General features: G+C 73.1%; 164 protein-coding genes and 1 riboswitch (1 of these 165 running past the window's edge). Of the genes, 99 read left to right on the top strand and 65 right to left on the bottom strand.

The features are described 5' to 3' along the window. Nucleotides 1–372: 372 nt before the first annotated feature. From ACQ9ZG_RS01335 to ACQ9ZG_RS01300, 8 genes are all read left to right on the top strand, one after another. A complete protein-coding gene (locus ACQ9ZG_RS01335; protein ID WP_309076645.1) occupies nt 373–1,320 on the top strand; it encodes a ribokinase in 948 nt (315 codons plus the stop codon). Further along, nucleotides 1,317–2,354 carry an ABC transporter permease gene (locus tag ACQ9ZG_RS01330; RefSeq protein ID WP_109916934.1) on the top strand — a complete coding sequence of 346 codons (1,038 nt, stop codon included), beginning with the start codon at nt 1,317–1,319 and terminating at the stop codon, nt 2,352–2,354. The genes ACQ9ZG_RS01335 and ACQ9ZG_RS01330 overlap by 4 nt, the downstream gene beginning before the upstream one ends. 275 nt (nt 2,355–2,629) lie before the next feature. After that, a complete protein-coding gene (locus ACQ9ZG_RS01325; RefSeq protein WP_028417231.1) occupies nt 2,630–3,661 on the top strand; it encodes a sugar ABC transporter substrate-binding protein in 1,032 nt (343 codons plus the stop codon). Then, entirely contained in the window at nt 3,661–5,211 is a 1,551-nt protein-coding gene (locus ACQ9ZG_RS01320; protein WP_109914260.1) for a sugar ABC transporter ATP-binding protein, read from the top strand. Before ACQ9ZG_RS01325 ends, ACQ9ZG_RS01320 begins: the two co-directional genes overlap by 1 nt. 57 nt (nt 5,212–5,268) lie before the next feature. Continuing rightward, entirely contained in the window at nt 5,269–5,724 is a 456-nt protein-coding gene (gene rbsD, locus ACQ9ZG_RS01315; RefSeq protein WP_018491268.1) for a D-ribose pyranase, read from the top strand. Between the two features lie 118 nt (nt 5,725–5,842). Beyond that, nucleotides 5,843–6,556 (top strand): deoxyribose-phosphate aldolase, encoded by a 714-nt coding sequence (gene deoC, locus ACQ9ZG_RS01310; protein ID WP_109914261.1) that lies wholly within the window; start codon nt 5,843–5,845, stop codon nt 6,554–6,556. Between the two features lie 106 nt (nt 6,557–6,662). Beyond that, nucleotides 6,663–7,421 carry a GntR family transcriptional regulator gene (locus ACQ9ZG_RS01305; RefSeq protein WP_028417228.1) on the top strand — a complete coding sequence of 253 codons (759 nt, stop codon included), beginning with the start codon at nt 6,663–6,665 and terminating at the stop codon, nt 7,419–7,421. A gap of 277 nt (nt 7,422–7,698) precedes the next feature. Continuing rightward, complete coding sequence (locus tag ACQ9ZG_RS01300; protein ID WP_499281560.1) at nt 7,699–9,330, top strand: SpoIIE family protein phosphatase; 1,632 nt, start codon at nt 7,699–7,701, stop codon at nt 9,328–9,330. Nucleotides 9,331–9,365: 35 nt separating this feature from the next. Here ACQ9ZG_RS01300 and ACQ9ZG_RS01295 read toward each other — a convergent pair whose 3' ends face one another. From ACQ9ZG_RS01295 to yhfZ, 8 genes are all read right to left on the bottom strand, one after another. Continuing rightward, nucleotides 9,366–10,619 carry a phosphopentomutase gene (locus ACQ9ZG_RS01295; protein ID WP_499279676.1) on the bottom strand — a complete coding sequence of 418 codons (1,254 nt, stop codon included), beginning with the start codon at nt 10,617–10,619 and terminating at the stop codon, nt 9,366–9,368. Nucleotides 10,620–10,629: 10 nt separating this feature from the next. Further along, nucleotides 10,630–11,793 (bottom strand): alanine racemase, encoded by a 1,164-nt coding sequence (locus ACQ9ZG_RS01290; protein WP_109915178.1) that lies wholly within the window; start codon nt 11,791–11,793, stop codon nt 10,630–10,632. Between the two features lies 1 nt (nt 11,794). Next, complete coding sequence (locus tag ACQ9ZG_RS01285) at nt 11,795–12,913, bottom strand: aminotransferase class V-fold PLP-dependent enzyme (protein WP_109915179.1); 1,119 nt, start codon at nt 12,911–12,913, stop codon at nt 11,795–11,797. Nucleotide 12,914: 1 nt separating this feature from the next. Further along, nucleotides 12,915–13,871: a phosphotriesterase family protein gene (locus ACQ9ZG_RS01280; protein WP_109915180.1), complete on the bottom strand. Its 957-nt coding sequence runs from the start codon at nt 13,869–13,871 to the stop codon at nt 12,915–12,917. 41 nt (nt 13,872–13,912) lie between these two features. Continuing rightward, the gene (locus ACQ9ZG_RS01275) at nt 13,913–15,247 is read right to left on the bottom strand and encodes a YhfT family protein (protein WP_109915181.1); all 1,335 of its coding nucleotides are present in this window, start codon (nt 15,245–15,247) and stop codon (nt 13,913–13,915) included. Between the two features lie 41 nt (nt 15,248–15,288). Then, nucleotides 15,289–15,645, bottom strand: coding sequence for a DUF2620 domain-containing protein (locus ACQ9ZG_RS01270; protein WP_028417206.1), 357 nt, complete (start codon nt 15,643–15,645; stop codon nt 15,289–15,291). Nucleotides 15,646–15,708: 63 nt separating this feature from the next. Next, nucleotides 15,709–16,095: a PRD domain-containing protein gene (locus ACQ9ZG_RS01265; RefSeq protein WP_109915182.1), complete on the bottom strand. Its 387-nt coding sequence runs from the start codon at nt 16,093–16,095 to the stop codon at nt 15,709–15,711. A gap of 107 nt (nt 16,096–16,202) precedes the next feature. Next, entirely contained in the window at nt 16,203–17,141 is a 939-nt protein-coding gene (yhfZ, locus tag ACQ9ZG_RS01260; protein WP_028417204.1) for a GntR family transcriptional regulator YhfZ, read from the bottom strand. A 259-nt stretch (nt 17,142–17,400) separates the two neighbouring features. Here yhfZ and ACQ9ZG_RS01255 point away from each other — a divergent pair, with 259 nt between their 5' ends. The 5 genes from ACQ9ZG_RS01255 to ACQ9ZG_RS01235 all read left to right on the top strand — a co-directional run bounded on the left by ACQ9ZG_RS01255 (nt 17,401) and on the right by ACQ9ZG_RS01235 (nt 22,655). Further along, nucleotides 17,401–19,014, top strand: a complete 1,614-nt coding sequence (locus ACQ9ZG_RS01255) for a prenyltransferase/squalene oxidase repeat-containing protein (RefSeq protein WP_499279675.1) — start codon at nt 17,401–17,403, stop codon at nt 19,012–19,014. Further along, nucleotides 19,011–19,721, top strand: a complete 711-nt coding sequence (uppS, locus tag ACQ9ZG_RS01250) for a polyprenyl diphosphate synthase (RefSeq protein WP_109914021.1) — start codon at nt 19,011–19,013, stop codon at nt 19,719–19,721. The genes ACQ9ZG_RS01255 and uppS overlap by 4 nt, the downstream gene beginning before the upstream one ends. Beyond that, on the top strand, nt 19,718–20,728 hold the full coding sequence (locus ACQ9ZG_RS01245) for a terpene synthase family protein (RefSeq protein WP_499279673.1): 1,011 nt from the start codon (nt 19,718–19,720) through the stop codon (nt 20,726–20,728). The genes uppS and ACQ9ZG_RS01245 overlap by 4 nt, the downstream gene beginning before the upstream one ends. A 5-nt stretch (nt 20,729–20,733) precedes the next feature. Further along, nucleotides 20,734–22,119 carry a protoporphyrinogen/coproporphyrinogen oxidase gene (locus ACQ9ZG_RS01240; protein WP_181398186.1) on the top strand — a complete coding sequence of 462 codons (1,386 nt, stop codon included), beginning with the start codon at nt 20,734–20,736 and terminating at the stop codon, nt 22,117–22,119. 227 nt (nt 22,120–22,346) lie between these two features. Beyond that, the gene (locus ACQ9ZG_RS01235) at nt 22,347–22,655 is read left to right on the top strand and encodes a hypothetical protein (RefSeq protein WP_258312104.1); all 309 of its coding nucleotides are present in this window, start codon (nt 22,347–22,349) and stop codon (nt 22,653–22,655) included. 217 nt (nt 22,656–22,872) lie between these two features. On the opposite strand, the gene ACQ9ZG_RS01230 is transcribed toward ACQ9ZG_RS01235, so the two are convergent. The 7 genes from ACQ9ZG_RS01230 to kdgD form a co-directional block, all read right to left on the bottom strand. Next, entirely contained in the window at nt 22,873–23,331 is a 459-nt protein-coding gene (locus tag ACQ9ZG_RS01230) for a RidA family protein (protein WP_109915018.1), read from the bottom strand. A 61-nt stretch (nt 23,332–23,392) separates the two neighbouring features. Then, nucleotides 23,393–25,042, bottom strand: coding sequence for a M24 family metallopeptidase (locus ACQ9ZG_RS01225; protein ID WP_109915017.1), 1,650 nt, complete (start codon nt 25,040–25,042; stop codon nt 23,393–23,395). A gap of 48 nt (nt 25,043–25,090) precedes the next feature. Beyond that, on the bottom strand, nt 25,091–25,870 hold the full coding sequence (locus ACQ9ZG_RS01220) for an ABC transporter ATP-binding protein (protein ID WP_018491250.1): 780 nt from the start codon (nt 25,868–25,870) through the stop codon (nt 25,091–25,093). Nucleotides 25,871–25,889: 19 nt separating this feature from the next. After that, nucleotides 25,890–26,915, bottom strand: a complete 1,026-nt coding sequence (locus ACQ9ZG_RS01215; protein ID WP_258312103.1) for an ABC transporter substrate-binding protein — start codon at nt 26,913–26,915, stop codon at nt 25,890–25,892. A 21-nt stretch (nt 26,916–26,936) separates the two neighbouring features. Then, nucleotides 26,937–27,794, bottom strand: coding sequence for an ABC transporter permease (locus ACQ9ZG_RS01210; protein WP_109915015.1), 858 nt, complete (start codon nt 27,792–27,794; stop codon nt 26,937–26,939). 237 nt (nt 27,795–28,031) lie between these two features. Further along, the gene (locus ACQ9ZG_RS01205; RefSeq protein ID WP_499279671.1) at nt 28,032–29,648 is read right to left on the bottom strand and encodes an aldehyde dehydrogenase (NADP(+)); all 1,617 of its coding nucleotides are present in this window, start codon (nt 29,646–29,648) and stop codon (nt 28,032–28,034) included. A gap of 33 nt (nt 29,649–29,681) precedes the next feature. After that, nucleotides 29,682–30,602 (bottom strand): 5-dehydro-4-deoxyglucarate dehydratase, encoded by a 921-nt coding sequence (kdgD, locus tag ACQ9ZG_RS01200; protein WP_028417197.1) that lies wholly within the window; start codon nt 30,600–30,602, stop codon nt 29,682–29,684. Between the two features lie 110 nt (nt 30,603–30,712). On the opposite strand from kdgD, the gene ACQ9ZG_RS01195 reads away from it, so the two are divergent. Then, nucleotides 30,713–31,615, top strand: coding sequence for a LysR family transcriptional regulator (locus ACQ9ZG_RS01195; RefSeq protein WP_109916658.1), 903 nt, complete (start codon nt 30,713–30,715; stop codon nt 31,613–31,615). A 330-nt stretch (nt 31,616–31,945) separates the two neighbouring features. On the opposite strand, the gene ACQ9ZG_RS01190 is transcribed toward ACQ9ZG_RS01195, so the two are convergent. Next, the gene (locus ACQ9ZG_RS01190) at nt 31,946–33,340 is read right to left on the bottom strand and encodes an NAD(P)-binding domain-containing protein (protein WP_499279670.1); all 1,395 of its coding nucleotides are present in this window, start codon (nt 33,338–33,340) and stop codon (nt 31,946–31,948) included. A 163-nt stretch (nt 33,341–33,503) separates the two neighbouring features. Next, nucleotides 33,504–34,622: an ACR3 family arsenite efflux transporter gene (arsB, locus tag ACQ9ZG_RS01185; RefSeq protein ID WP_109915606.1), complete on the bottom strand. Its 1,119-nt coding sequence runs from the start codon at nt 34,620–34,622 to the stop codon at nt 33,504–33,506. 89 nt (nt 34,623–34,711) lie between these two features. Between arsB and ACQ9ZG_RS01180 the strand changes: the two genes are divergently transcribed. The 4 genes from ACQ9ZG_RS01180 to ACQ9ZG_RS01165 all read left to right on the top strand — a co-directional run bounded on the left by ACQ9ZG_RS01180 (nt 34,712) and on the right by ACQ9ZG_RS01165 (nt 38,692). Next, nucleotides 34,712–35,137 (top strand): arsenate reductase ArsC, encoded by a 426-nt coding sequence (locus ACQ9ZG_RS01180; RefSeq protein ID WP_109915607.1) that lies wholly within the window; start codon nt 34,712–34,714, stop codon nt 35,135–35,137. Nucleotides 35,138–35,357: 220 nt separating this feature from the next. After that, nucleotides 35,358–36,200, top strand: coding sequence for a phosphate ABC transporter substrate-binding protein (locus tag ACQ9ZG_RS01175; protein WP_499279669.1), 843 nt, complete (start codon nt 35,358–35,360; stop codon nt 36,198–36,200). A gap of 3 nt (nt 36,201–36,203) precedes the next feature. Then, the gene (gene pstC, locus ACQ9ZG_RS01170; protein ID WP_109915609.1) at nt 36,204–38,015 is read left to right on the top strand and encodes a phosphate ABC transporter permease subunit PstC; all 1,812 of its coding nucleotides are present in this window, start codon (nt 36,204–36,206) and stop codon (nt 38,013–38,015) included. Beyond that, nucleotides 38,003–38,692, top strand: a complete 690-nt coding sequence (locus ACQ9ZG_RS01165) for an ATP-binding cassette domain-containing protein (RefSeq protein ID WP_181398256.1) — start codon at nt 38,003–38,005, stop codon at nt 38,690–38,692. Before pstC ends, ACQ9ZG_RS01165 begins: the two co-directional genes overlap by 13 nt. Nucleotides 38,693–38,762: 70 nt before the next feature. Here ACQ9ZG_RS01165 and ACQ9ZG_RS01160 read toward each other — a convergent pair whose 3' ends face one another. From ACQ9ZG_RS01160 to ACQ9ZG_RS01145, 4 genes are all read right to left on the bottom strand, one after another. Continuing rightward, nucleotides 38,763–39,074, bottom strand: coding sequence for an ArsR/SmtB family transcription factor (locus tag ACQ9ZG_RS01160; RefSeq protein ID WP_084996681.1), 312 nt, complete (start codon nt 39,072–39,074; stop codon nt 38,763–38,765). A gap of 41 nt (nt 39,075–39,115) precedes the next feature. Further along, the gene (locus tag ACQ9ZG_RS01155) at nt 39,116–40,822 is read right to left on the bottom strand and encodes a copper resistance CopC/CopD family protein (RefSeq protein ID WP_499279667.1); all 1,707 of its coding nucleotides are present in this window, start codon (nt 40,820–40,822) and stop codon (nt 39,116–39,118) included. Nucleotides 40,823–40,835: 13 nt separating this feature from the next. After that, the gene (locus ACQ9ZG_RS01150; RefSeq protein WP_499279666.1) at nt 40,836–41,564 is read right to left on the bottom strand and encodes a YcnI family copper-binding membrane protein; all 729 of its coding nucleotides are present in this window, start codon (nt 41,562–41,564) and stop codon (nt 40,836–40,838) included. Between the two features lie 114 nt (nt 41,565–41,678). Further along, nucleotides 41,679–42,377 carry a hypothetical protein gene (locus ACQ9ZG_RS01145; RefSeq protein WP_499279664.1) on the bottom strand — a complete coding sequence of 233 codons (699 nt, stop codon included), beginning with the start codon at nt 42,375–42,377 and terminating at the stop codon, nt 41,679–41,681. 181 nt (nt 42,378–42,558) lie between these two features. Between ACQ9ZG_RS01145 and ACQ9ZG_RS01140 the strand changes: the two genes are divergently transcribed. Together ACQ9ZG_RS01140 and ACQ9ZG_RS01135 are read left to right on the top strand one after the other, a co-directional pair. Next, a complete protein-coding gene (locus ACQ9ZG_RS01140; protein WP_109917064.1) occupies nt 42,559–45,072 on the top strand; it encodes a molybdopterin-containing oxidoreductase family protein in 2,514 nt (837 codons plus the stop codon). Between the two features lie 252 nt (nt 45,073–45,324). Continuing rightward, the gene (locus ACQ9ZG_RS01135; protein ID WP_050451288.1) at nt 45,325–45,606 is read left to right on the top strand and encodes an ArsR/SmtB family transcription factor; all 282 of its coding nucleotides are present in this window, start codon (nt 45,325–45,327) and stop codon (nt 45,604–45,606) included. A gap of 19 nt (nt 45,607–45,625) precedes the next feature. Here the strand turns inward: ACQ9ZG_RS01135 and ACQ9ZG_RS01130 are convergent, their stop codons facing one another. Then, a complete protein-coding gene (locus ACQ9ZG_RS01130; protein ID WP_499279663.1) occupies nt 45,626–46,705 on the bottom strand; it encodes a helix-turn-helix transcriptional regulator in 1,080 nt (359 codons plus the stop codon). A 212-nt stretch (nt 46,706–46,917) separates the two neighbouring features. Between ACQ9ZG_RS01130 and aroA the strand changes: the two genes are divergently transcribed. The 18 genes from aroA to ACQ9ZG_RS01040 all read left to right on the top strand — a co-directional run bounded on the left by aroA (nt 46,918) and on the right by ACQ9ZG_RS01040 (nt 66,991). Further along, the gene (gene aroA / locus ACQ9ZG_RS01125) at nt 46,918–48,243 is read left to right on the top strand and encodes a 3-phosphoshikimate 1-carboxyvinyltransferase (RefSeq protein WP_109916801.1); all 1,326 of its coding nucleotides are present in this window, start codon (nt 46,918–46,920) and stop codon (nt 48,241–48,243) included. Then, entirely contained in the window at nt 48,240–49,757 is a 1,518-nt protein-coding gene (gene gpmI, locus ACQ9ZG_RS01120) for a 2,3-bisphosphoglycerate-independent phosphoglycerate mutase (RefSeq protein ID WP_499279662.1), read from the top strand. Before aroA ends, gpmI begins: the two co-directional genes overlap by 4 nt. A 66-nt stretch (nt 49,758–49,823) precedes the next feature. Continuing rightward, a complete protein-coding gene (locus ACQ9ZG_RS01115) occupies nt 49,824–50,540 on the top strand; it encodes a CTP synthase C-terminal region-related (seleno)protein (RefSeq protein WP_109914632.1) in 717 nt (238 codons plus the stop codon). Nucleotides 50,541–50,630: 90 nt separating this feature from the next. Continuing rightward, nucleotides 50,631–50,894, top strand: coding sequence for a hypothetical protein (locus ACQ9ZG_RS01110; RefSeq protein WP_099220295.1), 264 nt, complete (start codon nt 50,631–50,633; stop codon nt 50,892–50,894). Nucleotides 50,895–50,910: 16 nt separating this feature from the next. After that, on the top strand, nt 50,911–52,137 hold the full coding sequence (locus tag ACQ9ZG_RS01105; protein WP_258312256.1) for a M28 family metallopeptidase: 1,227 nt from the start codon (nt 50,911–50,913) through the stop codon (nt 52,135–52,137). Between the two features lie 33 nt (nt 52,138–52,170). After that, entirely contained in the window at nt 52,171–52,524 is a 354-nt protein-coding gene (locus ACQ9ZG_RS01100) for a carboxymuconolactone decarboxylase family protein (RefSeq protein ID WP_018491302.1), read from the top strand. Between the two features lie 51 nt (nt 52,525–52,575). Further along, nucleotides 52,576–53,853 carry an ATP-grasp domain-containing protein gene (locus tag ACQ9ZG_RS01095; protein ID WP_109916345.1) on the top strand — a complete coding sequence of 426 codons (1,278 nt, stop codon included), beginning with the start codon at nt 52,576–52,578 and terminating at the stop codon, nt 53,851–53,853. Between the two features lie 10 nt (nt 53,854–53,863). Beyond that, nucleotides 53,864–54,991, top strand: a complete 1,128-nt coding sequence (locus tag ACQ9ZG_RS01090) for a GNAT family N-acetyltransferase (RefSeq protein WP_109916347.1) — start codon at nt 53,864–53,866, stop codon at nt 54,989–54,991. Next, complete coding sequence (locus ACQ9ZG_RS01085) at nt 54,991–56,160, top strand: ATP-grasp domain-containing protein (protein WP_499279659.1); 1,170 nt, start codon at nt 54,991–54,993, stop codon at nt 56,158–56,160. The genes ACQ9ZG_RS01090 and ACQ9ZG_RS01085 overlap by 1 nt, the downstream gene beginning before the upstream one ends. 11 nt (nt 56,161–56,171) lie before the next feature. After that, nucleotides 56,172–57,419: an ATP-grasp domain-containing protein gene (locus ACQ9ZG_RS01080; protein ID WP_109916047.1), complete on the top strand. Its 1,248-nt coding sequence runs from the start codon at nt 56,172–56,174 to the stop codon at nt 57,417–57,419. A 284-nt stretch (nt 57,420–57,703) separates the two neighbouring features. Further along, nucleotides 57,704–59,395, top strand: a complete 1,692-nt coding sequence (locus ACQ9ZG_RS01075; protein WP_109916048.1) for an ABC transporter ATP-binding protein — start codon at nt 57,704–57,706, stop codon at nt 59,393–59,395. Further along, on the top strand, nt 59,392–61,311 hold the full coding sequence (locus tag ACQ9ZG_RS01070; RefSeq protein ID WP_109916049.1) for an ABC transporter ATP-binding protein: 1,920 nt from the start codon (nt 59,392–59,394) through the stop codon (nt 61,309–61,311). The genes ACQ9ZG_RS01075 and ACQ9ZG_RS01070 overlap by 4 nt, the downstream gene beginning before the upstream one ends. Then, the gene (locus ACQ9ZG_RS01065; protein ID WP_109916050.1) at nt 61,304–61,591 is read left to right on the top strand and encodes a hypothetical protein; all 288 of its coding nucleotides are present in this window, start codon (nt 61,304–61,306) and stop codon (nt 61,589–61,591) included. The genes ACQ9ZG_RS01070 and ACQ9ZG_RS01065 overlap by 8 nt, the downstream gene beginning before the upstream one ends. A gap of 32 nt (nt 61,592–61,623) precedes the next feature. Next, nucleotides 61,624–62,154 carry a FixH family protein gene (locus ACQ9ZG_RS01060; protein ID WP_499279657.1) on the top strand — a complete coding sequence of 177 codons (531 nt, stop codon included), beginning with the start codon at nt 61,624–61,626 and terminating at the stop codon, nt 62,152–62,154. Between the two features lie 3 nt (nt 62,155–62,157). Then, on the top strand, nt 62,158–63,378 hold the full coding sequence (locus ACQ9ZG_RS01055) for a pyridoxal phosphate-dependent aminotransferase (protein ID WP_109915357.1): 1,221 nt from the start codon (nt 62,158–62,160) through the stop codon (nt 63,376–63,378). Further along, entirely contained in the window at nt 63,371–63,592 is a 222-nt protein-coding gene (locus tag ACQ9ZG_RS01050) for a heavy-metal-associated domain-containing protein (RefSeq protein WP_028417167.1), read from the top strand. The genes ACQ9ZG_RS01055 and ACQ9ZG_RS01050 overlap by 8 nt, the downstream gene beginning before the upstream one ends. A gap of 124 nt (nt 63,593–63,716) precedes the next feature. Then, nucleotides 63,717–66,056, top strand: coding sequence for a heavy metal translocating P-type ATPase (locus tag ACQ9ZG_RS01045; RefSeq protein WP_109915358.1), 2,340 nt, complete (start codon nt 63,717–63,719; stop codon nt 66,054–66,056). Continuing rightward, complete coding sequence (locus ACQ9ZG_RS01040; protein WP_109915359.1) at nt 66,053–66,991, top strand: GNAT family N-acetyltransferase; 939 nt, start codon at nt 66,053–66,055, stop codon at nt 66,989–66,991. Before ACQ9ZG_RS01045 ends, ACQ9ZG_RS01040 begins: the two co-directional genes overlap by 4 nt. 13 nt (nt 66,992–67,004) lie before the next feature. On the opposite strand, the gene ACQ9ZG_RS01035 is transcribed toward ACQ9ZG_RS01040, so the two are convergent. Beyond that, nucleotides 67,005–67,382, bottom strand: a complete 378-nt coding sequence (locus ACQ9ZG_RS01035; RefSeq protein WP_028417164.1) for an ArsR/SmtB family transcription factor — start codon at nt 67,380–67,382, stop codon at nt 67,005–67,007. A 356-nt stretch (nt 67,383–67,738) separates the two neighbouring features. Between ACQ9ZG_RS01035 and ACQ9ZG_RS01030 the strand changes: the two genes are divergently transcribed. Then, a complete protein-coding gene (locus ACQ9ZG_RS01030) occupies nt 67,739–68,713 on the top strand; it encodes an alpha/beta hydrolase (protein WP_084996701.1) in 975 nt (324 codons plus the stop codon). Between the two features lie 241 nt (nt 68,714–68,954). Here ACQ9ZG_RS01030 and ACQ9ZG_RS01025 read toward each other — a convergent pair whose 3' ends face one another. The 5 genes from ACQ9ZG_RS01025 to ACQ9ZG_RS01005 all read right to left on the bottom strand — a co-directional run bounded on the left by ACQ9ZG_RS01025 (nt 68,955) and on the right by ACQ9ZG_RS01005 (nt 73,896). Continuing rightward, on the bottom strand, nt 68,955–70,025 hold the full coding sequence (locus ACQ9ZG_RS01025) for an ABC transporter ATP-binding protein (RefSeq protein WP_499279655.1): 1,071 nt from the start codon (nt 70,023–70,025) through the stop codon (nt 68,955–68,957). Continuing rightward, nucleotides 70,022–71,629 carry an ABC transporter permease gene (locus tag ACQ9ZG_RS01020; RefSeq protein WP_499279654.1) on the bottom strand — a complete coding sequence of 536 codons (1,608 nt, stop codon included), beginning with the start codon at nt 71,627–71,629 and terminating at the stop codon, nt 70,022–70,024. Before ACQ9ZG_RS01020 ends, ACQ9ZG_RS01025 begins: the two co-directional genes overlap by 4 nt. Nucleotides 71,630–71,634: 5 nt before the next feature. Further along, nucleotides 71,635–72,690, bottom strand: a complete 1,056-nt coding sequence (locus tag ACQ9ZG_RS01015) for an iron ABC transporter substrate-binding protein (protein ID WP_109915478.1) — start codon at nt 72,688–72,690, stop codon at nt 71,635–71,637. Between the two features lie 139 nt (nt 72,691–72,829). Next, on the bottom strand, nt 72,830–73,312 hold the full coding sequence (locus ACQ9ZG_RS01010; RefSeq protein ID WP_109915477.1) for a molybdopterin-binding protein: 483 nt from the start codon (nt 73,310–73,312) through the stop codon (nt 72,830–72,832). A 173-nt stretch (nt 73,313–73,485) separates the two neighbouring features. Beyond that, nucleotides 73,486–73,896 (bottom strand): TOBE domain-containing protein, encoded by a 411-nt coding sequence (locus ACQ9ZG_RS01005; RefSeq protein WP_028417159.1) that lies wholly within the window; start codon nt 73,894–73,896, stop codon nt 73,486–73,488. Between the two features lie 359 nt (nt 73,897–74,255). Here ACQ9ZG_RS01005 and ACQ9ZG_RS01000 point away from each other — a divergent pair, with 359 nt between their 5' ends. The 8 genes from ACQ9ZG_RS01000 to ACQ9ZG_RS00965 all read left to right on the top strand — a co-directional run bounded on the left by ACQ9ZG_RS01000 (nt 74,256) and on the right by ACQ9ZG_RS00965 (nt 94,589). Beyond that, nucleotides 74,256–75,611 (top strand): lysine N(6)-hydroxylase/L-ornithine N(5)-oxygenase family protein, encoded by a 1,356-nt coding sequence (locus ACQ9ZG_RS01000; protein WP_109915476.1) that lies wholly within the window; start codon nt 74,256–74,258, stop codon nt 75,609–75,611. A 194-nt stretch (nt 75,612–75,805) separates the two neighbouring features. Further along, a complete protein-coding gene (locus ACQ9ZG_RS00995) occupies nt 75,806–76,864 on the top strand; it encodes a FecCD family ABC transporter permease (protein WP_109915475.1) in 1,059 nt (352 codons plus the stop codon). Nucleotides 76,865–76,890: 26 nt separating this feature from the next. After that, on the top strand, nt 76,891–77,952 hold the full coding sequence (locus ACQ9ZG_RS00990; RefSeq protein ID WP_499281559.1) for a FecCD family ABC transporter permease: 1,062 nt from the start codon (nt 76,891–76,893) through the stop codon (nt 77,950–77,952). A gap of 77 nt (nt 77,953–78,029) precedes the next feature. Further along, nucleotides 78,030–78,893, top strand: coding sequence for an ABC transporter ATP-binding protein (locus ACQ9ZG_RS00985; RefSeq protein ID WP_028417155.1), 864 nt, complete (start codon nt 78,030–78,032; stop codon nt 78,891–78,893). A gap of 150 nt (nt 78,894–79,043) precedes the next feature. Beyond that, nucleotides 79,044–80,093: an iron-siderophore ABC transporter substrate-binding protein gene (locus tag ACQ9ZG_RS00980; RefSeq protein WP_109915482.1), complete on the top strand. Its 1,050-nt coding sequence runs from the start codon at nt 79,044–79,046 to the stop codon at nt 80,091–80,093. Nucleotides 80,094–80,138: 45 nt separating this feature from the next. Continuing rightward, nucleotides 80,139–81,926 (top strand): ABC transporter ATP-binding protein, encoded by a 1,788-nt coding sequence (locus tag ACQ9ZG_RS00975; RefSeq protein WP_109915483.1) that lies wholly within the window; start codon nt 80,139–80,141, stop codon nt 81,924–81,926. Nucleotides 81,927–81,983: 57 nt separating this feature from the next. After that, a complete protein-coding gene (locus tag ACQ9ZG_RS00970; protein ID WP_499279652.1) occupies nt 81,984–92,879 on the top strand; it encodes a non-ribosomal peptide synthetase in 10,896 nt (3,631 codons plus the stop codon). Between the two features lie 9 nt (nt 92,880–92,888). Further along, the gene (locus ACQ9ZG_RS00965) at nt 92,889–94,589 is read left to right on the top strand and encodes an ABC transporter ATP-binding protein (RefSeq protein WP_109915643.1); all 1,701 of its coding nucleotides are present in this window, start codon (nt 92,889–92,891) and stop codon (nt 94,587–94,589) included. A 28-nt stretch (nt 94,590–94,617) separates the two neighbouring features. On the opposite strand, the gene ACQ9ZG_RS00960 is transcribed toward ACQ9ZG_RS00965, so the two are convergent. After that, nucleotides 94,618–95,718, bottom strand: a complete 1,101-nt coding sequence (locus tag ACQ9ZG_RS00960) for an alpha/beta hydrolase-fold protein (RefSeq protein WP_499279651.1) — start codon at nt 95,716–95,718, stop codon at nt 94,618–94,620. Nucleotides 95,719–95,890: 172 nt separating this feature from the next. Here ACQ9ZG_RS00960 and ACQ9ZG_RS00955 point away from each other — a divergent pair, with 172 nt between their 5' ends. Beyond that, nucleotides 95,891–96,568 carry a helix-turn-helix domain-containing protein gene (locus ACQ9ZG_RS00955; RefSeq protein ID WP_109916389.1) on the top strand — a complete coding sequence of 226 codons (678 nt, stop codon included), beginning with the start codon at nt 95,891–95,893 and terminating at the stop codon, nt 96,566–96,568. A gap of 35 nt (nt 96,569–96,603) precedes the next feature. On the opposite strand, the gene ACQ9ZG_RS00950 is transcribed toward ACQ9ZG_RS00955, so the two are convergent. Next, entirely contained in the window at nt 96,604–97,488 is an 885-nt protein-coding gene (locus tag ACQ9ZG_RS00950; RefSeq protein ID WP_109916390.1) for a universal stress protein, read from the bottom strand. A gap of 245 nt (nt 97,489–97,733) precedes the next feature. Here ACQ9ZG_RS00950 and ACQ9ZG_RS00945 point away from each other — a divergent pair, with 245 nt between their 5' ends. Continuing rightward, nucleotides 97,734–98,636: a universal stress protein gene (locus ACQ9ZG_RS00945; RefSeq protein ID WP_028417147.1), complete on the top strand. Its 903-nt coding sequence runs from the start codon at nt 97,734–97,736 to the stop codon at nt 98,634–98,636. A 260-nt stretch (nt 98,637–98,896) separates the two neighbouring features. On the opposite strand, the gene ACQ9ZG_RS00940 is transcribed toward ACQ9ZG_RS00945, so the two are convergent. After that, the gene (locus tag ACQ9ZG_RS00940) at nt 98,897–99,901 is read right to left on the bottom strand and encodes an Acg family FMN-binding oxidoreductase (protein WP_109916391.1); all 1,005 of its coding nucleotides are present in this window, start codon (nt 99,899–99,901) and stop codon (nt 98,897–98,899) included. Nucleotides 99,902–100,178: 277 nt separating this feature from the next. On the opposite strand from ACQ9ZG_RS00940, the gene ACQ9ZG_RS00935 reads away from it, so the two are divergent. Both ACQ9ZG_RS00935 and ACQ9ZG_RS00930 read left to right on the top strand, forming a co-directional pair. Further along, the gene (locus tag ACQ9ZG_RS00935) at nt 100,179–101,048 is read left to right on the top strand and encodes a universal stress protein (RefSeq protein WP_028417145.1); all 870 of its coding nucleotides are present in this window, start codon (nt 100,179–100,181) and stop codon (nt 101,046–101,048) included. Between the two features lie 313 nt (nt 101,049–101,361). Next, on the top strand, nt 101,362–103,095 hold the full coding sequence (locus ACQ9ZG_RS00930; RefSeq protein WP_499279649.1) for a sensor histidine kinase: 1,734 nt from the start codon (nt 101,362–101,364) through the stop codon (nt 103,093–103,095). A gap of 168 nt (nt 103,096–103,263) precedes the next feature. Here ACQ9ZG_RS00930 and ACQ9ZG_RS00925 read toward each other — a convergent pair whose 3' ends face one another. Beyond that, nucleotides 103,264–103,950, bottom strand: coding sequence for a response regulator (locus ACQ9ZG_RS00925; RefSeq protein WP_109916074.1), 687 nt, complete (start codon nt 103,948–103,950; stop codon nt 103,264–103,266). Between the two features lie 221 nt (nt 103,951–104,171). On the opposite strand from ACQ9ZG_RS00925, the gene ACQ9ZG_RS00920 reads away from it, so the two are divergent. The 6 genes from ACQ9ZG_RS00920 to ACQ9ZG_RS00895 all read left to right on the top strand — a co-directional run bounded on the left by ACQ9ZG_RS00920 (nt 104,172) and on the right by ACQ9ZG_RS00895 (nt 111,002). Beyond that, nucleotides 104,172–105,509 (top strand): radical SAM protein, encoded by a 1,338-nt coding sequence (locus ACQ9ZG_RS00920; RefSeq protein ID WP_019763021.1) that lies wholly within the window; start codon nt 104,172–104,174, stop codon nt 105,507–105,509. Between the two features lie 352 nt (nt 105,510–105,861). Next, nucleotides 105,862–106,623, top strand: a complete 762-nt coding sequence (locus ACQ9ZG_RS00915; protein ID WP_026238085.1) for a DeoR/GlpR family DNA-binding transcription regulator — start codon at nt 105,862–105,864, stop codon at nt 106,621–106,623. A gap of 173 nt (nt 106,624–106,796) precedes the next feature. Then, entirely contained in the window at nt 106,797–108,167 is a 1,371-nt protein-coding gene (locus ACQ9ZG_RS00910; protein ID WP_109916073.1) for an ABC transporter substrate-binding protein, read from the top strand. Then, entirely contained in the window at nt 108,164–109,129 is a 966-nt protein-coding gene (locus ACQ9ZG_RS00905) for a carbohydrate ABC transporter permease (RefSeq protein WP_084996717.1), read from the top strand. The genes ACQ9ZG_RS00910 and ACQ9ZG_RS00905 overlap by 4 nt, the downstream gene beginning before the upstream one ends. Continuing rightward, nucleotides 109,126–110,016, top strand: coding sequence for a carbohydrate ABC transporter permease (locus ACQ9ZG_RS00900; protein ID WP_109916072.1), 891 nt, complete (start codon nt 109,126–109,128; stop codon nt 110,014–110,016). The genes ACQ9ZG_RS00905 and ACQ9ZG_RS00900 overlap by 4 nt, the downstream gene beginning before the upstream one ends. Beyond that, the gene (locus tag ACQ9ZG_RS00895; protein WP_018491217.1) at nt 110,013–111,002 is read left to right on the top strand and encodes a zinc-dependent alcohol dehydrogenase family protein; all 990 of its coding nucleotides are present in this window, start codon (nt 110,013–110,015) and stop codon (nt 111,000–111,002) included. The genes ACQ9ZG_RS00900 and ACQ9ZG_RS00895 overlap by 4 nt, the downstream gene beginning before the upstream one ends. 99 nt (nt 111,003–111,101) lie before the next feature. Here ACQ9ZG_RS00895 and ACQ9ZG_RS00890 read toward each other — a convergent pair whose 3' ends face one another. After that, entirely contained in the window at nt 111,102–113,294 is a 2,193-nt protein-coding gene (locus tag ACQ9ZG_RS00890) for a discoidin domain-containing protein (protein WP_109916071.1), read from the bottom strand. 314 nt (nt 113,295–113,608) lie between these two features. Here ACQ9ZG_RS00890 and ACQ9ZG_RS00885 point away from each other — a divergent pair, with 314 nt between their 5' ends. Then, nucleotides 113,609–115,339, top strand: a complete 1,731-nt coding sequence (locus ACQ9ZG_RS00885; protein WP_109916070.1) for a discoidin domain-containing protein — start codon at nt 113,609–113,611, stop codon at nt 115,337–115,339. 94 nt (nt 115,340–115,433) lie between these two features. On the opposite strand, the gene ACQ9ZG_RS00880 is transcribed toward ACQ9ZG_RS00885, so the two are convergent. After that, entirely contained in the window at nt 115,434–116,426 is a 993-nt protein-coding gene (locus ACQ9ZG_RS00880) for a DUF3048 domain-containing protein (RefSeq protein WP_258312220.1), read from the bottom strand. 595 nt (nt 116,427–117,021) lie between these two features. Here ACQ9ZG_RS00880 and ACQ9ZG_RS00875 point away from each other — a divergent pair. Further along, complete coding sequence (locus tag ACQ9ZG_RS00875) at nt 117,022–118,092, top strand: M23 family metallopeptidase (RefSeq protein WP_109916069.1); 1,071 nt, start codon at nt 117,022–117,024, stop codon at nt 118,090–118,092. A gap of 72 nt (nt 118,093–118,164) precedes the next feature. Here ACQ9ZG_RS00875 and ACQ9ZG_RS00870 read toward each other — a convergent pair whose 3' ends face one another. The 6 genes from ACQ9ZG_RS00870 to ACQ9ZG_RS00845 all read right to left on the bottom strand — a co-directional run bounded on the left by ACQ9ZG_RS00870 (nt 118,165) and on the right by ACQ9ZG_RS00845 (nt 126,218). Continuing rightward, nucleotides 118,165–118,635 carry a DUF6389 family protein gene (locus ACQ9ZG_RS00870; RefSeq protein ID WP_109916068.1) on the bottom strand — a complete coding sequence of 157 codons (471 nt, stop codon included), beginning with the start codon at nt 118,633–118,635 and terminating at the stop codon, nt 118,165–118,167. 148 nt (nt 118,636–118,783) lie between these two features. Further along, a complete protein-coding gene (locus ACQ9ZG_RS00865) occupies nt 118,784–119,608 on the bottom strand; it encodes an ECF transporter S component (RefSeq protein ID WP_109916067.1) in 825 nt (274 codons plus the stop codon). Next, nucleotides 119,605–121,269, bottom strand: coding sequence for an ABC transporter ATP-binding protein (locus tag ACQ9ZG_RS00860; RefSeq protein ID WP_499279648.1), 1,665 nt, complete (start codon nt 121,267–121,269; stop codon nt 119,605–119,607). Before ACQ9ZG_RS00860 ends, ACQ9ZG_RS00865 begins: the two co-directional genes overlap by 4 nt. Further along, nucleotides 121,266–122,456, bottom strand: coding sequence for an energy-coupling factor transporter transmembrane component T (locus ACQ9ZG_RS00855; protein ID WP_499279646.1), 1,191 nt, complete (start codon nt 122,454–122,456; stop codon nt 121,266–121,268). The genes ACQ9ZG_RS00860 and ACQ9ZG_RS00855 overlap by 4 nt, the downstream gene beginning before the upstream one ends. A gap of 7 nt (nt 122,457–122,463) precedes the next feature. Next, on the bottom strand, nt 122,464–123,420 hold the full coding sequence (locus ACQ9ZG_RS00850; RefSeq protein ID WP_028417131.1) for a hypothetical protein: 957 nt from the start codon (nt 123,418–123,420) through the stop codon (nt 122,464–122,466). Continuing rightward, the gene (locus tag ACQ9ZG_RS00845; protein ID WP_499279645.1) at nt 123,417–126,218 is read right to left on the bottom strand and encodes a prenyltransferase/squalene oxidase repeat-containing protein; all 2,802 of its coding nucleotides are present in this window, start codon (nt 126,216–126,218) and stop codon (nt 123,417–123,419) included. Before ACQ9ZG_RS00845 ends, ACQ9ZG_RS00850 begins: the two co-directional genes overlap by 4 nt. Nucleotides 126,219–126,585: 367 nt before the next feature. Beyond that, a riboswitch (cobalamin riboswitch) is annotated at nt 126,586–126,662 on the top strand. 121 nt (nt 126,663–126,783) lie between these two features. On the opposite strand from ACQ9ZG_RS00845, the gene ACQ9ZG_RS00840 reads away from it, so the two are divergent. Beyond that, nucleotides 126,784–128,202: a prenyltransferase/squalene oxidase repeat-containing protein gene (locus ACQ9ZG_RS00840; protein WP_109916118.1), complete on the top strand. Its 1,419-nt coding sequence runs from the start codon at nt 126,784–126,786 to the stop codon at nt 128,200–128,202. A gap of 32 nt (nt 128,203–128,234) precedes the next feature. Here ACQ9ZG_RS00840 and ACQ9ZG_RS00835 read toward each other — a convergent pair whose 3' ends face one another. Further along, nucleotides 128,235–129,746, bottom strand: coding sequence for a short-chain fatty acyl-CoA regulator family protein (locus ACQ9ZG_RS00835; RefSeq protein WP_499279643.1), 1,512 nt, complete (start codon nt 129,744–129,746; stop codon nt 128,235–128,237). A gap of 389 nt (nt 129,747–130,135) precedes the next feature. On the opposite strand from ACQ9ZG_RS00835, the gene aceA reads away from it, so the two are divergent. The 5 genes from aceA (at nt 130,136) to pgm (ending at nt 137,298) form a co-directional block, all read left to right on the top strand. After that, entirely contained in the window at nt 130,136–131,416 is a 1,281-nt protein-coding gene (aceA, locus tag ACQ9ZG_RS00830) for an isocitrate lyase (protein WP_109915922.1), read from the top strand. A 228-nt stretch (nt 131,417–131,644) separates the two neighbouring features. Continuing rightward, on the top strand, nt 131,645–133,237 hold the full coding sequence (gene aceB / locus ACQ9ZG_RS00825) for a malate synthase A (RefSeq protein WP_109915924.1): 1,593 nt from the start codon (nt 131,645–131,647) through the stop codon (nt 133,235–133,237). Then, nucleotides 133,234–134,112, top strand: coding sequence for a 3-hydroxybutyryl-CoA dehydrogenase (locus ACQ9ZG_RS00820; protein ID WP_109915926.1), 879 nt, complete (start codon nt 133,234–133,236; stop codon nt 134,110–134,112). The genes aceB and ACQ9ZG_RS00820 overlap by 4 nt, the downstream gene beginning before the upstream one ends. Nucleotides 134,113–134,366: 254 nt before the next feature. Beyond that, nucleotides 134,367–135,440, top strand: a complete 1,074-nt coding sequence (locus ACQ9ZG_RS00815; RefSeq protein WP_109915929.1) for a chitinase — start codon at nt 134,367–134,369, stop codon at nt 135,438–135,440. Nucleotides 135,441–135,654: 214 nt separating this feature from the next. Beyond that, nucleotides 135,655–137,298: a phosphoglucomutase (alpha-D-glucose-1,6-bisphosphate-dependent) gene (pgm, locus tag ACQ9ZG_RS00810; RefSeq protein WP_109915500.1), complete on the top strand. Its 1,644-nt coding sequence runs from the start codon at nt 135,655–135,657 to the stop codon at nt 137,296–137,298. A gap of 104 nt (nt 137,299–137,402) precedes the next feature. Here pgm and ACQ9ZG_RS00805 read toward each other — a convergent pair whose 3' ends face one another. From ACQ9ZG_RS00805 to ACQ9ZG_RS00785, 5 genes are all read right to left on the bottom strand, one after another. After that, complete coding sequence (locus ACQ9ZG_RS00805) at nt 137,403–137,633, bottom strand: phosphopantetheine-binding protein (RefSeq protein WP_258312167.1); 231 nt, start codon at nt 137,631–137,633, stop codon at nt 137,403–137,405. 5 nt (nt 137,634–137,638) lie between these two features. Continuing rightward, nucleotides 137,639–138,271: an isochorismatase family protein gene (locus tag ACQ9ZG_RS00800; protein ID WP_109915498.1), complete on the bottom strand. Its 633-nt coding sequence runs from the start codon at nt 138,269–138,271 to the stop codon at nt 137,639–137,641. A 50-nt stretch (nt 138,272–138,321) separates the two neighbouring features. Next, the gene (locus tag ACQ9ZG_RS00795) at nt 138,322–139,953 is read right to left on the bottom strand and encodes a (2,3-dihydroxybenzoyl)adenylate synthase (RefSeq protein WP_109915497.1); all 1,632 of its coding nucleotides are present in this window, start codon (nt 139,951–139,953) and stop codon (nt 138,322–138,324) included. Then, nucleotides 139,950–141,155 (bottom strand): isochorismate synthase DhbC, encoded by a 1,206-nt coding sequence (gene dhbC, locus ACQ9ZG_RS00790; protein WP_028417111.1) that lies wholly within the window; start codon nt 141,153–141,155, stop codon nt 139,950–139,952. Before dhbC ends, ACQ9ZG_RS00795 begins: the two co-directional genes overlap by 4 nt. Before the next feature lie 95 nt (nt 141,156–141,250). Beyond that, nucleotides 141,251–142,081, bottom strand: coding sequence for a 2,3-dihydro-2,3-dihydroxybenzoate dehydrogenase (locus ACQ9ZG_RS00785; RefSeq protein WP_109915496.1), 831 nt, complete (start codon nt 142,079–142,081; stop codon nt 141,251–141,253). 102 nt (nt 142,082–142,183) lie between these two features. Here ACQ9ZG_RS00785 and fhuB point away from each other — a divergent pair, with 102 nt between their 5' ends. Then, entirely contained in the window at nt 142,184–144,562 is a 2,379-nt protein-coding gene (gene fhuB / locus ACQ9ZG_RS00780; protein WP_499279642.1) for a Fe(3+)-hydroxamate ABC transporter permease FhuB, read from the top strand. A gap of 14 nt (nt 144,563–144,576) precedes the next feature. Beyond that, complete coding sequence (fes, locus tag ACQ9ZG_RS00775) at nt 144,577–145,860, top strand: enterochelin esterase (RefSeq protein WP_109914327.1); 1,284 nt, start codon at nt 144,577–144,579, stop codon at nt 145,858–145,860. A 114-nt stretch (nt 145,861–145,974) separates the two neighbouring features. Here the strand turns inward: fes and ACQ9ZG_RS00770 are convergent, their stop codons facing one another. From ACQ9ZG_RS00770 to ACQ9ZG_RS00760, 3 genes are read right to left on the bottom strand one after another with little or no spacing between them, the layout of a single operon-like run. Continuing rightward, nucleotides 145,975–147,438 carry a DHA2 family efflux MFS transporter permease subunit gene (locus ACQ9ZG_RS00770; protein WP_386699389.1) on the bottom strand — a complete coding sequence of 488 codons (1,464 nt, stop codon included), beginning with the start codon at nt 147,436–147,438 and terminating at the stop codon, nt 145,975–145,977. After that, nucleotides 147,435–147,632, bottom strand: a complete 198-nt coding sequence (locus ACQ9ZG_RS00765) for an MbtH family protein (RefSeq protein WP_109916681.1) — start codon at nt 147,630–147,632, stop codon at nt 147,435–147,437. The genes ACQ9ZG_RS00770 and ACQ9ZG_RS00765 overlap by 4 nt, the downstream gene beginning before the upstream one ends. A 5-nt stretch (nt 147,633–147,637) precedes the next feature. Next, entirely contained in the window at nt 147,638–154,921 is a 7,284-nt protein-coding gene (locus tag ACQ9ZG_RS00760; protein ID WP_499279640.1) for an amino acid adenylation domain-containing protein, read from the bottom strand. 138 nt (nt 154,922–155,059) lie between these two features. On the opposite strand from ACQ9ZG_RS00760, the gene ACQ9ZG_RS00755 reads away from it, so the two are divergent. Then, nucleotides 155,060–156,277, top strand: a complete 1,218-nt coding sequence (locus ACQ9ZG_RS00755; RefSeq protein ID WP_109914978.1) for an amidohydrolase — start codon at nt 155,060–155,062, stop codon at nt 156,275–156,277. A 79-nt stretch (nt 156,278–156,356) separates the two neighbouring features. Here ACQ9ZG_RS00755 and ACQ9ZG_RS00750 read toward each other — a convergent pair whose 3' ends face one another. After that, nucleotides 156,357–157,367 carry an ABC transporter substrate-binding protein gene (locus tag ACQ9ZG_RS00750; protein ID WP_181398176.1) on the bottom strand — a complete coding sequence of 337 codons (1,011 nt, stop codon included), beginning with the start codon at nt 157,365–157,367 and terminating at the stop codon, nt 156,357–156,359. A gap of 149 nt (nt 157,368–157,516) precedes the next feature. Between ACQ9ZG_RS00750 and ACQ9ZG_RS00745 the strand changes: the two genes are divergently transcribed. Then, a complete protein-coding gene (locus ACQ9ZG_RS00745; RefSeq protein WP_109914980.1) occupies nt 157,517–158,308 on the top strand; it encodes an ABC transporter ATP-binding protein in 792 nt (263 codons plus the stop codon). A 77-nt stretch (nt 158,309–158,385) separates the two neighbouring features. Here the strand turns inward: ACQ9ZG_RS00745 and meaB are convergent, their stop codons facing one another. From meaB to ACQ9ZG_RS00730, 3 genes are read right to left on the bottom strand one after another with little or no spacing between them, the layout of a single operon-like run. Beyond that, nucleotides 158,386–159,381: a methylmalonyl Co-A mutase-associated GTPase MeaB gene (gene meaB / locus ACQ9ZG_RS00740; protein ID WP_084996753.1), complete on the bottom strand. Its 996-nt coding sequence runs from the start codon at nt 159,379–159,381 to the stop codon at nt 158,386–158,388. Between the two features lie 12 nt (nt 159,382–159,393). Continuing rightward, nucleotides 159,394–161,622, bottom strand: coding sequence for a methylmalonyl-CoA mutase (gene scpA / locus ACQ9ZG_RS00735; protein WP_109914981.1), 2,229 nt, complete (start codon nt 161,620–161,622; stop codon nt 159,394–159,396). Further along, nucleotides 161,622–163,484, bottom strand: a complete 1,863-nt coding sequence (locus ACQ9ZG_RS00730) for a methylmalonyl-CoA mutase family protein (protein ID WP_499279638.1) — start codon at nt 163,482–163,484, stop codon at nt 161,622–161,624. The genes scpA and ACQ9ZG_RS00730 overlap by 1 nt, the downstream gene beginning before the upstream one ends. Nucleotides 163,485–163,794: 310 nt before the next feature. Here ACQ9ZG_RS00730 and ACQ9ZG_RS00725 point away from each other — a divergent pair, with 310 nt between their 5' ends. The 3 genes from ACQ9ZG_RS00725 to ACQ9ZG_RS00715 all read left to right on the top strand — a co-directional run bounded on the left by ACQ9ZG_RS00725 (nt 163,795) and on the right by ACQ9ZG_RS00715 (nt 165,457). Next, nucleotides 163,795–164,322 carry an SHOCT domain-containing protein gene (locus tag ACQ9ZG_RS00725; RefSeq protein ID WP_028417099.1) on the top strand — a complete coding sequence of 176 codons (528 nt, stop codon included), beginning with the start codon at nt 163,795–163,797 and terminating at the stop codon, nt 164,320–164,322. 53 nt (nt 164,323–164,375) lie between these two features. After that, a complete protein-coding gene (locus ACQ9ZG_RS00720; protein WP_028417098.1) occupies nt 164,376–165,173 on the top strand; it encodes a tyrosine-protein phosphatase in 798 nt (265 codons plus the stop codon). Nucleotides 165,174–165,277: 104 nt separating this feature from the next. Beyond that, nucleotides 165,278–165,457: a hypothetical protein gene (locus ACQ9ZG_RS00715; RefSeq protein WP_028417097.1), complete on the top strand. Its 180-nt coding sequence runs from the start codon at nt 165,278–165,280 to the stop codon at nt 165,455–165,457. A gap of 83 nt (nt 165,458–165,540) precedes the next feature. Here the strand turns inward: ACQ9ZG_RS00715 and ACQ9ZG_RS00710 are convergent, their stop codons facing one another. Then, nucleotides 165,541–166,209: a hypothetical protein gene (locus ACQ9ZG_RS00710; protein ID WP_109914597.1), complete on the bottom strand. Its 669-nt coding sequence runs from the start codon at nt 166,207–166,209 to the stop codon at nt 165,541–165,543. Beyond that, nucleotides 166,206–166,787 carry a hypothetical protein gene (locus ACQ9ZG_RS00705; RefSeq protein ID WP_109914596.1) on the bottom strand — a complete coding sequence of 194 codons (582 nt, stop codon included), beginning with the start codon at nt 166,785–166,787 and terminating at the stop codon, nt 166,206–166,208. The genes ACQ9ZG_RS00710 and ACQ9ZG_RS00705 overlap by 4 nt, the downstream gene beginning before the upstream one ends. Nucleotides 166,788–166,985: 198 nt before the next feature. Here ACQ9ZG_RS00705 and ACQ9ZG_RS00700 point away from each other — a divergent pair, with 198 nt between their 5' ends. Further along, the gene (locus ACQ9ZG_RS00700) at nt 166,986–167,480 is read left to right on the top strand and encodes a GNAT family N-acetyltransferase (protein ID WP_084996756.1); all 495 of its coding nucleotides are present in this window, start codon (nt 166,986–166,988) and stop codon (nt 167,478–167,480) included. Nucleotides 167,481–167,487: 7 nt separating this feature from the next. Here ACQ9ZG_RS00700 and ACQ9ZG_RS00695 read toward each other — a convergent pair whose 3' ends face one another. Continuing rightward, nucleotides 167,488–167,868 carry a VOC family protein gene (locus ACQ9ZG_RS00695; protein WP_109914595.1) on the bottom strand — a complete coding sequence of 127 codons (381 nt, stop codon included), beginning with the start codon at nt 167,866–167,868 and terminating at the stop codon, nt 167,488–167,490. Between the two features lie 224 nt (nt 167,869–168,092). Between ACQ9ZG_RS00695 and ACQ9ZG_RS00690 the strand changes: the two genes are divergently transcribed. After that, on the top strand, nt 168,093–168,617 hold the full coding sequence (locus tag ACQ9ZG_RS00690; RefSeq protein WP_109914594.1) for a DUF6328 family protein: 525 nt from the start codon (nt 168,093–168,095) through the stop codon (nt 168,615–168,617). Nucleotides 168,618–168,622: 5 nt separating this feature from the next. On the opposite strand, the gene ACQ9ZG_RS00685 is transcribed toward ACQ9ZG_RS00690, so the two are convergent. The 3 genes from ACQ9ZG_RS00685 to ACQ9ZG_RS00675 form a co-directional block, all read right to left on the bottom strand. Beyond that, entirely contained in the window at nt 168,623–169,447 is an 825-nt protein-coding gene (locus ACQ9ZG_RS00685; RefSeq protein WP_028417091.1) for a VOC family protein, read from the bottom strand. Between the two features lie 112 nt (nt 169,448–169,559). Continuing rightward, nucleotides 169,560–170,474 carry a cation diffusion facilitator family transporter gene (locus ACQ9ZG_RS00680; RefSeq protein ID WP_109914593.1) on the bottom strand — a complete coding sequence of 305 codons (915 nt, stop codon included), beginning with the start codon at nt 170,472–170,474 and terminating at the stop codon, nt 169,560–169,562. 54 nt (nt 170,475–170,528) lie between these two features. Then, nucleotides 170,529–170,885 (bottom strand): DUF6479 family protein, encoded by a 357-nt coding sequence (locus ACQ9ZG_RS00675; RefSeq protein ID WP_109914592.1) that lies wholly within the window; start codon nt 170,883–170,885, stop codon nt 170,529–170,531. A 279-nt stretch (nt 170,886–171,164) separates the two neighbouring features. Here ACQ9ZG_RS00675 and ACQ9ZG_RS00670 point away from each other — a divergent pair, with 279 nt between their 5' ends. From ACQ9ZG_RS00670 to ACQ9ZG_RS00640, 7 genes are all read left to right on the top strand, one after another. Continuing rightward, nucleotides 171,165–171,560 carry a hypothetical protein gene (locus ACQ9ZG_RS00670; protein ID WP_028417088.1) on the top strand — a complete coding sequence of 132 codons (396 nt, stop codon included), beginning with the start codon at nt 171,165–171,167 and terminating at the stop codon, nt 171,558–171,560. A gap of 87 nt (nt 171,561–171,647) precedes the next feature. Next, nucleotides 171,648–172,211: a 2Fe-2S iron-sulfur cluster-binding protein gene (locus ACQ9ZG_RS00665; protein WP_028417087.1), complete on the top strand. Its 564-nt coding sequence runs from the start codon at nt 171,648–171,650 to the stop codon at nt 172,209–172,211. Continuing rightward, nucleotides 172,208–173,218 (top strand): FAD binding domain-containing protein, encoded by a 1,011-nt coding sequence (locus ACQ9ZG_RS00660; protein WP_109914591.1) that lies wholly within the window; start codon nt 172,208–172,210, stop codon nt 173,216–173,218. The genes ACQ9ZG_RS00665 and ACQ9ZG_RS00660 overlap by 4 nt, the downstream gene beginning before the upstream one ends. A 38-nt stretch (nt 173,219–173,256) precedes the next feature. Next, complete coding sequence (locus ACQ9ZG_RS00655; protein ID WP_499279635.1) at nt 173,257–175,353, top strand: xanthine dehydrogenase family protein molybdopterin-binding subunit; 2,097 nt, start codon at nt 173,257–173,259, stop codon at nt 175,351–175,353. A 216-nt stretch (nt 175,354–175,569) separates the two neighbouring features. Beyond that, nucleotides 175,570–176,040, top strand: a complete 471-nt coding sequence (locus ACQ9ZG_RS00650) for an ATP-binding protein (RefSeq protein WP_109915108.1) — start codon at nt 175,570–175,572, stop codon at nt 176,038–176,040. A gap of 145 nt (nt 176,041–176,185) precedes the next feature. Then, complete coding sequence (locus tag ACQ9ZG_RS00645; RefSeq protein WP_109915109.1) at nt 176,186–177,598, top strand: NADP-dependent succinic semialdehyde dehydrogenase; 1,413 nt, start codon at nt 176,186–176,188, stop codon at nt 177,596–177,598. Nucleotides 177,599–177,785: 187 nt separating this feature from the next. Further along, a complete protein-coding gene (locus ACQ9ZG_RS00640; protein ID WP_109915110.1) occupies nt 177,786–178,745 on the top strand; it encodes a D-2-hydroxyacid dehydrogenase family protein in 960 nt (319 codons plus the stop codon). A 52-nt stretch (nt 178,746–178,797) separates the two neighbouring features. On the opposite strand, the gene ACQ9ZG_RS00635 is transcribed toward ACQ9ZG_RS00640, so the two are convergent. Further along, complete coding sequence (locus ACQ9ZG_RS00635; protein WP_109915111.1) at nt 178,798–179,913, bottom strand: baeRF3 domain-containing protein; 1,116 nt, start codon at nt 179,911–179,913, stop codon at nt 178,798–178,800. A 195-nt stretch (nt 179,914–180,108) separates the two neighbouring features. Between ACQ9ZG_RS00635 and ACQ9ZG_RS00630 the strand changes: the two genes are divergently transcribed. Together ACQ9ZG_RS00630 and glsA are read left to right on the top strand one after the other, a co-directional pair. Further along, complete coding sequence (locus tag ACQ9ZG_RS00630; RefSeq protein WP_109915112.1) at nt 180,109–180,705, top strand: hypothetical protein; 597 nt, start codon at nt 180,109–180,111, stop codon at nt 180,703–180,705. Nucleotides 180,706–180,718: 13 nt separating this feature from the next. After that, on the top strand, nt 180,719–182,071 hold the full coding sequence (gene glsA, locus ACQ9ZG_RS00625) for a glutaminase A (RefSeq protein ID WP_109915113.1): 1,353 nt from the start codon (nt 180,719–180,721) through the stop codon (nt 182,069–182,071). Between the two features lie 13 nt (nt 182,072–182,084). Here the strand turns inward: glsA and ACQ9ZG_RS00620 are convergent, their stop codons facing one another. After that, a complete protein-coding gene (locus ACQ9ZG_RS00620; RefSeq protein ID WP_499279632.1) occupies nt 182,085–182,903 on the bottom strand; it encodes an endonuclease I family protein in 819 nt (272 codons plus the stop codon). A gap of 234 nt (nt 182,904–183,137) precedes the next feature. Beyond that, complete coding sequence (locus ACQ9ZG_RS00615; protein WP_109914814.1) at nt 183,138–183,689, bottom strand: GH25 family lysozyme; 552 nt, start codon at nt 183,687–183,689, stop codon at nt 183,138–183,140. Between the two features lie 163 nt (nt 183,690–183,852). Between ACQ9ZG_RS00615 and ACQ9ZG_RS00610 the strand changes: the two genes are divergently transcribed. The 11 genes from ACQ9ZG_RS00610 to ACQ9ZG_RS00560 all read left to right on the top strand — a co-directional run bounded on the left by ACQ9ZG_RS00610 (nt 183,853) and on the right by ACQ9ZG_RS00560 (nt 216,896). Beyond that, nucleotides 183,853–184,059, top strand: coding sequence for a hypothetical protein (locus ACQ9ZG_RS00610; RefSeq protein WP_109914815.1), 207 nt, complete (start codon nt 183,853–183,855; stop codon nt 184,057–184,059). 261 nt (nt 184,060–184,320) lie between these two features. Continuing rightward, nucleotides 184,321–185,481, top strand: coding sequence for a methyltransferase (locus tag ACQ9ZG_RS00605; RefSeq protein ID WP_109914816.1), 1,161 nt, complete (start codon nt 184,321–184,323; stop codon nt 185,479–185,481). A gap of 102 nt (nt 185,482–185,583) precedes the next feature. Further along, nucleotides 185,584–186,762: an acyl-CoA dehydrogenase family protein gene (locus ACQ9ZG_RS00600; protein WP_109914817.1), complete on the top strand. Its 1,179-nt coding sequence runs from the start codon at nt 185,584–185,586 to the stop codon at nt 186,760–186,762. A 377-nt stretch (nt 186,763–187,139) separates the two neighbouring features. After that, the gene (locus ACQ9ZG_RS00595; protein ID WP_499279629.1) at nt 187,140–198,110 is read left to right on the top strand and encodes an amino acid adenylation domain-containing protein; all 10,971 of its coding nucleotides are present in this window, start codon (nt 187,140–187,142) and stop codon (nt 198,108–198,110) included. A gap of 24 nt (nt 198,111–198,134) precedes the next feature. After that, entirely contained in the window at nt 198,135–202,583 is a 4,449-nt protein-coding gene (locus ACQ9ZG_RS00590) for a beta-ketoacyl synthase N-terminal-like domain-containing protein (RefSeq protein ID WP_499279628.1), read from the top strand. Beyond that, on the top strand, nt 202,576–210,966 hold the full coding sequence (locus ACQ9ZG_RS00585; RefSeq protein ID WP_499279626.1) for a type I polyketide synthase: 8,391 nt from the start codon (nt 202,576–202,578) through the stop codon (nt 210,964–210,966). Before ACQ9ZG_RS00590 ends, ACQ9ZG_RS00585 begins: the two co-directional genes overlap by 8 nt. Further along, nucleotides 210,963–212,027 (top strand): ketoacyl-ACP synthase III family protein, encoded by a 1,065-nt coding sequence (locus tag ACQ9ZG_RS00580; RefSeq protein ID WP_109916786.1) that lies wholly within the window; start codon nt 210,963–210,965, stop codon nt 212,025–212,027. Before ACQ9ZG_RS00585 ends, ACQ9ZG_RS00580 begins: the two co-directional genes overlap by 4 nt. Then, a complete protein-coding gene (fabD, locus tag ACQ9ZG_RS00575; protein ID WP_109916787.1) occupies nt 212,027–213,358 on the top strand; it encodes an ACP S-malonyltransferase in 1,332 nt (443 codons plus the stop codon). The genes ACQ9ZG_RS00580 and fabD overlap by 1 nt, the downstream gene beginning before the upstream one ends. A gap of 186 nt (nt 213,359–213,544) precedes the next feature. Then, nucleotides 213,545–213,964 carry a helix-turn-helix transcriptional regulator gene (locus tag ACQ9ZG_RS00570; RefSeq protein WP_109916266.1) on the top strand — a complete coding sequence of 140 codons (420 nt, stop codon included), beginning with the start codon at nt 213,545–213,547 and terminating at the stop codon, nt 213,962–213,964. Nucleotides 213,965–213,974: 10 nt separating this feature from the next. After that, nucleotides 213,975–214,391 carry a VOC family protein gene (locus ACQ9ZG_RS00565; RefSeq protein WP_028417068.1) on the top strand — a complete coding sequence of 139 codons (417 nt, stop codon included), beginning with the start codon at nt 213,975–213,977 and terminating at the stop codon, nt 214,389–214,391. Nucleotides 214,392–214,490: 99 nt separating this feature from the next. Then, nucleotides 214,491–216,896 carry an ATP-binding cassette domain-containing protein gene (locus tag ACQ9ZG_RS00560; protein ID WP_109916265.1) on the top strand — a complete coding sequence of 802 codons (2,406 nt, stop codon included), beginning with the start codon at nt 214,491–214,493 and terminating at the stop codon, nt 216,894–216,896. Nucleotides 216,897–216,968: 72 nt separating this feature from the next. Here ACQ9ZG_RS00560 and ACQ9ZG_RS00555 read toward each other — a convergent pair whose 3' ends face one another. Further along, the gene (locus tag ACQ9ZG_RS00555; protein ID WP_109916264.1) at nt 216,969–217,454 is read right to left on the bottom strand and encodes a hypothetical protein; all 486 of its coding nucleotides are present in this window, start codon (nt 217,452–217,454) and stop codon (nt 216,969–216,971) included. 207 nt (nt 217,455–217,661) lie between these two features. Here ACQ9ZG_RS00555 and ACQ9ZG_RS00550 point away from each other — a divergent pair, with 207 nt between their 5' ends. After that, the gene (locus ACQ9ZG_RS00550) at nt 217,662–219,941 is read left to right on the top strand and encodes a serine/threonine-protein kinase (RefSeq protein WP_499279624.1); all 2,280 of its coding nucleotides are present in this window, start codon (nt 217,662–217,664) and stop codon (nt 219,939–219,941) included. A 566-nt stretch (nt 219,942–220,507) separates the two neighbouring features. Continuing rightward, on the top strand, nt 220,508–222,106 hold the full coding sequence (locus tag ACQ9ZG_RS00545; RefSeq protein WP_109914366.1) for a phytoene desaturase family protein: 1,599 nt from the start codon (nt 220,508–220,510) through the stop codon (nt 222,104–222,106). A 247-nt stretch (nt 222,107–222,353) separates the two neighbouring features. Here ACQ9ZG_RS00545 and ACQ9ZG_RS00540 read toward each other — a convergent pair whose 3' ends face one another. After that, the gene (locus tag ACQ9ZG_RS00540; RefSeq protein ID WP_499279622.1) at nt 222,354–224,360 is read right to left on the bottom strand and encodes a serine hydrolase domain-containing protein; all 2,007 of its coding nucleotides are present in this window, start codon (nt 224,358–224,360) and stop codon (nt 222,354–222,356) included. A gap of 226 nt (nt 224,361–224,586) precedes the next feature. On the opposite strand from ACQ9ZG_RS00540, the gene ACQ9ZG_RS00535 reads away from it, so the two are divergent. Then, complete coding sequence (locus ACQ9ZG_RS00535; RefSeq protein WP_109916863.1) at nt 224,587–225,696, top strand: NAD(P)H-dependent flavin oxidoreductase; 1,110 nt, start codon at nt 224,587–224,589, stop codon at nt 225,694–225,696. After that, nucleotides 225,693–227,243 (top strand): acyl-CoA synthetase, encoded by a 1,551-nt coding sequence (locus ACQ9ZG_RS00530; protein ID WP_109916862.1) that lies wholly within the window; start codon nt 225,693–225,695, stop codon nt 227,241–227,243. The genes ACQ9ZG_RS00535 and ACQ9ZG_RS00530 overlap by 4 nt, the downstream gene beginning before the upstream one ends. A gap of 61 nt (nt 227,244–227,304) precedes the next feature. Here the strand turns inward: ACQ9ZG_RS00530 and ACQ9ZG_RS00525 are convergent, their stop codons facing one another. Beyond that, nucleotides 227,305–229,725 carry a penicillin acylase family protein gene (locus ACQ9ZG_RS00525; RefSeq protein ID WP_499279620.1) on the bottom strand — a complete coding sequence of 807 codons (2,421 nt, stop codon included), beginning with the start codon at nt 229,723–229,725 and terminating at the stop codon, nt 227,305–227,307. A gap of 274 nt (nt 229,726–229,999) precedes the next feature. Between ACQ9ZG_RS00525 and ACQ9ZG_RS00520 the strand changes: the two genes are divergently transcribed. Beyond that, nucleotides 230,000–230,686, top strand: partial view of an acyl-CoA synthetase gene (locus ACQ9ZG_RS00520; protein ID WP_109914566.1) — the 5' portion only. 813 nt of this gene lie beyond the right edge of the window; the window shows 687 of its 1,500 coding nt (coding positions 1–687); its start codon is at nt 230,000–230,002; the stop codon falls past the right edge of the window.

The raw sequence follows: 230,686 nt of genomic DNA, 5'->3' as shown, positions 1-230,686 counted from the left end.
AGTGGACGAGTAGGAGTGGGCGCGGCGGGGATTCCGGCGCACGCGACGGGGGCCGGGCTATGCGATGGTCGTCCGCGGCATCGGACAGTGGCAAGCCCCTGGTCACCTCTCCCTTCGCCCGGCGGCGGAGCGGTCCGGGTACGACGGTGGCGACGGCCCCCGGCCGGGGGCCGGTCCGCCAACGGACTGAACCGGCCCTGGCGGCCGGAGTGTCCCTGCGCGACCGGGTCTCCGGTGGCGTACGCGTGGGACGGCGACGGCCGGTCCCGAGGCGTCGATCCGCTCCGCGAGTCGGGTTCCCGGTGCCCGGGCATGCATCGCGTACACCCCTATTGACTATGGACATCCCTGTACCTACGATCGCGCTTGTTCATGGTTGTCCATACACAAAGTGGTGTGTCGATGAAGATTGCGGTTGTCGGAAGTTACGGAGCCGGCCTCACCATGAGGGTGCCCAAGGCGCCCGCGGCCGGTGAGACCGTCTCGGGCGGCCTCTTCGACTCGGGTGCCGGCGGGAAAGGCAGCAACCAGGCCGTCGGGGCGGCCCGGCTGGGGGCCGAGGTCGCGCTCCTGACCGCCGTCGGCGACGACGAGTTCGGCCGCTCCGCACATGAGCTGTGGCGGCGTGAAGGGGTGAGCGCCGCACACGTGGTCACCGCCGGGGCGCCCACCATGGTCGGGTTCATCCTGGTCGAGCCCTCCGGGGAGAACCGCATCGCCATCGCCCCGGGCGCCCTGGACGAGCTGGACGCCGACGCCGTCGACGCCTTCCGGGCCGAGATCGCCTCCGCCGACGTCCTCGTCGTCTCCATGGAGATCCCCGAGGAAGCCGTCGTCGCCGCCCTCCGCGCGGGCCGCGAGAGCCGCACCCGCACCCTGCTGAACCCGGCCCCCGCCCGGCCACTGCCCGACGCGTGCTGGCCCCTCATCGACGTGCTCACGCCCAACCAGACGGAGGCACCCGTACTCCTCGGCCTCGACGAGGGGCACGGGCTCGGCGACGAGGAGCTGGCCCGGGCGCTGCAGCAGCGCACCGGCGGCACCGTCGTCATCACCCGAGGGGGCGAAGGCGCGCTGGTCGCCCAGGGCGCCCGGGTCACCACGGTGCCCCCGCATCCTGCCCGGACGGTCGTGGACACCACAGGCGCCGGGGACTCGTTCACCGCCGCTCTCGCCGTCGCCCTGGCCGAGGGCCGGCCCGTCGACCGGGCCGTCGGGTTCGCGGCCGTCGCGGGCTCGCACACCGTGTCGATCGCGGGAGTCATCCCCGCCCTGCCCACCAGAGCCCAGCTGAACGCCCTGATTGGAAGTGCCTCGTGACCTCCACCGCCACCAAGCCGCCCGCCACCGCGGCCCCGCCACCCGACGCGGGCACCGGACCGTTCCCGGCCGCGCTGAGCAGACTCCTGCACGCGCGGGAGGCCGGCGTCCTCGCCGCGCTCGTCCTGCTCTTCCTCCTGGGCACGGTGCTCTCGCCGACCTTCGCCCAGTCCGACAACCTCCTCTCGGTGGGCCAGCAGATCGCACAGATCGGCATCATGGCCGTCGGGGCGACCTTCGTCATCCTCAACGGTGAGATCGACCTCTCGGTCGGCTCCACCTACGCCCTCTCCGCGATCTCCACCGGCATGCTCATATCCGACGGCTGGAACTGGCCCGCGGCCATGTTCGTCGGCCTCGCGGTCGGCGTCCTCGCCGGGCTCTTCAACGGCCTGGCCGTGGTCGTCCTCGGCGTTCCGTCCTTCATCGTCACCCTCGGCACGCTCAGTGTCTTCCGGGGGATCGCCTTGCTCATCTCCGACGGCGCCCCGATCTCGCTGAGTTCGTCCCAGCCCGGCGTCGCCGAGTTCAACCTGCTCGGACAGGGGCGGCTGTTCGGGCTCGTGCCCATGCAGTTCGTCTTCTTCGCGGCCGTCGCGGCCCTGGGAGTCGTCCTGCTGGCCCGCTCCCGCTTCGGTTTCAACACCTACGCGGTCGGCGGCAACCAGGAGGCCGCCCGGCTGGTCGGCGTCAACGTCAAGCGGGTCAAGCTGACCGCCTTCGTCCTCTCCGGCTTCACCGCGGGACTCGCCGGTGTCCTCGGCCTGTCCTTCCTGTCCTACGTGCAGGGTGTGACCGGACAGGGGCTGGAACTCACCGTCATCTCGGCGGTCATCATCGGCGGCGCCGCCCTCTTCGGCGGCTCCGGAACGATGTGGGGGACCGTCATCGGCGTCGCCTTCATCGGCCTCCTCCAGAACATCCTCAACATCAAGGGGATCTCGTCCTTCTGGCAGACCGTCGTCACCGGTCTCGTCATCGTCGCCGCCGTCGCGGCCGACACCTGGCAGCGCAAGCGCAAGACCCGCGCCTAGGGGCGGTCGGCGCACTGCCGCCTGCCGCCTGCCGCGATACGGCCCTCCGACGACAGGCCCCCGCCCGGACGGCCGGACACCCACCCACCCGCACCCCCGCGCTCCGGCCCCCCCCCGCGCGTCCTCCCGCAGACGCCGGAAGCCCGGCCCCACGCCCGTACGACCGGAGGAAAGCCCGCATCCCGGCACCGCCGCCGATACGGACCGCCCCGCCGCCGCCCCACCGGCCCTTCCTCCCCTGCCTGCTGACCCACGGACACGACGAAGGAGTCTCCATGTCCCCGCGCACTCTCCTCAGAAGCCTCACCGCCGCAGCGGCAGCCGCAGCGGCCCTCTCCCTCACCGCCTGCGGCGCCATCACCTCCGCCGACTCCGGCTCCGGTGGCTCCGGCGACGGCTCCTTCACGCTGGCCCCGTACATCCAGCAGCGCATCGACGACGACAAGCCGATGCGCATCAAGCTCAGTTACCACGACCCGTCCCTCGCCTTCGCCACACCGATCGGCGCCGGCATGAAGAAGGCCGGCAAGGAGCTGGGGGCGGAGGTGTCCCTCATAGGTCCCACCGGTGGCGACGCCGCCAAGCAGGTCTCCGAGATCCAGACGCTCATCCAGCAGAAGGCCGTCGACGGCCTCGCGGTCTCCTCCGCCTCCAGCGACGCCCTCAAGCCCGTCATCAGCCAGGCGTACCGGGCGGGCATCCCGATCATCTCCTTCAACACCGACAACCCCGACTCCCAGCAGATGGGCTTCGTCGGCCAGGACCTCAAGGGCTCCGGCAAGGCCCAGGCCGAACAGCTCCGCAAGGACCTCAAGGGCGACGTCAACGGGAAGTCCGTCGTGGTCTTCTCCGTCGACACCGGGGCCGGCTGGTCGCACGACCGCTTCAACGGCTTCAAGGAGGGCCTGGACGGCAGCGGACTGAAGATCGTCGGCCCGGTCAACGTCGGCAACGAGCCGAACAGCGCCTACAACACCGTCGAGTCCACCATGTCCGGCCAGTCCGGCGTGGCCGCCGTCGTCGGCCTCGACTGCTGCTCCACCACGGCCGCCGCCAAGTGGGTGGCCCAGTCCGGCAAGGCCGACACCATCGCCATGGGCGGCTTCGACCTGCTCACCCAGACCACCGAGTACATCAAGAGCGGCGTCCTGGACTTCAGCATCAGCCAGAACCCGGCCGAGCAGGGCTACCAGGCCGTCAAGGTGCTGCACGACTTCCTCACCGAGGGCACCGAGATCAAGGGCGTCGACACCGGGGCCCAGTTCGTCACCCGCGAGAACCTCGCCGACGTGGCCGTGGAGGACTGATGACTCCCGCACTCCACGACGCCCCCGGCGGGGGACCGGCCCCCGCCGACGGGCCGGCCGTCCGGATCCGTGGCCTCACCCGCAACTTCGGGCCGGTCCGCGCCCTGCGCGACGTCTCCTTCGACGTCCCCGAGGGCGACATCACGGCCCTCCTCGGGGAGAACGGCGCCGGCAAGTCGACCCTGCTCAAGATCCTGGCCGGCCTCCAGCCGCCCAGCGAGGGCAGCGTCACCGTGTTCGGCGAGGAGGTCACCTCCTTCGAGCCGGCCGACATGCTCAGCCGGCACGGCGTGGCGATCGTCCCCCAGGAGCTCTCGCTGCTCCCCGACCGCACCGTCGCCGAGAACGTGCTCAGCGGAGTCGAACCGGGCAACCGCTGGTTCCCCTCCCGGCGGCGCATGCTGGAGCGCACCACCGAACTCCTCGCCGAACTCGACCTCCGCCTGGACCCGAACGCCTCCGTCCGCACCCTGGACCTGGCCACCCGGCAGCTCATCGTGGTGGCCCGCTCCATCGCCCGGGGCTGCCGCGTCCTGATCCTGGACGAACCCACGGCCATGCTCACCCCCGCCGAGGCCGACCGCCTGTTCGCCCTCATGGACAGGCTCAAGGCCGCCGGGACGACCATGCTCTACGTCTCCCACCGCATGCCGGAGGTCTTCAAGCTGGCCGACCACATCCAGGTGCTGCGCGACGGCGGCCACGTCGCCTCCTGGCGCAGCGAGGACACCACCCCCGACCAGGCCGTCGCCGCCATGGTCGGCCGTGAACTGGGAGGGTTCACCCGCCGGTCCGGCGCGGCCGCGCCCACCGCCGAACCGGCCCTCAAGGTCCGCGGACTGAGCGGCCGACGCCACCGGGACGTCTCCTTCGACCTGCGCCCCGGAGAGATCCTCGGCGTCGCCGGACTCCCCGACTCCGGCCGCGTCGAACTGCTCCACAACCTGTTCGGCGGGGAATCCGGCACCGCCGGGACCGTGGAACTGCTCGGCGAGCCCTACGAACGACGCAACCCGATCGCCAGCGTCGAACGCCGACTGGCGTTCGTCCCCGGCGAGCGCCGCGCCCAGGGACTGCTGACCACCATGAGCGTCGGCGAGAACGTCGGCGCCCTCACCACACGGGCGTTCAGCCGGCTCGGTCTGATCCGCCGCCGCGCCTTCGACACGGCCGCCGCGGAACAGGCCCGGCGGCTCAGGGTCAAGACCGCCACCCTGGACCAGCCCATCACCAGCCTGTCCGGCGGCAACCAGCAGAAGGCCGTCCTCGGCCGCTGGCTCGCCATCGATCCCGGCGTGCTCATCCTCGACGAGCCCACCCGCGGCGTGGACATCGGAGCGAAGGCCGAGATCTACGCCCAGCTCACCGGACTCGCCGACAAGGGCCTGGCGATCCTCTGCTCCTCCTCCGACCTGCCCGAACTGCTCACCCTGACCGACCGCATCGCGGTGATGAGCGAAGGCCGCCTGGTGGCCGTCGTCGCATCGGCCGACGCCACCGAGGAGTCCGTGATGACCCTCGCCACCGGAGCGGCACCGGCCGCGGCCTGACCCCGTACGCCCCGCGGGGCCGCCGGTCACCGAGGCCCCACCCGAAAGGAACCCACCATGAAGCGCTCCGGCATCCTCAACGCCGAACTCAGCGGTGTTCTCGCCACGCTCGGCCACACCGACCTGCTGCTCGTCGTCGACGCGGGCTTCCCCGTACCGCGCGACGCGCACCGCATCGACCTGGCCCTCGCCGAGAACCTGCCCGACCTGCGCACCGTCCTCGGCCTGATCGCCGACGAACTGGTCGTCGAGGGCGTGGTCCGCGCCGAGGACGTCCCGAGCCACCACCCCCGTCTCGACTCCTGGCTGCACGAGCGTTTCGCCGGGGCCGAGTTCACCACCCGCCCGCACGCCGAGGTGCTCGGAGACCTCGCCCGTCAGGCCAAGGCCGTGGTGCGCACCGGAGCCTTCGAGCCCTGGGGCAACGTCGGCCTCTACTGCGGCGTCGACGCGCCGCGCTGGTTCGGCGGCGAGGGCGTCGTCGTCCCGGAGCAGTACGCCTCCAAGATCTGAGCCGTCGCCCCGCACGCGGGCGCCGACGGCACCGTCAACTCGTGGCGGCAGCCCATGGAGAAGACCCGGCGGCCGATCCGCCGGGCTCCTGCCGCCACCCACCCAAGGGAGATCCCCCGTGTCCGAAACCACCGTCCATCCCGCCGGCCTCGACCTCACCCCGGCCGAGATGGCGCCCTTCATCCAGCACACCAAGATCGACCCGGACGCGACGCGCGACGAGATGGTCGCCCACGCCCGGGAGGCCGTCACCCACGGCTTCAACGCGGCGATGGTCTCCGCCTCCTGGCTGCCGCTCGTCGTCGCCGAGCTGAAGGGCACCGGCGTCGAGGTGGCCTCCGCCCTGGACTTCCCGACCGTCGGCGTCATGACCAGCGCCGGGAAGGCCGCCGAGGCCGCCGAGATCGCCCGGCTCGGCGCGGACCAGCTCGACATGGGCGTACAGGTGGGCTGGCTCAAGAGCGGCCGCTACGACGAGTTCCGCGAGGACATCGCGGGCGTCGTGCGCGCCTGCGGCCTGCCCGTCAAGGTCATGCTGGAGCTGCCGCTGCTCACCGACGCGGAGAAGGAGGCCGCGGTCGAACTCGCCATGGAGGCGGGCGCGTCCTACCTGAAGAACGCCAGCAGCGGTCAGATCGAGACTGCGAATCCCGCCAGTGTTCGTTACCTTGTTGACCGTGCGCGGGAGGGGGTCCGGGTGAAGGCGTCCGGTTCCATCAAGAGCTACCGTCAGGGCCTGGAGCTTCTGCGGGCGGGCGCCTCCCTGCTCGGGACCAGCGCGGGCCTGGCGATCATCACCGACTCCGGTGACGCCTCCACCGCCAGCTACTGACCGGACACCACCGCCGTACCCCGGCCGCCCGCCGCGGCCGGGGTACGGCTTCCACGCCGGAGCGACACCCGTCCCCGGTGACGGCTGAGAAGGAGATACGACCACTGTGACGGTCGACAAAGGCGGGCTCCCGGGCATCAAGCGGGACGTCCCTACGGCGATCCACGTCCAGATCTCGGAGCACATCCGGCTGCGGATCGCCGGCGGTGAGTGGCCGCCGCACTACCGTCTCAAGAGCGAGCCGGAGCTGGCCCAGGAGTTCGGGGTCAGCCGGGGCACGCTGCGCAGGGCGCTCACCACACTGATCGAGGAGGGCCTGCTGCGCCAGGTCCGGGGCCGGGGCACGTTCGTGACCTCGACGACGATCGAACCCGCCATCGCGCAGAAGCTGAGCACCCTGTCCGAGGACTTCGCCGACCAGGGTGTGGTCACCACGACGACGGTCCGGGAGTGTGCGCTGATCGCGCCGCCCAAGCCGGTCGCCGCCCTGCTGGACGTGGCCCCCGGCACCCATGTCCTGCGGCTGGTGCGGGTGCGGAGCACGGAGCAGGGGCCGGTCGCCCTGCTGTTCAACTTCGTACGCACCGACCTCGCGCCCGGTATCGAGGAGGTCGACTTCACCTCGGCCAGCCTCTTCGGCGTCCTGGAGGGGACGTACGGGCTGAAGATCGCCACGGCCCGCCGTACCTTCGGCGCGGAAGCGGCCGGTGCCGACGTCGCGGACTCCCTGGACCTCGCCGAAGGCGCCCCCGTGCAGTACCTCCAGCAGGTCACCTACCTCGCCGACGACCGGCCCGTCGAGTACTCCGACGTCTGGATCCACAGCGGCCGCCTCCGGGTGACCTCCCTCCTGCTGCGCCGCTGAGGTCGGGGAGAGCAGGGCACCGGGCGGCCCCGGCTGCTCGACGACGCGCACCGGACGCGGCTCCGCGCGCTGCGACCGGTCCGCCCGCGCCCCTCCCTTCCTTTCCCGTCGAGGGAAGGAAGCGTCGGAAATATGGCGGATCGGTGGATATGGGTAATCATTTGTAGGTGATGGCGGTAGCGCCGGGGTCGAGATTCAGCGCACAGGGCGGAGGCGATGCGCAGAGGAGGCGTCGGTGGACGAGGACGAACGGCTGCTCCTGCGGTACCGGGCACTGATGAGCGCTGTGCCCCAGTCGGTGTGGGCGATGTCGGCCGACGGCCTCGTCACCCTGCTGGCGGGCGGCGGTATGGCCGAGAGGCTGTGGCGTCCCGGCGGCGGCGCGTCATGGCTGGACGCCGTGCACCCCAAGGACCGGGGCTGGTTCCAGCGGGCCTGGCACAGGGCTCTCCGGCAGCGCTCCCCGCTCGACGAGATCGTGCGGGTGCGGCTCGCGGGCGACCCCGTCCGTTTCCGGCATGTCAAGATCATCGCCGCTCCTGTGCCCGATGCGGACGGTGACGTGGAGTGGGTCGGCACGGCCAGCGACGCCGAGGAGCACTGGCGGACCCGGGTGCGGGAGAAGCTGCTGGCCCGCATGGCCGCGGTGCCCGCGGCACACGACCTGTCCGAGGCGTTCCTGACGACCGCGGCGGCCGTCGTCCCGGAGCTGGCCGATGCCGTGGCCATCTTCCGGGTACGGGGCGGCGTCGAGGCCGGGGACTGGGCCTGGCCCTCCGGCGCGATGGCGACCACGGCTTCGCCCGAGCGGGTGGGGCTCGCCCCCGGGCTGCCTCCGCTGCCTCCTCTGGAGGACGACTTTCTGCTCGGTCCGGTCGCCCAGCAGGCCATCAGCAGCCAGCAGGCGCGATTGGTGGTCTTCCCCCCGGAAGGGCCGCCCTCGAAGGGGCTCTCGGAAGCCTCGGCCCGGTGGCTGCGCAAGGCCCGTGCGACCGGCGTCGCGCTGCTTCCCGTCGTGGTGGACGGCCGGACCGTCGCGCTGGCGGCCGTCGCGACCTGCCGGGGGAACCCGCCCCCGGACGAGGCCGATCTGCATCTGCTGCGGGACGTCTTCCAGCAGATGAGCGGGCCGCTGCGCCGCACCATGGAACTGCAGAGCATCCGCGACCGGGCCCTCGCCCTGCAGCAGTCCTTCCTCACACCCCCGCAGACCCTCGACGGCCTCACGATCACCGCGCTCTACCACCCGGCGGACTCCGCCGCCGAGATCGGCGGCGACTGGTACGACGCCGTCCGCCTCTCGGACGACGCCCTCGCCCTGTCCATCGGCGACATCGCCGGACACGACCTGGACGCCGCCACCGCCATGGGCCGCGTCAACAGCCTCCTGCGCGGACTCGCCTACGACAGCGGCCCCACCGCGAACCCCGCCACCACCCTCAGCCGCCTCGACCGCATCGTCCAGGCCCTCGACGGCCCCTCCATGATCACCGTCATCCACGCCCTCATCCGCCCACAGGCCCCCCACATCTGGCGCGTCACCCTCTCCAACGCCGGCCACCCCCCACCCCTCCTCATCCCCCACGACGCACCACCCCGCTACCTCCACGACCTCACAGCCCCCGACCCACCCCTCTGCGTCACCGACACCCTCACCCGCACCACCTTCGACGCGCCCCTGCGGGAGGGCGACACCCTGGTGCTCTACACCGACGGACTCGTGGAGACACCGGACACCGACATCGGTGACGACCTCCGACGGCTGCGGGAGCACACCCACGTGCTGGTCGGCCGGGGGCTGCCGTTGGCGACCCTGATCCGCGGCCTGCTGCCCTCCGTCCAGTACCGCCGTGACGACATCGCGGTCATCGCCCTCCAGGCCGGTCGCCGCCCGGCGGAAGCCCGTTGACGCCGGGCGGTCGCTGCCCCGCCCGTGGGCGGGCCCTACGGCCGCGGGGCCGGTGCGCGCCCGACCGGGCGCAGCGGGGACCCGGACGCGAGTTCCTCGGGGGCCAGGGCCAGCGACAGGGCCGCGGTGGCGCCCACATCGGCCAGGGTGCCCGCGTCGGGAAGCAGCTCGACGCCCTCCTCGCCGGGGCGGTGGATGAGCACCGGCACGTACTCCCGGGTGTGATGGGCATGGCCGATCGTCGGGTCGTTGCCGTGATCGCCGGTGACGATCAGCCGGTCCCCGGGGGCCGCCAGCAGCGCCACGAGCCCGGCCAGCCCGGCGTCGACCTGTTCGAGGAGCTGTCCGTAACGGGTCGCGTCCTGCTGGTGGCCCGCCAGGTCCGTCTCCTGGACGTTGGCGACGACCAGGGCGTCGCCGTCGGCGCGTACGGCCTCCAGGGTGTCCGCCAGGACGTCGGCGGTGGCCACGGCCGGGCGCTGGGTCGCGCCCTCGCACACCAGGATGTCGGCGGCCTTGCCGACGAGGGTGACGGGGATACCGGCCCGTGCCGCCAGTCCGGGGAGCTGACGGGTGTGGTCGAGCGCGGCGCCCAGGTGCCGGACGCGCAGTCCGCCGTTGCGGTAGAAGCCGGTGGCCGGGGTGTCCAGACCGGCCGTCCCGCCGTCGCCCGGCCGGACGAAGCCGGACAGGGGCCCGTCCGCGTGTCCGCCCACCGCGATGACCCGGGCGACCGGCGCCACCGCGCGCACGGTACGGGCGATGGCCAGGATGCCGCCGGGACCCTCGAAGGGCAGGTCGTCGAGGGCGCCGGACGCATTCCAGTTGATGCCGGGATCGGCCTCCAGGTTGTCGTGCACGAGGACCGCTCCGTCGACGACGAGCACCGGCCCGCCGTCCACCCGCTCCACCCGGTGCCCGGCCTCCGTGAGCGCGCCGGCCACCTCCTCCAGGTGGTCGCCGAGCCGGGCGACGGCCACCCGGCTGAAGTCGGCCCCCATCATGGTCTGGTGACCGGCGAACGTGTCCGCTCCCGGATAGCCGAGGGCCGCCCGTCCCGCCGCCACCGGGAGCCCGGTGCGCCGGGCCAGGTCCGGGTGCCCGTGGACCAGCCCCAGCCCCAGCGCCTCCAGCACCGGCAGGCGCAGGGGCCGGCCGAAGGCGGTGCGGGCGTGGTCGAGGACGTGCCCGCAGGTGTCGGCCGCGAGGTCGCCCGGGCGCGGCACACCCGCGTCGGGCATGGCGCCGATGCCGAATCCGTCGATGACGACGATGACGGTCCTGGCCATGAGGTGCTCCTTACAGGGCCCGGCCCTGGGCGTCGTAGAGGCCGTTCAGCCGGGGTGCGCCGGAGGACAGGCCCGATACGACGGCGACGGTCGAGCGGGTGACGAAGATCTGGGTGCGGAAGGCGAGCAGCGCGGTGTCCCCGACACGGACGTCCGTGGCGTCGGAGGGCGCGTCCAGCAGGCGGTAGTAGTCGATGTTCCGGGCGGGCGCGTCCTGGACACCGAGTCGGGCGCCGGTCCGGGGGAGGAGGGCGCCGCGGATGTGGGAGCGCGCGTAGAAACCGCCGCCGAAGAGGGCGGGGCGGCCGTCGTCGAGGGTGTGGGCCACCTCCGTGACGTAGACGTACGCGGGCTTCTCGGGCTGCGTCGGATCGAGGGCGTGCAGGGGAGTGGTGCCGGTGAGGGCATGGCCCGGTTCGCCGTGGGTGGCCCCCCGTTCGGCGAGGAGCGGGAGGGAGGCGGCCGACGTGGCGCTGGGGGCGCTGAGTTCGAGACCGTGGTGGCCACGGGCGGCGAGCACCTCGCGGGCCTTGAGCGCCAGATCGAAGGTGGGGGTGGTGGCGGGGCGGCCGGTGGCGGGGTCGCACAGCACGCAGGGGAAGGCGGTCACCCCTGCGATCCGGAGCGGGCCCAGGGCTTCGGCGGCCTCCGCGAAGACGTCGAGGCGGTCCAGCGGGACGCCGCCCTCCTGGCCGGGGTAGACGGTGCCGTCGGCGCCCTCGATCCGGATCAGCACGTCCTGCACCCGGCCCGCCGCACGGGCGGCCTCCGCCACGGCGCGTGCGTTGGCCAGGTCGAAGACCGTCACGCGTTCGGGGCGCAGGGCGAGGATCCCGGGCAGCGCGCGGCGCGGGATCTGGCTGAGATGGCCGACGTTGCCGAGGAGCGCCCCGGAGGCGTGCAGGGCCCGTGCCTCGGTGACGTCGATCGCGGCCGCGCGGGGGATGTGCCGGGCGACCGCCCGGATGAGCTCGGGGTTGCGCCCCAGCTGCTTCACGACGAACCAGAGCCCGACGCCGAGGCGGTCGGCCGCCCCGGCCAGCAGCGCCGCGTTCTCCTCGACGGCATCGAGGTCCATGACATAGGTGTCCGGCGGGATGTGCCCCCTCTCGTGGAGATCGGCCGCCGCTTCGGCGAGTCCGGGGTTGCGGTGGAGCACGGTGTCCAGGAACACGTCAGCGGCCCTTCGGTTCGTTCAGAGCGGCGAGCGAGCGGCGCAGGATGTCGATGACGAGATCCGCGCCTGCCCGCATCGGGTTGATGCGTACGGTCCAGTCCGCCAGTTCCGGGGCGTCGTCCAGGGAGGAGCTGGACATCCGGTAGAAGAGCGGGGCGATCTCGTAGCGGGAGTTGGAGCCGACCGGGTAGGGCGCGGCACCGAACTCCGCCGCGGCGGCGGGGAGCCGCGCGGCGACCGGCCGGTCGAGGCGGACCAGCAGACAGCGGTCCTGCGCGTTGGCGATCCGCACCTCCGCGACCCCGTCCACCTCCCCGGCGGCCAGCCGTCCGGCCACCTCGGCACCCACCCGGGACTGCACGGCCCACATCACGGGGACGTGGGTGAGCGCGCGCAGCGCGTCGAGCGCCTGGTGGCCCTGGACCTGCCCGCCGCCGGAGTAGTTGTCGTGCCGGACCCGGGCGATCAGCTCCCCGGCTCCGACGACGGCGCCGACGCCCTCCGGCCCGTGCAGCTTGAACAGGGAGAAGCACGAGGCGTCCGCGCCGAGTTCGACCCCGGCCGCCGGAGTGCGCAGGACCGCGTAGTTGTCGTCGACGACCGTGCGCACCCCGGCCGCCCGGCAGGCGGTGATCACCTCGCCCGGGTCGTAGGAGTCGCCCAGCCGCTGGCGGCTGTGCTGGATCACGGCCCAGCGGAACCGGCCGGAGGCGAGCGCCGTACGCAGGGCCCCGAGGTCATTGAGGTCCACTTCCACGGTCCGCACGCCGAGACCGCGCAGGGTGACGGCGGTGGTGCGGTAGACCGGGGCCCGGTGGATCAGCAGTTCCTCGCCGGGGCGGACGGCCGCGGTGAGAGCGGCCCGGATCGCGCCCGTGCCCGCCCCCTGGACGAGGGCCGCGTCCTCGGCGCCGAAGAAGTCCGCGAGCACCGCCTCGACGCGCGCGGTGGTGCGCGGCCGGCCGGGCCCGGGGACCACACCGGCGTCTGCCGTGAGGAGCTGTTCGCCCTCGAAGTGCGCGGCGGTGGCCTCCAGCAGCCGGAACTGCCGGGCGACCGCCTCCTCCAGGGGGACCGTCGCCAGCGGAAAGGTCTCGGGCAGTACGGGGGGTTCCACGTCAGTTCTCCTCCACGTTCGCGCCGGTCAGGAAGCGCAGGGGATTGCGCCGGGTCAGCAGGTCGACGAGGTCGTCGTCCGCGCCCGCCGCCCGGAGCCGGGGCAGGAACTCCTCGAAGAGGTGCCCGTAGCCCTGCCCTCCCTCGGCGCGCAGATAGCCGTGGCGTGAGATGTCGCAGCTGAGCAGGGCCCGGTCCGCGTGGCCCGCCTCCACCAGGGCCGTCAGCAGCCGCAACCGGGTGCGGTCGCTCTGGTAGGACTCCTTGCCGACGGTGTCGAAGGCGACGTACGCCCCGCGTGCGGCCAGCTCCCGGTGCACCCCGGGGTCGTCCAGCAGGTCCTGGTGGCCGATGCAGATCCGCTCGGCGGACAGCCCCTCGCCGGTGAGCAGCTCCAGCTGGGCCGTCCCGCCCCGGCCCAGCTGGGCGTGGGTGGCCAGCGGGAGCCCGGTGGCCAGGGCGGCCCGGCCGGCGGCCAGCAGCACCTTCGTCTCGGAGGGCGTCGGTACGTCCCCGTGGCTGCCGATCTCGCCGAGGACACCCGGGCGGATGCCGGTGGCCCCGACGCCGTCCTCGATCTCGCGGACCAGGACGGCGGTGAGCTGTTCCACGTCGGCGGTGTCGATCTCCGGGGTGTGGAACGGCTCGTAGTACCAGCCGGTCGCGGCGACGACGGGCACGCCCGCCTCCCGGGAGAGGCGCGCCAGCGCGGTGACATCGCGGCCCATGCCCCGGCACGTCAGCTCGACGACCAGGGAGAGCCCGAAACGCCTTCGCAGCTCGTCCAGTTCACCGGTCACGGCCGCCCCGTGGCGTTCCGGAGCGAGGACGGCCGCCCCGTCCCCGGCCCAGTCGAGGTCGAGGACGAGGTGTTCGTGGGGGAGGACCGGGCCGCGTACCGCCTCGGGGTCGAGACTGCCGGTCACCGTACGCAGGGTGCGCGGTGGGGGGTGGTTCATGACGGTTCCTTCTCCGGTACGTGCGGGTGCCGGTGGTGGTGTCAGCCCTGGACCGGGGTGAACAGGTCGAGCCAGTACAGGAGGTTGAGGAGGATCCCTCCGACGATCACCGCCGCCGGGGCCGCCGCCATCCTCACGACGGGCCGTCCCATCGCCTCGTTGAACAGGTAGAGCCCGCCCACGACGAGGATGCCGAGCCCGCCGCCCATCGCGTTCGCCGCCATCAGCGAACCGAAGAGGATCGCCAGCTGGAGGGTGTCGGTGATGGCGCTGCGCAGGTGCTCCGAGGAGTCCCGCACACTGGGCAGCTTGCCCAGCACCTTCCCGATCCAGGAGAGGGCGAGCACCTCCACCGCGAAGACGAGCGCGCCGACGACCGCCGCGATGAAGGGGTTCGGCAGCAGGTAGCCGATCGGGTACACCAGCGTGAAACCGGCGATCCCGTACGCGCCCGAGGCGAGCGCGGTCGTGGCGATCAGCGGCACGAACCCGAACACCCGGTAGAAGTCGACCTGGGCCGCCTCCGCGTACTGCCCCTTGGCGATCAGGAAGCTCGTGGCCTCGCCGCCGCCGAACACATGCATCTGGGCAAGGACGCAGACTCCGGCACCGAGCACCATGAACAGCGGCAGATGGCGGCGCAGCCGGGCCGCGCTGGCACTGAACAGCGACGCCATCGGATCGTCCGCCGCCACCTCCTCGACCACCCCCCGCGTCCGGTCCTCCCGGCGCCGGCGGAGGTCCTTGGCGACCGCGAGGCCGATGAGCATCAGGACGCCGACGGCCATGGCCAGCGCCCCGGCGAACATGTTCGGCCACAGCTTCATCGTCAGGACGACGAGAGCCAGCTCGATCACGCCCGCCGCCGCGCCCCACGCCCGGCCGAACTGCTTGGTGATGGCGAGCACCGGGAACAGCGTGAAGAGGAAGAGGATCGGCGTGGACATCTGCTGCATCGCCGTCAGGAAGTCGACGGGCAGGTCGTGCGCGACGTTGTTGGCGCCGTTGAGACCGAAGACGACCACCGCGCCCCAGGCCCCGCCGAGGAGGGGCGCGAGCCACTTCCTCGGCGCCAGCATGCCGAGGATGTCGGTGGGCAGGAAGAGCAGCCAGGGGTTGAGCACCCCGGTGGACAGGGCCATCGGCGCGCCGAGTCCGAAGATGAACCCGGCGGAGAGGCCGAAGGAGACGGCCGTCGTCGCACTACGGGTGGTCCGCCCCTGGATGAAGTCCAGCAGGAAGGGGCGTACGCCGTCGTTGAAGACGGCCAGGGCCATGTGCGCGATGAAGGCGGTCAGCGCACAGAGGGCTATGACGGTCAGCTGCTGGGCGAGCGTGAAGTCGAAGCCGCTGCCCGCGGCGAGTGTGGTGCTCACGAGTCACTCCTTGGCGCCCGGTACGGCGATCGGACGCCGGGTCAGCCGCGCGCCGCGATGGCGCGCGCCATGAGGGGGGCGATGGTGTCGATCTGGTCCATCGAGAAGCCGAAGACCTTCTTGCCCTCGGCCAGCAGGGTGTCGATCTCCGCCGCGTCCGGGACGCTGCGGCCGAAGGTGTGGCAGGCCGCGCTGCCCATGAGCCCGACGAGGACCCCGAGCGAGGCGCCGGCCCCGGTGTGGCAGGTGCCGAGGTAGTAGTCGGCCTGGCCGGCCCGGAGCTTCATCGCGGCGTCGATGTCGCTGGAGGCGGTCACGTCGAGCGCGTCGAGCCCGAGGGCGCCGATGGTCCGGGTGACCTCGACCTTGCCGATACCGCCGGTGAGGATCTTCGTCATTGCTGTCCTGCTCTCTGTGTCGTTCGGTGCCGGGACGGCTGGGTGCGCGGTCGCCCGCGACGCTCAGGGGGCGGGCGGGACGGACGGCCGCCGCGCCAGGACGGCCAGGTGCAGGCCGAGGAAGTTGATCTCGGATTCGGGGAGTGCGGTCCCGAGCTCCCGCTCGGCCCGCGCGGAGACCGCCCGGGCCCGGGCCAGGGCCTCCGGATGACCGGCCAGCTCGGCGGCGACCTGGTCGTCGGTGGAGAACTCCTCGATGGGCTCGCCGCGCAGGAGGCGGCCGAGGGCCATCGTGAGATGGCTGGTGAGCATGCCGGCCGTGGCCTCGGTGACCGTATGCCCCTCGGCCTCCAGCGCGGCGAGTTCGGCGGCCACGAAGTCGGTGACCTCGGGGGTGGCCTGGCCGCCTTCGCGGAAGAGCCGGAGCCGCAGGGCGAGTTGTTCGTCCATGAGGATCCTCCTAATAACCAATAACCAGGATTCTGTATTTTCAGGCCGCACAGTGTTCCGGGTGCGGTGTGCCGCCTGCGAGCGGAGCCGGGGCGGCCGGTGTTCCGTCAGTAGGAGGGGGTGCGTTCGCCCATCAGCACCTCGCTCTGCATCCGGGTCACGATCGACAGGTCGAGCGCCTCGCGCACCGCGCCGAGCGCCTTGGCCCCGTCCTTGCGGCCGATCACCGCCGCGCTGGAGTTGCGCAGGGCCAGCTCGCGGGTGACCTCGTCGCCCAGCGGGAGGACGTCGACCCCGACGCCCAGCCGCTCCCGCGCCTCGTCCAGGTTCCAGACGGTGGCGTCCACCTCGTGACGGGCGAAGAGGTCGTGCAGCTGCATGTACGACACCTCCCGCCACTCGATGTCCCGCCGGCCGGCGAACACGCGCTCCACCAGCATGCGCAGGTCCTCCGACGTGTGGTCGACCGCCACGCGCAGCCCCGGACCGTCCAGGTCGACACCGTGCCGGACCAGCATGCCGTGCGCGCCGACGTAGGTGGCGGGGCCGAGGTCCGCCACCAGCTCCACCGGGTGCTCGGCGATCAGCTGGTCCGCGGCGAACCGCGAGAGCACCACCAGATCCACCTTGCCCTCCAGCAGCGCGGCGGTCCGGGCCCCGGCCCCGCGCATGAAGGTGACGGCGAACGGCGCCCCGGCCTGCTCGAACGCTCCGCGCAGGCCGGTGGCCAGCCCCTCGTAGCGGCGGGAGTACGGCAGGGGCATCGCCGCGAGCAGCGTGCCGAGCCCGGACAGCCGCCACAGGACCGTGCGGTCCGAGTCGAGGAGGAACGTGCCCAGGTGCCCCCGGGCGGTCGTGGTGATCGCCCCGGCCTCCTCCAGCAGCTGGAGCGCGGCCTGGACCGTCCCGTTGCCGCATCCCAGTTCCTCGGCGAAGTCCCGGACGCGGGGCAGTCGGGTGTCCGGCTCGTGGTTCAGGAGCAGGACGGCCAGCTGCCGGGCGGCGAGGCCGTTGCGGGTGAGGAAGCGGGAGTCGAGGTCGTCCACACCGTGCACAGTAAACAGGATTCTGGATACTGACAAGGGCTGTCGGCGGGAGGAAGGCGCGGGCGGATCCGTGGGGTCCTCGTCCGGCCCGTCCCCGGCGGCCGGGTGGCCTTGTGCGCGTCGCCTGCCTGCCGTAGGGGGAACACCTGTCTGGCGATGCGCACGTTCGAGTGCTGTCGGGCCGCTGCACCTTTCCGTTTTCTCCGCTGATCGTTCTTTCCGGAGAACGGGGTCGGGCGGGAGCGGGAGGAGCGGGGCGATGCGGACGAGGGACACCGGAGGGGATCTCTGGCCGGCGGAGCTGTTCCCTGCCCGGCTGGAGCGGACCGGGCGCCGGTTGGTCTCCGCCCTGGCGGCCCGGGTCGGCGCGGACGGTGCGGTGCGCGAGCCGTGCCGCAGCCGCGTCCTGGAGTCTGCGCTCGCGGCCGCCCTGCTGGAGCGTACGGGCGCCTCCCCGGGCCGCCCGCCGTCCGGTGCCGCCCCGGACGCCGGCGCCGCCGTGCGCGGGTTCCTCCGCTCCCGGACGGCTGCCGGTGCGGTCGAGGGGGTGGAAGGCGCGCTGGCCGGCGCGGTGCTGGACCGGCGTGCCCTCGTCCCGGCCGACCTGGGCCTCGATCAGGTGACCGGTACGGCACCGGACTTCACCGCCGTACGCAAACGGGCACTGGTGCACGCGTTCGCGGCGGCCGTCGACGAAAGGTTCCTCCCCTGCTGGGACGAGGCCGCGTTCTCCCCGGCCGGGCTGCACAGCTGGGCCGCGGTGCAGGTGACGGCGAGCAAGGTGATCCTCGCCAAGGCCACCGGGAACACCGCCCGGATCAGCGACGAGGACGTACGGCTGCTGCTGGACACCCAGGGGCGGCCGCACCTGTGGGAGGGCAACGTCCTCATCCACCTCTCCGTACTCCACGCCCTCTCCGGTCTGCCCGGCACCGGGCGGATCGTCCAGGAGGGGATCCGGCGGGCCCTCGCCCACCAACGGCCGGACGGCGGACTGCCGTTCGTCACGGACACCGACACCTGGTGCACCGCCACGGCCGGGGTCGCCCTGGCGGCCTCCGGGGCCCCGCGGGAGGTGCTGGACCGGATCGCGGCCCACCTGGTGGAGCGGCAACTGCCGGGCGGCGGCTGGTCCTACACCGATCTCTCGTGCCAGGCGGATGTCGACGACACCTCCGTCGCCGTGCAGTTCCTCCACTCCCTGGACCCCGTCCGCTTCCAGGAACCCGTCACCCGGGGGATCGGCTCGATGCTCTCGGTGGCGGCGCCGGACGGCGGGTTCCCCACCTATGTGGCCGGCGCGCCCTCCGAAGCCTCCATGACCGCCGCCGTCGTGGACGCGCTCACCGTCCGGCCGCAGGACCACACCGGCCGTATCCGGGCGGGGCTGTCCTACCTCGCGGCCCGGCAGCGGGCCGACGGCTCGTTCCCGCCCGACTGGAGCAGCAGCCGGCTCCACACCGTCTTCCGGGTGCTGCTCGCCGCCACCCGGAACGGCGGGGAGCAGCCCGCCGAGGTGCACCGGACGGCCCGGCGGAGCATGCGCCTGGTGCTCGCCCGGCAGAACGGCGACGGCGGCTGGGGGCGGCAGGAGGGGGAGGCCAGCGATGTGATCAGCACGGCGTACGGGCTGATCGCCGTGTGCGGCCAGGACGACCCGGGGCCCGCGATCGCCGCGTCCTCGTTCCTGGTCGAGGCCGAGCACGACGGCCGCGTCCGGGGCGCCCGCTCCGACTCGATCGGCCCGCGCCCCTTCGTCTTCACGGTCCCCGTGCTCGCGGACGTCTTCACCGTCCTGGCACTCGGGCACCTCGCGCGCCGGACCACCCCGGCGCCGGACGTCTCCGGACGGCAGCTGGCAGGTGTCCGTTGAGCCGCCCGCCCCACGGCGATCCGTCGGCCGGGGCCGTCCCCCGGCACCTGGGGATCGTGCCGGACGGCAACCGGCGCTGGGCCCGCCACCGCGGAGTCCCCGCACGCTACGGCTACCGGCGGGGAGCCGACCGGACGGTCGAGGTGCTGCGCTGGTGCGAGGAGGCGGGGATGGAGACGGTCACCGTCTGGGCGCTCTCCCAGGCCAACGCCGCCAAGCGGCAGGAACTGCCCGTACTGCTGGAGGGGATCACCGCCCTCGTGGACGGCGTCACGGCCGAGGGAGGGTGGGACGTCAACGTCCTCGGCTCACCGGAGCAGTTGGACACCCTCGGACTGACCGGCCTCTCCGGCCGGGCCCGGGACGCCGCCGGAACCGGCCGCGGCGCCGGGCTGCGGGTCAACCTGGCGGTCGCGTACGACGGGCACGAGGAGATCGTGGCCGCCGCTCACGCCGTGATCGCGGAAGGCGGGGTCGAGGCCCTGGACAGCGCGGCGGTCGGCCGCCGCCTGGAGCGCTGGGGCCAGCCCGGCTGCGACCTGATCCTGCGGACCTCCGGTGAACAGCGCCTGTCCGGCTTCCTGCTGTGGCAGAGCCTCGCCGCCGAGCTGTACTTCACCCCCGAGCACTGGCCGGACTTCGACCGCGCGGCCTTCGACGCCATGCTCGCCTCGTTCGCCGGCCGCGAGCGCAGGTTCGGCGCATGACGGCCGACGGGGAGAGCGTGGACAGGACGGACGGCGGTACGGACACCCCGTACGCGCTGGCCGCCTACGCCCACCGCCACCTCCTGCGGCTCGCCCCGGAGGCCGGCGACCACCCGGCCGCCGGGGAGCTGGAGACGGACGTACGGGACTGGGCCGGGGGCCACGGCCTGGGCGCCCCCGGCGACAGCGGGCTGGAGCGCCGCAGGATCGGCCGGCTGGTCGGCCGGTGCATGCCCGGGGCGCCCTTCGGGGTGGCCCGGCTCACCGCCCGCCACCTCGCCTGGGTGTTCCACTTCGACGACACCGTCGCCGAACACCCTGACCGGCTCGCCGCGCACCGGGAGTGGGACCCGCCCGGTGTCCTGCTCTCCGGCCGACTCCCCGCCGAGGCCACCGCCTGCACCCACCTGGCCTCCCTGGTCTCCCTGCGCGCGGACATCGTGGCGGCGGGCGGCGCGGAGCTGCTGCCGCTCCTGGCCGAGGGGCTGCGGCGGTACATCGAGGAGTGCGCGCGGGAGGCACCCTGGCGGGCCACGGGAAATCCCCCGGGACTGGCCGACTATCTGGCGAGGCGCGTCCACACCTCGGGCGGCCACCCGATGTACCTGCATCTGCTGGCCCCCGGCATGCCGGAGGGAACGGCTCCGCTGCCCGCGCCGCTCCTGGGCGTGGCCGAACTCGCCTTCCTGATCGGCGGGCTCGCCAACGACCTGCTCGGCCACGCCGCCGAACAGCAGCAGGGCGACCCGGTCAACGCCGTCACCGTCCTCGCGCACGAGTACGGGCTGACGCCGCCGGAGGCGTACCGGGCCACGGTCGTCCTGCACGCCGCGCACCAGCACCGCTTCGACGCCCTGTGCGCCGGGCTGCTGGCCGACACCGCTCTCTCCGGGCCCCGAAAGCGTTTCGTACGAGCCGTCATGGGCTGGGTGGCGGGCAGCGCCGCGGCCGTCGAGCCCTACTGGCACCACCTGCTCGCCACCCGACCGAACCGAGGAACAGGCTGACCACCGTGGAGACCCACCACCCCTTCACCACCGCCGCGCCCCCCACCGCGATCGTCGTCGGAGCCGGGATCGCCGGGCTCACCGCCGCCTGGCGGCTGCGCCGGGCAGGCCTGCGGGTCCGCGTCCTGGAACGCGAGCCGGCGGCCGGCGGCCGCATGCGGACCGTGGACCACGAAGGCTTCCGCGTCGAGCTCGGCGCCAGCATCCTCGGCCGCAACTACACCGGCATGCTGCGCCTCATCGAGGAGCTGGGCCTGGCCCAGCAGTTCGGCCCCTCCAGCACCCTGTGCGGATTCGACCGCGACAACACCGTCCACCGCCTGCGGACGGATTCCCGGAGCGACCTCCTCCGCACCCGGCTGATCGGTCCCCGCACCAAGGCGGCGATGTTCCGCGCGCTCCCCAGCTTCCTGGCCCACCGCAGATGCCTGGACTGGGACACCATGGACCGGAACACCTACCTCGACGCCCTCAGCGCCTCCCAGTACGCCCGGCGGCACCTCACCCAGGAGGCGATCGACCACCTCTGCGAGCCGCTCTTCGGCGGCGGGATCGTCCTGGCCTCACCGGACCGCATGGCCGCCGCCGACATGCTCTTCTACACGGCGAAACTCCTCGTCCCGCACTTCAACAGCCCGCAGGGCGTCGGGCTGCTCACCCGCACCCTGGCGGACCGCCTCGACGTGGAGCTGAACACCCGGGTCACCGCTGTGCGCCGACGCGACGACGGCTTCTCCGTCACCTGGCGCGACGGGGACGGGAGAGAGCACACGGACCGTTCCGACGCCGTGGTCGTCGCCCTCCCGGCCCCGCAGGTGCCGGGCATCCTGCCCGAGCTGGCTCCTCCGGACCGGGAATACCTCTCCGCACTGCCCTACTCCCGGGCCCTGATCGTCTCCCTCGGCCTCGAACGCCCCCCGCGGGAGAAGGCCTTCGCCCTCTTCCTCGCCCGCCGGACGCACCCCGCCCTGGTCGGTATCGAACTGCACCACAACAAGATCCCCGGAAGGGTGGACGACGGCCGCGGGCTCCTCACCCTCCACCCCCGGGAGGAGTTCACCGACCGCTGGTGGGACGCCGACGACGCCACCGTCACCGAAGAGGCCCTCACCGCTGCCTCCGCCGTCTTTCCGGGCCTCCGCGACACCTTCCTGACCAGTCACGTCAGCCGCCAGGACCCCGCCCTGGTCGTCCGCCCGCCCGGGGGCTACGCCGACCTGCGCGCCTTCAACGCCCGCCGCCGCAGCGCGGAACCCCGTCTCCAGCTCGCGGGAGACTACTTCGGCCCCTCCAGCACCTACGGCGCCCTGCGCTCGGGCGAAGAGGCGGCCGCCCGCATCCTCACCAGCCTCACCCGCACACACCCGAGCCCACGGCTGCGCGTGCCGTGACCGCCCCTCGGGTGCGGCCTGCCCGCTCGGGGTGACGGTTGACGCCGGGTTTCGTTGGGCGGACGACTGCCTCTGCTGCTGAACGGAGTTCCTGTGTCCCCCTCGCACGGAGCAGGCGCACGCCACCGTGCTCCCCGCACCGGACACCACGACCCGCCGCTGCGAAAGGGTGAGGCAGGGTCGGGTTTTCCCTCTTCAGGTCGAATCGGGTGGGTGAAATGCGCACGATGCCATCGGCTGAAATGGTCAGCCTGATCTCGTTCCTCGCCGTTCTGCTGGTCTTCTTCAGTATCGATGTGCGGTCGCGGGATTCCGGTGCCCCGGGCCCCTGGCACACGCGCCTTTTCGCGTGGGCCTCACGCATCGGAGGAATCTCCACCGCCCTGGCGCTGACCCTCGGCTGGGTGGATCTCTTCCTCCCGGACGAGAACGGCCTGATCCACGTCGCCTTCGTGGCCGTGCCCGGATCCATCGCGGTGACGTGTGCGATCGTGCTGGGGCTGGAGATGCTCTGGCAACGGTGGGACGCGCCGTGACTCCCGGAGAAGGCCGCTGCGGCCGACGGCGGAACTGCTCTCCGGCGGTGAGAGGTCTGCGCCGGGGCCTGACCAGGCTGTTCCGCCCGAGACATCTCGCCGGGTGATCTCCGGAACGGGTGAGGGCCCGCACCCTCGTGGTGCGGACCCTCACCGTGTGTGAAAGGCGGAGCGCCGGTGCCGTACGGCGTGGGAAACCGGTGGGCCCGGTGTGCGGTCAGCCGCGGACGGCGATCGTGGCGTCCAGTTCGACGAGTGCGCCCTGGGGCAGGACCTGGGTCGGGAGGGCGGTGCGGGCGTGCCGGCCGTGGTCGCCCAGGACGTCGATCAGCAGCTGCGAGGCACCGTCGATCACCGTCGGCTGGTCCACGAAGTCCGGTGCGCTCGCCGCCCAGGCGTTGAGCTTCAGAACGCGGGCCCGGTCCAGCCCGATCGCCTCCTCCACCCGGGCCAGGAGGTTCAGTGCGGCGGTGCGTGCGGCGAGCACCCCGTCGGCCACGGTCGAGTCCTCTCCCAGCCGGCCCCGGAGCACCTCGCCGGACGCGGACCGGGAGATCTGGCCGGAGACGTACAGGAGCCCGCCCCAGCACGTCGTCGCCTCGTAGGCGTACCGCGGCGGCCCGAGGACGGGCAGCTCGATCGAGAGCGCCTCCAGCCGTTTCCGGACGGTGGTCATGAGTTCTCCTTCCTCGGTGCACCGCCTGCACGGCGAGCGTGCCGTGCGGGCCTGACGAACCTCATCGCCTGCTCAGGACGTAGGTGCGGTCCCGGCCGATGTACCAGAGGTCCTCCGTGCCGATCGCCACGTTCCCGTAACGCCACGGGATCTCCGCGGCACCGTACGAACCGATCCGGAGCACGTGCTTGTAGCCGGGCCGCAGCTCGTTGGCGAAGGACTCCTGCTTGCCCATCAGATGGCCCACGTTGCGCTTGCGGTACTCGGTGTTGAAGTCGACGTCCGTGCCGAGCATGCCGATGGCGACCATCCGCTCCAGGTGCGGGGCGAGGTAGCGCAGGGTCCCCTCGTGGACGTCCTCGCAGACGGCACCGGGACGGATCTGTCCGATGATCCCTTCGCGCACCACGTCGAAGAAGAAGCGGTACGCCTCCTTCGCCGCATCGGTGCGGGGCAGCGAGCGGGCCATGTCGGAGGTGGCCACGTCGACCCCGTCGAAGACGATCCGTACGCCCGCGTCCAACTGCACGCAGGTCGTCTCGTGGTCGACCGGGTGGTCGACCGGAGGGCCGGGGAAGAGCATGCGGTTGGAGGAGTGCAGGTTGGTGAAGTACGGCTCGATACCGAAGGGGATCGCGTGGGCCGTACGGAACTCGGCGATCTTGTCGAGGTAGACCGCGTCGATGTCCAGTTCGCTGAAGGAGCGCCCGGCGTCGAGCCCCTCCTCCGCCCAGGAGAGCGCCTCCTCGATGGCGAAGACGCTCGCGCGGGCGGCCACCACCTGGAAGGCCAGGTCCTCGTGGTCGCGGATGTCCCGCCAGTGGGCCAGAGCCGCCGTGACCGGGACGAGTTCCGCTCCCTCGCGGGTGAGTTCGCGGGCCAGGCCGACGCTGATCCACTCCTCCTCGACCCCCGTACGTGCGCCGGATGCCAGGGCCCGGACGGCCGCGCCCACGGAGGGGAATTCACCGGCGGAAGCGCCCGGCAGGGCGTCGGAGCCCTCGGGAACCAGTACCACCAGCCGTTCCGGACCGCTGAGCCACAGGGCCACCGCTCCGTCCGGCCGGGCGCGTCCGGTCGCCTCCGTGAAGTTGGGCGTCGCCGCGAGCAGCACGGCGTCCAGGGACCGTTCGGCGGCGAGCTTCTGCAGCTCCGCGAAGCGGCTGTCCTTCCGCGAGGTGAACTCCTCGGCCAGGCCCGAGAGATGCGGGACGTCCGCTATGAGCCGGCTCGCGGTCCGCACGCCGGTCTCGCGCCAGGCGGCGAAGGTGGCCAGGACATCGGCCGGGTCGACCTCGTAGGCGGTCACCGGGGTCGGGTCCTGGTCGGAGACGACGAGCTCGACGGAACCGGAGAGCGCGAGCTGATGGGCGTAGACGACGTCGGCGGCGAGGGTGACCGGGCCGCCGCCGGCGAGTTCGTCCACCAGGTGGGTCAGGGACTCGGCGGCGGGGGTGTCGGCGATGATGCGCGGGTCGATCGTGACCCAGGGAGCGTAGAAGCGCATCCGGTCCTTCGGTACCCCGGCGGACAGGGCGTTCCCCTGTTCCTGCTGCCGTACGAGCAGGAGGTGCTCCGTCCCGGTCCGGGCGATCAGCGGGGCCACGAACGGGTAGGAGTCGAGGCGGATCGCGGAGAACAGGAGGCTCTTGCGCGCGTCGAGCCCGAACTCCTCCCGTACCTGCGTGACGTCAGCGGTGATGTGCAGCATGGTGCTCCTTCGACGGCGGTTCACGGTCGTGGGTGCGTGACTGAGTGGTCAGCTGATGCCGGCCACGACACCGATGTGCGATTCGATCTCGGTGGTGTAGGCGGAGAACTCCGGGGAGTACCGGTGCTCCTTGCCCCGGGGGCGCGGCAGGTCGATGGTGACGTCGGCGATGATCCGGCCGGGGCGGTCGCCGACGACGACCACGCGATCCCCGAGCCAGACGGCCTCCGGGATGCTGTGGGTCACGAAGAGGACGCTGCACCCGGTGTTCTGCCAGATGCGCTGGATCTCGAAGTTCATCGAGTCCCGGGTCATGGCGTCGAGCGCCCCGAAGGGCTCGTCCATGAGCAGCAGCTTGGGGTGGGAGACGAGCGCCCGGCAGATGGCCACGCGCTGCTGCATCCCGCCGCTGAGCTCGTAGGAGTAGTTCCTGGCCTTTCCGCCCAGCCCCACCATGTCCAGCAGCTCCATGGCATAGGCGCGCGCCTCGTCGGTCCGGGCACCGCGGAACTCCAGGGGGAGGAGTACGTTGTCGAGGTTGTTGCGCCAGGGCAGGAGCACGGGGCTCTGGAACACCATCGCGATGTCCTCGATCCCCTCCTGGATCGGCCGGCCCTGGACGAGGATCTCCCCCTCGGTCGGCTCCTGGAGGCCGGAGACCGTCTTGAGCAGCGTGGTCTTGCCACTGCCCGACTGCCCCACGATCGACACGAACCGGCCGGGTTCGACATGGAAGTCGAGCCCTTTGAGAACGGTGTTCTCCTGGCCCCTTCGCGACCGGTAGGTCTTCCCGACGTTGTTGACCGAGATGGCGTATTCGTTGTTCATGTGACTCCCCATCCGGCCGTCACGGGGCCTGGATAGTCTCGTTGGATCCCAGTGGCTCGAGGTAGGAGTTGCTGTACACGTCCTCGGGGGAGAGGCTGCTGCCCTCGGGGAGGCCGAGGAACTCACGGGCGGTGTCGATGGCCCGGAGGACTCCGGCGTCGTCCATGACGCCGTACCGGTCCGCGGCCTCGCCCTTGCCCCAGTTGAGGCCGCACTGTGCGCCGATGGCGAGGGTGATCGTGCGCGTCTCGTATCCGGAGACCTCCGTCTTGAAGTCCTCGGCCGCCTTCTCCGGGTTCTGGCAGGCCCAGAGGAACCCCTTCTGCATGGCCCGGTTGAATCTCCGGACCTGGTCGGGGTCGTTCCTGAGCTTCTCGTCGGAGACGACGATGCCGTTGCCGTAGAGGTCGATGCCGAGGTCGGACCACTTCAGGACGGTGGCCTTGCGTCCGAGGGCGTCGATGGCCGGTTCGTCGGAGACGTGCAGCGCGAGATTGGCGTCCCACTGCCTGGCCAGCAGGCCGGGGATCTTCGAGGCGCTGGACGCGGGAATGACGTCCACGTCGCTCTCGTCGAAGCCCAGTCTGTTCAGGGCGAGCGGCCACATGGCGGTCATCGCGCCGCCGCCCTCGGTGGCGACGGCCCTGCCCCGCAGATCCTCCCAGTCCTTGATCCCGGAGTCCGCGAGGGCGACGACCGCGTAGGCGGACCTGGCCTGGAGCAGATTCACCTGCTTGACCTTCGCGCCCCTGCCCTGGCTCGTGACGGTGGCGCCGAAGTCGGCCCAGCCCGCGTCGATCCGGCCGGTGACCACCGAGGTGACCGTATTGGTCGAACCCGAACCCGGCATGACCGTGAGGTCGATGCCCTCCGCCTTGAAGAAGCCGCGTTCGACGGCCGAGATGAACGGCGCGTGTTTGGGGAGGTACCCCACGTCGAGCATCAGGGTCATGGAGTTCTTCCCGCCCCCGCCCACGCATCCGGACAGGCCGACCATCATCGCCGCGCCCGCGAGCGCGACGGCCCCGCGCGTTGTCCTACGCATTTCCAGCCTCCGATCCCGGGGTCACTTGGCGTGGTTCTTCCACGGGGCCAGCTTTCGGCCCGCGTAGTCGACGACGAAGAACAGGGTCAGGGCGATGGCGGCGAGGACGATGAAGGCCGCGAACATCGACGGCAGGTCCACCTGGCTGTTGGCGAGGAGGATGACGTACCCGAGCCCCTTCGAGCCGGCGATGAACTCGCCGACGACCGCCCCGCCCACCGCGAGGGAGATGGAGATCTTCGCCCCGGAGAAGATGGAGGGGATCGCGTAGACGAAGTCGATCTTCACCATCTTCTTCCAGGCGGAGGCCCGGTTGATACGGGCGAGCTCCTGGAGCTCGTGCGGGACCGAACTCAGCCCGTCGAAGGTGTTGATCACCAGGGGGAAGAAGGCAATGGCCATGGCGACGAAGGCCTTCGACTCGAAGCCGAATCCGAACCACACGATGAACAGCGGCGCGAGCGCGACCTTGGGGATGGTGTCGATGGCGATGAGCGCCGGATAGAGGAAACTGCGCGCGGTGCTCGAATAGTGCAGAGTCGCACCGCACAGCACACCGAGTGCGGTGCCGAGCGCGAACCCGGCCAGTGCTTCCTGGAGTGTGACGAAGGTGTTCTCCGCGAAGTAGCCGGGGCGCTCGGCCAGCTCGGCGAAGGCGGAGAGCGGGCCGACGAAGAGATAGTCCGGCGGGTCGATGATCCGGACGAGCAGCTCCCACAGGACGAAGAGGCCGACGATCCCCGCGACCGCTTTGGCGGCGGCCACCCACGACTCACGGTGGAGGCCGGTGCTCGGCGCCTTCGCCTCGGTGGGTCCGGCCGGCGGAAGCGGCTGCTCGGCAGTGCGGCGGCCGGCGCTGCGCAGATCAGGAGTGGCCATGGAAGTACCTCCCACAGAGCGCGTCGCGCGGGAGCAGCGCCGCGAGGGCGGTCGGGGACGGAGCGGAACGGGGACGGGCGAGTGCCTGCGGCGGCCGGTCGGCCCGGTCGCCGTGGCCGTCGGGAAGCGGCGAAAGCGTGTGTGCGGTCATTGCGTCCTCACGACTCTGGAAGAAATGCGTTCGAAGGCGGTTCCGGGGCCCGGCCGGGGCGGCTCCCCGGCCGGGCCCGTACGGGCTCAGCGGTCGGCGGAGAGCGGAGCCCGCACGGGAGCCCCGTCGACCCGGCGCCATACACCGAGCGGGTTGCCGTCCCGCAGCTCGTCGGGCAGCAGGGCGTCGGGAACGTCCTGGTAGGCGACCGGGCGGAGGAACCGCTCGATGGCGAGGGTCCCCACGGACGTGCTGCGCGGGTCGGTCGTGGCCGGGAAGGGCCCGCCGTGCACCATCGCGTGGCCGACCTCCACCCCGGTGGGCCAGCCGTTGAAGAGCACCCGCCCGGCGATCTCCTCCAGGAGCGGCAGGAGCCTCCCGGCGAGCGGCAGATCGGCTTCGTCGGCGTGGACCGTGGCGGTGAGCTGCCCCTCCAGCACGCCCAGGACGGCCGTCAGCTCGTCGGGGTCCGCGCAGCGGACGATCAGCGACGTCGCGCCGAAGACCTCGGTCTGCAGCGCCGGGTCGCCGATGAAGCGCGTGCCGTCCACGGTGAGCAGCCGGGCCCGGCCACGGGCCACGCCGCCGTCCCCGCCGCCGTGCCCGGCCTCCTCGACGCCCTCCCGGCCGGCCACGGCGTCGCCGGAGGCGGCATAGTGGCGGGCGATGTCCGGGGTGAGCATCGTCGCCCCGGGATCGGCGGCGACGGCCTCGGCGGCGGCCGCGGTGAAGGCGTCCAGCCCGGGGCCCCCCACGGCGAGGACGAGCCCCGGGTTGGTGCAGAACTGCCCGGCCCCCAGGGTCAGCGATCCGGCGAAGGCGGCCCCCAGTTCCGCCCCCCGGGCCCGGAGCGCCCCGGGAAGGAGCAGTACCGGATTGATGCTGCTCATCTCCGCGTACACGGGGATCGGTACGGGCCGGGCGGCGGCGGCCGCCGCGATGGCCAGTCCGCCGGAACGGGAACCGGTGAAGCCCACGGCGCGCACCCGGGGGTCACCGACCAGTCCGGTGCCCAGCTCCTTGCCGCCGCCGACGAGCTGGGAGAAGACACCCTCGGGCATCCCGGTCTCGTCCACCGCCCGGCCCACGACACGGGCCACCAGCTCGGCCGTCCCGAGGTGGGCCTGGTGCGCCTTGACGATCACCGGGCAGCCGGCGGCCAGCGCCGAGGCGGTGTCGCCCCCGGCGGTGGAGAAGGCCAGCGGGAAGTTGCCGGCGCCGAAGACGACGACGGGGCCCACGGCTATGCGGCGCTGACGGATGTCGGCACGCCGCAGCGGCTGACGCTCCGGCCGGGCCGGATCGATCCGCGCCCCCTGCCACACACCTGCCCGCAACTCCGCGGCGAACAGGCGCAGCTGGCCACTGGTGCGCCCGACCTCGCCGGTGAGCCGGGGCCGGGGCAGCGCGGTCTCGACGTGGGCCCGCTCCACCAGCGCGTCCCGCTCCGCGTCGAGCAGGTCCGCGATGCGGTCGAGGAAGGCGGCACGGCGCTCCGGAGCCGTCGTCCGGTACGGGGCCGCGGCTTCCCGCGCCAGTTCGCAGGCCCGGTCGGCCTCGTGGACCGACGCGGCCGGGTAGCCGGGTTCGAGCGGCCGGCCGGTACGCGGGTCGACGGACCGGATCTCCCTCCCCGTACCGACGACGGGACGGGCGCCGATGACCATCGCGCCGGTGGGACCGGTCCCGGACGGAGTGGACATGGGTGGCTCCTTTCCTTGGTGTGGCGACACGTGTCAGGCCGCGCGGGAGGCTTCGATGACGCCGGCGAGCATTCCCCGCTCGGTGTCGTCCAGATCGGTCAGGGGCGGCCGTACCGGACCGGCGGGGTGTCCGGTCAGCTCCATACCGGCCTTGACGATGCTGACGGCGTACCCCGGCTTGCGGTCGCGGATCGCGGTGTAGGGGAGCACGACCCGGTCGAGCAGGTCCTGGACCTTCTCCCGGTCCCGCGCCAGGACCGCCCGGTAGAAGGTCAGGGCGAAGTCGGGGAGGAAGTTGAAGATGGCGGAACTGTAGGTCGTGGCGCCCAGCTCCAGGTAGGGCAGCGCGAACGTCTCGGCCGTCGGCAGGCCGCCGATGTACACCAGGCGGTCACCGAGCCGCGAGCGGATCTGGGTGATCCGCTCCAGGTCGCCGACCCCGTCCTTGAGGCCGATCAGGTTGGGGCAGGCGTCCGCGAGCGCGGCCACCGTGTCGGCGGTGTAGACGGCGTTGGCGCGGCTGTAGAGGACCACTCCGAGTGAAGTGGCCTCGCAGACCGCCCGCACATGGGCGGTCAGACCGTCCGCGGAGGCCTCGGTCAGGTACGGCGGGAAGAGCAGGACACCGTCGGCGCCCACTGCCTCTGCCTCGCGTGCCATGGCGACCGCCTGCGCGGTGCCGTGCCCGGCCGGAGCGAGGATCGGCGTGCCGGACGGGGCGCTCTCCACCGCGGCCCGCAGTACGGTGCCGACTTCCTGCGGGGTCAGGGAGAAGAACTCCCCGGTCCCGCCGGCGGCGAAGAGCGCGGCGACGTCATAGCGGCTCATGCGGGCGATGTTCTCCCGGTAGGCCGTCTCGTCGAACGCCAGGTCGGCGGTGAAGTGGGTGACGGGAAACGACAGCAGCCCGGAGCCGAGGCGTTCGGCGAGCTCGGTCGGGGTGTGGGTGGGCATGAACGTTTCCTTCCGGAGGACGTGCGGAGCAGCGATTTCGACGACCATAGGAACGAAACCGATGCAGGTCCAACACTTCTTACGCATCGACCGATGCGCATACTGGATCGATGTTCACCCTGAGTCAGCTGGAAAGCTTCATCGCCGTCGCCGAGACGCTTCATTACGGGCGGGCGGCGGAGCGGTTGTCGATGACCCAGCCGCCCCTGTCCCGCCGCATCCAGCTCCTGGAGCGCGAGCTGGGAGTCCACCTGTTCGACCGGAGCGGGCGGTCCGTCCGGCTCACCGCCGCGGGACAGGCGTTCCTCGGTGACGCCCGGCGCATCCTCGGCCTCACCGAGCAGGCGGCTCTGTCCGTACGCCGTACGCTGGCAGGCGAGATCGGGACCGTGGCGCTCGGCTTCACCGCCTCGGCGGCGCACTCGGTGCTCGACGGCATCGTCGGAGCCATCCACGCCGAGCTCCCCGGCGTCGGCCTGGTGCTGCGCGAACGGGTCTCCGGGGCACAACTGGAGGAACTGCGCTCCGGGGAGCTGGACCTCGCGCTCGTCCGTCCGCCGGTGCCCGGCACCGGCATCGCGTACCGCTCCCTGCACCGCGAGTCCCTTCTGCTCGCGACGCCCGCGGACCACCCGCTCGCCGCGCCGGACCGCGCACCCCACGTCCGTGACCTCGACGGAGAACCGTTCGTCATGTACTCGCCCGCCGAGGCGCGCTACTTCTACGAGGTCCTGGTCGGGGTCTTCCGCCAGGTGGAGATCGTGCCGCACTATGTCCATTACCTCAGCCAGGTGCACACGATCCTCGCGCTGGTACGCGCGGGCCTGGGGCTCGCCCTCGTGCCCCGGGCGGCCGAGACGCTCAAACTGGACGGCGTCGTGCTGCGCCCCCTGGCCGGTGTCGAGGGGGAGCCGGTCGAACTCGTCGCGGCCTGGAGGGCGGACGATGACAACCCCGCCCTGCACGCGGTCCGTGACCTGGTCACCGGCCTCGCCGACCGCGAGGCGCTCTGAGGAGGTACGGCGTCCGCGCGGAGCGAGAGGTTCCTCCGGAGCTTCGGCCCGGCGGCACCGGACCCCGCCGACACGTCCGGCACGGCAACCGTGCTGCGTGCGGGGCTTCTCCGCGCCTTCGGCAACCACACCTCGCCGGACGGACCGGGCGTACGCATCCGGCACGCCTATCTGGAGGCCGTCATCGCCCCCTAGGGGGGGCGGGCCCCTGACCGGTCCCGACCCCGGCCAGGGTTTCATCTGGCCGGGCGGTCGCGGCACGGTGACGAGGCGGAGGGCAGTGACAGCGAGGACGCGTCCGGGAGGGGAGGCCGAGGCAGCCCGGGACGGTCAGCCGCCGGCCGCCGAGGTCTGCGCGGAATCCGTGACGGGGCCGGGTGCCCGCGCGCTGAGCTGCACCACCTCCGGCTGGGGCGCGGTGCAGCAGCTCCCCGGGTCGGCCGGGGCCGCGTCCGGGTCGTCGAAGAGTCCGGCCCCGCCGCAGACCCCGGTCTCGGGGAGAGTCAGTTCCACGCGGTCGGCCGCCTCGATGTCACCCGCCAGGGCCGCGACGACGGAGCGGACCTGCTCGTAGCCGGTCATGGCGAGGAACGTCGGTGCGCGGCCGTAGGACTTCATGCCGACGAGATGGATCCCGGGCTCCGGGTGGGAGAGTTCGCGGTGGCCGTGGGGGTAGACGGTGCCGCAGGAGTGCTGGTTGGGGTCGATCAGCGGAGCCAGGGCGGCCGGGGCCTGGAGCCGTTCGTCCAGGCCGAGGCGGAGTTCGCCGAGGAAGCCGAGGTCGGGGCGGAAGCCGGTCAGAACGATCACCTCGTCGACCGGGTCCGAGCGGCGTCCGTCCTCGCCGACGAGCACGACGCGGCCGTCGGGGGCGCGCTCGATCGCCTCCGTACGGAACCCGGTGACCGCCTTCGCGTGGCCGTCGTCGACGGCGGCCTTCGCGGCCAGTCCCAGGGCGCCCCGCTCGGGGAGCTGGTCCGCCCCTCCGCCGCCGAAGGTGGAGCCCGAGATGGTCCGGCGCAGGATCCAGACGATCTCCGTGCCCCTGCCGTCGCCGGACTCGGCGAGCCGGGCCAGCTGGGCGAGCGCGGTGAAGGCGGAGGACCCGGAGCCGATGACGGCGGTGCGACGGCCCGCGTACCGGGCGCGGACGGCGGGGGAGCCGAGGTCGGGGACGCGGTGGACGATCCGGTCGGCGGCGGCCTTCTCGCCGAGGGCCGGCAGGCCGGAGGCGCCGGCCGGGCCCGGCGTGGCCCAGGTGCCGGAGGCGTCGATGACGGCGCGGGCCGTCACCCGCTCCTCGCGGCCGTCGGCGTGGGTCACGTGCACGACGAACGGCTGCCGGTCCCGGTCGGCGTCCACGATCCGGTCCCGCCCGGCGCGCGAGACGCCGGTGACCCGGGCGCCGAGGCGGACCCGGTCGCCCAGGACGTCGGCCAGGGGCTGGAGGTACCGCTCGGCCCAGTCCCCGCCCGAGGGGTACGCCGCCGGATCGGGCCGGGTCCAGCCGGTGGGGGCCAGGAGCTTCTCGGCGGCCGGGTCCAGGACCTCCGCCCAGGGCGAGAACAGGCGTACGTGCGCCCATTCCCGTACGGCGGATCCGGCGGCCGGTCCGGCTTCCAGGACGAGGGGGACGAGGCCGCGCCCGACGAGGTGGGCCGCGGCGGCGAGGCCGGTCGGACCCGCCCCGATCACGACGACCGGAAGGTGCGCGGTGGTGGTCATGGGGTGATGCCCTCCCAGGAGAGGCGGCAGATCCGGCCGCTGGTTCGATGTTCCTCTATGTATGCAGCCTGCCACTTGCTTAGAAGGTCGTCAACATAGATGGATGTCGAATTAGTGGTCGAAGAGTGCCTGTCGCCGCGGAACGGGCGCCCCTGGGGGTGCGTCAGCCGGTGTCGCCCGGTGCCGGGTGCGGCGCCGGCGCGAAGGTGGTGCGCAGCCGGAGGGCGACGTGGACCAGGCCGATCAGTACGGGCACCTCGATGAGCGGGCCGATGACCCCGGAGAGCGCTTGCCCCGAGGTGACGCCGAACGTCGCGATCGCCACGGCGATGGCCAGCTCGAAGTTGTTGCCGGCGGCGGTGAACGCGAGTGTCGTGGTGCGGTCGTACGGGAGGCCGAGGCCCTTGCCGAGGAAGAAGCTCCCGAAGAACATGAGGGTGAAGTAGAGCAGGAGGGGCAGGGCGATCCGTGCGACGGCGAGCGGCTCCGAGGTGATCGTCCTGCCCTGGAGCGCGAAGAGGACGACGATCGTGAACAGCAGTCCGTACAGCGCCCACGGCCCGATCCTGGGCAGGAGCCTCGCCTCGTACTCCGCCCGTCCCATGTTCCACTCGCCGATGAGGCGGGTCAGGAACCCCGCCAGCAGGGGGACGCCGAGGAACACGAGCACGTTCAGCGCGACGTGTCCGACGGGTACGTCCAGGCCCTGGCCGTCGCCCAGGTCCAGCCATCGGGGCAGCAGGTCCAGGTAGAGCCAGCCGAGCAGGCCGAACGCCACCACCTGGAAGAGGGAGTTGAGGGCGACCAGTACGGCCGCCGCCTCGCGGTCGCCGCAGGCCAGGTCGTTCCAGATCATCACCATGGCGATGCAGCGGGCCAGTCCGACGATGATCAGGCCGGTGCGGTACTCCGGCAGGTCCGGCAGGAAGATCCACGCGAGGGCGAACATCAACGCCGGGCCCGCCACCCAGTTGACGGCCAGTGAGGTGACCAGCAGGCGGCGGTCGCCGGTCACCCGGTCGAGCCGGTCGTAGCGGACCTTCGCCAGGACCGGGTACATCATGACCAGCAGGCCGAGCCCGATGGGCAGGGAGACGCCGCCGATCTCGGTCTTCGCGAGCGCGTCGCCCAGGCCGGGGACGAGTCGCCCCAGGCCCAGTCCGACGGCCATCGCGAGGAGGATCCACACCGCGAGGCAGCGGTCGAGCGTGGAGAGCTTCCGGGGTGACCGCCCGGCCCCGGAGGGGGCGGCGCTCGCATCAGGATCGACTGAGTTCAGCATGCGCTGATATTCTCACATCATCTTCTGCTGACACCAGTGAAGAGTGAACTGTCGCGGGCCGGTGGGCCGCGGCTCTGCAAGAGAGAACGATGATCGTGGCCGAGGTCTCCGGTAAGCCGTCCGTCCTGTTCGTCTGCGTCCACAACGCGGGCCGCTCCCAGATGGCCGCCGCCTGGCTCGCGCACCTCGCCGGGGGCCGGGTCGAGGTCCGCTCGGCGGGCTCGGACCCCGGGGGTGCCGTGCATCCCGCCGCCGTCGAGGTGATGGCCGAGGCCGGCATCGACATCTCCGCCGAGAGCCCCGAGGTCCTCACGGCTGACGCGGTCCGTGCGGCCGACGTCTGCGTGACGATGGGGTGCGGTGACGCCTGCCCCGTCTTCCCCGGAAAGCGCTATCTCGACTGGAAGGTCGACGACCCGTCCGGCCTGGGCCCGGAGGCCGTTCGCGTCATCCGTGACGAGATCAGGATCCTGGTCGAAGGTCTGCTCGAGGAGATCGCGCCTTACCAGTCCTGAGGGTGAACTTCAAGCGAACGGAATGTGAACAGCGTTACACCAATGGGTAGTTGATGATCCTTCCGGCCGCCTGTCGACCTGCTTAGACTCCCCTCAAATCAGAGGCGCTCCTTGGGGGAACCGCATGTCGCGTACGGCGCAGTCGTGTTCGGTCGTTGAGGGTCAGGGCGAGGCGGCACGGAGGAGGTCGGCCACGCCGCGGCGACGTCTCGGGTATCTCGTGTCGGGGGTGCTCCTGGCCGGTCTCGTGACGGCCTGCGCCGACGGGCAGTCGAGCGCCGGCGGGGGCGGGCTCAGGGCGAGCGGTTCGACCACCGTCGCGCCGGTCGCCGCCGACGCGGCGGAGGCCCTGAAGGCGCAGGGGATGAACATCACCATCGCGACCCAGGGCGGATCCGCGGGCGGCATCTCCCAGCTCGCGGCGGGGCAGATCGACATCGCGCTCAGTTCGAAGCCGATCGCCGACGAGGACCGTACGGCCCATCCCGAGGCCGACTTCGTCACCACGCAGATCGGTTCGGACGCCGTCGGGGTCATCGTGACGAAGCCGGTCGCCGACGCCGGGGTCAAGAACCTGACGGTCGATCAGGTCCGGGGCCTCTTCGAGGGGAAGATCACCAACTGGTCCGAGGTGGGCGGCCCGAAGCTGGACGTCTTCGTCTACGACAAGGAGCCCGGACGCGGCACGCGGGAGGTCCTCGACAAGTACGTCTACGGGGACGAGAAGGCCCCCCCGCCGCCGGACACGGACAACTTCGCGATCGTCGGCGGCAACCTGGAGACCCGCAACAAGCTGGAGTCCACCCCCGGGGCGGTCGGTCCGCTCTCCACGGGCTTCGTCGAGGGGCGGGAGAAGCTCGCGGTGGTGACGCTGGACGGCATCGCCGCCAGCCCCGAGAACATCGCCTCCGGCGCGTACCCGATGAACCGGCCGCTCTACCTGATCACGGACGGCGAACCCGCCGGGGACGCCAAGAAGTTCATCGACTACCTGCTCTCCGACAAGGGGCAGGCCCTGCTGGAGCCGCACGGATATCTGTCGCTCGCGCAGATCGGAAAGTGATCGGTGACGCTCGCGCAGGAGGAGCGGCCGGTCGTCGAACCCGGCACCGAGCCGCGCCCGCGCCGGTCGGCCTGGGTGTGGGGGTGGCTCTTCACGGGGGCCTTCTCGGTCCTGGCGGTGCTGCTGGCGCTCCTCGGATATCTCGGTGAAGGGGTCGCGGGGGGTGACGTCGACTGGGCCGAACTGCTGACCGAGTCCTCGTGGAGCCCCACCGGCTCGGTCTTCGGCGGCCTGGCGATGATCTACGGATCGGCCGTCGTCTGTGTCATCGCGCTCGTCCTCGCCGTCCCGGTCGGGTGGGGAGCGGCCGTCGCGCTCTCCGAGTACCTGCCCCGGAGGGCCGCCCGCGCTCTGCGCATGAGCGTGGAGCTGCTGGCCGCCGTGCCCTCGATCGTCTACGGGCTGATCGGTATCCTCCTCATCCGGCCGTTCGTCGGGGCCATCGCGGACGTGCCGGGAGGGGACAGCCTCCTCGCCGCCGGAATCGTTCTGGCTGTCATGATCATGCCTACGATCGTGGCGGTGAGCGTGGACGCGCTGGCCGCGGTCCCCGACCGGGACCGGGAAGCGGCCTACTCCCTCGGACTGACCCGCCGCGAGGTCATCCGCTCGGCCGTCCTGCCGAAGGCACGGCCCGGGATGCGGGCGGGCGTCCTGCTCGGCCTGGCCCGGGCGCTCGGCGAGGCCATCGCCGTCTTCCTGGTGGTGGGAAGGGCCGACGGGCGGCTCCCCGGCACGTTCGACCAGCTGCTGAACTCGCTGGTGCGCCCCGGCCAGACGCTGACCACCAAGCTCGCGGGCCCGGAACCCGTCCTGGCCGGCACCTCGGGGACCTACTTCGCCTCGCTGTGCGGCCTCGGGCTCGTCCTGCTGACCCTGGTGGCCGTGGCGACGGTGTGGGGGAACCGCGGTGCGTCCCGTACGGCGGGCAGCGGCCGGTTCCGCGGCCGGCAGTCGGCCGGACGCGGCCGCCACCAGCTGGACCGGTTCGTCGCCGCCGTACGGCTGGGCGCGCTGGCGCTCCCCGTGCTCCTGCTGCTGGGCATGCTCGTCGTGCTGGCGACGCGGGGCAGCGCGGCCTTCCAGCCGTCGTTCTGGTTCACCTCCGCCACCGGCGCGGCCGGAGGCGGCGTGAGCGACCAGATCCTCGGCACGCTCCTGCTGGTCATCACCTGCGGACTCATCGCCCTTCCGCTCGGGTTCGGCGCCGGAGTCCTGCTCGGGGTCCACGCCTCCGCCCGTACCGTACGGGTCCTGCAGACCCTGACGGTCGTCGTGGGAGGGACGCCGACCATCCTCCTGGGCCTGGCCGGATTCGTGATCTTCTGCAGCGCGATGGGCTGGGGGCGGTCCTGGCTGGCCGGCGCCATCGTCCTGGTCCCGGTGGTGGTGCCGATGGTGGCGCTGCCCACCTGCGCCCGGGTCAGGAGCCTGTCGCCGGAGATGACCGAGAGCGCGCTCGCCCTCGGACTCACCCGGGCCCAGTACATCCGGTCCGTCGTGGTCCCGTACGCCTGGCCCGCCACGCTCACCGGGCTGCTGCTGGGGCTGGCGCGCGCGGCGGGGGAGACCGCGCCGCTCCTCTTCACCGCGACGGTCTTCTTCGGCGCGCCCGCGCTGCCCGGCGGCATCGTGGAATCGCCCGTGCAGGCCCTCCCCACGCACATCTTCACCCTGTCCCAGGACTCCGGCGATCCCCAGGCCGTCGCGCAGGCGTGGGGGAGCGCCATGGTCCTGGTGCTGATCACCGCCGTACTGCTGAGCCTGGCGGTCGCGCTGCGCAACCGTTTCGAAGGAGAACGATGGACCACGTAATCACCGTGCGGGACCTCCGGGTACGGGACCGGGCCAAGACGCTGGTCGGCCCGGTCTCCTTCGAAGTGGCACACGGCTCGACCACCGGTCTGTGCGGACCGTCCGGCGCCGGCAAGTCGACGGTGCTGCGCGCCCTGGTCGACCTCCTTCCGGCCGGGCTCACCCGGGAAGGGCGGGTGGAGGTGGCCGGGCGCCCGGTCCTCTCCCGCAAGGGCGACGCGGACCTGCGGACCAAGGTGGTCCTGGTGCCGCAGACGCCCGTCGTCTTCGGCGGCAGCATCCTCGACAACGCGCTCTTCGGCCTGCGCCACGTCCTGCGGGCCCCCCGTGAGGCGCTGCGCGAACGTGCCGAACAGGCCCTGAAGGAGGCCGGGTTGTGGAAGGAGGTCAGCGACCGGCTGGACTCGCCCGCCCAGACGCTCTCCGCCGGGCAGCGCCAACGGCTCTGCCTGGCGCGGGCGCTGGCCCTGGAGCCGGCCGCGCTCCTGCTCGACGAGCCCACCAGCGCCCTGGACGAACGGAGCCGGGACACCGTGGAGGAGTCGGTGGCCGCGCTGCGCGGGCGCCGCACCGTGCTGCTCGTCTCGCACGACCCGGCACAGGTCGACCGGCTCTGCGACCGGACCGTACGGCTGGAACTGCCCGGCACCGACGCCCTGGTGGCCCTGCCCTCCTGACCGCGTCCGCCCGGCGGGCCGGGCCTCCGTCCCGTGTGACGTGCCGACCGCCGCGCGGGACGGGGGCGTCTCAGCAGGCGCGGGTCCGGCCGGAGGCCGCGGTCTCCTCGGCCTGGACGGACAGCCGGGCCAGCTCGCCCGCCAGCCCGGACAGGGCCTCCGGCCTGAGGCGGTAGTACGTCCACCTCCCGCAGGGCTCCGTCTCCACCATCCCTGCCTCCCGCAGCACCTTGAGATGGTTGGAGAGGTTCGTCTGCCGGGCCCCGGTCTCCTCCACCAGGTGGGTGGTGCACAGGGCTTCCCGGGCGAGCAGGGTGACGATCCGCAGCCGCAGGGGATCCGCGAGCGCCCGCAAGATGTCATTGTCCACTGACGTCACCATGTACTGATGTTCTCATGCCGGGCCGTACCGGGTCCACCGCCTCACGGGATCTCGAACGAATCCTTCACGGTGGTCTGATCGAACTCCGAGGTCCGTACGGTCAGGGAGAGGTCCCAGCGGCCCGCCACCGGCAGCTGGACGCCGGAGACGGTCCAATGCCCCTCGGAGACCCGCTCGACCGGTACGGGCAGGGGCCCGATCGACCCGGTACGGGAGGTCAGCGAGGCCCGGACCTCGGGTGCGTCCAGGAGGTCCCCGTCCGGTCCGGTCAGCGTCACGTGTACGGCGTTGGGGCCGCGGCGGCCCGGGTCGACCACGACGTCCGCGAAACCCCGGCCCCCCGACCCTCCCGTGTCGAACTCCGGCCGGAGGGAGACCGCGGCGGAGGCTCCCGTACCGGCGGCCGGGGCCGACGACTGCGTCCGGGCCGGCTGGGTGGAGACCAGGGCCGTGGTGGCCGCGATCACGCACAGCCCGACGACCGCCTCGGCGCCCACCCAGCGCCGCAGGGCACGCAGGGGCGCGCGGTCCCCCGCCCCCTTGAGCCGCCTCGTCCAGCGGTGCGACAGCAGCGCCAGGCCGAGCATGAGCCCGACCCCCGCCGCCTTGAGCAGGAGCAGCCGGCCGAAGGGCGTCTCCACCAGGGCGGAGAGCGTGCCGACCTGACGCCAGGACTGGTAGAGGCCGGTCACCGCGAGGACGCACACACTGGCGAACGCGACCCCGGAGAACCGGACGACGGCCCCCGGCGGGACGGTGTCACCGGCGCGGAGCAGCGCCCACGCCAGCACGAGCAGCCCGCCCACCCAGGTTCCGGCGGCGAGGAGATGCGCCGCGTCGACCGGCATCGAGAGGTACGGCAGCGGCCCCGTCGACGCGTGCTCGGCGCTCGCCCAGGTCCAGGCGAGCGCCGTCCCGGCGACGGCCGCCGCGGCGAGCACGCCCCCGCGGGCGGGCCGCCGGCCGGAGAGCGCCCGCCGCACCCGGTCCCGGAACCGCCACACCACGGCGCAGCAGAGCAGCACCGCCAGCCGGAGCAGGAGGAGCGCGCCGGGCTTGGTCCGTACGGTCTCCGCCAGCCGTGAACCGGAGACGACGTCCGCCGGGCCTCCCGCTCCGACGTACGCGCCGCGCAGCAGGAGCAGGGCGAGCGTGCACGCGCAGAGCAGGGCCCAGGCGCCGGCCGTCGACCGCCGGACCGTGGGGAGGCTCTCGCCGCGCGCTCCGCACAGCAGGAGCAGCAGGGCGCCGCCGGTCATGACGATCATGCCGGTGTACGCGCCGAACCGGGCCGCCGTGTACAAGCGGCCGACCCACCCGGCGTCCGGATCGCGCACGGTCGGCACGACCGCGGTGGCCGACGGCTCGCCCACCGAGAAGGTGAACGCGCCCGCGACGGGGTGGCTGTCGGCCGACTCGACCTGATAGGTCACGGTGTACGTGCCCCGGGCCGCCGGGCCGGACAGGCCGACGGCGTAGCGGCCGCCTCCCCTCGCCACGGGCTTTGCGTCGTCCACCCGGCGGCCCGCGGGGTCCAGCACCCGGATGCCGTCCCCGGACGCCGACACCGTCTCGCTGAAGACCAGTTCCACCTGGGCGGGAGGCTCGGCGACCACCGCTCCCCGGGCCGGTGCGGTGTCGGTGAGCACGGCGTGCGCGGTGGCCGGGGCCGCGCCTCCGAGCAGCAGGCCGACGCCCGCGACGAGGGCGAGGACCCACAGGCGGAGACGGGGAGCGGTGATCGTCATGAGGGGCCGCCCGTCAGGCGCCGGTGCGCCGGCGGCCGGTGAAGAGGGCCGCGGCGATGCCGAGGGCCCCCAGGAGCAGACCGGTGACGCCGAGCCAGCGGGCCGTGGTGTCGGTGCCGTCCCCCTCGGCCTTCCGCACGCCGGAGTCCTGCGCGGCGGCCGTCGGTGCCGCCCCGGCCGAGGGCCCGGCCGTGCCGTGGCCCGCGTCCGCCGCCGACAACGCCAGTACGGGGGCCGGGTGTTCGGCCTCCCGGCCCTCCTCGGGCACCTCGATCCAGCGCACGACCTCCTTGTTGCCGTAGGTCTGCACCGACTTGAGGACCAGCTGGTCGGTGTTCTCGGGGAGCCGCCCCAGGGAGAGCGGGAACTTCTGGAAGTACCCGGGCTCGATGCCCTTGCCGGTGGCCGTCCAGGTCACCTTGGAGACGGCTTCGGTGATCTTCCTTCCGTGGACCTCCAGCGGCTTGTCGAGCGGGGACTTGGCGACCTCGATCTCCCAGCCGGGAACCGGCTCGGGCATGACGGACGACAGCGGGTGCTCGGCGGGCAGGGACATCTCGACCTTCACGGTCGAGGCGTTGTCGCGCTCGTTGGGCACCTTGACGTTCACCGTGGCGTAGCCGCCCCGGGCGGCCGTGCCCTCGGGCTGGACGGACACATGGGCAGAGGCGGGTGCGGCGACGGTCATCAGGCCGATGGCGGTGGCGGCGACGAGGGTGCACAGGCGTGCGGAAGTACGCATGGTCGGATCGCTCCGGGGTGAGGTGCGCGCGCCGGTCCCCGCGTTGGCGGGGCGGCGGGCAGGACAGAGGGGGACGGCGCTGTCCCGCACCGGGTGCGGCGATCGAAGGGCCGGTCAGCCGGGTGCGGGGAGCCCGCCGGGCGGGCCGCGCCGCGTCACCTCATGAGCCGTCAGGATGACGGTGCCGAGCGCCCGTTGGCGTCGGCGGGGGAGCGGGAAGGCGCGCTCCGGCACCCGGGGCAGCGAGCACTGTCCCAGGCAGGGGCGGCGGCGCAGGGTGAGGACCGCCCGGCGCAGCGCCGCGAGCACCGGTGACCGGCCGGGGGCCGAGAGCTGCTCCGTGGCGAGCTCCCCCCGGTGCAGCAGCCAGGCAAGCGCCGCCGCGGCGAGGAGATGGCCGCACAGCATGGGCGGCGTCGGCAGGGGCAGTGCGCCCGGATGGAGCGCCGCCCCGTGGCCGTGGGCCGTGTCCGCCAGGGCGTGGGCCGCCGGTGCCGAGGGGGTCAGCGCGCCGAACAGCAGGTGCAGTACGGCCTGGAGGAGGGTCAGTGCGGTGGTGCCCAGGGCGACGGACGGCCGGCGCCCCGCCAGCGGGTGGACGACGGCCAGCGCCACCGCGCCCCCGGCCGCCAGCGCGGCGGGAGTGAGGGCGGTGCCGGTGGCCAGGGCGTGCGCGCAGCCGGCCGTCAGGGCACCGGTGGTGGCGAGGGAGAGGGCCCGCGCCGAGCGCCTGCGGCGGGAGCTGCCGCCCCGGGACGGGCCCGGCCGGGCGGAGGCGCCGACAGGGGGCCCGGTGCAGACGCACGGGTCCATGTCCACCTCCTCGTTCGCGTTCGCACAACCGACGTAGGGCGTCGGGGCATGGGGACGAGGGGCGTCGCACGCCCCTGGATCGTCACGCCACTGTAACCACTTGATTAGATGAATATCTAGACAGTGCCGCTGCCCCGCCCCTAGGCTCACGACGCCTCACACACCTCAGGGGGAGCCGGACGTGACGAAGAACAACACCCCAGTCAGCAGGCGGAAGTTGGTCCAGGGTGCCGCGCTCACCAGCGCCGCGCTGGTGGTGGGGGCGCCACCGGCCGGCGCGGCGGACGGGTCCACGGCCACCGCTCCCGCCCCCACGGCCGACGGGACGGAGCCGCTGGACTTCACCGAGGGCTCGGCGGCCATGGAGCCCGACCGGACCGTGACCAGCGCCTGCCAGTTCTGCAACGCGAACTGCTCGCTGTCGGTCGACGTACGGGCCGACCGCGTCATCGCCGTCCGGAGCGGCGCCGACGACCCCGTACAGAACGGCAACATCTGTGTGAAGGCCCCGATGATGGCGGAGCTGGCGCACAACCCGCTGCGCCTGACGCATCCGCTGATCCGCACCGGCGGCCGCAAGGGCTCCGAGGACTCCACCTTCCGCAGGGCCACCTGGGACGAGGCGCTCGACGTCATCGCCCGGCGGCTCCTCGCCCTGCGGGACAAGGGCGAGGCCGCCTCCGTCGCCAACCGCACCACCGGCCGGCTGCCCCGCGGGACGGGCTCCCTGGTGGCCCGGCTGTTCGCGCTGCTGGGCAGCCCCAACAACACCGACGTCGGACCCGTCTGCAACGACGCGGGCGGAAACGCCCTGAAGGCGACCTTCGGCCTGGGCAACTTCACCAACGGCTACGGCACCGACGGCGCCACCGGCAAGGACGACCTGGGCTCGGCCGACTACTACCTCCTCCTCGGCACCAACCAGGCCGAGACCCACCCCGTCACCTTCGACTACCTGCTGCGCGGCCGCGCGCGGACGGGCGCCCGGCTGGTGGTGGTCGACCCCCGGCGGACCGCGACCGCCGCCGTCGCCGACGACTGGATCGCCCCCAAGCCCCACACCGACCTCGCGCTCGCCCTGGGGATGCTGCACCACATCCTCGACCAGGGGCTGCACGACCGGGAGTTCGTCCGGCGGTGGGTGCTCGGGTTCGACGAGCTCAAGGCGCACATGGCGGCCTCCGGCTACACCCCGGAGTGGGCCGCCGCCGTCACCGGCGTCCCGGCGGCGACCATCCGCCGCACCGCCCGCGACTACGCCCGGGCCCGGTCCGCCGCGCTCTTCTGCAACGCCGGGATCTCCCACCAGCTCGGGGCCTTCGACACCTATCGCGTCCTCACGTTCCTGGCGGCCGTCACCGGGAACATCGGCAAGCTCGGCGCGGGCTGCAACTTCATGCACAACACCTGGCCCGGAGACCTGCACCTGCCGGCCCTGACCGTACGGACCCCCGACCCCGGCCAGGCCCTCCCCGTCGGCCCCGACTACTTCGCCCAGTCCGTCCTCACCGGCCGGCCCTACCGGCTCAAGGCCCTCATCACCCAGGGCAATCCGCTCATCTCCTCCGCCAACACGGAGAAGGTCAAGGAGGCCTACCGCCGGCTCGACTTCTACGTCTACACCGGCCTGTTCATGGAGGAGGCCGCCCACTACGCCGACGTGATCCTGCCCGTCAGCTCCCCGCTGGAGTACGACGGCGTCTACATGCGGCGCGACGACCGGGCGATCCGCTGGCAGCAGGCCGCCGTACCGCGCTGCGGCGAGTCCAGGCCGGACTGGGAGATCTGGATCGACCTCGCCCACGCCCTCGGCCGCAACGACCGGCGCAAGGGCGCGGCCTACTGGACCGACGCGTTCCCCCGGGCCTGGAAGGACTACTCCGTCCTGTGGGCCGAGTTCGTCCGGCACACCCCGGGGATGGGCGGGATGACGGAGCGGCGCCTGCGCGGGCGGACGGAGCCGCTGCGCTGGCCCTGCCCCACACCGCGCCACCCCGGCGTCAGCGCCCTCTACCAGGACCACCCCTCCTGGTACGCGGCGGCGGTGTCGCTCGGCGGTGCGCCGGGGCAGCGGTTCCTCACACCGAGCGGAAAGATCGAGATCTTCACACGCTCGCTCGACCGGAGTCTCGCCGTCGCCGGCCACCGGGCCCTACCCGACTTCTACACCCACCCCGAGGTGACCGGGGCGCACCCGACCCTCGCGTACGAGAAGCGGTTCGTCACCAGCCCGGTCAACCCGCAGGCCCTCACCCACCCGGTGCGGCTGGGGGTGCGGGGCGACGGGGCGGTGCACCGGGACTACCCCCTGATGGGGATGACGGGCCGCCCCGGTGTGGCCCACTTCGCGACGGTCACCCACTGGACGCCCACCGGCGCGCGGCTCAACGGGATCCGCTTCCTGCAGATCCATCCGGCCACCGCCCGGCGGCTGGGCATCGACGACCGGGACGAGGTCGTCGTGGAGAGCCCGCGCGGCCGGGTCACGGCCACCGCGCTGTACTGGCCGGGCATCCGCGAGGACACCGTGTTCGTCCCGAACACCTTCGGCCCCGCCCAGCGTCTCGCCGAGGAGCTCGGCGGCACCCGGTACGAGGCCGTGAACGCCCTCGTCGACGATCAGTACTACGACAACCTCTCCGGCCAGCAGGCGTACAAGTGCTTCGCCTGCCGGGTCACGAGGAAACCCTCCTGACCCCTCGACCAGCCCGGTGGGCCCCTCCGTGCGAGTCCACCCCGCCGGGCATCCCGGCCCCGCCTCCGCCCACCCCTCCGCCGGAGGCGGGGCCCCGCCGTCGGGGCACCGGGACGACCGTTCCGCAAGCTGCTTGCAGAATAATTAGACCGCTGTGAAACTGGAGGGGTGTCAACCCCGGACGTAGTTTCCCCAGAGCCCTGCTGCCCGCCCGTCACCGCCGCCCCGCTGGAGGCCGAGCGGGCGTCCGACATGGCCAAGATGTTCAAGGCGCTGGGTGACACGATCCGGCTGCGGCTGTTCTCCATGATCGCCTCGGCCGCCGGGGAAGAGGTCTGCGTCTGCGACCTGACCGGCCCCTTCGACCTCTCCGCGCCGACGATCTCGTACCACCTCAAGATCCTGCGGGAGGCGGGGCTCGTCACCTCCGAGCGCCGCGGCACCTGGGTCTACTACCGGGCCCGGCGCGACCGTCTGGGCATGCTCTCCGGCCTCCTCGCGGTGGACCCGGTGCCCCAGCCCTGCGGCGTCTGAGCCCGCGCTCCTCCGCTCCTCAGAGCGGCGACACGGCGCGCAGCTCCGGAGCCGGTGCGACCGCCGCCTCCGACGGCCGTTCCTGCCGGGCGGACAGGGCCCGGTCGCTGCCGCAGGCGCACGGCTGCAGCCAGCCCCGGTCGACGGCGTTGGCCCCCGCCTCGAACCTGCTCCGGGCGTCCAGCCGCTCCATCAGGTCCGCGATCATCCGGCGGGCGGTGCGCAGCCCCACGCCGAGCTTCTTGCGTACGGCGTCGTCGGTCAGCCCCTGGCCCATCAGACGGAGGATCTCCTTCTCCATGGGCGTGGGCTGGTCCTGCGCGCCGCAGCTCCGTGAGTCCAGCGGCCGCATGGTCTCGCAGAGCCGCTCGAAGAGCGCCACCAGGCCGGCCAGGAACCCCGCACCGCTCACCTGCACGGCCCCCGCCGCCGGGTTCCTGGGATCGATCGGGACGAGCGCGGTGGAGCGGTCGTAGACGACGAGCCACATCGGCAGCGTCGGTACCGTCCCCACCTGTCCGCCGTCCCGCGCCAGCCAGCGGGCGTAGCCGAGGGCGGCGCGGTCGTTGTAGACGCTCTCCAGGTGGATGTTCCAGACGGAGAGGCCGCGCTCCAGCATGTGCTGGTCGAGCGGGCGCCGCGCGAGCAGCGCCTCCTCCCCGACGGTCTCCGCGGGCAGCAGGGACATGCACCCGGCCGTCGCCCGCCCGGCGAGGCGCTCCATCCGGGCCAGCACCGCCGCCTGCGACTCCAGCCGCTCCCAGCCGGAGTGCGAGGGCGAGGGCTGGGCCACCTCGTACTCCTCGGCCAGCCGGTCGGCCGCCTCCTTGATGTCGGCGAACTCCTGCTGCCTGCTCATGATCTCGGCCTGCCGCTGCTGGAGCACGGTCCGCAGGGCCAGGGAGGGTTTCGCCGGGACGAGCGTCCCCGACAGGGGGCGGAGCAGCGACAGGTCCAGCAGGCGGTCCACGCTGCGCCGGACGTCCTCACGCGGCGCGTCCAGACCGCTCAGCACGTCCTCTGCCGTACAGCCCGGACGGCCGAGCGCGAAGCGGTAGACCGCGTGCGTCAGTTCGTCGAGTCCCAGCGGTTGCGACATCCGTCCCCCGAGATGTGCTGCTGCTTCGAATGTCTTCAAGTTAGCACGGCCGCATGTCGGTTGGTGATCGATTTCGGCCAACGTCAGTGCTCGGACAGGTAGTTGCCGGGCAACTTGCTGCCTGGCCGGGAACTTTCTCCGCCGTGGTGCGACCCCGCAAGCTCTTCCCCGTTGCCACTGGCGTTCGACGCCAACGACCCCGGGGAGACGCGTTGAGTCCTGTCGAGACCGATCCGCGACTGAAGGCCGAGAGCGTCACGATCCGGCCGCTGGGCGCCTTCCGGGAGACCGTCCGGGTCCTCGGCTCCAAGAGCTACTCCAACCGCTATCTCGCCCTGGCCTCGCTCTCCGGCGAGCCGACCGTCATCGAGGGCGCCCTCGTCTGCGACGACACCCGGTACCTGGCCGATGCGCTGACCCGGTTCGGCCATGTCGAGGCCGAGGTCGACGCGGGCGCGGAGCGCATCACCGTGACGCCGACCGGCCGCCCCATGCGCGCCCCGGCGGAGGAGGTGTACGTCGGCGCGGCCGGCACCCCGATCCGGATCCTCATCGCGATGGCGGGGCACGCCGAGGGCACCACCGTCCTCACCGGAACCGCCCGCATGCAGGAGCGGCCGATGGGCTCCCTGCTCGACGCGCTGCCCGGCCTCGGAGTCACGGCGGAAGCCGTACGGGGCAACGGCAGCCCGCCCGTCCGGGTCACCGGACCGAGCTTCCGGGGCGGCTCGACGCGCATCAGCGGGGCCGTCAGCTCGCAGTTCACCTCCAGCCTGCTGATCAACGCCACGCGCGCCGAGCGGGACACCGAGATCCATCTCGTCGACGAACTGGTCTCCAAGCCGTACGTCGACATGACGGTGGCCGCCCTCGCGGAGATGGGCGTGACCGTCGAGCGGGACGGCTACCGCCGGTTCGCCGTCGCCGCGGGCCAGAAGCTGCGCGGCGGCACGGTCCGGGTGGAGCCCGACGCCTCCGGCATGTCCTACTTCCTCGCCGCCGCCGCGGTCCTCGGCGGCACCGTCACCCTGCCCGGCATCGGCGCGGGATCGCACCAGGGGGACGTCGGCCTGGTCGCCGCCCTGACCCGGATGGGATGCTCGGCGGAGGTCACCGACGACTCCGTCACCCTGACGGGAGGCGACCTGCGCGGGATCGACATCGACATGGAGACCATGCCGGACGTGGTCCCGACCCTCGCCGTCGTCGCGGCCTTCGCCGAAGGCACCACCCACATCAGCAACATCGCCAGCCTGCGGATCAAGGAGTGCGACCGGATCGCCGCCGTCGCCACCGAGCTGCGGAAGATGGGCGTCACCGTCGAGGAGCACGCCGACGCGCTGACCATCACCGGCGGCACACCCCGCGGCGCCGTCATCGACACCTACGACGACCACCGGATCGCCATGTGCTTCGCCGTCGCGGGGCTGCGCACACCAGGGGTGGTGATCAAGGACCCGGGGTGTGTCGCCAAGTCCTTCCCGACCTTCTGGCAGAAGCTGGACACCCTCGCCGGCCCGACCACCAGCACGCTGTGAGCGCCGTACGGCCGGGCATCCTGCTGGTGCTCGACGGCTGGGGGCACGCGGAGCCCGGCGAGGGCAACGCCCTCGCGGCGGCCGACACGCCGTGTCTCGACCGGCTGCGCGCGACTCCGGCCGCCGTCCTCGCGGAGGCGTCGGGGAGCGCCGTCGGCCTGCTGCCCGGCACGGTCGGCAACTCCGAGATCGGCCACATCGTCATCGGCGCGGGACGGCCCGTCCCCTACGACAGCGTCCTCGTGGAGGAGCGGATCGACACCGGCGGTCTGCGGTCGCACGAGGCCCTGGGCGCCGCGCTCACCGGCCTCGCGGCCACCGGCGGCTCGCTCCATCTGATCGGCCTGGCCTCCGACGGCATGATCCACTCCCACGTGCGCCACCTGCGTGAACTCCTGCGCATCGCGGCCCTGTTCGCCGTGCCCGCCGTACGGATCCACGCGATCACCGACGGCCGGGACGTGGCGGACGGCACCGCCGCCCACCACCTCGCCACGGTCGGGGGATACACCGCCGAAGCGGGCGTCGGAAGCATCGCCACGGTCATCGGCCGCGGATACGCCCTGGACAAGAGCGGCGACCTCGCGCTGACCGAACGGGCGGCCCGCGCCATCGAGGACGGTACGGGCCACCGGATCGGGAAGCCCGAGGAGGCCCTGGCGACGGGCGGCAGCGGGGACGAGTGGGTGGAGCCCTGCGTCGTCACCGGCGCCGACGGGCAGCCGCTCGGCCCGGTCCGGGACGGTGACGTCGTCCTCTTCACCAACTTCCGCAGCGACCGCGTCCAGCAGCTCGCCGACCGTCTCCACAGCGGACTCGCGGGCCGGGGCGTCACCTTCCTCAGCCTCGCCCAGTACGACACCGAGGCGCCCATCCCCGCCCTGGTCCACCGGGCCGACGCCGGGGGCGGGCTGGCCGACCGGCTCGCGGAGTGCGGGGTGCGGTCGGTGCGCATCGCGGAGGCCGAGAAGTTCGAGCACGTGACGTACTACCTCAACGGCCGGAAGGCCGGCCCGGCCCCGCTGGAGGAACACGTCAGGATCGCCGCCGCCGGGAGGCCGGACCACCGGGCCGCCCCGGAGATGAACATCGGCCGGGTCACCGAGGCGATCGGCGCGGCCGCCCGGCGCGACGACGTACCGCTGGTGGTGGCCAACCTGGCCAACATCGACGTGGTCGGCCACACCGGGGAGTACGCGGCCACCGTCCGGGCCGCCGAACACACCGACCGGGCCGTGGCGGCCCTGTGCCGGGTCGCGAGCGAGACGGGGCGCTGGATGGTCCTGGTCGGCGACCACGGCAACGCGGAGAAGATGCTCGCCGGAGCGGGCGGGGCGAGCCGCCCCTACGGCGGCCACACCACCAACCCCGTGCCCGCCGTGCTGGTCCCGGCGCCGGGCCGGGAGGCCGCACCGCCGACGGGGACCGCCACGCTCGCCGACATCGCCCCCAGTGTGCTGTCGCTCCTCGGACTCGGCCCGGCGCCCGCCATGACCGGGCGTGCGCTGTGGTGACGGTACGTCCGTAGCGCGGCGAGTCCCATCCGTACAGGCCTGTTCCGCAATCAAGGAGGCACGTTGATGACCGTCCGGCCGAGACTCGCCCTCGTGGGCGACCGCAGCGACCGCGTACCCGCCCACGCCAGGTTCGACGAACTGGTCCCGCACCTCGGTGTGGAGGTCGACTGGCTGCCCACCGCCACGGTGACCGACGCCATCGGCACGTACGACGGGATCTGGGTGGTGCCCGGCTCGCCGTACGTGAGCCAGGCCGGCGCCCTGCTGGCCATCCGCACCGCCCGTACGGAGGGCATCCCCTACCTGGGCACGTGCGGCGGCTTCCAGCACGCGCTGATCGAGTACAGCCGCAACGTCCTGGGCATCGAGGACGCGGAGGACGTGCAGTACGACGCGGAGGCCGCCACCCCGCTCATCGTCCCGCTGGCCTGCTCCCTCGTGGGGGAGACCGCACCGCTCCACTTCGCCGCCGGCAGCCGGCTCGCCTCCGTCTATCCGGGGCGCGAGTCGGCGGTGGAGACCTATCACTGCAAGTACGGCCTCAACCCGGTCTACGAGGACGCGCTGCGCTCCGGTCCGCTCCGGATCAGCGGCTGGGACGCGGAGAAGGCGCCGAGGGCCGTCGAACTGCCCGACCACCCCTTCTTCATCGGCAGCCTCTTCCAGCCCGAACTGTCCTCCACGCCGACCGGCATCCACCCGCTCATCAGGGCGTTCCTGGCGGCGGTCGGTGTGCGCGCCGGGGAGCGGGGGCGCGGCCCGGTGGCCGTGGGGGAGTGAACCCGGTCGCTGCCATTGACATGACGATCACACTGATTCGATACTTGTTTAAGTAGGCGTTAATCGAATCAATGATCGGAGGGCAGGGGCATGAGCAGCGATCCGTCCGGCGCGGCTGAGCAGGAACCCGTCGGGGGCTTCATCACGGAACCGCTCGTGGTCGCCGCGGCCACCACCGGTGGCTGCTGCGGCGAGCCCGCCGACGCCACGGGCGCGGTTCCCGGCGGTCAGGGCGGCGGCTGCTGCGGTGAGCCGGCGAGCGCGCCGGAGCCCGCCCGCAGCAGCTGCTGCGGCGAACCCGCCGCCGAGGAAGCCCCCCGGAGCTGCTGCGGTGACCCCGCGGCGGCAGGCTGAGGAAGACACCCCCGCGATGACCGAGACGGCACACGGACCGGGGCCCTCCCCGGAGCCCGGGACGGCCGATCCCTTCGACACCGAACGCGCCCTCGCCACCCTGCGCGCCCTGTGCGTTCCGGAGATGGAGGGGCGGGCGCCGGGCAGCGCGGGCCACGACCTCGCGACGCGATTCCTGGTGTCGGAGCTGACCGGAGCCGGACTCCGGCCGGTCCTGGAGCACTTCGCCATCGAGGGGGTCCTGCGGCTGGCGGCGCCGCCGTACTGCGGTGCGGACGGGCCGGGGCTCGTCCGCGACCTCGTCCACCGCGCCGAGTTCGCCGAGCACCCCCGCTCCGCGCCGATGCCCCGGCCGGTCTCGGCGCTCGCCTCCGAGGACGCCCGGCCCGGCTGCTGGACCGTGGTGCGCGGCTCCACCCGCGGCACCGGCTTCGCCGAACTGGCCGACACCTGCGCGGCACGCGGTGCCGTCGGGATCCTGGTGGCCCAGCACGCCGACGCCTCCGGCTATCTGACCAAGCGGGTCCAGGGACCGCCCCCCGTACGGCTGCCGGTCGTCGCCCTCCTGCCGGAGCTGCTCGACGCCGTGACCGGCGGCACCGTCACCGCCCACGTCCCGCTGGAGCGGGTGCCCGCCGTCGGCACCAACATCGTCGCGACCCTTCCGGGCCGTGTTCCCGACGCCCGCCCGATCCTCCTGACGGCCCACTACGACGGGGTGGGCTCCGACCCCGGGCGGCACTTCCCGTGCGCCGGGGACAACGCCAGCGGCACCGCCGTGCTCTGCGAGGCCGCCCGGGTCCTCGGCCGGGCCGAACCGCTGGACCGCCCCGTCACCTTCGCCCTCCTGGACGGCGAGGAGATGGGCACCCTGGGGTCGGGGCACCACGCCCGGCAACTGCGTGAGCGGAAGCTGCGCCCCGATGTGCTCAACATCGACATGGCCGGCAAGTTCAACGGCAAGGTCGCCGTCGAACTCGGCCCGGCCGACCCGGCGCCCGGCGATCTCATCGCGGCGCTCGACGCGTCCGGCCGCCGGCTGCGCATCCCCCTCCACGCCGCACCCGTCGCATCCGACAACCGGCGCTACGCGGCCGCGGGATTCCCCTCGGCCGGGGTCGGGCTGGGAGCGGCGCACTACCACTCACCCCTCGACGGCCCGGAACGGATCGAGGCCGACGCCCTGCACAAGGCGGGGCTGCTCACCCTCGCCACGGTCCGTCATCTCGCCGCCCGCGGCTGAACCACCCTTACCCCTCCGACCACAGGAGCCTCCATGGCGACCACGCCCCAGCAGTCCGTGTCGACCCAGCTCATCCAGCTCGCCCCGAGCGTCGGCGAGCATCACGCGGCCTTCTCCAAGAGCTACCAGGAGTTCTTCGGCGCGGTCTTCGACCACGACGCCCTCGAACCGAAGACCCGGGCCGCCGTGGCCCTCTGCGCCGCTCTCATGCAGGACCGCGAGGAGACGGTCCGCTCCTTCCTCGCCGCCGCCAAGAAGCTCGGCCTCAAGAACGAGGAGATAGGCCAGATCGCCGGGATCGTCGAGGCGATGAAGCTCGACGAACTCCAGCGCCCGGCCGTGCAGGCGGTCGCGGCCGCCGCGAAGAAGGCCAACACCTGCTGCTGAGCACCACCGCCCCGCCCCTCCGCCCGGCCACCTCGACGAAGGACAACGGCAGTGCCTGAACCATCCACCCCCGCGACCGGCCCCGTCGTGATGCTCGGCGGCCGCAGCGAGCGCGAGTTCGGCGTCGTCAGGGAACTCGGACACCGGGTCGTCCTGCTGGACGAACGGATTCCGTGGCACTGCCTGCCCTGGGTCGACGCCCATGTGGACATCGGCCTCGACGACTGGGACGCCGTGGCGGACGCGATCCGCGAGGAACTCGGCGGCGAGCCCCCCGCCGCGGTGCTCACCCACACCGAACCGCGTCTGCCGCTCATGGCCCACCTCGGCCGGCTGCTGACCCCGCACGCCGCCGGGCCCGGCGAGGAGGCGGTGGCGAACTGCCGGGACAAGCTCCGCACACGTACGGTGCTCGAAGCCGCCGGCCTGCCCGTACCGCGCTTCGCGCTCGCCACCACCGAGGACGAGGCCGTGTCGGAGGCCTCCCGCATCGGCTACCCGGTCGTGGTCAAACCCCGTGACAGGGCCGGGGCGTTCGGCGTCCGGTGCTGCACCGGCGAGGCGGAGGTCCGGGACGCCTTCGGCGCCCTGGGCGGGTTCGTCGCCGACGGGCTGCCGGGGGCGCTGATCGAGGAGTACGTCGACGGCCCCGAGTTCGCCGTCCAGACCCTCACCCGCGGCGGAACCACCCAGGTCCTCAGCGTCTTCCGGCAGCACACGACCCCGCCGCCGGTCTTCGTGGAGCTGGGGTACGAGTATCCGTGCGGGCTGGACGACGCCCGCCGCGCGGAACTCGACGGACTTCTGCGCGACGCCCTCCACGCGCTCGGTCTGCGGGACTGGATCAGCCACACCCAGGTACGGCTCGGCGCCGACGGGTTCCGCGTCATCGAGGTCAACGCCCGCAGACCCGGCGGACGTCTGGTGGAGATGACCACCGCCGTCAGCGGCGTCGACATGGTGGAGGCCGTCACCCGTCAGGTGCTGGGCCTGGAACAGCCGCCGCCCGGCCCGACCGTGCCCTTCGCCCGCTACACGAGCATCGTCTTCGACGCGCCGGGGACGCTCCTCTACGACGCCTTCGTACCGGACGGCGAGGGGCCCGGCAGCCCCGTCGTCGAGCTGGAGGTCGCCCCGGGCGAGACCGTACGGCCCAAGGAGGACCCGCAAGGCGGGGTCTACGGCCGCATCGTCGTGTACGGGGAGAGCCCCGACGGACTCGACCGGGCCGAGCAGCGGGTACGGCGGGCCCTGGACCTCCAGGTGGTGTTCGGCGACGGCCTCGATCCGGCCGCGACGGACAGCCGCGAGTTCAAGTCGTGCTGCTGAGATGGCGCCGATGACCCTCACCGACCCGGTCGGCCGGCCGGCCGCGGAGTACCGGATCGCGACCCTGCCGACGATCCACGACACCGGTGCCGACGCCTGGAACCGGCTCGTCCGCCTGGCCTCCGGAAGCGTCTTCCACAGCTGGGAGTGGCTGGCCGCCTTCGAGGACGCCCCGCCCGGAGCGTTCGAACCCCGCCACCTCGCCGCCTACCGCGGTGACGAACTCGTCGGCGTCTGCCCCGCCTACCTGGTGCACGACTGCCCCCGCCTCTCCTATCTCATGGAGCTGGGCGAGTTCGCGCCCACCGGCCCCGTACTCCTGGCGCACAGCCTCGCCGCGCTGGACGGCGGTCCGCTGGCCGCACCGGGCCACGACCCGGCCGTCGACGCCCTGCTCCGCGCACTGGGGGAGACCGCCCGCTCGGCCGGAGCCCGCGTCTGGGGCGTGGCCAACGCACCGGCGGACCGGCTCGGCGGACGGCTGATGCGCCACGGGTACGCCACGGCGCACATCACCACCTCCTACCGCTGCGCCACCGATGCGCCCTCGGTCCAGGAGTATTGGGCGTTCGCCGAGGGGCACCGCCGCCGGAAGCTCGCCCGGGAGCGGCGCATCGCGGGACGCGACCACACGGTGCTCGACGAACCGGCCGACACCGACAGCCTGGTCCGCCTGGTCCACTCCCTCCTGCGGGACCGGGACACCCCGACCGACGTGCTGCCCGGTCCGTTCCTCCGGGCGATGCGGACCCGGCTGGCGCCCTTCGAACGCTCCATCACCGCCGCCGACCCCGCCGGCGCGACCGTCGGTGTCTTCGCCGGCTGGCAGTTCGGTCCGCTCTGGTCGATGTGGCTGGCGGGCCTGGACACCGCACGGCTGCCGTCCTTCGTCCCCTACCGCGCGATGGGCGGCCGCCTCGTCGAGAGCGCGGTCGCCACCGACGTCACCACCGTCGACCTCGGCCGCTCCAACGGCATGGAGAAGCGCAAGCTCGGCGCCCACCCCGTCCCGCTCCACCTGGCGCTGCGCACCTCCGGCCGGGGGGAGCAGGCCGCGCTGCACGCCTCCTGCCTGCGGCTGGAACAGCGCTGCCAGGGCCCCGAGGAACAGCTCGACCTGACCCGGCGGTGCTGCTGATGAACGCCGACAACCGCCCCAGCGTGGCCTGCCTCTCGGGGCGCCGCGTCGTGGACGTCCTGGACTCCCTCGGCGCCCACACCGTGCTGCTCGACGACCCCGCGCCGCTGGAGCTGGCCGCCCGGGCCGACGTCCCCCTCGACCTCGACCTCGGCGACTGGGGAGCGGTGGAGAAGGCGCTGCGCGCCCAGCACGCCGACCGGCCGCTCGAAGGGGTCTTCACCGTCTACGACGCCCATCTGCCGCTCGCCTCCTACGCGGCCGCCCGGATCGGCGTCCGCGGACTCGGCCTCCCGGCCGCCCTGGCCTGCCACGACATGGCACGCCTGCGCATGACGCTGACCGCCGGCGGCGTACGGACACCCGTGTCGCTGCCGGTCGCCGACCCGGCCGACGCCCGCGCCGCGGCCCGGCGGCTGGGACTGCCCGTGGTGGTACGGAGAGCGGTCGGCCGGGGCCGGCTCCGCTGCCGCGACCTGGACGGCGTGAAGCGGGCATCGGAGCTCCTCGGCCCCGCGGCGCTCCTGGTCGAGAGGTTCGCCGAAGGACCCGAGTACGCCGTGCAGAGCCTCACCGCCGACGGGGTCACCGAGGTCGTCTGCGTATTGGCCCAGCACACCGGCCCCGGCCCGGCGCAGATCGAGACCGGCTACGACCACCCCGGCGGCCTCGACCCGGCCCGGGAGACGGAGCTGAAGCAGTTCTGCGTACGGGCCCTGGCCGCCATCGGCTTCGACCACGGCGTCTCCCACATCCGGGTGCGGCTGACGCAGGACGGGCCCGAACTCCTCGACGTGGCCGCCCGGCCGCCCGGCGGGCAGCTCTGCGCCGCCGTCGAGCGGGTGGGCGGGATCGACCTCACGCGTGCCGCCGCCGAGATCGCCCTCGGGCGGCCGGTGACCCGCAGGCCGCCCGCGGCGAGCCGTGTTCTGTACCGGTGCGTCACCTTCGGGGCAGCGGGCCGGATCGCCTTCGACCCCCGGGGGCTCGCCGCCCCCGGCGTCTGGCTCGACGTCGAACCCGGCGACCGCGTCCGAGCCGCCGACGACCCCGCAGGCGGCACCTACGGCCGCATCGTGCTGTACGGCGACGACCCGGCGGAGCTGGACTCCGCGTACCACTCCCTCCACGACTCGCTCGGACTCCGCGTCGAGCCGGACCCCCAGTAGGTGATGGATCCTTGTCCACGCGCATTCTCGTCCTCGGCGGTCGGCGTACCGTCCAGCGGCTCCAGGAGGAGACCGGCTACGACGTCGTCTTCGCCGAGGAGAACATGACGCTCGATCAGCTCATGCTCGCGGACTACCCCCTGGAGGTCGACTTCGGGGACTGGGGCGCCGTCGTCGGCCAGGTGGCCGCCGTCCACGCCCAGCAGCCCTTCCAGGCGGTCGTCACCGGCGTCGAGCGGCTCGTTCCGCTGGCCGGGCGGCTGCGGAAGGAGCTGGGGCTCGCCCACGGCATCACCGAGCGGGCGGCCCGGGACTGCATCGACAAGGCGGCCACCCACCGGCTGCTCGAAGCGGCCGGGGTCCCGGTGCCGCGCATCCGGACCGTGAGCGGCACCGGGGAGGGCGGCGAGGCGGCCGAGGAGCTGGGTCTGCCCGTCGTGGTCAAGCCGCGCGACGCGTCCAGCGCCGCAGGGCTCGCGTACTGCGCCACCCGCGCCGAGGCGGAGCGGGCCGTGGCCGCCGTCCTGGCGGGCGGCCGGGAGAGCGCCCTGCTGGAGGAGTACGTCCGGGGGCCGGAGTTCGGCGTCTTCGCCGCCCGTACCGCCGGGGTCACCCGGGTCCTCTGGGTCGTCGAGGGCGAGGTGGGGCCGCCGCCGACCTTCGTCAAGGTGGGCGGCCACTTCCCCGCCCGGCTGGGCACGGAGGACCGGGAGGAGCTGGACCGGCTGGTGGACCGCGCCCTGGACGCCGTCGGCCTGGACGACTGGGTCGCGGCGCTGCAGTTCACCCTCACGGCCGACGGCTGGCGGGCGGGCGAGATCAACCCCCGTGTCCCCGGGGGCCAGGCCGTCGAGATGATCAGGTCCACCACGGGGTGGGAGCCGAGCCTCGTGGCGGCCGAAGCCGCTCTCGGCCGGTACGGGGAGCCCCGGGCCGCCGACGCCGCCTGCGGTCTGTACCGCAGCATCGTCTTCGAGGAGGCGGGGCGGATCGACTACGACGCCTCGGCCGTCGGCGCGTTCCGGGAACTCGAATCCCCCCACCCGCCCTTCGTCGAGTTCGACGTGGCCCCGGGCGAGTCCGTGCTGCCGGTCGGCCACCCGCGCGGCGGCGCCTTCGGCCGCATCGTGCTGGCCGGCGAGAGCCCCGGGCAGCTGGCGAGGGACCTGGAGCGGATCACGGCCCAGCTGGCCGTACGGCTGGTCGACGAGCAGGTCGAGGAAGCCTCCGTCGACCGTGCCCACACCAGCTGCTGCTGACAACTCCCGCCGTCGTGTGACCACTTGACGCTCCCGCACCCCCGTGATTCGATACTTTTGAAAATATCGAATCAACGAGAAGGGAGATGCCATGGCCGACGACATGATCGGGTCCGGCTGCTGCGAGACCAGCGGCAACGAGGACGTCGCGGAAGACGGCACCGAGTGCGGCTGCGCCTGCGCCTGCTGCGACTAGTCCAGCGGCATCACGGCGGGCCGCACCCTTCCGGGTGCGGCCCGCTCGGACCCACCCACCCGACCAACCACCAAGAGGGGGCTCGACGTTGAACGACTCGCTACGCGCGCTGCGCTTCATCTATGGCTACCCGCTGCGCTACCGCCGCGAGATGACCATCGCCACCGTGGTCATGTTCCTCGGTCTCCTCGGCAACATCGCCGTACCGCTCCTCACCCGGTACGCCATCGACGTCGGGGTCCTCGGCGGAGCGACGGAGACCCTGCTCTACACCTCCCTCGGCGTCCTGCTCGCCGGCGCCGCGACCACGGCCCTGCTCCACTTCGGCAAGCGCATCCGCTTCTCCGTCGCCAGCCGGGCCGTCAACGACCTGCGGGAGGACCTCTTCCGCAAGCTCATCCACCTCGGCCCCGCCGACATCGCGGAGGCCTCCGGCGGACGGGCGCTCACCCGCCTGGTCTCCGACGCGGTCTCCGTACGCGGACTCACCAACGGCGGTCTGCTGGAACTGCTCAACCAGGTGCTCGTCACCCTCGCGATGCTGATCACCGCGATCCTCATCGACGCCCGCACCACCCTGCTCGCCGTCATCCCCATGGTCTTCGTCATCATCGGGAACTTCACCGTCCAGCTCCGGCTGCAGAAGGCGTTCGCCGAACTCAAGGGCCAGTTCACCAAGTTGCTCAGCGGGGTGGGGGAGTCCCTCGCCAACATCAACGTGGTGAAGTCCTTCGGGCGCGAGTCCGACGCCTCCAGCCGCCTGGACAAGGTCAACCAGGACCACGCACGGCGCGACGGCCGGATGAAGCGGACCTACAGCCGCTGGGAGGCGACCCTCAACGTCATCGGCGGTCTCCCCACCCCGATCGCCCTCTGGGCCGGCGGACAGGGCGTGCTCAACGGCACCAGCACCGTCGGTGATCTCGTCGCCGTCGTCGCGCTGGTCATGATGTTCCAGATGAGCATCCACATGCTCGCCATGCACACCAACGGAGCCTTCCGGAGCGTCGTGACCGCGCAGCGCCTCCTGCGCATCATGGACGCGCCCTCCGTGCTCAAGGCACACGAGGGCCGCACCGACGTCCCGTCGATCGGGGCCATCGAGCTCCGGGACGTCACCGTCGACCTCGCGGGCCGACGCGTCCTCGACGGGGTCGGCCTCCGTGTCGAGCCGGGCGCCGTCGTCGCCCTGAAGGGACCGACCGGCAGCGGCAAGTCCACCCTCCTGCACGTGCTGGCCCGGCTCCGCGACCCGGACGGCGGCTCCGTCACGTACGACGGCGTCGACGCCCGCGCGTACGCCCCCGAGAGCCTGCGCCGCCACATCGTCTGCCTGCCGCAGCGGCAGTGGGTCTTCGAGGGGACGCTCGCCGAGAACGTGCGCTTCGTGCGGCCCGACGCCTCCGACGAGAAGGTCGCGCAGGCCGTCACGGCCGCGGGCCTCTCCCACCTCCCCCTCGACCGGCGCTTCGGCGCCAGCACCCTGGACCTCTCGGCGGGGGAGCGCCAGCGCATCGGCCTGGCCCGGGCGCTGCTGGTCAACCCGGAGGTCCTGCTGCTGGACAACCCCACGGCGAACCTGGACGCGGAGACCGAGGCCGCCCTGCTGGAGACCGTCCTGCGGGTCCGCAACGGACGCACCCTGATCATCGCCTCCCAGCAGCCCGCGGTCGCCCGCTACGTCGACCGGACCATCGGCCTCGCCCTCCCGGACACCCCGGGGAAGGCCCTGGCACCGCTCGCCGGGGCGGCCGCCCCCGAGGGAGGAAAGGCGTCATGACCGTCACCCCGCACGAGGCACCCCTGGAGGGCCGGGAAGCGCGGAAGGCGCTGGTGAAGGCGGCCCGCAGATTCCTGCCCTACCTGCGGCCCCACTGGTTCTGGCTCGGCGTCGCCACGCTGATGGCCATCCTCAACTCCATCGCCACCATCGCCGTCATGTACACGGTGATGGCCGGCATCGGCCAGATCGTCATCGGCGACATGAGCGCCGTGCAGTCCACGGCGGTCAACCTCGTCGTGCTGACCGTCGTGGAGAACATCATCCGCATCGTCTACAACTCGGCGATGATCCGGACCAACGAGGACCTGTCCGTCACCATCCGCAACGACCTGGTCGTCCGCCTGCACAACGTGCAGCTCTCGCGCCACGTCTCCCAGGCCAGCGGCGAGTGGGTCACCCGGGTGCTCTTCGAGGCGAACCGCTTCCGCGGCTTCCTCACCAAGTCCCTGATGGAGGTGGCCAACAGCGTCATCTGGTTCCTCGCCTTCGCCGTCTTCCTGCTCGCGCTCAGTCCCCTCGTGGCGCTGCCCACGCTGGTCACCATCCCGCTGATGGTCTGGATCGCGGTGGTGTGGACCCGGAAGCTGCGGCCCGACACCCGCAAGCAGCGCGAGGGCTGGGACCGGATGGTCGGCTACCTCGACCAGCGCGTCGACGGGCTCGCGGACATCCGCGCCTTCGGCCAGGAGGACGCCGTGCTGGCGGACCTGCGCGCCCGCTCCGAGGCGTACAGCAAGGTCCACAACCGGCTCTCGCGCAAACGGCTCTGGCTCACCTCCCACCTGGGGTTCAGCGTCTTCCTCGCCCTCGGCCTGCTGATCTTCTTCGGCGGCCTCCAGATCATCAACGGCCACCAGCTCGGCTCCGGCTTCTTCTTCGACATGGCCGCCGGGATGATGCCGATGACCTGGATGCTCATGGGCACCGACACGATGATGGCGTCCATGGGCATGGCGTCCGGAACGGCCCTGGCCGCCGGCACCCTCGCCGCCTTCGCCCTCTTCGTCAAGCGCATGCTCAACCCGGTCCGGGACCTCGCCCACCTGCTCGGCCAGTCGTCCGACATCGCCACCTCGGCCCGCCGCATCCTGGACGTCCTCGACCTGGAGGAGGAGCGGAGCGGTACGGGCACCCTGCCGCCCGTCGAAGGAAGCGTGGCCTTCGACGACGTCACCTTCGCCTACGACGGCGGCCCCGAGGTCCTCCACGGCATCACCCTGAAGGCGGAGCCGGGGCAGCACATCGGGATCGTCGGAACCAGCGGTGCCGGCAAGAGCACCCTGATGCAGCTGCTGGTGCGGCTCTACACGCCCACCGGCGGCACGGTCAGCATCGACGGACACGACCTGACCGGCATCAGCAGCGCCTCGGTCCGCTCCCAGGTCCTCCTCGTCACCCAGGAGGCACAGCTCTTCGACGGCACGGTCACCGAGAACATCCTCTTCGGCCGGCCCGACGCCACGGACGAGGAGGTCGTCGAGGCGGCGAAGAGCCTCGGCGCGCACGAGGCGATCATGGGACTGCGCAACGGGTACGGGACCCGGGTCGGGGAGCGCGGCTCCCGGCTCTCCGTCGGTGAACGCCAGCTGATCGCCCTGGTCCGGGCGATGCTCGCCGACCCCCGCGTCATCGTCCTGGACGAAGCCGTCTCCAGCGTCGACCCGGAACGGCAGCGCCTCGTCCTCTCCGCCATCCGCCGCCTGCTCGAAGGCCGTACGGCCGTCGTCGTCGCCCACTGGCTCCCGCTGGTGGAGGACCTCGACCGGGTCTTCGTCATCGAGGACGGACGGATCGTCGAATCGGGCCGCCCCGTCGAACTCTTCACCGCCGGCGGACGCCTCACCGAACTGTGCGACGCCCAGGAGGGCCGCACCCCCGGGAACACCTCTGGAAAGGACAACGCCCATGTCTGAGACGAACCTCGGCTCCCTGTTCTGGAACGCCGCCCAGCAGCAGCCCCCGGCCGCCGACCAGGCCCCGGCCGAGCCGAAGAAGGCCTCCTCGTGCTGCGGGCCGAAGCCCCCCGCCGAAGCCCCGGCCGAACCGAAGAAGGCCTCGTCCTGCTGCGGGCCGAAGCCCGCCGCAGACCAGGCCGCGGCCCCGAAGAAGGCCTCCTCGTGCTGCGGCCCCAAGCCCGCCGCCGCGGAGCCCGGGAGCGCCGAGGCGCCCAAGAAGTCGTCCTGCTGCGGCTGACCATCCCGTACCGAACGTCCCTAGGAGGACCCATGACCCGGCGCACGGCCCCCTTCCGGCTCGGCGGAAGGGCCACGACGGCGGCGTACCCGACCGGGCCCCGCACCACCCGGGGGGCCGGGCGCCGGGCGGCGGCGACCGTGCTCCTGGCCGCGGCCGCCCTGACCGGCTGCACGGCCACCGCGAACCCGGACGCGAACGGCGGATCGTCGGCGGAGAGCGACCTGGACGCCGACTGCCGCGCCACCAAGTCCGACGCGGGTCTGGAGGTCACCCTCACCGTGAGCCCCTGCCCGCCCACCGGCGGGGGAGCGGCGGGCACGGCCGGGGTGGAGGTGAAGGACGCCGGGGGCAAGGCCGTCCCCGGCGCCAAGGTCGAGATCAACCCCGAGATGCCCAACATGAAGATGAAGGGCGGCAACCAGACGGCACGCCCCAAGGGCGACGGCTACGAGGCCAAGCTCGTCCTGGGCATGCCGGGCGAGTGGCGGATCACCGTCACCGTCGTCCCCGCCGCCGGGGAGAAGTCCACCACCGCGTTCAACCTGACGGCGAAGGACTGACCCGTGCTCAGCAGCCGCGCCCGCTCCCTGCCCGCGTCCAGCACCGCGGCCCTGGACGCCGGGATCAAGGCCAGGATCGCCGCCGGTGCGGACATCATCAACCTCACCGGCGGCGAACTCGACTTCCCCACCCCCGCCCAGGCGGCCGACGGGGCCCGGCGCGCCATCTCCGAGGGCCGGACCCGCTACACCCCGGTGGCCGGCATCGGTCCGCTGCGCGAGGCCATCGCCCGGCGCCTCACCGAGCACTGGGGCTGCCCCTACGACGCGTCGCAGATCGTCACCACCAACGGGGCCAAACAGGCGCTCGCCCAGGTCTTCACCCTCCTGTGCGAACCCGGCGACGAGGTGATCCTCCCGGCTCCGTACTGGGTCAGCTTCCCGCACATGATCCGCCTCGCGGGCGCGGTGCCGGTGACGGTGCCCACCGCGGCCACCGGTTTCAAGCTCACCCCGGAAGCGCTCGTGGCCCACCTGACCCCGCGCTCCCGGGTCCTCCTGCTCAACAACCCCTCCAACCCCACAGGCGTGGTGTACGAACGCTCCGAACTGCTCGCCCTGGCACGGGCGGCCGTCGAACACGGGCTGACCGTCGTGACCGACGAGATCTACGGCGACCTCGTCCACGAGGGCGCGTCCTTCACCGCCGTCGCCTCCCTGGGCCCCGACATCGCCGGACGGACCGTCACGGTCGGCGGCTTCTCCAAGACGTACGCCATGACGGGCTGGCGCATCGGCTTCGCGGCGGCGACTTCCCCGGTCGCCGCCGCCCTCACCGCCGTCCAGGGCCACACCAGCTCGGCCCCCTCGTCGATCTCGCAGTACGCCGCGCTCGCCGCCCTGACCGACGGAACCGAGGCGGAACTGGAGCGCAGGGCAGCCGAATTGAGCATCCGCCGCACGCTCCTGCGCGACGGCATCTGCGCGCTGCCGCCGCTCCGCCTGACGGCACCGCCGCAGGGCGGCTTCTTCGCCTTCGTGGACGTCGGCGCGCTCTGCACCCGGCCGGGCGAGGACGCCGGAACCTTCGCGCGCGACCTGCTGGAGCACGCCGGGGTCGCCGTCATGCCCGGCAACGACTTCGCCGCCCCGGACCACGTCCGGCTCTCCTACGGCGTCGGCACCGACGACATCGTCCGCGCCCTCGACCGCATCGGCACCTACCTCAAGACCACCGTCAAGACCACCCCCAGGACCACGGGAACAGGAGCACACCATGGATAGGGCCACCGTCTTCGAAGTGCGCGGGATGACCTGCGGGGGGTGCGCCAAGCGCATCCGTACGGCCATCGAGGCGGACCTCGGGGAGGACACCGCCGTGGCCGTCGACCACCGGACCGGCCGGGTGACCGTCACCTCGCCCCGTGACGTCGCCCCCGAGGCCGTCCGGTCGGCCGTCGAGCGCACCGGCTACGAGTTCGCGGGGACGGCGGCGTGACGCCCTCCCTCCGGCTCACGCTGTACGCCGTGGTCCTCGTCGGATGTTTCGGCCTGGCCTGGCTGCTCGGCAGAGCCCTGCCGCCCCTCTGACCCGCCAGCCCCACCGAATGGAGACTCCCCTCATGGCCGGCACTGCCACGACGGCACCAGCCGTGGTCACGCTCGACATCGGAGGCATGACCTGCGGAGCGTGCTCCGCCCGGATCGAGCGCAAGCTGAACCGGCTCGACGGCGTGACGGCCGAGGTCAACTTCGCCCTGGAGCGGGCCCACGTGAGCTTCGACGACCGCCACACCGTCGACGAACTCATCGGCACGGTGACGAAGATGGGGTACACCGCCACCCTGCCGCCACCGCCCGAGACCGCCGCGGTGGCTCAGGAGCCCGGCGAGACGGCGGAGGCCGCCGCCGACCGCGAACTGGCCGCCATGCGGCAGCGCATCCTGGTCTGCGCCGCCCTCACGCTGCCGGTCATGGCCATGGCCATGATCATGCCCCTGCAGTTCGACCACTGGCAGTGGCTCTCCCTCACCCTCGCGGCGCCCGTCGCCGTCTGGGGCGCCTGGCCGTTCCACACCGCCGCCTGGAAGAACCTCCGCCAGGCCTCCGGGACCATGGACTCCCTGGTCTCCATCGGTGTCCTCGCCTCCTTCGGCTGGTCGCTGTACGCGCTGTTCTTCGGCTGGGCCGGGGTGACCGGCATGCGGATGCCGTTCATCATGGTCCCGACCCCGGGGCAGGGGTCGCACCACATCTATCTGGAGGTCTCCACCTCCCTCACCCTGTTCGTCCTGGTGGGCCGGTACGCGGAGCACCGGGCAAAGCGGCGGGCGGGCAGCGCGGTGCGGGCGCTGCTCGAACTCGGCGCCAAGGACGTCACTGTCCTGCGCGCAGGCCAGGAACTGGCCGTCCCCGTCGGCGAACTGCGCGTCGGCGATCTCTTCGTGGTGCGTCCGGGCGAGAAGATCGCCACCGACGGCGTGGTCGTCGAAGGCGCCTCCGCCGTGGACGTCTCCATGCTGACCGGTGAGAGCGTGCCGCAGGAGGTCGCCGAGGGCGACGCCGTCACCGGAGCCACCGTCAACACCAGCGGGCGCCTGGTGGTCCGGGCCGAGCGGGTGGGGGCCGACACCCAGCTCGCCCACATCGGCCGGCTCGTCTCCGAGGCCCAGGCCGGCAAGGCCCCGGTCCAGCGGCTGGCCGACCGGATCGCCGCCGTCTTCGTCCCCGTCGTCATCGGTATCGCGGTGGCCGTCGCCGGATTCTGGATCGGCAACGGCGGAGGAGCGGCGGCCGCGCTCACCGCCTCGGTCGCCGTGCTCGTGGTGGCCTGCCCCTGCTCCCTCGGACTCGCCACCCCCACGGCCCTGCTCGTGGGCACCGGACGCGGCGCGCAACTGGGCATCGTCATCCGGGGGCCGCACATCCTCGAGTCGACCCGGCGCATCGACACCGTCGTCCTGGACAAGACCGGCACGGTGACGACCGGCCGGATGCGGCTGGTGGCGACGGCGTACGGGGAGGGCACGGACCGCGACGAACTGCTGGTCCTCGCGGCGGCGCTGGAACAGGCCTCCGAACACCCCATCGCGACGGCGGTGACCGCGGCGGCCGCCCAGGTGGCCCCGGAGCTTCCCAAGGTGGACGGATTCCGCGCCAGCGCCGGGTTCGGCGTCGAGGGCCGGGTCGGCGAGCGCGAGATCGTGGTCGGCCGGCCCAGCTGGGTCGGTGAGCGGATGGTGATGCCGGAGGCTCTGGCACGGAGCCTGACGGACCTGGAGAACAGCGGCCGGACCGCCGTCGCGGTCGGCTGGGGCGGCCGGGTGCGGGGCCTGCTGTACGTCGCGGACGAGGCCAAGCCCACCAGCCGCCGGGCGGTCGACCAGATGCGCGCACTGGGGCTGACCCCCGTCCTCCTCACCGGCGACACGGCCGGGGCGGCCCGGCGCATCGCCGACGCCATGGGGATCACCGACGTCCATGCCGAGGTCCTCCCCCAGGACAAGGCGGCCGTCGTCCGCCGCCTCCAGGAGGAGGGGCGCACCGTCGCCATGGTCGGCGACGGCATCAACGACGCCGCCGCCCTGGCCCAGGCCGATCTGGGCATCGCCATCGGCGGGGGAACCGACGTGGCCATCGAGGCGAGCGACATCACCCTGGTCCGGGGCGACCTGCGGGACGCCGCCGACGCCGTACGCCTCTCCCGGCGGACCCTCGGCACCATCAAGGGCAACCTGTTCTGGGCGTTCATCTACAACCTCGCCGGCATCCCGCTCGCCGCGTCGGGGGTCCTCAACCCGATGATCGCGGCGGCGGCCATGGTGCTGTCGAGCATCTTCGTGGTGACCAACAGCCTGCGGCTGCGCCGCTTCACGTCCTCCTCGGCGTCGGACACCGGCCGCGGTGCGAGGAGGGCCGTGCAGGCGCCGGCCTCTCCCAAGGACCTGGCGGGCGTCTCGTGATCGTCCGCTCCCTGGGGCTGCCGTTGGCCCTGGTCGATGTGGACCAGGCGCTGAGCGGGCAGTGGCGGGTCCATGAACACGAGGTCGACGTCGTGCGGGTGCAGGACCCGCCGTACGCGGCCTGGCCACGGCTGAGGGAAGCGGGATTCCACCCCAAACCCCAAGTGATCATGTGGCGGGCGGAGGTGCGGGCCTCCGAGGACGCCTACCTCGCCACCCTCTCGGGCAAGGACCGCTACGACATCCGCTCCGCCTACCGCAGGGCGGCCGATGCGGAGCTGCTGATCGGTACGGAGCCCCTGACGCCCGCGCTGCTGGACGAGTTCCTCGAACTGTACGAGAAGCAGATCGCCGGCATGCGGCACGGCTGGCCGGTCGCAGTCCGGCAACAGGCCGACATCCTGGACCGGGCCCGCTCCTACTGCACGGTCACCGTCCGGAGCGGCGCGTCCCTGGTGGGAGCCTGCCTGAACGAGGACCTCCCGGACCGCGACGAGATGCGGGCGCGCTTCTCGGCGGTGACCCAGGGGCAGCGGAGCGGCAGCCTCTCCCGGGTGCTGTACTGGGAGACGATGCGCCGGGCGCGGGAGCGGGGCAGGCACTGGGCGACGCTCGGCCGGGACGTCAACCTCTACGGCCACCTCGGCAACGCGGGCCTGTTCAGCTTCAAGTCGCGGCTCGGCTGCACCGCCGTACCCGGTCAGGCGGTCGAGCCGGGAAGCGGCTCCCACCAGGCCGACCGCGTGACCGGCTTCACCGCCCTGTCCGATCCCGCCCTGCTGCTCGCCTACGCGGCGGCGGAGAGCGAGCAGGCGGCCGTCACGGCTCCGCTGTCGGGCCGTCTGTTCAGCGCAGGAGAGGTGGACCTCCGCCCGTTCCGCGGCGCGGGCCTGGCGGACCTGACCCTGCACCGCGTCCGGTCCGCGTCCGGCTGAGCCCCGGGCGGGATCAGGCCCGCCCGGAGGCCGCGGAGAGGATGCGCTCCATCGCCGCGAGGGTCACGGGGTCGGCCCGGTAGTAGATCCAGGTGCCCCGGCGTTCCGAGGTCAGCAGCCCCGCCTCGCGGAGCTTCCGCAGGTGGTGGGAGACCGTCGGCTGGGAGACCCCGACATCGGATATGTCGCACACACAGGCCTCGCCGTCCTTGTGCGACGCGACGGCCGACAGGAGGCGCAGGCGGATCGGGTCGCCGAGAGCCTTGAAGAGCCGGGCGGCCACCTCGGCCTCCTCGCTGCTCAGAGGACGCTCGGAGAGGGGCGGGCAGCACGCTTCCGCCGTGCGGCCGTCGACGAGCAGGGCCGTTGACAGTGCCTTCATCCTGGTCATGGCTCTATATTTACATAATTCGAATCAGCTGGGCAGGGGCTGGACGCCCACCGGGCCGTGGTCGTCCTCGGGGTGCCGGACGGCGGGACGTCGGCCCGGGAGGTGCGGCCTCGTGGGCCCCGGTCGCTCCCGCGCCGGTTGCGGCGGAGGAAAGGGGCGCGAACGATGGAAACCGGGCATGGGCGCCGGGGCGCCCTCGGCCGCACCGGCCGGTGAGACCCACGGCAGCACCTCGGTGAGGACCGACGGCGGTACGGCGGTGAGGCTCCCGGCAGTACGCCGGTGCGCCCCGCGATCCGAGGCACCCGTGCGACCGCGAACAGGGCACCCGCGCGTGCCCGCGACAGGGAGCTGACATGACCGACCTTCCCCCTCCGATCACGCCCTACCTCGAACCCGCCGCCAGGGAACTGTGCGAGGCCACCGACCCGCACCCCCGGATCTACGAGGTCCCTCCGGAGAAGGGCCGCGACATCCTGCTCGGCCTGCAGAGCGACGAGAGCGTCCCCCGTCCGGACGTCGACGAGGAGTGGGTCGACGTGGACGCGGGGCAGTGGGGCACGGTCCGTACCCGGATCATCCGGCCCGCGGGGACCACCGGGCCGCTGCCGGTGGTCTTCTACATCCACGGCGCCGGCTGGGTCTTCGGCGACGACAGGACCCATGACCGGCTCTTCCGCGAACTCACCGTCGGCGCCGGTGCGGCCGGGGTCTTCCCCGTCTACGACCGGGCGCCCGAGGACAGGTACCCCACCCAGGTGGAGCAGAACTACGCCGTGGGCCGGTGGGTCCTGGAGCACGGCGCGGAACACGGCCTGGACACCTCGCGGATCGCCGTCACCGGCGAGTCGGTCGGCGGCTGCATGTCGGCCGTGTTCGCGCTGATGAACAAGGAGCGCGGCGGGATCGACCTCAAGGCGCAGGTCCTGCTGTACCCGGTGACCGACGCCGACTTCGACACCCCCTCGTACCTCCAGTTCGCCGAGGGCTACTACCTCACCCGCGACGGCATGAAGTGGTTCTGGGACGCCTACATCCCCGACCCCGCCCGCCGCACCGAGGTGTACGCCTCCCCGCTGCGGGCCTCCCTGGAGCAGCTCCAGGGGCTGCCCACCACCCTGGTCATCACCGACGAGGCCGATGTCCTGCGCGACGAGGGGGAGCTGTACGCCAACAGGCTGCGGGAGGCCGGTGTGGACGTGACCTCCGTCCGGGTGGCGGGCATGGTCCACGATTTCCTGCTCCTGGACAGTCTGCGCGACACCCGGGCGGCCACGGTCGCCCGCAAGCTCGCCGTCGACGCCCTGAGGACGGCCCTGCACGGAGGCTGAGCGGGTGGGGCGGACGCTGCCGCACGCACCGGCCGGGGTGCGGGCCCCGGGTCGGCCTCCGTCCCCCGGCCGGCCACCGAACCGCCCCGGCCGCCCCGGGCCCGTACGCCGCCCTACGCCATCGTGCCGTACGCGGAGTACCGGGTCCGGGCGGCCGCGGACAGCCGGTGCGGGGGTGGTGTGCCTGCCACCGCGCCCGGAATCGTGGGGATTCTCCCGCCGGACGGGAAAGAGGGTGGCCTCACTCAGGCGCCGAAGCCGTCCGGAACGGTTCGTCGGAGGCGTGGAGGGTGCCGGTTCCCGTGACGGCGATCCCGACCGGGTCGCCGGGGCGCCGGTCCACCGGGCCGGTGGCGCGCACCTGTACCGGCGCGTCCACCCCCGGCACGGTGACGCTCACCAGCGTGTCGGCCCCGTGGAACGAGACGTCCGCCACCGTGGCCCGCGCCGTACCGTCCGACGGGGCGGTCAGGGCGAGCTGTTCGGGCCGCAGCACCACCGTTCCGCCGCCCCCGTCGGCCGGGACCTCCAGGCGTACGGGACCGAGGGCGGTGCGGGCGGTGGCGCCCTCGCCCTTGCCGGGCAGCAGCACGGCACCGCCCACGAAGCCCGCCACCCACGGGTCGGCCGGCCTGCGGTACACCTCCTCCGGCGTCCCGCACTGGGCGACCCGGCCGGACCGGACGACCGCGACCAGGTCCGCGGTGGACAGCGCCTCCTGCTGGTCGTGGGTGACCAGGACGCCGGTGGCCCCGGTCGCCCGGAGCGCGGCGCGGACATCGGCCCGCACCCCGGCACGCAGGGCGCTGTCGAGCGCGTTGAACGGCTCGTCCAGCAGCACCAGGGCGGGTGCCGGGGCCAGCGCCCGTGCCAGGGAGACCCGTTGCTGCTGACCGCCCGAGAGTTCGTGGGGCATGCGGGGGCCGTAGCCGGGCAGGCCGACGAGTCCGAGCATCTCCTCGGTGCGCCGGCGGCGCTCGCCACGGGGCAGGTCCGCCAGCCCGAAGGCCACGTTGCGGGCCACGTCCAGGTGCGGGAAGAGCGCGCCCTCCTGCGGGACGATCCCGATCCTGCGCCGCTCCGGCGGGAGATGGACGCCCGGACCGGTCAGGGTCCGCCCGCCGAGCGCGACCGAACCCGCCTCCGGCCGCAGGAACCCCGCCACGATCCGCAGCATCGTGGTCTTGCCGCAGCCGGAGGGGCCCAGCACCGCGGCCAGCCGCCCACCGGGAACGGTGAGGTCCAGCCCGTCCAGGACCCGGACCCCGGGGGTGTAGGAGCGGGTCAGGCCGGTGATGTGCAGGTCACTCATGTGCGGTGCCTTCCGAGGAGGTACGCGGGGACGGCGGCGGTCAGGACGAGAACGGCCGCATAGGGGGCCGCCGCCGCGTACGAGGCCGTGCCGGTCTCGGTCCACAGCCGGGTGGCCAGGGTGTCCATGCCTGTGGGGCGCAGGAGCAGGGTGGCGGGGAGTTCCTTCATGCAGACGACGAAGGTGAGCGCGGCCCCCGCGGCGATCCCGGGGGCGGCGAGCGGCACGGTCACCTCGCGCAGGACCCGTACCGGACCCCGGCCCAGCGAACGGGCCACGTCCTCCAGCACCGGCGGGGACTGCAGGACCGCCGCCCGGGTCGCGCCGACGGCCACGGGGAGGAAGAGCACCGCGTAGGCGATCACCAGCAACGGCAGCTCCTGGTACAGGGGATAGGCGTAGCGCACGGCGAGGAAGACCATGGCGAGCGCGACCGTGATCCCGGGTACGGCGTGGCCCGCGTACGCCGCCTGCTCCAGGAAGTGCGCGGCGCGCCCCCGGTACCGGGCGGCGAGCACCCCGACCGGCAGGGCGAGGACGGTGGTCAGCAGGGCGCCGAGGGCCGCGACCAGCAGGGTCGTCGTCCCGGTCTCCAGCAGCCGGGCGGGCTCCCAGGTGGCGGAGTTGCCCACGGTCAGCCAGTACGCCAGGGTGCCGAGCGGAAAGGCCACCCCGGCCGCGGCGACCGCGGAACACCAGGCCAGTGCGGGCAGCCGCAGCCGGCCGAGGAGCGCGGGCACCGCGGGCCGCGCCGTTCCGGAGCCGGTCCGTGCCGACCCGGCGCGGCCGCGCGTACGGGATTCGGCGGCGACCAGCAGCACGGTCATGAGGACCAGCACGACCCCGAGCGCCGCGGCCGGGGTGCGGTCGAAACTCGCCTTGTACGACGTGTGGATGGCCAGGGTGAACGTCTCGTACCGCATGATCGACACGGCCCCGAAGTCGGAGAGGACGTAGAGGGCGACCAGCAGCCCGCCGCCCGCCGCAGCGGGCCGCAACTGGGGGAGCGTGACGCGCCGGAACGTCCGCCAGGGACCGTGCCCGAGCGAGCGTGCCGCCTCCTCCTGGGCGGGGTCGATCCCGCGCAGCGCCGCCGCGACCGGGAGATAGACGTACGGGTAGCTGACCAGGGTCAGCACGAGCGCCGCGCCGCCGAACCCGGCGAGCCCCGGGCGCGCGGAGACCCAGGCGAAGGCCGCGACGTAACTGGGCACCGCGAGCGGCAGCGTGGCGAGCACCGACCAGGTGCGGGCGGCGGGCAGCGCGGTGCGCGTGGTGAGCCAGGCGAGGGAGACGCCGAGCACGAGGGAGGCGACGACCACCACGAGGGCCAGGCCCACGCTGTGGGCGAGCAGTTGGCCCGTACGGCCGGTGGCCACGGCCCCCCAGGCGAAGGCGGGACCGCGCTCCAGCGCCCGTACGCCCAGATAGAGGAGCGGAAGCAGGGCCAGGGCGGCGGCGACGGAGGCGGTGAGGATCAGGACGAGAGGCGGCCTCCGCCCGGCACGCCCGCGCCCGGACGCCGCGTGGGCGGCGTCCGGGCGGGTGGCGGTACGGGCGGGTGCCGGCGGGGCTTCGGGGCCCCGGGTACCCGGGTCGTTCATACGGGTCAGACCATCCCGGCTTCCCGCAGCATCTCCAGCGTCACTTCGAGCGACTCCAGCTTGCCGAGGTCGATCTCGGGCACGCCCAGGGTGTCCAGCTCCGGGAGGTCGGCCTTGCTGGTGACACCGGCGGCCAGCGGGTACTCGTGGGTCTCGTCGGCGAAGTACGTCTGGGCCTCCTCGGCGAGGAGGAAGTCGACGGCCTTCTGCGCGGCGGCCTTCTGGTCGTTGCCCTTGAGGACGCCGACGCCCGCGACGTTGACGAGCGCGCCCGGGTCGCCCTTCTTCGGGAAGCTCAGCGCGGACTTGAGCTTGTCCGCGCCCTCCTCGGCCGCCTTCTCGTACCAGTAGTAGTGGTTGATGAGACCGAGTTCGGCCTTGCCGTCGTCGACCGCCGTGAGGACGGCGCCGTTCTTCTCGTAGACCTGGGGCTCGTTGGCCTTGAAGTCCTTGAGCCAGGTACGGGTGGCGTCGTCGCCCTCCAGCACGCGCATACCGGTGACGAACGCCTGGAACGAGGCGTTGGTCGGGGCGTAGCCGACCTTGCCCTTCCACTCCGGCTTGGTGAGGTCCTTGACGCTCTCCGGCGCCTTGGCCACCTTGTCGCTGTTGTAGGCGATGACGCGGGCCCGGCCCGAGACGCCGACCCAGTTGCCGTCCTCGGCGCGGTACTTCGTGTCGACCCGGTCGAGGGTCCCCTGCGGCAGCGCGTCGAGCCGGCCCGCCTTGGCCAGGGCCCCGAGGGCACCGGCGTCCTGGGAGAAGAAGATGTCCGCCTTGGTCTTGTCGCCCTCCTCCAGGAGCTGGGCGGCGAGTTCGGCGCTGTCGCCGTAGCGGACCTCGACCTTGGTGCCGGTGGCCTTCTCCAGCTTCTCCAGCAGCGGGGCTATGAGTTCCTCGTTCCGCCCGGAGTAGATGACCAGCGGCCCGGTCGCCTTCTCCTCGGCAGCTGTGCCGCTGTCCTTGGCGCCCTTGTCGTCGGAACCGCAGGCGGCGGCGAGCGGCACAAGGAGGGCGACCGCGGCCAGAGCGGAGATACGACGAGAGGTTGTGCGTCTCATGGCAAAGCCTTTCTCAAAGAACAGTCATGAGTATCTAAGGTTTGCCTAACCTAAACGTCAACTCTTCGGGGTATTCCGAGACCTGACCGCGACCGAACGGCCTCCCGTTTCGCCGGCCCGCCGGCCGATGCCGCCCGCTCTACCAGCCTCCCGGCCACGCTCCGATCCGGACCCGTGTCACGGCGCTGATGTAGCGCGCCCCGCACCGGTCGACGGGGACCACCAGCTGACTGCCGACGGCGTCCAGGTCCTCCCCGTCGAGCCGGGTGGCCAGGAGGACGGGCGCGTTGCCGAAATCGGCGTCGATCTCCGCCCAGGCCAGCACCGTGCGGTGCCCGTCGCCGCCGGACACGGCCAGGGCGAACCGGGAGCGGTCCTTGCGGCGGCGGACGTCGAAGAGCGGGTGCGAGGCGAGAGCGACCTCGCGCAGCAAGGGGCCCTCGAACACATGGTGTCGCGGCCCGCCGGTGGCGCAGTCGAAGACGACCTCGGCCCGGTGCCGAGGCCACCCCTCGCGCAGATCGCGCACCGTCAGGGTGGCGAGCAGGCCGACCTCGCCGATCACGGAGAGCGACGCGGGCTGTGGGGCGGAGGGGCCGAGTGGCGCACCGGGTCGGCTCATGCTCATTCCCCCGATCGGACGGCCCGCAGGGCGGCGGCTGCCAAGGGGGTATGCCCGGCGGACGTCCCGTCGAATCGCGGCTGCCAGGCCACAGCCCTTATAGGGGTCGCTTCTGTGGCGCTGAGGCCGGGTGCACCCTCACATCCGCCGTGCGGTGACCGCGCGGCGGCGGGTCAGGCCGGGCTTCCGGGGCGGTCGATGTGCACGTTGGTCGACTTGACCCGGGCCGTCGCCAGCACGCCCACCTCCAGGCCGAGTTCCTCCACCGACTCGCGGCTGATCAGCGACACCAGCCGGTGCGGGCCGGACTGGATCTCCACCTGGGCCACGATGTCGTCCATCCTGACGGCGGTGACGATGCCGGCGAACGAGTTGCGGACCGAGGTCAGGGCGCCGCCCTCCGGCACCGGATGGAGTCCGGCCGCACGCTCCGTGGCGAAGGCCGCCAGGCTCACGCCGTCGATCAGCCGGTTCCCCGAGCTGCTCCGGTCCATCGCGAGGTGACCGCCGTCCGCCCACCGGCGGACCGTTTCCGGGCTCACGGCCAGCAGCTGCGCGGCCTGGCCAATGCTGTACGAAGGCACCCCCGCACTCTAGGGCCTGTCGCCGAACTGCCGCCTGCCGTGCGGGCGACGACGGCGGTTCGACGACAGGTCCTAAGGGGTGTCCGGCCGCCCCGCCCGACGGATGCGGCGGCGGGTTCCCTTCGGTCGGCGCCGCGGTCGCACAGGGTGATGCGTCACGCGCTGTGTCCGGCAACGGGGCTGATCCGCGAATCAATTGATGAAGCATCAGATTGTCGGTATCCGCTTTGCCCTATCGACAGTGGCGAATTGATTAGCTTAGGCTCACCTAAGTCGAACTGGGCCGCTCTGTCGGCGTGCCCATCTCGCCCACCTTCCCCGGCGCCTGACAGGCGGCTTTCCCGCACGATGGGAGTGACATGTCACAGGTTCATCCTGGCGACGCACCACCGGTCCACGACCTCATCGGAATAGGCTTCGGCCCGTCCAATGTGGCCCTGGCGATCGCGCTCAGAGAGCACAACACACGCGTCGGCGGGCAGACGCCGGTCACCGCACGCTTCTTCGAGCAGCAGCAGGCGTTCGGCTGGCACCGCGGCATGCTGATCGACGACGCGACCATGCAAGTGTCGTTCCTCAAGGACCTGGTGACACTCCGCAACCCCGCCAGCGAGTTCAGCTTCCTCTGCTATCTCCAGAGCAAGGACCGGCTGATCGACTTCATCAACCACAAGAACCTCTTCCCGCTGCGCGTGGAGTTCCACGACTACTTCGAGTGGGCCGCGGCCAAGGTCGACGACATGGTCTCCTACGGCCACGAGGTCGTCTCCGTGACGCCGTTAGTCCATGACGGCGCCGTGGAGCATCTGGACGTGACCGTCCGGTCGGGCGGGGGCCTGGAGGTCCACCGCACGCGCAACCTCGTCATCGGCACCGGGCTCCGCCCGCTCCTGCCCGAAGGCGTACGGCGCGGCGACCGCGTCTGGCACAACTCCGACCTGCTGCGCAACGTCGAGGCGCTGGAGGGCACATCGCCCGCGCGGTTCGTCGTCGTCGGCGCCGGGCAGAGCGCCGCCGAGAACGTCGCCTACCTGCACCGCCGCTTCCCCGACGCCGAGGTCTGCGCGGTCTTCTCCCGATACGGCTACAGCCCCGCCGACGACAGCAGCTTCGCCAACCGGATCTTCGACCCCGGGGCGGTCGACGACTACTTCGCGGCCCCGGACGACGTGAAGAGCCAGCTGATGGCCTATCACGGGAACACCAACTACTCCGTGGTGGACATCGACCTGATCGACGACCTCTACCGGCAGATGTACCGGGAGAAGGTCCTCGGCACCGAACGGCTGCGCTTCCTCAACGTCTCCCGGGTCACCGATGTCGAGGAGAGGCCCGACGGGGTCCGTACGACGGTGAAATCACTCGTCACCGGTGAGGAGTCCCCCCTCGACGCCGACATCGTCGTGTTCGCCACCGGCTACAGCCCCGCCGACCCGCTCGGCCTCCTCGGCGAGGTCGCCGACCGCTGCCTGCTCGACGGCGAGGGCCGTGTGCAGGTCGAGCGCGACTACCGCATCGCCACCGATCCCGCCCTGACCTGCGGGATCTATCTCCAGGGCGGCACGGAGCACACCCACGGCATCACCACGTCCCTGCTGTCCAACACCGCGATACGCGTCGGTGAGATCCTCGACTCACTCCTCGACCGGAGCGTCAAGTCCAGCTCCGACGAGGCCCGCCCCGTCGCGGACGGCACGGGCAGCGCCGTCGGCTAGGGGGTGTCCGGCGGATCAGGACCCGATACGCCGCGAGGTGCCGTGCCAGGCGTCGTGGACCCGGTCAAGATCCGCCGGACGCCCCCCAGCGGTTCTGCGGGCGCACCCGGCCGCGGGTGCGCCCCTGCCCGGCCGATCCGGTGTTCCGGGGGGATCGACGGCGATGACGATCAATAGGGATAACGTACGTCCATATGAGCACGACTGCAGTCGAGCGCCCCGCTCCCCGGGGTGCGACGGAGGTACGCCGAGGGCGTATCGGGGGCCTGTGCGCGCTGGCCGTGGGCCTCGCGCTCGCCGCCGCCCTGTCGTTGGCGGTGGGGGCCAGGGCGCTGAGCCCGGCCGAGGTCTGGCACGGGCTGTTCGCGGCGGCCGACCCCGATCAGCGCCTCACCGAGATCCGGCTCATCGTGCAGACCGTACGGGTGCCCCGCACGGTCCTCGCGGTCGTGGCGGGCATCGCGCTGGGCGTCGGCGGCGCGCTGATCCAGGGCTACACCCGTAACCCCATCGCCGACACCGGGCTGTTGGGGGTGAACACCGGCGCCTCCTTCGCGGTGGTGACGGCGATCGCCGTGTTCGGGTTCACCAACCCCTTCCAGTACGTCTGGTTCGCCTTCGCGGGAGCGGCCCTCGCGGGGGTGGTCGTCTTCGGGCTGGCCAGCATCGGCAGGGGAGCGGGCAACCCCCTGACGCTCGCCCTGGCCGGGCAGGGCATCACCGTCTTCCTCATGGCGATGACCACCGCGGTCGCCCTGACCGACCAGAAGTCGCTGAACGCGCTGCGGTTCTGGAACGCGGGCTCGGTGGCCGGGGTGGGGTTCGACGTCATCTGGCCGGTGACCGGGTTCATCGCCCTCGGGCTCGTCCTGGCGCTGTCCACGCTGCCCTCGCTCAACCTGCTCAACCTGGGCGACGACGTGGCGCGCGGCCTGGGCGTGAACATCCTGCTGAGCCGCGCCGTCGGCATCCTCGCCATCACCCTGCTGGCCGGCGCGGCCACGGCGGCGTGCGGCCCCATCGCCTTCCTCGGGCTCATGGTCGCCCATGTGGCCCGGTATCTGACGGGCCCCGACTACCGCTGGCTCGTGCCGTACGCGGGACTGTTCGGCGCCGTCGTCCTGCTGGTCTGCGACATCGTGGGGCGCCTGGTGGTGCGCCCCGGTGAGCTGGAGCCCGGTGTCGTGGTCGCGCTTCTCGGCGCCCCCTTCTTCGCGGTTCTCGTCTGGCGAGGGAAGTTCAAGAGCGCATGAGCGGAACAGGGATGAGCGGGGCGGACATGAGCAAGGCGGAGACGGGGCCCGCGCTGGCGGCCGGTGTGCGGCTCGGGCAGGTGTCGTTCGTCTGGCGGCCCTGGCTCGTCCTGGTCACCCTGGTGCTCGCCGGCTCCGCCTTCCTGCTGTTCTGCCTCTCCATTGCCGTCGGGGACTTCCCCATCGGCCTGTCCCGGGTGGTCGCCACGCTGCTCGGCCGGGGCGAACAGGTCGACGAGTTCGTCGTGATGGACCTGCGGATGCCGCGCGCCCTGGCCGGTCTCGTCGTGGGCGTCGCGCTGGGCGTGTCCGGGGCGATCACCCAGTCCGTCGCCCGCAACCCGCTCGCCAGCCCCGACATCCTCGGCATCACCGGCGGGGCCAGTACGGTCGCGGTGTTCCTGGTCACGGTCTCGGGCGGGACCGCCGCGGCGGTCGCCGGCTCGGTGGGGCTGTCGGCGGCGGCCCTCCTGGGCGGCCTCGGCACCGGCCTGCTGGTCTACTTCCTGGCCTGGCGGCGCGGGATCGACGGCTTCCGGCTCATCCTCATCGGGATCTCGGTGAGCGCCGTGACGCAGGCGCTCACGACCTGGCTGCTGGTGTCGGCCGACATCCGGGACGTGGCCCGGGCCCAGGCATGGCTGGTCGGCTCGCTGGACGGCCGTTCCTGGCACGAGGTCCAGGTGGCGTCCTGGGGCTCGCTGGTGCTGCTCGTCGTGGTGGCCGCCGCGGCGTTCCAGTTCAAGCCGATGCACCTGGGGGACGACGTGGCCGCCGGTCTGGGCGTCCGGTACACCCGGGTGCGGGCGGTCCTGCTGCTCTGCGCGGTGCTGCTGGCCGCCGTCGCGGTGAGCGCGGCGGGGCCGGTGCCGTTCGTGGCGCTGGTGGCGCCCCAGGTGGCGATGCGGCTGGCCCGGTGCCCGACGCCCCCGCTGGTCGCCTCCGGCCTGCTGGGGGCGGTGCTGCTGACCGGGTCGGACCTCGTCGCGCGGACGGCGCTGCCGGTCACCCTGCCGGTGGGGGTCGTGACCGCCGCGATCGGCGGCCCGTTCCTCGTCTACCTACTGGTCCGGGCCAACCTCCGCTAGCGCGGCCTCCCCGCCGTACGGAGACGAACTCCCGCCGGAGGCACTAAGGTTAGGCGAGCCTAAACCAAGGGGGGCTTGTGGCCACGCAGTTCATCACCGGGAAGCGGACCGGGACCGAGGGGGTCGCGCGGCTGGCCGCGAGGGGCGTCACGGTCGGCTACGGCGGACGGGCGGTCATCGACGGCCTCGACGTGGAGATCCCGCCGGGTGTGGTCACCACGATCATCGGCCCCAACGGATGCGGGAAATCCACCCTGCTGCGCACCCTGACCCGGCTGCTCAAGCCCGCCGACGGGACGGTCGTGCTGGACGGCGAGGACATCGCGAAGCTCCGCACCCGGGACGTGGCGAAGAAGCTCGGCCTGCTGCCGCAGGCACCCGTGGCGCCCGAGGGTCTCACCGTGGGGGACCTGGTCGCCCGCGGCCGCCATCCGCACCAGAGCTGGCTGCGCCAGTGGTCGTCGGACGACGCCGGGGTGGTGGAGCGGGCGCTGGCCATGACCGGCGTGGCCGATCTGGCCGACCGTCCGGTCGACTCGCTCTCCGGCGGCCAGCGCCAGCGCGTCTGGATCTCCATGACCCTGGCCCAGGGCACCGACCTGCTGCTGCTGGACGAGCCGACCACCTATCTGGACCTCGCCCACGCCATCGACGTGCTCGACCTGGTCGACGATCTGCACGAGTCGGGGTGCACGGTGGTGATGGTGCTGCACGACCTCAACCTCGCCACCCGCTACAGCGACAACCTCATCGTGATGCGGTCGGGACGGATCCTGGCCCAGGGGCATCCCCGGGACGTGATCACCGCCGAGCTGCTGCACGAGGCGTTCGGGCTCCAGGCCACGGTGATCGACGACCCGGTGGGCGACCGCCCGCTCATCGTCCCGATCGGCCGCACGCACGTACGGGCCGAGGCCGTGAACGCCGCCGTCGTGAAGTAGGGCCGCGGCGAAGGGATTTCACCCCTCGTCCCTACCCGGCCGGGCGAGGGGGAATTTCAAGTAAGGCTAGGCTGGCCTCACTTGGACGGGATAAGGTTTGCTCGCCCTCGTAACGAGGCGCAGTGGCAGCGCGAAAGCAAGGGATCCTGGATGTTTCTCCATCGAACGACGTCCGTTCGGCCGCGCCGGCGGCTGGCCGCGGCACTCTCCGTCGCGGCTCTCGGCGTCGGCCTTCTCACCGGCTGCGGCACCGAGACGGAGGGCAAGAAGAGCGACGACGCCCCCGCCGCCGCCTCCGGCGCGTTCCCGGTCACGGTGGAGCACGCCTTCGGGTCCACGAAGGTGGAGAAGGCGCCCCAGCGGGTCGTCTCCGTGGGCTACACCGACGACCAGGCCATCCTGGCCTTCGGCATCAAGCCGGTCGGCATGGTCGACCAGTACCCCAACCCCGTGGGCCAGGTCCCCGACATCAACACCCAGTGGCCCTGGGTGAAGGACAAGTGGGGCGACACCCGCCCCGAGGTCGTCATGAAGAACGGCGACGCGGGCCCCAACTTCGAGAAGATCGCCTCCCTGCGCCCCGACCTGATCATCGCGGTCTACTCCGAGGTCGACCAGGCCGCCTACGACAAGCTCTCCAAGATCGCGCCCACCGTCGGCCGCACCAAGGCCGAGAAGGAGCCCTTCAGCGCTCCGTGGCAGGACAACGCGGTCCACATCGCCAAGGCGCTCGGCAAGGAGTCCGAGGGCAAGGAGCTGGTGAAGGGCATCCAGGACAAGCTCGACGCGGCCAAGAAGGACAACCCCGCCTTCGCCGAGCAGAAGGCCGTCGCGCTCTCTTGGTACAAGGGCGCGGTGTACCCCTTCACCTCCACCGATGTGCGCGGGCAGCTGGTCACCGGTTCCGGCTTCGGCTACCAGACCGAGATCGACAAGATCGCCGACGGCAAGTTCTCCACCGAGCTGTCGCCCGAGCGCATCGACCTGATCGACGTCGACCGGATCTTCGTCATCAACGACAAGGCCGACACCGAGGCGCTGAAGAAGTTCGAACTCTTCGCCAACCTCCCCGCCGTCAAGAACGGCAAGGTCTCCTACCTCCTGGACAGCGAGGGCCCGGCCATCGGCGCCGCCATGTCCCAGGGCACCCTGCTCTCCCTGCCGTACGCGATCGACGAACTCGTGAAGTCGGCGAAGTAGTGTGATCGCCGAACTGCCCTCCCCCCACAGAGAACTGGCGGTTGTGTGAGCGTCACCGACATCCCCGCGGCCCCGGCGAAGCTGCGTACGGCGACGGGGAGGGAGGCCACCGGGTGGGTCGCGGCACACTGCCGCCAGGCCCCGTGGCTCACCCTCTCCACCGTGCTCACCACCGTCGCCGGAGCGGCCCTCCAGGTGGTCCCCGTGCTCCTGCTGGGCCGGGTGGTCGACGGGGTGGTCGGTGGCGAACCACGCTCGGTGCTCGTCACCGTCGGCGTCCTGATGGTGGCTGCCGCGCTCCTCGGCGCGGCGGCCACCGCGGCCTCCACGTACCTCATCGGGCGGCTGGGCGCCGAACTGCTCGCCCGGCTCCGCGAGAGCGCCGTCCGCGCCGTGCTCGGCATGCCGAGCGCCCGCGTCGAACAGGTCGGCCGGGGCGACGTGCTCTCCCGGGTCGGGGACGACGTGGCCGTGCTCTCCAAGGGCATCCGGCAGGCCATCCCCACCGTCTTCTCGGCCGGGGTGCTGGTCGCCATCGCCACCCTCGGCATGTTCGGCCTGGACTGGCGGCTCGGCATCGCCGGGGCCTGCGCCCTGCCCGCTTACGTCTTCGCCCTGCGCTGGTACCTGCCGCGCTCGGCACCGCTGTACCGCAAGCAGCGCATCGCCCAGGCCGACCGGGCCCAAGCGCTGATCAGCGGGCTCAACGGGATCGACACCGTACGGGCGTACCGCCTGGAGGGCGACGTCCGCGAGAAGGTCACCGCCGAGTCCTGGCGGGTGCGCAACCTCGGCATCGAGGTCTTCCGCTTCTTCGGCCGGTTCGTCGGCCGGGAGAACCGCGCCGAGTTCATCGGCCTCGTCCTGATCCTGGTGGTCGGATACGCCCTCCTGGAGGCCGACGCCGCGACGCTCGGCGAGGTCTCGGCCGCCCCGCTGATGTTCCACCGGCTGTTCACCCCGCTCGGCGCCATCATGTTCACCTTCGACGAGGCCCAGAAGTCCGGCGCCGGCCTCACCCGGCTGGTCGGGGTGCTCGGGGAGCCGGCGGAGCAGCGGCTCGTGGGCGACGCCTCCGTCACCCGAGCCGAGGACGTGCCGTACGCGGTCACGGTGGAGAACCTGACGTTCAGCTATCCCGACACCGAGGAACCGGTGCTGCGGGAGGTCGGCCTGACGATTCCGGCCGGTGGTTCCCTGGCGCTGGTCGGTGCGACGGGGGCCGGAAAATCGACCCTGGCCGCGCTGATCGCCGGCATCGGGACCCCGCAGTCCGGAGCCGTACGCATCGGGTCCCGGGATCTCGCCGGGCTCGACGAGGCCGAGGCGCGGTCCCTGGTGAGCATCCTCACCCAGGAGACGCACGTCTTCTCCGGTCCGCTCTCCGACGACCTGCGCCTCGCCGCACCCGGGGCGAGCGACGAGGAGCTGATGGAAGCACTGCGGACCGTCGGCGCCGACGGCTGGGTCGGATCACTCCCCGGCGGACTGCACGCCGTGGTGGGGGAGGGCGGCGAGCGGCTGGACGTCACCAAGGTCGCGCAGGTCGCGCTCGCCCGCCTGGTGCTGAGCCGCTCCCCGGTGGTCGTCCTCGACGAGTCGACCGCCGAGGCGGGCAGCGAGGGCGCCGCCGAGCTGGAGCGTGCCGTCCGGGCCGCCTGCGCGGGCCGCACCACGCTCTTCGTCGCCCACCGGCTGACCCAGGCGATGGCGGCCGACCGGATCGCCGTCCTGGACGCCGGCCGGGTGGTGGAGGAGGGCACACACGAGGAACTCGTGGCGCTGGGGGGCATGTACGCGCGGCTGTGGCGTGCCTGGCGCGAAGGAAGTTAGGTCAACCGCAACAAGGTCAGGCTGGCTTGCGTACCTTGGAAGGGTGCTGAGTTTTCGATGACGGGACCGACCGCTCCTCACGTACGTCTCTCTCCCGCCCACTTCACCTCCGTACGGCGGCGGACCGGCGGCGACCACGGCGACCTGGTCATCGCCCGGGCGTGTGCCATAGGCCTGGCCTACTGGGCGACGGGCAGCAGCCCCGACGGCATCGACCTCACCCCGGGCACCTCCTTCGCCGACGTCCTCGGCTGGGCCGACAACGGCGGCGGCGTGAGCCCGGGCTGGGACGTCGCGGCGGACGGCCTGGCCATCACGGTCCCGGACGGCGTCGAACGGGCCGAGGCGCAGCTCGCCCTGGACGACCTGGCCGACTTCCCGGACCGGCCCGTCGGCACCATCGCCCCCTCCGGCATCGCGGCGCGCGTCGAGACCCTCGCCCGGTGGAACGACAACCGGGCCGACCGCCCCCGCCCCACCGTCGTGGAGCTGTTCCAGGAGCAGGCGCGCGCCAGGCCGGACGCCGTCGCGGTCACCGACGAGCACCGGACCCTGACGTACCGGGAAGTGGCCGAGAAGTCCGCCCAGCTGGCCCATCATCTGATCGAGCGCGGGCTCGGCCCCGAACAGGTCGTCGGGATCTCCCTCGGCCGCTCCGCCGACATGGTCGTCGGCCTCCTCGCCGTCCTCCGGGCCGGGTGCGCGTTCGTCCCGCTCGACCCGCAGTGGCCCGCCGCCCGCCGGGCCGTCGTCATCGAGGACGCCCGCGTCGTGCTCCAGCTGAGCGGCTCCTCGGAGGCGGACCCCGCCGAGCCGGACGCCGTCCCCGTCGACCTCGGCCACTGGGCCTACGGCTCCCACCCGGCGGAGGGGCCCGAGGCGACCGTCCACGCCACCTCACTGGCGTACGTCATCTTCACCTCGGGCTCCACCGGCCGGCCCAAGGGCGCCATGATCCGCCACGAGGCGATCAGCGAGCGGCTGCTGTGGCAGCGGGAGGAGATCCTGCGGTTCGGCCACGACGACGCGTCGCTCTTCAAGGCACCGCTCTCCTTCGACATCTCCCTCAACGAGATCTTCCTCCCGCTGGTCTCCGGCGGCAGGCTGGTGATCCTGCGCCCCGGCGGCGAACGCGACCCGCACCATCTGCTGAGCGTGATCGACGAGCAGCGCGTCACCTTCACCTACCTGGTCTCCTCCATGCTGGACGTCCTCCTGGAGATCGAGGCCGGATCCGGCCGCCTCGACAGCCTGCGCCACGTCTGGTGCGGCGGCGAGGTGCTGACCCCCGAGCTGTACGAGCGGTTCCGCACCCGCCTCGACATCCCCATGTACCACGGCTACGGCCCCGCCGAGACGACCATCGGCGTATCCCACGTCATCTACCGGGGCGCGGCCGAACGCCTGTCGACCTCGATCGGCCGGGCCAACCCCAACACCCAGCTCTATGTGCTCGACGACGAACTGCGCCCGGTCCCGGTGGGCGTCGGCGGCGAACTCTACGTCGGCGGGCTCCTCCTGGGCCGCGGCTACGTCGGCGCCCCCGGCCTCACCGCCTCCCGCTTCGTCGCCAACCCCTTCGCCACCGACGGCTCCCGCCTCTACCGCACCGGCGACCTGGCCCGCTACGCCCCGGACGGCTCCCTGGACTTCCTCGGCCGGGCGGACAACCAGATCAAGATCCGCGGGATGCGGCTGGAGATCGAGGACGTCGAGGCCTCCCTCGCCGAACACCCCCGCGTACGGCACAGCTGTGTCGTGGCCCGGAAGAACAGCGCGGGCGGCACCTACCTGGTGGGGTACGTCATCCCCACGGGCGGCGCCGAGGAGCTGACGGCGGAGGAGGTGACGGCCTGGGCAGGCGCTCACATGGTCGAGTACATGGTCCCCGCCCACCTCGTCGTCCTCACCGAGTTCCCGCTCACCGCCAACGGCAAGATCGACCGTGCCGCCCTGCCCGAACCCGCCCGGCCCACCGGCACCGTCACCGCGCCCACCACCGAGAACGAGCGCCTGGTGTGCGCGGCGGTCGCCACCGTGCTGCGCCTCGACGACGTCGGCGTCGACCAGGACTTCTTCCAGCTGGGCGGCGACAGCATCCTCGCCATCTCCCTGCTGAGCGCCCTGCGGGACGCGGGCCTCTATGTGACGGCCCGCCAGATCTTCACCCACGGAACGCCCGGAGCCCTGGCCGCCGTGGCGAGCCGCGAGGACACCGCCACCGTGGACCACGGCGACACCGCCACCGGGGCCGTCGTCGGATCGCCCGTCGTGCAGTGGCTCGGCGAGACCACCGACGCGATCGACGGCTTCGTGCAGTCCGTCGTCCTCAACACCCCGGCCGGGCTGACCGCCGACGCCCTCGGCACCCTCCTGGACGCCCTCCTCGAACGCCACGACATGCTCCGCGCCCGGCTGGTGCGCGGCGAGCGCTGGAGCTTCGACATCCCCCCGGCCGGACGGACCACCGCGGGGTGGCAGGCGAGCGACCGGCCGCTGGAGGAGTGCGTCGAGCGGGCCACCGAGGGGCTCGACCCGGAGAACGGCGTGATGCTGCGGGCCGTCTGGCGCCCGGAGGCCCGCCAACTGGTCCTGGTCGCCCACCATGTGGTGATCGACGGTGTGTCCTGGCGGATCCTGATGGACGACCTCGCCACCGCCTGGCGTCAGTACACCTCGGGCGGCACCGTCCGACTCCCGCCCGTCGGAACGTCGTTCCGGCGCTGGACCCAACTGCTCGGGCGCGCCGCCTTCGACGCGGACCTCGCCCACTTCCGGCGCGCCCTGCCCGGCCCGGACGCGCCGATCGGCCGACGCGCCCTCACCGGCGCCGACACCGTGGCCCGGGAGCGGACCCGCACCGTCACCGTCGGCCCCGAGGAGACGGCCGCCCTGCTGGGCGAGGTCCCCGCCCGGTTCCACGCGGGCGCCAACGACGTCCTGCTCACCGCCCTGGCCGTCGCCCTCGCCCGGTGGCGACGCGACCGGGGAGAGGAGCAGACCTTCGCCCACATCGAGCTGGAGGGGCACGGCCGCGAGGGGCGGTTCGTCGCGGACGCGGCCGGGTTCGAACCCGAACTCTCCCGTACGGTCGGCTGGTTCACCACCCTGTTCCCGGTGACCGTCGACCCCGGCACGGCCCCCGACCCCACCGCTCCCGGCTACCTCGCGGCCGCCCTCAAGGCGGTCAAGGAAGACCTCGCCCGGGTCCCGAGCAACGGCCTCTCCTACGGCGCCCTGCGCTACCTCACCGAGACCATGCCGACCGCACCCGCACCCCAGGTGCTCTTCAACTACCTGGGCCGCTTCGACGCGGGAGCCGCCGGGGACTGGCAGCTCACCGGCACCACCGGCCAGTTGGGCGAGAAGCGCGACCCCAGGATGAGGCTGCCGCGCGCCCTGGAGTTCAACGCCATCGCCGAACCCGACGCGAGCGGCGCGTACGGACTCGTCACCACGATCTCCTGGCCCGAGGGGCTCTTCACCGACGACGACATCACCACGCTCGGCGGCTACTTCCGCGCGGCCCTCGCCACCCTCGCCACCCTGGAGGAGGGCGGCCACACCCCCAGCGACTTCCCGCTGGTGCCGCTCACCCAGGCCGACGTGGACGACCTGGACAGCGCGGAGCTGCGCGACATCCTGCCGCTCACCCCGCTGCAGGAAGGCCTCTACTTCCACTCGGTCTTCGACGACGACGCCACCGGCAGCTATGTCGAACAGCAACTGCTCACCCTGGACGGCGAGGTGGACGCCGACCGGCTCGCGGCGGCGGCCAACCGGCTGCTCACCCTCTTCCCCAACCTCGCGGCCCGCTTCACCGCCCTGGCCGACGGCCGCGTCGTCTCCGTCGTCGAGAGCGGCCGCCGGGCGCCCTTCACCACCCTCGACCGCCCCGCCATCACCGACGAGGAGATCCGCGACCTCGCCGAGCGGGACCGCCGCGCCGGGTTCGACCTGGCCACCGGCCCCCTCATGCGCTACACGCTGGTCCGCGCCGGAGCCGGCCGCACCGTCCTCGTCCAGACCGTGCACCACATCATCGCGGACGGCTGGTCCGTCCCGCCGATGCTCCGCGCCCTGCTGGCCGAGTACCACGCCCCGGGCTCCGTGCACCCGGTCGGCGGCTACCGCGACTACGTGAGCTGGCTCGCCGGACAGGACCAGGACGAGAGCGACCGGGTGTGGCGCGAGGAACTCGCGGAGCTTCCCGGGCCCTCCCTGGTCGCCGAAGGCCACACCCCCTCCGAGCGGTTCGCGGACGTCGCCACCGAGCCCGCCGAGGACATCGACGTCGCCGCACGCTCGGCGGGCGTCCCCCTCAGCGTGGCCGTCCACAGCGCCTGGGCGGTGACCCTGGGCTCCCTCCTGCACGGCCGGGACGTCGTCTTCGGCTCCACCGTCTCCGGACGCGACGCCGATGTCCCCGGCATCCGCGACATGGTGGGACTCTTCATCAACACCATTCCCGTACGTGCCCGTTGGTCCGCGACCGACACCGCGTACGACCTGCTCACCGCGGTCAGGGAGCACCAGAGCGCGGTCCTGCCCCACCAGCACGTCTCCCTGGCGAGGACCGGCCGCCTGGCGGCAGGTGCGGGCTCGCTCTTCGACACCCTGGTCGTCTTCGACGTCGCCACCGACGTGGCCGCCCTGCGCGGCCCGGACGACACCCTCACCATCACCGGCATCGTCAACGAGGGCGCCCCGCACTACCCGTTGACACTCGTCGTCGAGCGGTCGGCGGACGGCCGCCCGCGCTTCAACCTCATCCACGACGGGGAGCTGCTGCGCCGGGAGAGCGCCGAGACGATCCTGGCCGCCTTCACCCGGACCCTCACCGAGCTGCTGAGCCGCCCGGACGCCCGGGTCGACGAGCTGGCGGCCGGGACGGACCGGGTGCCGGAGCCGGTGACCGCGACGACCCTGGGCGAGCTGTTCGACACGGCGGCGGACCGCGACCCCGCCGCCACCGCCGTCACCCAGTGCGCCCTGGACGGCTCCACGCGCTCCCTGGCGTACGGCGGACTCCGTGCGGCGAAGGACGCGCTGGCCTCCGTACTGCGGGCGGCCGGGGTCGGCCCCGGGCAGCGGGTCGCCGTCGCCGTCCCGCGCTCCCTGGAGCAGGTCGTCGCCCTCGTCGCCGTCGTCACCGCCGGAGGCGCGTACGTACCGCTCGATCTCGCCTACCCGGACGAGCGGCTGGAGTACATCCTCGCCGACGCCGCCCCGCAGGTCGTCCTGGTCGACCGGGAGCAGCACGAGCGCTTCACCCGGCTGCTGGACCGGGCCGGGGTGGACGCCCGGGTGCTCGTCCAGGGAGAGGAGGGCCTCCCGGGGTCCGGCGTCCCGGCGGCCGTGGTCCGCCCGCAGGACCCCGCGTACGTCATCTACACCTCCGGCTCCACCGGCCGCCCCAAGGGCGTCGTCGTCCCGCACGCCGCCGTGGTCACGCTCCTCGCCAACACCCGGCCGGAGATGGACTTCGGGCCACGGGACGTCTGGGTCCAGTTCCACTCCTTCTCCTTCGACTTCGCCGTCTGGGAGCTGTGGGGCGCCCTCGTCCACGGCGGCGAGCTGCTGGTGCCCGACTACGCGCTGACCCGCTCACCGGTCGACTTCCACCGGCTGGTCCGCGAACGCGGCGTGACCGTCCTCAACCAGACCCCCTCCGCCTTCCACCGGTTCATCGAGGCCGACCTGCACGCCGGCGAACCGGTCACGGCCCTGCGCCGGATCATCTTCGGCGGCGAGGCCCTGGACCTCGGGCGGCTGCGCGGCTGGGTCGAGCGGCACGGCACGACATCGCCCGAGCTGGTCAACATGTACGGCATCACCGAGACCACCGTCCATGTCACCCACCGGGTGCTGGACGCACGGGACTTCGCGCGCGGTACGGACGTCAGCCCGATCGGCGGCCCCATCCCCGGTCTGACCACGTATCTGCTCGACGACCGGCTCCGGCCGGTGCCGCCCGGGCGGGTGGGCGCCATCTACGTCGCGGGCGACCAGCTCTCCCTCGGGTACCTGGGCCGCCCCGGACTCACCGCGAGCCGGTTCGTGGCCGACCCGTTCGCCGCCGACGGCTCCCGGATGTACCACACGGGCGACCTCGCCCGCCGGACCCTCGACGGTGAGCTGGAGTTCGCCGGCCGGGCCGACGACCAGGTGCAGCTGAAGGGGTTCCGCGTCGAGCTGGGCGAGGTCGAGGGCGCGATACGGGAGGTGGACGGCATCGTGGACGTCGCCGTCACCGTGGCCGGGAGCGGCGACCACCTGGTCGCCCATGTCGTGGGAGACGCACCCGCCGACCTCGCCGCGCGCCTCGCCGCCAAGCTGCCCGTCCACATGGTCCCGGGCCGGGTGCTGGCCCTCGACGCACTGCCGCTGACGGTCAACGGCAAGCTCGACCGCAAGGCCCTCACCGAACGCGCCGCCACCGAGCAGGACGGCGGCGGAGCCGCTCCCACCGGCTCCGGACTCACCGCGCTGGTCACCCTGTTCGCCGAGGCCCTGCCCGGAGCCACCGTCGACGCCGACACCGACTTCTTCGGCGCGGGCGGCGACAGCATCGTCGCCATCACCGTCATCAACCGCGCCCGCGCCCTCGGCCTGCCGATCGCACCCCGGGACGTCTTCCTCCTCAAGACCCCGCGCGCCCTCGCCGCCCACCTGGCCACCACCGCCCCCGAGACCGCGCCCGCCCCGGCGGCCCGCCGCGAGGACGGCCCCCTGCCCCTCACCCCGATCGTCCTGCGCCGGCGCGCGCTGGGCGGATCCCTCGACCGGTTCGCCCAGGCCAGGACCCTGGAGGTGCCCGACACCGCCGGCCTGCCCGACATCCGGCGCGCCGCCAGCGCCGTCCTGGCCGCCCACCCGGCCCTGCGGCTCCGGCTCCACATCGAGCACGGCGTCTGGGCCCTGCGCACCGAACCCGCCCGCGAGGCCGCGGTCACCACCCCGGACACCACCGACGCCACCGCCGCCGCGAACGCCGCCGCCGGGCAGCTCGACCCGGAGACCGGGAACCTCATCGCCTTCACCTGGCTGGCCGCGACCCGCACCCTGGTCGTCACCGTCCACCACCTCGCCGTCGACGCGGTGTCCTGGCTGATCCTCCTGGACGACCTGACCACCGCCCTCACCGGTTCCGCCCTGCCGCCCCCGACCACCCCGTACGCGGAGTACGCCGAGGCCCTCGCCGTACGCGCGGCCGAGTCGGCCGACGGGCTCGGGCACTGGATCACCACCCTCCGGGCCCCGGCACCGCTCCCCGCGCCCACCGGGCTGCGGGAGACCACCGTCGCCCTCCCGCCCGACGTCAGCGACCTGGTCACCCGCAGCGCCCCCGCCGCACTCGGCGTCGGCCTCACCGAGCTGCTCTGCGGCGCCCTGCGCACCGCGCTCACCCAGGTCCAGCCGGACCCCACCGACCTGGCGATCGACCTGGAGCGTCACGGCCGGGTCCCGGCGGCGGACCACCACGACTACACCCGTACCGTCGGCTGGTTCACCTCCATCGCCCCCGTCCGCCTCACCCCGCACACCGACCCCGTGGCCGCCGCCCGCGAGGTCGCCGCCCGCCAGCCCGACGAACAGGGCCACGTGGCGTACGGCCTGCTGCGCCACCTCAACCCGCAGACGGCCCCCCTCCTCACCGCCCACCCCCAGGTCCTCTTCAACTACCTCGGCCGGGGCGGCGAGTCGCAGGCCCTCCACATCACCGGCGGCGAGCAGCACAGTCCGTACGCCGTGGAGGTCAACGCCTGGACCGACGAGGCCACCGGCGGTCTCCACGCGGCCTTCACCCTCGCCGAGGGCGTCCCCGACGCGATCACCGGCCACTGGCTCACCGCCCTCACCCGGATCGCCACCGCCGCCGCGACCGCCGAGCGCACGGCACCGGTCACCCCGCTCCAGCGCGGCCTGTTCTTCCAGGCCCAACTGGCGGGCGCGGCCGGGCACTACGTGGCCCAGAGCTACTTCACCTTCGACCGGCGCCTGGACACCGGCGCCCTGGCCGAGGCGATGGCGCACGTCATCGCCCGCCACCCGGTCGTCGGCGCAGGGTTCACCACCGACGACGACGGCAACCCGGTCCAACTCCTGCGGGCCGGACGGCGCGTCGACGTCCGCACGGTCGAACCGGCCACGGACGCCGAGGTGGACGACCTGTGCACCCGCGACCGGGAGCGCGGCTTCGACCCGGGCGAGCCGCCGCTGATCCGGGTGACGGTGCTCCACCTGCCGGACGGCCGGGACGGGCTGCTGCTCAGCTACCACCTGCTGCTCTGGGACGGCTGGTCCCGCGAGATCGTGCTGCGGGACCTGTTCGACGCGTACGAGGCCGTCGTGGCGGGCCGCCCGTGGGACGCCACCCCGGCCGTGCCGGGCTTCGAGGAGTACGCCCGGGCGCTCGCCGCCAGGGACCAGGCGGCGTCCGAGCGCTTCTGGGCGGACCACCTGGCCGGTCTCGCGGGGCCCACGCTGCTCGCCGGACCCGCCCCGGCCCTGAGCGAGGAGCTGCCGAGCCCGCTGGTGGAGACGCTCTCCGCCGAGCTGACGGAGGCGCTGAAGGAGGCGGCCCGGGTCCATGGCGTCACCCTGAACTCCGTGCTGACCGGGGCGTTCGGCCTGCTGCTCGGAGCCCGTACCGGACGGAGCGACGCCGTCTTCGGCGTGACCGTCTCGGGCCGGGAGGGCGACGGGCACGGCGACATCGTCGGCGTACTCCTCAACACCGTGCCGATGTGGACCAGGGCCCGGCCCGACGAGACGGTCGGCGCCTATCTGTCCGGTGTGCAGGCGGCCCGGGTGGCGGCGATGGACCACGAGCACCTGGGGCTCGGGGAGATCCAGCGGGCCGCCGGCCACGACACCCTCTTCGACAGCCTCTTCGTCCTCCAGAACTTCCTGGACCTGGACGCCTTCGCCGCGATGAACGCCCGCCACGGCATCACCTCCGTCCGGGCGGACGACTCCACGCACTACCCGTACACCTGGGTCGTCACCCCCGGCGACCGGCTCACCGTCAAGCTGGAGCACCGCCACGGCGACCCCGCATCCGCCCGCCGTCTCCTCGACGACTACCTGCGGGTGCTGGAGGACGTGGCACGGGCGACCGGGCCGCTGGGCGCGCTCCGGGGCCTGGGGCCGGACCCCGAGCCCGTCGCGCGCACCGGGATCGGCACCGACACCGTCGTCGACCGCTTCGACCTCGCCGCCGACCGGCACCCCGACCGGATCGCGCTCGTCGCGGACGGCGCCACCCTGACCTTCGCCCAGCTCCGCGACCGCAGCCGCACCCTGGCCGGTGTGCTCGCCGCCCGGGGGATCGGGCCGGAGACCACCGTGGGCCTGGCGATCCCGCGCTCCCTCGACTGGGTCGCCGCGCTCTTCGCCGTCCTGCGGGTCGGCGCCGCGTACGTACCGCTGGAGCTGGACCACCCGGACGAGCGGATCGCCACCATCGTCGAGGACGCCCGGCCCGAGGTGATCCTCACCGTGAGCACCGTGTCACCCCGGCTGACCGGCGAGCTGATCGAGCTGGACCGCCCGCTGCCGGACGCGGAGCCGTACGTGACGTTCGCCCCCGGTGATCCGGATCGGCTGCGCCACCCCGCGTACACCATCTACACCTCCGGATCGACCGGGAAGCCGAAGGGCGTGGTGACCGAGTACGCCGGTCTCACCAACATGCTGATCAACCATCAGCGCCGCATCTTCGAGCCGGTCCTCGCCGGGCACGGCCACCGGACCTTCCGGATCGCGCACACCGTGTCGTTCGCCTTCGACATGTCGTGGGAGGAGCTGCTCTGGCTGGCCGACGGGCACGAAGTGCACATCTGCGACGAGGAGTTGCGCCGCGACGCCCCCCGGCTCGTCGCGTACTGCGGCGAGCACGCGATCGACGTCGTCAACGTGACCCCGACCTACGCGCAACAGCTCGTCGCCGAAGGGCTGCTGGACAACCCGCACCAGCGGCCCCCGCTCGTCCTGCTGGGCGGCGAGGCCGTCACCCCGACGCTCTGGCAGCGCCTCGCAGAGACCGAGGGCACGGTCGGCTACAACCTGTACGGCCCCACCGAGTACACCATCAACACCCTCGGCGTCGGCACCTTCGAATGCCCCGACCCGGTGGTGGGCGTCGCCATCGACAACACCGAGGTGTACGTCCTCGACCCCTGGCTGCGGCCGCTGCCCGACGGGGCCCCAGGTGAGCTGTACGTGGCGGGCGTCGGCATCGCCCGCGGCTATCTGGGGCAGAGCGCCCAGACCGCGCACCGCTTCGTCGCCTGCCCGTTCGGCGCGCCCGGCGAGCGCATGTACCGGACCGGGGACCTGGTGGTCCGCCGGCCCGACGGCAACATCGTCTACCTCGGCCGCACCGACCAGCAGGTCAAGATCCGCGGCCACCGGGTCGAACTGGGGGAGGTGGAGGCCGTGTTCGCCGCCCACCCGGCGGTCCGGTTCGTCGCCGCGGTCGCCCAGCCCGACCCGCAGGTCGACGGAGCCCACCGGCTGGCCGCCTATCTGGTCCTGGAAGGAGCGGAGTTGGCGGCGGTCGCGGGTGAAGTGAGCGCGGCCCTGCCGGACTTCCTGCGCCCGACCCACTTCGCCCAGGTCGACAGCATCCCGCTGACCGTGAACGGGAAGGCCGACACCAAGGCGCTGCCCGAGGCCCGGCCGCTCGGCGCGCTGACCACGGCGGGGGAGCGCGGCCCGGAGACCGGGACGGAGACCGTGGTCTGCGAGTTCTTCGCCGAGGCACTGGACCTGGACGACGACGAGGTGAGCGCGGTGAGCGATTTCGTCTCCCTCGGCGGACACTCCATGCTGGCGGTACGGCTGATCGGGCTGCTCCGCCGCGAGTACGGTCCGGTGGTCACCATCCGTGATCTGTTCGCCCTGCGCACCCCCGAAGCGATCGCCCGCCACCTCGACGAGAACTGACACCCCCTGATGAAGACTGACACGCAGCGGCCCCGCCCCGGCGCCGCCATCCTGCGGACCGCCCTGCGCCGCAACATCGGCGCCATGATCGCGGGCACCGTCCTGATGGGCCTCTACCAGGCGGCCGAGACCGCGTTCCCCATCGCGCTCGGCATGATCGTCGAGCACACGATGCAGGACCGCAGCCTCGGCTCGCTCGGGGTGTCGATCGGCTCCCTCGCGGTGATCATCACGACGGTGTCGCTGTCGTGGCGGTTCGGCATGCGGGTGCTCCAGAAGGCCAACACGACCGAGGCGCACCGCTGGCGGGTCCAGGTCGCCGCCTGCGGGCTCCAGCCGGTGGCCCGGGACGTGGACGGCCTCAAGTCCGGCGAGGTCCTCACCATCGCCACCGAGGACGCCGACCAGACCGCCGACATCATCGAGGTGGTGCCGCTGCTGATCAGCTCCCTGGTCGCGGTGGTCGTGGCGGCGGTCGCGCTGAGCCTGGCCGACATGCGGCTCGGGCTGCTGGTGGTCGTGGGAACCGTCGGCATCCTGTCGATCCTCGCCGTGATGTCCAGGAGGATCGGCTCCAGCACCCAGGAACAGCAGGCCAGGGTGGCGCGGGCCGGGGCCAAGGTCGCCGACCTCATCATCGGGCTGCGCCCGCTCCACGGCTTCGGCGGCAACCACGCCGCGTTCGGCTCCTACCGCGAGGTCAGCACCGACGCCAAGCGGCAGGCGATCACCGTCGCCCGGGTGAACGGCGCCTACGCGGGCACCGCCCTGGCCCTCAACGCGGTCCTCGCCGCCGCCGTCTCCCTGACGGCCGGCTGGCTGGCCTTCGACGGCCAGATCTCCATCGGTGAACTGGTCATGGCCGTGGGGCTCGCGCAGTTCATCATGGAACCGCTGAAGATGTTCTCGGAGATGCCCAAGTACGTGATGATCGCCCGCGCCTCCGCCGAGCGCATGGCCCTGGTGCTCTCCGCCCCGTCGGTCCCGGCACCCGGGTCCGGACGCCCCGAGCCCGGCGGGGACCTGGAGGTCGACGGCGTACACCACGGAACCCTGCGCGGAGTCAAGTTCCGCATCGGGGCGGGGGAATTCGTCGCCATCGCCCCCTACCAGCCGCGCGCGGCCGCCGACCTGGCCGCCGTGCTCGCGGTGAACGTGCCGCCACCCGCCTACGCGGGGGCGGTGCGGCTCGGCGGCCGGGAGCTGGCGGAGCTGTCGGTGGCGGCGGTCCGGGAACACCTGCTGGTGAACCCGTACGACGCGGAGATCTTCGGCGGCACCCTGCGGACCAACATCGACCCGTCGGGCAGCAGCCGCACGCTCCCCGAGGCCGTCGAGGCGTCCATGCTCACCGATGTCGTCGCCCTCCACCGCGACGGGCTGGACTACGCGGTCCGCGACCGGGGCGCCAACCTCTCCGGCGGGCAGCGCCAGCGGCTCTCGCTGGCCCGGGCGCTGGCCGCCGACACCGACGTCCTGGTGCTGCACAACCCGACCACGGCCGTCGACGCGGTCACCGAACAGCTCATCGCCCGCAACATCGCCAAGCTGCGCCGGGGCCGCACCACGCTCGTGATCACCAGCAGCCCGGCCCTCCTGGACGCGGCCGACCGGGTGCTGGTCCTGGACGAGGGGGTCATCACCGCGGAGGACACCCACCGCAACCTGCTCGCGAGCGACGAGGCGTACTGCCTGGCCGTGGCCCGGTAGTACCCCCGCCCCAGCGCCCCGCCCCGGCTCAGCCCAGCGCCCAGGCGACGTCCCGGACCAGGGCGTGCCGCCAGCCCGCGCGGTCGTGGTCCGAGGCGGACCGGGAGATCCGTACGGTCGCCCCGGCCCGCTCGGTGAGCGATTCGGCCAGCTCGCAGTGGGGCAGCATCCGCGTCTCGTGCTCGCCCACGTCGAACGCGCAGCGCAGCCCGGACAGGTCGGGTCCTTCGCGCAGGAGTCCGGCGATCGTCCCGCCGACCGGCCCGCCCAGCGGGTCCGCCGCCTCCTCGGCGCCGGGCGCCCACCAGAACGACCCCGACTGACAGGCGACCCGGGAGACCAGCTCCGGGAACGCCAGCGCCGCGTAGAGCGCGCTGAGCCCGCCCAGGCTCTGCCCGGCGACCACCAGGCGGCTCACGTCGGCCGGTACGCCGGACCCGGCCACCAGCGGCAGCAGCTCGTCCCGGACCGCCTCCCACAGCCCGGGGCGGCACCCGAACTCGGCCGACCGGTCCTTCGCCGGCAGGAACACCAGGGTGACGGGCTCCGACTCCCCCGCGGCCACGGCGGACGCGAAGGCGGTCATCGCCGGGTGGAGGTACAGCCAGTCGTCCCCGTCCAGCAGCAGGACCACCGGGCCGCCACCGCCCACCGGATGGACGCGCACGGTCCGCCGCCCGCCGAGCCGCCCGCTGCTCCAGCGCAGCCGGGTCTCCGGCAGCGGCAGCACGGCGTCCGGGCCGAGGGCGGGCCAGTGCGGCTGGGGCGGAGCGTCCGGGGTCGCGGCGATGGACCGGTCACCGCCCGCCCCGGCCGGGTTGAGGGGGTCGGCGCGGGGCTCGCCGTCCACCAGGAAGCGGTAGGTCACCCGCAGCCGCGCGGGCATGGGGACCTCCGCGTACCAGCAGTCCGTGTCCTCCCACCGGAGCAGCGGGACCGGCCCCGACCAGCTCTCGAAGTCCAGGACGGCCGGGGAGCCCCGCCAGAGGAACAGAGCCGTCCAGCCGCCGTCGGCGGGAACGGGGCGAGGGGAGCGGGCCGCTGCCCAGAAGGCGTCGGTGCCGGGCTCACCGGGGAGCCCGAAAGGAGCGAAAGGGTTGGTCGCGTCCGCCGCGAGGCGCATGAACATCTCCTTGCGCGAGGGGATGGAAAAGGGCCGGGCCCACCATGCATTAGGCGAGCCTAACCTTAGGGGTTCTCGGTCGGGTTTTCCGGACTGCGCCCGGTCCGGGGTCTCGTTAGCGTGGGCACGCAGGGCCCCGCCCCGCTGAGCCGACGCCCACGAGCCGAAGGACGAGACGATGTCCCCAGCACCGCAGTCGCCGCGCGGCGACATCGGCCGACGCGTCGCGGCGCGCCGCCACCAACTCAGCCTGTCCCGGCAGGACGTGGCCCTGCGGGCGGGTGCCGCACCCGGCTACATCCAGTACGTGGAGGAGCAGTCCGCCACCCCCGGCATCGGCTTCCTCCTCCGGCTGGCGGACGCCCTGGAGACCACGGTCCAGGAGCTGACCGGCGGGACCGTGGACCTTCCGGCCGGGCTCGGCCGGGCGGCGCGCGAGGCCCGGATGGCCGAACTCGACGAGGCGGAGTGCCGCGAGCTGCTCGGTGACCACGGGGTGGGGCGGGTGGCGCTGACCGGGGGCGACGGCCCGGTCGTCCTGCCGGTCAACTACCAGGTGCTGGACGGCGAGGTCATGTTCACCACCGGGGACCGCTCCCCGCTCGCCGCGGCGGCCGGCACGGAGATCGCCTTCGAGACCGACCACATCGACGACGCCTTCAGCAAGGGCTGGAGCGTCCTGCTCGTGGGGACCGTCCGGGCCGTGGAGGACGAGAGCGAGGCGCTCCGGCTCAGGGAGGCGGCGTACTCGGGACCCTGGGCGGGGGAGGGGCGCGAACACGTCATGATTCTCACGCCCCGGCGCACCACCGGGCGCAGGATCATCGTGGCCGACGCCCCGGAGGACACCCGCTGACCCCCCCCTGCCGACCGCCGCAGGGCGCAGCGGGCTCACTCGAACGGCACGACCGCCACCGGCGCCGGGCTGTGGTGGATCGCGGCGTGTGCGACATGGCCGAGGTGCGGCCCCACCGGGGAGCGCCGGCTCCGCCGCCCCACGATCAGCAGCCCCGCACTCCGCGACGCGTCCACCAGTTCGGCGGCCGCGGGGCCCACGACCGCCCGCTCCGTCACCCGGACGGCCGGGAACTTCCGCCGCCAGGGCCGCACCAGGTCGGCCAGCCCCTCTGCGGCCCGCCGGCCCTGCGCGCCGCCGGCACCGGGATCCAGGACCGCCGCGTACCCGTGGGCAGGCGACGGGGACCAGCTGTGGACGATCCGCAGCTCCTCGTTCCTGCGGGCGGCGTGACCGAAGGCGAAGGCCAGCACCGGGTCGCACGGCTGGTCGAGGTCCAGCCCCAGCACGATCCCCGAGGGCGGGCCGTCGGCGCCCGGCACGGACGTGGCCGCCCGGGTGCCCTCCGGCGACCGCACCAGCACCACCGGCCGCCGTGCCCGGCCGACGACCGCGAGGGACACCGAACCGATCAGGAAGCCGACGACACCGCCGACCCCCCGCGACCCCAGCACGGTCACCTCGGACTCGTTGGCGGCGGCGGTCAGTTCGGCCGGGGCGCGCCCCCGGACCATCTCCGTGGTCACGTCGAGCCCGGGGCGCTCGCGCCGTACCCGGTCCACCGTGCTCCGCAGCAGGGTCTCGTACCGCTCGACCAGCGCTTCGGCGGAGAGCACCGGCACCTCCGCGGTGACCGGCCACTCCTCCACATGCATCAGGTGCAGCGGAGCGTCGAGCAGGGAGGCCTCCGCCGCGGCCCAGCGCGCCGCCGCGAGGCTCTCGGGGGACTCGTCCATTCCGACGGTGACGTGGGCTGTCATGACCAGGGCCTCCTCGGTACGGCGGGCTCCGGCTGCGGAACCGCGCGGGGGCTCCGACGGCGGAACCACGGGATCCAGCCTCCCCGCCCGGGTGGGGGCCGGGCAGGGGCCGACAGGGCCGGATCGGGGCCGAAGGGCCCATCTGCGGGGGCTGCCCCGCGGTGCGACCGTGGAGAGGAAAGCCCCCCATGGCCACCCCGAAGCCCCATGGCCACCCCGAGGATGGCCACCCCCGAGGAGGACCCATGACCAGCGACCTTCCCGACCCCGTGGAACTCGGCGCCGTCGTCGTCGGAGTGGACGCCTCGCCGCAGGCGCGGACGGCCGCCCTGTGGGCCGCCGCCGAGGCCGGCCACCGCGGGCAGCCGCTGAACATCGTCCATGCGGCCGACATCGAGGGCCGGTCCGTCCTCACCCCGACCGAGACCCTCCGGGCCCTGCGGGAGGCGGGGAACGAACTGCTGGACGGGACCGCGGAGGCCGTCCGGGCCGCCCATCCCGGTCTGACCGTGACGAAGGAGCTGAGCAACCGTGACGCGGTCTCCTCCCTGCACGCGGCGGCCGGTGACCGGGGCACGATCGTCGTGGGCAGCAGGGGACTGGGCGGGTTCGCCTCGCTCACCCTCGGCTCCGTCGGCCTGGGGGTGGCCTCCCGGACCGAGGTACCGGTGACCGTCGTGCGCGGCGAGACCGACCGGCCGGCGACCGGGGTGGTCACCGCGGCCGTGCGGGGCCGGTCGGACCTCGACTGGGTGCTGATCGCCGCGGCGGAGGCGGAGGCGCGCCAGGCGTCCCTGCGGCTGCTGAGCGTCAGCAACGTGCTGACCCATGTCGGCAGGTTCACCACCATGCTCGACAGCATCGGGGAGATCACCGAGGAGAAGGCGCACGAGACGGCCGCCGTCGCCGAGGCGGTGCGGAAGCGGTATCCCGGCCTCACCGTCACCCACGACGTGGAGACGGGGACCAGCGTGCCCGGCATCCTCGTCGAGGCCACGGCCCTCACCGACCTGCTGGTGATGGGCGCCCGGCGCCGGATGCTCGGCTCCGGGGCGGCACTGGGCCGGGTCCCGCACGCCCTGCTGCACCACGGCCACTGCCCGGTCCAGATCATCCCGCCCGGCTACACCGCCACGACCGCGAGCTGAGCCGCCCGGTTCCCGTCGGCCTCACCGCACCTGGCCCGCCTCGTCCGGCCTCGGCCCGACCGCCGTCCACAGCGGCTCCCGGTCCCTCCGCCCCGGCTCCCTGTCCGGCCGGTCACGCGGCGTGGCCGACGCGCGCTCCTCGACAGGCGCTCCTCCCCGTGCACCGGACAGCCAGTGCACGGGGAGAAGTGCGCGTGGACGAATCCGGGCCGCCGGTTCGGAACCTGACGGCTCGACGGCCCCGTACCCCACGGTGAGGACTACTCCACGGTGAGGACCTCGCCCACCGGCCGACGCGGCGTCCGCGTGCCCCGGGGCCCGTACCCGAACCGGAACAGCATGTGGACGAAGCCGGTCAGCGAGCCGGGTTCACGGGTCAGAGCGCGCAGTTCGGGCCATTCGAGAGGCTGGGACATCAGCGAGGTGGACAGCCCGTCCAGCGTGGCCTGGAGGAGTACGCGCTCCATGGCCTGCCCCGCCCGCAGCCAGTCGGCGGGGGAGTCGTCCAGGGTGCCCAGGAGCGCGATCTGCGGCCGCTTCTCGAAGTCGGCGGAGATCCGGCCCGGCAGGCCGTGGCCCGGGTCGAAGTCACGGGCCGGGGCGGTCACACCGTACTGGCGGGGGCCGAAGGCGTACGACGGGATGCCCTCGGTGGCGGGCCCCTCACCGGCCCTGCCCGTACGGGTCCAGGAGGCGATCTCCTCGCGCAGCGCCGCGTCGGCGGACTCGAACAGCTCGGCGTCGCGGACCAGGTCCAGGACTGCGTCCGAGTGCCAGGTCCCCGGCACGATCAGCCGGCACCCCTCCAGGAGGGCGGCACCGCGCAGCCCGTCGAGGATCTCGCCCGGGATCCGCTCGTCGGAGAAGGGGAAGCGGCTGGTGTGCCGCTTCGGCAGCGCGGGATGGAGGTCGGCGAGCACCGGACCCGGGGCTTCCGGCTCCACCGGGTCGGGTTCCTGGAGCACCACCTCGGCCAGATGCCAGGGGTCACGGGGGTCGGGAAGCAGCTCGACAACGGCGTTCCAGCCGTGGTGGGCGGCCGACACCCGCAGATTGAACAGGGCCGCCCCGCACCCCAGATGCAGCCCGCGGCCGTCCGGGTCCCCGGCGGGCAGGCTGCGGTACGGGTCGCCGTACAGGGCGAGCGAACGGGCGCCCGCGCGGTGGATGAACCTCCACGGCTGGACGTTGTGCATGGACGGAGCGGTGACGGCGTCCTCGACCAGCGCCGTCACGGTCTCCACGAGTTCGTCTGTGGTGGGCATGGCTTCCTCTCCGCGCTCCCCGCAGCTCCACCCTCCGCCGCGACCTCCCCGCGCGGGGAGGGGCCGAACGGCCCTGTCCCCGGACCGACCGGGGCCCCTTTCCGGCCCCCCTGCGGCCCTTCCCCGGCCCCTCGCCCCCGGATCACCCTGGAATCCCCCGTCCGGCTCCGCCCCGACCGGTCCGGGAGATCCCCCGTACCCACCGCTCCAGGAGCCTCCCGTACCGCCCGGGAGCCCCCGGAGAGCAGGCAGCCCCGCGCGGCAGGAGGAACCCCTCATGAACACCTCGGCGTCACGCCAGGACATCGTCGTCGGCGTCGACCCCCGGGAGGACTGGCACCCGGCCGTCGGATGGGCGGCGGACGAGGCCCACCGCCGCGGCCTCCTGCTCCGGCTCGTCGTCGCCGTCCCCCCGCCGCACGAGCCACGCCGCCCCGGCGACCTCCCCCGCCACCGGGAGGCCGAGGAGGCCGCCACCCGCGCGCTGGAGGCGGCCGACGCCTGGGTGCGGGAGCGGCAGCCGGACATCCGGACCACCGCCACGCTCCTCGACGGGGTCCCCGCACCCACCCTGGCGGGCCTGACCCGCGAAGCCCGCATGGTGGTGCTCGGCTCCCGGCGGCTGAACCGGGTGGCGGAGTTCCTCAGCGCCGGTTCCGTCGCCGTCCCCGTCAGCGCGCAGGCGCACTGCCCCGTGGCCGTCGTGGGCCGGACCGCCCGGAGCGCGGGCCGGCCGCCGTACCTGGTGGTGGGCGTCGACGGGAGCGAGCCGTCGCAGGCGGCCCTGGCGCTGGCCCTGGAGGAGGCCGAGCTGAGGGGGTGCGCCGTACGGGCCGTGGCGGTGTGGCAGCCTCCGGTGTTCTCGCTCCGAGGCCGGGACGCCCCGCTCGGCACCGAGCGCCGGATGCTGGCCGGGACCGTGGCCGCGTGGGCCGAGAAGTACCCCGCTGTGCGGGTGGGCCACGAGGTGGTGACCGGCTCCCCGGTCGAGGCGCTGGCGGAGGCCGCCGAACACGCACAGGCCCTGGTGGTGGGCCGCCGGGGCGACGGCGGCTACCTGGGCATGCGCCTCGGCTCGGTCGTCCACGGGCTGCTGCACCGGGCTCCCTGCCCGGTGATCACGGTCCCGGTCGAGGAGCGGCCGTGACCGCGCACGGCCTCGCGCCGCGCCCGCACGACCTCGCACCGACCTCGTACGGACGTATGCCGATCCCGTACGGCCTGGGGGTGACCCCGTACGGCCTCGCGCTGACCCTGTACGGCCTCGCGCTGACCCCGTACGGCCTGGGGCAGAGCCTGTACGGCCCGGGGGTGGCCCCGTACGGACGCATACCGACCCCGTGCGGCCCCGACCTGACCCCGTACGGCCCGGCGCCCGACATGAGGCCGGGCGGTGCGGCGGCTACGTTGGAGGGGCGGACGCCGGCAGTCCGCCTCCCTCGAAGCCGCCGGAGGTACCCATGGGCGGGGAAGCCCGTGAGACCGGGCGGGCCAGGCTCCCGCGCCTGCGGCTCGACGAGCTGCTGGACGAGCTGCAGGGCCGGATCGACGAGGCCCGGGGCACCCGCGACCGGCTCAACGGCCTGCTGGAGGCCGTCATGTCGGTCGGCCGGGAACTGGCGCTGCCCCAGGTGCTGCGGGGCATCGTCGAGGCGGCGGTGGTCCTCGTCGACGCCGAGTACGGGGCGCTGGGCGTGATCGGGGACGACCAGAGGCTCTCCGAATTTCTCCCGATCGGCATCGGTGACGACGTACGGGAACGGATCGGCGACCTCCCCTCCGGCCACGGTCTCCTCGGCGAGCTGATCCGCCACCCGGAACCGCTGCGGCTCGGCGAACTCTCCGAGCACCCGACCTCGTACGGCTTTCCGCCCCACCACCCGCCCATGCACACCTTCCTCGGTGTGCCCATCCGGGTCCGCGAGGAGGTGTTCGGCAACCTCTACCTCACCGAGAAGCGCGGCGGCGCCGACTTCGACGCTGAGGACGAGGCGGTCGTCTCGACCCTGGCCGTCGCGGCGGGCATCGCCATCGAGAACGCCCGCCTCTACGAGGCCGGACGGCTGCGGGAGCGCTGGCTCGCCGCAGGCTCCGACTTCACCAGCGCGCTGCTCTCCGGCTCGCCGGAGCCGGAGGTCCTGGAAGGGATGCTCTCCGGGGCCGTGGACGTCGCCGGTGCCGACCTCGGCGTCTTCCACCTGGTGGGGGCCGAGGGCGAGCTGAGCGGCTCCCTCGCCCACGGGGAGCGGGCGGGGACGCATCGCGGGCTGGCGCTGCCGACCACCCGGGGCACCCTCGCCGGGGCCGTGCTCGCCGCGGACAGCCTCGTGACGGTCGCGGACATCGCGAACGACCCCCGGATCACCGTGCGGCCGGAGCGGTGGGCGGGGTTCGGCCCGGCGGTGGCCGTCATCGTGGGCACCAAGGAGAAGCTGAGCGGGGTCCTGATCCTCGCCCGGCTCCAGGGCGGTCCACCGTTCGCGGGGCCGGAGATCGCCTCGCTGCCGGACTTCGCCGGACAGGCCGCGCTCGCGCTCGAACTGGCCGAGCGCCGCCGGGCCGCCGAACGGGTCAGCCTGCTGGAGGACCGCGACCGGATCGCCCGCGATCTGCACGACCTCGCCATCCAGCGGCTCTTCGCCACCGGGATGACCCTCCAGAGCGCCCGCCCGTTCGTGGAGCGCCCGGAGGCCGCGGAGCGGCTGGGCCGCGCGATCGACGACCTCGACACCACCATCAAGATCATCCGCTCCGCGATCTTCGGCCTCCGCGACCACGAACCCACCGGGGACGCCCCCGGCCTGCGGACCCGGGTCGTCCAGGCGGTGGACGCCGCCGCGCCCTCGCTCGGCTTCCCTCCGGCCCTGCGGATGGAGGGTCTGATCGACACGGACGTGCCCCAGGAGGTGGCCGACCAGGTGGTCGCGGTGATCGTGGAGGCCCTGAGCAACATCGCCCGCCACGCGGGGGCGGACCGGGCCGAGGCGGCGGTCGTCGCCGGGGGCGGCGCGCTGACGGTGACCGTGACCGACGACGGCGTCGGCCTCCCGGAGGGCGCCCACGGCAGCGGGCTGTGCAACCTCGCGGAACGGGCCGGGCGGCTGCGGGGCACCTTCTCCGCCACCGCACGGCCCGCCCCGCACCACGGCACGGTCCTGGAGTGGCGGGTCCCGCTCCCGGCAGGGCGCGGCTAGCGGGCGCGAGCCGTACGTGTCCGTGGGACACGCGGTTGCGTGTACGGAGGCGGGCGGTCAGGACCGCGTACCGCGCGTGGGGGCGGCGGTCCGGACGCCTGCGTGCCATGCGGCCGGCCGTACCCGTACCCGTACGCCGCTCGCCCGCCTGCTTGCCCGCCCCCGGCCTCACTTCCGCCCGTGCTCCCGCGCCTCCGTCGCGATGACGGCCGCCTGCACCCGGCGCTCCACCCCCAGCTTCCCCAGCAGCCGGGAGATGTGGTTCTTCACGGTCTTCTCGGAGAGGAACAGCCGCCCCGCGATCTGCCGGTTGGTCAGCCCCTCCCCGACGAGGCCGAGCACCGACCGCTCCCGCTCGGAGAGGCCCGACAGCCTCGCGTCCTCCTCGGGACCGGCGGCCTCGGGCGCGCGCAGGGTCCGCATGAGCCGGGCCGTGGTCGCCGGGTCGAGCATCGACTGCCCCGTCGCCACGGTCCGCACCGCCGACACCAGGTCCGAGCCGTTGATCTGCTTCAGCACGTACCCGGCCGCCCCGGCCATGATCGCGTCGAGCAGGGCGTCCTCGTCGTCGAACGACGTCAGCATCAGACAGGCCAGCCCCGGCATCCGCGAACGCAGCTCCCGGCAGACCGTGATGCCGTCCCCGTCCGGCAACCGGACGTCCAGCACCGCCACATCGGGCCGCAGCGCCGGGCCCCGGGCCAGCGCCTGGGCGGCCGTGGCCGCCTCCCCGACGACCTCCACACCGGGCTCGGACCCCAGCAGATCGCGCAGCCCCCGGCGGACGACCTCGTGGTCGTCCAGCAGGAAGACGCGGATCGGATCCCCGCCCTCGGCGGTCGGTGTGCCGGACATCTGCGGCCCCAGGTGCTCGGTGACGCGTGGCCCCCGTCTCCTCACCCGCATTGTCCCAGCTACGGCGGCGACGTACCTGCCGAACCGCCCCCGCAGCCCGTTTCCACCTGGTCAATGCAGGTGGGAGAAGCCGTTGGCGTAGGCTTGCCAGCCTGACTGGACAGACCCGCCCGCCGGTGCGTGCGCAGTCGCGGGTGGGGTGACAACGGAGGTTCGCGTACATGCCGAGCAGCAGTCGTACGGCACTGGTCGAGGACCTGATGGGGCGTTTCCCCGAGGTGCCCCGGGAAGCCGTCATCAAGGAAGACCTGCTGCGCGGCGGCATGGCCTTCGACGAGTCCGCGCTGAGCGGATCCATCGGCGGCGCCACCGGTGACGTGAAGCCGAAGTCGTACTTCATCTTCTCCTTCGACCACCGCACCCTGCCCGAGCTGGGCGCCGCCGCGCTCAACCGGCCGCCGGAGGAGGTCGTCCTCACCGGCGGACCCTACGGGCTGCGCCGCACCGTGGTCTCGGTGCGGGTCAACCCCGACTCCCCGTACGTCGTGCGCGGCGGCGAGGACGGCACGCTCGGCCTCTACCTGGACGGGGCGCGGATCGCGGACGTCGGCCTCCCGCCGATGCCGGAGTACTACCGCCACCAGCTCTCCAACGGCAAGTCGGTCATGGAGGTCGCCCCGACCATCCAGTGGGGCTACCTCATCTACCTGACGGTCTTCCGGGTGTGCCAGTACTTCGGCGCCAAGGAGGAGTGCCAGTTCTGCGACATCAACCACAACTGGCGCCAGCACAAGGCGGCCGGCCGCCCGTACACCGGGGTCAAGCCGGTCGAGGAGGTGCTGGAGGCCCTGGAGATCATCGACCGGTACGACACCGCCGGTGTCTCCCGCGCCTACACCCTCACCGGCGGCTCCATCACCTCGCAGGTCGGCGGCCGCGACGAGGCCGACTTCTACGGCCACTACGCGAAGGCCATCGAGGAGCGCTTCCCCGGCCGCTGGACCGGCAAGGTCGTCGCCCAGGCGCTGCCCCGCGAGGACGTGCAGCGCTTCCACGACTACGGCATCCGCATCTACCACCCCAACTTCGAGGTGTGGGACCGCCGGCTCTTCCAGCTGCACTGCCCGGGCAAGGAGCGGTACGTCGGCCGCGACGAGTGGCACCGCCGCATCCTGGACTCCGCCGAGGTGTTCGGGCCGCGCAACGTCATCCCCAACTTCGTCGCGGGCATCGAGATGGCCGAGCCCTTCGGCTTCACCAAGGTGAGCGAGGCCATCGACTCGACCACCGAGGGGCTGCGGTTCTTCATGTCCAACGGGGTCGTGCCGCGCTTCACCACCTGGTGCCCCGAGCCCACCACACCGCTCGGCAAGGCCAACCCGCTCGGCGCGCCGCTGGAGTACCACATCCGGCTGCTCCAGGCCTACCGGGCGACGCTGGAGGAGTTCGGCCTCAACTCCCCGCCCGGCTACGGCCCGGCGGGCCCCGGCCGGGCCGTCTTCTCCGTCAGCTCCTTCATGGACAGCCTCGAAGGGCTGGAAGAGGAGACCACCGTCTGACCCCCTCCCCGGGGAACGGAAGCCGCCCCTCCGGAGAGCGGGAGCCGCACCTCCCCATGGAACGGCAGCCGCACATCCGGGGAACGGCAGCCGTCCGGCGGGCACCGTTCCCCGGGTTCGGGCGCGATTCGGGCGCCCGCCCCCGCCGAGCGGGCGGTGGGAGCGCCCGAAATCCCCGCGACAGGCCCGTGACCAGCGACGGCCCACCGGGGAAACGGGCAGGAACGGGCAGAGGGAATCCCGCGAAGAGCCTGGTCGAGCGGCTGACCCTGCTTGTAAAAACGTCACATGGGCCCGAACGGACCGGACCCACCCCCGAAAAGCGCCACCGCAAGAGCCAGGGATGTGTGTCGTGGACACCGACGAACGCCGCAGAGGAATACTCGACGCCGCCCGACGGGACGGATCGGTCGAGGTGAACGCCCTCGCGGCGCTGTTCCAGGTGGCCAAGGAGACCGTCCGCCGCGATCTGCACGTACTGGAGGAGCACGGTCTCGTCCGCCGCACCCACGGCGGCGCCTACCCGGTGGAGTCCGCCGGCTTCGAGACCACGCTCGCGGTCCGCACCACCCGCAACGTCCCGCAGAAGTCGCGGATCGCGGCGGCCGCCGCCGATCTGCTCGGGGACGCCGAGACCGTCTTCGTCGACGAGGGCTTCACCCCCCAGCTCGTCGCCGAGGCCTTTCCCCGGGACCGGCCGCTGACCGTGGTCACCGCGTCCCTGGCCGTCGCCACCGTCCTCGCGGACGCCGAGAAGATCTCCGTCATCCTGCTCGGCGGCCGCGTCCGCGGCTCCACGATGGCCACCGTCGACCACTGGGCCTCCAGGATGCTCGCCGGCTTCGTCATCGACCTGGCGTACGTCGGTGCCAACGGCATCTCCCGCGAGTACGGCCTCACCACCCCCGACCCGGCCGTCAGCGAGGTCAAGGCCCAGGCCATGCGCAGCTCCCGGCGGCGCGTCTTCGTCGGGATCCACGCCAAGTTCGGCGCGGTGAGCTTCTGCCGGTTCGCCGGGGTCGGGGACTTCGAGACGATCGTCACCGACGCCGGGCTCTCCTCCGCCGAGGCCCAGCGCTACTCCCTCCTGGGCCCCCAGGTCATCCGCACCTGACCCGCTCCGCGCCCCGGCCCCGTACCGGCCGCGCGGCCCCGATACCACCGCGCCCCGCCCCCCGTCGGGGCGCGGTCCGTCCTGCCCCCGTACGTCCCCGGACCACCCGGCACCCCTCGTACCTTCCCTGCCCGACCCGATCACCGAGCCGCTACGACTGATCAGGAGTCCCCATGCGCCATCACCCCCGCCGACGCCACGGACCACGCCGCCTGCCGCGCGCCGCCGCCGTGGCCACGGCACTCGCCCTCCTCGCCACCGGCTGCGCCGGAGCGGGCGGGACCTCCTTCGGGGGCGGTGACGCCCTCAACGTCCTGATGGTGAACAACCCGCAGATGGTCGAGCTGCAGAAGCTGACCAAGGAGCACTTCACCAAGGAGACCGGCATCACCGTCCACTTCACGGTGCTGCCCGAGAACGACGTCCGCGACAAGATCAGCCAGGACTACTCCAACCAGGCCGGTCAGTACGACATCGCCACCATCTCCAACTTCGAGCTGCCGTTCTTCGCCGAGAACGGCTGGCTCCGCCCGCTGGACGCCTACGTCGAGGCCGACCCGGACTTCGACCAGCAGGACATCCTCCCGCCGCTGCGCGCATCGCTGACCCACAAGGACGGCAAGCTCTACGCCCAGCCCTTCTACGGCGAGTCCTCCTTCCTGATGTACCGCAAGGACGTCTTCGAGAAGGAAAGGCTCACCATGCCCGCCAAGCCCACCTGGACGGAGGTCGCCCAGCTCGCCGCCGAGGCCGACGGATCACAGCGCGGGATGAAGGGCATCTGCCTGCGCGGGCTGCCCGGCTGGGGCGAGGTCATCGCCCCCCTCACCACCGTCGTCAACACCATGGGCGGCACCTGGTTCACCGAGGACTGGCAACCGCAGCTGACCGCACCGGAGTTCAAGAAGGCGACCCAGTTCTACGTCGACCTCGTGCGCAAGCACGGACAGCTCGGTGCCCCGCAGTCCGGATACGCCGAGTGCCTCAACAACATGACCCAGGGCAAGACCGCCATGTGGTACGACGCCACCGCGGGCGCCGGATCACTGGAGGCCGAGGGCTCCCCGGTCAAGGGCAAGATCGGCTACGTACCGGCCCCCGTCGAGCAGACCGACAGCTCCGGCTGGCTCTACACCTGGGCCTGGGGCATGCAGAACGCCTCCAAGAAGGCCGACGACGCCTGGAAGTTCATCTCCTGGGCCTCCGGCAAGGAGTACGAGGAACTCGTCGGCGCCACCAGCGGCTGGTCCAACGTCCCGGCGGGCAAACGCGCCTCCACCTACGCCCACCCCGACTACCGCAAGGAAGCAGGGGCGTTCGCGGACGTCACCCAACAAGCCATCTCCGAGGCCGACCCCGACAACCCCGGCACCCAGCCGCGCCCCACGGCGGGCATCCAGTTCGTCGGCGTACCGGAGTTCACCGACCTCGGCACCAAGGTGGCGCAGGAGATCAGCGCCGCCATCGCGGGCCGCCAGTCGGTGGACGCCGCACTCGCCACCTCCCAGAAGCTGGCCGAGAAGGTCGCGGAGGAGTACCGATGACCACCACGACGGCCGTGCGGCCGACCCCGCCCCGTCCCGCCCCCGACGGCAAGCGCCCCACGGGCAGCAGAGCCAAGGCCTGGGCGACCCGCGCACCACTCCTGCCCGCCCTCGTCTTCCTGATCGTGGTCACCCAACTGCCCTTCGTGGCCACGCTGGTGATCTCCTTCTTCGACTGGAACTCGCTCAAGCCGGACCAGCGCCACTTCACCGGCTTCGCCAACTACGGCTCGGTCTTCACCGATCCGGCCCTGCGCGACTCGGTGCTGACCACCGTCCTGCTCACCGCCACCGTGGTCATCGTGAGCGTCGTCCTCGGCCTCGCCTTCGCCCTGCTGCTCGACCGCACGTTCTTCGGCCGGGGCTTCGTCCGCACCCTCCTCATCACCCCGTTCCTGATCGTGCCGGTCTCGGCGGCGCTGCTGTGGAAGCACGCCCTCTACAACCCCGAATACGGGCTGTTCAACGGGGCGTTGACCTGGTTCGGGAATCTCTTCGGCATCGACTCCATGGTCCAGCCGGAGTGGACCTCCGAGATGCCCCTGATGGCGGTCGCCGCGGCCCTCGTCTGGCAGTGGACCCCGTTCATGATGCTGATCCTGCTGGCGGGGCTGCAGAGCCGCCCCGCCGAGATGATGGAGGCCGCCCGGCTCGACGGCGCGGGCGCCTGGCAGATGTTCCGCTTCCTCACCCTGCCCCATCTGCGCCGCTACCTCGAACTCGGCGTCCTGCTGGGCTCGGTGTACATCGTGCAGAACTTCGACGCCGTCTTCACCATCACCGCCGGCGGCCTCGGCACCGCCAACCTCCCGTACACCGTCTACGAGACCTTCTACCGGGCCCATGAGTACGGGCTGGCGTCCGCCGTGGGCGTGGTCGTGGTGATCGGCACCGTGATCATCGCGACGTTCGCGCTCCGGGTGGTCTCCTCCCTCTTCCGTGAGGAGGCGAGCCGCGCATGAGCGCCTCGACCGCAGCACCGACCCGCACCCGCGCCACCGCGAAGGCCACCGCCCCGGCGAACCGGGCCCGCAGGCGCTCCACCGCCCTCGGCCTGGCCGCCTGGGCCGTGGGCCTGGTCTTCTGCCTGCCCGCCCTGTGGATGGTGCTGACCTCCTTCCACTCGGAGGCCGACGCCGCGACCAACCCGCCCTCCCTGGCGGCCGCGCTGACGCTCGACGGCTACCGGACGTTCTTCGGCGGCGGAGGCGGCCCGACCCCCTGGCCGCCGCTGGTCAACTCCCTGATGGCGTCCGTGTTCTCCACCGTCCTGGTGCTCCTGCTGGCGCTTCCGGCCGCGTACGCGCTCTCCATCCGCCGGGTGCGCAAGTGGACCGACGTGATGTTCTTCTTCCTCTCCACCAAGATGTTGCCGGTGGTCGCCGGACTGCTGCCGATCTACCTGTTCGCGAAGAACACCGGCTTCCTGGACAACATCTGGCTGCTCGTCCTGCTCTACACCTCGATGAACCTGCCGATCGCGGTGTGGATGATGCAGTCCTTCCTCGCCGACGTCCCGGTCTCCATCATCGAGGCGGCCCAGGTCGACGGGGCGAGGCTGCCCACGGTCCTCGGCCGGGTCGTCGCGCCGGTCGCCGCCCCCGGCATCGCGGCCACGGCCCTGATCTGCTTCATCTTCAGCTGGAACGAACTGCTGTTCGCTCGGGTGCTGACCGGCGTGGTCGCCGGGACGGCCCCCGTCCATCTGACCACCTTCGTCACCAGCCAGGGCCTCTTCCTCGCCCAGCTGTGCGCCGCGTCGGTGGTCGTGTCCCTGCCGGTGCTCATCGCCGGCTACGCCGCCCAGGACAAACTCGTCCAGGGCCTTTCCTTGGGAGCAGTCAAATGAGGGCAGCCATCGTCGAGGCCCCCGGCAAGGTGTCGGTCACCACGGTCGACGACCCCACGCCCGGCCGCCGTGATGTGGTCGTGAAGGTGGCGTCCTGCGGGCTCTGCGGTACCGATCTCCACATCCTCCAGGGGGAGTTCGCCCCCACTCTGCCGATCGTGCCCGGTCATGAGTTCGCCGGGGAGATCGTCGCCGTCGGCACCGACGTCACCGAACTGGCCGTGGGCGACAAGGTGGCGGTCGACCCCTCCCTCCACTGCCACGAGTGCCGCTACTGCCGCTCCGGCCGCGGCAACCTCTGCGACAACTGGGCCGCCATCGGCGTCACCGTGCCCGGCGGCGCCGCCGAGTTCGCCGTCGCCCCGGTCGCCAACTGCGTCAAGCTGCCCGAGCACATCGACGTCGCCGACGCCGCCCTGATCGAACCGCTCTCCTGCGCGGTGCGCGGCTACGACGTCCTCAAGGGCAACCTGGGCGCGGAGGTGCTGATCTACGGCTCGGGCACGATGGGCCTGATGATGCTGGAGCTGGCCAAGCGGACGGGCGCCGCCTCGGTGGAGGTCCTGGACGTCAACCCGCAGCGCCTGCAGACCGCCACGCTCCTCGGCTGCACGGGGGCGGCGGCCCGCGCCGAGGAGTTCGACCGCCCCGGCGGCTGGGACGTGGTGATCGACGCCACCGGCAACGCGGGCGCCATCCAGGACGGCCTGGGCCGGGTCGCCAAGGGCGGCACGTTCCTCCAGTTCGGAGTGGCCGACTACGCCACGACCGCCGTCATCGAGCCGTACCGGATCTACAACCAGGAGATCACCATCACCGGCTCGATGGCGGTCCTGCACAGCTACGAACGGGCCGCCGCGCTCTTCGCGAGCGGGGTCCTGGACCCGGCGGTCTTCATCAGCGACCGGCTGCCCCTGGAGCAGTACCCGGAGGCGATCGACCAGTTCAAGGCGGGGGTGGGGCGGAAGATCGTGGTGCAGCCGTAGCCCCGGCCCCGCCGCTGAGCGCACAGGACGGAGCCCTCCGGCGGACGTTCGCGTCCACCGGAGGGCTCCTCTGCTGCGGTCAGCGGAAGACCTGTGAGATCAGGGGAAGTTGACGATGGTCGAAGGGATCGTCGATGTTCCCGAGGTCGGGGCGCCGACGTTGTTGATCACGTGCTGGTACTGCCCGTTGCCGCCCAGTGAGACGACCAGCAGGTTGTGGAACTTCACCCCCGGTTTGACCGGGGCCTTGAAGCCGTGTTCCTGGATGATCGTGGGGTCGACGTTGTAGTAGCAGTAGCTGCCGAGCCCCCAGCCCTCGTGCTGCTCGACGGAGTCGTCGACCCGGTAGGCGGCGTACCCCTTGGTGGAGCCGTTCTGGATGGCGGCCTGGTTGGGGGCGTCGTAGGCCTTCTCGTTCTGGAAGAAGATGGTGCGGCCGCGTTCGCCGTACCACTCGACGTCGTACTTGTTGAAGTGCTCGACGAAGAGTCCGGTGGCCAGGACGTCGTCGCCGTTGACGCGGACGCCGTAGTCGGCCCGGTTGGTCTCCCAGCCCCAGCCCTCGCCGTGGTCCGCCCGCCACACCCAGGTGTGGTCGATGATCACGTCGTCGCTGTTGACCACCAGACTGGTGGTCGCCTTGCCGGGACCCGCGCCGCCGATGCGGATGAACACGTCCTGCACGGTGGTGGGGTTGGCCGCGTGGTCGGCGGAGGCACCCTGCGGGCCGACCTCCAGCAGCGTGGGGGAGTTGACGGGACCGGCGTCGATGAGGAATCCGGCCAGCTTCACCCCGTCGACGTCGGCGACCTTCATGGCTGTCACCCCGTTGTCCGGGATGATCGTGGCGAGGCCGAGACCCAGGACCACCGTGTTGGCGCGGTTCACCTCGATGGTCCGGTCGAGGTGGTAGACCCCGGGCGTGAACAGCAGGTTGAGGCCCTGGGCGAGCGCCGCGTTGATCGTCGCCGCGGTGGCCCCCTGCTTGACGACGTAGAAGCGGTCCAGCGGGATCGACTCGCCCCGCTGGCTTCCGCCGTCCCACGAGACCCCGCGCGCGTTGACGCGCTTCTCCGGGACGAACACCTTGTACGCGTTGCCGTCCAGGTAGAGGAACGGCTTCTCGCGCGAGATCGGGGTGGTGTCGAGCGTGGTGTACGGGGGGTTCGGATAGCTGGTCGCGGGCGCGCCCTGCACACCGGAGAACGTCATGTTCCAGACGGCGTTGGTCCAGCCGCCGACGGAGCTGTCACGGGTGTACCACTGCTGCTGCGAGTACGGGCCGACGGTGCCGTCGATCTTGCTGTCCGCGATGTAGCCGCCGCTGGCCCAGCCGTAGCCGTCGGGCGCCAGGTTCAGCCCGCCCTTGACGTGCATCCGGCGGAAGGGTGCCGCCTGGGAGACCGCCCACCGGTTGGTGCCGTTCACCGGGTTCAGCGTCAGGTTCTCCGCCGCGCGCCAGAAGTTCTGGGTCGCGTTCCCGTTGAACCAGCCCGCGTCCACCGTCACATCACCGTTGAACGTGGTGGCGTTCGGGTGCAGCCCCAGCCCCGCGATCTGCGTGTAGAAGCCGATCTGGGCGTTGAGGTTGTTGTACGTACCGGGCTTGAACAGCAGCGCGTGGCGGCCCAGCCCGAACTGGTCGGACTCCTGCTGCCGGAAGATCGCATCGACCTTGCCCTGGATGTCCGGCGTGGACGGGTCGAAGACATGCACGTTCGGCCCGAGGTCACCGCCGCCCGGAATCTCCGGACCGCCGCCCCCGTTCCGCGTGCCGAACACCTTGAACTCCCAGAGTGAGTAGCCGTATCCGGTGGCGCGCTCGGTGCCGGTCAGCCGTACGTACCGGGCGTCGCCCGAAACGGTCAGCGTCTCGTTGCCGCCCCGGCCGGTGGTGGTGCTGTAGGCGTTCCTCCAGGTGGAGCCGTCGGTGGACAGCTCGATCCGGTAGCTCTTGGCGTACGCGGCCTCCCAGGCGAGTTCGACGCGGCTGAGGGCGGCCGGTGAACCGAGGTCGATCCGCAGCCACTGCGGGTCGGAGAAGGCGCTGGACCAGCGGGTTCCGGCGTCCCCGTCGACCGCGTTGCGCGCGGCCGTACCGCCGTTCTCCTCGCTGGAGGCGGTGACCGGGCTGCCCTGGGAGAGCAGGACGGGCGCGGCCTGCGCGGGGCCGGCCTGTGCCACCCCGAGCAGGGCCGCCACCAGCGCGGTCACCAGGGCGAAGCCGAGCGCACGCCATCGGTGGAGTGCGGCCATCGGGGGCCGCGAGGGTCTGACGAGGGCAACGGACATGTCCGGATCTCCTGAGGTCTCAAAGGTGCGGGGCACGGTGGAGCGGAGAGGTGGGCGGGCGCACGCCTCCGGCAGAGGGAGAGAGCGCTCTCTCGGTACGCGAATGATTCTCCCGCGTTTCGGCCACGTCAAGAGTTGTGTACCGGATCGGTGCGTACCGCCTCCGGGGTCGATTGATGTTTCATCTCCTGAAGCCAGCAAGGAAGTTGAGGGGAGCGCGCGCGGACCCTTGACGACCGGCGCCGCTGCGGCCACGCTCCCCCCAGCGGGGAGCGCTCTCTCGGCCTTCTCCCGCTACCGACCAAGGAGTCCGTATGCATGCCCGTGGAACACCACGGCTCAGAGGCCCCCTCGCCGTCATGGCCGTGGTGGCCCTTCTGCTCACCCTCTCGGTGGCGCTCGCCCCGGAGCGGGCGGCCGCCGCTCCGGTCCTCGTCTCGCAGGGGAAACCGGCCACCGCCTCCAGTGCCGAAGGCCCCTTCGCCGCGCCCAACGCCGTGGACGGCGACCCCGGGACCCGCTGGTCCAGCGCGTTCTCGGACGACCAGTGGATCCGTATCGACCTCGGTGCGAGCACGGCGGTCGGCCAGGTCGTGCTGAACTGGGAGGCCGCGTACGCCAAGGGCTACCGGATCGAGCTGTCCGCCGACGGGCAGCGGTGGACCACGATCCACTCCACCGCCACCGGCACCGGCGGCACCGAGACTCTCACCGTCTCCGGAACCGGCCGCTACATCCGTCTCGTCGGCACCGAGCGCGCCACCCCGTGGGGCTACTCCCTGTACGAGTTCCAGGTCTACTCCACCGCCGGCGGCGGCCCCGGCGGCGACGTCCTGCTCTCGTACGGCAGGACCGGCTCCGCCTCCACCTCCCAGCACGACTCCACCTGCTGGCAGTGCACCCCCGGCAAGGCCTTCGACCGCGACCCCGCGAGCCGCTGGGCCACCAGTCCCGAGGGCGGCTGGACCGACCCCGGCTGGATCGCGGTCGACCTCGGTGCCCCCGCCACGATCAACCGGGTGGTCCTCCAGTGGGACCCCGCCTACGCCCGCGCGTACCGGATCGAGGTCTCCGACAACGGGACCGACTGGCGCACGATCCACCAGACCACCACCGGCACCGGCTTCAAGGAGACGCTGAACGTCAGCGGCACGGGCCGCCACGTACGGCTGTACGCCACCCAGCGCAGCGGTGAGTACGGCTACTCGCTCTGGGAGTTCCAGGTCTGGGGTACCGGCGGAGCACCGATCCCCGCCCCGCCGCTGCCGCCCGAACCCACCTACGACCGGCTGGTGTTCAGCGACGAGTTCAACGGCCCCGCGGGTGCCGCCCCCGACCCGGCCAAATGGGTCCCGGAGACCGGCACCGGTCCCAACAACGAGCTGGAGTACTACACGGACAACAAGAACGCCGCCCAGGACGGCAACGGCAACCTCGTGCTGGAGGCCCGCCGCGAACCGACCCCGGGCTCGTCCTGCCCGCGCGACCCGCTGAGCGGCAGCACCACCTGCCAGTACACCTCGGCACGGCTCAACACCTACGGGAAGTTCCAGTTCACCTACGGCCGGGTCGAGGCGCGCATCAAGGTCTCCGGCACGCAGGGGCTCTGGCCCGCCTTCTGGATGCTGGGCGCGGACTACTTCGACCAGGGGCGCCCGTGGCCGTACACGGGTGAGATCGACATCATGGAGCACGTCGGCAAGGAGCCGAACACCACCTACTCCACCCTGCACGCCCCCGCCTACCACGGCGCGGCGGGCTACGGAGCCCCCTACTCGCTGCCCGGCGGCGCCGACTTCGCCGACGCCTTCCACACCTTCGCCGTCGACTGGAACAGCACGGGCATGACGTTCCGGGTGGATGGTCAAGTGACCCACCGGGTCGACCGGGAGGAGCTGGAGCGCACCCGGGGTCCGTGGGTGTTCGACCACGACTTCTTCCTGATCCTCAACAACGCGGTCGGGGGTGACTGGCCGGGCCCGCCCGACACCACCACCCGCTTCCCGCAGAAACTGAGCGTCGACTACATCAAGGTCTGGCAGTGACCCTCCGGCAAGGTCCGGCGGTCACCCTGCGCTGAAGCGGGTGCGGTCCGGGCCACGGGTTGCCGTGGCCCGGACCGCACCCCTTCGCGCAGGGTCAGCGGGCCTCGTACACGATCCACAGGGGCCCCTCGGCCAGGTCGATCCGCCGGCCGTCCGGGGTGGTGAACCGGGTGTCCGCGTCCGCCGAGGGCCGGGACCACCGGGCCTCGTACGTCCTGCCGTCGCGCAGCACCTGCGCGGTGCCCGACCCCACGGTCTCGGTGAACGGGGTGTTGTTCCCGGACCGGTCGCCGAAGGACGACGGACGTACGGTCACCTCCTGCACGATCACCGTGGCGGCCCCCAGCCGCTCGCCCTCGCTCGTCCGGGCGGCGGAGCCGTCCATGGAGATCAGCCACCGCTCCTGCCCGGCGGACCAGGTGAAGCTGGTGCGTGCGGAGGGGAAGCGGACCGTACGGCTCTCCACGGCGGTGCCGCCCTCCGGCGCCGGGCCGAACCGCAGCCCCAGCGCCTCCACGGCCTGGCTGCCCGGGGCCGCGTACGGAATCCGCTCCGCCCGCAGATAGAGGTTGTGCGGGGCGGGACGGCCGGGCTCCCGGACGTACGCCCGGGGCGCGACGGACGGCGGTACGGCGTCGAGCGGCGCCCGCTCGATGGCCGGGAGCAGCCTGCTCTGCGCCCCGGAGAAGGCGAGGACCGGCCGGTCGAACTGGCGCAGCAGCTCCAGATCGGTCTCCCGGGCACTGCGGACCGGGCCGATGACCGGCGGCACCTCGGAGGAGTAGACCGCGAGCAGCCGGCTGAGCCCGGCCTCCACCTGCTCGACGTAGACGACGTCCGCCCGGTCGAGCCCGGTCTGCGGCCGGGCCGGTCGCACGTTGTCGATCTTCACCGCGAGCACCTTCGCGCCCGCCCCCGTCCCGGACGGACTGCTGCTCCCGCTCCCGGGCTCCGGACCGCCCCCACCCGTGCAGCCGGCCGCGAGGAGGGTGAGCAGGAGCGCTGCGATCAGGGCGGTGAGTGAGGCCTTCGGCCGGTGGACCAGGGACGTGCGGGGGTGTGCGTGCCTTCGGAGGGCTGCGGACATGGCGTCGACCGTCCTTCCGGGGCACCGGCCGGCCGTCCCGGCGGAGCGTGACCGTGTCGGGCCCCTCATCCATCATCACGCGTCCGGCCGGTTCGCGGTTGCTCCCACGCCCCCGCACGGCCCGGACGGACGGTGGCCCCGGCCCGGGGTGACGGCCGGAACTGTATGGCGCGGCGCCCCCGATGCGGCTTCCGACGGCCCGGTTCCTGGCGTGACATCCCGGGGCCGACCTTCCACGGCGGGGGGAGCGGCGACTCCCCGGCCGGAGCCGGGGGCGGGTTGAGGGTTCCGGCGTCGGGTCGACCGCTCCGGGCCCCGTGCCCCGGCTGAGCGCCGGGGCACGGAACGGCCGACGAGGCGTGCGAGCGTCTTGACCGAACCGCTGAGGCATGGCCTGTTCTCGCTGGTTGACGCGCGTTGACCCGGAACGCCAATCTTTGGCAGGTGCACGCCAAGTTGCGCGGAGGGGGCCGGTGCGCCGACCCCCTCCGTCAGGAACTCCGGCGCCACCGCCGGCCGCCGCGGCCGGGCCGTCCGCCGCACCGATCCCCGGCACGCCTCCGGCTCCTCCCCCTCCGCGAAAGGAAGACCACCCGTGTTCTCCGGACTGTCCATAAGAATCACCGTCGCCGCCCTGGCCGTCACCGGGCTCCTCGCCGTCGCCCCCGTGGCAACGGCGGCCCCCGACGCCTCCACGGCGGCGACCTCCGCCGACGTCGTCGTCAGGATGCCGTCCGCCGTCGAGGACCGCCTCGGCGCCGACAGGGGGAAGCTGATCGACGCCGTCTCCGCGGACGTCCTCGCGCGGTCCCACGATGCCGAGGGCCTCGCCCCGGAGGCGGCCGTCGCCGAGCTCGCCGACGAGGGCCGCAAGGTGGTCGTCGACGTACGGACCGTCGCCGGCGACTGGGCCCGGGGCGTGGCCTACGTCGAGGCCTCCCGTGCGCGGCACGGTGAACCGGAGGGCTGGCTCTACATCGCGCACCGGCAGGACGGGCGGTGGGTCCCGGGCCTGGAGGGCGACCGCGAGTTCGCCGCGTATGTGGCCCGTTCCCCGCTCGTGGGCGAGGCGGAGCGGCGGAACATGACGGCGTACGCGGAGCGCAGGACCGAGCCGCGGGCCGGGGCGGCGGAGGTCGGCATCACGGCCAACACCAACGGCCTGCTGCTGCCCTGGATGCCCGACTACTACATGACCCTCACCGGCGGTCCCCACGCCCATGACGGCGGGTCCGGCTACTGGAGCGCCCTCGACTTCGCCGGCGGCAACGCGAGCGGACTGGTCCGCTCGTCACGTGAGGGCACGGCGACCTCGATGTGCGGTGCCGGGGGCGGCTGGACCCGGGTCATCCACCCGGGCGGCTTCTCCACGGACTACTACCACATGCGGAACACCACGTACTACAACGGGACGTCGATCGCCCGGAGCGCGCTGCTGGGCACCATCGGGACCGACACCTGCGCCGGCGGCTCCGCGACCGGCGCGCACGTGCACTGGAGCCTGCGCACGTACGACGCCAACTACAACGGCCAGTACACCTGGCTGAACGGCCGCACCATCGGCGGCTGGGCCTGGTGGAACGGTTCCGGCCAGTATTCCGGCTGCGGCACCCGGCTCGGCGTCACGGCCTGCCCCGGCACGGCGATCTACAACCGTACGAGCTGACGACCGTACGAAGTGACGACCGTGCGGGCTGACGACCGCACGGGCTGACCGTCGCCCGTGGTGCCGACGGGCTCAGCGGCCGGGGCCCACCGGGCGGTGGTCCTGCGTCCCGCCCGGCGTGGTGACCTCCCAGAACAGGGCGGTGGCGTCGGCCGGGACGAGCGGGTCGATCCACTCCGTGACGACGTCGAACAGGACGTTCTCCAGGAGCGCGGCGGACCAGGAGGCGGGCCGCTCCGGGACCGGTGGTTCCCAGCCGGTCCCGGTCCGGACGACGGCGAAGAGTTCGCGCTCCTCCCCGAGCCGGCGGTCCAGTGCGAAGGAGTCCGCGCCCTCGAACCGCGCCCACACCGCGAACGTGCCCTCGCCGTCCTGGTCGGGGAACACGTCGACGACCACCCCGTCGGTCCGTGCCGTCGCGGTGTCCCGGACGGCTTCGAGCCGACGGGCCACCGCGGCCGACGCCGTGTCGAGCACCCGCCGCAGCTCGGCACGGTAGCGGGCGGTCTCCGCCTCGTCCTGGTGTCCCTGGGATGGTTCCACGGGCCCAGGATAGGCGGACGCGTCCGTACGGCATCCGGCGAGGCGGTCCGGGGGCCCGGCCGGCCGACCACTCCCCGGGCCCGGGCACTCCGGGACGGCCCCCGCGCCCACCCCTTCGGCCCCACGGGCCTACCCTTTGCCCCCGCAACTACCCCTTCGGCCCGGCGAACCGCACCGGGGCCCGGAAGCGCGCCTTGCGGGCGGCCCGGCGGAACGTGGTGAGGACCGCCGGGCCCGCCAGGGTGATGCAGAGGAAGTTGGTGACGGCCCGGCCCGTGTCCCAGCCGAGCGAGGTCGCCACGTCGAAGGCGAGGTAGCGCTGCCACTGCTCGGTGAAGGGGAGCCCGGGGAGATAGGCGATGGAGCTGTTCGGGTCCACCGAGAACGGCCAGAAGGACAGGTTCAGCAGAAACCCGAAGAGGTATCCGGAGAGCGAACCGTAGACCGCGAGCATCAGCACCTCGCGGCGGCCCGTGGCCCGGGGCAGCAGCCCGGCGAGCATCCCGACGAACGCGCAGCCGAACATCTGGTACGGCATCCACGGCCCGACCCCGCCCGTGATCAGGGCGGAGGCGAAGAGCGAGGTGCAGCCCAGCGTGAAGCCGAACCCCGGACCGTAGACCCGGCCCGCCAGGACCAGCACGAAGAACACCGTCTCGATCCCCGCCGTGCCCGCGCCGAGCGGGCGCAGCGCCGCGTTGACGGCGGAGAGCACCCCGAGCATCGCCAGGGCCTTGGAGTTGATGCCGCCCTCGGAGATCTCGGAGATCACCACGCACAGGACGAGCACCAGCAGGACCCCGAAGATCAGCGGTGGGGCGTAGTCGGCGCCCAGCCTGCCCGGGGCGACCAGGAACGGCCAGAAGAAGGCGACCAGGCCGAGGAAGGCCGCCAGGGCGATGACGATCCCGGCGCGCGGACCGATCCGGATGGCACCCGCCGACCGCTCGGTGAGCGGCGGAAGCTCCGTCATGCGCCCGTCCCCTCCTCCGGCAGCACGGACGCCACTTGATCAACCGTCAGGTACGGGAGCGGCGCCAGGATCTTCGCCACCTGCGGGGCGAAGACCGGCGAGGCGACGATGACCTCCGTGGTCGGGCCGTCCGCGACGATGTCGCCCTCCGCCATCACGACCACCCGGTCCGCCGCCCGCGCCGCGAACTCGACGTCATGGGTGGAGATCACCACCGACCGCTCCTCGGCGGCCAGTTCGTCCACCATCGCGACGAGCTGGGTCTTCGCCCGGTAGTCCAGCCCCCGGGTGGGCTCGTCCAGCAGCAGCACCCGGGGCGCCGCCGTCAGCTGGATGGCGAGCACCAGCGCCAGCTTCTGCCCCTCGGAGAGATCGCGTGGATGCGTGGCGCCGTCGATGCCGGGCGCCAGCCGGTCCAGGATCGCGCGGGCGGAGGGCCCGCCGCCCGCCCCGGCCGCCGACTCGGCGTCCGCCTGGTCGAGTTCCTGCTCGACGCTCTCCAGGTAGAGCAGATCGGTCGGGGTCTGCGGGACGAGACCGACGAGCCGTCTGGCCTCGGCGGCGGAGAGCGACTTGGGGTCACTGCCTTTCGCCGCGGCCGCCTCCTTGCTCGAACCCACTGCGACCGAACCGGACTTGCGCGGCCCCGACCCCTGGAGGGCCCACAGCAGCGACGACTTGCCCGAGCCGTTGCGGCCCATCAGGGCGGTGATCTCGCCGCCCCGCAGATCGAGGTCCACCTCACGCACCGCCGCCACGCCCCGGTACGCCACCGTGACCCCGCGCGCCGTGAGCAGCGCCGGGCCCGGGGTCTCCGGCACCGGTCGGACGGGCTGCGGCGGAGGAGCGGCCGCCAGGGTGGTGCGCAGCGGGGCGGCGGCCCGGCGGGCGTCCCGTACGGAGAGCGGCAGCGGTGACCAGTGCGCGGCGCGGCCCAGCTCCACGATGGGCGGCGCGATCGACGACGTGGTGAAGATGTCCGCCGGGGCGCCCGAGACCACGAGCCCGTCGCCGGGGAGGTGGATGACCCGGTCCGCGTACTGCACCACCCGCTCCAGCCGGTGTTCGGCCAGCAGCACCGTGACCCCGAGGTCGTGCACCAGGCGGGTCACGGCGGCCAGCACCTCCTCCGCCGCCGTCGGGTCGAGCGCCGAGGTGGGCTCGTCCAGGACCAGGACGCGGGGGTGCGCGGTGAGGACCGAGCCGATGGCGACCCGCTGCTGCTGGCCGCCGGAGAGTTCGTACAGCGCCCGATGGCGCAGATCCGCCAGCCCGAGCAGATCGAGGGTCTCCTCCACCCGCTTGCGCATCACCGCCGGGGAGATCGCCAACTGTTCCATCGCATAGGCGAGTTCCTCCTCCACCGTGTCCGTGACGAAACCGTCCAGCGGGTCCTGCCCGACCACGCCGACCACATCGGCCAGCTCGCGCGGCGGATGGTCGGCCGTGGTGCGGCCGTCGACGGTGACCGTGCCGTAGAGCGTGCCGCCCGTGAAGTGCGGCACCAGCCCGTTGACCGCGCCGAGCAGTGTCGACTTGCCGACCCCCGTATGCCCCACCACCAGGCAGAGTTCGCCCTCCTCGACGGTGAGGTCCACCTCCCGCAGGACCGGCTCGTCGGCTCCGTCGTACTCCACGGTGACCTGGTCGAAGGTGATCATGCGGCTTCCTCGGTGCGCGGTGCGGAGACGTACGGGACGGGCTTGGCGGGCGGCGGAGCAAGGAACCCGGCGGCCCCGGCCAGCAGAATGGCGGCGGCCGGGACGGGCGGCAGCGTCGGCCAGGTGAGCGGGTAGTAGCTCGGGTTCAGCGCGGCCGGGTCGTATCCCACGTTGCCGAAGAGCAGCACTGCCGAGAGCACCCCGCACCCCGCCACCGCCCACTCCGCGAACCGCCAGGGATCGGGCCGGTACGTCGTCCGCGTCACCCGGCGCCCGCCGAGCCGCAGCCCCGCCAGGCAGAGCACCGAACCGGCCGCCAGTGCGGGCAGCCCCAGCAGCTTCGGCGCGGTCGGGTCGAGGAGCCCGTACGCCCCGGCGCAGAGGCCGCACATGCCCGTGAGCATCAGCGCCCCGGTCAGCCGGCGCGAGCCGCGCGTGGCCGAGCCCGCCCGCCCGTATCCCCGCGAATCCATCGCGGCGGCCAGCCGGAGCGAGCGCTCCAACGCGTCCTCCAGCACGGGTACGACGATGCCCCGCAGCGCCTTGAGCCCCTTGTTGCGGCCGGCGCGCAGCCGGCGGGCGCGCGAGACGCGCTGCACGCTCTGCACCAACTGCGGTGCCACGCTGATCGATACGGTGACGGCCACCCCCAACTCGTAGAGCGCGCCCGGCAGGACGCGCAGCGCCCGCTTCGGGTTGGCGAGGGTGTTCGCCGCGCCGATGCAGCAGAGCATGCAGGCGAGCCGGAGCCCGTCCGTGGCGGCCGACAGCAGCGCCTCCAGCGAGACCGGGCCGCCGAGTTGGATGCCCGCGTACCAGTCCGGGGTGGGAATGCGGGGCAGCGAGAAGAGGTGGTGGTCGGTCGGCCGCATACCGGTGGCGAAGACGGCCCGGAAGACCACCCGGATCGCGACGACGGTCAGCGCCAGATAGAGGTAGTACTTGAAGCCCCGCGCCCAGGGGGCCTCGGTCCGCCGCACGGTGATGACGTAACCGAGCACGGCGAGGACCAGGAAGAGCAGCAGCGGGTTGTTGGTCCGGCTGACGGCGGTCGCCAGGGCGAGCGCCCAGATCCACCAGGCCAGCGGGTGCAGGGTGCGCGGCAGCCGCCTGCCGCCGGTGTCCGGCCCGGGGGCTGACACCGGCGCACCGGCTTCCGGCGGTCTCGCGGCGGCGGTACGGGTCATGCGGGCGTCACTCCGCACGGCGGCGGCGCTTGGCGGCGAAGACGGCCGCGCCGCCGATCACCGCCACCAGACCGGCCGTCGCCGCGAGCGGCACCACCGAGCCGGAGTCGTGCTCGGCGTCCGGAGCCGGGGCGGCGTCCACCACCTTCGCCTCCCCGCCCGGCGCCGCGACGGCCTCTCCCGCCGATGCGGAGGGGGACGCGGAGACGCTGGGGGAGGGGGACGGAGAGCCGGAAGGGGACGCGGACGGGGAGGTGCTGGCGGACGCGGACGGCGAAGGGGGCGCCGGAGCCGTGGTGGGCGGCGGTGGTGGAGCCGCCGGGGCGCCGTCGCCCGGCTGTTCCGTCGTCCGTACGGGATCGGGCTGCGGCTTCGGCTTCGGCGGGGGCTGCGGGGCCGGATCGCCGCCCGTGGGGCGGGTGTTGTGGGCGCGCAGCTGGTTCGGCGTGAGCGTCGGGCGGCCCTTCGTGCCCCCGATGTCCGTCCCGCCGAAGATCCAGAGATCCACGCTGCCGGGCCTGGGCCTGTAGCTCATGGCGCCCAACTGGCTGTACTCCCAGGTGTTCTGCCCGGGGTTGGCGTGCCAGTACGACCAGTAGGCGGAGGCGGGCGGGGTGAGGACGCAGTCCTCCTGCTGGGGCGTCGGGTACTGCCTGCCGCCCTGGTGGCCGCTGTAGCCGATCCGGCAGATGAACGCCGGACCGTCGTGCCCGGTGCCGGTGGTCCGCCAGCCGCCCTGGTTGAGCAGCTCGTAGCCGGTCGTCGGTGTCGTACCGCAGGAGCGGTAGACGGGACCGCCCCAGTGGCTGAAGTCCACGGCCAGCACGACACCCGACGACGTCGTGCACTGCCCGATCGGCTGCGGGGCCGCGGCGGCCGGGGCGGCGGGCGCGAGCAGCGCCGCGCCCGCGAGCCCCAGGGCGGCCACGGCATGGCCGACCGCCCGGCGGAGGCGGGACCTCACAGCCCACCGCCCACGGCCGTACGCCGGTTGCGGGCGACCGCGACCGCGCCCCAGCCCGCCAGCACGAGCACGGCTGCCGCCGCCGCCAGGCCGAGCGCCTGACCGCCGGTCGACGCGAGGCCGCCACCGCCTCCGTTGCCGCCGCCCGGACCGTTGGCGTCCACGATGCCCGGTCCGCCCGAGGAGCCCGCGCTGTCGCCCGGTGTGACGATCACAGGGGAGGAGGCGGAGGGGGACGGCACCGGGTTCGGGGTCGTCCCTTCCAGGGAGCGGGTCAGCACACCGAACGAGATGCCCGTCGAACCGCCCACCGCCTGCGTCGAGGCTCGCAGGTCGGAGCCGCGCTGGCCCTCCTCGGCCACGTTGAAGCCGCCGTCCGCGTTCTGCTGCGAGGCCAGGAACTTGCGCGCCTTCGCGATCTGGGCGCTGTACTTCCCGGCGTCCAGGGAGAGGCCCTGCACGGCGAGCGCCGCCGAGTTGACCGAGTTGCCCGCCGCCCCCGGGAAGCCGCCGTCCGGCAGCTGCTGGGCGGCGATCCAGGCCAGCGCCCGGTCCACGGCCCCCGCGTGCGTGTCGCCGGGGACCAGGTCCAGGGCCATCGCCGCCATCGCGGTGGAGTCGACGTCCGCGTCGCCGGTCGGCGGGACCAGGCTCGGCCAGGCGCCCGTGTCGGTGTGCTGCAGCCCGGCCAGATAGCCGAGCGGCGCCTCGGCCGCCTTCGTCTCTCCCGCACGCAGCTGGGCGATGACGCCGAGGGACTGGCCGAACACCGACATCGCGTAGGCGTAGGCGCCCTTGTCGGCGCAACTCCGGTCCGGCTGGGGGCTCTTGGCGGTGCAGACCGCGTCGGCCAGACCGGCGATCAGATCCTTCCCGCCGAAGTCGCGCGGGTCCCGTTCGACGACCTGGGCAAGGACCGCCGCCTTGCCCATCGAGCCGCCCATGGCGTGCGCGGAGCCGGCGTTGGTCCAGTCGTGGACCGTACGGGCTTCGCCGTCCTTGCCGCCCTTGTCCAGGAAGTCCACGACCGTGCGCAGCGCGTCGTTGTCGTGGCCGGTCGCGGCGAGCGCGAAGGCGCCGTCGATGGTGAGGCCGAAGTCGGCCCGGGTGGTGGACCCGCCCGCCGCGTAGTAGCGGCCCTGCCGGAGGTTGGCGGGGCTGGTCAGATAGGCGACGGCCTTCTTCAGGTCCGGGCCGTCCCCGGCGGGCGGCGGCGTCGTGGGCGGTGCGGTGGTGGGCGGGGTCGTCGGGGGAGTGGTGGGCGGGTCGGTGGGCTCGGGCGCCTTCGTGGTCAGCGTCACCAGGCTGGTGCCGGTGCCCGCCAGCACGGCGGGGGCCGTCGCGTAGAGCGCGCCGGACTCGGCGCTCTCGTCGAACCCGAAGCCGCCGTCGGCCAGTTGCTCCCGGGAGAGCCACCAGACCGCCGCGTCGGCCGCCCGCGCCTCACCGAGCGCGCGCAGCGCCTGCGCCGCGTAGGCGGTGGCCGCGACGGAGCCGGTGGTGGCACCGTTGTACGGGGGGAACGCGCCGCTCCTGAGCTGCGCCTTCTTCAGGTACGCGACCGTCTTGGCCACGGCCGCGTCCTGGCCCCCGGCCTCGTCCAGCACCAGGGCCACCAGACCGGTGGTCATCGGGTCGCCGTCGCAGTGCTCCCCGGGTCCGATGAGGATGCTGGTCACCGAGCCGTCCTCGCAGACCAGTTGGGTCAGCCGGGTCACCGCATCGGCCGGCGGCACCACCCCGCCGCGCAGCAGCGCCAGCACGGCCAGCGCCTGCCCGTCGCCGTACGCGGCGCCCCGGAAGTCGCCCTTCGCCGTGCACCCCGGGGCCGGGCCCGAAGCGCAGACGTTCTTCTCCAGGTCACCCAGCAGATCGTGCCCGCCGAAGGCGCGCGGGTCGCCCTCGGTGACCGCCGCGACCAGCGCGAGCCGGGCCGCCGCAGGGGCGTCGGGCGCCTCCTCCGGGCCCGCCGGGTAGGCGTACTCGGTGGCGCCGGAGGCGAGCCTGGCCACCACCTTGTCCAGGGCCGCGCTCCTCCCCCCGGCGGCGGCCAGCGCGTACGCGGCCTCCGTGGTGAGGAAGTAGTTCGGGGTCTCGGCACCCTCGTCCACCACATGGGAGCCGTCGTGCAGCTGCTCCGACACCCAGCGGGCGGCGGCCGGGACGTCGATCTTCCCGACCGGCACGCTCGGCCCGTCCGTCGGCGTCGGCGTGGGGCCCGGGGTCGCGCCCCCGCCCGCGCGCACGTCGTCCGGGGTGAAGGAGGGCCGGCCGGTGGAGCCGCCGACGTCGGTGCCGCCGAACACCCAGGCGTCCACATCGCCCGCCTCGGGCTTGCGGTCCATGGCTCCCAGCGGGCTGTAGGACCAGCCCGACTGGCCGGGCGAGGCGATCCAGTACGACCAGTAGGCGGTGGCCTGCGGGGTGAGCACGCAGTCCTCGGTGAGCGGAGTCGGGTACCGCGTACCGGAGTCGAAGGAGGCGGTGCCGATCCGGCAGATGAAGCCCTCCCCGTCGTGCCGGGTGCCCTCGGTGGTGAACCCGCCGTCGCGCAGCAGCTCGTACCCGGTGGTCGGCGTGGTGTCGCAGCCACGCACCACCCCGCCGCCGAACGGACCGAAGTCCACGGCCACGACGGCGCCGTGCGTCGGTGTGCACTGCTCGACCGGGTCGGCGGCGGCGGGAGCGGCACCGGTGACGAAGGCGAGGCCCGCGGCGAAGGTCACCGCCGCCGCCGAGAACAGCGACAGGAGTCTTCGCCCGGCCGCGCGCCGGTCATGTTGCTGTGCGGTCCCCACCACGGCCCCTCGTGTCGTCCGGGCGGCCTGTGCGTGGCGGAATGCCCCCTCGTGGACGCGGCCGCGCAAGGGGCCGCCCACAGGGAGCTGTTCGAACCACGCCGTAGTCCGCGACGGCGTTTCTCGCTGACGTTCCAGGCCCCAGGCATTCCGGCTCGCCCGCGCGGTGGCGGGCCTACGGTTGCGGGTCAGCGCCGGATTCCGACCGGCTTCCCCTGAGGCTGAGTGCTTATCAGGCGGATTGGAACACGCTCTCGAAGAGAGCGTCAAGGTGGCTTACGTCTCGTTCCCCTCGCGCCCCCCGTGCGCTCCCGGCCGTGCCTGGCGCGCCCCCGCCGCCTCGGGTAGCGTCCTGGCCTGCCACGAGGGGGAACCCGGTGCGAATCCGGGGCTGACGCGCAGCGGTGTGGGACGGCAGGGGGCCGCTCCCGAGCCCGAATGCCCTGCTGGCAGCTGTACCAGCGAAGCCGTACCCACGCGTTCGGGCGTCGGCCACCCACCTCTGCCCGTGTGTGGACGCGGGGGCGGGCGGTGCCGTGCGCCCCTCACTCCAGGAGCAGGCAACATGCCCCGTTCTCTCACCTCCCGTACGTCCCGCCGCATCGCCCTCGTGGTGCCCGCCGCCCTGGGGGCCTTCGTCCTCACCGCGCTCCCGGCCGCGGCGACCTCCACCCCCGCCCAGATCGCCACCTCGAAGACCAACGGTGTGGCGTACCTCAAGTCCCTCCAGGCCGCCGACGGTTCGTACGCGGGCTCCGGCCTCTCCAACGAGTGGGCCTTCAGCGCCTTCGCCGCCGCCGGGACGGCCGCCGTGGATGTGACGCCCGGCGGCGACGCCACGAAGAACGCCCGGACCGTCTACCGCAACCTGCTCGCCACACCCGGCTGGCCCTCCGCCACCCCCGTGGTCACCGACTACCAGCGCGGCACCCTCAACGCGTACGCCGCCGGGATCGACCCCGCCCGGGTCTCCGCCTCGCGCAACCTCATCGCCGACATCTACGGCTACTGGCAGAACGCCGAGGCCGGCTACTTCGGCCCCTCCGCCAACTACAACGGCACGGTCTTCGCCGCCCTCGCGCTGAGCGGCGCCAGAACCCAGGCGGGCGCCCAGCGCGTGCCGCAGGCGCTCGTCGACAAGATCGTCACCCGGATCCGCGCCAACCAGCACACCGACGGCGGCTGGACCTACGCCAAGGCCGAGGGCAACCCGACCGAGCTGGCCAAGCCGGGCGACATCGACATGACGGGCGCCTCGATGGCCGCGCTCTGCTCCTCCGGCGTCCCCAACACCGACCCCGACATCGTCCAGGCCAAGGCGTTCCTCAAGAGCAAGCTGATCAACGCCTCCGGCGCCTTCAACGCCATGTACGGCATCAACACCAGCTCCAACGGCTGGGCCGTCTCCGGCCTCAACGCCTGCGGCATCAACCCGCAGACCGGCGACTTCCTCACCTCCATGGGCAGGACCCCGATCGACTTCCTGATCGCCAACCAGTACAACCCGGCCGGCGGCTTCAAGTACCAGCCCTCGGACACCAGCCCCTCCGCCTACTCCTCCACCGACGCCCTGCGCGCCGTCGCGGGCGGCGGCTTCACCGCCGCCCCGCCCACCCCGGTCACCTCCGGCGCGCCCACCTGGGTCGCGGCGAGCGGCTTCACCTCCGGTACGGCGACCAAGCTGGCGCTCACCGTGGACGACGGCACCGGCACCCTGAAGGTCTGCAACGTGGCCCTCACCCCCACCGGCACCACGACCGACCTCGGCACCGTCCTGGCCGCCGCGTCCACCGCCGCCACCCCGGCCGGGTGCGTCACCTCCGTGGTCCCCTCCTCCGGGACGGGCGCGATCACCTCGGTCAACGGCAAGGCCAACGCCGGTTCGGCGACCTGGAAGGTCTCCGTCGACGGCTCGGCGTTCGCCGGGGCCACCCGCGACAAGGTGATCAACGTGGGCGACACCATCGCCCTGCGCTACTCCTGACCGAGGCCGGTGCCGGGGGCCCGCATGCCGCTTCAGGCGGGCGGCGCCCCCCGCACCGGGTACGGCACGAACGTGCTGGTGTTCTCGTCGATGGCCAGCGGCTGCCCCAGCGGAGGCACCGCGCGCTGCGGGCAGTCCAGCCGCTCGCAGATCCGGCACCCCATGCCGATCGGGGTGGCCGCCGAGGCGTTGTCCAGATCGAGCCCGTCGGAGTAGACGAGCCGCCCCGCGTGCCGGATCTCGCAGCCGAGGCCGATCGCGAACGTCTTGCCCGGCTCGCCCCACCCGCCCCGGTGGCGCGTCACCGCCCGCGCGGTCCAGAGATAGCGCTGCCCGTCGGGCATGGCCGCGATCTGCACATGGATACGGCCGGGAGCGGCGAAGGCCTCGTACACGTTCCAGAGCGGGCAGGTGCCGCCCGCGCGGGAGAAGTGGAACCCGGTCGCGGACTGCCGTTTCGACATGTTCCCCGCCCGGTCCACCCGGACGAAGGAGAACGGCACCCCGCGCAGCCGGGGCCGCTGGAGCGTGGAGAGCCGGTGGCAGACCGTCTCGTAACCGAGCCCGAAACGGTCGGTCAGCCGCTCGATGTCGTACCGGACCTCCTCCGCCGCCGTGTGGAAGGCGCGGTACGGGAGGATCAGCGCGCCCGCGACGTAGTTGGCGACCCCGATGCGTGCCAGCGGCCAGACCGCCGACCCCTCGTCGTAGTCCTCGGACGCCAACCGCGCGATCTCCGCGCCGTGTTCGAGCAGGGCCAGCTGGGTGGCCATCCGGAACGCCTGCTGGCCGGGCCGGAGCCGGCTGGAGAGGTACAGCACCCGCGCGTCCGGGTCGTAGTGGTGCAGCCGGCCCGTGTCCGGGCGCGGGGGAGCGGCCCGGGGCCCGGTCCGGGAGGCGCCCCGGTCGCCGCGGCCCGGCACCTGCCCGTGGCCCCCGGACCGGCTCTGCCGGTCGTCGGCGGTGGCCAGCCGGATGCCGTGCCGCTCGGTGAGCCGGGCCGCCAGTGCCCGTACTACCTCACCCGGACGCACCCCGATCTCCGCCGCCAGCTCCTCCGCCGCGAGGTCCGCCTCGTGCAGGTAGTTCTGCCGCCGGTAGAAGAACTCGCGGATCTCCTCGTGCGGTGAGCGCGGCGGCTCGGTCCCGCCGCCGCCCCGCAGCTCGGCGGCCTCCGCGAGCCGCCCGGCCAGCGCCTGGTTGCGGCGGCCCAGGTCCAGCAGCACGTTCGCCACCCCCGGCAGCCGGGAGGCCAGCTCGGACAGCTCGGCCGCCGAGACCCGCGCCGCGCCGACCTCGTCCGCCAGCGCCTCGCGCAGATCCGCCAGCACCCGGGTGGTGTCCCGCTCCGAGAAGAAGCCGGGGTCCACTCCGAACGCCTCGGTCAGCCGCAGCAGCACCGGCACCGTCAGCGGGCGCGAGTCGTGCTCCATCTGGTTGAGGTAGCTCGGCGAGATCGCCAGCATCCGGGCCAGCTCCGCCTGGCTCAGCCCGCGCTCCTCACGCAGCCGGCGCAGCCGCGCGCCCGCGTAGGTCTTGCTCATGCCGGAGCCCTCCGAGCGGTCATCAACATGTCGACAACCCTAGCTGCCATACGGTCTCCGAGACCCTTCGCAACCTTGGCAGAGTGGGCCGGAAGATTCGCAGAACTTGGCATGCGTCCCCCGTTGATGGCACTCAGTGCCACTGTCAGAGTTGTTCCAGCGGCCCACCGGGCACCGGCTCCGGGCCGGGATTCCGAGCACGATTTCACGCCCTGACGTCGTACTCCTCGGGATCCCGGACCGGTCGGCCGGGCGCATTGCTGACCGTTCCACCTCGGAGGTCCGGTGGGCCGCACCCAGGCATCGCGTCACTCGGTGACGCTGCTTCGCACCCTTCACACGACGCACCGTTCACACGATCGACCCACACGACTTCGGGAGTAAACGCCATGGCGCAGGCAAGGACGACGGCGGAAGAGCTGGCGCAGCGGTGGGCGAACGACCCCCGCTGGAAGGGCATCGAGCGCACCTACAGCGCGGAGGACGTGGTCCGGCTCTCCGGCAGCGTCCGCGAGGAGCACACCCTCGCCCGGCGCGGCGCCGAGCGGCTCTGGCGCCAGCTGCACGAGCAGGACTACATCCACGCGCTCGGCGCCCTGACCGGCGGCCAGGCCGTCCAGCAGGTCAAGGCCGGCCTCCAGGCCATCTACCTCTCCGGCTGGCAGGTCGCCGCCGACGCCAACCTGGCCGGCCACACCTACCCCGACCAGAGCCTCTACCCGGCCAACTCGGTGCCGAGCGTGGTCCGCCGCATCAACAACGCCCTGCTGCGCGCCGACCAGATCGCCACCGCCGAGGACGCGGGCGACACCACCGACTACCTGGCCCCGATCGTGGCCGACGCCGAGGCCGGCTTCGGCGGCCCGCTCAACGCCTTCGAGCTGACCAAGGCGATGATCGAGGCCGGTGCGGCCGGGATCCACTACGAGGACCAGCTCGCCTCCGAGAAGAAGTGCGGCCACCTCGGCGGCAAGGTCCTCGTCCCCACCGCCCAGCACGTGCGCACCCTCAACGCGGCCCGCCTCGCCGCCGACATCGCGGACGTCCCGACCCTGATCGTGGCCCGCACCGACGCGCTCGCCGCCAACCTCATCACCAGCGACGTCGACGAGCGCGACGCGCGGTTCATCACGGGCGAGCGGACCGCCGAGGGCTTCCACCGCGTGCAGAACGGCATGGCGCCGGTCATCTCGCGCGGCCTCGCCTACGCCCCGTACGCCGACCTCATCTGGGTCGAGACCGGCACCCCGGACCTCGCCCAGGCCCGCGAGTTCGCCGAGGCCATCCACGCCGAGCACCCGGACCAGATGCTCGCGTACAACTGCTCGCCCTCCTTCAACTGGCGGGCCGCCCTCGACGACGACCAGATCGCCAAGTTCCAGCGCGAGCTGGGCGCGATGGGCTACCGGTTCCAGTTCATCACCCTGGCCGGCTTCCACTCCCTCAACCACGCCATGTTCGACCTGGCGCGCGGCTACGCCGAGCAGGGCATGACCGCCTATGTCGACCTCCAGGAGCGGGAGTTCGCCGCCCAGGCGCAGGGCTTCACCGCCGTCAGGCACCAGCGCGAGGTCGGCACCGGCTACTTCGACCAGGTCTCCACCGCCATCAACCCCGCCTCCTCGACCACGGCGCTGACCGGGTCCACGGAGGAGGAGCAGTTCCACTAGGGGGTGTCTTGCCGATCATGCCGGGCTCGCGGGGTCCGGTGCCGCACCTCGCGGCGTTGTCGTCACTCGCCGACGCTCCGCGTCGACTCCCTCCTCCGCCTTGCGACGCACGGCACCGGACCCCGCTCCCTGATCCGCCCTGATCGACAAGACACCCCCTGGAAGCCCCGGCCGGCAGCGGGGGCGCCCACCCCCGCATCCCGCCCGCACCCCGCTGAGGAGACCCGCATGACCACCCTTGCCACGACCGGCCGCGTCCAGGTCCTCGGCGCACCGGGCGACCGCCACGAGGAGGTCCTCACCCCCGAGGCCCTCGACTTCATCGCCCGGCTCGACGCGGCCTTCGCCGCCCGCCGATTCGACCTGCTCACCGAGCGCCGCCGCCGCTCCGCCCTGCTGCGCGGCGGCACCCCGCTGGACTTCTCCCGCGCCACCAAGCCGATCCGCACCGACCCCGACTGGCGGGTCGCCCGCCCCGCCCCCGGCCTCACCGACCGGCGGGTGGAGATCACCGGCCCGCCCGAGCGGCGGATGGCGGTCAACGCCCTGGGCTCCGGGGCCCAGGTGTGGATGGCGGACTTCGAGGACGCCACCTCGCCCACCTGGGAGAACATCGTCCAGGGCCAGCTGACCCTGATCGACGCCATCGACCGCCGCATCGACTTCACCGCCGACAACGGCAAGGAGTACCGGCTCACCGACCGGCCCGCCACCATCATGGTCCGGCCGCGCGGCTGGCACCTGACCGAGAAGCACCTCGTCATCGACGACCGGCCCGTCCCGGCCGCCCTCGTCGACTTCGGCCTCTACTTCTTCCACTGCGCCCGCCGCCAGATCGACGCGGGCAGCGGACCGTACTTCTACCTGCCCAAGCTGGAGAACCGGTACGAGGCCCGCCTCTGGAACGACGTCTTCCTGCTGGCCCAGGACCTCCTGGACATCCCCCGGGGCACGATCCGCGCCACCGTCCTCATCGAGACGATCACCGCCGCGTTCGAGATGGAGGAGATCCTCTACGAGCTGCGCGAGCACAGCGCAGGCCTCAACGCGGGCCGCTGGGACTACCTCTTCAGTCTCATCAAGAACTTCGCGCACCGCCCCGACTTCGTCCTCCCGGACCGGGCCACGGTCACCATGACGGCCCCCTTCCTGCGCGCCTACACCGAACTCCTGGTGCGCACCTGCCACAAGCGCGGCGCCCACGCCATCGGCGGCATGGCCGCCCAGATCCCCGGCGGCTCCCCGGAGGCCGTGGAAGCGGCGCTGGCCAAGGTCCGGCTCGACAAGGAGCGCGAGGCCGAGGACGGTTTCGACGGCTCCTGGGTCGCGCACCCCGGCCTGGTCCCGGTCTGCCGGACCGTCTTCGGCGAGGTGCTGGGCGACCGGCCGCACCAGCTGGAACGCACCCGCGACGACGTCCACGTCACCGCCGAGGAACTGGTCGCCGTACGCCGTACCGCGGGTCGTCCGACCCCGGAGGGGGTGCGTGACAACATCGCCGTCACCCTGCGCTACTACGACGCATGGCTGGGCGGCCGGGGCGCCGTGGCCCTCAACGGGCTCATGGAGGACGCGGCGACCGCCGAGATCGCCCGGGTCCAGATCTGGCAGTGGCTCAAGCACCGTACGGTCGCCCGGGAGACGGTGGAGCGCCTCTTCGAGGAGGAACTGGCCGCGCTCGGCACCACCTACCCATGGGCCCGGCTCGACCAGGTCCGCGACCTCTTCGAACGCACCGCCCTCGCCAAGGAGCTGCCCGCCTTCTTCACCACGGAGGCGTACGCACGCCACCTCGTCGGCCGCCCGGCGGTGCGGGCATGAGCGCGCGCACCGCCCGCATCACGCGGGTCGGCGTGGTCGGCGGCGGCCAGATGGGCGCCGGGATCGCCGAGGTCTGCGCCCGCGCCGGGCTGCACACCGTCGTCTGCGAGGCCGATGCCACCGCCGCCGACCGGGCCCGCGAACGGGTCGCGATCTCGCTGGAACGAGCCGTCCAGCGCGGCAAGCTGGACCGCCTGAGCGCCGAGGACGCCCTCGGCCGGCTGACCTTCACCGGCGACCTGGATGCCCTGGCCGACCGCCGGCTCGTGGTCGAGGCCGTCGTGGAGAACCCCGAGGCCAAGACGGAGGTCTTCGCCGCCCTCGACAAGATCGTCGAAGACCCGGAGGCGATCCTGGCCACCAACACCTCCGCCATCCCCGTCATGCGCCTCGGCATGGCCACCCACCGCGCCGACCACGTCCTCGGCCTGCACTTCTTCAACCCGGTCCCCGTGCTCCCGCTGGTGGAGGTCGTCCCCTCGCTGCACACCGCGCCCGCCACCGTCGCAGCCGCCGAGGAGTTCGTGACCTCCGTGCTCGGCAAGACCGTCGTCCGCTCCCAGGACCGCTCCGGCTTCGTCGTCAACGCGCTGCTGATCCCGTACCTCCTCTCCGCGATCCGCATGGCCGAATCCGGCTACGCGACCGCCGCCGACGTCGACGCCGGGATGGAGCTGGGCTGCGCCCACCCGATGGGCCCGCTCAGGCTGGCGGACCTGATCGGCCTGGACACGGTGGCCTCCATCGCCGTATCGCTCTACGAGGAGTTCAAGGAACCGCTCTACGCCCCGCCGCCGCTGCTGCAGCGGATGGTGGAGGCGGGGCTGCTCGGCCGGAAGGCCGGCCGCGGGTTCCACACGTACGACCGGGGCTGAGGGGCCCGGGTCCGGGCCGCGGTTGAGGGACCGCGGCCGGTGCCGAGCGGGGTGCGGAGCAGTTGACTGTGCTGCTTCCCACCCCGCCGCGGTGTGTTTCCGCCACTTCCGCCACGGTGATCGAGGCTTGGTCCAGACCTCTTGACCGAAGGTCTGGACCATTCTACGGTTTGGCAGGGTCACGACATAGGGCGGGGCCGGGCGAACCCTTCGTCCGGCCGACGGCGGACCCGGGCAGGAAGGACATACGGATCATGAGCCGTACCTCACGACTGCTGGGCCTCGGGCTGGCCGCGGCGCTCGTCGTACCGATGCTGGTCGGAGCGGCCCCGCCGAAGACCGCCCAGACTCCCTCCAAGGCTGCCGCCGCCGAGACCTGTGCGGTCAAGTCCAAGCCCACGGGCAAGGTGCTCCACGGGTACTGGGAGAACTGGGACGGCGCCGCCAACGGCGTGCACCCGCCGCTCGGCTGGATCCCCATCACGGACTCCCGGATCACCCAGCACGGCTACAACGTCATCAACGCGGCCTTCCCCGTCATCCGCTCCGACGGCACCGTCCTCTGGGAGGACGGCATGGACAACACCGTCAAGGTCGCCACCCCCGCGGAGATGTGCCGGGCCAAGGCCTCCGGGCTCACCCTCCTCATGTCGATCGGCGGGGCGACCGCCGGGATCGACCTCAGCTCCAGCGCGGTCGCCGACCGGTTCGTCGCGACCGTCGTCCCGATCCTGAAGAAGTACAACTTCGACGGCATCGACATCGACATCGAGACCGGCCTCGTCGGCACCGGCAACATCAACCAGCTCTCCCCGTCGCAGGCCAACCTCATCCGCATCATCGACGGCGTCCTCGCCGCCATGCCCTCGAACTTCGGCCTCACCATGGCCCCCGAGACCGCGTACGTCACCGGCGGCAGCGTGGTCTACGGCTCGATCTGGGGCGCCTACCTGCCCGTCATCAAGAAGTACGCCGACAACGGGCGGCTCTGGTGGCTGAACATGCAGTACTACAACGGCAGCATGTACGGCTGCTCCGGCGACTCCTACTCCGCCGGTACGGTCGCCGGCTTCGTCGCCCAGACGGACTGCCTGAACCGGGGGCTCGTCATCCAGGGCACCACCATCAAGGTGCCCTACGACAAGCAGGTCCCGGGCCTCCCCGCCCAGCCCGGCGCGGGCGGCGGCCACATGTCCCCCGCCCTCGTCTCCCAGGCCTGGAACCACTACAACGGCTCCCTCAAGGGTCTGATGACCTGGTCCATCAACTGGGACGGCTCCCGGAACTGGACCTTCGGCGACAACGTCAAGGCGCTCCAGCGCCGTTGACCCCCGCACGCCCCGCCGTGCCGCGCCCCCGGTCCGCCCCGGCCGGGGGCGCGGTGCGTCCGGCCGCGACGCCACCCCCGTACGGAGGGCGACCCGTCGCGCACCCGGGCGGGGCGAGGAGACAGAATCGGGTACGGATCGGGGCGATCGCCCACCCCGGGACGACGGCCCGCACCCCAGGGCCGACGACGACGAAGACGCAAGAGGAGACCCGATGGCGCACGCACGGGCCGGGCAGCCGGCACAGTCCGCAGACCTGGTCGACGTGGCTCGGCTGGTGACGGCCTATTACGCCCTCCACCCCGACCCGGCCGAACCCGCCCAGCGGGTCGCTTTCGGCACCTCGGGCCACCGCGGCTCCGCGCTCGCGGCGGCGTTCAACGACGACCACATCGCCGCCACCACCCAGGCGATCTGCGACTACCGGGCCCGCCAGGGCACCGACGGGCCGCTCTTCCTGGGCGCCGACACCCACGCCCTCTCCGAGCCCGCCCGGACCACGGCCCTGGAGGTCCTGGCCGCCAACGGGGCTACCGTCCTCATCGACAGCGAGGACGGCTACACCCCGACGCCCGCCGTCTCGCACGCCATCCTCACGTACAACCGGGGGCGCACCGAGCACCTGGCCGACGGCATCGTGGTCACCCCGTCGCACAACCCGCCCGCCGACGGCGGCTTCAAGTACAACCCGCCGAACGGCGGACCGGCCGCATCCGACGCCACCTCCTGGATCCAGGACCGGGCCAACGCCCTGATCGAGGCGGGGCTCGACGGGGTCCGCCGCATCCCGTACGCCCGCGCGCTGGCCGCCGGCACCACCCACCGGCACGACTTCCTGACCGCGTACGTCGACGACCTGCCGTCCGTCCTGGACCTGGACGCCGTAAGGGAGGCGGGCATCCGGATCGGCGCCGACCCGCTCGGCGGCGCCTCCGTCGCCTACTGGGGGCGCATCGCGGAGCGCCACCGGCTGGACCTCACCGTGGTCAACCCGCTGGCCGATCCCACCTGGCGGTTCATGACGCTGGACTGGGACGGCAAGATCCGGATGGACTGCTCGTCGCCGCACGCCATGGCCTCGCTCATCGAGCAGCGCGACGCCTACACCATCGCCACCGGCAACGACGCCGACGCCGACCGGCACGGCATCGTCACCCCCGACGGCGGGCTGATGAACCCCAACGACTATCTGGCCACCGCCATCGACTACCTCTACACCCACCGCGAGGCCTGGCCCGCCGGAACGGGCATCGGCAAGACGCTGGTCTCCTCCTCGATGATCGACCGGGTCGCCCAGGACCTCGGCCGCACCCTGGTGGAGGTCCCGGTCGGCTTCAAGTGGTTCGTCGACGGGCTGTACGACGGCAGCCTCGGCTTCGGCGGCGAGGAGTCGGCCGGCGCCTCCTTCCTCCGCCGCGACGGCCGCGTCTGGACCACCGACAAGGACGGCATCCTGCTGGCGCTGCTCGCCGCCGAGATCACCGCCGTCACCGGCTCCACCCCCTCCCAGCGGTACGCCCAGCTCACCGCCCGCTTCGGCGACCCCGCCTACGCCCGCGTGGACGCGCCCGCCACCCGCGAGGAGAAGGCCGTCCTCGCCAGGCTCTCCCCGCAGCAGGTCGAGGCCGACACCCTGGCGGGCGAACGCATCACCGCCGTCCTCACCGAGGCGCCCGGCAACGGCGCGGCGATCGGCGGCCTCAAGGTCTGCACCGACAGCGCCTGGTTCGCCGCCCGCCCCTCGGGCACGGAGGACGTCTACAAGGTGTACGCCGAGAGCTTCCAGGGCCCCGACCACCTGGCCCGGGTCCAGGAGGAGGCACGCGCCCTGGTCTCGGAGGCGCTGGACGGCGCCTGATCCGGCAGGCGGCCCCCATGCGTGCGTGAACGAGGAGAGGGTGGTGCGGACCCGGCACTGCCGGGTCCGCACCACCCTCTCGACAACCGTCCGCCGCCGTCCGCTCAGCCGGTCACCCCGAGCAGCGGCGCCCAGGCATCCAGGGCCGGCTTCTCGGCGAGGTCGGCGAAGGCCACCTCGATCCCGTGGTCGCGGCGCCAGGCCGCCGCCAGGGACATCAGGCGGACGGAGTCCAGCCCGTAGTCGACGAGGTTCTCGTCGAGCGGGATCTCCTCCGGCTCCTCGCCGAGGATGTCGGCGACATCGGCGCGCAGCTGTTCCAGCGTCAGGGACACAGCGGTCACTCTCCTTCGAAGACGGCTCGGGTGGTGGTGACGACGGCGCACTTGCCGGCCGCCCAGCGCAGCGCCATCGCGTGGTCGTCGGCCGAGAAGTCCGCCACGGCGTCGGCCACCACGAACGCCTGGATGTCCTGCATCCAGGCGTCGCACGCGGTCATCAGGACGCCGATGTGGGCGTAGACGCCGGTGATGACGATCTGGTCGCGGCCCTGCTCGCGCAGCCGCTCCAGCAGATCGGTGCGGACGAAGCCGCTGTACTTCCACTTGGTGAGGACGGTGTCGCCCTCCTCGGGCGCCACCTCGTCCGCGATGGCCGCCAGGTGCTCGTCGGCGGGCAGGCCGGGGCCCCAGAAGTCCTGCTGGAGCCCGCGCTCCTCGGGGCTCTGGCCGCCGCGCTGCGCGGTGTAGAGGACCGGGACGCCCAGGCGCGCCGCGTCCTTCTTCAACTCGGCGACATGTGCCAGGAGTTCGGGTACGGGGGCGGCCCGGCGGTCGTACGCCGTCAGGAAGTGGTTCTGCAGGTCGTGGACGAGCAGCACCGCGCGCGCCGGGTCGACGGTCCAGTCGACCCGGTTGGCGGGCAGCTCGTCCGTGGCCGGCATGGGGTAGGGCGTGATGGCGGGCAGGGCCATGGTGGAGAGGGTTCCGTTCGACAGGTGCGGGAAGCGTGCGGGAGGGGAGGTCAGAGGGACGGGGAGGCGGTGCGGGCGGCGGCGTTGCGCAGGTCCTTCTTGGAGACCTTGCCCACCCCGGTCTGCGGGAAGGCGTCCACGAACTCGACCCGGTCCGGCACCTTGAAGGCGGCCAGCCCCCTCTCCCGTACGAACCGTTTGACGGCCACGGCCTTCAGCGGTCCGGCCCCCGGGCGCAGGATCACGTACGCGCAGACGCGCTCGCCCAGATACGGGTCCGGCTCGGCCACCACGTTGGCGTCGTGCACGGCCGGGTGGGCGAGGATGTGGTTCTCCACCTCCTCGGCCGCGACCTTCTCGCCGCCCCGGTTGATCTGGTCCTTGGCGCGCCCCTCCACCACGATGTGCCCGGTCTCCGTGACCCGGACGACGTCGCCGGTGCGGTAGAAGCCGTCCTCGGTGAACGAACGGGCGTTGTGCTCGGGTGCGTTCCAGTAACCGCGGATCGTGTACGGGCCCCGGGTCAGCAGGTGGCCCGTCTCGCCGGGAGCCACCTCCCGGTCCTCGTCGTCGACGACCAGGATCTCGTCGTCCGGTGAGATGGGCAGGCCCTGCGTGGTGACGATGGTCTCCACCGGGTCGTCCAGCCGGGTGTAGTTGACCAGCCCCTCGGCCATCCCGAAGACCTGCTGGAGCGTGCAGCCGAGCGCGGGGCGCACCCGGCGGGCGGCCTCCTCGCTGAACTTGGCGCCGCCCACGAGCAGCACGTCCAGGGAGCCGAGGTCGTGCGGGGAGCCCGGCGCGGCCTCGGTCCACAGCAGCGCCAGCGGCGGGACCAGACCGGTGATGGTCACGCCCTCGCTCTCGATGAGCGGGAAGGCCACCTCGGGGGAGGGCTGCGGGCAGAGCACCACGCGCGCACCGGCGTACAGCATGCCGAGCGAACCGGGGGAGGAGAGCGGGAAGTTGTGGGCGGCGGGCAGCACGCACAGGTAGACGCTGTTCTCGTCGACCCCGCAGATCTCGTTGGAGCCCCGGAGCGAGTAGATGTAGTCGTCGTGGGTGCGCGGGATCAGCTTCGGTACGCCGGTGCTGCCGCCGGAGAGCTGGAGAAAGGCCAGGTCGTCCGGGCGCGGCCCGCCGTGGCCGACCGGCTCCTCGGCCACCTCGGCCAGCGCCTCGAATGCGCCCGGGTCGCCCTGGGCGACGAACACGTGCTTCAGCGTGGGCACTTGGGCACGGGTCCTGGCCGCGAGCTCGCGGTAGTCGTAGCCGCCGTGCTCGGCCGCGACGACGTAGGCGACCGCTTCGGTGAACTCGCAGAAGTAGGCGATCTCGGTCTCGCGGTGGGCCGGCAGCGCGAAGACGGGCAGCGCGCCGATCCGGAACAGGGCGAAGATCACCTCGAAGAACTCGGCGATGTTGGGGAGTTGGACCACCACCTTGTCGCCCTCGGTGATGCCGCGGGCGAGGAGACCCGCCGCCAGCCGGTCGGCCCGCCGGTCGAGATCCGCGTAGGTCCACCGGCTTCCCGCCACCGGGTCGACGATCGCGACCCGGTCCGGGTGCTCCTCGGCGCGCCGGCGCAGCATCCCGCCGAAGGTCTCCCCACGCCACCAGCCGGCCGCCCGGTACTTCTCGGCGAACCCGGCGGGCCAGGTGGGAGCGGCTTGCGTACTCACAGCTCGGCTCCCACGGCGCTCAGGAAGGTGCGGAACTTGGCGCCGGTCTCGGCGGTCTCCGCCTCGGGCTCGGACGCGGCCACGACGCCCGCGCCCGCGTAGAGGCGCAGGGTGCGCTCCTCGGCCTCGGCGCAGCGGATGGTGACGACCCACTCGCCGTCGCCCTCGGCGTTCCCCCAGCCGACGACTCCGGTGAAGAAGCCGCGGTCGAACGGCTCGGTCTCGGCGATGACCTGACGGGCCGTCCGCGTCGGCGTGCCGCACACGGCGGGCGTCGGGTGCAGCGCCATCGCCAGGTCCAGTGCCGAGGTGCCGGGGGAGGTGAGCGTGCCGGTGACGGTGGTCGACAGGTGCCACATGGTGGCGGTGCGGATCAGCGTCGGGCGGGCCGGGACGGTCATGCCGGTGCAGTGCGGGGCGAGTGCCTGGTGGACGGCGTCCACGACGACGGCGTGCTCGTGGAGGTCCTTGACCGACTCCAGCAGGGTCGCGGCCCGGCGGACGTCCTCGGCGAGGTCGTCGCTGCGCGGGGTGGACCCGGCGAGCGGGTTGGAGACGACCTGGTTGCCCCGGCGGGAGACCAGCAGTTCGGGGCTGGCGCCGATCAGGGTGCGGGCGGGGCCGGTCGGCAGCGCGAAGGTGTAGCCGGAGGGGTCGCGGCGGGCCAGGCGCTGGAGCATGGCGGGCAGGTCGAGCGGGGCGTCGGAGGTCAGCTCCAGGGTGCGGGCCAGCACCACCTTGCTGAACTCGCCGCGCCACATGCGGGCCACAGCGGCGGCGACGCCCTCGCCGTACACCTCGGGCTCGGGGACCGGCCGGATCCGCCAGTCCGCGGTGGCCGAGGAGCCCGCGGGCAGGGCGATGAGCGGGTCGGAGGCGAGCGGCGGGGCGGAGCGCACGGTGGCCGGTACGTGGAGCGCGGCCGGTGCCGTGTGGTCGAACGGGATGGCGCCGATCACCACGGGCGACTCCTGGCCCGCGGCGACGGCCTCGGCCAGGGTGGCGTCCACCCGCTCGGTCAGAGGTCTCCCGTCGTGCGGGACTCGGCGTCCCGTGCCGCGTGCGAGCAGCGTGCGACCGGGGGTGGCGAGGAAGTGGTCGCCCGGTGCGTAGGTGTCCAGGAGGGAGGTGGCCGCTCCTACGGCGGGGTGGGCCGGATCGGCCGGGGGGACGTGCGTGGCGACCTGGGATGCCGTCGACACGGGGACTCCATTCTCGATGGTCCCGTCAGCGGGTGCGGGTGCGGGGGGCTGCTGGGAGGGTGACGTGGTTCGGAGGGGTGGTGCGGGGCCGCCGGTCAGCGCAGGGTCGCGCCGCCGTCGACGTACAGCTCCTGGAGCGTGATGTGGCGGGCGCGGTCCGAGGCGAGGAACGCCACGGCCTGGGCGATGTCGGCGGGTTCGGCGATCCGGCCGAGCGGAATGCCGGTGCGGTACGTCGACGGGTCGCCGTCGATCACCCGCGCCTCGGCGCCCGGCTCGGTCCACAGGGCCCGCTGCATGGCGGTGTCGGTGGAGCCGGGGGCGACGACGTTGCAGCGTACGCCGCTGCGGGCGAGTTCGAGCCCCAGGCACTTGGTGAACATGGCGGCGGCGGCCTTGGACGCGGCGTAGGCGGCCATGCCGGTGCGCGGGATCCCGGCTGCGTTGGAGCCGACGGTGACGATGCAGCCGGTCCTCCGCGTCACCATGAGCGGGGCGACGGCCTGGGAGACCTGGAAGACACCGGTCGTGTTCACCGCGAAGGTGTCCGCCCAGTCCTGTGCGGAGAGCGTGGTCGCCGGGCCGGTGCGCAGGATGCCCGCGACGTTCACCAGGATGTCCACCGGGCCGAGTCGGTCCTCGACCCGCGCCACGGTGTTCTCCACCGAGACCCGGTCGGTGACGTCCATCACATACGGTTCCAGGCGGCCTGCCGACCGCTCGCGCACGGCCAGCTTCTCCTGCCGCCGGGGCCAGTCGGCCGCCAGCGCCTCGATACTGTGCCCCGCGCGGTCGGTGGCGGCCACCCGGGCGCCGAGGTCGGCGAGCAGTTCGGCCACGGCGGCCCCGATGCCTTGTCCGGCACCGGTGACCAGGGCCGTGCGGCCTTCGAACTCGCCACTTCCGCCCGGTATGTGGTCAGGCATGAACAAACCTCCCCCTAGGTGTTAGGTAAGGGTAACCTAAATTGATTCGACCGCCCAGAAGGGTGTCGAGCCGTCGATAAATGGTTAGGTTAGCCTCACCTTATGCAAACGCCGCACACGGGGACCACGGCCTCGGCCCCCGAACACGACTCCTCGACCGCCCAGTTGGACGGAGGGGAGAGCGACCGGGGGGCGAAGACCCCGCCCGCCGGAGCGGACGAACCCGTTCCGGCCCCCGGCTCCGGACCGGGCCCCGCGCCCGGCGCGGAGATATCCCCGGGCGCCCCGGCGGGACCCGCTGCTACGGCGAAGAGCGCGGGCGCCCCCGCGGCCGGCCGCCGCACGGTGGCGCTCGCCGTCGCCGGGCTCACCGCCGCCGTCCTGCTGCTCAGCGGCCTCTCCCTCGCCGTCGGCGCGGGCGAGGTCGGCGTCGGCGGCGTGCTCGACTACCTGCTCGACCGGGGCGGGGCCCGCGCGGATGCCCGCCTCTCCCTCGTCGTGGGGGACCTGCGGCTCCCGCGCACTTTGACCGCCCTCCTCGTCGGCGCGGCCCTCGGCGTCGCCGGCTGTCTGCTCCAGGCGGTCACCCGCAACCCGCTCGCCGAGACCGGTCTGCTCGGCGTCAACGCGGGCGCCTCGCTCGGTGTCGTCGCCGGTATCGCGCTCCTCGGCTTCGATTCCGGTTACGCCTACCTGGTCTGCGCGTTCGTCGGCGCCGTGGTCGCCAGCGGCCTGGTCCTCCTCATCTCCGGACGGCGCGGCGGCGGCTCACCCATGCGGCTCGTCCTCGCGGGCGCGGCGCTGGGCGCCACCTTCGGCGGGCTCACCAGCGTCATCGTCGTCAACTCCGCCGAGACCTACGACCGATTCCGCTTCTGGGTCCTCGGCTCCCTCGCCGGGGTCGAGGGCTTCGGCGAACTCGGCCGCCTGGCCCCCGTCCTCGCCGTCGGCTTCCTCGTCGCCCTGCTGGTGGCCCGGCCGCTCTCCGCCCTCGCGCTCGGCGACGACCTGGCCCGCAGCCTCGGCCACCGGCCCCCCGTCATCCGCACGGTCGTCGCCATCGGCGTCACCCTCCTCACCGCCTCCGCCGTCGCGCTCGCCGGACCCATCTCCTTCCTCGGCCTCCTCGCCGGATTCCTGGCCCGCGCCATCGCCGGCACCCGGCTGGCCGCCCGCCTGCTGCTCGCCGGACTCATCGGCGCCTGCGTGCTGGCCGTCTCCGACGTCGCCGCCCGCGTGGTCTCCCGGCCCTTCGAGGCGCCCGTCTCCGTGATCGTCGCCCTCATCGGCGCGCCCGTCCTCATCGCCATCGTCCGCTCCAAGCAGCTGGCCTCGATGGGCATGACGGAACCGGCCACCGAGGAGCGCGCCCCGGACCGCCCGCGCCGTTTCACGTTCTCCCTGCCGCGCCCCGAGCCCCGTAAGCCGAAGGCCGTCCGGGTCCGCCCGCCGGACACCGTCGTCGTCCGCCGCGGCCCCCTCTCCGTCCTGGTCACCCGGCGCGCGGCCATCGCCGCCGTCGCGCTCGCCGGGGCGCTGGTGCTCGCGGTGGTCCTCTCCGCCTACGCGGGCCAGAGCGAGATGGGCGTCGGCCGCACCTTCCGCGCGGTCTTCGGCCAGGGCGACCGGTTCGACGTGCTGCTCGTCCAGAACTTCCGGCTCGGCCGGATCGTCGCCGGGCTCACCGCGGGCGCCGCCCTCGGCCTCGCGGGCTGCCTCACCCAGACCCTGGCCCGCAACCGCCTCGCCACCCCCGAACTCCTCGGCGTCAACGACGGGGCCACCGCCGCCGTCCTGCTCTCCGTCACCCTCAGCGCCTCCGGCACGTTCGGCGCCTGGTGGGCCGGGCCGATCGGCGCCCTGGTCGCGGTCATCGTCGTCACCACCGTCTCCGGCGGTCTCGGCCAGCGCGGCTACCGCGTCCTCGTCGTCGGCCTCGCCATGTCCGCCCTGGCCTCCGCCATCACCCAGGTCGTCCTCTCCCGCCGCTCCCTCAGCTCCGCCGGCTCGCTGTACGTGTGGACCTCCGGCAGCCTCAACGGGCGCAGCTACTCCGTCGCCGTGCCCGTCCTCATCGGCCTCGCGATCCTCGTCCCCGCCAGCCTCGCCGTCGCCCGCCACCTGGCCGTCCTGCGCTTCGACGACGCCACCGCCTCCTCGCTCGGCTCGGCCCCCGGCCGGGTCCGCACCCTCGCCCTGCTGCTGGCCGTCGGCCTCGCCGGGCTCGCGGTCGGCATCTGCGGCCCGGTCGGGTTCGTGGCGCTCGCCGCCCCCGTCATCGCCTCCCGGCTCGCCGGCCCCCTGCGGGTCCCGCTCGTCGGCTCGATGCTCACCGGGGCCGTCCTCGTCGTCGCCGCCGACACCCTCGGCCGGATCGTCTTCGACGGCGTCGAACTCCCCGTCGGCATCGTCACCACCGTCCTCGGCGGCCCGTTCCTGCTCTGGGTGCTCCTCGGCCGCTCCGCCGCCACCCGCGTCTGAAAGGCGCCCCGCACATGACCTACCCACCGCGCCGCAACCCGCCCGCCCCTCCCGCCCCGCCGGGACCGACCGCACCCGAGGTGTCCTCCGTGCGAAGCCCCCTGCTGCGTACGCTCGTCGAGGACGTCCGAGCGGGCGGGCCCGGCGCCGAGGAGGCGTTCTGGGCGTACGTCTCCGAGACCGGCGCCCCTCTCGTCGAACCCGACCCCGAGGGCGAGGACGACCACCGGCTGGTCACCTTCGTCCGCCGTGAGGACCCCGCCCGCCCCGCCACCCATGTCCTGGCCCTGGTCCACACGGTCACCGACAAGGACCGGCACGCCGGAGACCTCGCCCCGCACCTGATGGAACGCGTCGAGGGCACCGGGGTCTGGGCCATCAGCCACCGGCTGCGCACCGACCACCGCGCCTCCTACCAGTTCCACGCCAGCGGCGGCACCCGCGAGGACGCCGTCCGCGCCGACCGGGCCTCCTGGCTGCGGGTGCTCGACCACGCCGAACCCGACCCGCTCAACACCGGGGCCCCGCTGCCCTCCCGGGACGGGCGCAACCCCGCCTCCGTACTCGAACTCCCCGGAGCACCCGACCAGTCACGCATCCGGCGCCGGGAGGGCGTGGCACGCGGCACGACGCTCGACACCGAGGTCGACGGCCGCCGCATCACGGTCCACCTCCCGCCGGACCACCGTCCGGACGGCGGCCCGTACGCGCTCGCGGTGCTCCTGGACGGAGAGATGTGGGGGCCGGTGCTCGGCGTCGGGGACATCGTCGACAACCTGCACGCCGACGGCGAACTCCCGCTCACCGTCACGGTGCTGGTCGACACCATGGGCCGCCGCATGAAGGACCTCGCGTGCAGCGGCCCGTTCGTCGACTGGCTCGCCGACACCCTGCTGCCCTGGACGGAGCGGGAGTACGGGGCCGGGGCCGACCCGGCCCGTACGGTGATCGCCGGGCAGAGCGCGGGCGGCCTCACCGCCGCCTTCGCCGCCTTCCGCCGCCCCGAGCGGTTCGGCCTCGCGCTCTCCCAGTCCGGCTCCTTCTGGTGGCCCGACGACGACCGCGAGGGCGAATGGCTCACCGGCCAGTACGCCTGGGGCGAGCGCCGGCCCGTCACCCTCCATCTGGAGGTGGGCCACCAGGAGTGGATGCTCCTGGCCGAGAACCGCCGCTTCCGCAACATCCTGCGGGCCCGCGGCTACGACGTGCGCTACCGGGAGTTCAACGGCGGCCACGACTACGCCTGCTGGCGCGGCGGCCTCGCGGACGGCCTGGCCGCCCTGCTCGGCGGCCGCTGACCCCGAACCCCCCGCTCGCCCCGGACAGACAGGGAAGGGGCGGGGCGGCATCCCCCTCCGGATGCCGCCCCGCCCCTTCCGTACGCACTCAGCCCCTGCGGGCCTCGTGCGCTCTCAGCCCTTGACGGCCGGAGCCTCGTCCGCCGCCAGGCCCTCGCCCGGCGGCGGCGCCTCCTCGTCGTCGAAGGGCGGCGGCTGCGGAGCCTCCCGCGGCAGCCGCAGCGCCAGCACCGCCCCGAGCGCGACGAGCCCCGCCGTGACCCAGACCGCCGTGCGGTACGGGCCCGGGTCGGCGGCGGCCTCCGTCACGTGGCCGCCGCCGATCACCGCCGCACAGGCGGCGATGCCCAGCGCCCCGCCGAGGGTGCGGACGATCTGGAACAGGCCCATCGCCTGCCCCATGTCCGCGGGCCCGATCGACTCGAAGCCGGAGATCTGCACGGTGAGCACCGCCGTCCCCAGCACCAGGCCGATCAGGAACATCAGCCCGCGCACGCTCCACGCGTTCTCCGCCACGCCCGGGATCGCCAGCGTCGCGAAGACGGCCGCCGCGACCAGCAGCGCCGGGACGGTCAGCAGCCGGGGGCCGAGCCGGGGGAGCAGCCGGTCCACCACCTGCGAGGCCAGCATCAGCCCCACCGCCTCCGGGAAGACGCTCAGCCCGGCGTCCAGCGCCGAGGCACCCAGGCTCGCCTGGTAGAGCAGCGGGAAGACGAACAGCACCCCCATCAGCCCGGCCGCGGTGACCCCGGCGAGCGCCGAGGCCGACCCGTACACCCGGTCCCCGAGCAGCCGCAGCTTCAGCAGCGGCGTCCTCGCCCGCACCTGGTGCAGGACCGCCGCCACCAGCAGGACCGAGCCCAGGGCCGCGCTCACCGCGACGGCGGGCCGGGTCCAGCCCTGGGACGGGCCGAAGCCCAGCGCGTACGTCAGCAGCCCCAGCGCCGGAGTGGCCAGCCAGAAGCCGACCGTGTCGAACGTCCCCTCCGGGCCCTCGACATGCTCGCGCAGCCCGAAGACGCCCAGCAGCACCGCCGCCGTACCGATCGGCACGTTCACGAAGAACAGCCAGTGCCAGGAGAGGTGTTCGGTGAGCAGCCCGCCCAGCGGCGGACCGAGCGCGGGCATCAGCGCCGTCGGCACGATCAGCACCTTGGCCAGCTTCATCCGCTCGTGCGGTGGGAACGCGCGGAACAGCAGCGTCATCCCGACCGGTGTCAACAGCCCACCGGCCAGGCCCTGTACGGCCCTGGCGACGACGAGCGTGTCGAGATCGGGCGCCAGACCGCAGACCGCCGAGGCGATCGTGAACGCGGTCAGCGCACCGAGGAACACCCGCTTCGTCCCGAACCGGTCGCCCAGCCACCCCGCCACCGGCAGCCCCACCGCGAGCGCGACCAGGAAGGCCGTCTCCACGGTGTTGGCCGCCGACAGCGGGCGGCCGAAGTCGCCCGCGATCGTGTAGAGCGCCGGGTTCACGATCGTCGAGTCCAGGCCGTTCATGCACATGGCGGCCGTGTAGACGAGGACGACGGCGACCCGGGGACGTATCCGGGGCCGGATCAGCAGCCCGCTCACCGGGCGGCGAGGGGGCCGGACCAGTGGGCGCCGATCCAGTCCAGCGCCTCCTGGCGTGCGCACGGGCCGTGCGCCGTCGACCAGCCGGCGGGCACCGCCGCGAAGAGCGGCCACAGCGAGTGCTGACCCTCGTCGTTGGTCAGGACGAGGAACTCCCCTTCCGCGTCGAAGGGGTTGGCGGGTGCGTCACTCATCGGTGTCACTTCTCCAGCTCGGTCAGTCGGTCGGCGACCACGCGCGCGATGTGCGCGATCGGTTCGGGCAGGGTCATGTCCTTGTGCGAGCAGGCGACGTTCGTGTTGTCGATGCGCCCGCTCACGTACGGGGTCCAGGTCTCCGGCGTCAGGGTGTCGTCGATGGTGTCCACCGTGGCCCGGAAGAACAGCACATCGCCCTGGAACACCCGGTGGTCGTAGGCGCGTACGAGGTCGTTGGTGTTGAGGTACACCTCGCCCAGCGCCTCGATCTTCGCGGCGGAGAGCGCGGCCAGCGGGGAGCCCTCGCGGCGCAGCACCTCCACCACGTTGGCCGTCGTCAGCTCCTTGTCGCCGAGGCTCTCGGGGCCGTAACCGCCCATGGTGAGCAGCGATTCGAGCGCCTCCGCCTGGTCGGGCACCGGCAGGTCGCGGAACCCCTCGGCGGGGTACGCGTCCAGGATCGCCAGCAACTCGACCTCCTGGCCGTCCTCCTGGAGCACCGCCGCGACGGCGTGGGCGATGATCCCGCCGGTCGACCAGCCGAGCAGCCGGTACGGCCCCTCGGGCTGCACCTCGCGGATCCGGGAGGCGTAGTGGGCGGCCAGCTCCTCCAGCGTGGTCGGCAGCGGCTCGTCCGCCGTCGCCTCACCGACGCCCTGGGCCTGGAGCCCGTAGATCGGCACATCGGCCGGGAGGTGGCGGATCAGCCCCGCGTAGCACCAGCTCAGACCACCGGCCGGGTGCACGCAGTGGACGGGCGCCCGGTCGCCGGGGCGGGCCGGCCGCAGCGGCAGCAGGACGTCCAGCGGATCGTCCTCGCGCGACACGTCCAGCGCCGCGTCGAGCGCGGCCGGGGTCGGCGCCTGGAAGACCGTGCCGATCGACACCTCGATGCCGAACGCCGACCTGATCCGCCCCGCCAGCCGTACCGCCAGCAGCGAATGGCCGCCCAGGTCGAAGAAGTTGTCCTCCACCCCGGCCGACGGCAGCCCCAGCACCTCCGCGAAGACCGAGCAGAGCTGCTCCTCGCGGACCGTGCGCGGCGCCCGGCCGCCCCCGCCCACCGGAACCCCCGGCGCGGGCAGCGCCTTGCGGTCCAGCTTCCCGTTGCCGGTCAGCGGCAGCCGCTCCAGCACGACCACGGCCGAGGGCACCATGTGCACCGGCAGCGTGGCGGCCGCGTGCTCGCGCAGCGCCGCCGGGACCGGCTCGGCGCCGGGCGCGGGAACCACGTAACCGACCAGCCGCTTGTCGCCCGGCGCGTCCTCCCGGACCACGACCGCCACATCGGCGACCTCGGAGTGCGCGGCCAGCACGGCTTCGATCTCACCCAGTTCGATGCGGAACCCGCGGATCTTCACCTGCTGGTCGCCACGGCCGAAGTACTCCAGCGCCCCGTCGGTCCGCCGCCGGGCCAGGTCGCCCGAACGGTACATCCGGGTGCCGCTCTCCCCGAAGAGGTGCGCGAACGGGTCCGCGACGAACCGCCCGGCCGTCAGGTCCGGCCGCCCCAGATAGCCGAGCGCCACGCCCTGACCGGCGACGTACATCTCACCGGTCACCCCGGGCGGCACCGGCTGGAGCCGGTCGTCCAGCACATAGACCCGCAGGTCGGGGATGTTGACGCCGATGGTGCTGGAGACCGCCGATGCGGCCGTCGCCCGGTCGAGCGCCAGGTAGGAGACATGGACCGTGGTCTCGGTGATGCCGTACATGTTGACCAGCGTCGGCGCGTTCTCGCCGTGCCGGGTGTACCAGTCCGCGAGCCGCCCCAGCTCCAGCGCCTCCCCGCCGAACACCACGTACCGCAGGGCCAGTTCGTAGCCCGGCGCCTCCCGGTCGGCGGCGGCCAGCTGGTAGAAGGCGGACGGCGTCTGGTTGAGGACCGTCACCCGCTCGTCGGCCAACAGCCGCAGGAACGCCTGCGGGTCACGGCTCGTCAGATGCGGCACGACGACGACCCGGCCGCCGTAGAGCAGCGCGCCCCACAGCTCCCAGACCGAGAAGTCGAAGGCGTAGGAGTGGAACAGCGTCCACACGTCCTCGGGGCCGAAGGCGAACCAGTGCTCGGTCGCCGTCATCAGCCGCGTCACATTGTGCTGCGTGACGACGACGCCCTTGGGGCGCCCGGTGGAACCCGAGGTGTAGATGACGTACGCCGGGTCCTGCGGGCTCAGCGGTCGCGTCCGGTCCGTCTGGCTCAGCGGTCCGTCCGGGAAGCCCGCCGCCTCGTCCACCGTGATCAGCGGGAGCTCGTGCGCGGGCAGCCGGTCCGCCGTCGCCGCGTCGGTGATCAGCGCGGCGGGCCGGGCGTCCGCCAGCATGTACGCCAGCCGGTCCGCCGGGTAGTCCGGGTCCATCGGCAGATACGCGGCGCCCGACAGCGACACCGCCAGCAGCCCCGCCACCAGGTCCAGCGAGCGCGGCAGCGCCAGCGCCACGATGGAGCCCGGACCGATGTCACGGGCCGCCAGCAACCGCGCCAACGACTGGGCGCGGGAGGAGAGCTGAGCGTACGTCAGGGACTCGCCCGCACAGCTCACGGCCACCCGCTCCGGGTGACGGCGGGCCGCCACCTCGTAGACCTCCGCGAGCGTCAGCGGCACCGGCCGCTCGGCGGGCACGCCGTTGGCCTCGACCAGGGCGCGGTGCACCTCGTCCGCACCGAGCACCGGCAGCAGCCCGACCGGGGTCTCCGGCCCGGTGGCGGCGGCGGTGAGCAGCCGGGCCAGCCGGTCCGCGAGCGCCTGGGCGGTCGCCCGGTCGAAGAGGTCCGTGCGGAACTCCAGGAATCCGGCGATCCCCCCGTCGGCCAGCTCGCCCGCGTTCAGCGTCAGATCGAACTTGGCGGTGCCCGACGGTACGGCGGCGAGCCGCGCGGTGGCGTCCGGGCCGAAAGCGGCGGGCCCGTCCGCGATCGACTGCCAGGCCAGCATGACCTGGAACAGCGGGTGCCGGGCCAGCGAGCGCGGCGGGTTCAGCGCCTCCACCAGGTGGTCGAAGGGGAGCGCGTCGTGCTCGTAGGCGGCGAGCGTCGTCGCCCGCACCCGGTCCAGCAGGGCGCCGAAGCCGGGGTCGCCGGAGGTGTCGGTGCGCAGCACCACGGTGTTGGTGAAGAAGCCGACGAGCCCGGCCGTGGTGTCGTCGTCGCGGCCCGCCACGGGGGTGCCGAGCGGGATGTCGGTGCCGCAGCCGTGCCGGGTCAGCAGGGCGGCGAGACCCGCCTGCACGGTCATGAAGACCGTCGCCCCGTGCTCCCGGGCCAGCCGGCGCAGCGCCTCGTGGGTGGCCGCGTCCAGGGCGAAGGGCACGGTGTCACCTGCCGAGGTGGCCACCGCCGGGCGGGGCCGGTCGGTGGGCAGCTCCAGCTGGTCCGGCAGCCCGGCCAGCGCCTCGCGCCAGTGGGCGAGCTGCGCCTCGGCCAGCGGGGTCGGCCCGGCGGGGGTGCCCAGGACCTCCTGGAGCCGGGCGGCGTGGTCGACGTACTGCCCGGTCAGCGGCGTGAACTCCGGGGTGGTGCCCGCGAGGCGGGCGGTGTAGGCGGTGGCCAGGTCGCGGGCCAGGGGAGTGGTGGAGGCACCGTCGCCCGCGATGTGGTGGAGCAGCAGGAGCAGGGTGTGGTGGTCGGGCCCGTCGCTGAAGAGGACCGTGCGCAGCGGCGGCTCGGCGGCCAGGTCGAAGCAGTACCGCACGGCCTCGGTCAGGTCGCTGCCGGGCTCCGCGATGCGCAGCACCGGGCGGGCCGCCTCATGGCCCGGCGGCAGGATCACCTGATGGGGGGTGCCGTCCCCGTCGGCTCCGGCCCCGTTGTCAGTGGGCGGATATACCGTTCTGAGTGTCTCGTGACGGTCCACCAGATCGTGCAGGGCGAGCTGGAGGGCGTCCCGGTCGAGGGGGCCGTTGACGCTGAGCACGAGCGGGATGTTGTAGGTCGGGCTGGGCCCTTCGAGGCGGTGGAGGAACCACAGCCGCTGCTGGGCCGGGGAGAGCGGGAGGGGACCGGTGCGGGGCACGGGGGAGAGCGGTACGGAGGCGGTGGCCGCGCCGCTGCGGGTGCGCACCCGGGCGGCGACGGCCGCGGGGGAGGAGTGGCGGAAGACGTCGGCGATGGAGAACGGGACGCCGAAGTGCTCGCGGACGCGGGCGGCCAGCCGGGCGGCGAGCAGGGAGTGCCCGCCGAGGTCCAGGAAGCCCGCGTCGGCGGGCGGGGGCTCCGCGATACCGAGCACGTCGGCGTAGAGCCCGCGCACGATCTCGGTGTGCGGCCCGCTCTCGCCGACGACCTCGGCGCCGATGGCGGCGGAGAGCGGTTCGGGGTCGGGCAGGGCGCGGTGGTCCAGCTTGTCGTTGGCGGTCCGGGGGAGGGCGTCCAGCAGCGTCACGGTCGCGGGGACCATGTGCTCGGGCAGCGCGGCGGCCAGGTGGTCGCGCAGGGCGTTCGGGGCGGGGGCGGTCCCGCTCTTCTCCGGGACGGCGTAGGCGAGGAGGCGCTTGCCGTGACCGGTCTCCCGGGCGATGACGGCGGCCGCCGCGACCCGCGGGTGGGCGGCCAGCCGGGCCTGGATCTCCCCGAGTTCGATGCGGAAGCCGCGGATCTTGACCTGGTCGTCGCTGCGGCCGAGGAACTCCAGCGTGTGGTCCTCGCGGCGGCGCACCAGGTCCCCGGTGCGGTACATCCGGCCGCCGGGGGTGCCGTGGAGCGCGCCGAACGGGTCCGCGACGAACCGCTCGGCGGTCAGGTCGGGGCGGCCCAGGTAGCCGAGGGCCAGGCAGGGCCCGGCGACGTACAGCTCACCCGTCACCCCGGCGGGCACGGGACGCAGCGAGGAGTCCAGGACATAGACCCGCGATCCCCGCACGGGTCTGCCCTCGGGCCGGTCGGCGGAGTCGCCGGGCAGCCAGTAGTAGGCGTCGACGGTCGTCTCGGTGGGGCCGTAGAGGTTGACGGGGTGGACGCCCTCGGTGGCGGTCAGCCGCTCCCAGAGGGCCGGGGGCACGGCCTCGCCGCCGACGACCACGTGGGCGGGGTGGTGGCGCCCCTCGTCCAGCAGGCCTTCGGCGATGAGCGCTTCGGCGTAGGAGGGGGTGACGTCGAGATAGTCGACACGGTGGCTGTCGACGTACGCGGCCAGGACAGCGGGGTCCCGGTAGGCGGCGTCGTCCAGCAGGTGCAGCTCATGGCCGTGGACCATCCACAGCAGCGGGTCCCAGGAGGCGTCGAAGGCGAACGAGGCGCTGTGCGCGACCCGCAGCCGCTCCCGGCCGGTGCGGGCGACGGCCGGGGCGATGTGGTCGGTGAGGTGGCCGACGCCGAGGTTGGCGAGCGCGGCGTGGCCGACGAGGACGCCCTTGGGGCGCCCGGTGGAGCCGGAGGTGTGGATGAGATAGGCGGGGTCCGCGAGCGCGGGCCCGGTGGTCGGCGGGCCGTCCGGGCAGGCGGCCGACGCCCCGGCTGTGGCGGGCTCGTCGAGCGCCACGGTGGCCACGCCGTGCGGCGGGAGCGCGGCCAGCGTCGCGGCTGTGCCGATGACGGCGACGGGCCGGGCATCCTCCAGGACGGCCAGCGTCCGGGCGGCGGGGTGGCCGAGGTCCAGCGGCTGGCAGACCAGGCCCGCCTTGAGCACGGCGAGCAGGGCCACCACCATGTCGGCGGTCCGGGGCAGCGCGAGCGCCACCGTGGCACCGGTCCGCGCGGGGGCTCCGAGCCCGGCCAGCAGCTGGGACAGCCGGTCGGAGGCGGCGTCCAGTTCGGCGTAGGTGAGGGCAGTCCCGGGCGCGTCCGTCTCCGTGAGCGCCCCCCGGAACGTGCCCGCGAGGGTGGAGCGCACGGCGACGGCCCCGGGCGTCAGCGCGGCCTGCGCGGTGAACGTCTGCGGGAGCGTCAGGAGGGGGGCCGGCTCGGTGCGGCCCGCCGTGGCCGCGCGCACCTCGTCGTCGGTGAGCAGGTCCAGGGAGGCGACGGGCCGGTCCGGGGTGGTGAGCAGCAGTTCGGTGAGGCCGTCGAGACAGCGCAGCCAGGTCCGCTCGTGGGCGGCGAGGTCCGCTTCGCCGTACGCGGCCGGGTTGGCGTCCAGCGTCAGCCGCAGGCCGCCGTCCGGACCCGGGGCCGCGCCGACCGCCAGGCTCTCCACGGGCCCCGCGGCGAGGTTGCGCACGGTGCCGGGGAGCCCGGCGAAGTCCAGGGCGGTGTCGAAGGCCTTGATGTTGACCATCGGGCCGGTCAGCGGGGCGTCGGCCGACTCCAGGGCCAGATCGCGGCGCAGGTCGGCCTGCGGGTAGCGCTGGTGGCGGCGGACCTCGCGGATCTCCAGCACGATCCGGCGCAGCAGCCCGGCCGCGGTGTCCCGCGGGCGTACGGCGACGCGCAGCGGCAGCACGTTCACCGCCATGGCCGGGGTGCGCAGGGCGGCCGGGCCGCGCCGGTTGGTGAGCGGCAGGCCGAGCACCACGTCCTCGGTGCCGGTGAGCCGGTGCAGCTGAGCGGCGGTGGCGGCGACGACCAGCTCGGCCCAGGTCGCCTTCGCGGCCCGGGCCGCCTCGGAGAGCCGGTCCAGGGCGCTCGCCGGGAGGTCGGTGATCCGGTGGAGGAGGCCGTCACCGGCAGAGGCGTCGGCGTTCACGGGCCCGGCCTCGGGGGCGTACCCGGCCATCCGCCCGGCCCAGAAGGCGCGGTCCGCCGCGTACTCCTCGCCGGAGAGATACGCCGCCTCGTCGTCGGTCAGCTCGCCCAGCGGGGCGAACCGGCCCTCGGGCGCGGGCTCCTGGGCGACGGCGGCCGTGTACAGCTCGGCGACCCGCTGCCCGATGAGCGAGAGCGCGTAGGCGTCGACGGCTATGTGGTGGACCCGCTGGTACCACCAGTGGCGGTCCTCGCCCACCCGGATCAGCGCCTGGGTCATCAGCCCGCCGGCGGAGGCGAGGTCCACCGGCCGGGCCAGGTCCTCCCGCATCCAGGCCTCGGCCCGCTCCGGCGTCAGGTCGAGCCGGTGGACACGGGGTTCGCCGGGGACGACGTGCTGCACCGGAGCGCCGTCCGCCTCGGAGATCCGCAGGGCCAGCGTGTCCGCCTCACCCACCGTCCGCACCAGGGCCTCGGTGAACAGGTCACCGTCGAGCGGTCCCGTGATCTCCACCCGGTCGGCCGTGTTCAGCTCCGTGCCGAGCGGGGCCAGTTGGTGCGCGTAGTAGATCCCCGACTGGGCGGTCAGGAGGGGCAGCGCTCGGGAGGGAGGGCCGCCGGGGTGCGCTGCCGAAGAGCTGGTCGGGCGGTTCGGACGCTCATGCATGTGTGTGACGACTCCCCTGAAGGACAACGGACACCGGGCCACCAGGCTCCCCGGCACGCACTTAGGTAAGGCTAAGTTAACCTATTTCCGACAGTGCAGGCGACCGTCCGCGGACGGTCCGGAACGCCAGGAGAACCCATGACCGCAGCCGGAACCGACCCCTCCGCGCGGCAGGCCGACGAGAGGGCCGACGAACGGCTGGACGCCCTGAAAGAGGCCCTCCGGGACACGGTCATGAAGAACGCCGAGGCCCTGGTCGGCCTCAGCCGGCGCATCCACGCCGACCCCGAGACGGCCTTCGAGGAACACCGCGCGGCCGCGCTCTGCGCCCAGCTCCTGGCCGCGCGCGGCTTCGACGTCACCGCGCCCGCCCACGGCCTGGAGACGGCCTTCCGGGCCACCATCGGCTCCGGACCCGTCACCGTCGCCATCGCCTGCGAGTACGACGCCCTGCCCGGCCTCGGCCACGCCTGCGGCCACAACCTCATAGCCGCCGCCGGGATCGGAGCGGCCCTCGGCCTCGCCCCGTACGCGGACGAACTCGGCCTGACCGTCCGGGTGATCGGGACCCCGGCCGAGGAGCGCGGCGCGGGCAAGGCGCTGCTCCTGGAGGCCGGGGCGTTCGACGGCGTGGACGCCGCGATGATGGTCCACCCCTGCCCCTTCGAGCTGGCCGACTTCCGCTCGTTCGCCCTCGGCACCCTGGACGTCACCTACGCCGGCCGCTCCGCCCACCCCAGCCTCAACCCGCACGAGGGCCGCAACGCCGCCGACGCGCTCACGGTCGCTCAGGTCGCCCTGGGGCTGCTGCGCCAGCACCTGCCGCCCCAGTGGCGGGTGCACGGCATAACCACGGCGGCCGGGACCTCGCCCAACGTGATACCCGAGCGGGCCACCGCCACCTACGAGATCCGTGCCCTGGCCGCCGAGGACCTGCGCGAGCTGCGGCAGCGCGTCGAGGACTGCTTCCGGGCCGGCGCGCTCGCCACGGGGTGCGAAGTGACCCTGGAGCAGCCCGAGCCGGACTACCTCGACTTCCGGGGCGACGCGGAGCTGCTGCGGCTCTGGACCGCCAACGCCCGCGTGCTCGGCCGCGCGGAGTCCGTGGAGCGGCCGCCCTTCGCCTGTACGGACATGGGCAACGTCTCGCACGTGGTGCCGTCCATCCACCCGGTGCTCGACATCAGCCGCGGGGCCTGCGGCCCGCACGAGCCCGAGTTCGTCGCCGCCGCGGTCTCCCCGGCGGCCGAACAGGCCCTGCTGGACGGCGCGGTGGGGATGGCCTGGACGGCGGCGGACTTCGCGGCGGCCCGTACGGCGGGTGCGGGGGGCGCGGAAGCTGCTCCCGCCGTCTGATCCCCGCCCGGACCGTCCCGCGGCCCGGCCCGGAATTCAGGGCCGGGCCGCAGGGCGTCAGGGTGCCGCGGTGCGGCGACTACTCGGCGGAGAGCGCCTTGATGTAGTCCTCCATCACGACGTCGGCCGCCAGCGGCCCGCCGCGCGTCGACCAGACCGAACCGTCGACCGTCACGACATGCTTGTTCTTGACGGCGCCCAGCTCCTTGTAGGCCGGCTTGTCCTGGACGTCCTTGAGCGCCTTGGCGCCGTCCGAGGTCAGCGTCGACAGGAACAGCCAGTCACCGTCGATCTCGTTGATCTTCTCCAGGCTCAGCGACGGCGTGTGCGCGTTGCCGTCCTTGTTCTGGGACTCGGGCCGCTTCAGCCCCATCTCCAGCGCGACACCGCTGGCGAACTGCTTGTTCTCCATCCAGCTCGGGCCGTCCGGGTTCCAGCGGACGATGGAGACCTCGGCGCCCTTGTTCTTCCCGAGCTTCTCACCGGCGGCCTTGGCGGCGGCCTCGTGGTCGGTGATGAACTTGTTGGCCGCGTCCAGCTTGTTGACGGCGTTGCCGACCCCCCGGAAGAACAGCTTCCAGTCGTCGGTCGGGGCCATCGTCACCAGCGTGGCCGGGGTGATCTGGCGGAGCTGCTTGAGGACCTGCTCGTCCTGCATGTCCCCGGCGAGGATCAGGTCGGGCTTGGCGGCGACGACCTTGTCCATGACCGGCTGGAGCAGGTTGCCGACGATGTCGATGCCCTGGACCTTGTCGGCCAGGTAGGCCGGCGGCTTGTCCAGGCCCTGGCCGTTGGTGATGCCGACCGGCTTGATGTCCAGTGCGAGCACCGCGTCCAGGTCCTCCTGGGTCAGCGTCACGATGCGCTTCGGCTCCGCGGGTATCTCCACGGCCGTGCCCGTGGCGTCCTTGACGGTCCGGGTCTTGGCCGACGCGGAGTCCGCCTCGGCGCTCTTCCCGGCGGCCGGCTTGCCGCTGCCGGAGTCGGAGCCCCCTCCGCAGGCCGTCAGGAGGAGCACGGCGGCACCGAGCGTGGCGACGGCCTGAGCGGCTCTTCGGGAAGTGGTGCGGGCGGGGCGGTGCAGGTTCATCAAGGGCTCCGGGATCAACGGGACATGAAGCGACGAGGGCGTGGCGGCAGCACGAGTGCCACCGACGGCCTCTCGGCGAGCTAAGGTTAGCCTTACTTTAGTGGCATCAAGCAAGGCGATGCCCCATTTCTTCGGAAAGGCCGGTCCTCGTGGACATCCGTGTTGAACAGCTCACCGCTGGATACGCCGGTCATACCGCCGTGGACCGAGTCGATCTCACCGTCGAATCCGGACAGGTGGTGGCGATCGTCGGGCCCAACGGCTGCGGCAAGTCGACCCTGCTGCGCTGTGTGGCCCGCCTCCACCAGCCGCGCTCGGGCAAGGTGTTCGCCGGGGACGCCGACGTGTGGGAGCTGCGCCAGCGGGACGCCGCCCACCGCATCGCCCTGCTGCCCCAGGCCCCGCAGGCCCCGGAGGCCGTCACCGTCGCCGGGCTCGTACGGTACGGACGCCACCCCCACCAGGGGCTGTTCCGGCAGTGGTCGCACGAGGACGAGGAGGCGGTGACCCGGGCACTGGAGGCGACCGGCACCACCGGCCTGGCCGACCGCCGCCTCGACCAGCTCTCCGGCGGTCAGCGCCAGCGCTGCTGGCTCGCCATGGCCCTGGCCCAGGAGACCCCGATCGTCCTGCTCGACGAGCCCACCAGCGCCCTGGACATCGGCCACGCCGTGGAGGTGCTGGACCTGGTGCGCGAGGTCGCGGCCGAGGGCCGGACCATCGTCATGGTCGTCCACGACCTGGCCGGTGCCGCCCGCTACGCCGACACCCTGGTCGCCATGCGCGCGGGGCGGATCGTCGCCTCCGGCCCGCCGCGCGAGATCGTCGACGCCGACCTGGTCCGCGAGCTGTACGGCATCGAGGCGGAGATCCTCACCGCCACCTCCGACGGCACCCCCGTGGTCGTGCCGACCGTGACCGTGCCCTCCGTCGCCGCCTGACAAGCCGTCAGGCGGCTACCCCGGAAACGCCGATGGGCCCCTCCGTCCAGGGGCCCATCGGTCTGCGGGTGCACGGCTCAGGCGGGCCCGTCGCCCCGGAACACGTGCAGGATCTCCTCGGCGGCCAGCGTCGCCGTCAACGTGCCCTCGCGGACCCGCTGTTCGAGCTCCGGCGCCAGCTTCCGTACGGCCGGGTGGCCGCGCAGGCTGTCCAGCAGCTCGTCGCGGACCATGGACCAGGTCCAGTCCACCTGCTGATCACGCCGCTTGGCCGCCAGCCGGCCGGTGGACTCCAGGACCGTACGGTGCTGCTCCAGCCGGTCCCACAGCGTGTCGAGGCCGGTGGACTCCCGCGCGCTGCACGTGAGCACCGGAGGAGTCCAGGCCGCGTCCGCCGGGTGCATCAGCCGCAGCGCGCCCGCCAGTTCACGCGCCGCCGACCGGGCGTCGCGCTCGTGCGGACCGTCCGCCTTGTTCACCGCGATGGCGTCCGCCAGTTCCAGGACACCCTTCTTGATGCCCTGCAGCTGGTCGCCGGTCCGGGCCAGGGTCAGCAGCAGGAACGTGTCGACCATGTTGGCCACCGCCGTCTCCGACTGCCCGACCCCCACCGTCTCCACGAGCACCACGTCGTACCCCGCGGCCTCCATCACCACGATGGACTCCCGGGTCGCCTTCGCCACCCCGCCCAGCGTCCCGGCGGTGGGGGAGGGGCGGACGAAGGCGGCCGGGTCCACCGCGAGCCGCTCCATCCGGGTCTTGTCGCCCAGGATGGAACCGCCCGTGCGGCTGGAGGACGGGTCGACGGCCAGCACCGCAACCCGATGGCCGAGCCCGGTGAGCATCGTGCCGAGCGCGTCGATGAACGTGGACTTGCCCACGCCCGGCACCCCGCTGATCCCGATCCGCCGGGCCGCCCCCGCGTGCGGCAGCAACCGGCTCAGCAACTCCTGGGCCAGCACCCGGTGTTCGGCCCGCGTCGACTCGACGAGCGTGATCGCGCGGGCGATGAACGCCCGCTTCCCGTCGAGCACTCCCTGCACATAACTGTCGATGTCGATCTTGGCAGCCATCCGGTCAGCGGCTCACAGCTCGTGGCCGAGCGCGGCACCGAGCCGCGTCACCAGGTCGTGGGCCGCGTCCGGGATCACCGTCCCCGGCGGGAAGACCGAGGCGGCCCCCGCCTCGTGCAGCGCCTCGACGTCCTGCGGCGGGATCACCCCGCCCACCACGATCATGATGTCCTCGCGCCCCTCGGCCGCCAGCTCCTCCCGCAGCGCCGGCACCAGGGTGAGGTGCCCGGCCGCCAGCGAGGAGACGCCGACGATGTGGACGTCCGCCTCCACCGCCTGCCGCGCCACCTCGCCCGGCGTCTGGAACAGCGGGCCCACGTCCACGTCGAAGCCCAGGTCGGCGAAGGCCGTGGCGATCACCTTCTGGCCCCGGTCGTGGCCGTCCTGGCCCATCTTGGCGACCAGGATGCGCGGACGGCGCCCCTCCGCCTCCTCGAACGCGTCGACCAGCGCGCGGGTCCGGTCCACCGAAGGGGAATCCCCTGCCTCTTTGCGGTACACACCGGAGATCGTACGGATCTGCCCGGCATGCCGCCCGTACACCTTCTCCAGCGCGTCCGAGATCTCCCCGACCGTGGCCATCGCCCGCGCCGCGTCCACCGCGAGCGCCAGCAGATTGCCCTCCAGGCCCGGCCCGGGGGCGCGCTCGGCGGCGGCCGTCAGCGCGCGCAGCGCCTCCTGGCAGGCCACCTCGTCGCGCTCCTCGCGCAGCCGGCGCAGCTTCTCGATCTGCTGGGCGCGCACCGAGGAGTTGTCGACCTTGAGCACGTCGATCTGCTCGTCGGTCTCCACCCGGTACTTGTTCACGCCGATCACCGGCTGCCGCCCGGAGTCGATCCGCGCCTGCGTCCGCGCGGCCGCCTCCTCCACCCGGAGCTTGGGGATGCCCGCGTCGATGGCCTTCGCCATCCCGCCGGCCGCCTCCACCTCCTCGATGTGCTGCCAGGCCCGCTCCGCCAGATCGCGGGTCAGCTTCTCCACGTACGCGCTGCCGCCCCACGGGTCGATCACCCGGCAGGTGCCCGACTCCTGCTGGAGCAGGAGCTGGGTGTTCCGGGCGATCCGCGCCGAGAAGTCGGTGGGCAGCGCCAGGGCCTCGTCCAGCGCGTTGGTGTGCAGCGACTGGGTGTGCCCCTGCGTCGCGGCCATCGCCTCCACACACGTGCGCGTGACGTTGTTGAACACGTCCTGCGCGGTCAGCGACCACCCCGACGTCTGCGAATGGGTGCGCAGGGAGAGCGACTTGGGGTTCTTGGGGTCGAACTGCCTGACCAGACGCGCCCAGAGCAGCCGGGCCGCCCGCAACTTGGCGACCTCCATGAAGAAGTTCATCCCGATCGCCCAGAAGAACGACAGGCGCGGCGCGAACGCGTCGACGTCCAGGCCCGCTTCCTGCCCGGCGCGCAGATACTCCACCCCGTCGGCCAGCGTGTACGCCAGCTCCAGATCGGCCGTCGCACCCGCCTCCTGGATGTGGTAGCCGGAGATCGAGATGGAGTTGTAGCGCGGCATCTTCTGCGAGGTGAACGCGAAGATGTCCGAGATGATCCGCATCGACGGGGTCGGCGGATAGATGTAGGTGTTGCGGACCATGAACTCCTTCAGAATGTCGTTCTGAATGGTCCCGGCCAGCTTCTCCGGCGGTACGCCCTGCTCCTCGGCGGCCACGATGTACAGCGCGAGTACGGGGAGCACCGCGCCGTTCATCGTCATCGACACCGACATCCGGTCCAGCGGAATGCCGTCGAACAACTGGCGCATGTCGTAGATCGAGTCGATCGCCACGCCCGCCATGCCGACGTCACCGGTGACGCGCGGGTGGTCGCTGTCGTACCCCCGGTGGGTCGGCAGGTCGAAGGCGACCGAGAGGCCCTTCTGCCCGGCAGCGAGGTTGCGCCGGTAGAAGGCGTTGGACTCCTCGGCCGTGGAGAACCCGGCGTACTGACGGATCGTCCAGGGCTGGTTGACGTACATCGTGGGGTACGGACCGCGCAGGTACGGGGCGATGCCCGGGTAGCTGTGCAGCGCGTCCAGGCCCTCCAGGTCCTCGCCCGTGTAGAGCGGCTTGACCGTGATGCCCTCGGGCGTCTCCCAGAGCGGAGCGGCCTCGGAGCCGTCGGCCGCCTTGGCCGCGGCGGCCTGCCACTCCTCGGCGGAGACGGCCGGGGGAGCGGGCGACTCCAGCGCGACCTCGGAGAAGTCGGGAACGGAGGATTTCTGTTCCGTGGGCGATGTCTGCATCACGCCACTCCCATGCGATCGAGTACGGAGGTGAGAACGGCGACCGCGTCGCAGCCCGCGAAGACGTAGGCGTCGACATCGGCGTACTCGCCGGGGCGCCCGGCCAGGAAGACCCGCGCCGCGCCCGCCGACTGCAGCGCCCCGGCCACCCCGGCCGCCTGCTCGGCGTACAGCGCGTCCGACGAGCAGAGGCAGGCGACACCCGCACCCGAGGCGGTGAAGGCACCGGCGGCCGTCTCCGCGTCCACCGACACCGGCTCGTGCACCGCCTCGATCCCGCCCGCCCCGAAGAGGTTGACGGCGAACGAGACCCGCGCGGTGTGCGCGGCGGCCGGACCCAGCGCGGCGATGAACACCTTCGGCCGCGCGCCCGTCGCCGCCAGATGCGCGTCCGAGCGGGCCCGCAGCACCTCGAACGCCTCGTCGCGCCGGACCCGGGGCAGACCGCCCGGGGCGTCCGCGTACGGATCGGGCGCGGGATCGCGCTCCACCGGCCGCTCGGAGGGCAGCGGGAACTCGCTGACCCCCGTCACCGGCTCCTTGCGGCGGGCCAGCTTCGCACGGCGCGCCGCCCAGGTGGCGGCCAGCCGCTCCGCCACCATCCCCGAGCGCAACGCGGCGGGCAGCCCGCCCGCCCGCTCGGTCTCCTGGAAGAACGCCCAGGCGGCGGCGGCCAGTTCGTCGGTGAGCCGCTCCACGTACCAGGAACCGCCCGCCGGGTCGATGACCCGGGCCAGATGCGACTCCTCCATGAGGATCGTGGAGGTGTTGCGGGCGATCCTGCGGGCGAACGCGTCGGGCAGGCCCAGCGCGTGATCGAACGGCAGGACCGTGACGGAGTCCGCGCCGCCGACCCCCGCGCCCAGCGTGGCGAGCGTGGTGCGCAGCATGTTCACCCACGGATCGCGACGCGTCATCATCACCGCGGAGGTCACGGCGTGCTGGCGCTGCGCCCCGGCGGCGGGCGCACCCGACGCCTCGGCGACCCGTGCCCAGAGCCGGCGCGCGGCCCGCAGCTTCGCGATCGTCAGAAACTGGTCGGCCGTGGCCGCGTAGCGGAACTCCAGCTGCCCGCAGGCCGCCTCCACGCTCATCCCGGCCCCGGTCAGCGCCCGCAGATAGGCGACGCCGGTCGCCAGGGAGAGCCCCAGCTCCTCGGCGGCCGAGCCACCGGCCTCGTGGTACGGGAGCGCGTCCACGGCGATCGCCCGCAGCCCCGGGTACTCCGCACCGCAGACCCCGGCCCAGCGGACGGCGGCGGTGAGGTCGGCCTCGATCCCGGTCCGGGCCTCGTGGCCGAGCGGGTCGGCGCCCAGGGTCCCCCGGGCCTCGCCCTTGGCGACGCCCCGCTCCCCGTACAGCCGCAGCAGTTCGGTGGCGGCGGCGTCCAGGTCGGCGGGGGCGTCGAGCACGATCGGCGCCAGGTCGAGGTAGACGCCCTCCAGCGCGCGGCCGAGCGCCTCCACGGGGACCCCGGCGGGCCCGCCGACGGTGAGCCAGAGGGAGGTGACCCCGTTCTCCAGGTCGCCGAGCACCGACTCGTTGAGCCGGGCCGGGTCCGTCAGGGCGTGGCGCTGGCGTACGTCCCAGCCGCCCGCCGCGTTCCCTTCGGCCCTGCTGCCCCGGGTGAAGGGCGCGAAGCCGGGGAAACCGGTGTCCGGAGAGACGTCGTTCGCGGTGTAGAGGGGCCGGGTGGTGAGCCCGTCCTCCAGTGTGGTGGACAGCGCTTCCTCGGCGGCCGAGCCCGAGACTTCCTTGCCCGACTTGCGCAGAACGCCTTCGACGAGGCTCTGCCACTGGTCATGGGAGGGGTCGGGGAACGCGGCGGCCGGAGAGAGCCCGTCAGCAGGCTGGACCGTCATGCTCAGATGCTAGGCCAGCGCGGGGAACGAGGAGCAGGGGCACGTGCTGTGACCTTGCCCTCTCCGGTCCGCACTTGATCCTTTACTTACCGTCGCGTTACCGGCGCGACCCCCGCGCGCAAGAAAAGGCCGGGACGGGTCCGTCGCAACACGGCCATGTTCGATATCGGGGTTAATTGACCGGTTGATGCATATTATGTGGGAAGTTTTCCGGTTTCTTATGTAATCCCTGTCATACCTGCAATGTTCTTGAATGACCGTATCCACCCCGGAGCCCGCGTGGCCGCCGGGATGCGGAGAGGACGCGACCGTGGCCGTCGGACCTGTGGAACACCTCGTCATCGCCTTCCCCGGCAGCGGTTTCACCGGAACCGTCCTGCCCGTCCTCGCCGATGCGGTGGCGTCCGGGGCCGTACGCCCCGCCGATCTGGCCTTCGTCCGCCGCGCTGAAGGGGGTGCGCCGACCCCGGTGGGGCTGCGGGAACTCGACCCCGAGGGGACTGTTCCGGCCGGACCGGCGGAGGGCGGGGCCGCCGTGGAACTGGGCGCCGCCGACATGGAGGCGCTGGAGGGGAGTGTGCCGCGGGGCGAGGTGGTCGCCCTCGTCGTCCGGGAGGACCTGTGGACCTCGCAGCTCGCCCGGACCTTCCGCGAGGCGGGCGGTGCCTTCGTCGCCCACGAGCGCTTCGGCGCGGCGGCCGCCGCGCCGGACGCGGGCGATCCCCCGGAGGGCGACGACATCATCACCCGGCTGGAGCGGCTCGCGGAGCTGTGGCGGCGGGACGTGCTCACGGACGCCGAGTTCGCGGAGCAGAAGGCGAAGCTGCTGGCGGACTGAGCCGGGGCCGGTGGGGTCCTGGGTGTTCTCATCAGGGAAAGAGGCAGTGCATCGTGGAGACCGCCCGGACCGTTCCGGCCGCCACCGTCGTCAACCTGCGTGACCTGGGGGGTATCGCCCTGGGCCGGGACCGCCGGGTGCGGCAGGGGGTCCTGTTCCGCTCGGGTCAGCTGAGCGAGCTGGCCCCCGACCACGACCGGGCGGTGGCCGCGCTCGGCATCCGTACGGTCGTCGACCTGCGCACCGCCGACGAACGCCAGTGGGCCCCCGACCGGCTCCCGGCCCGCGCCAGGCTCTTCGTGGCCGACGTGCTCGGTGACCACCCGGGCGTCGCCCCGGCCAGGCTCAAGGCGCTGCTGGCCGATCCGGACGAGGCGGACCGCGCGCTGGGCGGCGGCCGGGCCGAGGAGCTGTTCGCGGAGACCTACCGCAAGATGGTCCTCTCGCCGGGCGCCGCCGCGGCCTACCGGGCCCTGCTGGAGACCGTCGCCGACCCCGCCGCCCGCCCGGTGCTCTTCCACTGCACGGCGGGCAAGGACCGCACCGGCTGGGCGGCGGCCGTCCTGCTGATGATCCTGGGGGCCTCCCGGGAGACCGTGCGCGCGGACTTCCTGGCCGTGAACCCCGCCGTTCGGGCCGCCTTCGCGCCCTACGTCCAGAAGTTCCTGGACGGCGGCGGCGACCCGGCCGTCGCGGCCGCCATCGTGGAGGTGCGCCCCCGCTACCTCGACGTGGCGCTCGACGCGATGGACGAGCGGTGGGGCGGGCTCGACGGCTATGTGCGGACCGGGCTGCGCCTTCCCGGAGCAGTGCTGGACCGGTTGCGCGAGGGGCTGGTGGTCACCGGCTGAACCCCGGTGCGGAGGAGGCCGCCGAGCCCCCGGGCGTGACAGTGATACCCCTAGGGGGTATGTTGCCGGTATCGGAATCCGCTGTCGTCCGCCGGGAGAGAGCCATGAACACCGGACTGAGGATCGCGGCCTTCGCCGCCGCGGTCGCCGCCGTCTTCGCCATCGCCTTCGGGGTGGGCAGGGTGGCGGGCCCGGACCCGGAACCCGCTCCCGGGCCCAGCACCCACCAGCCCGACACCCCGCACTCCTCGGCCCACCCGGAGGGGAGCGGCGAGGGGCACTGACCCGCGACGTGGTGCGGGGCCGTTCCGACCGATACGTATCGGTCGGAACGGCCCCGCACCCGTGTGGACGGCGTACGCGCCGCTCAGAGGCGGACCAGCCGCTCCGTGAGGTCGCGGTACTGCTGGAGAGCGATCCGCAGATCCTCCGTACCCGCCTCGGACTTGCCGCCGTCCCGGTCGGCGCGCAGCAGCCGGGACCGCTCGGCCAGGGCCTCCGTGAGCCCGGCGACGACGTCGTCGAAGGCCGCGTCGGCCTCCTGGACCGCCTGACGCGGGTTCTCCACGAAGCCGGCCACCGCCTGGTGGATGCGCGCGTCGAACTTCTCCCGCTGCTCGGCGGCGAAGAGCGGACGGCCGCTGTGCCCGGGCGACTCCGTGCGGCCGGGGGAGGCCGTCGTACGGGAGTCCGACGTGGTTGCGGTGCGGGAGGCCTCCGGGGACTCGTCCGGACGGGCGGGGACGGCCCGGTCCGGGTCCGTGTGCGTCCGGTCGGTCGACGCCCGACCTGCCGATGTCCGGTCTGCCGACGTCGGATCGGGGTGCGTCCGGTCTGCCGACGTCAGGTCGGTGTGCGTCCGGTCGGCCGTCTGCGGGGGGCCGGACGGCTTGGCGGCCGTCGGCGGTACGGGGGTGGCGGACGACGCTTCGCCGGGCGGAGGCGCCACGGGCGGGACGCGCTCGGCGCCGGTCGAGGGGGTGGCCCGGTTCGGCGCGTCGCCGGGGGTGCCGCCGGTGTTCGGAGTCTGCGTCATGATGTGCCGCGTCCCTTCGTGAGCTGTCGGTCGTCGTGGTCGCGCGGCGCAGGGCCGTCCGCGAGGAGTGCGTCGAAGAGTCCGCGGGCCTCGAGGAAGGCCTCGCGCATCTCCTCGGTGCCGGTGCCGTCGTCGCGTGCGGAGTGCACCCGGCGGTAGCCCTCGACATGGCGGGCGTGGTGGACCGAGAGCGCGTCGGCGCGCTCCTCGAAGCTCTCGCCGCCCGGGAAGCCCCGGTCCCGGGCGAGGCCGGCCAGCAGTGCGTCGGCCTCGGCCACCGCCTGCTGCGGCGACTCGACGAACTGTTCCTGCGTACGGGCCCAGCGGGCGGTGTACTCCGCGCGGGCCGCCTCCGTCAGCGGCCGCTTCTCCAGGTCCCCGTGGAGCCGGACCCGCTCGCCCAGCTCGTCCTCGGCGGCCTTGGTGTCGCCGTTGTGCCGGGCGACCACCCGGTCGTACTCGGGGCCGAATCGGCTGCGCAGCCCCCGGCCGCCGCCGGCGCCCCCGCGGACGAGGAAGAAGTAGACGGCGGCGGCCGCGACGAGCGCCACGGCGATGACGATGATCGCTGTTGTCACGGCTATCGCCCCCACCGCTCGTCGGCCGGTACGCGGCTGTGGTGTCGCACAGTGGTCAACCCCTCTCGGTCCGGCCCGGCGGAGTGGCCACCGGGCGTCGTGCAGGGGTCCGTGTACCCCCGAACAGCCGTTCATGCGCCGAGGGCGGCCGAACGCTCCGTGTACCGTGCAGACGCCGGTGTACGTAATACTCGTCGTATGTCATCAGCCGTTACGAAGCCGGGGCGGGGTCCGCGCCGCCCCGCGCCCCTGGTCCGCCGGGCCACGGCGCGCGACGCCCGTCGGCTCACCCGGCTGGTCCGGACGTCACGCGCCTACGAGGGCCCGTACGCCCCGATGGTCGCGGGGTACCGGGTCGGTCCCGACTACATCGAGGCGCACCGGGTCTTCGTCGCCGCAGACCGGGACGACGACCGGGTTCTCGGCTTCTACGCGCTGATCCTCGAACCGCCGGAGCTGGACCTGATGTTCGTCGCCGACGAGGCGCAGGGACTCGGCGTCGGGCGGCTGCTCATCGGCCATCTGCGCGGGGAGGCGGAGCGGGCGGGCCTCACCGGGGTCCGGATCGTGGCCCACCCGCCCGCCGGGGGCTTCTACCGCAGCGTGGGCGCGGAGCCCACCGGCACCGTCCGCGCCAACCCGCCGGCGGTCCTGTGGGACCGCCCGGAGTTCCTGCTGCCCGTCGGCGCCTGAAGGGCCCTCAGCCGCCGTAGGGGCGGGTGATCAGCTCCATGCCGTGGCCGCTGGGATCGGGGAAGTAGACGCCCCGGCCGCCGTCGTTGTGGTTGATCTCGCCCGGGTGCCTGAGGTGCGGATCGGCGTAGTACGCGATCCCCAGCTCCTTGATCCGGGCGAACGCGGCGTCGAACTCCGCCTCCGAGATCAGGAAGGCGTAGTGCTGCGGGGTGATCGACTCCTCGGGGATCGTCGCGAAGTCCAGGGTGACGTCGTTCGCCAGGACGACGGGGACGAACGGGCCCCACGCGGGTCCGACCTCCAGACCCAGCAGCCCTGCCAGGAACTCCGCGGACTCGCGGTTGTCGCGGGAATGAATGATGGTGTGGTTCAACTCGACCGACACGGTGGAATGCCTCCAACGGGCATCTCACGGGCTACCTCCACGCCTCACCCGGACGGTGACCGACGCGCGATGCCGTGGACGTGATCCTAGGGCGACGGGCCCGGCGCGGTCGAGCGGACGGCGAGCCCACCGCCGGGATTGAGCCTGCGGAGCCGGGGAACCTGTAGGCGCGTATCGAACGGGTGTGTCAGTGCCCCGGTCGCGTCGAGATGAGGAGGGTGCCCGTGTCCACCACCAACGGCAGAGGCCGCGAGGAGACCCAGGAGGAGCGGGCGGACCGGCAGTGGACCGAACTGCTCCAGGAGCTGCGCGTCGCCCAGACCGGGGTGCAGATCCTCTTCGGATTCCTCCTCGCCGTGGTGTTCCAGCCCAGGTTCGCCGAACTGTCCGAGGCGGACCGGGACATCTACATCACCACAGTGGTGCTCGGCTCCGCGACCGTCGCCTCCCTGATCGGCCCGGTCACCTACCACCGGCTGCTGACCGGCCGGCGGATGAAGCCGCAGACGGTCATCTGGGCCTCCCGCATGACCATGGTGGGGCTGGTGCTGCTGTTCCTCACGATGTGCTCGACCCTGCTGCTGATCATGCGCGTCGCGCTCCAGAACACGTTCGCCCTCTGGCTGGTCGCCGGTATAGCCCTGTGGTTCCTGGCCTGCTGGTTCCTCTTCCCCCTCTGGGCGCTGGCCCGCGGCCGCTCCGGGCCGCGCGAGGAGCCGTCCCGCGAGGACGCGCGCTCCGAGGGGTGAGCGGCTCAGTCCCGCGCCTCCACCGGGCCCCGCACGTCGGTCACCGTGAACAGCGCGCCGTCGGGGTCCCGGAGGGTGGCCTCGCTGCCGCCCACGACGGTCCGCTCCTCCACCAGGGTGCCCCCCTCCCGTACGGCCTCGGCCACCGTCACGGGGACGTCCGCCACCGGGAACTGCACCTGCCAGTGCGGACGGACCAGCGGGTCCACGGCGGCCTCCACCGCTCCGGAGCTGATCCGGGCCAGCGGGCGTCCCTCGCACCGCACGATGACCTCGTCACCCTCGTACGCGACGTCGCAGCACCCGGGGCGGCCGCTCGCCCAGTCGAGCACCTCGCCGTAGAAGATCGCCGCGTCGAAGGCGTTGCGGGTCCGCAGCCGCAGCCAGGTGTGGGCGTGGTCGTCGGGGGCCGGCTGCGAAGTGGCCGGTTCCGTGCGCTCCCAGAGGCCGAACGAGGCGCCGTCCCGGTCGGATGCCAGGACGCCGCGCCCCTTGCCGAGCGTCAGCGGCCCCACCGCCACCGTCCCGCTGCGCTCGCGGACCCGGGCGGCGGCCACGTCCGCGTCGGCCACCGCGAAGTACGGCGTCCACGCCACGGCGACCTGGTACGCGGTGGATACGGCGAAGATGCCCGCCACCGGGATGTCGCCGCGGCGGGCCACGGAGAACTCCGCGCCGACCTGCCCCGGGCGGAACGTCCACCCCAGCACCCCGGAGTAGAACCGCTGGGCGGCCGCGAGGTCCCGGGTCATCAGGGTCACCCAGCACGGCGCGGCCGGTCCCGTCAGGGGCGCCGTCGAGGGGGCCGTACGGGGATCGCTTCCGGTCATGGTCCACTGCCTTCTCACGGGGGTGCGGCGCGGGGTGCGGCCGCCGTGGTCCAGCACCCACCCTCGGACGGCCCGTGCGACCGCGCAACGCGGGGCCGCACGGGGGCCGCGTTCACAGTCCGATGCGCGGCGGGGCGTTCGTGATGTCCAGGAAGACCTGGTCCGCCTGCGGCCACCGCTCGCACATCGCGTGCCGGATGCGCATGGAGACCTCCTCCACCTGCTCGCTGTCGATACCGGGAGCCAGGTCGATTCGGGCCGCCACCAGCACGGAGTGCATGCCCAGACGCATGGTGAGGAGTTCGGCCACGTTGTCGATCTCCCGCTGGCGCATGAGGAAGCCGACCAGCTCGCGCCGCAGTTCCGGATCGACGGACTCCCCGATCAGCTGGTCCCGGGCGTTGCGGCCGAGCCGGAAGGCGACGTACACGAGGAGCAGTCCGATGCCCAGGGAGGCGCCAGCCTCCCAGACCACGCTCCCGGTGGCCAGATGCAGGGACATCCCGGCGATGGCCAGGCTGACACCGAGTACCGCGGTGCTGTCCTCCGCGATGACCGTCCGCAGCGCCGGGTCGATGGCCGCGCCCTTCTTGCCGCGCGCCTGGTGCAGGGCCCGGGCCAGCGAGGTGCTCTCGGCGACCAGGGCGACACCGAGCACGATCAGCCCCGCGGTGTAGCCGGTGGGGGACTCGTCGTCGTCGCGCCGCAGGGCGTGGAGGCCCTGGTAGAACGAGAAGCAGCCGCCCATCACGAAGATGCCGACGGCGGCCAGGAGCGCCCAGAAGTACCGCTCCTTGCCGTAGCCGAACGGGTGATGGGCGTCGGCGGGGCGGCGGCTGCGCCGGAGCGCGGCGAGCAGGAAGATCTCGTTGAGGCTGTCGGCGACCGAGTGGGCCGCCTCCGACAGGAGCGCCGGCGAGCCGGAGATCAGCCCGCCCACGGTCTTGGCTGCCGCGATCACCAGGTTGGCCACGAGGGCGACCAGGACGGTGAAACGGGTCTGTCGGTCGGCGGCCGACCGGCTCATCGTTACCTCCGGTGACGAGGGGGCCGGGCGGGCCCGCCCCCTGCGGGGGACGGGTCAGCTGCGCGGGGGATCGGTGTCGGTGCGCGGGTCGTCCCGGTGGGGCGGGAGCGGTGCGTTGCCGTGGTCGTCGAGCTGGTACGGCTTGAGCGCGCTGCCGTCGGTGGGGAAGCGGTCCGTGCCGTGCGGGTCGTGCGTCTCGATGTGTGTGCGTCCCTCGGGCTTGCGGGGCTGCTCATCGGGGCGCGGCGGCGGCAGCTCGGCGTCCCTCTTGCGCTTCCCCAGCAGGAAACCGCCGATCAGCAGCCCCACCACGGCGACCGCGGCGATGGGGAAGAGGACGGCCGCCAGCGCGCCCGTCCCGTCGGCGAGTGGGGCGGCCAGTGCCTGCGTGGCTCCGTTCGATACGTCCATGGTTGCCGCATACCCCCAGGGAAGGGCGTCAGTCAGCTGATCACGTTAATTCATGTTTTATGAGTATCTCAGGGGAAAACCGTTTCACATGGTGCGAATGGTCGCGCTCGCCCAGGTACAGGGGGGACACCGGCAGTCCTCCTTCCGGCGTGCGGAGAAGAACCTGGTGCCCGCTCCCCGGGAGCTGATCCCTCTTCGGCCCCTCCCGTGTCGCCGTCGGGCCGATGCGGGGTCAGCCTGGAGTGGACCCGAAGGCCGGCGTCCGACGGAAGGAACCCCGTGAACAGCACCCCCGAACGAAGCGGCGACCGAGCCACGGACGGCCACGGCCAGGAGGTGCTGGTGTCGCTGAGCCGGTGCGACCTCGCGGACGCGCGCAGTGTCCTCGGCGTGCTCGGCCACGCCTTCGACTCCGACCGCGAGGCGGACGACGAACCCGAGGCGGCGAGCGGCCCCCGCCCCACCGTCTGGGTGACCACGGTCGACGTCTCCGAGCCCAGGGCCGCCGCCGAACCCGTGACCCTCACCGCCCCGGTCACCGTGGACGCCCAGGGCGGCTACTGGGCCGTGGACCGGCTGCGCACCCACCTCACCGGCGCGTTCGCCGTACGCGTGGTCGGCACGGCGGCGGGGGACCAGGAGCAGGAGGTACGGCTGCGCCTGGAGAACCGCTGACGCGTACGTCGCCCCCGACGGACGCCACGTACGCCGAAAGGCCTGTGAACCGGGTCAACAGGGACCCGAAGTGAAAGGTGCTCGCGCATGGATTCCCTCGCCCTGGAGACCGTCACCGCACCGGAACCGGTCACCGTCGAACGCTCCACCGTGACCCTCCGCATCAACGGGGAGGAGACCGAGCTGACGCTCGACCACCGCACCACGGTCCTGGACCTGTTGCGCGAACAGCTCGGCCTCACCGGTGCCAAGAAGGGCTGCGACCACGGCCAGTGCGGCGCCTGCACCGTCCTCGTCGACGGCCGCCGCACCAACAGCTGCCTGCTGCTCGCCGTCGCCCAGGACGGCTCCGAGATCACCACGGTGGAGGGGCTGGCCGACGGCGACACCCTCCACCCGCTGCAACAGGCCTTCGTGGAACGCGACGCCCTCCAGTGCGGCTACTGCACCCCCGGCCAGCTCTGTTCCGCCGTCGGGATGCTCACGGAGGCCGCCGCCGGCCACCCGTCCCACGCCACCCCTCCGGACGCCCTCACCACGGAACCCGCCACCCTCACCCCGGACGAGATCCGCGAGCGGATGAGCGGCAACCTCTGCCGGTGCGGCGCCTACCCCCGGATCGTCGAAGCCATCGAGGACGTGACACCGTGAAGCCCTTCGGCTACCAGCGACCCACCACCACCGCCGAGGCCGTACGGCTCTGCGCGGCCGGACCCGGCGCCCGGTTCCTGGGCGGCGGCACCAACCTCGTCGACCTCATGAAGCTCGGCGTCGAGGAGCCCGGCCTCCTCATCGACGTCACCAGGCTCCCCCTGGACCGGGTGACCGCCACGCCCGACGGCGGCCTGCGCATCGGCGCCACCGTGCGCAACAGCGACCTCGCCGCCCACCCCGACGTACGCCGCGCCTACCCCGCCCTCGCCCAGGCCCTGCTCGCCGGGGCGTCGGGGCAGCTCCGCAACGCCGCCACCACCGGCGGCAACCTGCTCCAGCGCACCCGCTGCACCTACTTCCAGGACGTCTCCAAGCCCTGCAACAAACGGGTCCCGGGCTCCGGCTGCCCCGCCCGCGAGGGCCACCACCGGGACCTCGCGATCCTCGGCCACTCCACCGAGTGCGTGGCCACCAACCCCTCCGACATGGCCGTCGCCCTCGCCGCCCTCGACGCGACCGTGCTGCTGCTCGGCCCCGAGGGCGAACGGGCCGTCCCCGTCACCGGGTTCCACCGGCTGCCCGGCGAGAACCCCGACCAGGACACCGTCATCCGGCCCGGCGAACTCCTCACCGAGGTGGTGCTCCCACCGCCCGCCCCCGGCACGGTCTCCCGCTACCGCAAGGCCCGCGACCGGGCCTCGTACGCCTTCGCCCTGGTCTCCGTCGCCGCCACCCTCCAGATCGACGACGGCCGCGTCGAACGGGCCACGCTCGCCTTCGGCGGAGTCGCCCACCGGCCCTGGCGCGCCCACCGGGCCGAAGCCGAACTGCGCGGCGCCCCCGCCACGCCCGCCGCCTTCCAGCACGCCCTGATCGCCGAACTCGCCGAGGCCCGGCCCCTGCGGGACAACGCCTTCAAGGTGGACCTGGTCCGCCGCGTGGCCCTCGACGTCCTCGGCGAACTCACCGGGCCCCAAGGCCCCGAGGCCGGCCCGACCGGCTGACCCACCCCCCCGCCCAACCGACCGGAGGCCCCACCGCCATGCCCCTGGACCCGCAACTCACCGGTGCGCCCGTCGTCCGCAGGGAGGCCCGGGACAAGGTCACCGGCGCCGCCCGGTACGCCGCCGAGCACACCCCGCCCGGCACCCTGTACGCCTGGCCCGTCCCCGCCGCCATCGCGGCCGGCCGGGTCACCGCCGTACGGGCCGTCGACGCGCTCGCCGTCCCCGGCGTCCACACCGTCCTCACCCACGACAACGCGCCCCGCCTCGCGGAACCCGACGACCCCATCCTCGCCGTCCTCCGGAACGACCGGGTCCCGCACCACGGCTGGACCGTCGCCCTGGTCGTCGCGGACTCCCCGGAGGCCGCCCGCACGGGCGCCGGGCGGCTGCTCGTGGAGTACGAGAGCACCGACCACGACGTGATCCTCACCGAGGACCACCCCGGCCTCTACACACCCGAGGAGGCCAACGGCGGCTTCCCCGCCGTCCGCAGGCGCGGCGACTTCGAGCGGTCCTTCGCCTCCGCTCCCGTCCAGGTCGACGCCACCTACCGCACGGTCCCGCTCCACAACCACCCCATGGAGCCGCACGCCGCCACCGCCTGGTGGGAGGACGGGCACCTCACCGTCCACGACTCCAGCCAGGGCTCCAACGCCGTCCGCAAGAGCCTGGCCCAGATCTTCGGGCTCGACCCCGACCGCATCACCGTCCACTCCGAGCACGTCGGCGGCGGCTTCGGCTCCAAGGGCACCACCCGCCCCCAGGCGGTCCTGGCCGCCCTGGCCGCCCGCCACACCGGCCACCCGGTGAAGCTGGTCCTCCCCCGTGCCCAGCTCGCGGAGGTCGTCGGCCACCGCGCCCCCACGATCCAGCGGGTCCGCCTCGGCGCCGGCCTCGACGGCATCCTGCACGCCGTCTCCCAGGAGATCGTCACCCAGACCTCCACCCTCAAGGAGTTCGTCGAGCAGGCCGCCGTACCCGCCCGGGTGATGTACGGATCGCCGGACAGCACCACCGTCCACCGGGTGGCCGCCCTGGACGTCCCCAGCCCGTCCTGGATGCGCGCACCGGGCGAGGCCCCGGGGATGTACGCCCTGGAGTCGGCCATGGACGAACTCGCCTCCGCGCTCGGCATGGACCCGGTCGAACTGAGGCTGCTCAACGACCCGGCCGCCGAACCCGACAGCGGGCGCCCCTTCAGCAGCCGGGGCCTGGCCGCCTGTCTGCGCGAGGGCGCCGACCGGTTCGGCTGGCAGGCCCGCGACCCCCGGCCCGCAGCCCGCCAGGAGGGCCGCTGGCTCCTCGGTACGGGCGTGGCCTCCGCGACGTACCCCGTCCTCGTCTCCCGGTCCGCCGCCCGCGCCCACGCGGCGGCCGACGGAACCTTCCGGGTCGAGGTCAACGCCACCGACATCGGCACCGGAGCCCGGACCGTCCTCGCCCAGATCGCCGCCTCGGCGCTCGGCGTGGACGTGGAGAGCGTCGAGGTGGCCATCGGCTCCACTGACCTGCCCACCGCCCCCCTGGCCGGCGGCTCCTCCGGCACCGCCTCCTGGGGGTGGGCGGTCCACAAGGCGGCGTCCGGCCTGGCCGACCGACTCGCCGGACACCGGGGGCCGCTGCCCGACGAGGGGCTCACCACCACCGCCGACACCGAGGAGGAGACCGCCGCCGGCTCCCCGTACGCCCGGCACGCCTTCGGCGCCCACTTCGCCGAGACGGCCGTCGACTCCGTCACCGGCGAGATCCGGGTGCGCCGGCTCCTCGGCGTCTACGCCGCCGGGAAGATCCTCAACGCCCGGACCGCGCGCTCCCAGTTCGTCGGCGGCATGGTCATGGGCCTCGGCATGGCGCTCACCGAGGGGTCCGCCATCGACCCGGCCTTCGGGGACTTCACCGCGAAGGACCTCGCCTCCTACCACGTGCCGGTCAACGCCGACGCGCTCGACATCCAGGCGCACTGGATCGACGAGGACGACCACCACCTCAACCCGATGGGCTCCAAGGGCATCGGGGAGATCGGCATCGTCGGCACGGCCGCCGCCATCGGCAACGCGGTCCGCCACGCCACCGGGGCCCGGATCCGGGAACTGCCCCTGACCCCCGACCGACTGCTCCCGTACCTCCTCTGAACCCGGCCGGCTGCTTCCGAACCTCCTCCGAACCCCCTGCCGGTGAGCGTCGCCGAACAGCCCTGACCAGCGGCGACAGCTCATCTGTTGCGGGGATGGCTCACCCGGGTCACCCTGTTGAGTGACCCAGAAGTGATCAGTGCTCACGCTTCGTGTTCGGGGGTCGTTGGTACGACGGGGTGAAGCAGATGGGCCTCGTGGTGAGGAGCCTCGACGATGACCGTTCCACCCGACCGGCACTACGCGGTCGACCTGCGGGTGTCCGCAGAGCGCGTCTCCCAGGTGCGGCGCATCGTCGCCGCCCACCTGCGCCACTGGAGTCTCGACCTCCACGTCCGGCCGGTCTGCCGGGCCCTGGACGAACTCCTGGCCAACGTCCACCGTCACGTCGGTGACGAGAACACCTGCGTCGTCGAACTCCGCTGGACCGGACGGCACATCACCGTCTCGGTCGCGGACAACAGCCCCCGGATGCCCCGGCTGTCGGCGGCCGGCGGCGGGCTGAGCCGTGTGATGGCCCTCAGCGACAGCTGGGGCACCTGCCGGACCACGGACGGCAAGGTCGTCTGGTTCACCCGCTACGCCCAGGCGCCGCGGACCGCGGGCCTGCTCCCGTACCCTCCGCTGCCGGGCGTGCGCGAATCCCGCCGCGCCCCGCTCACGGCGCTCGCGCAGACGCTCCTCTAGCCGCAGCACCCCACCCGGCCGACGCGGAACGTGCCCCACCGGCACGCATGATCCGCGTCGGCCGGGTACGTGCGGTGCAGGGCCGCGTTGCGCCCGACCCTGCGACGCGGCACCGTCGAAGTACCGATGCAAGGAGGCCACTGCCATGCCCATCGCGACGGTCAACCCCGCCACCGGCGAACTGATCAGGTCCTACGACGCCCTGGGCGAGGAGGAGACCGAGCGCAGGATCACCGCCGCCCACACCACCTTCCAGCAGTACCGCACCACCCCCTTCGAGCAGCGCGCCGCCTGGCTGAACCGGGCCGCCGACCTGCTGGAGGCGGACCGCGACACCATCGCCCGGACGATGACGCTCGAAATGGGCAAGCCGGTCACGGCGGCCCGCGCCGAGGCGGCCAAGTGCGCCAAGGCGATGCGCTGGTACGCGGCCAACGCCGAGCGCCTGCTCGCGGACGAGCACCCCGAACCCGCCGACGTGGCCGACTCGGGCGCCTCCCGCGCCCTGGTCCGCTACCGGCCGCTCGGCGTCGTCCTCGCCGTCATGCCGTGGAACTTCCCGCTCTGGCAGGTCGTGCGCTTCGCCGCCCCGGCCCTGATGGCGGGCAACACCGGTCTCCTGAAGCACGCCTCGAACGTCCCGCAGACCGCGCTCTACCTGGAGGACCTGTTCCACCGGGCCGGATTCCCGGCGGGCTGCTTCCGTACGCTGCTGATCGGCTCGGGCGCCGTCGAGGCCGTCCTGCGCGACCCCCGGGTCGCGGCGGCCACCCTCACCGGCAGCGAACCGGCGGGCCGGGCCGTCGCCGCCACCGCCGGGGACGAGATCAAGAAGACCGTGCTGGAGCTGGGCGGCAGCGACCCGTACCTCGTGCTGCCCTCGGCCGACGTCGAGAAGGCCGCCGCGACCGCCGTCACCGCCCGCGTCCAGAACAACGGCCAGTCCTGCATCGCCGCCAAGCGGTTCATCGTCCACGCCGATGTGTACGACACGTTCGCCGAGCGCTTCACCGCCGGGATGCGGGCCCTCACCGTGGGCGACCCGCTGGAGGAGACCACCGACATCGGGCCGCTCTCCAGCGAACAGGGCCGCACCGACCTGGAGGAGCTGGTCGACGACGCCGTGGAGCGCGGGGCCACCGTCCTGTGCGGCGGCGGCCGGCCCGACCAGCTCGACGGCGGCCTGGAGAACGGCTGGTTCTACACCCCCACCGTGCTCGCCGGAATCACCCCCGCCATGCGCATCCACCGCGAGGAGACCTTCGGCCCGGTCGCCACCCTCTACCGGGTCGCGGACCTCGACGAAGCCGTCCACCTGGCCAACGACACCCCGTTCGGGCTCAGTTCCAACGTCTGGACCCGGGACGCGGGGGAGCAGGAGCGGTGCGCCCGCGACCTGGAGGCGGGCGGGGTCTTCTTCAACGGGATGACCGCCTCGCACCCGGCCCTGCCCTTCGGCGGGGTCAAACGCTCCGGGTACGGGCGGGAACTGGCCGGGCACGGCATCCGCGAGTTCTGCAACGCCACCACGCTCTGGTACGGCCCCGAGAACGCCTGACCCGGGGTTCCACGGCCTCGGCAGCCCCGGGCTCCCGAGCCCGGAGCCTGCCGAGGTCTCAGCCCCGGGACCGGGTAAGGGGGCCGTGACGAGCTGGACCGCTGCCGGCCGGGCAGGTACGTCATCGGGTCCGGGCGATCATGGAGGGTGTCCGCCCGCCCGACCCGCCCCGTTGGAGAGAGCCCTCATGAAGCTGCGCTGCGCCGTGATCGAGGACTTCCAGTCCGCCGCCACCACCGTCGCCGACTGGTCGCCCGTCACCCCCGACGTGGACGTCGTCACCTTCACCGGACACCTGGGCTCGGTGGAGGACGTGGCCACCGCCCTCGCGGAGTTCGACATCGTCGTGACCCTGCGCGAGCGGGTCCCGTTCCCGGCGGAGGTGTTCGCGCGGCTGCCCCGGCTCCGGCTGCTGATCGCCTCCGGCATGCGCAACTCCGTGATCGACTTCGCCGCCGCCGGGCGCCACGGCGTCACCGTCTGCGGGACGGCCAGCTCCTCCACCCCGCCGGTCGAACTCACCTGGGCCCTGCTCCTCGGCCTCGCCCGCTCGATCGTCCCCGAGGCGAACGGCCTGCGCGACAACGGCCCCTGGCAGTCCACCCTCGGCGCCGACCTGCACGGCCGGACGCTCGGACTGCTGGGCCTGGGCAAGATCGGCGGCCGGGTCGCGGAGGTGGGCCGCGCCTTCGGCATGGAGGTCGTCGCCTGGAGCCAGAACCTCACCGAGGAACGTACGCGGGAGGTCGGGACCGCGCTCGCCGGGTCCAGGGAAGAGCTGCTGGAGAGCGCCGACTTCGTCTCCGTACACCTGGCGCTGAGCGAGCGCACCCGGGGCCTGATCGGCGCCGCCGAACTCGCCCGGATGCGCCCCACCGCCTATCTGGTCAACACCTCGCGGGCCGCCATCGTCGACCAGGACGCCCTGCTCGCGGCCCTGCACGCCGGGACCATCGCCGGGGCCGGCATCGACGTGTTCGACGTCGAGCCGCTCCCGCCCGGCCACCCGATGCGCACCGCCCCGCGTCTGCTGGCCACCCCGCACCTGGGGTACGTCTCCCGCGCCAACTACGCGACGTACTACGGGCAGGCGGTCGAGAACATCCGCGCGTTCCTCGACGGGGAGCCGGTGCGCCGGATCGGCTGAGGCCGCCCCCGTACGGTCGCGTACGGAGACGGCCCCGGCCGGTCGGCGGCCGTCAGAACCGCAGCGCCGCCGCGATCCGGCCGTGCCCGGCCAGGGAGTCGTCCTCGACGAACACCACGTCCGCCCCGCCGTCGAGGGCCGCTTCGATCAGCTCGTCCACGACGTCCTCGCGGATCTCCGGGTCCTCCGCCGCCGTGGTCCCCTCGGCGACCGGCTCCAGATGTCCGTCGGTCACCCGGACGGTGGCCTGGAAGTGCTCCTCCACCGCGATCAGCCCCACCCGGCCCTCCCGGACGGCGGCCCACACCTCGTCGAGCCCGCCGGCGAACGTGCGGGCGCTGCGCGCGTTGTCGAGGCGGCGCTCGACGTCGGCGGTGGCCTGCCGGGCGCCCTCCTCCAGCGCGGGCCGCAGCTCGTCGAGCACGTCCGCCGGGGGCAGGTCGGCCGGTGCGCCCTTGGCGACCCGGCCGGCGGCCGACCTCGCGCACTCGCCGACGTCGTCCAGGAGCGAGAGGGCGGGCGGCAGCCCCATCACGTACAGCGGACGCGGATCGGCGGCCAGCAGGGCGCGCAGCTTCTCGTCGACCGTACGGAAGAAGTTGCGGGTGTCCTCGTCGGTGAAGGTGCTCGGGGTGTCCCCGATCCGCTCCTCGCGCTGCGGGTTGGGCGGCTCCTTCGGCGCGGTGAGGGGGAAGCCGCCGGTCTCCCGCACCTCGATGCCCCCGTCCGTGCCGTTCCACAGGGTGGCGTGGTCGGCGGCGACGGTGAGTGCCCAGTACGGACGGGCCTGGGCCTTCGCCGCGACGAGGTTGCGGGTGAGATAGGAGTCGCTGAGCACCACGCGTTCGGGCGCGGTGCGCGGCAGCTGCCAGACCTGGTGCTCGTCGGCCGTGGCCAGCACGACCAGCGAGTCCAGGGCCCGGCGCGGGTCCACCTCGTCGACGGCCCGGTCGAGCTCGGCCCTGATGGCGGCGGCCGTCTCCCGGCTCACCCGCGGGTCGGCGTCCAGGCGGTGGCCCGCCTCCGCCACCAGGTTGCGCAGCCGCACGGGGTCCTGGGCGTTGTCGGGGGCCGTGCGGTGGGTCGGCATCGTCAGGGACAGGGCCGGATAGGGCCGGGGCGCCCGCAGCTCCCGCAACACTCCGGCGGTCAGGGCGTCCGTGTCCATCGTTCCCTCCCGGGGCTCGAACCCGCTCCCGTATGAAGCGGATGCTTCGACGAGTCAATTCATACCTTTTGATCCTAGTATGGGCGAGTTGGTGATCATCGGTCGTCGGGGTGCGCGCGACGCCCGCGCCCGATGCCTCCGCGTTCGCGCGTTCTCCTCCGCCCGCTCCCCATCCCTCGATTGGACGGACCGTCCGTGACAGCGAACCTCCACCGCCGCCGGGCCCGCCTCCTGGTGCCCGCCGCGGCCGCCGCCCTGCTGGCCGCCTCCACCGTGGCCTGCGACTCCGACACCGGCGGAGAGGGCACCTCCCGGAGCGTGCGGACGCTCACGCCGGAACACTCCGAGCACGCGGAGTCGGCTGGTTCGTCGGAGTCTCCGCACGCCGAACCGGAGGGGTCGCCCTCCGCGGGGGAGAGCCCGCGCACCCAGCGGAGCTTCGCCGCCTCCGTCTCCGCCGAGACCGAACGCCTGCGGCAGGAGGCCGCCGCGAAGCTCGAAGGGGTCCGGGGCCGGGGCGACGCGGTCGCCGACGTCTCGGTGAACGGGCTGCCCGTCGCCGCGTCGGAGGAGGTCCGCAGCGCTCTCGTCCGGATCACCAACCCCGCGGACGCGCCCGCCTTCTACGCCGTGAAGGTGGAGTTCGTCGACACGGAGGACAAGGTCCTCGACACGGTGTTCGTCGGGGTGGCGGACGCTCCGCCGGACCGCACGGTCACCGCCCAGGCCAACAGCCGCAAGGCCGCCGGGGTGAAGACCTTCCCCCGGGTCGCCCAGGCCGAGCGCGGCTGAGAAGGAGACGCAGATGAGTGCTTCCGACGCGGTGACCGACTCGCTCAACAGGATGCGCGCCGAATTCCGGGACCTCCCCGGCGGGAAGCCCGCCGACTACATCCCGCAGCTGGGTCTCGCCGACCCCGAGGCCTTCGGGCTGGCCCTGGTCAGCATGGACGGCCACTGCTACAGCGCGGGCGAGGCCGACGTGCCCTTCACCATCCAGTCGGTCTCCAAACCGTTCGTCTACGCCCTCGCCCTCTCCCTCCTCGGCCTGGACGAGGTGAGCCGGTGGGTGGGCGCCGAGCCGAGCGGCGACGCCTTCAACGCGATCAGCCTCGAACCGGGCACCGGCCGCCCCGCCAACGCGATGGTCAACGCCGGGGCCATCGTCACCACCGCCCTGATCCCCGACGCCCCCGACGAACCCGCTTTCGAGCGCATCCTGCACTGCCTCGGCCGCTTCGCCGGGCGTGAACTGGAGGTGGACGAGGAGGTGTTCACCTCCGAGGCGACGACCGGTGACCGCAACCGGGCGCTCGCCTACCTGATCCGTGCCACCGGCACCATGCCCGTCGACCCGGTCCTCGCGGTGGACCGGTACTTCCGCCAGTGCGCGGTGCGGGTCACCGCCCTCGACCTCGCCACGATGGCCGCGACCCTCGCGTACGGCGGATTCAACCCCGTCACGCGGGAGCAGGTCGTCTCGGCGGAGGTCACCTCCCGGGTCCTCGCCGTGATGGCGACCTGCGGGATGTACGACGGTTCGGGGGAGTGGCTGCTGCGGATCGGGCTGCCCGCCAAGAGCGGGGTCTCCGGCGGCCTGATCGCGGTCGGCCCGGCCCGCTTCGGCCTCGCCACCTACAGCCCGCCGCTGGACGCCGCGGGCAACTCGGTCCGCGGCCAGGCGGCGCTGCGCGCGCTCTCGGAGCGGTACGGGCTCCACCTGATGCTCAACCCCGCGCTGCCCGGCTCCACCGTCACCCTGGTCACCACCGCGGACGACCTGCCGTCCGCGCCCTCGGCCGACCACGAGCGGGTCCTGCACGAGCAGGTCGGGGTGGTCGCCGCGCAGGGGTCCATCGACTTCACGGCGGCCGAGCGGGTGCTGTACGCCCTGGACGAGTCGGGGCCGGACGAGGAGAGCCCGGTCGTGCTCGACCTGCACGACGTCACCTCGGTCGACTCCGTCGGTCTGGGGATGCTGCACACGGGGCTGGGCCGGCTCTCCGCCGACGGGCGGCGCGTCGCGATCGTGGACCCGCGCGACCTGCTGGGCCCGCCGGACGTCGTCCGGGAGGGCATCGGCCAGGATCTGCCGCGCTACGCGACCCGGGAGGCCGCGGTGGAGGGCAGCGCGCAGACCCTGGCCGGGGACGGGTGACCCGGGGCCGGGACTACCAGATGGCCTCGACCCACTCGGGGTGGTCGACGAACGGGTTCCGGTTGTGCTGGAACCGCTCGAATATGACGTCGTTGCGGCGCTTCTCGAAGGCGTCCGGCGGGTCCTCCTGGCTCCACCGCTTCAGCACGGACAGCTTGCCCATCTTCGGCGCCGAGCCGTTGTTCACCTGCTCGTTGGGTTCGAGGTCGGCGAAGGAGTCGTTGCCCTCGTACCGCACGGCCATGTAGAGGATCATGCGGGCGACGTCGCCCTTGACCGCGTCACGCGGTTCGAAGGAGTCGCCGTCGGTGTAGTTGCCGGGGGCCTCGCCGAGTTCGCTGCCGCCCTCGTCGAAGTCCTTGTTGCCGCGGGCGGAGTTGACCGAGACGTCCGTGGGGCGCAGATGGTGGATGTCGGTGCCCGGGCCCGTGGCCGTACCGAAGCCGCCGTGCGACTTGGCCCAGACGTGCTCGCGGTTCCACTGGTCGGCGTTGCCGCCGTTGTCGTTCTTGGACTGGGAGCGCCCGGTGTAGAGCAGGATCACGTTGGAGGAGTTGGCCGGGTCCTCGTCGGTGGCCTTGAGGGCGTCCCAGACCTGGCTGTAGGAGAGCTTGGTCTGGTCGCTGATGATCGTGTGCAGGGCCGCCTTGAGCTCGGAACCGGTCTTGCCCAGGGCGTCCTGGTAGTACGTGTCGTCGAGCGCGGCGGCGAGGGTGGCGGGCCGGTCGGGCGGGGTGTCGGCGGGCGCCGCGGCGGCGGTGCCCGCGAGTACGGCGACGGCCGCCGCGGTGGCCAGCAGCGGACGCGCGTAGAACGGATGGCGACGGGACATGTGGGGTGTCCTCTCGGAACGCGGGCACCACGGCGCTCGCCCTGGGTGGGGGCGCTCGTCGGGGTGCGGTGCGATGGGTGGTACTCGGGAGCGTCGCACACGGACCGTGGCCCGCGTGTGAACGCTGTGTACCTATCATGTGCAGGTCAAGATTGGGTCCGGTCGGCCCCGGGGCGAGCCCCGCTCCGGGCCCGACCCCGGGACTGTCCGGGGGAGGCTGTCCGGCGGGTGCGACTAGCCGGCGGCCCAGTCGCGCAGGGCCCGTACCGAACCGAAGTCGGCGACGTTTCTGTCCAGGGGATGGTCGGTGTACTGGTGGATCCGCCAGGACGCCTCGATCCGGGGCTTCCCGGCGGAGACGTAGTCGGCGATCCAGAGCCCGTCGCCCGCGTAGCCGCTGGTGTCGTGGGTGCGCCAGAAGGCCCGGTTGCAGTAGAGGAGGACCCGGTGGCCGGGCCGCTCCCGCTTCACCGCGCGCAGGAAGCGGTCCTTCTCCGCGCTGCTCGCGCGCGTCCCGCCGCCGGTCTGCTCCCAGTCGACGGCGAGCAGGTCGCCCTCCTTCTCCGGGGTCCTGCCGAGGAAGTACGCCACCTGGTCCTCGATGTCCCCCGGCCACAGGAAGTGGTAGAAGCCGACGACGCACTCGGCGTCCCGGGCCCGTTTCACCTGGGCGTCGAGACGTGGATTGACGTAGCTGCGGCCCTCGGTGGACTTGACGAAGACGAAGTCGACTCCGTCCGTGTCGTAGGAGGGCTGGTAGGCGCTGACGTCGACGCCGTGGAGCATGGGCACCGCCTCAAGAGATGAGAAACAACGTTCCGGTTCTGCCCACTCCTCGTCCGGAACAAGGCCGGATTCACTCTCCCGGGTGGCGCGGCGGGCCCGTGCCCCTCGGATGCGGCCCGGCCCGTACGGGGCGAGAATTGCGGCACAAGGACGAGGAGGCGGCATGAGCGAAGACCCCGAATCCGTATCCGCGCCCGAGGTGTCGGGCATCACCCCGGACCGGCTCCTGCACACGGGCGGCAGCGACCGGCCGAGCGCGGAGGACCTGGTGCTCGCCTCCGGACGGGACGTGACGCCCGAGACCCTGGAGTGGGCGCGGCGCAAGCTGGCCGACGAGGGGCGCTCCGCCCTCGACAGACAGCTGCCCTGACGCGGCGCACCGCTCCGGAGACGGGGGCGGGACGGACAGGCCCGCGGGGAGACGGGACGGCACGGGCCCGCGCCGGGACGCACGGACCCGCGGGGAGGACGCGGGACGGACAGGCCCGCCGGAACCCTTCCGGCGGCCCCGGTGGGAAGCCGGCGGACGGACCGCCGGGTTGCCGCCACGGCCGCCGTCGGGTGTCGCTACGACCGAGGGGCCGGGGAGCGTGTGGGGCGCCCCCGGCCCCTCGGTTAGCCTGAGCGGCATATGAACCGTTTGACGACCTCACAGGGCACTTTCGAGCTGGCCCGCTTCCCCGAGCATCCGAGCGACCCCTTCCGGGCCTGGGACGCATCCGACGAGTACCTGCTCCGGCAGCTGGCGGACGCCGAGGCGGGGCCCGTCGACCTCTCGGGCACGGTCGCCGTCGTGGGGGACCGGTGGGGCGCTCTGGCCACCGCGCTCGCCGCCCACCGGCCCGTGCAGATCAGCGACTCCTACCTGGCCCGCCGCGCCACCCTCGCCAACCTCGGGCGCAACGGCCTGGACGCCGGCTCCGTGACGCTGCTGTCCTCGCGCGACACCCCGCCGGAGCGGATCGACGTCCTGCTCGTACGGGTGCCGAAGTCCCTGGCGCTCCTGGAGGACCAGCTCTACCGGGTCGCCCCCGCCGTCCACGCGGGCACCGTGATCATCGGCACCGGCATGGTGAAGGAGATCCACACCTCCACCCTCAGGCTCTTCGAGCGGATCATCGGGCCGACCCGCACCTCACTGGCGGTGCGGAAGGCACGTCTCATCTTCACCACCCCCGATCCGGACCCGGCGCCGGAGCGCACGCCGAACCCGTGGCCGTACCGCTACGAACTCCCCACCGGCATCGGCCCCGCCTCCGGCCGCACGGTCGTCAACCACGCCGGGATCTTCTGCGCCGACCGGCTGGACATCGGCACCCGCTTCTTCCTGAAGCACCTGCCCACCCGGTCCGGTCCGGTCCGGATCGCCGACCTGGGCTGCGGCAACGGCGTCCTCGGCCTCTCCGCCGCGCTCGCGAACCCGGACGCGCACCTCACCTTCGTGGACGAGTCGTACGGAGCCGTCGCCTCCGCCGAGGAGACCTTCCGCCTGGGCGCGCCGGACGGGGCGAAGGCGGACTTCCTGGTGGGTGACGGACTGGCGGACCTGGCCCCCGGCTCCCTGGACCTGGTGCTCAACAACCCGCCGTTCCACTCCCATCTGGCGACCACCGACGCCACCGCCCGCACCATGTTCGCCGGTGCGCGGACGGCGCTGCGGCAGGGCGGCGAACTCTGGGTGGTGGGCAACCGGCACCTCTCGTACCACACGCATCTGCGCCGCATCTTCGGCAACTGCACCACGGTGGCGGGGGACCCGAAGTTCGTGGTCCTGCGCGCGGTGAAGCGCTGACGGCACATCCCCCTCGCTCCGGCCCTTCCGGATTCTTGCAACACGTTCTACTGTGTGCGCCGCCGCACACGGGCGACGCAGACGCGAGACTCTGGAGGGGCCGTGCACCTCGCATACACGCCTGGACAAGAGCAGTTGCGCACCGAACTCCGTACGTACTTCGCCGCGCTGGTCCCCGACAACGCCTACGCCCGCTACGCGGAACCCGCCGCCCAGAAGCGTTTCTACCGCGAGACGATCCGCCGCCTCGGCACCGACGGCCGGCTGGGGGCGGGCTGGCCGGAGGAGTACGGAGGCCAGGGGCTCACCCCGATGGAACAGTTCATCTTCTTCGACGAGGCGGCCCAGGCGGGCGTCCCGCTGCCGCTGATGGCGCTGAACACGGTCGGCCCCACGATCATGCGGTACGGCACCGAGGAGCAGAAGGCGTACTTCCTGCCGAAGATCCTCGCCGGTGAGATCGACTTCGCGATCGGCTACAGCGAACCGGACGCGGGCACCGACCTCGCCGCCCTGAGGACCCGCGCGGTCCGCGACGGGGACGCCTACGTCGTCAACGGCCAGAAGATCTGGACCACCAACGGCGACACCGCCGACTGGGTCTGGCTCGCCGTCCGCACCGACCCCGACGCCCCGCCGCACAAGGGCATCACCATGCTCCTGGTCCCCACGAGCGACCCCGGCTACTCCTGCACCCTCATCAACACCCTTGCCTCGCACGACACCACGGCCAGCTACTACGAGAACGTCCGCGTCCCCGTCTCCCACCGGGTGGGCGAGGAGAACCAGGGCTGGCGCCTCATCACCAACCAGCTCAACCACGAACGCGTCACCCTCGCCGCCCACGGCACCATGGCGGTCCGCGCCCTGCACAACGTCCAACGCTGGGCGGCGGAGACGGAGTCGGCCGACGGCCGCCGCGTCATCGACCTCCCCTGGGTCCGCGCCCTCCTCGCCCGCACCCACACCCGCCTCGACGCCATGAAGCTGCTCAACTGGCAGATGGTCGCCGCCCTCCAGGACGGGACCCTCACCCCGCAGGACGCCTCGGCGGTCAAGGTCCACGGCTCCGAGGCCCGCCGCGACGCCTATGCCTGGCTCATGGAGATCACCGGCTCCGCGGGCCCGCTGAAGGAGGGCTCCGCCGGCGCGGTCCTCCACGGGGAACTGGAACGCGGCTACCGGTCGGCGGTCATCTTCACCTTCGGCGGCGGCAACAACGAGATCCAGCGCGAGATCATCTCCTGGATCGGACTCGGGATGCCGCGCGTGCGGCGGTGAACGGACGGCAGGGCGCCGACCCGCGACGGCGGCCCACGGCGCACCGCACGGATCACGCATTCCACACTGGCCGAAACATATAAGTGACGTGTTTCACAGTGGAACAAACGTGTGAACACGCAACGGCCTGCGAGACATACTGAGTGCCATGACACCGAGGGCACATCCGTGGACGCCTGCTGTTCGCTCCTGCGCGCAGGCCGCGACCCGTGCCCTGACCGCGGCACCCCGGTGAGCCGCGCCCATTCCGGCTCGATCCGCCCTCGCGTACGCACCCGTCACGGCTGGTCCCACGACCTGGCCGACGCACCGGTGAGCGTGCCGAAGCGGTCCGGCCGTCGCGAACCGTCCGGTGGAGTGGCAGGGGGGAATCCGGCATGAGCCTGCACGCGCTCGCCCGTATGTACGCCGACGGCAAGGTGTCGACGGCGGGGGTACTGGCCGAACTCTCCAGGCGTGTGGACATCCCCCTCTCCGAGGGGCAGCGCGGCCTGTGGGCGCTGGCCAAGCTGGAGCCGGAGACGTACGCGTACAACGTCCCCGTGTGCCTCTCGGCCGCGGACGTGGACACCGAGGCGCTTCGGGCCGCGTTCCATGACACCCTCGCCCGGCATCCGCTGCTCTCGGCCACGGTGCGCGAGACGGAGGACGGGCCGCGTCTGTCCCACGGCGACCCGGACGGTTTCCCCGTCGAGTCCGTGGACATCTCCGATCTGCCCTCCGGCCGGGTGCCGGAGCTTCTCAAGGAGCGGGCGAGGCAGCCGTTCGACCTGGCCGGTGGCCCCCTGACCAGGCTGACCGTGCTGCGCCGCTCCGCGTCCGAGTCGTATGTCCTGCTGGTCGTCCACCACTTGGTGATCGACGGGGTGTCGGCGCGTCTCGTCATCGACACGCTGTTCCGTTCCTACCGGGCGCGGGTCGAGGGGCGGGACGTCCCGATCGAAGTGGGCGCACCCTCGTTCGGTGAGTTCGTCGCGTGGGAGCGGGACGCGCTCGCCGGTGAACGCGCCGTGGAGGACCGGGAGTTCTGGGTGCGGGAACTCGCCGGCGCGGAGGTCCTCACCGGGTTACCCGCCCAGGCGGCTCCGGAGCCGGACGCGCCTCACGTGGGCGAGGTGCACACCAGCCGGCTGTCGCGGGAGCGGGCCGCCGCCGTCGCGGCCTTCACCGCCGCCCAGGGGATCAGCCCGGGGACCTTCTTCCTGGCGGCCTTCCTGACCCTCCTGCACCGGTACACCGGCAGCGAGGACCTCGTCATCGGGATGCCGGTGGCCGGGCGCCCGACGGAGCGGTTCGACCCGATCGTCGGCCACTTCGTCAACACGCTGCCCGTCCGGAGCAGACCGGACGCCTCCGAGGAGTTCACCTCGTTCGCCCGGCGCGTGCAGTCCACGGTGCTCGACGTGCTGGAGCACGGGGCCTACCCGTTCCACCGGATCGTGAACGATCTCGGCGCCCGTGGCGCGAATCCGCGGTCACCCCTCTACCAGATCGTCTACAACTACCAGGACTCCGCTCTCTCCGGCTATCTGGGCGAGCGGGCCCGCGCCACCGGCGAGACGGACTTCGACCTCGTCGACGGGCTGTACCAGCTGGGCGAGTACGACCTCACGGTGGACGTGGTCCCCGGTGACGGCTTCCTGGTGAACTGGAAGTACCACCCCGACGCCTTCCCGGCCGACGCCGTCGCGGACATGGCGCGGCACTTCGCCACCCTGGTGGACAGCATCCTCGACACGGACGGGCGGTCGCCGATCGGGAGGCTGGACCTGCTCGACGACGAGGAACGGCGTCTCGTCATCGAGCACTGGAACCGCACCGAGACCGGCCTTCCCACGCACCGGACGTGCTGGGACCTCTTCACGGAGCAGGCGGCGGCGACCCCGCAAGCCCCGGCGGTCACCTGGCGGGAGCGCACCCTCACCTATCGCGAACTCGCGGACCGCAGCACGGCGCTGGCCGAGGCGCTGAGGCGGCAGGGCGTCGGCCCCGGGGACGTCGTAGGGGTCTGCCACGAACGGTCGGCCGACCTGGTCGTGGCCCTCCTCGCCGTCATGGGACTCGGCGCGGCGTACCTGCCCCTGGACAGCCGGATGCCGGCCGAACGCCTCTCGTACATGATCGAGGACAGCGGCGCGAACCTCGTCGTCTGCCATGAGGCGGTGCTGGACAGGCTGGCCGCCGTGGGGATGCCCGAGGCACGGCTGTACGTGACGGACCGCCGGGACGACCGGGCCGCCCAGGCACCGGCACCGGCGGGGGAGACCGCCGGCGAGGCGCCGGAGCCGCGAGCCCCGGCAGCACGGGCCGCCTACATCATCTACACCTCGGGCAGCACGGGAAGGCCCAAGGGCGTCCTCGTCCCGCACACGGCGCTGACCAACTTCCTGCTGGCCATGGCCGGCACACTGGAAGTGACGTCCGACGACCGGCTGCTGGCCCTCACCACCCACAGCTTCGACATCGCCGCCCTGGAGCTGTACCTGCCGCTCATCACCGGCGGACAGGTCTGCGTCGCCGACGCGGCCACGGCAGCGGACGCCACCCTGCTCGCCGAGAAGGTCGCGGAGTGGCGGCCCACCATCATGCAGGCCACCCCGGCGACCTGGGCCATGCTGGTGCGCGTCGGGTGGCGGAACACCGAGGGCGTCAAGGTGCTGTGCGGCGGCGAGGCGCTGCCGGACGGCCTCAAGGACCACCTGGTGGCGCGCGGCGAGGCCTGGAACCTGTACGGGCCCACGGAGACGACCATCTGGTCGGCGGCCAAGCGACTGCGCCGCGAGGAGCCGGTGACCATCGGCAGCCCCATCGCCAACACCCGGCTGTACGTCCTCGACCAGAACCTGAACCCTCTTCCGGTCGGCGTGACCGGTGAGCTGCACATCGCGGGCGACGGGGTCGCCCTGGGCTACCACCGCAGGCCGGAGCTGACGGCCGAGCGCTTCCTGGGCGACCCGTTCGCGCCGGGGCGGCTCTACCGGACCGGCGACCGCGCGCGCCGGCTGCCCAACGGCGAGATCGTCGTCCTGGGCCGGATGGACAACCAGGTCAAACTGCGCGGCCATCGGGTCGAACTCGGCGAGATCGAGGCGGCGCTCGACGCCCGCCCGGAGATCGCCCGAAGCATCGTCCTGCTCGAACACGCCGGCCTGTCCGACCGGCTCACGGCCTACTGCACGGGGAGCGGGGACGCGCCGGTCGACGCCGCGCTGCTGCGCGCGGAACTCGCCAGGACCCTCCCCGCCTACATGGTGCCCGCCGCGTTCGTGACCCTGGACGCCTTCCCGCTCACACCGCACGGCAAGGTCGACCGGGCGAGGCTGGCGGAGGCCGCCCGGACGGGGCCGCTCCCGGCCGCCGGCAGTTCGGTGTCCGACAGCCCGGCCGCCGACAGCCTGGTGGCCGCGCCCGACATCGAGCGGACCGTGCGCGGGATTTTTGAAGAGGTGCTCGCCTCGGGGGACATCGACCGTGCCGCGGGCTTCTTCGACATCGGCGGAGACTCGTTCGCGGCCATCGAAGCGGTCGAGCGGATCAACCGCGCGTTCGGCTGCTCGTTGCGGCCCACCAGCATGTTCGCGCACCCGTCCGTCGCGGCGATGGCCCGCCACCTGACGGGGCTGCTGCCCGACGGGAAGGCACCCGGCGGGGAGAGAGCGGGCGGACGGGCGGCCGCTGGGCCACAGGCCCCCGCGCCGCAGCGGGCCGAGTCCGGGCGGCACCCCGGTCCGCGCCGTACCACTCCGTCGGCCGACGACGCCTCGCTCGGCGACGCGATCGCGGTCATCGGCATCTCCTGCCGGTTCCCGGGAGCCCTGGACCACCGTGCGTTCTGGTCCGCGCTCGTGGAGGGACGCAGCGGCTCCACCTCCTGGTCGGCCGGGGAACTGCGCGCCCTCGGAGTGCCCGAGGAGCTGATCACCCGGCCCGGGTACGTACCGCAGCGGTCGGTGGTGGACGGCAGGGCGGAGTTCGACGCGGCGTTCTTCGACATCTCGCCCCGCGACGCCGAGTTCATGGACCCCCAGGCGCGCCTGCTGCTGCAGCACGCGTGGCAGGCGCTGGAGGACGCCGGCTACCGCCCGGAGGACGTTCCGCAGACCAGCGTCACCACCTCCACCAGCGCGAACTTCTACCAGGCCCTGCTCCCGGCGCTGATGGCGAACGCCTCGGGCCCGCGAGTCCTGGCGAGTTCGGAGACGTACGCGGCGTGGCTCTTCGCCCAGGGCGGCACGGTGCCCACGATGATCTCGACGAAGCTGGGCCTGCACGGTCCCAGCATGGCGGTGAGTACCAACTGCTCCTCCGCCCTGAGCGCGGTGCACGTCGCCTGCCAGGGACTCCTGGCCGGTGACGTGGACCAGGCGCTCGTCGGCGCGGCCAGCCTGTTCTCCGCGGGGGAACTGGGTTACGTGCACCAGCCGGGCCTGAACTTCTCCAGCGACGGAAACAGCCGCGCGTTCGCCGACGGCGCCGACGGCATGTCCGGCGGTGAGGGCGTCGGCGTGGTCGTCCTCAAGCGCGCCGGTGAGGCGATCGCCGCGGGCGACCACATCTACTGCCTGATCCGCGGCATCGCGGTGAACAACGACGGCGGCGACAGAGCGGGGTTCTACGCGCCCAGTGTGCGGGGCCAGGCCGAGGTGATCCGCAAGGCGCTGGACAAGGCGGGCACGGACCCGTCGACGATCAGCTACGTCGAAGCGCACGGCACGGGCACCAGGCTCGGCGATCCCATCGAGGTCGCGGCACTGACCGAGGTGTACCGCGACCACACCGATCGCAGCCGGTTCTGCGGCATCGGCTCGGTCAAGAGCAACATCGGCCACCTGGACGCGGCCGCGGGGATCGCCGGCCTCATCAAGGTGGCCCTGTCCTTGCAGCACGGTGAGGTGCCGCGGACCCTCCACTGCGACGTGCCGAGTACGGAGATCGACTGGGACGATTCGCCGTTCTTCGTGGCCGACCGGAACCTGCCGCTGGTCGGCGACGGACCGGCGCGGGCGGGACTCAGCTCCTTCGGGATCGGCGGCACCAACGCGCACGCCGTACTGGAACAGGCGCCGACCGGTGCGCGGGCCGCCGGACGCCCCGGCCCCCAGGCGGTCATCCTCTCGGCCCGCGACGGGGAGCGGCTCGGCGCCCTCGCGCGGCGACTGCTGGAGTTCCTGCCGGGATACCGCGACACGCACGGCGACCTGGCCTCGCTCGCGTACACGCTGCAGGTCGGACGGCGGGCGATGGCCGAACGCGTGGTCTTCGTCGCGCACGACGTCGACGGGCTGATCGCGTCGCTCCAGGAGTACGTCGGGCGCGGCGCGCGCGGAGCGGTGTTCGAAGGGACGGCCCGACGGCCGGAGGACGAGCTGCGGGCCATGTTCGAGCGCCCCGGTGAGCTGCGGGACCTCCTGGCCCGGTGGCTCGAACGCGGCGAGTGGGACAAGATCGCGCCCCTGTGGGTCAACGGCATCGACGTCGACTGGCACGCCCACCACGGCGAGCGTCCGCCGGTGCGGGTGAGCCTGCCTGCGTATCCGTTCGCCGGGAAACGGCACTGGCCGACTGCCGGGGCGGTGCCGGTTCCGCGCGCCGCCGACCGGCTCGGCGCCCTGCCGCACACCCGGGCCACCGGCTCCTCCGCCGCCGTTCCGGTGCCTCGGGCCGCCGAACCGCCCGACGCGGAAGCGCTGCTGGTAGCCGCGGCCGGGTCCCAGGGGGTCGCGACGTTCCTGTCCGGTCACGCGTCCGCCACGGACGCGCTGGACAGCCTTTCGCGCCCGCTCGTGCTCGCCCAGCTCGTGGCGGCGGGCCTCTTCGACGCGCCCGTCCGTCGCGACCTGCTCGGGCAGCGGATCTCGCCGTCCCTCGCCCCGTGGCTCGACCACACGGTCACCGTGCTGCTCAGCCACGGGGAACTCGTGCGCGAGGGCGACCTCGTGGTGCCCGGGAAGAGCGCGCCGGGCGTCGAACAGGCCTGGCACAACTGGCGTACGTGGAAGGACGCCCGTGCCCACGATCCGGAGCTGGCGGCCAGGACCGGCCTGACCGAGCGCATGATCGAGGCCCTGCCCGCGATCCTGTCCGGCCGGACGAAGGCCACGGCGGCCATGTTCCCGGGCGGCTCGTTCGCACTGGTCGAACCGGTGTACCGGGGGAACGCGACGGCCGACTACTTCAACGACGTGACGGCCGCCGCGGTAGCCGCGGAGGTCGAGGCCCGCGGCGACGGGGTCCGGCTGCTGGAGATCGGAGCGGGCACCGGCAGCACCAGCGAGCGCGTCTTCGCCGCGCTGGCGGGCCGCGACCTCGCCGAGTACCGCTACACGGACATCTCGAAGGCGTTCCTGATCGACGCGGAGCGGCGGTTCGCCGACCGCGTCCCGTACGTGTTGTTCTCGGCCTTCGACGTGGAACGGGAGCCCGGCGCCCAGGGACTTGCCACGGGCGGGTACGACATCGTCGTCGCCAACAACGTCCTGCACGCCACCGAGGACATCGTGCGGACCGTGCGCCACGCCCGGGCACTGCTGCGTCCCGGCGGCGTCCTCGTCCTCAACGAACTCGCCCGGAACGACTGGTGGTCGCACCTGACCTTCGGGCTCCTCGACGGCTGGTGGCGGTTCACGGACGGACGGCGTATCCGGGGCGGACCGGCCCTGTCCCCGGACACGTGGCGCGACGTGCTGCGGGAGTGCGGGTTCGACACGGTCGAGCCGCTGGCGGCGCCCGCCCACGACCTCGGTCAGCAGGTCCTGCTGGCGCGCGTCGGCTCGCCCGTCCCGCGCCGGTGCGCGCCCCCCGCCCCGCGGCCTGCCGCGTCCGGTTCGATCGAGGAGCACGTCCGCGCGGCCGTGGAGCGGATCCTCACCGAGACGCTCAGGCTGACGGCGGACGAGCTGGCGGACGACAAGCCCTTCGCGGACTACGGACTGGACTCGCTCACCGGCGTCTCCCTGGTGCAACGGCTCAACGAGTCCTTGGGCACCGACCTCGACCCGAGCGTGCTGTTCGAGAACCCGTCGATCACGCGGCTGACGCGATTCATCGTCGCCGAGGAAGGTGCCGCCCTCGTGGCCGCGGTGCCCGAGGCGTCGGCCGTTGCCGAGGCGTCGGCTGTACCCGAGGCGTCAGCGGCGCCCGTCCCTGTGCCCTCCGCCCTGCCCGGGCCGTCCGTGGCACCACCTGGGCCGTCCGTGGCACCCGGGCCGTCCGCGGTGCCCGTACCGCCGCCGGTGCCCGAGCCCTCCGCCGTACCCGAACCGGCTGCCCCGCCCGCGCCCTCCGCCGTGTCCGCGCCGCCGCGTCGTGGCCGGGAGCCCGTCGCGATCGTCGGCATGAGCGGCCGGTTCCCGGGCGCCCGGGACACCGACGAGTTCTGGGACCTGCTGGCCTCCGGCCGGGACGCCGTCACGAAGGTGGACCGCTGGGACCTCGCGTCGCTGGGCAGCGTCTGCCTGGACGGCGGCCTCCTGGACGGCGTCGACGAGTTCGACCCGCTCTTCTTCGGGATCTCCGGTGCGGAGGCCGTCTACATGGAGCCGCAGCAGCGGCTGTTCCTCCAGGAGGCGTGGCGCGCGCTCGAGGACGCGGGCCACGCGGGCGACTCGCTCGACCGGGACCGGTGCGGCATCTACGTGGGCTGCGCCGCAGGCGACTACCTGGACCTGACGGGGCCGTCCGACTACCCGGGCCAGGCGCTCTGGGGCAACATGAACTCGCTGGTGCCGTCCCGCATCGCGTACTACCTCGACCTGCACGGGCCGGCACTCGCGGTCGACACCGCGTGCTCCAGCTCGCTGGTCTCCCTCTACCTGGCCTGTCAGGCACTGTGGGCGGACGAGGTCACCACGGCCATCGCGGGCGGGGTCTACGTACAGAACTCCCCGCGGCTGTATCTGGCGGCCTCGCGGGCCGGAATGCTCTCCCCGACCGGGCGGAGCCGGGCGTTCGACCAGGCCGCCGACGGATTCGTGCCCGCCGAGGGGGTCGGTGCGCTGGTCCTCAAGCGGCTCTCGGACGCCCAGGCGGACGGCGACCACATCCACGGCGTGATCAGCGGCATCGGGATCAACCACAACGGCACGACGAACGGGATCGCCGCGCCGAACGGGACCTCCCAGGAACGGCTGATGCGGCAGATCTACCGGGACTTCGCCATCGACCCGGCGGGGATCGGTCTGGTCGAGGCGCACGGCACCGGCACCAAGCTCGGTGATCCGGTGGAATTCCGGGCGCTCGACCGCGCGTTCCGCGGTTTCACCGACGCCGAGCGGTTCTGCTCGCTCGGCTCCACCAAGGCCTCCATCGGCCACGCCCAGGCCGCCGCCGGCGTCATCGGCGTCATCAGGACACTGCTGGCGATGAGGCACGAGGCGATCCCCGGCCTGCCCCACCACACGGAGACGAACGCCAGCGTCACGCTGGCCGGAAGCCCGTTCTTCGTCCACACGGAGCCCAGAGAGTGGGCCGTGCCCGAGGGCGGCAGGCGGCGCGCCGCGGTCACGTCGCTCGGCGCGAGCGGAACCAACGCCCACGCCGTGATCGAGCAGCCGACCGTGCCGTCCACGCCGCCGCGGAGCAGGCCGGACGTGGCCCGGCTGTTCGTGCTGTCGGCGGCGACGGAGCAGGCACTGCGTGACCAGGTGGCCCGGCTCGCGCGCCACTGCCGCGAGCACCCGGACCTCGATCCCGGAGACGTGAGCCACACCCTCCTGCTCGGCCGCAGACACCTGCGGCACCGCTGGGCGGCGGTGGTCCGGGACATCACGGAACTGGAGAGCCGGTGCGATGCCCGGCTCTCCGGGCAGGACATCGCGGCGCGGGGCGCCGACTCCCAGGTGCAGGCGCTCGCCCAGCAGTTCCTCGACGGCGGGGCACCGGACTTCACCGAGCTGTTCCGCGACAGGCGCTACGGTCGCGTTCCGCTGCCCGGCTACCCCTTCGAGCGGGAACGCTACGCGCTGCCGACGCGCGCCGCGGCGGACGACGGACCCCGGCGCGACGGGCGACTCCTCACCGGCGACGAGTTCTATCTGCGGGAACACCGGATACAGGGAACCGGGATCGCCCCGGGGGCCATGTATCTCCAGTGGGCCGCCGCGGCGGCGCGGCGGACCGCGAGCGCCCCGGTGCGCCTGCACGACGTCGTGTTCCTGCGGCCCCTCTCGGTGCCGGGGGCGCCGCGCGCGCTGCGCGTGGCCCTTCGCCCGGACGGCGACGCCACCCGGTTCACGGTGTCCTCCACGGAGTCCGCCGGGGACGAGCCCGTACTCCACTGCCAGGGCGAGGTGTCCGCCACGGAGCCGACGGCCGCGCGGGCGCTCGATCTGCCCGCGCTGCTCCGGGACTTCCGGCCCACGGCATTCGACCCCCAGCGGTTCTACGCCGAGTGGCGGGACCGCGGGATCGCCTACGGGCCCGCGTTCCAGGGGGTCGCCGCGGTCCATCGCGGCGACCACGCGGTGCTCGCCCGGCTGAGGCTGCCCGGCACGGCGCCGGCGACCGCGGACGGTCCTCTTCCGCACCCGGCGCTGGTGGACGCGGCGATGCAGTGCATGCGGCTGCTCCACGGCGACGGCGATGACCGCGACGACCGGGTCGGGCTGGTGTTCACCATCAGGACGGTGGAAGTCCTCGCCCCCGGCGCGACCACGATGTGGGCCCTGGTACGCCGTGCCGAGGACGCGCACGGCGCGGACCGGATCGACATCGACCTCGCGACCGACGACGGCACGGTGTGCCTGCGCCTGCGGGGCATCGCGGGCCGACGGACCGGGCGGACACCGGACCCGGCGCGTGCCGAGCGGACGCAGGACCCGGCGCATGTCGAGAGGACGCCGGAAGCGGCGGACGGCGTCACCACGCTGATACCGGTCTGGGATTCCATCCAGCCGACGGAATCCGCGCCATGGCCGCCGAGCTCCGCGTCCGTGGGCATCATCGCGCCCCCGGGGCGGGCACGGGACGCCCTCCTCGCGCGCCTTCCCGGCGCGCACGTGCTCGCGGACCCGGCGCAGCGTACGCGCGACGACCTGGAGACGGCTCTCCGGTCCGTCCCCGGACTCGACCATCTGATCTGGGTGGCGCCCGCCGCCGTGGAGGACCGGTCCGGGGCGAGCGTCGTCGAGGACCAGGCCGACGGCACGCTGCACGCCTTCCGCACGGTGAAAGCCCTGCTGGCCGCCGGGTACGGCGACCGCTCCCTGGGGCTCACCCTGATCACCGAACGGGCGCACGCCGCCCATGAGGCCGAGGCCGTCGATCCGGCGCACGCGGGTGTCGCGGGCCTGGCGGGGACGGCCGCGAAGGAGTACCCGAACTGGCGGGTGAGGGCTGCGGACGTCGAGGAGTACGACGCGTCCTCCCTGGCCGCGGTGCTGGACCTGGCAGCGGACCCGGACGGCAACCTGCGCATCCACCGCGACGGCCGGTGGCACGAGCAGCGGCTGATGACGGTCCGGCCGGCCCCGCCGACGTCGTCCCGGCTGCGGCAGGGCGGCACGTACGTCATTGTCGGCGGGGCGGGAGCCCTCGGCACGGTCATCAGCGCCCACCTGATCCGGCGGTACCGCGCCCAGGTGGTCTGGCTCGGCCGCAGGCCGCAGGACGCCCGCGTCGACGCCGCCATCGCCCGGGCCGCCGGCGCGGACGGGCCCGCGCCGCTCTACCTGCGCTGCGACGCCACCGACCTCGCGGCCCTGCGCGCGGCGAAGGACGAGATCGTACGACGGTTCGGCGCGGTGCACGGCGTCATCCACTCGGGCCTCGTGTTCGCGGGGGCGACGCTGTCCCGGATGAGCGAGCCGCAGTTCGAGGACGTGCTGCGCGGCAAGGTCGACGCCGGCGTCCGGTGCATGGAGGTGTTCGGCGGCGAAGCGCTCGACTTCGCCCTGTTCCTCTCCTCGATCAACTCCTACCTCAAGGCCATCAAGCAGGCGAACTACGCGGCCGCCTGCACGTTCCTCGACGCGTTCGCGCTGACCGTGCGACGCCGGTACGGGACGGACGGCAAGGTCCTGAACCTGGGCTACTGCTTCAACAACGCACCCGCCGAGGGGGAGCGGGGCGCGGTGGTCGGAGCACAGGCGCCGCTCATCCAGCCGGACGAGCTGACGGCGGCGGTCGAACAGCTCTGCGCGGCGCCGGTCGGCAGACTGACGCTGATGAAGTTCAGTCCCGCGCTCAACGACCGGGGCATCGTCCTGGGCGGCGACGACGTCACCCTGCCCACGGCCGTGTCGCCGGACGCCACGCCCGCCGGCCTCCGGGAACCGGCGGCGGTCGCGCCGGACGGCGAACTGGAGCTGGTACGCGCCCGCATCGCCGAGCTGACCGCGCTCGCGATCTGATCGCGGCCTCCGAAGGGACTGATCATGAAACAGCTGCTGCTCGACTTCCTCTGGTCCCACCTGCGCACGCTCGGCGCGTTCCGCGAATCCGGGCAGACGCCGGAGGCCGCACGGGAGTCGGCGGGCCTCGCGCCCGGGTACGGGGCCTGGTTCGACGAGTGCCTGCGCATCTTCGAGGAGGCCGGCCGCCTCGACCGGCGGGACGGCAGGATCCTCCTCGACGCTGCCGGGCCGCACCGGCCGATCGAGCAGCTGTGGCGCGAGTGGGAGGCGGCAAGCCCCGCGTGGCGGCGGAATCCCGACCTCGCTGCCACCCACCTCCTGGTGGAGACCGCCTTACGCGCCTTCCCCGACATCCTCGGCGGACGGCGGCCGGCCACCGAGGTCCTCTTCCCCGGCGGATCGCTGGAACTGGTGCAGAACGCCTACGCGACCAACCCGGCGTCCGCGTTCTTCAACCGGGTGCTGGCCGCCGACCTGGTGGCACGGCTGCACCGGACGGCCCAGGCCCGGCCGGGGGACGGAGCGCGGATCCTGGAGGTCGGCGCCGGTACGGGCGCCACGAGCGCCGTCGTCCTGGAGGCACTGCGCTCCGCGCGGCTGGACGTGCGCGAGTACTGCTACACCGACCTGTCGAGGGCCTTCCTGAACCACGCGGAGCGCTCGTTCGGCGCGGAGAACCCCTGGCTGACCTACGGGGTCCTGGACATCGAGCGCCCGGTGGCGGACCAGGGGCCCACCCTCGGCGCGTACGACGCCGTGGTCGCCGCCAACGTCCTGCACGCCACCCGCGACATCCGCCACACCCTGCGCAACGCCAAGGCGCTGCTCCGGCCCGGCGGGGTGCTGGTCCTGAACGAACTGACCGCGAACAACCTGCTCAGCCAGTTCTCGTTCGGCCTCCTCGACGGATGGTGGCGCTACGAGGACCCGCACCTGCGGATCGCGGGCTGCCCGCTGCTCTCCACGGACACCTGGCAGCGCGTCCTGACGCAGGAGGGATTCCGCGCCATCGCTCGGCCCGCGCGGCACGCCGAGGATCTGGGACAGCAGATCATCGTGGCCGAGAGCGACGGCGTCGTACGGCAGCCGGTCACCCGTCCGCGTCCGTCCGCGCCGTCGGCGGAGCCGGTGCCGGTGCCCGAGAGCCCGGCACGCGCCGTGACCGGCCACCCTGCCGGGAGCGAGCCCGGGGACCGGCTGCAAGCCCGTATCGAGGCGGTCGCGCTCGACGTGCTGGCGGAGGCGCTGGACATCCCGCGGACGAGGATCGCGCGGGACGAGCCCTTCTCCGGCTACGGACTCGACTCGATCTTCGCGGTGAACGTGGCCCGGACCCTCGGCGGGAGGCTCGGCATCGACCTCGACATCACGGTGCTGTTCGAGCACAACACCCTCGCCGAGCTGGGCGAGTTCATCGTCTCCGAGTACGCGGAGGAGCTGCGGGGGACGCTGCCGCCGGAGCCCGCACCACCGGACCCGGCGCCCGGTCCCGTACAGCCCCGGCCCGAGCCGGACGAAGCCGCGCTCGACGCCATGGCGGTCGTCGGCATGGCCGCACGCTTCCCCGGTGCCGACGACGCCGACGCGTTCTGGCGGATCGTCGAACAGGGCGGCCGGTGCATCACCGCACCGCCGCGGAACCGTCCGGACTGGGCGGGCCACGGCGACGGGGCAGCCGAGCTGCGGGGCGGGTTCCTCGACGGCGTCCATGAGTTCGATCCGCTCTTCTTCCGCATGTCGATGACCGAGGCGCGCCAGGTGACGCCGGAGCTGCGCCTGCTGCTGATGGCGTCGTGGAACGCCGTCGAGGACGCGGGCTACCGGCCCGCCGAGCTGCGGCGCCGGCCCACGGGCGTCTTCGTCGCCACGACCCAGAGCGAGTACCGGCCCGCGGCCAGGGACCTGCTGAGCCTGCCGTCGCCCGCGATGGTGCCCAACCGGATCTCGTACCTGCTCGACCTCGAGGGCCCGAGCGAGCAGTACGACACGACGTGCTCGTCCTCGTTCGTGGCCCTGCACCGGGCGATCCGGTCCATCCGCGACGGCGAGTGCGAGCAGGCGATCGTCGGCGGGGTGAACCTGGTGATGTCGCCCATGGGGTTCGGCGGGATGCGGGCCGCGGGGATGCTCAGCCCGGGCGGCGACGTCCGGCCCTTCCAGGAGGGCGCCGACGGTACGGCGCGCAGCGAGGGCGTCGCCGCCGTACTCGTCAAACCACTGCGGCGGGCCCTGGAGGACGGGGACTTCGTCCACTGCGTCGTACGCGGCACCGGCGTGGCCCACGGCGGCAGGGGCGTGTCCTTCACGGCACCGAACATCAGGGGCATGAAGGCCGCCGTCGCGCACGCCCACGCCGACGCCGCGATCGACCCGGGCGCCGTGGACTACATCGAGACCCACGGCATGAGTTCGCTGCTCGCGGACAGCGCGGAGCTGGCCGCGCTCGGCGCCGGGCACCGAGGGGAGGGCGACGGCGAGGACGTGACGTACCTGGGCAACGTGAAGCCCTGCATCGGGCACACGGAGGTGGTCTCCGGCCTGGCCGCGCTGGTGAAGACCGCGCAGGCGATACGGCACGGCGTCATCCCGGCGATCCCGGGGTTCGGGCAGCCGCACCCCGACCTCCCCCTCAAGGGGACGCGGCTGCGCATCGCCACGCGGAACCTGCCCTGGCCCGAGCGCACCGACGACGCGGGCCGCCCGCTGCCGCGCCGCGCGGGCCTGCACAGCTTCGGGATCGGCGGCGTGAACGCGCATGTCGTCCTGGAGCAGCACATCGCCTCCGGGAACCCCGCCTCCGCGCACCCGGACGACGAGCCCGGGGCGCAGGTGCTCGTGCTCTCCGCGCGGAACGCCGACGGCCTGCGCGAGCGGGCGCGCCGGCTGACGCAGCGGCTGGCCGGGGCGGATCCGCGCTCCTGGGCGGACATCGCGTACACCCTGCAGGTCGGCCGGGAGGCGATGGGCTGCCGGCTGGCGTTCGTCGCGCGGAGCACCGACGAGGCCGCCCGGACGCTGGGCGGTTGGCTCGACGGAGACCCGGACACGCTCGCCCGCGTGGCGTTCGCCGACGGCGTCGATCCCGCGGCCGGAGCCGGGCCCGACGGGCAGCCGGCGCGTCTCGACGACGTGGCGGAGCAGTGGGCCGCGGGCACGTCCATCGACTGGGCCCCGATGCACCGCGGCGCCCGGCGCGGACGGATCCCCCTGCCGGGCTACCCCTTCGCACGGCTGACCTGTTTCGCCGAGCAGACACCGCAGCCGGATCAGGCGGCGCACACAGACGCGGGCGTTCCCGAGGGCGAGGACCGCGAGGCCTTCGTCGCCGACCTCGTCGCCTCGGTGCTGGGCCTCCCGCGCCACGAGATCGACGGCACGAGATCGCTCGCGGACTACGGTCTCAACTCCCTGCTGCTGGTCGCGATGCTGGGCCGGATCACCAGCGTGTTCCCGGGGTTCCGGCCCGAATGGTGGCAGCCGCACGACACGTTGGACGACGTGGTCGCCAGGCTGACCGCAGCGGAGGTCCGCCCCACGCGCGCGCCGGCCCCCGAACTGGTGCGCCTCAACGGCGCCGCCGAGGGCAGGCCGGTCTTCTGGATCCACGGCGCACTCGCCGGCGTCGAGTCCTACCGCACCATCGCCGCGCGGATCGACCGGCCCTTCCACGGCATCCAGGCCCGCGGCCTGCTGTCCGAGGACGCGCCGATCGAGGGCGTCACGGCCATGGCCGAGCACTACACCGGGATCATCCGCTCGGTGCAGCCCGAAGGGCCGTACGACGTCGGCGGATTCTGCCTCGGCGGCATCGTCGCCTACGAGGTGACCCGGCGGCTGCAGGAGCAGGGCCAGGACGTGGCCTCGCTCACGATGGTGGACTCGCCGGACGGGACCGGCCTGGCGAAGGCGAACGCGAACGGGTTCCAGTCGGCCCGGAGCGCCGCCCTCCAGGTCGTCAACTCCCTGCTCTGGCCCCCGGGGGAGAAGGACCCGGCGGTCCTGCGGGCCCGTCTGATCCACCGGGACGAGATCGCGGAGGACCTGGACGAGGACGCGTTCGTCCTGCGGCTCGCGGAGCTGGCGGCCGAGCGCGGACTCGCCATGAGACCCGACCGGACCGCGCGGTTCGTCAGGCGCACCATGGCGATCCAGCTCGCCTACCGGCTCGGGGAGCACACCATCAGGCCCCTGCCACGGCCGGAAGCCGTGGTGTGCACCTACTTCCACAACCGGCGCGGGCTCTTCCTGGGCGAGGTCGAACCCTACTTCCAGGTCGCGGGCGAGACCTTCTCCCTCGACCACGTGAACTACCGGCAGGACTGGGAGCGCGAGCTGCCGGGCCTCCGCCTGGTGGAGATCGACGCCGCCAACCACATGACGATCCTGAACGACGCGGAGCCGCTCGCCGCGATCGAGGAGACCTGCCTGGCGCTCTACGCGCCCGACGAGATCGGGGCCACCCGTGTCTGACCTGACCGACGCCCGGACGTACGGCCGCCACGAGCCGGTGGCGATCGTCGGCATCGGCTGCCGGCTGCCTGCCCGGATCGAGAACCCGACCGGGCTCTGGCAGGCGCTGCTCGACGGCGTCGACGCGGTGCGCCAGGTGCCGGACGACCGCTGGAACGTCACCGCCTGGGCCGCGGCGGAGGCGTCCGGCGGCGCGGCGAACCGCCGGGGCGGCTTCCTCGACGACGTCGCGGGCTTCGACGCGGAGCACTTCGGCATCCCTCCGGCCGAGGCACGGCAGATGGACCCGCAGCAGCGGATCGCCCTGGAGGTGGCGTGCGCCGCCGTCGAGGACGCGCGGCGCTCCACCGCGAGCCTGGCGGGCACTCGCACCGGCGTCTTCATGGGCGCGATGTGGCAGGAGTACCCGCTGTTCACCCAGGGCGCCGCCGAGGCGATCCACGCCCACTCGGCCATCGGCTGGGACAACTCGGTGATCCCGTCCCGCATCGCCTACGCGCTCGGGCTGCGCGGCCCGGCGATGGGCGTGGCGACCGCGTCCAGTTCCTCCCTGGTCGCGGTGCACCTCGCCGTGCAGAGCCTGCGCTCCGGCGAGTCGGACTTCGCCCTCGCCGGCGGCGTCAACCTGATGCTGCACCCGAACACCTCGGTGGCCATGACGAAGCTCGGCACCCAGAGCCCCGACGGCCTCTGCCGGGCCTTCGACGCCGACGGCGACGGCTACGCCCGGGGCGAGGGCTGCGCGGTGGTCGCCCTGCGCCGGCTCTCCGACGCGCTCGCGGACGGCGACCGCGTCTACGCACTGGTGCACGGCAGCGCCGTCAACAACGACGGCGCCACGGACGGACTGACCGCCCCCGGCCACGAGGCGCAGACGGAGGTGCTGCGGTCGGCGTGGGAGAACGCCGGGGTCGCACCGTCGTCGGTGGCGTACGTCGAGGCGCACGGCACGGGCACGCCCCTGGGCGACGTGACGGAGGCGGGCGCGCTCGGCACCGTGTTCGGGCCCGGCCGGCCCGCGCCGCTGCGGATCGGCTCCGCGAAGACGAACTTCGGCCATCTCGAAGCGGCGGCCGGTGTGCTCGGGCTCGTCAAGGCCGCGCTGGCGGTGCACCACGGCGTCCTCCCGCCGAGCCTCCACTTCCGCACACCGAACCCGCGCATCGACTTCTCCGCCGAACGGCTGGACGTGGTCACCGAGGCGGCCGCCTGGCCGGACGGGCCGAGGTTCGCGGGGGTGAGCAGCTTCGGATACGGCGGCACCAACGCCCATGTCGCCCTCGGTGAGGCGCCCGGGAGCCCGTCGGCACCGGCCGCACCCGATGAGGGCGGTCCGGTCTGCCTCGCGGTCTCCGGCACGAACCCGGACGCGCTCGCGCGCAACGCCGCACGGCTGGCGGAACACCTCGGACAGGCGCCCGGCACGAGCCTGTCCGACGTCGCCCACGCGCTGGCGACGACCCGCACGCATCACCCCGCGCGCGGCGCGGTGATCGCCGGTACGGCGGACGAGGCCGTGGCCGGACTGCGGGCGCTCGCCGCCGACGAGAGCCACGACGCGGTGGTGACGGGCGCGCTCGCCGAGCGCGGCCGTGTCGCGTTCGTCTTCCCCGGCCAGGGCGCCCAGTGGTGGGGGATGGGCCGGTCGCTCTGGGAGCAGAACGAGGCGTTCCGCGAGGCGGTGACGGCCTGCGACGAAGCCCTCGCCCCGCACACCGGGTTCTCGGTCGCCGCGGTCGTCCGGGGACAGGACGGCGTCGCGCCGCCCCTCACCCGTACGGACGTGGTGCAGCCGGCCCTGTTCGCGATGTACGTCGGGCTCGCCGCGATGTGGCGCGCCTGGGGCGTCGAGCCCTCGGCGGTCGTCGGCCACAGCCAGGGCGAGGTGGCCGCGGCGGTCGTCGCCGGGGCGCTGAGCCTGGCGGACGGCGCCCGCATCGTGGCGTTGCGCGCCCGGGCCGTGCAGGACCGGGCACCCGACGGGGCGATGGGGCTCGTGGAGCGCCCGGTGGGCGAGGTCACCGGGCAACTGGCGGCCTACGGCGACGCGCTGTCCGTCGCGGTGGTGAACACCGCGCGCTCGACCGTCGTGGCCGGAGACGCCGAAGCGCTGGACCGCTTCCTCGCGCAGATGGAGGCCACCGGCGCGTACTGCCAGCGCGTGGACGTGGACTACGCCTCGCACAGCCCCCACATGGACGTCCTGCTGCCCGCCCTGCGCGAACAGCTCACGGGCCTCGCCTCCACGGAGACGGAGATCGCCTTCTATTCGAGCGTGACGGGGGAGCGGGCAGCCGGTCCGGAACTCGACGCGGACTACTGGTGCCGCAACCTGCGCGAGCCGGTCCGCTTCGACCGCGCGCTGGAACGCCTGCGGGCGGACGGCTTCGGGACCTTCGTCGAGGTGAGCCCGCACCCGGTGCTCCAGATAGCCCTGGCACAGGGAACCGAGGCCGACGCGGCCGCCGTGGTGGTGGGCAGCCTGCGCCGTGGTCGCGGCGGGCTCGAACAGCCGCTGCGGGCGCTCGCGGAGCTGCACGTCCAAGGTGTCCCCGTCCCGTGGCAGCGGGTGTTCCCGGCCTCGGACACGTACAGGACGGACCTGCCGACGTACGCGTTCGAACGCCGCCGCTACTGGCTGGACGAGACCGACGACACGATCCCGCCGGCCGGCACGGCCTCGTGGCGCGAGGACGTGCTGGCACTGCCCGAACCCGAGCGTCCGGGATCGGTGGTCGCGCTCGTCACGCAGGAGGCCGCGGCCCTGCTCGGCCGGCCCGTGGACGCCGTGCGCCCCGATCTGACCCTGCGGGAACAGGGCTTCGACTCCCTCATGGTGGTCGAGCTGCGCAACCGGCTCAGCGCACGCACGCGGGTCCCGCTGCCCACGGTGCTCGCCTTCGACTACCCGACCCCGCGAGCGATCGCGGCCCTGCTGCTGACGCACGCCGACGCGCAGGACCCGCAGGACGGCGCCCAGGAAGCCGCGTCCGCCGTCGCCGCGGTGCCCGTACGGCCCGACGAGGACGACCCCGTCGTGATCGTGTCCATGGCCTGCCGGCTTCCGGACGGGATCGACACGCCCGAGGCGTTCTGGGACCTCCTCGCCGACGGCCGCGAAGCCTCCTCCCCGTTCCCCCGCCGCTGGGACGGATGGGATCTCGGCACCATCGAGGAGACGGAGCGCGCCGCCACCGGCAGGCGCTTCGAGCGCAGGGGCGGCTTCGTACGCGACGTCGAGGACTTCGACGCCGCGTTCTTCGGCCTCAGCCCGCGTGAGGCGCTCTCCCTGGACCCGCAGCAGCGGCTCGTCCTGGAAGTCGTATGGGAGGCGATCGAGCGGGCCAACCTGCGCACCGCGTCCCTCGAAGGCGGCAACACGGGCGTCTACATCGGATCGATGAGTTCGGACTACGACATCGCCCGCCGCTGGGACGTCGGGAGCAGCGACGGCTACAAGATCACCGGCAACGGGTCGAGCCTGATCTCCGGCCGGGTCTCCTACACCCTCGGCCTGTCCGGGCCCGCGCTCACCATCGACACCGCCTGCAGCTCCTCGCTCGTGGCCCTGCGCCTGGCGTGCGAGGCGCTCCGCAGCGGCGAATGCGACCTGGCGTTCGCCGGCGGAGTGACCGTGATGAGCACCCCGCAGATCTTCGTCGAGTTCAGCCGCCTCAACGGGCTTGCCGCCGACGGCCGTTGCAAGAGCTTCGCCGACGACGCCGACGGCACGAGCTGGGCGGAGGGCTGCGGTGTCCTGGTGCTCAAGCGGCTCTCGGATGCGCGGCGCGACGGCGACCGCGTCCTGGCCGTCGTACGGGGCACCGCCATGAACCAGGACGGCCGCAGCCAGGGCCTCACCGCCCCGAACGGCCTCGCGCAGCAGCGCGTGGTGCGCGGTGCCCTGGCCGACGGGGGCCTGACCCCGGCCGACATCGACGCCGTCGAAGCGCACGCCACCGGCACCGTCCTCGGCGACCCCATCGAGGCCGGAGCCCTCGCCTCGGTCTTCGCCGGCCGCGTACGACCCCTGCACCTGGGATCGGCCAAATCCAACATCGGCCACGCCCAGGCGGCCTCCGGCGTCATCGGCGTCATCAAGATGGTGCTGGCCCTCCAGCACGAACTGCTGCCCCGCACGCTCCACGCGGAGAAGCCGAACACCCGGATCGACTGGACAGGCGGCGAACTGGAGCTTCTGCGGGAGCCGAGGAAGTGGCCCCGGACCCGGCGGGTGCGTCGCGCCGGTGTCAGCTCGTTCGGTATCAGCGGCACGAACACGCACGTCATCATCGAGGAAGCGCCGGAGGCACCGGAGACCGTCGTCGCGGACCGGCCCGGCGACGGCCCCGTCCACCCGCTGGTGATCTCGGGCACCGACCCGGCCGCCCTGCGCGCGCAGGCCCGGCACTGGGCCGAGTGGCTCGACGCGCGGCCCGCCGCGCCGATGCGGGACATCGCCCACACCTCCGCCGTCGGCCGTACGCACCTCGACGCCCGCGCCGTGGTCTTCGCGGGCGACGCCACGGAGGCCGCCGCAGCCCTGCGGGCGGTCGAGCCCGGCTCCGGCCCGGCGCCGGGGAAGACCGCCTTCGTCTTCGGCGGCCGGGACACGCGGCCGCCGGGTGCGAGCAGTCAACTGCTGGAGCAGAGCCCGGTGTTCCGCGACACCGTGGCGGAGTGCGACGCCGTCCTCGCGCCGCTGACCGGCTGGTCCGTGCTGGAGGCGCTGCGCGGCGAGAGGGACCGGAACGGTCCGGACGCGCAGCCGTGCACGCTGTTCGCCACATCGCTCGGACTCGCGGCCCTGTGGCGCAGCTGGGGAGTGGAGCCTGCGGCGGTGGTGGCGGGCGACGCATGGGGCGAGGTCGCCGCCGCCGTGGTGAGCGGCGCGGTGAGCCTGGCGGACGGCGCCCGCGCCGTCGCCCTGCAGGCCGGAGCGCGCTCGGCGGAAGCGGCCGACGGTACGACGGCGGGGATCGTCCCTGCCCGCACGTCCGTCCCCCTCTATTCGGTCCGGACGGGCCAGGTCGTAACGGGGCCGCGGCTCGGCGGGGACCACGGGTTCCGCGACCTGCCGGAGCCGGAACCCGACACGCTCGACCGCGCGCTGGAGCGGCTGCGCGGCGAGGGCTTCGGAACCTTCGTCGAGATCACCACGCTCTCCGGGGACCCCCGGGGCGGTGTGGACCAACTCTGGCGTGCGGCGGCCGAGTTGTTCGAGCGGGGCTTCCCGCTGGACTGGGAGCGTGTCCTCGGACCCCGGAGCGCCGGGAGGGCCGACCTCCCGACGTACGCGTTCCAACGCCAACGCTTCTGGCTCGGTGACCTCCCCTCCGGACCCGCCTCGGTGACGGAACGTCATTCCTCTGACGGTCACCCGTGGTTCGACGCGACCACGACGCTCGCGGGCGGCGGCGGCCACCTGTTCACCGGACGGCTGTCGCTCGACGACCTTCCCTGGCTGGCCGATCACGTCGTCGGCGGGCAGGTCTACGTGCCGGGCGCGGGACTGGCCGACGCCGCGCTGTCCGCCGCCCGGACCGCGGGCGCCGACGCCCTGGCGGACCTGACGCTGCTGGAGCCGGTCGTCCTCCTGCCGGGCCGCGCACGGCGGATCCAGGCCACCGTCGGTGTTCCGGACGCGCACGGACGGCGCCCCTTCGCGTTCCACAGCCAGCCCGAGGACACGGACGAGCCCCTGGTCTGGCAGCAGCACGCGACCGGGGAGTGCGTGACCCGCGAGGGTGCCGCCGCCACACCGCCGCCCGGCCTCGGCGACCGGCCGCTGCCCGAGGCCCGTACCCTCGACACCGAAGCCTTCTACGGACGCGCCCTCGCCAACGGGCTCGACTACGGTCCGGCGTTCCGGGGACTGCGCGTACTCACCTGCCACGACGGCGTCCACCACGCCCGGGTGTCCCTTCCCGACGCGCTGGACCCGGGCGGACACGGCCTGCATCCGGCGTTGTTCGACGCGGCTCTCCAGGTCGTCGTCGCCGGTCTGATGGAGGCGGGCGCGGCCCCCGGTCCGCTCGTCCCGTTCATCTGGTCGGACGTCGAACTGTTCCGTGCCGCGGGCAGAGAACTGACCGTGCGCGTGTCGTACGGATCCGCCGGGGACGGGGACCTCGCCCCGGCCACCGTCTGGCTGGCCGACCCGGCGGGCCGACCGGTGGCCCGGATCGGCGGGCTGAAGTTCCAGCCCGGCCGACGGCGAGGACACCCGTTCGCCGAGCACCTCTACCGCGTCGGCTTCGAACCCGTACACCCCCGGGCCGAAACCCCCGATCCCGCGCCCACCCTCGTGGTCGGTGACGCGTCGTTGGGCGCGGGGCTCGGCGCCGACGCCGTACCCGACCTGGACGCCCTCGTGACGCGGCTGGAGGGCCGGACGGATGCGCCCCGGCGGTTGCTGTTCGCGCTGCCCGACAGCGCGTCCGCCCAGGGGCAGGACGCGGAACGGAGCGCCGCCGAAACGCTGCGCACGCTTCAGGTCTGCCTCGGTGATGCCCGGCTCCAGGGCACGGAGCTGGTCTGGATCACCCGGGACGCGGTGGCCTCGGGCCCTGACGACCGGGTACGGAACTGGGCCCACGCCGCGGTGTGGGGCATGGTCCGTACGGCCCGCACGGAACAACCGGAGCGCGTCCTGCGCCTGGTCGACCTCGGTCCAGGCACCCCGGACTTCCCGCTCCTGGCCCGCGTGACCGGGACCGGCGGCGAGCCGGAGTGCGTCCTGCGCGGCGCGACCGTCCACGTGCCACGGGCCAGGCCCACCGTCGAGGAGACCGACGCGCTCGTCCTGCCGGACGGAGGCGGCTGGCACCTGCACCGGCGGGAGGACGGCCGGGTGGACGTCATCGCCGCCCCGCACGACGAGGGCGCGCCGGAGCCGGTCGCGCCGTCGGAGGTCCGTGTCGGGGTACGGGCCGCCGCGATGAGCCCGGAGCGGGCGCGGGCCCTGGACTTCGCCGGGACCGTCAGGGAGGTGGGCAGCGGCGTCACCTCCGTACGCGCCGGAGACCGGGTCGTCGGCCGTGCGGCAGCCGCGCTCGGCACGGAGATCCTCGTGGACGGCGCCGCCCTCAGGCCGATGCCCGCGGACCTCACCTTCGCCGAGGCGGCCGCCGCCCCCTCCGCCACCGAACCCCCGCACGCCAAGGGGACGTTCACCGCCTTCGACGTACGCGAAGCGCCGCACGCCCTGCGCCACGCGCAGCGGAACGCCGCCCACACCACCGTCCTGACCCTGCCACGCGCCCTCGACCCGGACGGCACGGTACTGATCACCGGCGGTCTCGGTGAGCTGGGCAGCGCGCTCGCCGCGCACCTGGTCCGCGCGCACGGGGTGCGGCGGCTCGTGCTGCTCTCGCGGCGCGGTGGCAACGCCCCCGGAGCGGACTCGTCCGTACGGGAACTCGAAGCCGCGGGCGCCGAGCGGGTGGACCTGGTCGCGGGCGACATCGCGGACCGGGCCGCGGTGGCCGCGGTACTGGAGGGGATCGACCCGGGCCACCCCCTCACGGCCGTGTTCCACCTCGCCGGGGTGCTCGACGACGGCCTGGTGGAGGGCTTCACCGCGGAGCGGCTGCACCGGGTGATGGCACCCAAGGTCCAAGGCGCCCGGCTGCTCGACGAGTTGACCGAACGGCTGGACCTGGCCGCGTTCGTCCTCTTCTCCTCGGCGGCCGGAACGCTGGGCACCGCCGGACAGAGCGGGTACGCGGCGGCCAACGCGACGCTGGACGCCCTGGCGGCCAACCGGCGCAAGCGGGGCCTCGCCGGACTCAGCCTCGCCTTCGGGCTCTGGGAACAGGCCGGAGTGGGCATGACCGCCCACCTCGGCAAGGCCGAGCTGGGACGTCTGCGGCGCCAGGGGATCGGCGCCCTGACCCTGACCGAGGGCCTGCACGCCCTGGACGTCGCACTCGCGCGGCTCGAGCCCCAGCTGATGCCCGTACGCCTGGAACTGGCATCGCTGCGACACGCGCTGGGCGATGCCGAAGCGCCGCCCCTGCTGCGCGGCATGCTCCGGCGCACCCCCGAAGCGCGCGGGGCCGAAGCCGCCGGGACCGCGCAGTCGCTCGACACGCGGATGGCGGAGGCCTCCGAAGCCGAACGGCCGGCTCTGCTGCTCGATCTCGTCCGCGGCGAAGTCGCCGACGTGCTCGGCCTGCCCGGACCCGACAGCGTCCCGGCCGACCGGGCGCTGCGTTCCCTCGGGATCGACTCGCTCACCATGGTCCAGTTGCGCAAACGCCTCGCCAAGCGGCTGGACACCACGCTGCCCGCCACCCTGGTGTTCGACTACCCGACCGCCGAGGCCATCGCCGGGCTCCTGCTCCACGACGCCACCACCCTGAAAAGGAACGAGAAGTGAAGACAGAGGCCCTGTTCATCGCGGGTGTCGCCACCTACCTGCCCCCGGCGACCAAGGTCGAACAGGCCGTCGCCGACGGCCTGTTCGACGCCCAGGACGCCGAGGACACACAGCTGGAATCGGTCTGCGAGGCCACGGACGAAGCTCCGCCCGAGATGGCGGTGGCCGCTGCCCGGGACGCCCTGGAGAGGTCGGGGCACCGGGCCGAGGACATCGCGCTGCTGCTGCACGCCTGCGTGTACTTCCAAGGCCTCGAGCTCTACCCGACGGCCTCCTACATCCACCGTGAGGTCCTCGGGGACCATTCGGCCCTCGCCTTCGAGGTCAAGAACGCTTCCAACGGCTGCATGACCGCGCTGGACATCGCGGCGCGCTCCCTCGCGGCCACCGACGACGTGGCGGCGCTGGTGACCACCGCCGACAAGGTGAGTCCACCGGCGATCGACCGCTGGAACAGCGACATCGGCATCGTCCCCGGCGACGGCGCGTCGGCCATGGTGCTCAGCAAGAGGTCCGGGTTCGCCCGGGTACTGAGCACCTCGACGGTGTCGGACCCCACCCTGGAGCGCCTGCACCGCGGCGACGCGCCCTTCACGCCCCACCACGACCCCACGCTCCCCATCGATCTGCGGCTGCGCAAACTGCAGTACCTGGGAGACGTGGAACTCGACGAGTTCACCCGCCGGTTCCGGGCCGGTCTGAGCGACTGCGTCGACCGCGCCCTGCGCGACGTGGACACCGGTCTCGGGGACATCGCCCGGTTCGTCGTACCGCACTTCGGCCGCATCGTGCTGCAGCGCGAGGTCCTCGCCGCACTCGACATCGACCTCGACCTCACGACCTGGTCCTGGGGCCGTACCGTCGGCCACCTCGGCGCGGGCGACCAGATCGCCGGACTCGGCCACCTGGTGGAGCAGCGCGCCGTGGACGTCGGTGACCTCTGCATGCTGCTCGGCGTCGGCGCCGGCTTCACCTGGACGTGCGCCGTGGTCCGGATCACCGAGCTTCCCGAGTGGCCGGCACCGTCGGCCGGATCCGGCCTCGGAGGCGGGCGGATCTGATGCGCTGCCACGTGTTCCCGGGACAGGGCACCCAGAAGAAGGGGATGGGGCGGAGCCTCTTCGGACGGTTCCCCGACCTCTGCCGCCGCGCCGACCTGGTGCTCGGCTACCCGGTCGAGGAGCTCTGTCTGGAGAACCCGGAACGACGGCTGTCCGACACCGCGTACGCGCAGCCCGCGATCTACGTCGTCAACGCGCTGCACTGGTCGGCGGCGCGGGAGGACCTGCCTCCCGCGGACTTCCTCGCGGGCCACAGCCTCGGTGAGTACAGCGCCCTGTTCGCGGCCGGCGCCTTCGACTTCGAAACCGGCCTGACGCTGGTGCGACGCCGTGCGGAACTGATGAGCCAGGTCAGCGGCGGTGCGATGGCCGCGGTCGTCGGCCTCTCCGAGCAGACCGTCCACGACATCCTGAAGCGCCAGGGTGCCACCGGCGTCGTCATCGCCAACTACAACGCGCCCGAACAGTTCGTGCTCTCCGGCAGCCGCGAGGAGCTGGCCCGGATCAAGCCGGCCTTCGAGAAGGAGGAGGGTTTCCGGGGCTTCGTCCCGGTCCGCGTCAGCGGCCCCTTCCACGCTCCGGCGATGGCCCCGGCCGCCGACCGCTTCCGCTCCCTGCTGGCCTCGGTCGAGGTGGGCGACCTGCGGACACCGGTCATCTCCAACGTGACCGGCCGGCCCTTCGGCCCCGATGCGCGGGAGATCCGCGACCTGCTCGCCGAGCAGATCGCCAAGCCCGTCCGCTGGACCGACTCCATCCGGTATCTGCGGGACGCGGGCGTGTCGGTCTTCACGGAATTGGGCGAATCGAAAGTGCTCACCTCACTCATCGACCGGATCACCGCCGAGCAGGAGACCGCACCGGAGCCCGCCCACGAGCCCGCGCCGGAGCCCGCGGAAGAGCCCGCACCGGAGTCCGTACGAGAGCCCGAGGCGGCGTCCGGGCCCGATCCGCGCCGGGACCTGATCGACCGCATCAGGCGCGAGATCCTCCAGCCGGAGATCGGTGACGAGGCGCTGGGCTTCGACGAGGACGCGTCGTTCCGGCAGCTCGGCCTGAACTCCATCATCTACGTGCGCCTGGCCCGCAGGGCCGCGACGGTCCTCGGCGTTCCCGTCAAACCGGACGTCATCTTCCAGCACCGTTCCTGCGCCGCCCTGGCCGACCACCTCCTGACCCGCGACGACATCCCCCAGTCCGCACCGCCCGAGGCCCCACCAGCGCCGGTGCGCGCCTACCGGGACGAACGGGTGACGGCCCTGCTGCACGAATGTGCGAACGGAACCCTCAGCGTGGAGCGGACCATCGAGGCGATCCGCGCCCTCGCGTGAGCGGCGCCGCGACGGGGGTCCCCGGCAGCTCCCGCCACCGTGCGGACGGGAGGCCTCGCGCCCACGGGAGGCGCCGCACGCACGGACGGCGTCGCGCCCACGGGAGGCCTCGCACCCATCGCAGGCGTCGCGCCGCGGCGGGCCCGACGCCGCGAGCCGTCGGGCCCGCCGTGGGAGGATGGCCGGGTGACGCTGGAGGATCTCGTCCGGTTGCGCCGGGCCCGTGACCGGATGGACCGTGAGTACGCGGAGCCGCTGGACGTACCCGCGCTGGCCCGGGGTGCGCTCATGTCGCCCGGCCACTTCTCCCGCAGCTTCCGGGCGGCGTACGGCGAGAGCCCGTACAGCTACCTCATGACCCGCCGGATCGAGCGGGCCAAGGCGCTGCTGCGCCGCGGGGACCTCTCGGTGACCGAGGTCTGCTTCGCGGTCGGGTGTACGTCCCTGGGGTCCTTCAGCTCCCGGTTCACCGAGCTGGTCGGGGAGAGCCCCAGCGCGTACCGGGCCCGGCCGCACGAGGAAGGTGCCGCCATTCCGGCCTGCGTCGCCAAGATCCACACGCGACCGGTCAGGAATGGAGAAGCAAAACCTCGGCCCTCTCCGTAGCGTGAGGACCATGGAAATCAAGCTCGCACAGACCTTCATCGCCGTCGACGACCACGACAAGGCGCTCACCTTCTACCGGGACGTTCTCGGTCTGGAGGTCCGCAACGACGTCGGGTTCGAGGGGATGCGCTGGGTGACGGTCGGCTCCCCGGCCCAGCCGGACGTGGAGATCGTCCTCGAACCGCCGCTCGCCGACCCCAACGCCCCGGCCGCCGACAAGCAGGCCATGGCCGAGCTGCTCGCCAAGGGCCTGCTGCGCGGGGTGATCTTCTCCACCGACGACGTCGACGCCACCTTCGAGCGCATCCGGGCGGCCGGCGGCGAAGTGCTCCAGGAGCCGATCGACCAGCCGTACGGTGTCCGGGACTGCGCCTTCCGCGACCCCGCCGGGAACATGCTGCGCTTCAACCAGCCGCGCAAGGGCTGACGCCCGCCGACGGACCGGTTCCGCCGTCGTACGGGGACGGCGGAACCGGGACGGGAAGACGACGTGGGCAACACCGTGGGTGCGACAGATGGAGAGACGATGAGCAAGGCCGGGAAGACCGGATCGCGGTCGGCGGGGCAGTCGGCTGCGCGGCCGGTCGCCGACAGCCACGAAGTGATCCGTGTGCACGGGGCGCGCGAGAACAACCTCAAGGATGTCGACATCGAGATCCCCAAACGCCGGCTGACGGTGTTCACCGGGGTCTCCGGCTCCGGCAAGAGTTCGCTGGTCTTCGACACGATCGCCGCGGAGTCCCAGCGGCTGATCAACGAGACCTACAGCGCCTTCGTCCAGGGCTTCATGCCCACGCAGGCCCGCCCCGAGGTCGACGTGCTCGAAGGGCTGACGACGGCCATCATCGTCGACCAGCAGCGGCTGGGCGCCGACCCCCGCTCCACGGTCGGCACCGCCACCGACGCCAACGCCATGCTGCGCATCCTCTTCAGCAGGCTCGGCAAGCCGCACATCGGCTCGCCCAACGCATTCTCCTTCAACGTGGCCTCCGTCAAGGCCAGCGGGGCGATCACCGTCCAGCGGGGCGCCGCGACCAGGACGGAGAAGCAGACCTTCACCCGTACCGGCGGCATGTGCGTCCGCTGCGAGGGCCGGGGCACGGTCTCCGACATCGACCTCACCCAGCTGTACGACGACACCAAGTCGATCACCGAGGGCGCCTTCACCATCCCCGGCTGGAAGTCCGACAGCTGGTGGACCGTACGGACCTACGCCGAGTCGGGGTTCCTCGACCCGGACAAGCCGATCCGCGAGTTCACCGAGAAGGAGATGCGGGACTTCCTCTACCGCGAGCCCACCAAGGTGAAGGTCGAGGGCGTCAACCTCACCTTCGAAGGACTCATCCCCAAGATCCAGAAGTCGTTCCTCGCCAAGGACAAGGAGGCGATGCAGCCGCACATCCGCGCCTTCGTGGAGCGCGCGGTCACCTTCACCACCTGCCCCGAGTGCGACGGCACCCGGCTCAGCGAGAGCGCCCGGTCCTCGAAGATCAAGAAGATCTCCATCGCCGACGCCTGCGCCCTGCAGATCAGCGACCTGGCCGACTGGGTCCGTGAGCTGGACGAGCCCTCGGTGGCGCCCCTGCTCGGCGCCCTCCTCGGCACCCTCGAATCGTTCGTGGAGATCGGCCTCGGCTACCTCTCGCTCGACCGCCCCTCGGGCACCCTCTCCGGCGGCGAGGCGCAGCGCGTCAAGATGATCCGCCACCTCGGCTCCTCCCTCACCGACGTGACGTACGTCTTCGACGAACCCACCATCGGCCTGCATCCGCACGACATCCAGCGGATGAACGACCTGCTCCTGCGGCTGCGGGACAAGGGCAACACCGTGCTCGTCGTGGAGCACAAGCCGGAGACGATCGCCATCGCGGACCATGTCGTCGACCTGGGCCCCGGGGCCGGCAGCGCGGGCGGGACCGTCTGCTTCGAGGGCACCGTGGACGGCCTGCGCACCGGCGGGACCCTCACCGGCCGCCACCTGGACGACCGGGCCGTCCTCAAGGAGGAGGTCCGCACGCCCTCGGGCACGCTGGAGATCCGCGGCGCCTCCACGCACAACCTGAAGGACGTCGACGTCGACATCCCGCTCGGGGTGCTCTGTGTGATCACCGGGGTCGCCGGCTCCGGCAAGAGCTCGCTCATCCACGGGTCGATCCCCGCCGGAGAGGACGTCGTCTCCGTCGACCAGACCGCGATCCGCGGCTCCCGCCGCAGCAACCCGGCGACGTACACCGGGCTCCTCGACCCGATCCGCAAGGCCTTCGCCAAGGCCAACGGCGTGAAACCCGCCCTGTTCAGCGCCAACTCCGAGGGCGCCTGCCCCACCTGCAAGGGCGCCGGGGTCCTCTACACCGACCTGGCGATGATGGCGGGCATCGCCACCGTCTGCGAGGAGTGCGCGGGCAAGCGGTTCGAGGCCTCGGTCCTCGACCACCACCTCGGCGGCCGTGACATCAGCGAGGTGCTCGCGATGTCGGTGGACGAGGCCGGGACCTTCTTCTCCGAGGGCGAGGCCCGCACCCCCGCCGCGCACAGGATCCTCACCCGCCTCTCCGACGTCGGCCTCGGCTACCTCAGCCTCGGCCAGCCGCTCACCACGCTCTCCGGCGGTGAGCGCCAGCGGCTGAAGCTCGCCACCCACATGGGCGAGAAGGGCGGTGTGTACGTGCTCGACGAGCCGACCACCGGTCTGCACCTGGCCGACGTGGAGCAGCTGCTCGGGCTGCTGGACCGGCTGGTCGAGTCCGGGAAGTCGGTGATCGTCATCGAGCACCACCAAGCGGTCATGGCGCACGCCGACTGGATCATCGACCTCGGCCCCGGCGCCGGACACGACGGCGGCCGGATCGTCTTCGAGGGCACCCCCGCCGATCTGGTCGCGGACCGCTCCACGCTCACGGGCGAACACCTGGCGGCGTACGTGGGGGAGTGACGGGAACGTACGGCACCGTGCCGGTGTACGGGGCCGGGGCCGGGGACCATCCCCCGGCCCCGGCCGCCCGGTTCAGGACGGCCGGTCCCGGTTCAGCCACGACGGGACCTCGGGCACCCCCGCGTCCCACGCCCGCGGTTCCGCAGGCGCCGACGCGGGCGTCGTCGGAGGCATGGGCGCGGGAGGAAGCGGGTGCCCCGGTTCCGGCCGTGGGTCCTGCTCCGGCTCCCGGTCGTCCGGCGGCTGCGGTACGGCCTCCGGCTGCGGTACGGGCTTCGGCTCGGCGCTGTCGTACAGCTGCTCGATCACCGTGAACCGGCAGTGGAAGCTCTGCCAGGCCCCGTCCAGCACCAGGACGAACCCGTCCCGTTCCCGGTAGAGCCGCCGCCGCTTCGGGCTCGTCGGATGCACCGGCCGGTACTCCTCGGCGCGCTGCCGCAGGACCTCCAGCGCCTCCTCACGGGTGCCGTCGACATGGTCGACGACCCCGCCCGACCAGACCCGGCGCTGGCCCCCGAAGCCGAGGTTCTGTTCCACCAGCAGCCCCCACCTGGGCATGTTCTCCCCCGCTCGTCGACCGCACAGCCTGGCGCGAACCGCCCTCCGCGCCGGAGGACAGCCGCGCCCGCCATTGTTCCCGATCTCGCGACGCGCCGGGCCGGCCGCCCCGTCGCCGTACCGACTCCGCCGGGAGGCAGCCATACTGGACGGGCCGGGGAGGGAGCAGGACCGGCGGCGGGGAACGACGGGGGCGGGAAACGGCAGATGGCGGACACCAGGCTGATCCAGAGCCGGTACCGGCTGCTCGATCTGATCGGGCGCGGTGGCATGGGCGAGGTGTGGCGGGCGCGCGACGAGTCGCTGGGCCGGCTGGTCGCCGTGAAATGCCTCAAGCCCATGGGCCCCCAGCACGACCAGGCGTTCACCCGCATCCTGCGCGAACGCTTCCGCCGCGAGGCCCGGGTCGCCGCCTCCCTCCAGCACCGGGGCGTCACCGTCGTCCACGACTTCGGAGAGCACGAGGGCGTCCTCTACCTCGTCATGGAGCTGCTGGACGGACAGAACCTCAGCCAGCTCCTGGAGGAGAACGAGCAGCGTCCGCTCCCCGTCGACCATGTCGTCGACATCGCGGAACAGGTCGCGGACGCCCTCGGCTACACGCACCGTCAGGGCATCGTCCACCGTGATCTGAAGCCCGCCAACATCATGCGGCTGACCGACGGCACGGTGAAGATCTGCGACTTCGGCATAGCGCGCCTCGGCCGTGACATCGGCATGAGCTCCCGGCTCACCACCACCGGCATCGCCATGGGCACCCCGCACTACATGTCGCCCGAGCAGATCGGCGGCAAGGAGGTCGACCACCGCAGCGACCTCTACTCGCTGGGCTGTGTGCTGTACGAGATCGCCACCGGCGTACCGCCGTTCGACCTGGCGGACGCCTGGGCCATCCTTGTGGGGCACCGCGACACCCGGCCCGAACCGCCGCGCACCCACCGAGCCGAACTCCCCGGCTTCTTCGACCGCGTGGTCCTGGATCTGCTGGCCAAGGCCCCCGACGAGCGGCCCGCCGACGCGGGCGACCTGCGCCGCCGCATCGTGCTCGGCCGCTCGGGCGAACAGCCCGTACCCGGGGCCGGTGTTGTGCGACGGGAGCCCGAGCGGCCGACGTCCGGGCCTGCGGGTTCCGGTCGGCCGGATGCCGAACTCCCCTTCTGGGCACGTAAAATGACGTCCGGTCACCAGGCCAACGGCTCGCTGGGTCCCGCCCTGCCCGACCCCGCCGCAGGACTCACCCGCCGCTGGACCACCGCGGCGAGCACCGCCGCCCCCCGGCCCCCGCTCACCGACGGCTCCACCGGCGTGCCCCCCGCCCGTTCGGCCCCCGCCCCCGCCGCCGACCGGCTCGCCGCGCTCGCGGGCCGCCACAGCGAGGGCGTCGACCTGGGACGGCTCGGCCGCTGGGAGGAGGCGGGGGAGGTGCACCGCGCGGTCGCCGCCGAGCGCGAGAGCCTCCTCGGGCCCGACCACCCGGACACGCTCGCCAGCCGGCACGAGGTCGGCCTCACCCTGAGCCGCACCGGCCGGGCCGCCGACGCGCTGCGCGCGTTCGGCCAGGTCGCCGCGGGCCGCGAGCGCCTCCTCGGCCCCGACCACCCGCAGACCCTCGGGGCGCGGGAGCAGACCGCGTACGTCCTCGGCCAGCTCGGCCGTCACTTCGAGGCCCACCAGGTGTACGCGGCGGTCCTCGCCACCCGGGAACGGTCCATGGGCCCCGACCACCCCGACACCCTGCGCTGCCGCCACAACCTCGCCCTCAACCTCGGCCGGCTCGGCCGCACCGAGGAGTCCTGGCAGCTGGCCCGCCAGGTGGCCGACGACCGGGCCCGGCTGCTCGGCGCGACCCACCCCGACACGCTCGCCACCCGGTACGAGGTCGCCTACACCCTCGGCAGGCTGGGGCGCTGGGCGGAAGCCCTGGAGACCTACCAGGACATCGCCCGGGCCCGCGCCGCCACCCTCGGCGCCGACCACCCCGACACCCTCGCCGCCCGCTACGAGGCGGGCATCAGCCTCGGCCGGCTCGGCCGCAGTGCGGAGGCGCTGGAGCTGTACCGCGCCCTGGTCGCCGACCGCACGCGGGTGGGCGGACCGACCGACCCCGAGACGCTCCGCGCCCGCCACGGGCTCGGCGTCAACCTGGGCCGGATGGGCCACTGGGAGGAGGCGCTCACCGAGGCGCGCGGGGTCTGCGGGATCCGGGAGGAGGCCCTCGGCCCCGACCACCCGGACACCGTCATCAGCCGCCGTGAGGTCGCCGTCGCCCTCGGCTGGCTGGGGCGCTGGTCCGACGCGCTGACCGCGTACCGGGAGGTCGCGGAGGCACGCGGCCGAGCACTGGGCCCCGACCACCCGGAGACCCTCGCCGCCCGCAACGACGAGGCACACTGCCTGGACCGCCTCGGCCGCGAGGACGAGGCCGCCGAGCTCTACCGCACCCTCGCCGCCCACCGCGCCCAGAACGCCCTGCCGCCCCAGCGGTAAGAGGGAGCCGGGGCGTGGTGCCGGGCCTGGCGCCGGACACGCCCGGCACGGGCGCCGGTGCCGCGTCGGCCCCGGGTTCCGGATCGGCACCGGGCGGGCCCCCGGGCCTCGCGTCGGCCCCGGGTTCCGGATCGGCACCGGGCGGGCCCCCGGGCCTCGCGTCGGCCCCGGGTTCCGGATCGGCACCGGGCGGGCCCCCGGGCCTCGCGCCGGCCCCGGGTTCCGGATCGGCCCCGGGCGGGCCCCCGGGCCTCGCGTCGGCCCCGGGTTCCGCATTGGCCCCGGGCGGGCTCCCGGCACCGGTGCCGGGGCGGCCCCGGGCTCCGGATCGGCACCGGGCGGGCCTTCGGGCCTCGCGTCGGCCCCGGATTCCGGATCGGCACCGGGCGGGTCCCCGGCACCGGTGCCGGGGACCCGCCCGGGCACCGGATCGCCGCCCTGCGGGCCTCCGGCACCGGGCACCGCAGCGCCGCCGGGCTGGCCCCGGGCCTCCGGAACACCCCGTTCCTGCCGCGGCGCGCCCGGCACCCCTGGTCGGGACCCGTCCGCCCGTGTTACGAAGGTGCATGCCCGCACCTGAGCAGTCCGCATCCCCGTCGTCCACCCGCCGGCCGCACGAGCCCGCCCGGGACCGCTACGACGCCGTGATCGTGGGCGGCGGCCACAACGGTCTGGTCGCCGCCGCCTATCTCGCCCGCGCCGGGCAGTCGGTGCTCGTCCTGGAACGCCTGGACACCACCGGGGGAGCGGCGATCTCGACCCGCCCCTTCGCCGGGGTCGACGCCCGCCTCTCGCGCTACTCCTACCTGGTCTCGCTCCTGCCGCGGAAGATCGTCCGCGACCTCGGCCTGGACTTCGCCGTACGGAAGCGGACCGTCTCCTCCTACACCCCGGCGCTGCGCGACGGACGCCCCACCGGCCTCCTCGTCGCCGGCGACCGCACCCGGGAGTCGTTCGCCGCGCTGACCGGCGGCGAACAGGAGTACGCGGCCTGGCAGCGCTTCTACGCCATGACGCAGCGCGTCGCGGAACGGGTCTTCCCCACCCTCACCGAGCCGCTCCCCGACCGGGACGCGCTCCGCGCCCGGATCGACGACCCGGAAGCCTGGCGGACGTTGTTCGAGGAGCCCATCGGGGCGGCCGTCGAGCGGAACTTCACCGACGACCTCGTACGGGGCGTGGTCCTCACCGACGCCCTGATCGGCACCTTCGCGGACGCCCACGACGCCTCGCTGCTCCAGAACCGGTGCTTCCTCTACCACGTGATCGGCGGCGGCACCGGCGACTGGGACGTCCCTGTCGGCGGCATGGGAGCCCTCACCGACGCCCTCGCCCGTGCCGCCCGTACGGCGGGCGCCGAGATCCGCGTACGGCACGAGGCGACCCGGATCGAGACCGACGGCGGCCACGCCGAGGTCACCGTCCGCACTCCCGACGGCGAACACACCGTCGCCGCCCGCCGGGTGCTGGTCAACGCCTCGCCGCAGGCCCTCGCCGCCCTCCTCGGAGAGACCCCGCCCCCGCCCGCCGAGGGCGCCCAGCTCAAGGTGAACATGCTGCTCACCCGGCTCCCGCGCCTCCGCGACCGGTCCGTCGACCCCCGGCAGGCCTTCGCCGGAACGTTCCATATCGCCGAGGGATACGGGCAGTTGGCCGACGCCTACCGTGAGGCGGCGGCCGGCCGGCTCCCCAGCGCACCGCCGTCCGAGATCTACTGCCACTCGCTGACCGACCCCTCGATCCTCGGCCCCGAACTCGCCGCGCGCGGCTACCAGACCCTGACCCTCTTCGGCCTCCACACCCCGGCCCGGCTCTTCGCCGCCGACAACGACGGCGCCCGAGCCGCCCTCCTGAAGGCCACCCTCGCGGAGCTGGACGCCCACCTGGAGGAGCCGATCACCGACTGCCTGGCGCTCGACGAGAACGGCGAGCCCTGCATCGAGGCCAAGACCCCGCTCGACCTCGAACGGGACCTCAGGCTGCCCGGCGGCCACATCTTCCACCGGGACCTCTCCTTCCCGTACGCGGACGAGGGCGTCGGGCGATGGGGAGTGGAGACCGCCCACGCCAATGTGCTGCTCTGCGGAGCGGGCGCGGTGCGCGGCGGCGGCGTGAGCGGAGTGCCGGGCCACAACGCGGCGATGGCGGCGCTGGAGGCCTCCTGAGCCCGCCGCGCGGGGGCCGCCGCACAGGGCCCCGGCCCCCGCGGGCCCGGGCCCGCGAGGACTCGACCCCGCCGGGGCCCTGCCCCTACCGGGCCTCGCCCCCGCCTGGTCTCGCCCTCCCGCCGGGCCTCGGGCGCACCGGGCCTCGCCCCCCCCCGCCGGGTCTCGGGCGCCCAGGGCCCCCGCCACCGGACCCCGGCCGCACCGCCCCCCCGCACCGACTCAACGGCCCCCGCCCCCCGTCCCCTCAGTCCGCCGAGACCACCCAGCCCGTCGCCTCGATCCGTCCCGCGTCCCGGGGCCGGTCCGCGTCGAAGACCGTGCGGACGCCGTCCTGGACCCGGAGCGCGTCGACGTACGCGCCGCGCCCCACGTACAACTGGTCCGTGGTGTAGCGCCACCTGAGCCGGACCCGCTTCCCGCGCCACGCCGACAGATCCGCCTCCATCCGGTGCCAGACCCGCCCCGACCAGCCGGACACCCAGCCCTCCGGGTGCGGCCGCGGTTCCGGCCGGTGGTGGCCGGGCCGCGCATCCCCGTGACCGCCACCCGGCCCCGGCTCGGGCCCCGTCGTGGTGAACGGCACCGGCCGCCACTCCTGCCCGGCCGACGCCTCCAGCACCTCCAGCACCAGCCGGTCGGAGCCGGGTTCGGTGTCCCACCACAGGCCGCACTCCAGCCGGGCGCGTACGGAGTCCAGGCGCAGGGCGGGCAGGGTCAGTGTGGCGGTCGACGCGCCGGCCATCCCGGAGAACCACGCCGTACGCCCCCGCTCCGGCCGGACCGGCACCGCCCGCGCCAGCTGATTGGCGATCGCCACCCGGGGCGCGCTGCCCGAGCGCCAGCTCCGTACCGGATGGACGGAGTTGCCCAGCACCACCAGGAACGTGTCGGTCGACGGGTCGAGCACCAGGCTGGTCCCGGTGAACCCGGTGTGGCCCGCCGAACGCGGGGTGGCCATCGCGCCCATGTACCAGTGCTGGTAGAGCTCGAAGCCGAGGCCGTGCTCGTCGCCGGGGAAGGCGGTGTTGAAGTCGGTGAAGAGGAGGTCGACGGAGTCCTCGGAGAGGATGCGGGAGCGGCCGTAGACCCCGCCGTTGAGCAGCGTACGGGCGAGGACCGCGAGGTCCCAGGCGCAGGAGAAGACCCCGGCGTGCCCGGCCACCCCGTCGAAGCCGTAGGCGTTCTCGTCGTGCACCTCGCCCCAGACCAGGCCGCGTTCCAGCCCGGACCAGGGCAGCCGGGCATCCTCGGTGGCGGCGATCTTCGGCTTCCAGGAGGCGGGCGGGTTGTAGCGCGTGCGGTGCATCCCGAGCGGAGCGGTGATCTCGTCGCGGAGCAGGACATCCAGAGTGCGACCGGTGATCTCCTCCAGGATCAGTTGCAACGAGATCAGGTTCAGGTCGGAGTAGAGGTAGGCGCTGCCCGGGGCGGAAGCCGGGACCTCCCGCCAGAGCATCCGGAGCTTTCCCTCCCGGGTCGGCTCCTGATAGAGTGGGATCCAGGACCGGAAACCCGAGGTGTGCGTCAGCAGCTGACGGACCGTGATGCCCTGCTTGCCGCCGCCCGCGAAGTCCGGGAGGTACGAGGCCACCGCGGCCTCCAGCTCCAGCGCCCCGCGCTCGATCTGCTGCACCGCCAGGATCGACGTGAACAGCTTGGAGATCGAGGCCAGGTCGAAGACGGTGTCCTCCGCCATCGCGATCCGCTGCTCCGGAGGGAACTCCACCCCGGTGTCCGTCGTCTCGTCGTACGCCGCATAGCGCACCGCGTGGCCGATCGGCCGGTGCAGCGCGACCGTACCGCCCCGCCCGGCGAGCAGCACCGCCCCCGCGTACCAGGGGTGCTCGGGGGAGGGCGCGAGATACGCCTCGGCCTCGCGCACCAGTCGGTCCAGCGGCCCCTGGAGCAGGCCGGCGCGGGACGCGCTGCCGCGCCGCAGGGTGGGCCGGTGCGGACGAGGTGCCTCTGGTGCCATGCCCGTTGCCGCTCCCGCCTCCGTCGCCGCCGGGCCCATGCCCCGCTCTCCCCGCTCGGCCGCCCCGGCCAACGGGATCGGCGCCAGGGCGAGCGCGCCGCCCAGGGCCAGTATCCCGCCACCCAGTCTCCGACGGCCGATGCCGCTCCCGGTGGCGCCGGCCCCGGCACCGGCGACCCCGGCTCCAGCCGAGACCCCGCTCCCCGCCGTGGCCGTGTCCTCCATCCGGTCCCCGTCCACCGGGACTTCTCCGTCCTCTGCCGCGTACCCGGTCATCCGCAACTCCTTCCCGTGCGCGGAGCAGGTCGTGGCCCGGTGGTGCCCGCGCCACGGCCCCGGCGCGAAAGTAACTTCCGAAATCTCGCCGAGCAGTGAAAGTTCCTGCCGCCGCCGAGGTTACTGTCGCCCCCGCCGTCCCGTACGCCTCCGGACCCGCAAAGAATCTGACACTGCATCAGAATTTCTCTTCCCTCGGCCGCCCCGCTGCGCCATCCTGCCGCCCATGGAGACGGAGCTGAGCAGAGAACTGGGCATCGAGCACGCCATCTTCGGTTTCACGCCGTTCCCCGCCGTCGCGGCGGCCATCAGCAGAGCCGGCGGCTTCGGCGTGCTCGGCGCGGTCCGCTACACCGACCCCCGGGAGCTGGCCCGTGACCTCGACCGGCTGGACAAGCTCGCCGACGGCAGGCCGTACGGGCTCGACGTCGTCATGCCGGCGAGGAAGGTCGAGGGCGTCACCGAGGCCGATGTCGAGGCGATGATCCCCGACGCGCACCGGGGCTTCGTCCGCGAACTGCTGGACCGCCACGGCGTGCCCGAACTCCCCGAGGGCGAGACGAGCGGCTGGCGCATCACCGGCTGGATGGAGGAGGTCGCCCGGCGCCAGCTCGACGTGGCCTTCGAGTATCCGGTCAAGCTCCTGGCCAACGCGCTCGGCTCCCCGCCCGCCGACGTCGTCGAACGTGCCCATGGCCAGGGCGTCCTCGTCGCCGCCCTCGCCGGAAGCGCCGAACACGCCCGCAGACACGCGGCGGCCGGTATCGACATCGTCGTCGCCCAGGGGTACGAGGCGGGCGGCCACACCGGGGAGATCGGCTCCATGGTGCTCGTCCCCGAAGTCGTCGAGGCCGTCGCCCCGCTGCCCGTGCTCGCCGCCGGAGGCATCGGCAGCGGCGAGCAGATCGCCGCCGGGCTCGCCCTCGGAGCCCAGGGTGTCTGGCTCGGCTCCCTCTGGCTCACCACCGAGGAGGCCGACCTCCACTCACCGGCCCTCACCCGCAAGCTCCTCGCCGCGGGCTCCGGCGACACGGTCCGCTCCCGCGCTCTCACCGGGAAGCCCGCGCGCCAGCTCCGTACCGCCTGGACCGACGCCTGGGACGACCCGGCCGGGCCCGGCACCCTCCCCATGCCCCTCCAGGGGCTGCTCGTCGCCGACGCCGTCTCCCGGATCCAGAAGTACGAGGTCGGGGCGCTGCTCGGCACCCCCGTCGGCCAGATCGTCGGCCGGATGACCAGCGAACGCAGCGTGCGCGAGGTCGTCGACGATCTGACGCGCGGCTTCGAACGGGCCGTCACCCGCATCAACCGCATCGCCGGAAGGAGCGCCACGTGACCCCGCCCCCCAACGGCTTCTGGGCCCAGGCCACCGCCGACCCCCACCGCACCGTCCTCGTCGCCCCCGACGGCGAGGAGTGGAGCGCGGGCCGCCTGCACACCGACGTCAACCGGATGGTCCACGGGCTGCGGGCGGCCGGGATGCGGGCGGGGGACGCGTTCGCCGCCGTCCTGCCCAACGGCACCGAACTCCTCACCGCCCACCTCGCGGCCTCCCAGGCCGGCTTCTACCTGGTGCCGGTCAACCACCACCTCGTCGGCCCCGAGATCGCCTGGATCGTCGCCGACTCGGGCGCCCGCGTCCTCATCACCCACGAACGCTTCGCGGCCGCCGCGACCACCGCCGCCGACGAGGCAGGGCTCCCGGAGAGCCACCGCTACGCCGTGGGCACCGTGCCCGGCTGCCGCCCGTACACCGACCTGCTCGACGGCCACCCCTCCACCCCGCCCGAGGACCGCACCCTCGGCTGGGTCATGAACTACACCTCCGGCACCACCGGCCGCCCGCGCGGCATCCGCCGTCCGCTGCCCGGCAGGCTCCCGGAGGAGACCTACCTCGGCGGCTTCCTCGGCATCTTCGGCATCCGGCCGTACGACGGCAACGTCCACCTGGTCTGCTCACCGCTCTACCACACGGCAGTGCTCCAATTCGCGAGCGCCGCTCTCCATATAGGGCACCCGCTCGTCCTCATGGACGGCTGGGCGCCCGAGGAGATGCTCCGCCTCATCGCCACCCACCGCTGCACCCACACGCACATGGTCCCGACCCAGTTCCACCGGCTGCTCGCGCTGCCCGACGAGGTGAAGGCCCGTTACGACGTCTCCTCGATGCGCCACGCCATCCACGGGGCCGCGCCCTGCCCCGACCATGTGAAACGCGCCATGATCGACTGGTGGGGGAGCTGCGTCGAGGAGTACTACGCGGCCAGCGAGGGCGGCGGCGCCTTCGCCACCGCCGAGGACTGGCTGAAGAAGCCCGGCACCGTCGGCAAGGCCTGGCCGATCAGCGAACTCGCCGTCCTCGACGACGACGGGAACCGGCTGCCGGCCGGCCAACTCGGCACCGTCTACATGAGGATGAGCACCGGCGGCTTCAGCTATCACAAGGACGAGACCAAGACCCGCAAGAACCGCATCGGCGACTTCTTCACCGTCGGCGACCTCGGTGTGCTGGACGCGGACGGCTACCTCTTCCTCCGCGACCGCAAGATCGACATGATCATCGCGGGTGGCGTGAACATCTACCCCGCCGAGATCGAGTCCGCCCTGCTCACCCACCCCGCCGTCGCGGACGCCGCCGCCTTCGGCATCCCGCACGTCGACCGGGGCGAGGAGGTCAAGGCGGTCGTCGAACCGGCCGAGGGGTACGAGCCGGGGGACGCGCTCGCCGCCGAGATCCTCGCCCACTGCGAGGAGCGGCTCGCCGGCTACAAACGCCCCCGGTCCGTCGACTTCATCGCCGCGATGCCCCGCGACCCCAACGGCAAGCTCTACAAGCGGCGGCTGAGGGAACCCTACTGGGAGGGGCGCCCACGCCCCCTGTAGAGCGCCGGGTCCGCGAGCGACACCCCCTCGCGGACCCGGATCGACTCCCCCTCTGCGCCCTCTACCGGCGCTCGTGCACCCGCACCACCTTCAGCTGCGGCGAGCGGGCGATGTCCTTCTCGCAGAACCGGGACGTCACCCAGCGCTCACCCGAGAACAGCCGTGTCTGGTCGCTGTGGTGCGGCGAGTTCGGGTTCGAGGACTGGGAGTACGTGAGCAGCGTCCGGGCCACCGGGCACCGGCTGCTGTCCCAGCCGACCGCCTGGATGTAGCTGGAACCGGCCGACACCTCGGCGTAACCGCCCGCCGCCGGGTTCCACACCGGCTCGATCTTGTTCCAGACGCCGAGCGACTCCGTACCGCCGCCGACCGGGATGCGCTTCCCGTTCCGTACGACGAACTGGTGCTCACCCAGAGGCGCGTCGAGCGCGATGCCTGCCGCCCGGAGTTCTGCCACCGCGTCGGCCAGAGCCTTGCTCACGCCCGGTGCGGCGGTGTTCAGGCCGCGCGGGGTACGGACCGGGTCGGCCGCGTCGAACGGCACCTTCCACAGTTCGGCCGCGGGCACCGCCGCCGCCTTGCGCCAGAACCGGTCGAAGAGCAGCGCGCCCCGGCTGTCGCTGTCCACGCTCCGGTCCCACCGCCGCAGCACCGGGCAGGCCGCCGACACGTCGACCGCCGTACCGTTGCTGCCCACGGCGGTCCCGCCGGGCAGGGCGGCGCACCACTTCGCCACGTCGGCCGCGACCAGGTCCCCGGTCGGCGCCCGGTCGGCGAACTGCTGGCGCTCCAGGTCCGCGACGCGCAGCCGCCCGCGCTCCGCCATCGCCGCGACGTCCTCGATCGCCCCCCGGGTCCGGACGGACCGCTGGGTGGCGGTGGTGCCGAAGACCCGCTCGTAGCCGGTCAGCGGCCGGTCGGCGTTGGTCAGCCAGGCGCTGTCGTTGGAGTTCTCGACGTACGGGGTGTTCTTCAGCGTCGGCATCCGGCCCGGCCCGAAGATCCCCGGCTGCACCGCGTCCCGGTCACGGCCGAGCGCGCACGACGCCTTCGACCCGTCCAGCACCGCGAGCCCGGCCGACGGGTAGGTGGCCCGGCCCAGCGGGGTCGAGCAGCGTGCCGCCAGCTCGTCCGTGATCCTCGGCAGCACCTGCGACTGGGAGAAGAAGGAGTTACCCGACCGGTCGGCGGCGATCGTGTTCACCCAGGGCAGCCCCTGGGAACGGTGGAGCGCCCACTCGATCCCGGCGGTGGAGCGCGCCCTGCTGAAGCCGAGCGAGGTGTCGGCGCTGCGCAGGTTCACCGCGTTCGGGTCGTTCAGCGCGTACGCGGTGCTCGCCGTCCAGGGCAGCGGCAGCGCCGCCCCCAGCGAGGTGACCACCGGGCCGTACCGGGTCCACCACTGGGTCCGGGTGACCGGGGCGGCGTCCTTCACCGGCACGGTCACCGTGCGCTGCGTCATCCGCTGCGGCTTCCCGTCCACCAGATAGACCGTGGGGTCGGCCGGATCCAGGGTCAGCTGGTGCAGATTCAGCGTGACGCCGGTCGCCACCGTGTGGCTCCACGCCACGTCCGCGTTGTGCCCGATCGAGATGGTCGTCGAACCGAGCAGGGATCCGCCCGCCACGTTCAGCTCGCCCGGGATCGTCTGCTGCGACTGCCAGAAGCGGCGTCCGCCGTCCCACGGGTAGTGCGGGTTGCCGAGGAGCAGCCCGCGCCCGTTCGCCGTGGTGGACCCCCGGAAAGCGACCGCGTTGGAGCCCATGTCGGCGTTCTGCGTGGACAGGAGGCGCCGGGCCGCCGCTGCCGCCTCCTTGGGGGTGACCCCGGCGGCGGGCGGTGCGGCCGTCGGGGGCCGGGCGGCGGTGATGCCGTCGATGCCGCGCCCCTGGCCGCCGAGCACGGCCAGGGCGAAGCCCCGTACCGCCACGTCCAGCGCGGCGACCGGGCGCACCCAGGAGGCGCCCCGGCAGGCGGGATCGGTGATGCGGTGGCGGTTCTGGCGGAGCCAGGCGTTGTACCCGGCGGCGAATCCGCGCATCGACTCCTTGGCGTCCCGGCTCGGACCCGCGGGGGCCGGGACCTTGAGCAGCTTCTCCACGGTGCCGCTGTCCCGGACGCCCCGGAAGTACAGATCGCTGGAGAGGTTCTTCGCCGCCGAGGAGAGGGAGAAGTCCGGAGCGGCGTCCGGGCCGAAGAACTTCGACCGCTCGCCGCGTACCGTGACGAACCCGTCCGCCAGCGTGCAGACCTGGTCGGCGGCCTGCGCCCAGCCGGTGCCGAAGCCCAGGTTCGCGTAGTCCTTCGCCACGATGTGCGGAATGCCGTACTCCGTGTACCGGATGGTGGCGGAGAGGCCGCCGCCCTTCGGATGGCGGGCCTCCGGCGCCCCGGAGGCGGCGGCCGGCGGCAGCGACGCCGACACGGTGAACAGGGCGAGACCGGAGACCGCGAACAGTCTGAGGCGGTTACGGAAGGTCAAGGGTGTTCCTCCCAACACAGCTGGTGGCCAAGGTGGTTCGCCCGGACCGCCGGGCAGCCACGCGCAACTCAGCCAGGGCGCCGCGCCCCCTGTCAACCGGCTGGTCGGTATCCGGCCGCCCGGGCGCCCCGCCCCCTCCGCCCCGGCCCGCCGTGGTTCTCCATCCCCCAAACGCCCCGCCCGCCGCCCTCCGGCCCGAGACGCTCCCCGCACCTGCCCCGACACTCCCCGACGGCCCCTTGACCCGCCGGGCCCGGCCGCACAGGATCACGCCATGACCGGTGTACGCAGCAGCACAGTCGACGGAGTCCTCACCCGCAGCGCCCGCCGCACCCCGGAACGGACCGCCGTGCGGTACGCCGACCGGGCCTGGACCTACGGCGCACTCGACGCGGCGGTCTCCACCGCGGCCGCCGTCCTGACGGGCGATCACGACCTGCACCCCGGCGACCGGGTGGCCTCGTACGCCCACAACTCCGACGCCTATCTGATCGCCTTCCTCGCCTGCGCGCGGGCCGGGCTCATCCATGTGCCGGTCAACCAGAACCTCACCGGCGACGACCTGGCCTACCTCCTGGACCAGTCCGGTTCCGCCCTCGTCCTCACCGACCCGGACCTCGCGGACCGCATCCCTGCGGGCCGTCCGGTACGGGCCCTGCGGGATGCCCAGGGCTCGCTCCTCGACGCCCTGGACACCGAACGGCCCTTCACCCCCGAGCGGGCCCCCGGCTCCGGCGACCTGGTACAGCTGCTCTACACCTCCGGGACCACGGCGCTCCCCAAGGGCGCGATGATGACGCACGGGGCCCTGGTCCACGAGTACGTCAGCGCGATCACCGCCCTCGGCCTGGCGTCGGGGGACCGGCCCGTGCACTCGCTGCCGCTCTACCACTCCGCCCAGATGCACGTCTTCCTGCTGCCGTACCTGGCGGTCGGCGCGGAGAACACCATCCTGGACGGG

Source organism: Streptomyces araujoniae (assembly GCF_050871195.1).
GTDB classification, from domain to species: Bacteria; Actinomycetota; Actinomycetes; order Streptomycetales; family Streptomycetaceae; genus Streptomyces; species Streptomyces bacillaris.
The sequence above is the reverse complement of the archived record's forward strand: the minus strand, read 5'-3'. Positions and strand labels throughout refer to the sequence as shown.

Bases quoted from the DNA above. Each gene is read 5' to 3' on its own strand.
- ACQ9ZG_RS01335 (WP_309076645.1), top strand. From the start codon at position 373: ATGGTTGTCCATACACAAAGTGGTGTGTCGATGAAGATTGCGGTTGTC.
- ACQ9ZG_RS01325 (WP_028417231.1), top strand. From the start codon at position 2,630: ATGTCCCCGCGCACTCTCCTCAGAAGCCTCACCGCCGCAGCGGCAGCC.
- ACQ9ZG_RS01320 (WP_109914260.1), top strand. From the start codon at position 3,661: ATGACTCCCGCACTCCACGACGCCCCCGGCGGGGGACCGGCCCCCGCC.
- rbsD (WP_018491268.1), top strand. From the start codon at position 5,269: ATGAAGCGCTCCGGCATCCTCAACGCCGAACTCAGCGGTGTTCTCGCC.
- ACQ9ZG_RS01300 (WP_499281560.1), top strand. From the start codon at position 7,699: ATGAGCGCTGTGCCCCAGTCGGTGTGGGCGATGTCGGCCGACGGCCTC.
- ACQ9ZG_RS01295 (WP_499279676.1), bottom strand. From the start codon at position 10,619: ATGGCCAGGACCGTCATCGTCGTCATCGACGGATTCGGCATCGGCGCC.
- ACQ9ZG_RS01280 (WP_109915180.1), bottom strand. From the start codon at position 13,871: ATGAACCACCCCCCACCGCGCACCCTGCGTACGGTGACCGGCAGTCTC.
- ACQ9ZG_RS01270 (WP_028417206.1), bottom strand. From the start codon at position 15,645: ATGACGAAGATCCTCACCGGCGGTATCGGCAAGGTCGAGGTCACCCGG.
- ACQ9ZG_RS01265 (WP_109915182.1), bottom strand. From the start codon at position 16,095: ATGGACGAACAACTCGCCCTGCGGCTCCGGCTCTTCCGCGAAGGCGGC.
- ACQ9ZG_RS01255 (WP_499279675.1), top strand. From the start codon at position 17,401: ATGCGGACGAGGGACACCGGAGGGGATCTCTGGCCGGCGGAGCTGTTC.
- ACQ9ZG_RS01245 (WP_499279673.1), top strand. From the start codon at position 19,718: ATGACGGCCGACGGGGAGAGCGTGGACAGGACGGACGGCGGTACGGAC.
- ACQ9ZG_RS01235 (WP_258312104.1), top strand. From the start codon at position 22,347: ATGCCATCGGCTGAAATGGTCAGCCTGATCTCGTTCCTCGCCGTTCTG.
- ACQ9ZG_RS01230 (WP_109915018.1), bottom strand. From the start codon at position 23,331: ATGACCACCGTCCGGAAACGGCTGGAGGCGCTCTCGATCGAGCTGCCC.
- ACQ9ZG_RS01225 (WP_109915017.1), bottom strand. From the start codon at position 25,042: ATGCTGCACATCACCGCTGACGTCACGCAGGTACGGGAGGAGTTCGGG.
- ACQ9ZG_RS01220 (WP_018491250.1), bottom strand. From the start codon at position 25,870: ATGAACAACGAATACGCCATCTCGGTCAACAACGTCGGGAAGACCTAC.
- ACQ9ZG_RS01215 (WP_258312103.1), bottom strand. From the start codon at position 26,915: ATGCGTAGGACAACGCGCGGGGCCGTCGCGCTCGCGGGCGCGGCGATG.
- ACQ9ZG_RS01210 (WP_109915015.1), bottom strand. From the start codon at position 27,794: ATGGCCACTCCTGATCTGCGCAGCGCCGGCCGCCGCACTGCCGAGCAG.
- ACQ9ZG_RS01205 (WP_499279671.1), bottom strand. From the start codon at position 29,648: ATGTCCACTCCGTCCGGGACCGGTCCCACCGGCGCGATGGTCATCGGC.
- kdgD (WP_028417197.1), bottom strand. From the start codon at position 30,602: ATGCCCACCCACACCCCGACCGAGCTCGCCGAACGCCTCGGCTCCGGG.
- ACQ9ZG_RS01195 (WP_109916658.1), top strand. From the start codon at position 30,713: ATGTTCACCCTGAGTCAGCTGGAAAGCTTCATCGCCGTCGCCGAGACG.
- ACQ9ZG_RS01190 (WP_499279670.1), bottom strand. From the start codon at position 33,340: ATGACCACCACCGCGCACCTTCCGGTCGTCGTGATCGGGGCGGGTCCG.
- arsB (WP_109915606.1), bottom strand. From the start codon at position 34,622: ATGCTGAACTCAGTCGATCCTGATGCGAGCGCCGCCCCCTCCGGGGCC.
- ACQ9ZG_RS01180 (WP_109915607.1), top strand. From the start codon at position 34,712: ATGATCGTGGCCGAGGTCTCCGGTAAGCCGTCCGTCCTGTTCGTCTGC.
- ACQ9ZG_RS01165 (WP_181398256.1), top strand. From the start codon at position 38,003: ATGGACCACGTAATCACCGTGCGGGACCTCCGGGTACGGGACCGGGCC.
- ACQ9ZG_RS01160 (WP_084996681.1), bottom strand. From the start codon at position 39,074: ATGGTGACGTCAGTGGACAATGACATCTTGCGGGCGCTCGCGGATCCC.
- ACQ9ZG_RS01155 (WP_499279667.1), bottom strand. From the start codon at position 40,822: ATGACGATCACCGCTCCCCGTCTCCGCCTGTGGGTCCTCGCCCTCGTC.
- ACQ9ZG_RS01150 (WP_499279666.1), bottom strand. From the start codon at position 41,564: ATGCGTACTTCCGCACGCCTGTGCACCCTCGTCGCCGCCACCGCCATC.
- ACQ9ZG_RS01145 (WP_499279664.1), bottom strand. From the start codon at position 42,377: ATGGACCCGTGCGTCTGCACCGGGCCCCCTGTCGGCGCCTCCGCCCGG.
- ACQ9ZG_RS01135 (WP_050451288.1), top strand. From the start codon at position 45,325: ATGGCCAAGATGTTCAAGGCGCTGGGTGACACGATCCGGCTGCGGCTG.
- ACQ9ZG_RS01130 (WP_499279663.1), bottom strand. From the start codon at position 46,705: ATGTCGCAACCGCTGGGACTCGACGAACTGACGCACGCGGTCTACCGC.
- ACQ9ZG_RS01115 (WP_109914632.1), top strand. From the start codon at position 49,824: ATGACCGTCCGGCCGAGACTCGCCCTCGTGGGCGACCGCAGCGACCGC.
- ACQ9ZG_RS01110 (WP_099220295.1), top strand. From the start codon at position 50,631: ATGAGCAGCGATCCGTCCGGCGCGGCTGAGCAGGAACCCGTCGGGGGC.
- ACQ9ZG_RS01105 (WP_258312256.1), top strand. From the start codon at position 50,911: ATGACCGAGACGGCACACGGACCGGGGCCCTCCCCGGAGCCCGGGACG.
- ACQ9ZG_RS01100 (WP_018491302.1), top strand. From the start codon at position 52,171: ATGGCGACCACGCCCCAGCAGTCCGTGTCGACCCAGCTCATCCAGCTC.
- ACQ9ZG_RS01090 (WP_109916347.1), top strand. From the start codon at position 53,864: ATGACCCTCACCGACCCGGTCGGCCGGCCGGCCGCGGAGTACCGGATC.
- ACQ9ZG_RS01085 (WP_499279659.1), top strand. From the start codon at position 54,991: ATGAACGCCGACAACCGCCCCAGCGTGGCCTGCCTCTCGGGGCGCCGC.
- ACQ9ZG_RS01070 (WP_109916049.1), top strand. From the start codon at position 59,392: ATGACCGTCACCCCGCACGAGGCACCCCTGGAGGGCCGGGAAGCGCGG.
- ACQ9ZG_RS01065 (WP_109916050.1), top strand. From the start codon at position 61,304: ATGTCTGAGACGAACCTCGGCTCCCTGTTCTGGAACGCCGCCCAGCAG.
- ACQ9ZG_RS01060 (WP_499279657.1), top strand. From the start codon at position 61,624: ATGACCCGGCGCACGGCCCCCTTCCGGCTCGGCGGAAGGGCCACGACG.
- ACQ9ZG_RS01050 (WP_028417167.1), top strand. From the start codon at position 63,371: ATGGATAGGGCCACCGTCTTCGAAGTGCGCGGGATGACCTGCGGGGGG.
- ACQ9ZG_RS01045 (WP_109915358.1), top strand. From the start codon at position 63,717: ATGGCCGGCACTGCCACGACGGCACCAGCCGTGGTCACGCTCGACATC.
- ACQ9ZG_RS01035 (WP_028417164.1), bottom strand. From the start codon at position 67,382: ATGACCAGGATGAAGGCACTGTCAACGGCCCTGCTCGTCGACGGCCGC.
- ACQ9ZG_RS01030 (WP_084996701.1), top strand. From the start codon at position 67,739: ATGACCGACCTTCCCCCTCCGATCACGCCCTACCTCGAACCCGCCGCC.
- ACQ9ZG_RS01025 (WP_499279655.1), bottom strand. From the start codon at position 70,025: ATGAGTGACCTGCACATCACCGGCCTGACCCGCTCCTACACCCCCGGG.
- ACQ9ZG_RS01020 (WP_499279654.1), bottom strand. From the start codon at position 71,629: ATGAACGACCCGGGTACCCGGGGCCCCGAAGCCCCGCCGGCACCCGCC.
- ACQ9ZG_RS01015 (WP_109915478.1), bottom strand. From the start codon at position 72,690: ATGAGACGCACAACCTCTCGTCGTATCTCCGCTCTGGCCGCGGTCGCC.
- ACQ9ZG_RS01010 (WP_109915477.1), bottom strand. From the start codon at position 73,312: ATGAGCCGACCCGGTGCGCCACTCGGCCCCTCCGCCCCACAGCCCGCG.
- ACQ9ZG_RS01000 (WP_109915476.1), top strand. From the start codon at position 74,256: ATGTCACAGGTTCATCCTGGCGACGCACCACCGGTCCACGACCTCATC.
- ACQ9ZG_RS00995 (WP_109915475.1), top strand. From the start codon at position 75,806: ATGAGCACGACTGCAGTCGAGCGCCCCGCTCCCCGGGGTGCGACGGAG.
- ACQ9ZG_RS00990 (WP_499281559.1), top strand. From the start codon at position 76,891: ATGAGCAAGGCGGAGACGGGGCCCGCGCTGGCGGCCGGTGTGCGGCTC.
- ACQ9ZG_RS00980 (WP_109915482.1), top strand. From the start codon at position 79,044: ATGTTTCTCCATCGAACGACGTCCGTTCGGCCGCGCCGGCGGCTGGCC.
- ACQ9ZG_RS00970 (WP_499279652.1), top strand. From the start codon at position 81,984: ATGACGGGACCGACCGCTCCTCACGTACGTCTCTCTCCCGCCCACTTC.
- ACQ9ZG_RS00965 (WP_109915643.1), top strand. From the start codon at position 92,889: ATGAAGACTGACACGCAGCGGCCCCGCCCCGGCGCCGCCATCCTGCGG.
- ACQ9ZG_RS00960 (WP_499279651.1), bottom strand. From the start codon at position 95,718: ATGTTCATGCGCCTCGCGGCGGACGCGACCAACCCTTTCGCTCCTTTC.
- ACQ9ZG_RS00955 (WP_109916389.1), top strand. From the start codon at position 95,891: ATGTCCCCAGCACCGCAGTCGCCGCGCGGCGACATCGGCCGACGCGTC.
- ACQ9ZG_RS00950 (WP_109916390.1), bottom strand. From the start codon at position 97,488: ATGACAGCCCACGTCACCGTCGGAATGGACGAGTCCCCCGAGAGCCTC.
- ACQ9ZG_RS00945 (WP_028417147.1), top strand. From the start codon at position 97,734: ATGACCAGCGACCTTCCCGACCCCGTGGAACTCGGCGCCGTCGTCGTC.
- ACQ9ZG_RS00940 (WP_109916391.1), bottom strand. From the start codon at position 99,901: ATGCCCACCACAGACGAACTCGTGGAGACCGTGACGGCGCTGGTCGAG.
- ACQ9ZG_RS00935 (WP_028417145.1), top strand. From the start codon at position 100,179: ATGAACACCTCGGCGTCACGCCAGGACATCGTCGTCGGCGTCGACCCC.
- ACQ9ZG_RS00930 (WP_499279649.1), top strand. From the start codon at position 101,362: ATGGGCGGGGAAGCCCGTGAGACCGGGCGGGCCAGGCTCCCGCGCCTG.
- ACQ9ZG_RS00925 (WP_109916074.1), bottom strand. From the start codon at position 103,950: ATGTCCGGCACACCGACCGCCGAGGGCGGGGATCCGATCCGCGTCTTC.
- ACQ9ZG_RS00920 (WP_019763021.1), top strand. From the start codon at position 104,172: ATGCCGAGCAGCAGTCGTACGGCACTGGTCGAGGACCTGATGGGGCGT.
- ACQ9ZG_RS00910 (WP_109916073.1), top strand. From the start codon at position 106,797: ATGCGCCATCACCCCCGCCGACGCCACGGACCACGCCGCCTGCCGCGC.
- ACQ9ZG_RS00905 (WP_084996717.1), top strand. From the start codon at position 108,164: ATGACCACCACGACGGCCGTGCGGCCGACCCCGCCCCGTCCCGCCCCC.
- ACQ9ZG_RS00900 (WP_109916072.1), top strand. From the start codon at position 109,126: ATGAGCGCCTCGACCGCAGCACCGACCCGCACCCGCGCCACCGCGAAG.
- ACQ9ZG_RS00895 (WP_018491217.1), top strand. From the start codon at position 110,013: ATGAGGGCAGCCATCGTCGAGGCCCCCGGCAAGGTGTCGGTCACCACG.
- ACQ9ZG_RS00890 (WP_109916071.1), bottom strand. From the start codon at position 113,294: ATGTCCGTTGCCCTCGTCAGACCCTCGCGGCCCCCGATGGCCGCACTC.
- ACQ9ZG_RS00885 (WP_109916070.1), top strand. From the start codon at position 113,609: ATGCATGCCCGTGGAACACCACGGCTCAGAGGCCCCCTCGCCGTCATG.
- ACQ9ZG_RS00880 (WP_258312220.1), bottom strand. From the start codon at position 116,426: ATGTCCGCAGCCCTCCGAAGGCACGCACACCCCCGCACGTCCCTGGTC.
- ACQ9ZG_RS00865 (WP_109916067.1), bottom strand. From the start codon at position 119,608: ATGACGGAGCTTCCGCCGCTCACCGAGCGGTCGGCGGGTGCCATCCGG.
- ACQ9ZG_RS00860 (WP_499279648.1), bottom strand. From the start codon at position 121,269: ATGATCACCTTCGACCAGGTCACCGTGGAGTACGACGGAGCCGACGAG.
- ACQ9ZG_RS00855 (WP_499279646.1), bottom strand. From the start codon at position 122,456: ATGACCCGTACCGCCGCCGCGAGACCGCCGGAAGCCGGTGCGCCGGTG.
- ACQ9ZG_RS00840 (WP_109916118.1), top strand. From the start codon at position 126,784: ATGCCCCGTTCTCTCACCTCCCGTACGTCCCGCCGCATCGCCCTCGTG.
- ACQ9ZG_RS00835 (WP_499279643.1), bottom strand. From the start codon at position 129,746: ATGAGCAAGACCTACGCGGGCGCGCGGCTGCGCCGGCTGCGTGAGGAG.
- aceA (WP_109915922.1), top strand. From the start codon at position 130,136: ATGGCGCAGGCAAGGACGACGGCGGAAGAGCTGGCGCAGCGGTGGGCG.
- aceB (WP_109915924.1), top strand. From the start codon at position 131,645: ATGACCACCCTTGCCACGACCGGCCGCGTCCAGGTCCTCGGCGCACCG.
- ACQ9ZG_RS00820 (WP_109915926.1), top strand. From the start codon at position 133,234: ATGAGCGCGCGCACCGCCCGCATCACGCGGGTCGGCGTGGTCGGCGGC.
- ACQ9ZG_RS00815 (WP_109915929.1), top strand. From the start codon at position 134,367: ATGAGCCGTACCTCACGACTGCTGGGCCTCGGGCTGGCCGCGGCGCTC.
- pgm (WP_109915500.1), top strand. From the start codon at position 135,655: ATGGCGCACGCACGGGCCGGGCAGCCGGCACAGTCCGCAGACCTGGTC.
- ACQ9ZG_RS00800 (WP_109915498.1), bottom strand. From the start codon at position 138,271: ATGGCCCTGCCCGCCATCACGCCCTACCCCATGCCGGCCACGGACGAG.
- ACQ9ZG_RS00785 (WP_109915496.1), bottom strand. From the start codon at position 142,081: ATGCCTGACCACATACCGGGCGGAAGTGGCGAGTTCGAAGGCCGCACG.
- fhuB (WP_499279642.1), top strand. From the start codon at position 142,184: ATGCAAACGCCGCACACGGGGACCACGGCCTCGGCCCCCGAACACGAC.
- fes (WP_109914327.1), top strand. From the start codon at position 144,577: ATGACCTACCCACCGCGCCGCAACCCGCCCGCCCCTCCCGCCCCGCCG.
- ACQ9ZG_RS00765 (WP_109916681.1), bottom strand. From the start codon at position 147,632: ATGAGTGACGCACCCGCCAACCCCTTCGACGCGGAAGGGGAGTTCCTC.
- ACQ9ZG_RS00760 (WP_499279640.1), bottom strand. From the start codon at position 154,921: ATGCATGAGCGTCCGAACCGCCCGACCAGCTCTTCGGCAGCGCACCCC.
- ACQ9ZG_RS00755 (WP_109914978.1), top strand. From the start codon at position 155,060: ATGACCGCAGCCGGAACCGACCCCTCCGCGCGGCAGGCCGACGAGAGG.
- ACQ9ZG_RS00750 (WP_181398176.1), bottom strand. From the start codon at position 157,367: ATGAACCTGCACCGCCCCGCCCGCACCACTTCCCGAAGAGCCGCTCAG.
- meaB (WP_084996753.1), bottom strand. From the start codon at position 159,381: ATGGCTGCCAAGATCGACATCGACAGTTATGTGCAGGGAGTGCTCGAC.
- scpA (WP_109914981.1), bottom strand. From the start codon at position 161,622: ATGCAGACATCGCCCACGGAACAGAAATCCTCCGTTCCCGACTTCTCC.
- ACQ9ZG_RS00730 (WP_499279638.1), bottom strand. From the start codon at position 163,484: ATGACGGTCCAGCCTGCTGACGGGCTCTCTCCGGCCGCCGCGTTCCCC.
- ACQ9ZG_RS00715 (WP_028417097.1), top strand. From the start codon at position 165,278: ATGAACACCGGACTGAGGATCGCGGCCTTCGCCGCCGCGGTCGCCGCC.
- ACQ9ZG_RS00710 (WP_109914597.1), bottom strand. From the start codon at position 166,209: ATGACGCAGACTCCGAACACCGGCGGCACCCCCGGCGACGCGCCGAAC.
- ACQ9ZG_RS00700 (WP_084996756.1), top strand. From the start codon at position 166,986: ATGTCATCAGCCGTTACGAAGCCGGGGCGGGGTCCGCGCCGCCCCGCG.
- ACQ9ZG_RS00685 (WP_028417091.1), bottom strand. From the start codon at position 169,447: ATGACCGGAAGCGATCCCCGTACGGCCCCCTCGACGGCGCCCCTGACG.
- ACQ9ZG_RS00680 (WP_109914593.1), bottom strand. From the start codon at position 170,474: ATGAGCCGGTCGGCCGCCGACCGACAGACCCGTTTCACCGTCCTGGTC.
- ACQ9ZG_RS00675 (WP_109914592.1), bottom strand. From the start codon at position 170,885: ATGGACGTATCGAACGGAGCCACGCAGGCACTGGCCGCCCCACTCGCC.
- ACQ9ZG_RS00665 (WP_028417087.1), top strand. From the start codon at position 171,648: ATGGATTCCCTCGCCCTGGAGACCGTCACCGCACCGGAACCGGTCACC.
- ACQ9ZG_RS00655 (WP_499279635.1), top strand. From the start codon at position 173,257: ATGCCCCTGGACCCGCAACTCACCGGTGCGCCCGTCGTCCGCAGGGAG.
- ACQ9ZG_RS00650 (WP_109915108.1), top strand. From the start codon at position 175,570: ATGACCGTTCCACCCGACCGGCACTACGCGGTCGACCTGCGGGTGTCC.
- ACQ9ZG_RS00645 (WP_109915109.1), top strand. From the start codon at position 176,186: ATGCCCATCGCGACGGTCAACCCCGCCACCGGCGAACTGATCAGGTCC.
- ACQ9ZG_RS00640 (WP_109915110.1), top strand. From the start codon at position 177,786: ATGAAGCTGCGCTGCGCCGTGATCGAGGACTTCCAGTCCGCCGCCACC.
- ACQ9ZG_RS00635 (WP_109915111.1), bottom strand. From the start codon at position 179,913: ATGGACACGGACGCCCTGACCGCCGGAGTGTTGCGGGAGCTGCGGGCG.
- glsA (WP_109915113.1), top strand. From the start codon at position 180,719: ATGAGTGCTTCCGACGCGGTGACCGACTCGCTCAACAGGATGCGCGCC.
- ACQ9ZG_RS00620 (WP_499279632.1), bottom strand. From the start codon at position 182,903: ATGTCCCGTCGCCATCCGTTCTACGCGCGTCCGCTGCTGGCCACCGCG.
- ACQ9ZG_RS00615 (WP_109914814.1), bottom strand. From the start codon at position 183,689: ATGCTCCACGGCGTCGACGTCAGCGCCTACCAGCCCTCCTACGACACG.
- ACQ9ZG_RS00610 (WP_109914815.1), top strand. From the start codon at position 183,853: ATGAGCGAAGACCCCGAATCCGTATCCGCGCCCGAGGTGTCGGGCATC.
- ACQ9ZG_RS00605 (WP_109914816.1), top strand. From the start codon at position 184,321: ATGAACCGTTTGACGACCTCACAGGGCACTTTCGAGCTGGCCCGCTTC.
- ACQ9ZG_RS00595 (WP_499279629.1), top strand. From the start codon at position 187,140: ATGAGCCTGCACGCGCTCGCCCGTATGTACGCCGACGGCAAGGTGTCG.
- ACQ9ZG_RS00590 (WP_499279628.1), top strand. From the start codon at position 198,135: ATGAAACAGCTGCTGCTCGACTTCCTCTGGTCCCACCTGCGCACGCTC.
- fabD (WP_109916787.1), top strand. From the start codon at position 212,027: ATGCGCTGCCACGTGTTCCCGGGACAGGGCACCCAGAAGAAGGGGATG.
- ACQ9ZG_RS00565 (WP_028417068.1), top strand. From the start codon at position 213,975: ATGGAAATCAAGCTCGCACAGACCTTCATCGCCGTCGACGACCACGAC.
- ACQ9ZG_RS00560 (WP_109916265.1), top strand. From the start codon at position 214,491: ATGAGCAAGGCCGGGAAGACCGGATCGCGGTCGGCGGGGCAGTCGGCT.
- ACQ9ZG_RS00555 (WP_109916264.1), bottom strand. From the start codon at position 217,454: ATGCCCAGGTGGGGGCTGCTGGTGGAACAGAACCTCGGCTTCGGGGGC.
- ACQ9ZG_RS00550 (WP_499279624.1), top strand. From the start codon at position 217,662: ATGGCGGACACCAGGCTGATCCAGAGCCGGTACCGGCTGCTCGATCTG.
- ACQ9ZG_RS00545 (WP_109914366.1), top strand. From the start codon at position 220,508: ATGCCCGCACCTGAGCAGTCCGCATCCCCGTCGTCCACCCGCCGGCCG.
- ACQ9ZG_RS00540 (WP_499279622.1), bottom strand. From the start codon at position 224,360: ATGACCGGGTACGCGGCAGAGGACGGAGAAGTCCCGGTGGACGGGGAC.
- ACQ9ZG_RS00535 (WP_109916863.1), top strand. From the start codon at position 224,587: ATGGAGACGGAGCTGAGCAGAGAACTGGGCATCGAGCACGCCATCTTC.